General features: G+C 71.9%; 214 protein-coding genes, 1 rRNA gene, 7 pseudogenes and 1 riboswitch. Of the genes and pseudogenes, 122 read left to right on the top strand and 100 right to left on the bottom strand.

Features of this window, described 5'->3' with window-relative positions; all coding sequences use genetic code 11:
• The first annotated feature begins 127 nt into the window (after positions 1-127).
• The 11 genes from rrf to CG719_RS04750 all read left to right on the top strand — a co-directional run bounded on the left by rrf (position 128) and on the right by CG719_RS04750 (position 10,544).
• A 5S ribosomal RNA gene (gene rrf, locus CG719_RS04700) occupies positions 128-244 on the top strand.
• Positions 245-353: 109 nt separating this feature from the next.
• Positions 354-962, top strand: coding sequence for a CDP-alcohol phosphatidyltransferase family protein (locus tag CG719_RS04705; protein ID WP_100567216.1), 609 nt, complete (start codon positions 354-356; stop codon positions 960-962).
• Positions 963-1,079: 117 nt separating this feature from the next.
• Positions 1,080-3,575, top strand: a complete 2,496-nt coding sequence (locus CG719_RS04710; protein WP_100567217.1) for a mannose-1-phosphate guanyltransferase — start codon at positions 1,080-1,082, stop codon at positions 3,573-3,575.
• Between the two features lie 152 nt (positions 3,576-3,727).
• Positions 3,728-4,621, top strand: a complete 894-nt coding sequence (locus CG719_RS04715; protein ID WP_376496205.1) for a DUF881 domain-containing protein — start codon at positions 3,728-3,730, stop codon at positions 4,619-4,621.
• Positions 4,618-4,950, top strand: coding sequence for a small basic family protein (locus CG719_RS04720; protein ID WP_003988855.1), 333 nt, complete (start codon positions 4,618-4,620; stop codon positions 4,948-4,950). Before CG719_RS04715 ends, CG719_RS04720 begins: the two co-directional genes overlap by 4 nt.
• A gap of 5 nt (positions 4,951-4,955) precedes the next feature.
• Positions 4,956-5,825, top strand: coding sequence for a DUF881 domain-containing protein (locus CG719_RS04725; RefSeq protein ID WP_100567219.1), 870 nt, complete (start codon positions 4,956-4,958; stop codon positions 5,823-5,825).
• Between the two features lie 130 nt (positions 5,826-5,955).
• Entirely contained in the window at positions 5,956-6,816 is an 861-nt protein-coding gene (locus CG719_RS04730; protein WP_199836519.1) for an FHA domain-containing protein, read from the top strand.
• Between the two features lie 17 nt (positions 6,817-6,833).
• Positions 6,834-7,571 (top strand): transcriptional regulator FtsR, encoded by a 738-nt coding sequence (gene ftsR, locus CG719_RS04735; RefSeq protein WP_100567221.1) that lies wholly within the window; start codon positions 6,834-6,836, stop codon positions 7,569-7,571.
• 80 nt (positions 7,572-7,651) lie between these two features.
• The gene (locus CG719_RS04740) at positions 7,652-8,125 is read left to right on the top strand and encodes a bifunctional nuclease family protein (RefSeq protein WP_037684412.1); all 474 of its coding nucleotides are present in this window, start codon (positions 7,652-7,654) and stop codon (positions 8,123-8,125) included.
• Between the two features lie 191 nt (positions 8,126-8,316).
• Positions 8,317-9,000, top strand: a complete 684-nt coding sequence (locus CG719_RS04745) for a MerR family transcriptional regulator (RefSeq protein WP_100567222.1) — start codon at positions 8,317-8,319, stop codon at positions 8,998-9,000.
• Between the two features lie 101 nt (positions 9,001-9,101).
• Complete coding sequence (locus CG719_RS04750; RefSeq protein WP_100567223.1) at positions 9,102-10,544, top strand: DNA polymerase IV; 1,443 nt, start codon at positions 9,102-9,104, stop codon at positions 10,542-10,544.
• Here CG719_RS04750 and CG719_RS04755 read toward each other — a convergent pair.
• A complete protein-coding gene (locus tag CG719_RS04755) occupies positions 10,457-10,837 on the bottom strand; it encodes a PRC-barrel domain-containing protein (protein ID WP_199836520.1) in 381 nt (126 codons plus the stop codon). The two genes, CG719_RS04750 and CG719_RS04755, sit on opposite strands and share 88 nt — an antisense overlap.
• Before the next feature lie 114 nt (positions 10,838-10,951).
• Positions 10,952-11,046: riboswitch (glycine riboswitch) on the top strand.
• A gap of 175 nt (positions 11,047-11,221) precedes the next feature.
• Here CG719_RS04755 and gcvP point away from each other — a divergent pair.
• Complete coding sequence (gene gcvP / locus CG719_RS04760; RefSeq protein WP_100567225.1) at positions 11,222-14,107, top strand: aminomethyl-transferring glycine dehydrogenase; 2,886 nt, start codon at positions 11,222-11,224, stop codon at positions 14,105-14,107.
• Positions 14,108-14,161: 54 nt separating this feature from the next.
• Here gcvP and CG719_RS04765 read toward each other — a convergent pair whose 3' ends face one another.
• The 4 genes from CG719_RS04765 to modA are packed head-to-tail and all read right to left on the bottom strand — an operon-like array spanning position 14,162 to position 17,444.
• Positions 14,162-14,581 (bottom strand): TOBE domain-containing protein, encoded by a 420-nt coding sequence (locus CG719_RS04765; RefSeq protein ID WP_100567226.1) that lies wholly within the window; start codon positions 14,579-14,581, stop codon positions 14,162-14,164.
• Between the two features lie 58 nt (positions 14,582-14,639).
• Positions 14,640-15,731: an ABC transporter ATP-binding protein gene (locus CG719_RS04770; protein WP_100567227.1), complete on the bottom strand. Its 1,092-nt coding sequence runs from the start codon at positions 15,729-15,731 to the stop codon at positions 14,640-14,642.
• 49 nt (positions 15,732-15,780) lie between these two features.
• Complete coding sequence (gene modB, locus CG719_RS04775) at positions 15,781-16,614, bottom strand: molybdate ABC transporter permease subunit (protein WP_442802712.1); 834 nt, start codon at positions 16,612-16,614, stop codon at positions 15,781-15,783.
• Between the two features lie 5 nt (positions 16,615-16,619).
• A complete protein-coding gene (gene modA, locus CG719_RS04780) occupies positions 16,620-17,444 on the bottom strand; it encodes a molybdate ABC transporter substrate-binding protein (protein ID WP_100567229.1) in 825 nt (274 codons plus the stop codon).
• Between the two features lie 197 nt (positions 17,445-17,641).
• Here modA and CG719_RS04785 point away from each other — a divergent pair, with 197 nt between their 5' ends.
• Positions 17,642-18,103 carry a molybdopterin-dependent oxidoreductase gene (locus CG719_RS04785; protein ID WP_100567230.1) on the top strand — a complete coding sequence of 154 codons (462 nt, stop codon included), beginning with the start codon at positions 17,642-17,644 and terminating at the stop codon, positions 18,101-18,103.
• Between the two features lie 10 nt (positions 18,104-18,113).
• Here the strand turns inward: CG719_RS04785 and CG719_RS04790 are convergent, their stop codons facing one another.
• The 3 genes from CG719_RS04790 to CG719_RS04800 form a co-directional block, all read right to left on the bottom strand.
• On the bottom strand, positions 18,114-18,506 hold the full coding sequence (locus CG719_RS04790) for a TOBE domain-containing protein (protein ID WP_100567587.1): 393 nt from the start codon (positions 18,504-18,506) through the stop codon (positions 18,114-18,116).
• 118 nt (positions 18,507-18,624) lie between these two features.
• The gene (locus CG719_RS04795; protein ID WP_100567231.1) at positions 18,625-20,574 is read right to left on the bottom strand and encodes an APC family permease; all 1,950 of its coding nucleotides are present in this window, start codon (positions 20,572-20,574) and stop codon (positions 18,625-18,627) included.
• A 254-nt stretch (positions 20,575-20,828) separates the two neighbouring features.
• Positions 20,829-21,386: a hypothetical protein gene (locus tag CG719_RS04800; protein ID WP_234375421.1), complete on the bottom strand. Its 558-nt coding sequence runs from the start codon at positions 21,384-21,386 to the stop codon at positions 20,829-20,831.
• 161 nt (positions 21,387-21,547) lie between these two features.
• Between CG719_RS04800 and CG719_RS35280 the strand changes: the two genes are divergently transcribed.
• The 6 genes from CG719_RS35280 to CG719_RS04825 are packed head-to-tail and all read left to right on the top strand — an operon-like array spanning position 21,548 to position 27,827.
• The gene (locus tag CG719_RS35280) at positions 21,548-21,706 is read left to right on the top strand and encodes a hypothetical protein (RefSeq protein WP_159024810.1); all 159 of its coding nucleotides are present in this window, start codon (positions 21,548-21,550) and stop codon (positions 21,704-21,706) included.
• Positions 21,703-21,792 (top strand): K(+)-transporting ATPase subunit F, encoded by a 90-nt coding sequence (kdpF, locus tag CG719_RS04805; protein ID WP_016434100.1) that lies wholly within the window; start codon positions 21,703-21,705, stop codon positions 21,790-21,792. Before CG719_RS35280 ends, kdpF begins: the two co-directional genes overlap by 4 nt.
• A gap of 8 nt (positions 21,793-21,800) precedes the next feature.
• Positions 21,801-23,462: a potassium-transporting ATPase subunit KdpA gene (kdpA, locus tag CG719_RS04810; RefSeq protein ID WP_100567232.1), complete on the top strand. Its 1,662-nt coding sequence runs from the start codon at positions 21,801-21,803 to the stop codon at positions 23,460-23,462.
• Positions 23,462-25,585, top strand: a complete 2,124-nt coding sequence (kdpB, locus tag CG719_RS04815; RefSeq protein WP_100567233.1) for a potassium-transporting ATPase subunit KdpB — start codon at positions 23,462-23,464, stop codon at positions 25,583-25,585. The genes kdpA and kdpB overlap by 1 nt, the downstream gene beginning before the upstream one ends.
• Before the next feature lie 5 nt (positions 25,586-25,590).
• Complete coding sequence (gene kdpC, locus CG719_RS04820; RefSeq protein WP_100567234.1) at positions 25,591-26,223, top strand: potassium-transporting ATPase subunit KdpC; 633 nt, start codon at positions 25,591-25,593, stop codon at positions 26,221-26,223.
• A gap of 59 nt (positions 26,224-26,282) precedes the next feature.
• Positions 26,283-27,827 carry a glycoside hydrolase family 43 protein gene (locus tag CG719_RS04825; protein WP_100567235.1) on the top strand — a complete coding sequence of 515 codons (1,545 nt, stop codon included), beginning with the start codon at positions 26,283-26,285 and terminating at the stop codon, positions 27,825-27,827.
• Positions 27,828-27,996: 169 nt separating this feature from the next.
• Here the strand turns inward: CG719_RS04825 and CG719_RS04830 are convergent, their stop codons facing one another.
• Positions 27,997-28,203 carry a DUF5999 family protein gene (locus tag CG719_RS04830; protein ID WP_100567236.1) on the bottom strand — a complete coding sequence of 69 codons (207 nt, stop codon included), beginning with the start codon at positions 28,201-28,203 and terminating at the stop codon, positions 27,997-27,999.
• A 392-nt stretch (positions 28,204-28,595) separates the two neighbouring features.
• Positions 28,596-29,180 carry a hypothetical protein gene (locus CG719_RS04835; protein WP_100567237.1) on the bottom strand — a complete coding sequence of 195 codons (585 nt, stop codon included), beginning with the start codon at positions 29,178-29,180 and terminating at the stop codon, positions 28,596-28,598.
• Positions 29,181-29,741: 561 nt separating this feature from the next.
• On the opposite strand from CG719_RS04835, the gene CG719_RS04840 reads away from it, so the two are divergent.
• Positions 29,742-31,259, top strand: a complete 1,518-nt coding sequence (locus tag CG719_RS04840; protein WP_100567238.1) for a glutamate-cysteine ligase family protein — start codon at positions 29,742-29,744, stop codon at positions 31,257-31,259.
• A 425-nt stretch (positions 31,260-31,684) separates the two neighbouring features.
• Positions 31,685-32,485, top strand: a complete 801-nt coding sequence (locus tag CG719_RS04850; protein WP_100567239.1) for a CPBP family intramembrane glutamic endopeptidase — start codon at positions 31,685-31,687, stop codon at positions 32,483-32,485.
• 71 nt (positions 32,486-32,556) lie between these two features.
• Here CG719_RS04850 and CG719_RS04855 read toward each other — a convergent pair whose 3' ends face one another.
• Complete coding sequence (locus tag CG719_RS04855) at positions 32,557-33,366, bottom strand: PhzF family phenazine biosynthesis protein (protein ID WP_100567240.1); 810 nt, start codon at positions 33,364-33,366, stop codon at positions 32,557-32,559.
• 162 nt (positions 33,367-33,528) lie between these two features.
• Here CG719_RS04855 and CG719_RS04860 point away from each other — a divergent pair, with 162 nt between their 5' ends.
• The 4 genes from CG719_RS04860 to CG719_RS04875 all read left to right on the top strand — a co-directional run bounded on the left by CG719_RS04860 (position 33,529) and on the right by CG719_RS04875 (position 37,189).
• Complete coding sequence (locus CG719_RS04860) at positions 33,529-34,143, top strand: PadR family transcriptional regulator (RefSeq protein ID WP_100567241.1); 615 nt, start codon at positions 33,529-33,531, stop codon at positions 34,141-34,143.
• 242 nt (positions 34,144-34,385) lie between these two features.
• Complete coding sequence (locus CG719_RS04865; RefSeq protein ID WP_100567589.1) at positions 34,386-34,946, top strand: peptidase; 561 nt, start codon at positions 34,386-34,388, stop codon at positions 34,944-34,946.
• Between the two features lie 106 nt (positions 34,947-35,052).
• Positions 35,053-36,057 carry an EamA family transporter gene (locus CG719_RS04870; protein WP_100567242.1) on the top strand — a complete coding sequence of 335 codons (1,005 nt, stop codon included), beginning with the start codon at positions 35,053-35,055 and terminating at the stop codon, positions 36,055-36,057.
• Positions 36,058-36,238: 181 nt separating this feature from the next.
• The gene (locus tag CG719_RS04875; protein WP_100567243.1) at positions 36,239-37,189 is read left to right on the top strand and encodes a DMT family transporter; all 951 of its coding nucleotides are present in this window, start codon (positions 36,239-36,241) and stop codon (positions 37,187-37,189) included.
• Positions 37,190-37,305: 116 nt separating this feature from the next.
• Here the strand turns inward: CG719_RS04875 and CG719_RS04880 are convergent, their stop codons facing one another.
• Positions 37,306-37,989, bottom strand: a complete 684-nt coding sequence (locus tag CG719_RS04880; protein ID WP_100567244.1) for a pyridoxamine 5'-phosphate oxidase family protein — start codon at positions 37,987-37,989, stop codon at positions 37,306-37,308.
• 36 nt (positions 37,990-38,025) lie between these two features.
• Between CG719_RS04880 and CG719_RS04885 the strand changes: the two genes are divergently transcribed.
• Positions 38,026-39,357 (top strand): aminotransferase class I/II-fold pyridoxal phosphate-dependent enzyme, encoded by a 1,332-nt coding sequence (locus tag CG719_RS04885; RefSeq protein WP_100567245.1) that lies wholly within the window; start codon positions 38,026-38,028, stop codon positions 39,355-39,357.
• Positions 39,358-39,758: 401 nt separating this feature from the next.
• Here the strand turns inward: CG719_RS04885 and CG719_RS04890 are convergent, their stop codons facing one another.
• On the bottom strand, positions 39,759-40,808 hold the full coding sequence (locus tag CG719_RS04890) for a DMT family transporter (RefSeq protein WP_199836521.1): 1,050 nt from the start codon (positions 40,806-40,808) through the stop codon (positions 39,759-39,761).
• A 74-nt stretch (positions 40,809-40,882) separates the two neighbouring features.
• Between CG719_RS04890 and CG719_RS04895 the strand changes: the two genes are divergently transcribed.
• A complete protein-coding gene (locus CG719_RS04895) occupies positions 40,883-41,785 on the top strand; it encodes a LysR family transcriptional regulator (RefSeq protein WP_100567247.1) in 903 nt (300 codons plus the stop codon).
• Positions 41,786-41,865: 80 nt separating this feature from the next.
• Here CG719_RS04895 and CG719_RS04900 read toward each other — a convergent pair whose 3' ends face one another.
• Complete coding sequence (locus CG719_RS04900; protein WP_100567248.1) at positions 41,866-42,333, bottom strand: pyridoxamine 5'-phosphate oxidase family protein; 468 nt, start codon at positions 42,331-42,333, stop codon at positions 41,866-41,868.
• A gap of 82 nt (positions 42,334-42,415) precedes the next feature.
• Entirely contained in the window at positions 42,416-42,895 is a 480-nt protein-coding gene (locus CG719_RS04905; RefSeq protein WP_100567249.1) for a Rieske (2Fe-2S) protein, read from the bottom strand.
• Positions 42,896-43,097: 202 nt separating this feature from the next.
• On the opposite strand from CG719_RS04905, the gene CG719_RS04910 reads away from it, so the two are divergent.
• From CG719_RS04910 to CG719_RS04940, 7 genes are all read left to right on the top strand, one after another.
• Positions 43,098-43,862, top strand: coding sequence for a HipA family kinase (locus CG719_RS04910; RefSeq protein WP_100567250.1), 765 nt, complete (start codon positions 43,098-43,100; stop codon positions 43,860-43,862).
• Between the two features lie 44 nt (positions 43,863-43,906).
• Positions 43,907-44,308: a DUF3037 domain-containing protein gene (locus tag CG719_RS04915; RefSeq protein WP_234375469.1), complete on the top strand. Its 402-nt coding sequence runs from the start codon at positions 43,907-43,909 to the stop codon at positions 44,306-44,308.
• Positions 44,309-44,433: 125 nt separating this feature from the next.
• Positions 44,434-45,195 (top strand): 3-oxoacyl-ACP reductase FabG, encoded by a 762-nt coding sequence (fabG, locus tag CG719_RS04920; RefSeq protein ID WP_100567252.1) that lies wholly within the window; start codon positions 44,434-44,436, stop codon positions 45,193-45,195.
• Between the two features lie 11 nt (positions 45,196-45,206).
• Positions 45,207-45,959 carry an SDR family oxidoreductase gene (locus CG719_RS04925; RefSeq protein ID WP_199836522.1) on the top strand — a complete coding sequence of 251 codons (753 nt, stop codon included), beginning with the start codon at positions 45,207-45,209 and terminating at the stop codon, positions 45,957-45,959.
• Positions 45,960-46,219: 260 nt separating this feature from the next.
• Positions 46,220-47,797, top strand: a complete 1,578-nt coding sequence (locus tag CG719_RS04930) for an ABC transporter substrate-binding protein (protein ID WP_100567254.1) — start codon at positions 46,220-46,222, stop codon at positions 47,795-47,797.
• Between the two features lie 90 nt (positions 47,798-47,887).
• Complete coding sequence (locus CG719_RS04935) at positions 47,888-48,571, top strand: uracil-DNA glycosylase (protein ID WP_100567255.1); 684 nt, start codon at positions 47,888-47,890, stop codon at positions 48,569-48,571.
• Between the two features lie 89 nt (positions 48,572-48,660).
• Positions 48,661-49,179, top strand: coding sequence for a hypothetical protein (locus CG719_RS04940; protein WP_100567256.1), 519 nt, complete (start codon positions 48,661-48,663; stop codon positions 49,177-49,179).
• 46 nt (positions 49,180-49,225) lie between these two features.
• Here the strand turns inward: CG719_RS04940 and CG719_RS04945 are convergent, their stop codons facing one another.
• The 3 genes from CG719_RS04945 to CG719_RS04955 form a co-directional block, all read right to left on the bottom strand.
• Complete coding sequence (locus CG719_RS04945; RefSeq protein WP_100567257.1) at positions 49,226-49,708, bottom strand: hypothetical protein; 483 nt, start codon at positions 49,706-49,708, stop codon at positions 49,226-49,228.
• Positions 49,709-49,834: 126 nt separating this feature from the next.
• Positions 49,835-50,350 carry a DinB family protein gene (locus tag CG719_RS04950; RefSeq protein ID WP_100567258.1) on the bottom strand — a complete coding sequence of 172 codons (516 nt, stop codon included), beginning with the start codon at positions 50,348-50,350 and terminating at the stop codon, positions 49,835-49,837.
• Positions 50,351-50,378: 28 nt separating this feature from the next.
• Positions 50,379-50,987: a TetR/AcrR family transcriptional regulator gene (locus tag CG719_RS04955; protein WP_100567259.1), complete on the bottom strand. Its 609-nt coding sequence runs from the start codon at positions 50,985-50,987 to the stop codon at positions 50,379-50,381.
• 109 nt (positions 50,988-51,096) lie between these two features.
• On the opposite strand from CG719_RS04955, the gene CG719_RS04960 reads away from it, so the two are divergent.
• A complete protein-coding gene (locus tag CG719_RS04960) occupies positions 51,097-52,281 on the top strand; it encodes an FAD-dependent monooxygenase (RefSeq protein ID WP_100567260.1) in 1,185 nt (394 codons plus the stop codon).
• Between the two features lie 10 nt (positions 52,282-52,291).
• Entirely contained in the window at positions 52,292-53,203 is a 912-nt protein-coding gene (locus tag CG719_RS04965) for a Gfo/Idh/MocA family protein (protein ID WP_100567261.1), read from the top strand.
• On the opposite strand, the gene lnt is transcribed toward CG719_RS04965, so the two are convergent.
• The gene (gene lnt / locus CG719_RS04970) at positions 53,121-54,710 is read right to left on the bottom strand and encodes an apolipoprotein N-acyltransferase (RefSeq protein ID WP_100567262.1); all 1,590 of its coding nucleotides are present in this window, start codon (positions 54,708-54,710) and stop codon (positions 53,121-53,123) included. The genes CG719_RS04965 and lnt overlap by 83 nt on opposite strands.
• A 171-nt stretch (positions 54,711-54,881) precedes the next feature.
• Between lnt and CG719_RS04975 the strand changes: the two genes are divergently transcribed.
• Complete coding sequence (locus CG719_RS04975; protein WP_100567263.1) at positions 54,882-55,622, top strand: SDR family NAD(P)-dependent oxidoreductase; 741 nt, start codon at positions 54,882-54,884, stop codon at positions 55,620-55,622.
• Between the two features lie 67 nt (positions 55,623-55,689).
• Here the strand turns inward: CG719_RS04975 and CG719_RS04980 are convergent, their stop codons facing one another.
• Together CG719_RS04980 and CG719_RS04985 are read right to left on the bottom strand one after the other, a co-directional pair.
• Positions 55,690-55,869 (bottom strand): hypothetical protein, encoded by a 180-nt coding sequence (locus tag CG719_RS04980; RefSeq protein ID WP_100567590.1) that lies wholly within the window; start codon positions 55,867-55,869, stop codon positions 55,690-55,692.
• Between the two features lie 132 nt (positions 55,870-56,001).
• Positions 56,002-56,802, bottom strand: a complete 801-nt coding sequence (locus CG719_RS04985) for a TVP38/TMEM64 family protein (protein ID WP_100567264.1) — start codon at positions 56,800-56,802, stop codon at positions 56,002-56,004.
• 313 nt (positions 56,803-57,115) lie between these two features.
• Here CG719_RS04985 and tuf point away from each other — a divergent pair, with 313 nt between their 5' ends.
• On the top strand, positions 57,116-58,285 hold the full coding sequence (tuf, locus tag CG719_RS04990) for an elongation factor Tu (protein ID WP_100567265.1): 1,170 nt from the start codon (positions 57,116-57,118) through the stop codon (positions 58,283-58,285).
• 119 nt (positions 58,286-58,404) lie between these two features.
• The gene (locus tag CG719_RS04995; RefSeq protein WP_100567266.1) at positions 58,405-59,250 is read left to right on the top strand and encodes a spermidine synthase; all 846 of its coding nucleotides are present in this window, start codon (positions 58,405-58,407) and stop codon (positions 59,248-59,250) included.
• A gap of 44 nt (positions 59,251-59,294) precedes the next feature.
• On the opposite strand, the gene CG719_RS05000 is transcribed toward CG719_RS04995, so the two are convergent.
• Positions 59,295-60,320, bottom strand: coding sequence for a hypothetical protein (locus tag CG719_RS05000; RefSeq protein WP_100567267.1), 1,026 nt, complete (start codon positions 60,318-60,320; stop codon positions 59,295-59,297).
• Between the two features lie 146 nt (positions 60,321-60,466).
• On the opposite strand from CG719_RS05000, the gene CG719_RS05005 reads away from it, so the two are divergent.
• Both CG719_RS05005 and CG719_RS05010 read left to right on the top strand, forming a co-directional pair.
• Entirely contained in the window at positions 60,467-60,904 is a 438-nt protein-coding gene (locus CG719_RS05005) for a DUF4442 domain-containing protein (RefSeq protein WP_199836544.1), read from the top strand.
• A 300-nt stretch (positions 60,905-61,204) separates the two neighbouring features.
• On the top strand, positions 61,205-61,861 hold the full coding sequence (locus tag CG719_RS05010) for a DedA family protein (RefSeq protein WP_100567268.1): 657 nt from the start codon (positions 61,205-61,207) through the stop codon (positions 61,859-61,861).
• A gap of 37 nt (positions 61,862-61,898) precedes the next feature.
• Here the strand turns inward: CG719_RS05010 and CG719_RS05015 are convergent, their stop codons facing one another.
• Positions 61,899-62,426 carry a gamma carbonic anhydrase family protein gene (locus tag CG719_RS05015; RefSeq protein WP_100567269.1) on the bottom strand — a complete coding sequence of 176 codons (528 nt, stop codon included), beginning with the start codon at positions 62,424-62,426 and terminating at the stop codon, positions 61,899-61,901.
• Between the two features lie 80 nt (positions 62,427-62,506).
• Here CG719_RS05015 and CG719_RS05020 point away from each other — a divergent pair, with 80 nt between their 5' ends.
• A complete protein-coding gene (locus CG719_RS05020) occupies positions 62,507-63,331 on the top strand; it encodes an acyltransferase (protein ID WP_100567270.1) in 825 nt (274 codons plus the stop codon).
• A 35-nt stretch (positions 63,332-63,366) separates the two neighbouring features.
• Here the strand turns inward: CG719_RS05020 and CG719_RS05025 are convergent, their stop codons facing one another.
• Positions 63,367-64,224 carry a DMT family transporter gene (locus tag CG719_RS05025; RefSeq protein ID WP_100567271.1) on the bottom strand — a complete coding sequence of 286 codons (858 nt, stop codon included), beginning with the start codon at positions 64,222-64,224 and terminating at the stop codon, positions 63,367-63,369.
• A gap of 93 nt (positions 64,225-64,317) precedes the next feature.
• Here CG719_RS05025 and CG719_RS05030 point away from each other — a divergent pair, with 93 nt between their 5' ends.
• On the top strand, positions 64,318-64,890 hold the full coding sequence (locus CG719_RS05030) for a helix-turn-helix domain-containing protein (protein WP_100567272.1): 573 nt from the start codon (positions 64,318-64,320) through the stop codon (positions 64,888-64,890).
• Positions 64,891-64,933: 43 nt separating this feature from the next.
• Positions 64,934-65,488 carry a YbaK/EbsC family protein gene (locus CG719_RS05035; RefSeq protein WP_100567273.1) on the top strand — a complete coding sequence of 185 codons (555 nt, stop codon included), beginning with the start codon at positions 64,934-64,936 and terminating at the stop codon, positions 65,486-65,488.
• An 81-nt stretch (positions 65,489-65,569) separates the two neighbouring features.
• Here the strand turns inward: CG719_RS05035 and CG719_RS05040 are convergent, their stop codons facing one another.
• A complete protein-coding gene (locus CG719_RS05040) occupies positions 65,570-65,977 on the bottom strand; it encodes a CoA-binding protein (protein ID WP_100567274.1) in 408 nt (135 codons plus the stop codon).
• Positions 65,978-66,124: 147 nt separating this feature from the next.
• Between CG719_RS05040 and CG719_RS05045 the strand changes: the two genes are divergently transcribed.
• The 5 genes from CG719_RS05045 to CG719_RS05065 all read left to right on the top strand — a co-directional run bounded on the left by CG719_RS05045 (position 66,125) and on the right by CG719_RS05065 (position 72,384).
• Positions 66,125-66,859, top strand: a complete 735-nt coding sequence (locus tag CG719_RS05045) for a hypothetical protein (RefSeq protein WP_100567275.1) — start codon at positions 66,125-66,127, stop codon at positions 66,857-66,859.
• The gene (locus CG719_RS05050; protein ID WP_100567276.1) at positions 66,856-67,404 is read left to right on the top strand and encodes a SixA phosphatase family protein; all 549 of its coding nucleotides are present in this window, start codon (positions 66,856-66,858) and stop codon (positions 67,402-67,404) included. The genes CG719_RS05045 and CG719_RS05050 overlap by 4 nt, the downstream gene beginning before the upstream one ends.
• A 93-nt stretch (positions 67,405-67,497) precedes the next feature.
• Complete coding sequence (locus tag CG719_RS05055) at positions 67,498-68,124, top strand: YigZ family protein (RefSeq protein ID WP_100567277.1); 627 nt, start codon at positions 67,498-67,500, stop codon at positions 68,122-68,124.
• Positions 68,125-68,230: 106 nt separating this feature from the next.
• The gene (locus CG719_RS05060) at positions 68,231-69,394 is read left to right on the top strand and encodes an exonuclease SbcCD subunit D (RefSeq protein ID WP_100567278.1); all 1,164 of its coding nucleotides are present in this window, start codon (positions 68,231-68,233) and stop codon (positions 69,392-69,394) included.
• A complete protein-coding gene (locus CG719_RS05065) occupies positions 69,391-72,384 on the top strand; it encodes an AAA family ATPase (protein ID WP_100567279.1) in 2,994 nt (997 codons plus the stop codon). Before CG719_RS05060 ends, CG719_RS05065 begins: the two co-directional genes overlap by 4 nt.
• 57 nt (positions 72,385-72,441) lie before the next feature.
• Here the strand turns inward: CG719_RS05065 and CG719_RS05070 are convergent, their stop codons facing one another.
• Together CG719_RS05070 and CG719_RS05075 are read right to left on the bottom strand one after the other, a co-directional pair.
• A complete protein-coding gene (locus CG719_RS05070; protein ID WP_100567280.1) occupies positions 72,442-74,133 on the bottom strand; it encodes a DUF885 domain-containing protein in 1,692 nt (563 codons plus the stop codon).
• A 43-nt stretch (positions 74,134-74,176) separates the two neighbouring features.
• Complete coding sequence (locus CG719_RS05075) at positions 74,177-74,704, bottom strand: Lrp/AsnC family transcriptional regulator (RefSeq protein WP_100567281.1); 528 nt, start codon at positions 74,702-74,704, stop codon at positions 74,177-74,179.
• A 59-nt stretch (positions 74,705-74,763) separates the two neighbouring features.
• On the opposite strand from CG719_RS05075, the gene CG719_RS05080 reads away from it, so the two are divergent.
• On the top strand, positions 74,764-75,981 hold the full coding sequence (locus tag CG719_RS05080) for a trans-sulfuration enzyme family protein (RefSeq protein ID WP_199836523.1): 1,218 nt from the start codon (positions 74,764-74,766) through the stop codon (positions 75,979-75,981).
• A 76-nt stretch (positions 75,982-76,057) separates the two neighbouring features.
• Here CG719_RS05080 and CG719_RS05085 read toward each other — a convergent pair whose 3' ends face one another.
• The 4 genes from CG719_RS05085 to CG719_RS05100 form a co-directional block, all read right to left on the bottom strand.
• Positions 76,058-77,500 (bottom strand): GNAT family N-acetyltransferase, encoded by a 1,443-nt coding sequence (locus CG719_RS05085; protein WP_100567283.1) that lies wholly within the window; start codon positions 77,498-77,500, stop codon positions 76,058-76,060.
• Between the two features lie 168 nt (positions 77,501-77,668).
• Positions 77,669-80,329 (bottom strand): DUF7824 domain-containing protein, encoded by a 2,661-nt coding sequence (locus tag CG719_RS05090; protein WP_100567284.1) that lies wholly within the window; start codon positions 80,327-80,329, stop codon positions 77,669-77,671.
• On the bottom strand, positions 80,326-81,747 hold the full coding sequence (locus CG719_RS05095; protein WP_100567285.1) for an SWIM zinc finger family protein: 1,422 nt from the start codon (positions 81,745-81,747) through the stop codon (positions 80,326-80,328). Before CG719_RS05095 ends, CG719_RS05090 begins: the two co-directional genes overlap by 4 nt.
• Positions 81,748-81,876: 129 nt before the next feature.
• Entirely contained in the window at positions 81,877-82,707 is an 831-nt protein-coding gene (locus tag CG719_RS05100) for an alpha/beta fold hydrolase (RefSeq protein WP_100567286.1), read from the bottom strand.
• Positions 82,708-82,888: 181 nt separating this feature from the next.
• On the opposite strand from CG719_RS05100, the gene sigJ reads away from it, so the two are divergent.
• Positions 82,889-83,770, top strand: a complete 882-nt coding sequence (gene sigJ, locus CG719_RS05105) for an RNA polymerase sigma factor SigJ (protein WP_100567287.1) — start codon at positions 82,889-82,891, stop codon at positions 83,768-83,770.
• Between the two features lie 202 nt (positions 83,771-83,972).
• Positions 83,973-84,734 (top strand): GntR family transcriptional regulator, encoded by a 762-nt coding sequence (locus tag CG719_RS05110; protein WP_100567288.1) that lies wholly within the window; start codon positions 83,973-83,975, stop codon positions 84,732-84,734.
• Positions 84,735-85,244: 510 nt separating this feature from the next.
• On the opposite strand, the gene CG719_RS05115 is transcribed toward CG719_RS05110, so the two are convergent.
• The gene (locus tag CG719_RS05115; protein ID WP_100567289.1) at positions 85,245-86,408 is read right to left on the bottom strand and encodes an ROK family transcriptional regulator; all 1,164 of its coding nucleotides are present in this window, start codon (positions 86,406-86,408) and stop codon (positions 85,245-85,247) included.
• 169 nt (positions 86,409-86,577) lie between these two features.
• Between CG719_RS05115 and CG719_RS05120 the strand changes: the two genes are divergently transcribed.
• On the top strand, positions 86,578-87,021 hold the full coding sequence (locus tag CG719_RS05120) for a hypothetical protein (RefSeq protein ID WP_100567290.1): 444 nt from the start codon (positions 86,578-86,580) through the stop codon (positions 87,019-87,021).
• A gap of 52 nt (positions 87,022-87,073) precedes the next feature.
• Here CG719_RS05120 and CG719_RS05125 read toward each other — a convergent pair whose 3' ends face one another.
• Positions 87,074-87,469, bottom strand: coding sequence for a mismatch-specific DNA-glycosylase (locus CG719_RS05125; RefSeq protein WP_234375422.1), 396 nt, complete (start codon positions 87,467-87,469; stop codon positions 87,074-87,076).
• A gap of 55 nt (positions 87,470-87,524) precedes the next feature.
• Here CG719_RS05125 and CG719_RS05130 point away from each other — a divergent pair, with 55 nt between their 5' ends.
• From CG719_RS05130 to CG719_RS36170, 10 genes are all read left to right on the top strand, one after another.
• Positions 87,525-87,770, top strand: coding sequence for a hypothetical protein (locus tag CG719_RS05130; RefSeq protein WP_234375423.1), 246 nt, complete (start codon positions 87,525-87,527; stop codon positions 87,768-87,770).
• Between the two features lie 36 nt (positions 87,771-87,806).
• Positions 87,807-88,046, top strand: coding sequence for a hypothetical protein (locus CG719_RS37295; RefSeq protein ID WP_100567292.1), 240 nt, complete (start codon positions 87,807-87,809; stop codon positions 88,044-88,046).
• Positions 88,047-88,163: 117 nt separating this feature from the next.
• Positions 88,164-88,721: a tyrosine-type recombinase/integrase gene (locus CG719_RS37300; protein ID WP_324838187.1), complete on the top strand. Its 558-nt coding sequence runs from the start codon at positions 88,164-88,166 to the stop codon at positions 88,719-88,721.
• 3 nt (positions 88,722-88,724) lie between these two features.
• Entirely contained in the window at positions 88,725-89,012 is a 288-nt protein-coding gene (locus CG719_RS37305) for a tyrosine-type recombinase/integrase (RefSeq protein WP_324838188.1), read from the top strand.
• Between the two features lie 355 nt (positions 89,013-89,367).
• The gene (locus tag CG719_RS36155) at positions 89,368-90,327 is read left to right on the top strand and encodes a hypothetical protein (protein WP_234375424.1); all 960 of its coding nucleotides are present in this window, start codon (positions 89,368-89,370) and stop codon (positions 90,325-90,327) included.
• 18 nt (positions 90,328-90,345) lie between these two features.
• A complete protein-coding gene (locus CG719_RS36160; protein ID WP_234375425.1) occupies positions 90,346-90,543 on the top strand; it encodes a hypothetical protein in 198 nt (65 codons plus the stop codon).
• A gap of 30 nt (positions 90,544-90,573) precedes the next feature.
• Positions 90,574-91,425, top strand: coding sequence for a tyrosine-type recombinase/integrase (locus CG719_RS36165; protein ID WP_267895333.1), 852 nt, complete (start codon positions 90,574-90,576; stop codon positions 91,423-91,425).
• A gap of 4 nt (positions 91,426-91,429) precedes the next feature.
• On the top strand, positions 91,430-91,927 hold the full coding sequence (locus CG719_RS05150) for a hypothetical protein (protein ID WP_100567293.1): 498 nt from the start codon (positions 91,430-91,432) through the stop codon (positions 91,925-91,927).
• Between the two features lie 4 nt (positions 91,928-91,931).
• A complete protein-coding gene (locus CG719_RS05155) occupies positions 91,932-92,924 on the top strand; it encodes a tyrosine-type recombinase/integrase (protein WP_442802713.1) in 993 nt (330 codons plus the stop codon).
• Positions 92,917-94,224 carry a hypothetical protein gene (locus CG719_RS36170; protein WP_234375428.1) on the top strand — a complete coding sequence of 436 codons (1,308 nt, stop codon included), beginning with the start codon at positions 92,917-92,919 and terminating at the stop codon, positions 94,222-94,224. Before CG719_RS05155 ends, CG719_RS36170 begins: the two co-directional genes overlap by 8 nt.
• On the opposite strand, the gene CG719_RS36175 is transcribed toward CG719_RS36170, so the two are convergent.
• On the bottom strand, positions 94,221-94,376 hold the full coding sequence (locus CG719_RS36175; RefSeq protein WP_234375429.1) for a hypothetical protein: 156 nt from the start codon (positions 94,374-94,376) through the stop codon (positions 94,221-94,223). The two genes, CG719_RS36170 and CG719_RS36175, sit on opposite strands and share 4 nt — an antisense overlap.
• A gap of 66 nt (positions 94,377-94,442) precedes the next feature.
• On the opposite strand from CG719_RS36175, the gene CG719_RS36180 reads away from it, so the two are divergent.
• The 6 genes and pseudogenes from CG719_RS36180 to CG719_RS36195 all read left to right on the top strand — a co-directional run bounded on the left by CG719_RS36180 (position 94,443) and on the right by CG719_RS36195 (position 97,595).
• Positions 94,443-94,676: a hypothetical protein gene (locus CG719_RS36180; RefSeq protein ID WP_234375430.1), complete on the top strand. Its 234-nt coding sequence runs from the start codon at positions 94,443-94,445 to the stop codon at positions 94,674-94,676.
• A gap of 9 nt (positions 94,677-94,685) precedes the next feature.
• Entirely contained in the window at positions 94,686-95,366 is a 681-nt protein-coding gene (locus tag CG719_RS36185) for a site-specific integrase (RefSeq protein ID WP_234375431.1), read from the top strand.
• A gap of 67 nt (positions 95,367-95,433) precedes the next feature.
• Complete coding sequence (locus CG719_RS05165; RefSeq protein WP_100567294.1) at positions 95,434-96,171, top strand: hypothetical protein; 738 nt, start codon at positions 95,434-95,436, stop codon at positions 96,169-96,171.
• Positions 96,172-96,225: 54 nt separating this feature from the next.
• Positions 96,226-96,411: a hypothetical protein gene (locus tag CG719_RS05170; protein WP_100567295.1), complete on the top strand. Its 186-nt coding sequence runs from the start codon at positions 96,226-96,228 to the stop codon at positions 96,409-96,411.
• 126 nt (positions 96,412-96,537) lie between these two features.
• Positions 96,538-97,176, top strand: a pseudogene (locus tag CG719_RS36190) (IS630 family transposase); the annotation flags it as partial.
• A complete protein-coding gene (locus CG719_RS36195) occupies positions 97,104-97,595 on the top strand; it encodes a transposase (RefSeq protein ID WP_234375432.1) in 492 nt (163 codons plus the stop codon). The pseudogene CG719_RS36190 and the gene CG719_RS36195, both read left to right, overlap by 73 nt.
• Before the next feature lie 37 nt (positions 97,596-97,632).
• On the opposite strand, the pseudogene CG719_RS36200 reads toward CG719_RS36195, so the two are convergent.
• Positions 97,633-97,698: pseudogene (locus CG719_RS36200) on the bottom strand (mismatch-specific DNA-glycosylase); the annotation flags it as partial.
• A 191-nt stretch (positions 97,699-97,889) separates the two neighbouring features.
• Here CG719_RS36200 and CG719_RS05185 point away from each other — a divergent pair.
• Positions 97,890-99,518 carry a transposase gene (locus tag CG719_RS05185; protein ID WP_100567296.1) on the top strand — a complete coding sequence of 543 codons (1,629 nt, stop codon included), beginning with the start codon at positions 97,890-97,892 and terminating at the stop codon, positions 99,516-99,518.
• A 5-nt stretch (positions 99,519-99,523) separates the two neighbouring features.
• Here CG719_RS05185 and CG719_RS36205 read toward each other — a convergent pair.
• Positions 99,524-99,622 (bottom strand): annotated as a pseudogene (locus tag CG719_RS36205) (mismatch-specific DNA-glycosylase); the annotation flags it as partial.
• On the bottom strand, positions 99,619-101,061 hold the full coding sequence (gene purB / locus CG719_RS05195) for an adenylosuccinate lyase (RefSeq protein ID WP_100567297.1): 1,443 nt from the start codon (positions 101,059-101,061) through the stop codon (positions 99,619-99,621). The pseudogene CG719_RS36205 and the gene purB, both read right to left, overlap by 4 nt.
• A 255-nt stretch (positions 101,062-101,316) precedes the next feature.
• Here purB and CG719_RS05200 point away from each other — a divergent pair, with 255 nt between their 5' ends.
• Positions 101,317-101,616: a recombinase family protein gene (locus CG719_RS05200; protein WP_100567298.1), complete on the top strand. Its 300-nt coding sequence runs from the start codon at positions 101,317-101,319 to the stop codon at positions 101,614-101,616.
• Positions 101,617-101,756: 140 nt separating this feature from the next.
• Positions 101,757-102,203 carry a hypothetical protein gene (locus tag CG719_RS05205; protein WP_234375433.1) on the top strand — a complete coding sequence of 149 codons (447 nt, stop codon included), beginning with the start codon at positions 101,757-101,759 and terminating at the stop codon, positions 102,201-102,203.
• Between the two features lie 133 nt (positions 102,204-102,336).
• Here CG719_RS05205 and CG719_RS05210 read toward each other — a convergent pair whose 3' ends face one another.
• Complete coding sequence (locus tag CG719_RS05210) at positions 102,337-102,732, bottom strand: GNAT family N-acetyltransferase (protein ID WP_100567300.1); 396 nt, start codon at positions 102,730-102,732, stop codon at positions 102,337-102,339.
• Between the two features lie 195 nt (positions 102,733-102,927).
• On the opposite strand from CG719_RS05210, the gene CG719_RS05215 reads away from it, so the two are divergent.
• Entirely contained in the window at positions 102,928-104,382 is a 1,455-nt protein-coding gene (locus CG719_RS05215) for a glycosyltransferase family 39 protein (RefSeq protein ID WP_100567593.1), read from the top strand.
• 284 nt (positions 104,383-104,666) lie between these two features.
• A pseudogene (locus CG719_RS05220) lies at positions 104,667-104,867 on the top strand (transposase); the annotation flags it as partial.
• Between the two features lie 193 nt (positions 104,868-105,060).
• Here the strand turns inward: CG719_RS05220 and CG719_RS05225 are convergent.
• The 10 genes from CG719_RS05225 to bioB all read right to left on the bottom strand — a co-directional run bounded on the left by CG719_RS05225 (position 105,061) and on the right by bioB (position 116,870).
• Complete coding sequence (locus tag CG719_RS05225) at positions 105,061-105,900, bottom strand: SGNH/GDSL hydrolase family protein (protein WP_100567301.1); 840 nt, start codon at positions 105,898-105,900, stop codon at positions 105,061-105,063.
• Between the two features lie 60 nt (positions 105,901-105,960).
• On the bottom strand, positions 105,961-106,989 hold the full coding sequence (locus tag CG719_RS05230) for a hemolysin family protein (protein WP_100567594.1): 1,029 nt from the start codon (positions 106,987-106,989) through the stop codon (positions 105,961-105,963).
• Positions 106,986-108,479 carry a hemolysin family protein gene (locus tag CG719_RS05235; protein ID WP_234375434.1) on the bottom strand — a complete coding sequence of 498 codons (1,494 nt, stop codon included), beginning with the start codon at positions 108,477-108,479 and terminating at the stop codon, positions 106,986-106,988. The genes CG719_RS05230 and CG719_RS05235 overlap by 4 nt, the downstream gene beginning before the upstream one ends.
• A gap of 149 nt (positions 108,480-108,628) precedes the next feature.
• Positions 108,629-109,054 carry a GNAT family N-acetyltransferase gene (locus CG719_RS05240; RefSeq protein ID WP_100567302.1) on the bottom strand — a complete coding sequence of 142 codons (426 nt, stop codon included), beginning with the start codon at positions 109,052-109,054 and terminating at the stop codon, positions 108,629-108,631.
• 75 nt (positions 109,055-109,129) lie between these two features.
• A complete protein-coding gene (locus CG719_RS05245; protein ID WP_100567303.1) occupies positions 109,130-111,697 on the bottom strand; it encodes an ABC transporter permease in 2,568 nt (855 codons plus the stop codon).
• A gap of 4 nt (positions 111,698-111,701) precedes the next feature.
• The gene (locus CG719_RS05250; protein ID WP_100567304.1) at positions 111,702-112,568 is read right to left on the bottom strand and encodes an ABC transporter ATP-binding protein; all 867 of its coding nucleotides are present in this window, start codon (positions 112,566-112,568) and stop codon (positions 111,702-111,704) included.
• A 211-nt stretch (positions 112,569-112,779) separates the two neighbouring features.
• Complete coding sequence (locus CG719_RS05255) at positions 112,780-113,487, bottom strand: class I SAM-dependent methyltransferase (RefSeq protein WP_100567305.1); 708 nt, start codon at positions 113,485-113,487, stop codon at positions 112,780-112,782.
• A 96-nt stretch (positions 113,488-113,583) separates the two neighbouring features.
• Positions 113,584-114,321 (bottom strand): dethiobiotin synthase, encoded by a 738-nt coding sequence (bioD, locus tag CG719_RS05260; protein WP_100567306.1) that lies wholly within the window; start codon positions 114,319-114,321, stop codon positions 113,584-113,586.
• Between the two features lies 1 nt (position 114,322).
• Positions 114,323-115,621, bottom strand: a complete 1,299-nt coding sequence (locus CG719_RS05265) for an adenosylmethionine--8-amino-7-oxononanoate transaminase (RefSeq protein WP_100567307.1) — start codon at positions 115,619-115,621, stop codon at positions 114,323-114,325.
• Positions 115,614-116,870 carry a biotin synthase BioB gene (gene bioB / locus CG719_RS05270; protein WP_100567308.1) on the bottom strand — a complete coding sequence of 419 codons (1,257 nt, stop codon included), beginning with the start codon at positions 116,868-116,870 and terminating at the stop codon, positions 115,614-115,616. The genes CG719_RS05265 and bioB overlap by 8 nt, the downstream gene beginning before the upstream one ends.
• A gap of 148 nt (positions 116,871-117,018) precedes the next feature.
• Here bioB and CG719_RS05275 point away from each other — a divergent pair, with 148 nt between their 5' ends.
• A complete protein-coding gene (locus CG719_RS05275) occupies positions 117,019-118,146 on the top strand; it encodes an 8-amino-7-oxononanoate synthase (RefSeq protein ID WP_100567309.1) in 1,128 nt (375 codons plus the stop codon).
• A 52-nt stretch (positions 118,147-118,198) separates the two neighbouring features.
• On the opposite strand, the gene CG719_RS05280 is transcribed toward CG719_RS05275, so the two are convergent.
• Both CG719_RS05280 and CG719_RS05285 read right to left on the bottom strand, forming a co-directional pair.
• Entirely contained in the window at positions 118,199-118,429 is a 231-nt protein-coding gene (locus CG719_RS05280) for a DUF397 domain-containing protein (protein ID WP_100567310.1), read from the bottom strand.
• A gap of 9 nt (positions 118,430-118,438) precedes the next feature.
• Positions 118,439-119,323 carry a helix-turn-helix domain-containing protein gene (locus tag CG719_RS05285; RefSeq protein WP_100567311.1) on the bottom strand — a complete coding sequence of 295 codons (885 nt, stop codon included), beginning with the start codon at positions 119,321-119,323 and terminating at the stop codon, positions 118,439-118,441.
• Positions 119,324-119,550: 227 nt separating this feature from the next.
• On the opposite strand from CG719_RS05285, the gene CG719_RS05290 reads away from it, so the two are divergent.
• The gene (locus CG719_RS05290; protein WP_100567312.1) at positions 119,551-120,006 is read left to right on the top strand and encodes an ATP-binding protein; all 456 of its coding nucleotides are present in this window, start codon (positions 119,551-119,553) and stop codon (positions 120,004-120,006) included.
• A 53-nt stretch (positions 120,007-120,059) separates the two neighbouring features.
• Here CG719_RS05290 and CG719_RS05295 read toward each other — a convergent pair whose 3' ends face one another.
• Positions 120,060-120,533: a C40 family peptidase gene (locus tag CG719_RS05295; protein ID WP_100567313.1), complete on the bottom strand. Its 474-nt coding sequence runs from the start codon at positions 120,531-120,533 to the stop codon at positions 120,060-120,062.
• Between the two features lie 557 nt (positions 120,534-121,090).
• On the bottom strand, positions 121,091-121,312 hold the full coding sequence (locus tag CG719_RS35285) for a hypothetical protein (RefSeq protein WP_159024811.1): 222 nt from the start codon (positions 121,310-121,312) through the stop codon (positions 121,091-121,093).
• A gap of 304 nt (positions 121,313-121,616) precedes the next feature.
• Here CG719_RS35285 and CG719_RS05300 point away from each other — a divergent pair, with 304 nt between their 5' ends.
• Positions 121,617-123,206 carry an alpha/beta hydrolase gene (locus CG719_RS05300; RefSeq protein WP_100567314.1) on the top strand — a complete coding sequence of 530 codons (1,590 nt, stop codon included), beginning with the start codon at positions 121,617-121,619 and terminating at the stop codon, positions 123,204-123,206.
• A gap of 75 nt (positions 123,207-123,281) precedes the next feature.
• Here CG719_RS05300 and CG719_RS05305 read toward each other — a convergent pair whose 3' ends face one another.
• The 7 genes from CG719_RS05305 to CG719_RS05335 form a co-directional block, all read right to left on the bottom strand.
• Positions 123,282-124,004 carry a lysophospholipid acyltransferase family protein gene (locus CG719_RS05305; RefSeq protein WP_100567315.1) on the bottom strand — a complete coding sequence of 241 codons (723 nt, stop codon included), beginning with the start codon at positions 124,002-124,004 and terminating at the stop codon, positions 123,282-123,284.
• A gap of 144 nt (positions 124,005-124,148) precedes the next feature.
• Positions 124,149-126,434, bottom strand: coding sequence for an FUSC family protein (locus CG719_RS05310; protein ID WP_234375435.1), 2,286 nt, complete (start codon positions 126,432-126,434; stop codon positions 124,149-124,151).
• Between the two features lie 70 nt (positions 126,435-126,504).
• The gene (locus CG719_RS05315; RefSeq protein WP_100567317.1) at positions 126,505-127,434 is read right to left on the bottom strand and encodes an NmrA family NAD(P)-binding protein; all 930 of its coding nucleotides are present in this window, start codon (positions 127,432-127,434) and stop codon (positions 126,505-126,507) included.
• A 132-nt stretch (positions 127,435-127,566) separates the two neighbouring features.
• Positions 127,567-127,854 (bottom strand): hypothetical protein, encoded by a 288-nt coding sequence (locus CG719_RS05320; protein ID WP_199836525.1) that lies wholly within the window; start codon positions 127,852-127,854, stop codon positions 127,567-127,569.
• 150 nt (positions 127,855-128,004) lie between these two features.
• On the bottom strand, positions 128,005-128,553 hold the full coding sequence (locus CG719_RS05325; RefSeq protein ID WP_159024812.1) for a hypothetical protein: 549 nt from the start codon (positions 128,551-128,553) through the stop codon (positions 128,005-128,007).
• A 94-nt stretch (positions 128,554-128,647) separates the two neighbouring features.
• Entirely contained in the window at positions 128,648-129,652 is a 1,005-nt protein-coding gene (locus tag CG719_RS05330; protein WP_100567319.1) for an inorganic phosphate transporter, read from the bottom strand.
• Positions 129,653-129,736: 84 nt separating this feature from the next.
• Positions 129,737-130,432, bottom strand: coding sequence for a type 1 glutamine amidotransferase domain-containing protein (locus CG719_RS05335; RefSeq protein WP_199836526.1), 696 nt, complete (start codon positions 130,430-130,432; stop codon positions 129,737-129,739).
• A gap of 540 nt (positions 130,433-130,972) precedes the next feature.
• Between CG719_RS05335 and CG719_RS05340 the strand changes: the two genes are divergently transcribed.
• Both CG719_RS05340 and CG719_RS05345 read left to right on the top strand, forming a co-directional pair.
• The gene (locus CG719_RS05340; RefSeq protein ID WP_159024813.1) at positions 130,973-131,128 is read left to right on the top strand and encodes a hypothetical protein; all 156 of its coding nucleotides are present in this window, start codon (positions 130,973-130,975) and stop codon (positions 131,126-131,128) included.
• Positions 131,128-131,616 (top strand): hypothetical protein, encoded by a 489-nt coding sequence (locus tag CG719_RS05345; RefSeq protein WP_159024814.1) that lies wholly within the window; start codon positions 131,128-131,130, stop codon positions 131,614-131,616. The genes CG719_RS05340 and CG719_RS05345 overlap by 1 nt, the downstream gene beginning before the upstream one ends.
• A gap of 183 nt (positions 131,617-131,799) precedes the next feature.
• Here the strand turns inward: CG719_RS05345 and CG719_RS35290 are convergent, their stop codons facing one another.
• On the bottom strand, positions 131,800-131,952 hold the full coding sequence (locus CG719_RS35290) for a hypothetical protein (protein ID WP_159024815.1): 153 nt from the start codon (positions 131,950-131,952) through the stop codon (positions 131,800-131,802).
• Positions 131,953-132,294: 342 nt separating this feature from the next.
• Here CG719_RS35290 and CG719_RS37310 point away from each other — a divergent pair, with 342 nt between their 5' ends.
• From CG719_RS37310 to CG719_RS05370, 4 genes and pseudogenes are all read left to right on the top strand, one after another.
• Positions 132,295-132,714, top strand: coding sequence for an aromatic-ring hydroxylase C-terminal domain-containing protein (locus CG719_RS37310; RefSeq protein WP_324838189.1), 420 nt, complete (start codon positions 132,295-132,297; stop codon positions 132,712-132,714).
• Between the two features lie 70 nt (positions 132,715-132,784).
• The gene (locus tag CG719_RS05360) at positions 132,785-133,435 is read left to right on the top strand and encodes a GntR family transcriptional regulator (protein ID WP_100567323.1); all 651 of its coding nucleotides are present in this window, start codon (positions 132,785-132,787) and stop codon (positions 133,433-133,435) included.
• 302 nt (positions 133,436-133,737) lie between these two features.
• A pseudogene (locus CG719_RS05365) lies at positions 133,738-135,174 on the top strand (ATP-binding SpoIIE family protein phosphatase); the annotation flags it as partial.
• A gap of 105 nt (positions 135,175-135,279) precedes the next feature.
• The gene (locus CG719_RS05370; RefSeq protein ID WP_100567324.1) at positions 135,280-135,903 is read left to right on the top strand and encodes a DedA family protein; all 624 of its coding nucleotides are present in this window, start codon (positions 135,280-135,282) and stop codon (positions 135,901-135,903) included.
• 172 nt (positions 135,904-136,075) lie between these two features.
• On the opposite strand, the gene CG719_RS05375 is transcribed toward CG719_RS05370, so the two are convergent.
• The 4 genes from CG719_RS05375 to CG719_RS05390 form a co-directional block, all read right to left on the bottom strand.
• Entirely contained in the window at positions 136,076-136,387 is a 312-nt protein-coding gene (locus CG719_RS05375; RefSeq protein WP_376496051.1) for a hypothetical protein, read from the bottom strand.
• Between the two features lie 155 nt (positions 136,388-136,542).
• Positions 136,543-137,763, bottom strand: a complete 1,221-nt coding sequence (rocD, locus tag CG719_RS05380) for an ornithine--oxo-acid transaminase (protein ID WP_100567326.1) — start codon at positions 137,761-137,763, stop codon at positions 136,543-136,545.
• Positions 137,763-138,581 (bottom strand): dimethylargininase, encoded by an 819-nt coding sequence (gene ddaH, locus CG719_RS05385; protein ID WP_100567327.1) that lies wholly within the window; start codon positions 138,579-138,581, stop codon positions 137,763-137,765. Before ddaH ends, rocD begins: the two co-directional genes overlap by 1 nt.
• Before the next feature lie 121 nt (positions 138,582-138,702).
• Positions 138,703-139,206: an Lrp/AsnC family transcriptional regulator gene (locus tag CG719_RS05390; RefSeq protein WP_100567328.1), complete on the bottom strand. Its 504-nt coding sequence runs from the start codon at positions 139,204-139,206 to the stop codon at positions 138,703-138,705.
• 77 nt (positions 139,207-139,283) lie between these two features.
• Here CG719_RS05390 and CG719_RS05395 point away from each other — a divergent pair, with 77 nt between their 5' ends.
• From CG719_RS05395 to CG719_RS05410, 4 genes are read left to right on the top strand one after another with little or no spacing between them, the layout of a single operon-like run.
• A complete protein-coding gene (locus tag CG719_RS05395; protein ID WP_100567329.1) occupies positions 139,284-140,039 on the top strand; it encodes a LytR/AlgR family response regulator transcription factor in 756 nt (251 codons plus the stop codon).
• A gap of 13 nt (positions 140,040-140,052) precedes the next feature.
• Positions 140,053-140,412, top strand: coding sequence for a hypothetical protein (locus tag CG719_RS05400; RefSeq protein WP_100567330.1), 360 nt, complete (start codon positions 140,053-140,055; stop codon positions 140,410-140,412).
• 5 nt (positions 140,413-140,417) lie between these two features.
• Positions 140,418-142,130, top strand: coding sequence for a sodium/solute symporter (locus CG719_RS05405; RefSeq protein ID WP_100567331.1), 1,713 nt, complete (start codon positions 140,418-140,420; stop codon positions 142,128-142,130).
• Positions 142,127-143,332, top strand: a complete 1,206-nt coding sequence (locus tag CG719_RS05410) for a sensor histidine kinase (protein ID WP_100567332.1) — start codon at positions 142,127-142,129, stop codon at positions 143,330-143,332. The genes CG719_RS05405 and CG719_RS05410 overlap by 4 nt, the downstream gene beginning before the upstream one ends.
• Positions 143,333-143,338: 6 nt before the next feature.
• On the opposite strand, the gene CG719_RS05415 is transcribed toward CG719_RS05410, so the two are convergent.
• The 5 genes from CG719_RS05415 to CG719_RS05435 form a co-directional block, all read right to left on the bottom strand.
• A complete protein-coding gene (locus CG719_RS05415) occupies positions 143,339-143,509 on the bottom strand; it encodes a hypothetical protein (protein WP_100567333.1) in 171 nt (56 codons plus the stop codon).
• Positions 143,510-143,678: 169 nt separating this feature from the next.
• Positions 143,679-144,629: a cytochrome c oxidase assembly protein gene (locus tag CG719_RS05420; protein ID WP_100567334.1), complete on the bottom strand. Its 951-nt coding sequence runs from the start codon at positions 144,627-144,629 to the stop codon at positions 143,679-143,681.
• 121 nt (positions 144,630-144,750) lie between these two features.
• Positions 144,751-145,776 (bottom strand): 6-phosphofructokinase, encoded by a 1,026-nt coding sequence (locus CG719_RS05425; protein ID WP_100567335.1) that lies wholly within the window; start codon positions 145,774-145,776, stop codon positions 144,751-144,753.
• Between the two features lie 236 nt (positions 145,777-146,012).
• Positions 146,013-146,744 (bottom strand): type 1 glutamine amidotransferase, encoded by a 732-nt coding sequence (locus tag CG719_RS05430; protein WP_100567336.1) that lies wholly within the window; start codon positions 146,742-146,744, stop codon positions 146,013-146,015.
• Positions 146,745-146,764: 20 nt separating this feature from the next.
• Positions 146,765-148,003 (bottom strand): Mur ligase family protein, encoded by a 1,239-nt coding sequence (locus tag CG719_RS05435; protein WP_100567337.1) that lies wholly within the window; start codon positions 148,001-148,003, stop codon positions 146,765-146,767.
• 152 nt (positions 148,004-148,155) lie between these two features.
• On the opposite strand from CG719_RS05435, the gene def reads away from it, so the two are divergent.
• Entirely contained in the window at positions 148,156-148,695 is a 540-nt protein-coding gene (gene def, locus CG719_RS05440; protein WP_100567338.1) for a peptide deformylase, read from the top strand.
• 403 nt (positions 148,696-149,098) lie between these two features.
• Here def and CG719_RS05445 read toward each other — a convergent pair whose 3' ends face one another.
• Entirely contained in the window at positions 149,099-149,743 is a 645-nt protein-coding gene (locus tag CG719_RS05445) for a TetR family transcriptional regulator (RefSeq protein ID WP_100567339.1), read from the bottom strand.
• Positions 149,744-149,911: 168 nt separating this feature from the next.
• On the opposite strand from CG719_RS05445, the gene CG719_RS05450 reads away from it, so the two are divergent.
• Positions 149,912-151,138: an acyl-CoA dehydrogenase family protein gene (locus tag CG719_RS05450; RefSeq protein ID WP_100567340.1), complete on the top strand. Its 1,227-nt coding sequence runs from the start codon at positions 149,912-149,914 to the stop codon at positions 151,136-151,138.
• A gap of 26 nt (positions 151,139-151,164) precedes the next feature.
• Here the strand turns inward: CG719_RS05450 and CG719_RS05455 are convergent, their stop codons facing one another.
• The 9 genes and pseudogenes from CG719_RS05455 to CG719_RS05490 form a co-directional block, all read right to left on the bottom strand.
• Complete coding sequence (locus CG719_RS05455) at positions 151,165-151,683, bottom strand: cupin domain-containing protein (protein ID WP_100567341.1); 519 nt, start codon at positions 151,681-151,683, stop codon at positions 151,165-151,167.
• A gap of 7 nt (positions 151,684-151,690) precedes the next feature.
• Positions 151,691-152,920, bottom strand: coding sequence for a cytochrome P450 (locus CG719_RS05460; RefSeq protein ID WP_100567342.1), 1,230 nt, complete (start codon positions 152,918-152,920; stop codon positions 151,691-151,693).
• A pseudogene (locus CG719_RS05465) lies at positions 152,917-153,984 on the bottom strand (type III polyketide synthase); the annotation flags it as partial. The pseudogene CG719_RS05465 and the gene CG719_RS05460, both read right to left, overlap by 4 nt.
• Before the next feature lie 1,319 nt (positions 153,985-155,303).
• Positions 155,304-155,543 carry a DUF6213 family protein gene (locus CG719_RS05470; protein WP_100567344.1) on the bottom strand — a complete coding sequence of 80 codons (240 nt, stop codon included), beginning with the start codon at positions 155,541-155,543 and terminating at the stop codon, positions 155,304-155,306.
• 25 nt (positions 155,544-155,568) lie between these two features.
• Positions 155,569-156,954 (bottom strand): NADP-dependent succinic semialdehyde dehydrogenase, encoded by a 1,386-nt coding sequence (locus CG719_RS05475; RefSeq protein ID WP_100567345.1) that lies wholly within the window; start codon positions 156,952-156,954, stop codon positions 155,569-155,571.
• Positions 156,955-157,031: 77 nt separating this feature from the next.
• Positions 157,032-157,505: an NUDIX domain-containing protein gene (locus CG719_RS05480; RefSeq protein ID WP_100567346.1), complete on the bottom strand. Its 474-nt coding sequence runs from the start codon at positions 157,503-157,505 to the stop codon at positions 157,032-157,034.
• Positions 157,502-159,040 carry an ATP-dependent DNA ligase gene (locus tag CG719_RS05485; protein ID WP_100567347.1) on the bottom strand — a complete coding sequence of 513 codons (1,539 nt, stop codon included), beginning with the start codon at positions 159,038-159,040 and terminating at the stop codon, positions 157,502-157,504. Before CG719_RS05485 ends, CG719_RS05480 begins: the two co-directional genes overlap by 4 nt.
• Before the next feature lie 29 nt (positions 159,041-159,069).
• Complete coding sequence (locus CG719_RS37060) at positions 159,070-159,195, bottom strand: hypothetical protein (protein WP_267895322.1); 126 nt, start codon at positions 159,193-159,195, stop codon at positions 159,070-159,072.
• 439 nt (positions 159,196-159,634) lie between these two features.
• Positions 159,635-160,654, bottom strand: a complete 1,020-nt coding sequence (locus CG719_RS05490) for an NAD(P)/FAD-dependent oxidoreductase (protein WP_100567348.1) — start codon at positions 160,652-160,654, stop codon at positions 159,635-159,637.
• A gap of 90 nt (positions 160,655-160,744) precedes the next feature.
• On the opposite strand from CG719_RS05490, the gene CG719_RS05495 reads away from it, so the two are divergent.
• From CG719_RS05495 to CG719_RS05510, 4 genes are all read left to right on the top strand, one after another.
• A complete protein-coding gene (locus CG719_RS05495; RefSeq protein WP_100567349.1) occupies positions 160,745-161,329 on the top strand; it encodes a helix-turn-helix domain-containing protein in 585 nt (194 codons plus the stop codon).
• A 91-nt stretch (positions 161,330-161,420) separates the two neighbouring features.
• Positions 161,421-162,398: an NADPH:quinone oxidoreductase family protein gene (locus CG719_RS05500; RefSeq protein ID WP_100567350.1), complete on the top strand. Its 978-nt coding sequence runs from the start codon at positions 161,421-161,423 to the stop codon at positions 162,396-162,398.
• Positions 162,395-163,576 carry an acyl-CoA dehydrogenase family protein gene (locus CG719_RS05505; RefSeq protein WP_100567351.1) on the top strand — a complete coding sequence of 394 codons (1,182 nt, stop codon included), beginning with the start codon at positions 162,395-162,397 and terminating at the stop codon, positions 163,574-163,576. The genes CG719_RS05500 and CG719_RS05505 overlap by 4 nt, the downstream gene beginning before the upstream one ends.
• A complete protein-coding gene (locus CG719_RS05510) occupies positions 163,573-164,682 on the top strand; it encodes an acyl-CoA dehydrogenase family protein (RefSeq protein WP_234375436.1) in 1,110 nt (369 codons plus the stop codon). Before CG719_RS05505 ends, CG719_RS05510 begins: the two co-directional genes overlap by 4 nt.
• 14 nt (positions 164,683-164,696) lie before the next feature.
• Here CG719_RS05510 and CG719_RS05515 read toward each other — a convergent pair whose 3' ends face one another.
• The gene (locus CG719_RS05515; protein WP_100567352.1) at positions 164,697-164,891 is read right to left on the bottom strand and encodes a hypothetical protein; all 195 of its coding nucleotides are present in this window, start codon (positions 164,889-164,891) and stop codon (positions 164,697-164,699) included.
• 160 nt (positions 164,892-165,051) lie between these two features.
• Positions 165,052-165,411, bottom strand: coding sequence for a DUF779 domain-containing protein (locus tag CG719_RS05520; protein WP_100567353.1), 360 nt, complete (start codon positions 165,409-165,411; stop codon positions 165,052-165,054).
• 199 nt (positions 165,412-165,610) lie between these two features.
• Here CG719_RS05520 and CG719_RS05525 point away from each other — a divergent pair, with 199 nt between their 5' ends.
• From CG719_RS05525 to CG719_RS05535, 3 genes are all read left to right on the top strand, one after another.
• Positions 165,611-168,277 (top strand): LuxR C-terminal-related transcriptional regulator, encoded by a 2,667-nt coding sequence (locus tag CG719_RS05525; RefSeq protein WP_100567354.1) that lies wholly within the window; start codon positions 165,611-165,613, stop codon positions 168,275-168,277.
• 50 nt (positions 168,278-168,327) lie between these two features.
• Positions 168,328-168,759: a hypothetical protein gene (locus CG719_RS05530; protein ID WP_234375470.1), complete on the top strand. Its 432-nt coding sequence runs from the start codon at positions 168,328-168,330 to the stop codon at positions 168,757-168,759.
• A 118-nt stretch (positions 168,760-168,877) separates the two neighbouring features.
• The gene (locus tag CG719_RS05535) at positions 168,878-169,075 is read left to right on the top strand and encodes a hypothetical protein (RefSeq protein ID WP_100567356.1); all 198 of its coding nucleotides are present in this window, start codon (positions 168,878-168,880) and stop codon (positions 169,073-169,075) included.
• Positions 169,076-169,097: 22 nt separating this feature from the next.
• On the opposite strand, the gene CG719_RS05540 is transcribed toward CG719_RS05535, so the two are convergent.
• Positions 169,098-169,688, bottom strand: coding sequence for a potassium channel family protein (locus CG719_RS05540; protein ID WP_100567357.1), 591 nt, complete (start codon positions 169,686-169,688; stop codon positions 169,098-169,100).
• Between the two features lie 231 nt (positions 169,689-169,919).
• Between CG719_RS05540 and CG719_RS05545 the strand changes: the two genes are divergently transcribed.
• The 6 genes and pseudogenes from CG719_RS05545 (at position 169,920) to CG719_RS05565 (ending at position 174,599) form a co-directional block, all read left to right on the top strand.
• Positions 169,920-170,582 (top strand): HdeD family acid-resistance protein, encoded by a 663-nt coding sequence (locus tag CG719_RS05545; RefSeq protein ID WP_100567358.1) that lies wholly within the window; start codon positions 169,920-169,922, stop codon positions 170,580-170,582.
• A 57-nt stretch (positions 170,583-170,639) separates the two neighbouring features.
• Positions 170,640-171,998, top strand: a complete 1,359-nt coding sequence (locus tag CG719_RS05550) for a hypothetical protein (protein WP_100567359.1) — start codon at positions 170,640-170,642, stop codon at positions 171,996-171,998.
• A 133-nt stretch (positions 171,999-172,131) separates the two neighbouring features.
• A complete protein-coding gene (locus CG719_RS05555) occupies positions 172,132-172,635 on the top strand; it encodes an SHOCT domain-containing protein (RefSeq protein WP_100567360.1) in 504 nt (167 codons plus the stop codon).
• Between the two features lie 31 nt (positions 172,636-172,666).
• Positions 172,667-173,074: pseudogene (locus CG719_RS05560) on the top strand (DUF7144 family membrane protein); the annotation flags it as partial.
• A gap of 398 nt (positions 173,075-173,472) precedes the next feature.
• Entirely contained in the window at positions 173,473-173,652 is a 180-nt protein-coding gene (locus CG719_RS35295) for a hypothetical protein (RefSeq protein WP_159024817.1), read from the top strand.
• Entirely contained in the window at positions 173,649-174,599 is a 951-nt protein-coding gene (locus tag CG719_RS05565) for a HesA/MoeB/ThiF family protein (RefSeq protein WP_159024818.1), read from the top strand. The genes CG719_RS35295 and CG719_RS05565 overlap by 4 nt, the downstream gene beginning before the upstream one ends.
• Before the next feature lie 250 nt (positions 174,600-174,849).
• On the opposite strand, the gene CG719_RS05570 is transcribed toward CG719_RS05565, so the two are convergent.
• The 9 genes from CG719_RS05570 to pstC all read right to left on the bottom strand — a co-directional run bounded on the left by CG719_RS05570 (position 174,850) and on the right by pstC (position 187,065).
• Positions 174,850-175,317: a DUF3147 family protein gene (locus tag CG719_RS05570; protein ID WP_159024819.1), complete on the bottom strand. Its 468-nt coding sequence runs from the start codon at positions 175,315-175,317 to the stop codon at positions 174,850-174,852.
• Positions 175,314-175,658: a DUF3147 family protein gene (locus CG719_RS05575; protein WP_159024820.1), complete on the bottom strand. Its 345-nt coding sequence runs from the start codon at positions 175,656-175,658 to the stop codon at positions 175,314-175,316. The genes CG719_RS05570 and CG719_RS05575 overlap by 4 nt, the downstream gene beginning before the upstream one ends.
• Positions 175,659-175,769: 111 nt before the next feature.
• Complete coding sequence (pstB, locus tag CG719_RS05580; RefSeq protein ID WP_100567597.1) at positions 175,770-176,594, bottom strand: phosphate ABC transporter ATP-binding protein PstB; 825 nt, start codon at positions 176,592-176,594, stop codon at positions 175,770-175,772.
• Between the two features lie 77 nt (positions 176,595-176,671).
• On the bottom strand, positions 176,672-177,580 hold the full coding sequence (locus tag CG719_RS05585; RefSeq protein WP_100567364.1) for a sortase: 909 nt from the start codon (positions 177,578-177,580) through the stop codon (positions 176,672-176,674).
• An 82-nt stretch (positions 177,581-177,662) separates the two neighbouring features.
• Entirely contained in the window at positions 177,663-179,654 is a 1,992-nt protein-coding gene (locus CG719_RS05590) for an Ig-like domain repeat protein (protein WP_100567365.1), read from the bottom strand.
• Positions 179,655-179,854: 200 nt separating this feature from the next.
• Positions 179,855-182,527, bottom strand: a complete 2,673-nt coding sequence (locus CG719_RS05595; RefSeq protein ID WP_100567366.1) for a hypothetical protein — start codon at positions 182,525-182,527, stop codon at positions 179,855-179,857.
• Between the two features lie 29 nt (positions 182,528-182,556).
• Positions 182,557-184,302 carry a phosphate ABC transporter substrate-binding protein PstS gene (gene pstS, locus CG719_RS37065; RefSeq protein WP_100567367.1) on the bottom strand — a complete coding sequence of 582 codons (1,746 nt, stop codon included), beginning with the start codon at positions 184,300-184,302 and terminating at the stop codon, positions 182,557-182,559.
• A gap of 233 nt (positions 184,303-184,535) precedes the next feature.
• A complete protein-coding gene (pstA, locus tag CG719_RS05605) occupies positions 184,536-185,834 on the bottom strand; it encodes a phosphate ABC transporter permease PstA (RefSeq protein ID WP_100567368.1) in 1,299 nt (432 codons plus the stop codon).
• 1 nt (position 185,835) lies between these two features.
• Complete coding sequence (pstC, locus tag CG719_RS05610; protein ID WP_267895323.1) at positions 185,836-187,065, bottom strand: phosphate ABC transporter permease subunit PstC; 1,230 nt, start codon at positions 187,063-187,065, stop codon at positions 185,836-185,838.
• A gap of 225 nt (positions 187,066-187,290) precedes the next feature.
• Here pstC and CG719_RS05615 point away from each other — a divergent pair, with 225 nt between their 5' ends.
• Positions 187,291-189,405, top strand: coding sequence for a penicillin acylase family protein (locus CG719_RS05615; RefSeq protein ID WP_442802709.1), 2,115 nt, complete (start codon positions 187,291-187,293; stop codon positions 189,403-189,405).
• Positions 189,398-190,054 (top strand): GNAT family N-acetyltransferase, encoded by a 657-nt coding sequence (locus tag CG719_RS05620; protein WP_100567370.1) that lies wholly within the window; start codon positions 189,398-189,400, stop codon positions 190,052-190,054. The genes CG719_RS05615 and CG719_RS05620 overlap by 8 nt, the downstream gene beginning before the upstream one ends.
• Positions 190,055-190,092: 38 nt before the next feature.
• Here CG719_RS05620 and CG719_RS05625 read toward each other — a convergent pair whose 3' ends face one another.
• Together CG719_RS05625 and CG719_RS05630 are read right to left on the bottom strand one after the other, a co-directional pair.
• Positions 190,093-191,307 carry an acyl-CoA dehydrogenase family protein gene (locus tag CG719_RS05625; RefSeq protein ID WP_100567371.1) on the bottom strand — a complete coding sequence of 405 codons (1,215 nt, stop codon included), beginning with the start codon at positions 191,305-191,307 and terminating at the stop codon, positions 190,093-190,095.
• 6 nt (positions 191,308-191,313) lie between these two features.
• A complete protein-coding gene (locus CG719_RS05630; RefSeq protein ID WP_100567372.1) occupies positions 191,314-192,336 on the bottom strand; it encodes a phosphotransferase family protein in 1,023 nt (340 codons plus the stop codon).
• A 335-nt stretch (positions 192,337-192,671) separates the two neighbouring features.
• On the opposite strand from CG719_RS05630, the gene CG719_RS05635 reads away from it, so the two are divergent.
• The 4 genes from CG719_RS05635 to CG719_RS05650 all read left to right on the top strand — a co-directional run bounded on the left by CG719_RS05635 (position 192,672) and on the right by CG719_RS05650 (position 197,871).
• Positions 192,672-192,968 carry a hypothetical protein gene (locus CG719_RS05635; protein WP_100567373.1) on the top strand — a complete coding sequence of 99 codons (297 nt, stop codon included), beginning with the start codon at positions 192,672-192,674 and terminating at the stop codon, positions 192,966-192,968.
• A 197-nt stretch (positions 192,969-193,165) separates the two neighbouring features.
• A complete protein-coding gene (locus CG719_RS05640) occupies positions 193,166-194,356 on the top strand; it encodes a PP2C family protein-serine/threonine phosphatase (RefSeq protein WP_100567374.1) in 1,191 nt (396 codons plus the stop codon).
• A gap of 158 nt (positions 194,357-194,514) precedes the next feature.
• Positions 194,515-195,651, top strand: coding sequence for an MFS transporter (locus CG719_RS05645; RefSeq protein WP_100567375.1), 1,137 nt, complete (start codon positions 194,515-194,517; stop codon positions 195,649-195,651).
• A 171-nt stretch (positions 195,652-195,822) separates the two neighbouring features.
• Positions 195,823-197,871, top strand: coding sequence for a HelD family protein (locus CG719_RS05650; protein ID WP_100567599.1), 2,049 nt, complete (start codon positions 195,823-195,825; stop codon positions 197,869-197,871).
• Positions 197,872-197,895: 24 nt separating this feature from the next.
• Here CG719_RS05650 and CG719_RS37315 read toward each other — a convergent pair whose 3' ends face one another.
• The 3 genes from CG719_RS37315 to CG719_RS35300 all read right to left on the bottom strand — a co-directional run bounded on the left by CG719_RS37315 (position 197,896) and on the right by CG719_RS35300 (position 201,602).
• Positions 197,896-199,494: a Flp family type IVb pilin gene (locus CG719_RS37315; RefSeq protein WP_100567376.1), complete on the bottom strand. Its 1,599-nt coding sequence runs from the start codon at positions 199,492-199,494 to the stop codon at positions 197,896-197,898.
• A gap of 191 nt (positions 199,495-199,685) precedes the next feature.
• Positions 199,686-201,422, bottom strand: coding sequence for an HEXXH motif domain-containing protein (locus CG719_RS05660; protein WP_100567377.1), 1,737 nt, complete (start codon positions 201,420-201,422; stop codon positions 199,686-199,688).
• 9 nt (positions 201,423-201,431) lie between these two features.
• Positions 201,432-201,602: a hypothetical protein gene (locus tag CG719_RS35300; RefSeq protein ID WP_159024821.1), complete on the bottom strand. Its 171-nt coding sequence runs from the start codon at positions 201,600-201,602 to the stop codon at positions 201,432-201,434.
• A gap of 187 nt (positions 201,603-201,789) precedes the next feature.
• Between CG719_RS35300 and CG719_RS05665 the strand changes: the two genes are divergently transcribed.
• From CG719_RS05665 to CG719_RS05675, 4 genes are all read left to right on the top strand, one after another.
• Complete coding sequence (locus tag CG719_RS05665) at positions 201,790-202,092, top strand: trypco2 family protein (protein WP_100567378.1); 303 nt, start codon at positions 201,790-201,792, stop codon at positions 202,090-202,092.
• 41 nt (positions 202,093-202,133) lie between these two features.
• Positions 202,134-203,204: an effector-associated domain 2-containing protein gene (locus tag CG719_RS05670; protein WP_234375440.1), complete on the top strand. Its 1,071-nt coding sequence runs from the start codon at positions 202,134-202,136 to the stop codon at positions 203,202-203,204.
• A 119-nt stretch (positions 203,205-203,323) separates the two neighbouring features.
• Positions 203,324-203,518 (top strand): hypothetical protein, encoded by a 195-nt coding sequence (locus tag CG719_RS35305; protein WP_159024823.1) that lies wholly within the window; start codon positions 203,324-203,326, stop codon positions 203,516-203,518.
• 14 nt (positions 203,519-203,532) lie between these two features.
• Positions 203,533-205,356, top strand: a complete 1,824-nt coding sequence (locus tag CG719_RS05675) for an HEXXH motif domain-containing protein (protein WP_100567380.1) — start codon at positions 203,533-203,535, stop codon at positions 205,354-205,356.
• A gap of 84 nt (positions 205,357-205,440) precedes the next feature.
• Here CG719_RS05675 and fxsT read toward each other — a convergent pair whose 3' ends face one another.
• A complete protein-coding gene (fxsT, locus tag CG719_RS05680; RefSeq protein ID WP_100567381.1) occupies positions 205,441-209,277 on the bottom strand; it encodes an FxSxx-COOH system tetratricopeptide repeat protein in 3,837 nt (1,278 codons plus the stop codon).
• A gap of 410 nt (positions 209,278-209,687) precedes the next feature.
• A complete protein-coding gene (locus tag CG719_RS05685) occupies positions 209,688-211,160 on the bottom strand; it encodes a VMAP-C domain-containing protein (protein ID WP_100567382.1) in 1,473 nt (490 codons plus the stop codon).
• Between the two features lie 328 nt (positions 211,161-211,488).
• Between CG719_RS05685 and CG719_RS05690 the strand changes: the two genes are divergently transcribed.
• The gene (locus CG719_RS05690) at positions 211,489-212,280 is read left to right on the top strand and encodes an SAM-dependent methyltransferase (protein WP_100567383.1); all 792 of its coding nucleotides are present in this window, start codon (positions 211,489-211,491) and stop codon (positions 212,278-212,280) included.
• Between the two features lie 82 nt (positions 212,281-212,362).
• Here the strand turns inward: CG719_RS05690 and CG719_RS05695 are convergent, their stop codons facing one another.
• Positions 212,363-213,391: a LacI family DNA-binding transcriptional regulator gene (locus CG719_RS05695; RefSeq protein WP_100567384.1), complete on the bottom strand. Its 1,029-nt coding sequence runs from the start codon at positions 213,389-213,391 to the stop codon at positions 212,363-212,365.
• A gap of 150 nt (positions 213,392-213,541) precedes the next feature.
• Here CG719_RS05695 and CG719_RS05700 point away from each other — a divergent pair, with 150 nt between their 5' ends.
• The 7 genes from CG719_RS05700 (at position 213,542) to CG719_RS05730 (ending at position 221,641) form a co-directional block, all read left to right on the top strand.
• Positions 213,542-214,612 carry a C45 family autoproteolytic acyltransferase/hydolase gene (locus tag CG719_RS05700; protein WP_100567385.1) on the top strand — a complete coding sequence of 357 codons (1,071 nt, stop codon included), beginning with the start codon at positions 213,542-213,544 and terminating at the stop codon, positions 214,610-214,612.
• A 26-nt stretch (positions 214,613-214,638) separates the two neighbouring features.
• Positions 214,639-216,267, top strand: a complete 1,629-nt coding sequence (locus CG719_RS05705) for an amidohydrolase (protein WP_100567600.1) — start codon at positions 214,639-214,641, stop codon at positions 216,265-216,267.
• A complete protein-coding gene (locus CG719_RS05710) occupies positions 216,264-217,283 on the top strand; it encodes an ABC transporter permease (protein WP_234375441.1) in 1,020 nt (339 codons plus the stop codon). The genes CG719_RS05705 and CG719_RS05710 overlap by 4 nt, the downstream gene beginning before the upstream one ends.
• A gap of 77 nt (positions 217,284-217,360) precedes the next feature.
• Positions 217,361-218,155, top strand: a complete 795-nt coding sequence (locus CG719_RS05715) for an ABC transporter permease (RefSeq protein ID WP_234375442.1) — start codon at positions 217,361-217,363, stop codon at positions 218,153-218,155.
• Positions 218,152-219,174 carry an ABC transporter ATP-binding protein gene (locus CG719_RS05720; protein WP_100567387.1) on the top strand — a complete coding sequence of 341 codons (1,023 nt, stop codon included), beginning with the start codon at positions 218,152-218,154 and terminating at the stop codon, positions 219,172-219,174. The genes CG719_RS05715 and CG719_RS05720 overlap by 4 nt, the downstream gene beginning before the upstream one ends.
• Positions 219,171-219,977, top strand: coding sequence for an ABC transporter ATP-binding protein (locus tag CG719_RS05725; protein ID WP_100567388.1), 807 nt, complete (start codon positions 219,171-219,173; stop codon positions 219,975-219,977). Before CG719_RS05720 ends, CG719_RS05725 begins: the two co-directional genes overlap by 4 nt.
• A 14-nt stretch (positions 219,978-219,991) precedes the next feature.
• Positions 219,992-221,641: an ABC transporter substrate-binding protein gene (locus CG719_RS05730; RefSeq protein ID WP_159024824.1), complete on the top strand. Its 1,650-nt coding sequence runs from the start codon at positions 219,992-219,994 to the stop codon at positions 221,639-221,641.
• A gap of 163 nt (positions 221,642-221,804) precedes the next feature.
• Here CG719_RS05730 and CG719_RS05735 read toward each other — a convergent pair whose 3' ends face one another.
• A complete protein-coding gene (locus CG719_RS05735; protein ID WP_100567390.1) occupies positions 221,805-222,395 on the bottom strand; it encodes a malonic semialdehyde reductase in 591 nt (196 codons plus the stop codon).
• Between the two features lie 235 nt (positions 222,396-222,630).
• Between CG719_RS05735 and CG719_RS05740 the strand changes: the two genes are divergently transcribed.
• Together CG719_RS05740 and CG719_RS05745 are read left to right on the top strand one after the other, a co-directional pair.
• On the top strand, positions 222,631-223,815 hold the full coding sequence (locus CG719_RS05740) for a cellulose-binding domain-containing protein (protein WP_100567391.1): 1,185 nt from the start codon (positions 222,631-222,633) through the stop codon (positions 223,813-223,815).
• A gap of 301 nt (positions 223,816-224,116) precedes the next feature.
• A complete protein-coding gene (locus CG719_RS05745; protein ID WP_100567602.1) occupies positions 224,117-224,812 on the top strand; it encodes an alpha/beta hydrolase in 696 nt (231 codons plus the stop codon).
• The last annotated feature ends 43 nt before the right edge of the window (positions 224,813-224,855 follow it).

Below are 224,855 nucleotides of genomic sequence, written 5' to 3' on the forward strand. Positions count from 1 at the left end.
TGGAGGTGACCGGTACTAATAGGCCGAGGGCTTGTCCTCAGTTGCTCGCGTCCACTGTGTTGGTTCTGAAACCACGAACAACCGTCGTAGCCATGTGTTACGGCTCCGGTTGATTGTTTCATAGTGTTTCGGTGGTCATAGCGTGAGGGAAACGCCCGGTTACATTCCGAACCCGGAAGCTAAGCCTCACAGCGCCGATGGTACTGCAGGGGGGACCCTGTGGGAGAGTAGGACGCCGCCGAACTACCTTTAGAGCTCCGGCTCCTGGGCAAACAGCCCGGGAGCCGGAGCTTTTTTGCGTTGGGGTAAAGTCAGGAGGCATCGTCGGTATCTTTCCCACAGGAGGCCCCCGGGTGGAGGTCCAGGAGACCCGTGTCCAGACGGACCGAGTCCTCACCATCCCGAACATCCTCAGCATGGCACGGCTCGTCGGCGTACCCCTCTTCCTGTGGCTGATCCTCCGGCCGGAGTTCGGTGGCCCCAAGAGTGACGGCTGGGCCCTGCTGGTGCTCGCGTTGAGCGGCGTCAGCGACTACCTCGACGGCAAGCTCGCCCGACGGTGGAACCAGGTCAGCAGCCTCGGCCGGCTGCTCGACCCCGCGGCCGACCGGCTCTACGTCCTCTCCACGCTCCTCGGTCTCACCTGGCGCGAGATTCTGCCGCTGTGGCTGACAGCTCTGCTCGTGGCACGCGAATTGATGCTCCTGGTGGCCGTGGGTGTCCTCAGGAGGCACGGCTACCCGCCGCCGCAGGTGAACTTCCTGGGTAAGGCGGCGACGTTCAACCTGATGTATGCGTTCCCCTTGTTGCTGCTCAGTGACGGCAGCGGATGGATCGCGTCACTCGCGGCTATTTTCGGATGGGCGTTCGCCGGATGGGGTACAACGCTCTATTGGTGGGCAGGAGTCCTCTACGTGGTACAAGTCCGCCGTCTGGTCCGTGCGGACGCCATGGCCGACTGAGTTCCCTCATCGAGGCAGCCGCGGGGGCTCCGATGGCCCGCCTGAGAAAAGTGCGGGACAATCAGAACGGGTGCAGTCGGCTAGATCGTCGTCTCTTTGGAGGAGGACGCTTCCGACATGAAGGCCGTCGTGATGGCCGGAGGCGAAGGCACGCGCCTTCGTCCGATGACCTCGAGTATGCCCAAGCCGCTCCTGCCGGTGGTCAACCGGCCGATCATGGAGCATGTGCTGCGGCTGCTCAAAAGGCATGGGCTGAATGAGACCGTCGTCACAGTCCAGTTCCTGGCCTCGTTGGTCAAGAACTACTTTGGAGATGGTGAAGAGCTCGGAATGGAGCTCACCTATGCCAATGAGGAGAAGCCACTCGGAACCGCCGGAAGCGTCAAGAACGCCGAGGAGGCGTTGAAAGACGACGCCTTCCTCGTCATCTCCGGCGATGCCCTGACCGACTTCGACCTCACTCGGCTGATCGATTTCCACAAGGAAAAGGGCGCGATGGTGACCGTGTGTCTCACGCGCGTGCCCAATCCGCTGGAATTCGGTATCACCATCGTCGACGAAGAGGGCAAGGTCGAGCGCTTCCTGGAGAAGCCGACCTGGGGCCAGGTCTTCTCCGACACCGTGAACACGGGCATCTACGTGATGGAGCCCGAGGTGTTCAACTATGTCGACCCCGATGTTCCGGTCGACTGGTCCGGCGACGTCTTCCCACAGCTGATGAAGGAAGGCAAGCCGATCTACGGCTATATCGCCGAGGGCTACTGGGAGGACGTCGGCACCCACGAGAGCTATGTGAAGGCACAGGCGGACGTCCTGGAGGGCAAGGTCGACGTCGCGATCGACGGCTTCGAGATCTCCCCGGGAGTCTGGGTCGCCGAGGGCGCCGAGGTCCACCCGGACGCTGAGCTGCGCGGGCCGCTCTACATCGGCGACTACGCCAAGGTGGAGGCCGGCGCCGAGATCCGCGAGCACACCGTCGTCGGCTCCAACGTCGTCGTGAAGAGCGGTGCCTTCCTTCATAAGGCCGTCGTGCACGACAACGTCTACATCGGCCAGCACAGCAACCTGCGCGGCTGTGTCGTCGGCAAGAACACCGACATCATGCGCGCGGCGCGGATCGAGGACGGAGCGGTCATCGGAGACGAGTGCCTGATCGGTGAAGAATCGATCGTGCAGGGCAATGTCCGGGTGTATCCGTTCAAGACCATCGAGGCCGGCGCCTTCGTCAACACCTCGGTCATCTGGGAGTCGCGGGGCCAGGCGCACTTGTTCGGGGCGCGCGGAGTGTCCGGGATCCTGAACGTGGAGATCACCCCGGAGCTTGCCGTACGGCTCGCCGGCGCCTACGCGACCACGCTCAAGAAGGGCTCCACGGTCACCACGGCCCGCGACCACTCCCGAGGTGCCCGCGCGCTCAAGCGGGCGGTGATCTCGGCCCTCCAGGCCAGCGCCATCGACGTACGGGACCTGGAGAACGTACCGCTGCCGGTGGCCCGGCAGCAGACCGCGCGGGGCAGCGCCGGCGGCATCATGATCCGGACCACGCCCGGGGTACCCGACTCGGTCGACATCATGTTCTTCGACGGACAGGGCGCCGACCTGTCGCAGGGCAGCCAGCGCAAGCTGGACCGGGTCTTCGCGCGCCAGGAGTACCGGCGTGCGTTCCCGGGCGAGATCGGTGACCTGTACTTCCCGTCCAGTGTCTTCGACTCGTACACCGGTTCGCTGCTGCGCAACGTCGACACCACCGGGATCACCGAGTCGGGCCTCAAGGTCGTCGTGGACGCCTCGAACGGCAGTGCCGGGCTTGTTCTGCCCAGCCTGCTCGGCAAGCTCGGTGTGGACTCGCTGACGATCAACCCGGGGCTGAACGAGGCCCGTCCGACGGAGACCACCGACATGCGGCGCGCGGGTCTGGTCCGGCTCGGGGAGATAGTGGCGTCCTCCGGGGCCGCGTTCGGTGTGCGGTTCGACCCGGTGGGCGAGCGGCTGTCGCTCGTCGACGAGCGGGGCCGCATCATCGAGGACGACCGGGCACTGCTGGTGATGCTCGACCTCATCGCCGCCGAGCGGCGCAGCGGCCGGGTCGCGCTGCCCGTCACGACCACGCGGATCGCCGAGCAGGTGGCCGCCTACCACGGCACTCAGGTGGAGTGGACGACGACCTCTCCCGACGACCTCACAAGGGTCGGCGGCGAGGAGGGGACGATCTTCGGCGGCGACGGCAAGGGCGGATTCATCGTCCCGGAGTTCAGCAGTGTCTACGACGGGACGGCGGCGTTCGTACGGCTCATCGGGCTGGTCGCGCGCACCCAGCTCACCCTGAGCCAGATCGACGCCCGGATCCCGCGCGCGCACGTTCTCAAGCGCGATCTGGCGACGCCGTGGGCCGTGAAGGGCCTGGTGATGCGCCGGGTCGTCGAGGCGGCCGGAGACCGCTTCGTGGACACCACGGACGGGGTGCGGGTCGTGGAGACCGACGGCCGCTGGGTGATGGTCCTGCCCGACCCGGCCGAGGCCGTCACCCATCTGTGGGCAGAGGGACCCGACGACGCCTCCGCCCAGGCGCTGCTGGACGAGTGGGCGGCGGTCGTGGACAGCGCCGGCCGGTAGAACAGCAGGTGGACCGGCCGCTGGAGCAGGGCCGCGGCCGGTAGAACGGACAGCACGCGCGCGTGCCGGACAAGTGACCTCCAAGGGCGCCTGTCCGGCACGCCGGTGGGCCCATTCGGAGGTCACGGCCACGTCGTGCGACGATGTGCGGCATGCCGCAGCATCCCCCCATTCGGAGCAACCCCGCGCGGCCCTCCCGACCGGACGCCTCCATGTCGTTGATCACCAACGTCATGGACCACAGCCTCGACGACGGTTACGCCGAGGCCGCCGCCCGGAAGAAGGCCGCGGGCGAGAGCGGCATGCCGAAAACCGTCCGGGCCAAGCTCGGCCTGGCGGGCGGGCTGGTGCTGGCCGCGCTCGTGGTGACCCTGGGAGCGGCCCAGGCGCGTGTGGCGGCCCCGGTCGTCGCCAAGGAGCGCCAGGAGCTGATCGACCGCATCGACAAGGAGACCGCGGCGGCCGACGAGCTCGAGGTGACCGTCGACAAGCTGCGCGACGACGTGAGCGCCCGGCAGCGCCAGGCGCTCCGCGACACCGGCGGCAACCCGCAGGCCGACCTGGTGAGCATGCTGGCGGGCGCCGGCGAGGTGCACGGCCCCGGTGTGCGGCTCGTGGTGGACGACGCCAAGGAGGCCGGCACGAGCGGCGGCGGTCCGCGGGGGACGTCAGGATTCTCCGACACGGGCCGGGTGCGTGACCGGGACATGCAGCGGGTGGTGAACGGGCTGTGGCAGTCGGGTGCCGAGGCCGTCTCCATCAACGGGCAGCGGCTGACGGCCCTGTCGGCGATCAGGGCAGCGGGTGCCGCGATACTGGTCGACAACAAGCCATTGGTGCCGCCGTACACGGTGCTCGCCGTGGGGGACGGGAAACGGCTCAGCGACCGGTTCCAGGACAGCCCCGACGGGCTGTACCTCCAGGCCCTGAAGGACAACTACGGCATCCGGGGCAGCATCTCCGTGGAGAGCGACCTCCGGCTGGCCGCCGCACCGAGTGTGATCGTACGCACAGCACAGCCGAGCACTGGGAAGGGCACATCGTGATCGCCGTACTGGGCCTCGTCGTGGGAGTCGTGGCCGGCCTGTTGGTCCGGCCGGAGGTTCCGGCGGTCGTCGAGCCTTATCTGCCGATCGCCGTCGTCGCGGCGCTGGACGCCGTCTTCGGCGGTCTGCGGGCCATGCTGGACGGCATCTTCGACGACAAGGTCTTCGTCGTGTCGTTCCTGTCCAATGTGGTCGTGGCGGCGCTGATCGTCTTCCTGGGCGACAAGTTGGGCGTGGGGGCCCAGCTGTCCACGGGTGTGGTGGTCGTCCTCGGTATCCGCATCTTCTCCAACGCCGCGGCGATCCGACGGCACGTGTTCCGGGCGTGAGAGTGATGAGCAACCAGGACGAACAGCCCGGGAACGGGCAGCACGACACCCCGCCCGAGCAGCAGCGGCTGCGTCAGGAGCTGCCCGAGGAAGTGCCGGCGCGGACGGCCGCCGGTGAGGGCCCGGGCACCGAGGAGAGTTCCGAGCCCGCGCTGAGCGGTCGCCAGCGGCTGGCCCAGGGGCTGTGGCCGCCGCGCTTCACCCGGGCCCAACTCGTCGTCGCCCTGCTGCTGTTCGGCCTCGGCTTCGGACTCGCGGTCCAGGTCGCGTCCAACAGCAGCGGCGACAACGCGCTCCGCGGCGCCCGGCAGGAGGATCTCGTCCGCATCCTCGATGAACTGGACGACCGGACTCAGCGTCTTGAGGATGAGAAGCAGGGTCTGGAGAAGCAACGCCAGGAGCTGGAGAACAGCTCGGACCAGGCCGAGGAGGCCCGCAGGCAGACGGCCGAGAAGGAGAAGCAACTCGGCATCCTCGCGGGCACGGTGGCGGCGCAGGGACCCGGCATCACGATCACGATCGAGGACACGAAGGGAACGGTCCGGCCGGACATGCTGCTCGACGCGATACAGGAGCTGCGCGCGGCCGGTGCGGAGGCGATCGAGGTGAACGGTGTACGGGTGGTCGCGAACACCTATCTGACCGATTCCGGCAAGGGTGTGGACGTCGACGGGAACAAGATCAACACTCCGTATCGTTTCAAGGTCATCGGCAAGCCGCAGGACCTCGAACCGGCGCTCAACATTCCTGGAGGCGTGGTGCAGACCCTGGAGAAGGAGCAGGCCACGGTGACGATCGACCGTTCGGACAAGATCGTCGTGGACGCCTTGCGGGCGGTGAAGGCGCCTGACTACGCTCGGTCGTCCTCGCGGTGAACCGGCGGTGCATGGCGGTCGTCCGGCAGGGGCATGAGGTTGCGGGGGGTCGGCGCACCGATTGGGTGGTGCGTGGTGGAAACTGTCTGGTGGATACGGACGTTGTGAGGATGTCCGGGTCGACCGGTGTATGCAGTCAGGGTTCGTCCTGCCCCACGGGCGGGTCTGTTTCGGTCAAGGGGAATCGCCCGTGAAGTTGTTTGCGAAGTTGTTCGGCAAGAGTGCGCGAGAGGGCGGCGAGAACGCGACGGCCCGTCACCGCGCACAGCCCGACGCGGAGGGTCAGCGTCCGCTGTTCAGGGACCAGGTGGCCGGTCAGGGCGCGCCGTCGGTTGACCCTGCCCAGTCGGGCGGCATAGGTTTCGGGGAACCGTCAACCTCAGGTACGGCTGGAGGGTTCGCGGCCGGCCCGTACGCGTCCGATGCCCCTGCGGGGCAGCCGCGGCAGGAGGATCCGTCCATGTCCGTCCTGGTGTGCTCGAGGTGCGGTAACCGTAACGCGGAGAACAGCCGCTTCTGTTCGAACTGCGGCGCGCCGCTGCGGCCCGGCGCGACGCCGGAGCGCTCGTCGGAGACGACCTCGACGATCTCCATCTCCGGTCTGGAGGCCTACGACGCCGAGGCCACCGGCCAGACGCCGATGCTGTCTCCGGAGGCACAGGCGGCCGTCGACGCGCTTCCGCTGGGCTCGGCCCTGCTGGTGGTGCGCCGCGGACCGAACTCCGGCAGCCGCTTCCTCCTGGACGGCGAGCTGACCACGGCCGGGCGTCACCCGCAGAGCGACATCTTCCTGGACGACGTGACGGTCTCGCGCCGCCACGTCGAGTTCCGCCGCAGCCCGGACGGTTCGTTCACGGTGGCCGACGTCGGCAGTCTGAACGGCACGTACGTCAACCGGGAGCCGATCGACCAGGTCGCTCTGTCCAACGGCGACGAGGTGCAGATCGGCAAGTACCGGCTGGTCTTCTACTCGAGCCGGCAGGGCGTCTGACCTGTCAGGGAAGGTCCATGCGTCAATCACCGAGCGGCGGTGCCGGGCACGGCACCGCCGCCACGGACAGTGGGCTGAAGAGCATCGGCGCGGTGCTGAACGCGCTGCGCGGTGAGTTTCCCGAGGTCACCGTCTCCAAGATCCGCTTCCTGGAGTCGGAGGGCCTCGTCGAGCCGCGCCGCACCCCCTCTGGGTACCGCAAGTTCAGCACCGGCGACGTCGAGCGGCTGGCCCTGGTCCTGCGGATGCAGCGTGACCACTACCTGCCGTTGAAGGTGATCCGCGAGTACCTGGACGCGATGGAGCGCGGCGAGGCGGTCCATCTGCCGGCGGTCGGCCGGCAGCGTGAGGGCGGATCCGTGCCGCCGCCGGCCGAGGCGCCGGCGGGAGCCCGGATCGGGCGGGCCGAGCTGCTTGCCGCCGTGGGCATCGAGGAGGGGGAGCTCCAGGAGTGGGAGTCGTACGGGCTGCTCACTCCGCCCGCGGACGGTGCCTACGGCGCCGAGGCGGTGACCGTGGCCTCGCTCGTGTCCGAGCTGGGGCGTTTCGGGATCGAGCCCCGGCATCTGCGGGTGATGAAAGCGGCCGCCGACCGGGAGGCCGGGCTCGTCGACCAGGTGGTGGCGCCGCTCAAGCGGCACCGTAACCCGCAGACCAGGGCACATGCGGAGGCCCGCGCCAAGGAGCTCGCCGAGCTCACGGTGCGGCTGCACGCGGTGCTGGTCCAGACGGCGCTCGGGTTGCGGCTCCCGTGAGCGGGCCGGAGAGGGCCGGATCCTCCTCCCATGCCCGGCCCGACTACCCAAACGTCCCGGGCACCGCCTAGGGTTGCTGTGTGAACGAGCTCGATGTCGTAGGTGTCCGGGTCGAGATGCCCTCCAACCAACCGATCGTGCTCCTGCGTGAAGTGGGAGGCGACCGCTACCTCCCCATCTGGATCGGGCCAGGGGAGGCGACGGCGATCGCCTTCGCCCAGCAGGGCATGGCCCCCGCGCGACCGCTGACCCACGACCTGTTCAAGGACGTGCTGGAGGCGGTCGGCCAGGAACTCACGGAAGTGCGCATCACGGACCTGCGTGAAGGCGTCTTCTACGCCGAGCTGGTCTTCGCCAGCGGTGTCGAGGTGAGCGCCCGGCCGTCCGACGCCATAGCGCTGGCCCTGCGCACCGGGACGCCGATCTTCGGCAGTGACACGGTGCTGGACGACGCGGGGATCGCGATCCCGGACGAGCAGGAGGACGAGGTGGAGAAGTTCCGCGAGTTCCTCGACCAGATCTCGCCGGAGGACTTCGGCACCAGTAGCCAGTGAAGCGTCCGAATGAGCCACGGGAGACCGCCCCGCGCCCTCCCTCCGGAGCATTCGGATAGCCTTTCCCGGCGATGGGGTACGCGAAACCACTCTTAGGGTGATTATCACTCGGCGTGCCGAGTGTGGCGATCGTTGACGCACCCCTGGTGACTGCCTACCGTCGAGGAGGCAGGTCAAGGACGGAGGTCGGCGTGAGAAGCAGCGGCGACGGTACGGCTGGGGGTGCCCCCGGACGCAATGCCGGGGGAAGCGGTCCGTACCCTCCCCCGGGCTCTCGGATCCGACCGAGCGGGGGGTATCCCCCTCTCGATGGCGTGGCCGGTCGTGCTCCGCAGCGACCGACGGCGGTGCCGAGCAGCGGAGGGGCGGCGGTCATGGCGACCGAGCAGATCGGCTACCGCGGTCCGACGGCCTGCGCGGCCGCCGGTATCACCTACCGGCAACTGGACTACTGGGCGCGCACCGGGCTGGTCGAGCCCAGCGTGCGGCCCGCCCACGGATCGGGCACCCAGCGCCTCTACAGCTTCCGGGACGTCGTCGTCCTGAAGGTCGTCAAGCGGTTCCTCGACACCGGTGTGTCGCTGCAGAACATCCGTACCGCCGTCCAGCACCTGCGCGAGTGCGGGTTCCGTGACCTGGAGCGGATGACGCTGATGAGCGACGGTGCCACGGTGTACGAGTGCACGTCGCCCGACGAGGTGCACGCCCTGCTCCAGGGCGGCCAGGGAATCTTCGGCATCGCCATCGGCGTGGTGTGGCGCGATGTGGAGAGCGCGCTGTCGCAGCTGCACGGTGAGCGGATCGACACCGGGGAGACGCTCGTGGGGCCCAACCCGCGTGACGAGCTGGCACGGCGGCGCAACCGGGCCGTCTGAGCCGTCCCCCGGGCCGACACGGGCGTTTCGGCCACCGACCCGCCGCTGACCCGGCCCGATCCACCGGGGCGTTGTCAGTGGCGTGGTGCAGCATCGTAGATGTGAGAACCGCACCCACGATCCTCCATCTCGACATGGACGCCTTCTTCGCCTCCGCGGAGCAGGGGTCCAAGCCGAGCCTGCGCGGGAAGGCCGTGGTCGTGGGCGGGCTGGGACCGCGCGGGGTGGTGGCCACCGCGTCGTACGAGGCGCGGGTCTTCGGTGTCCACTCCGCGATGCCGATGGCCCAGGCGCGGCGGCTGGCGCCGAACGCCGCGTACCTCGTGCCGCGCTTCGCCTTCTACCGCTCCATCAGCGAGCGGGTGATGGGCCTGCTGCGGACGCTGTCGCCGCTGGTGGAGCCACTGAGCCTGGACGAGGCGTTCGTGGACCTGGAGGCCGGGGGAGCCGCCTGGGACGCGGAATCCGCCCGGCTGGCGGGGACGAGACTGCGCGCCGACATCCGGGCGGTCACAGGGCTCACGGGGTCCGTGGGGCTGGCCGCCTCCAAGATGCTCGCCAAGATCGGCTCCGAGCGGGCCAAGCCCGACGGGCTGGTGCTCATCGAGCCGGGCACCGAGCGTGCCCTGCTCGGGCCGCTGTCCGTGCGGACCCTGCCGGGCGTCGGCCCGGCCACAGGCGACCATCTGCGGCGGGCCGGGATCCACACCGTCGAGGAGATCGCCGAGGCCGGGGAGGACGAGCTCGTACGGCTGCTGGGCAAAGCGCACGGGCACGCGCTGTACGCGATGGCGCTGGCCCACGACGAGCGTCCCGTCGTCGCCGAGCGCGAGGCGAAGTCGGTGTCCGTCGAGGACACCTACGACGTGGACATCCACGACCGCGTCCGGGTCGCCCTGGAGGTGCAGCGGCTCGCCGACCGCTGCGTGGGGCGGCTGCGCGGTGCCGGTCTGTCGGGGCGCACCATCGTGCTGAAGGTGCGCCGCTACGACTTCTCCACCCTGACCCGCTCCGAGACCCTGCGCGGGCCCACCGACGACCCCGCGGTGATACGGGAGGCGGCCGCCCGGCTGCTGGACTCCGTGGACACCACCGGCGGCGTGCGGCTGCTCGGCGTGGGTGTGTCAGGGCTCGCCGACTACACCCAGGAGGACCTGTTCGCGCAGGCGGCGGGCGCGCAGGCCGAGGGAGCGGAGGGTCGCGGCCCGGCCGAGGAGCGGCCCGAGGAACCCGCCGAGCAGCAGCCGGCGCACACCGAGCGGCGGTTGCCGGCGGGCCACGACGTGCGGCACGCCGAGTACGGCCACGGATGGGTGCAGGGCAGCGGTCTCGGCCGCGTCACCGTCCGCTTCGAGACCCCCGGCTCCGCGCCGGGCCGGGTCCGCACGTTCCCTCTGGACGACCCGGACCTGGAACCGGCCGAACCCCTGCCTCTGGTCCCTGAGGTTCCTCCGGCTCAGCTCTCGTCCGGGCCCGAGCCGGAGCCCGCCAGCTTGCCGAAGCGGTGGTCCGGGACGGCCGGGGGAGCCACGTCGAGGCCGTAGTGGTGGTAGAGCTGCAGTTCCTGCTCGGGGGACAGGTGGCGGCCCACGCCGAAGTCGGGGGCCTCCTTGATCAGTGTGCGGTCGAAGGGGACGCGCAGGGTACCCTCGACCAGTTCGCTGGGTTCCAGGGGGACGAAGGCGTCCCGGGAGAACAGGCCGGTGCGTATCGCCGCCCACTCCGGTATTCCGGTGGCGTCATCGAGGTAGACCTCGTCCACCGTGCCGATCTTGTGGCCGTTGCGGTCGAGCGCCTTGCGGCCGATCAGGTTGCGCGGATCGATCTCCGTCTGCACTGTCCCTCCACGTGGTCGCAACTCATCCGTAAGCACTACAAAAGAGCACATTCGGCAGAGCGGCCACTCGAAGGCCCGTGCGGCTGCCCCGCTGGTACGCTGGGCAACGGCTGCTGACCCCGTGCGGGAGAGCCCTCCGGCATCACCGGGGGCGCCGAAGGAGCAAATCCTCCCCGGAATCTCTCAGGCCCACGTACCGCACGGACGAGGTCACTCTGGAAAGCAGAGCGGATTTCGACGTCTTCCGCTCTCACCGACGGTGAAAACCGGGGCCCTCGGGCGGCCCGGTGAAACTCTCAGGTTGAGATGACAGAGGGGGAGGCCGTCGGGACACCCGTGCCGTGGTGTCCCTCGAAGGTCGTGTCAGACCAGGAGGCCTCCGCAATGACCGCCCAGCGCATTCCGCTCTCCGAGCTCGAACAGGGCATCCCCTTCGAACAGCGCCACATCGGGCCCGACCCGGAGGCGCGGGCCAAGATGCTCGCGCAGGTCGGCTACGGCTCGCTCGACGAGCTCACCGCCGCCGCGGTGCCCGATGTGATCAAGAACGCCGACGCGCTCGACCTGCCCGGCGCGCGCACCGAGGCCGAGGTGCTGGCAGAGCTGCGCTCCCTCGCCGACCGCAACCAGGTCCTCGGCTCGATGATCGGACTCGGCTACTACGGGACCTTCACCCCGCCGGTCATCCTGCGCAACGTCATGGAGAACCCGGCCTGGTACACGGCCTACACCCCCTACCAGCCGGAGATCTCCCAGGGCCGCCTCGAGGCGCTGCTGAACTTCCAGACCGTGGTCGCCGACCTGACCGGTCTGCCGACCTCCGGCGCGTCCCTGCTCGACGAGGGCACCGCCGCCGCCGAGGCCATGTCGCTGTCCCGGCGCATGGGCAAGAACAAGAAGGGCCTGTTCCTGGTCGACGCGGACGCGCTGCCGCAGACCATCGCGGTCATCCAGACCCGCGCCGAGCCGACCGGTGTCGAGGTCGTCGTCGCCGACCTGAGCGCGGGCATCCCCGCCGAGATCGCCGAGCGCGAGATCAACGGCGTGCTCCTGCAGTACCCGGGCGCCTCCGGCGCCGTGCGCGACCTGAAGCCCGTCATCGACCAGGCGCACGAGCTGGGCGCCCTGGTCACTGTCGCCGCCGACCTGCTCGCGCTCACCCTGCTGAAGTCGCCCGGCGAGCTCGGCGCGGACATCGCCGTCGGCACCACCCAGCGCTTCGGTGTGCCGATGGGCTTCGGCGGCCCGCACGCCGGCTTCATGGCGGTGCAGGAGAAGTTCGCGCGCAGCCTGCCCGGCCGCCTGGTAGGCGTCTCCGTCGACGCCGACGGCAACAAGGCCTACCGCCTCGCCCTGCAGACCCGCGAGCAGCACATCCGCCGCGAGAAGGCCACCAGCAACATCTGCACCGCCCAGGTGCTGCTCGCCGTCATGGCCGGCATGTACGCGGTCTACCACGGCCCCGAGGGCCTGCGGGACATCGCGCTGCGCACCCACCGCTACGCCACGGTCCTCGCCGAGGGCCTCGAGGCCGGCGGCTTCGAGGTCGTGCACGGCGCGTACTTCGACACGCTGACCGTCAAGGCCGAGGGGCGTGCCGCCGAGGTCGTCGCCGCGGCCCGCGAGGGCGGCGTCAACCTGCGTCTCGTCGACGCCGACCACGTCTCGGTCGCCTGCGACGAGACCACCGTCCGGGACCGGCTGCGCGCCGTGTGGGCCGCCTTCGGTGTCGGAGGCGACATCGAGGCGCTGGACGCGTCCGCCGGGGACGCGCTGCCCGAGGCGCTGCTGCGCACCGACGGCTACCTCACCCACCCCGTCTTCCACCAGTACCGGTCCGAGACCGCGATGCTGCGCTACCTGCGCCGGCTGGCCGACCGCGACTACGCGCTCGACCGCGGCATGATCCCGCTGGGCTCGTGCACCATGAAGCTCAACGCGACGACCGAGATGGAGCCGGTCACCTGGCCGGAGTTCGGGCAGATGCACCCGTTCGTGCCCGCCGAGCAGGCGGACGGCTACCTCATCCTCATCCGTGAGCTGGAGGAGCGTCTCGCCGAGGTCACCGGCTACGACAAGGTCTCCCTCCAGCCGAACGCCGGATCCCAGGGCGAGCTGGCCGGTCTGCTCGCCGTGCGCGGTTACCACCGGGCCAACGGCGACGAGCAGCGCACCATCTGCCTCATCCCGTCCTCCGCGCACGGCACCAACGCCGCCAGCGCCGTGATGGCCGGCATGAAGGTCGTCGTCGTCAAGACCGCCGAGGACGGCGAGATCGACGTCGACGACCTGCGGGCGAAGATCGAGCAGCACCGCGAGCAGCTGGCCGTGCTGATGATCACCTACCCGTCCACGCACGGCGTGTTCGAGGAGCACGTCGCCGACATCTGCGCGCAGGTCCACGAGGCCGGCGGCCAGGTGTACGTCGACGGCGCCAACCTCAACGCCCTGGTGGGCCTCGCCAAGCCGGGCCACTTCGGCGGCGACGTCTCCCACCTGAACCTGCACAAGACGTTCTGCATCCCGCACGGCGGCGGCGGTCCCGGCGTCGGCCCGGTCGGCGTGCGCTCCCACCTGGCGCCGTACCTGCCCAACCACCCGCTGCAGCCCGGCGCCGGCCCGGAGACCGGGGTCGGCCCGATCTCGGCCGCGCCGTGGGGCTCCGCCGGCATCCTGCCGATCTCCTGGGCCTATGTCCGCCTGATGGGCGGCGAGGGCCTCAAGCGGGCCACGCAGGTCGCCGTGCTCAGCGCCAACTATGTCGCCAAGCGCCTCGAGCCGCACTACCCGGTGCTCTACACCGGCCCCGGCGGCCTGGTCGCCCACGAGTGCATCATCGACCTGCGCCCGCTGACCAAGGCGACCGGTGTGACCGTGGACGACGTGGCCAAGCGGCTGATCGACTACGGCTTCCACGCGCCGACGATGTCGTTCCCGGTGGCCGGCACGCTGATGATCGAGCCGACCGAGTCGGAGGACCTGGCCGAGCTGGACCGGTTCTGCGATGCGATGATCGCGATCCGCGCCGAGATCGAGAAGGTCGGTGCCGGACAGTGGGCCGAGGACGACAACCCGCTGCGCGGCGCCCCGCACACCGCCGCCGCGCTCGGCGGGGAGTGGGAGCACGGCTACACCCGTGAGGAGGCCGTCTTCCCGGCCGGGGTCTCGGTGGCCGACAAGTACTGGCCGCCGGTGCGCCGCATCGACCAGGCCTTCGGCGACCGCAACCTCGTCTGCTCCTGCCCGCCGCTGGACGCGTACGAGGACTGAGCGAGCGGCTCACAGGGCTCCCGTCCGACCCGGGCGGGAGCCCTCGCCGTGTCGTCACACGGTGGCCAGGGCGACCTCGGTCGACTTGATCAGGGCGGTGACGTGTGTGCCCTGCGCCAGGCCGAGGTCCGTGACGGCGTCCCTGGTGATCGCGGCGGTCAGCTCGCCGCCCGCCACGCCGACCCGGACGGACGCCATGGCCGCGCCGAGGGTGATCCGGCTGACGGTGCCCGGCAGCCGGTTGCGGATGGACAGGCCCTCCACCGGACCGGTGGCCAGGGACACCTCCGTCGACTTCACCAGGGCGCGCACGGTGGTGCCCTCGCTCAGCCGCAGGTCCTCGACGGCGTCCCGGGTGATCGCGGACGTGAGCCGGCCGCCTCCGTCCAGGCGTACGTGAACGAGGGCCATCGCCTCGTCGGGGGTGACGGAGGTGACCGTTCCGGGCAACTGGTTGCGCATGCTCAGGCTCATGGGGGTGCCTCGTGGGGTGGGGGACGTGCTGATCACCCACCGTAGGGCGGCCGGTGCCTCAAGCCGGGTAGGCGTGGGTCTGCGTCGCCTTGACGGTCGCCCAGACCGCCGCGCCCGGGTGCAGATCCAGTTCGGCGGCCGCGACCGTGGTCAGGTCCGCGGTGAGGGCGAGTTCACCGGTCAGGTCGGCGCGGATCTGGTCGCCGTGGGTCTCCAGGCCGGCGACCTCGCACTGCCACAGGTTGCGCGCGCTGGAGCCCGAGGGGCGGTCCCGGTAGAGAGTGACCGCACTCGGCGGGAAGGCCACGAAGACCGCTCCCGACAGCGCCTCAGTGATGGTGACGGCGGGTCCGGACGCGAGGCGGACGGTGTGGCCCTCCGCCTCGCCGCGGTAGAGGTTCAGGCCCACCAGCTGTGCGACGTAGTCGGTGCGCGGACGGCGGGCGATCTCCGACGGGGTGCCCTCCTGGACGACACGGCCGTGCTCGACGACGACCAGCCGGTCGGCCAGCACCATCGCGTCCAGCGGGTCATGGGTGACCAGGACGGCGACGGCCTCGAACTCGGCGAGGTGCCGGCGGAGCTGGGCGCGGACCTCCAACCGGGTGCGGGCGTCGAGCGCGGCGAGCGGTTCGTCGAGCAGCAGCAGCCGCGGCCCGGTGGCCAGGGCGCGGGCCAGGGCCACGCGCTGTGCCTGGCCGCCGGAGAGACGGCGGGGCTTGGCCCCGGCGTGGTCGGCCAGCCCCATCCGGTCCAGCCACCGCGCGGCCTGCGCGCGGGCCTCGGACTTGGACGCGCCCCGGCAGCGCGGTCCGAAGGCCACGTTGTCCAGGGCCGACAGATGCGGGAACAGCAGGTAGTCCTGGAAGACCACACCGACCGGGCGTGACTCGGGCGGCGTGCGGTCCAGGGCGGCGCCGTCCAGGCGCAGATGGCCGCCGGTGAGCGGCACCAGGCCCGCCAGGGCGCGCAGCGCCGTCGTCTTCCCGGCGCCGTTCGGGCCGAGCAGCGCCACCACGTCGCCCGGGGCGGCGGTGAGCGCGACGTCGAGGCGGAAGGTGCCGTGGTCGACGACGAGGCGGGCGTCCAGGCCCTCGCCCTTCGCGCCCCCGGCGCGCACGCCGGCCGGGGTCCGGTCGATGTCGGTCATGAGATGAACGTCCTGGATACGGGGCGGGCCGGGATCGGCGGCGGCGTCATCACGAGGCCGTCATCCAACGGTCCCGCAGACCCGCCAGTACGGCGATCGACACCGCGAGCAGCACCAGGCTCAGGGAGATCGCCGCCGCCGGATCGTTCTGCAGGGCCAGGTAGACGGCCAGCGGCATGGTCTGCGTACGGCCGGGGAAGTTGCCGGCGAAGGTGATCGTCGCGCCGAACTCGCCGAGCGCCCGCGCCCAGGCGAGCACGGCGCCCGCGGCGATGCCCGGCGCGATCAGCGGCAGGGTGACCCGGCGGAACGCGGTGAAGCGTGAGGCGCCCAGTGTGGTGGCCGCCTCCTCGTAGCGCGGGTCGGCGGCCCGCAGTGTGCCCTCGACGCTGATCACGAGGAACGGCATGGCCACGAACGCCTCCGCGACCACCACCCCGGCCGTGGTGAACGGCAGTGTGATCCCGAACCAGGAGTCCAGCCACTGCCCGACGACGCCGTTGCGTCCCAGGGCCAGCAGCAGGGCCACACCGCCCACGACCGGCGGCAGCACGAGCGGCAGCGTGACCAGGGCCCGGACGAATCCGCGTCCGGGGAAGTCCGTACGGGCCAGCAGCCAGGCCAGCGGAACGCCGAGCACCAGGCTCACGGCGGTGGCGGCGGTGGCGCTGACCAGGGACAACTGGAGCGCCTGCCACACCTCGGCGCTGGTCAGCTGGCCCGGCAGGCTGCGCCAGGGCGCCCGGATCAGCAGCGCGAGCAGCGGCAGCAGCAGGAAGGCCAGGCCGACCAGGGCGGGGACCAGCAGAGGCAGCGGCGCGCCACCGAGCGCGCGACCGCGCCGCGACCTGTTCTTCCGGGTCGCGACGCGGGCCTCGTCGATCCCGGTCACGGCTTCAGGAACCCGGCCCCGGTCAGGACCTTCTGGCCGTCGGCCGACGTCACCAGCTCGATGAACGCCTTGGCCGTGGCGGCGTTCGGCGCGTTCTTGAGCAGGGCGATCGGGTAGTCGTTGACGGCCTCGGCCGACTCCGGGAACTCCACGCCCTGGACCCGGTCGGCGGCGGCCTTCACATCGGTCTTGTAGACGAGGGCGGCGTCGGCCTCCTTCAGCTCGACCTTCGTCAGGGCGCTCTTGACGTCCTGCTCGTAGGAGACCGGGGTCAGCTTGAGGTTGCTCGCCTCCAGCACCTTCTGGGCGGCGGCGCCGCAGGGCACGGTCTTGTCGCACAGGACGACCTTCAGACCGGACTTGGTGAGGTCCTTCAGCGAGGAGATCTTGTCCGGGTTGCCCGGCGCGGTCGCGATCTCCAGCTGGTTGCGGACGAAGGTGACCGGTGTTCCGTCCGCGTCGTTCTTGTCGGTCACGATCGCCATGGTTTTGGGGCTGGCGGCGGCGAACACGTCGGCGGGGGCACCGGAGGTGATGCTCGCGGCGAGGCTGTCGCTGCCGCCGAAGTTGAAGCTGACCTTGGCGCCCGGGTGCTGCTGCTCGAACTGCTTGCCGAGCGCGGTGAAGCTCTCCTTGAGCGAGGCGGCGGCGAAGACGGTCACAGTGCCGGACAGCTTCGGCGCGGCGGACGCCGACGTGTCGGATCCGGCCGTGGACGAACCGTCGGAGGACGACGCGGAGCAGGCGCTGAGGACGAGCAACGCCGCGGCCCCCGCCACTCCCGACTGCAGCATCCTGGTCCGTCGCGTGGAACGGGTCATCACGGTTCTACTCCTCTGGCTCTGCACGGAAGAAGCTGTCGCGCCCTGCCACGACCGTTCGATGGCCGTGAAGCGATCATACTGCCGCAATTGCCAGGTGTAAGACCCCTGTTGCATCGCATGAGCCGGTGCTGCACGAGACATGCCTTGCATGTGCGTTTGTACGGTGCGGTCGCTCGGGTACGGACCCTCAGGAGGTGGTGCCCGTGACGCTCGCGGAGCTCGACCTGACCGGCGACCTCGCCCGCCCGGCCCGGCTGACCGTGCGGGATCTGCTCGGGTGGCCGCAGCACGGGGTGGGAGTCGCCTTCGCCTGCGCCACGAGCGGGGTGCAGCACCACCGCTTCACCGGACCGCGCCTGTACGACGTGCTGTCCGCGGCGGGGCCCGGTTTCGACCCGGCCCGGCGCAAGGACCGGCTGCGCTTCCTGATCGCGGTCACGGCCGCCGACGGGCACCACGCGCTGCTGTCGTGGGCGGAGATCGACCCCGACTTCGCCGACGCTCCGGTCCTGCTCGCGGTGAGCATCGACGGCACCCGGCTCGACGGCGCCGGCCCCCAGCTGGTCCTGCCGCAGGACCGCTGCGGCGCGCGGTACGTCAGCGGCGTACGGGCGATCCGAGTGGACGGCGGCTATCGCGCGCGTGACCGGGTGTGAGCCGGTTCGCTCATGCCCGGTCGATGTGCACGTTCGTCGACTTCACACGGGCGGTGGCCTCCATGCCGACCTCCAGGCCCAGTTCCTCCACGGCCTCCCGGGTCAGCAGGGAGACGAGCCGGTGCGGGCCGGCCTGGATCTCCACCTGGGCGGCGACGTCGCCGAGCTTGATGGCGGTCACGATGCCGGCGAAGGCGTTGCGGACCGACGTGTACGAGGGGCCCTCCTCGCCGCCGCCGCGGGCCAGTTCGACCGAGAACGCGGCGAGGTCCCGGCCGTCGATGAGCCGGCGTCCGCTGTCGTCGCGGTGGGTTGCCATCCGGCCCGCGTCCGCCCAGCGGCGCGCCGTGTCCGGGCTGACGCCGAGCAGCCGGGCCGCCTGCCCGATCGTGTAGGACTGCATGCCGGTCACGATAGAGCCGCAGGTGGTGTGAGGCTGACCTGGGGGTGGGCCGTTCGCGGGCGCGGCTCAGCCGGTGGTGGCGGCCGGCCGGTGGGCACCCGTCTTCGCCCGGAGCCGCTCAGCCGGTGTGCACCCGCGGGCGCTTGGCGCGGTCCGGCTCCGCCTCGCGCAGCACCTCGCGCGTGACCGGCGCGACCTCGCCCTGGCCGAAGAGGAAGAAGCGCAGGAAGTTGGCGAACGGGTTGCCCTCGGTCCACTCGAAGTAGATGTGCGGGGTGCGGCCGGTCATCTCCCGGACGTGGAGGAGGAGCGCGGCCAAGGCGTTCGGGACGGACGCGGACTCCATGGCCAGCACCCGGTAGCGGTCGTGCCTGACCTCCCCGCACACGGTCAGTCCGGCCTCGAACTCCGAGGGGTCGGTGACCGTCACCTCGACGAAGACGAAGTCCTCCGTGAGCGGGATGTCGCTGTCGCTGCGGATCTGCTCGATCTTGTCGCGGTATTCGGCCTTGTCCTGCCGCTCCGGTTCCTTGGCGATGAACCGGATCTTGCGGCTGGCGATGTCCCTGACGAACCGCTCCGCCATGCCGTCCAGCGTCACGCTCGTCACCCGCAGCTCGAACGAACGGGCGAGCCGGGACATCAGCGAGACCAGGACGATCCCGGTGATGAAGCAGGCGCCGATCTTCACACCGTCGGGACGCTCGATGATGTTGACGACGGTCGTGTAGAGGAACACGGCCGAGATGACCCCGAACGCGATGGTCCACTTGTGCTGGCCGGCCCTGCGGGCGGCGATGGTCACCGCGATCGCCGCGGAGCTGATCAGCACGAGCACGCCCGTGGCGTACGCGCCGCCCTGCTTGTCGACGTTGGCGTCGAAGATCCAGGTGACCAGGAAGCCGATCAGGGTGAAGACGATGACCATCGGGCGGACCGCCCGCGCCCAGTGCGGGGCCATCCCGTAGCGGGGCAGGTACCGCGGCATCAGGTTGAGCAGCCCGGCCATCGCGGAGGCGCCCGCGAACCACAGGATCAGGATGGTCGAGACGTCGTAGACCGTGCCGAAGGTGTTGCCGAGGTACTCGTGCGCCAGATAGGCCAGGGCACGGCCGTTGGCCTGGCCGCCGGCCTTGAACTCCGGCGCCGGGATCAGCAGCGTGGTGATGAAGCTGGTGGCGATCAGGAAGCAGCTCATGATCAGCGCGGCCGTGGTGAGCAGCTTCCTGGTGTCCCGGATCCGGCCGGTGGGCCGCTCCTCGGTGTCGTCCGGGTCGCCCCGCACGTGCGGCATGACGGCGACGCCGGTCTCGAAGCCGGACAGGCCGAGCGCGAGTTTGGGGAAGACGAGCAGGGCCACGCCGACCATGAGGAAGACGTTGCCGTGCTGGGCGGTCAGCGCGTTGGTCCAGTCGGTGACCACATGGCCGGCGGTGAGGACGTGCCACAGACCGACGGCCACCACCACGACGTTCAGCGCGAGATAGACCCCGACCAGGACGAAGGCGACGCCGATCGCCTCCACGAAGCCCTTGAGGAAGACCGCGCCGAGCAGTGCGATGAGCAGGAGCGTGATCAGCATCTGGTGGCTGTGCAGCGCGGCCGTCAGATGCGGGTTCTCCACCAGGTGCGTCGAGGCGTCCGCGGCCGACAGTGTCATGGTGATCAGGAAGTCGGTGGCGGCGAAGCCGAGCAGGGCCAGCACGAACAGCTTGCCCTGCCAGAACGACAGCAGCCGCTCCAGCATGGCGATCGAGCCCGCGCCGTGCGGGCTCTCCGACGCCACCCTGCGATACACCGGCAGGGCGCCCGCGAGGGTGACCAGGACCAGCACGAGGGTGGCGATCGGCGACAGCAGCCCGGCCGCGAGCGCCGCGATGCCCGGCTGGTAGCCGAGTGTCGAGAAGTAGTCCACGCCGGTCAGGCACATCACCCTCCACCACCGCTGCCCCTTGTGCGGGGGCTCCGGCAGGGCGTGCGGGGCCTGCTGGATGCCCTTGCCCATGTCGGACAGGCCCTCCAGCATCCAGGCGCGCAGACGACTGGGAGGGTGCTCGGTGGGCGCCATGCCCCTGCTCCTGAGGTGTGGCTCGCGTGCGGACCGGCCGCCACGGACCGGGCCGCCATGCGGACGGGTCACCAGCGTATGCGGAGAGTAACGCAAGGGCTCACGAGTACCCGTGTGAGCAGGCGTCAACCTTTCGGCAAGGGCGGGCGTGGCGATCCCGATATCACCTCATGACCAGCGGACACGCAGGTTTTACCGCGCACTGGACCGTCCGGGGGAAAGACGGCAGCCGAACCCGCGGTGGACACCCAGCGTCATGACTCCAGTCCCGAGACCCGGAACACCGCCAGCGCGGTCTCCCGGTCGACCTGCTCGGAGATGTCGCGCAGCTCGTCCGTCCCGCACCGGAGCCTGCCCGCGGCCACACAGTGCCGGGCGTCCTCGTCGAGGCGGTACCAGACGTCGGGATGGTCCACCAGGACCTCGGGATCCAGCTCCACCCGCCCGCCGAGGGAGTCCCGCAGCACCAGCCGGCGGCATACACCGTCGACCGCGCGCACCGACACCAGCAGGTCGGTACGGACCAGGCGGCTGCGCAGCAGCGACCGGGAGGCGATCCAGCCCCGGCCGGCGCGGACGCGCGGCGGACACAGCACCACGAAGAGCAGCACCGCGAGCGTGAACCAGAGCACGCCGCGCCACCAGGTGAGGCTGCCCGTGCCCCAGTCGATCAGGAACAGCAGGGCGAGCAGTGCCGCGGAGCAGCAGACCGAGGTGCGCAGTTCCCGCGCCCACGGGTGGGTCCGGGCCGTGCGGCCGGGTTCCCGCGGCACCGGGTCGGTGCCGGCTCGCTCGTCGTCGCGGAGTCCCATGTGTCCGACGTTAGGGCCCCCGGAGAGCTTCGGCACCTGCCCTTGACACGCCCCTGACGCGCCCGGACCGGTTCTTGACGCCACCCCGCCGCCGCAGCCGGGTGGCGCGTCGTCAGGGGTCCGTCAAGGGTGGGTGTGCCGCCGTATGGGAGCCGTCAACGGTGGTCGGAATCGGCCAGAGGAGGTCGTTTCCTCGAATCGTTGATGTCCGTTCGTCCTCACTCCAGGAGTTCGCGATGGCCGATGTGGCCTTCGTCGTCGTCACGGTCGCGGTGTTCGCGCTCGTGGCCCTCGCCGTCAAGGGGGTGACGAAGCTGTGACCGCCGAGAACATCGTCGGCCTGGTCGTGGCCGTCGCCCTGCTGGGCTATCTCGTCCTCGCCCTGATCTTCCCGGAGAGGTTCTGAGCCGCGTCATGAGTCCCGTACTCGCCGGAGTGCTCCAGCTGCTCGCTCTCATGGCCGCACTGGCACTCGCCTATGTTCCGCTCGGCACCTACATGGCCGGCGTCTACCGCGGGCGGCGCCATCTGCGGCTCGAGAGATGGATCTACCGGGCCACCGGCGCCGATCCGGACGCGGAGATGCGCTGGCCCGCGTACATCCGCGCCGTGCTGGCCTTCTCCCTGGCCGGTGTCCTCTTCCTCTACCTGCTCCAGCGGATCCAGGGCGTGCTGCCGCTCTCGCTCGGCTTCCGCTCCGTCGCCCCCGCCCAGGCCTTCAACACCGCCGCGTCCTTCGTCACCAACACCAACTGGCAGTCCTACGCCGGCGAGCAGACCATGGGCCACGTGGTGCAGACCGCCGGTCTGGCCGTGCAGAACTTCGTCTCGGCGGCCGTCGGCATGGCCGTGGCCGTCGCCCTGGTCCGCGGCTTCGCCAGGTCCCGCACCGGTGAACTCGGCAACTTCTGGGCCGACCTGGTGCGCGGCACCGTGCGCGTCCTCCTCCCGCTGGCCGCGGTCGCCGCGATCGTCCTGGTGGCCTGCGGGGTGATCCAGAACTTCTCCGGGATCCACGAGGTCGGCCAGTTCTTCGGCGGCAGGCAGCAGTGGAACGGCGGGGCGGTGGCCTCCCAGGAGGCCATCAAGGAACTGGGCACCAACGGCGGCGGCTACTTCAACGCCAACAGCGCCCACCCCTTCGAGAACCCGACCCCGTTCTCCAACCTCTTCGAGATCTTCCTGATCCTGGTCATCCCCTTCGCGCTGACCCGGACGTTCGGCGTCATGGTCGGCTCGGTCCGGCAGGGCTACGCGATCCTTGCGGCGATGGCCACCATCTGGCTCGCCTTCGTCGCCCTGCTGATGTGGACCGAGTTCGCCCACCACGAGGGCGCGCTGCGGATCGCGGGCGGCGCGATGGAGGGCAAGGAGGTCCGGTTCGGCATCGGCGCCTCCTCGATCTTCGCGGCGTCGACCACGCTCACCTCGACCGGCGCCGTCGACGCCGCGCACTCCTCGCTCACCGGGTTCGGCGGCGGTATCGCGATGCTCGGCATGATGCTCGGCGAGATCGCGCCCGGCGGTGTCGGCTCCGGCCTGTACGGCATCCTGATCATGGCCGTCATCGCGGTCTTCATCGCCGGTCTGATGGTCGGGCGCACCCCCGAGTACCTGGGCAAGAAGATCGGCTCCCGGGAGATCAAGCTGGCCGCCGTCTACATCCTGATCACCCCGGCGCTGGTCCTGGTGTTCAGCGCCTTCTCGATGGCCCTGCCGACCCCGCCGCACTCGGCGCTCAACCCCGGCGCGCACGGGTTCTCCGAAGTGCTCTACGCCTATACCTCGGCCGCCAACAACAACGGCTCCGCCTTCGCCGGCCTGAACGCGAACACCGACTGGTTCAACACCACGACCGGGCTCGCCATGCTGCTCGGCCGCTTCCTGCCGATGGTGTTCGTCCTCGCCCTGGCCGGCTCCCTGGGCGCACAGCAGCCGGTGCCGGTCACCGCGGGCACCCTGCGCACCGAGAAGCCGCTGTTCACCGGCATGTTGGTGGGCGCCGTCCTGATCGTCGTCGGTCTGACGTACTTCCCGGCCCTCGCACTGGGCCCGCTCGCCGAGGGGCTGGCGTGATGACCACCTCCACACAGAACCACGAGGACTCCATGTCCGCACTCACCAGGGCCCGGGCACCCCACAGCGACGTGCCCACCGGGCGCCCGTCCGGCAGGAGCCGGGTCGGTGCCGGTCTCTTCGACGCCCGGCAACTGGTCAGGTCGCTGCCCGACGCCCTCCGCAAGCTCGATCCGCGGGTGATGGTCAAGTCACCGGTGATGTTCGTGGTGTGGATCGGCTCGCTGCTGACCACCGCCTTCTCCCTCACCCGGCCGGCCGACTGGTTCGGCTGGGCGATCAGCGCCTGGCTGTGGCTGACCGTAGTCTTCGCCAACCTCGCCGAGGCGGTCGCCGAGGGCCGCGGCAAGGCGCAGGCGGAGACCCTGCGCCGGGCCAAGACCGACACCGTCGCGCACCGGGTGGACGGCACCGAGGTCCCCGGCACCGAGCTGCGCATCGGCGACCTCGTCGTGTGCGAGGCGGGCGACGTCATCCCCGGCGACGGGGACGTCGTCGAGGGCGTCGCCTCCGTCGACGAGTCAGCCATCACCGGGGAGTCGGCGCCGGTGATCCGCGAGTCCGGCGGCGACCGGTCCGCCGTGACCGGCGGGACCAAGGTCCTGTCCGACCGTATCGTCGTCAAGATCACCACCAAGCCGGGCGAGACCTTCATCGACCGGATGATCGGCCTCGTCGAGGGCGCCGCACGGCAGAAGACGCCCAACGAGATCGCGCTGAACATCCTGCTCGCCTCGCTGACGATCGTCTTCCTCCTCGCCTGCGCCACACTTCCGCCGTTCGCCGACTACGCGGGCACGCACCTGACCATGGTCGTGCTGGTCGCACTGCTGGTCTGCCTCATCCCGACGACGATCGGCGCCCTGCTGTCGGCCATCGGCATCGCCGGCATGGACCGGCTGGTCCAGCGCAACGTGCTGGCGATGTCGGGGCGGGCGGTGGAGGCCGCCGGCGACGTGTCCACGCTGCTGCTGGACAAGACCGGCACCATCACCCTCGGCAACCGCCGGGCCTCGGAGTTCGTCCCCGTGCGCGGTACCACCGCCGCCGAGCTGGCGGACGCCGCCCAGCTCTCCTCGCTGGCCGACGAGACCCCCGAGGGCCGTTCCGTGGTGGTGCTCGCCAAGGAGAGGTACGGGCTGCGCGAGCGGCACCAGGGCGAACTCGCCGGGGCCGAGTGGATCGCGTTCACCGCCCAGACCCGGATGTCCGGCGTGGACGTGGACGGCCGCAGGATCCGCAAGGGCGCGACGGGATCCGTCATCGCCTGGGTCCAGGAGCGGGACGGGCGGATCGCCGAGGACACCGACCGCCTCTCGAAGGAGATCTCCGCGGCCGGCGGCACACCGCTGCTGGTCGCCGCCGAGGACCAGGACGGCGCCCGGGTCCTCGGCGTCATCCACCTCAAGGACGTGGTCAAGGACGGTATGCGCGAACGCTTCGCCGAACTGCGCCGGATGGGCATCAAGACCGTCATGATCACGGGCGACAACCCGCTGACCGCCCGGGCGATCGCGGACGAGGCCGGTGTCGACGACTTCCTCGCCGAGGCCACGCCCGAGGACAAGATGGCGCTGATCAGGCGTGAGCAGAGCGGCGGCAAGCTGGTCGCGATGACCGGCGACGGCACCAACGACGCGCCCGCGCTGGCCCAGGCAGACGTCGGTGTGGCCATGAACACCGGTACGTCGGCCGCCAAGGAGGCCGGCAACATGGTCGACCTCGACTCCGACCCGACCAAGCTGATCGAGATCGTCGAGATCGGCAAGCAGCTCCTGATCACCCGCGGCGCGCTCACGACGTTCTCCATCGCCAACGACGTGGCGAAGTACTTCGCGATCATCCCGGCCCTGTTCGCCGCGGTCTACCCGGGCCTGGACAAGCTGAACATCATGCGGCTGTCCTCGCCCGACTCGGCGATCCTGTCCGCGGTCGTCTTCAACGCGCTGGTCATCATCGCGCTGGTGCCGCTCGCCCTGCGGGGTGTGCGCTACCGGCCGACGAGCGCGGACCGGATGCTCCGCCGCAACCTCGCCGTCTACGGCCTCGGCGGGCTGATCGCGCCCTTCATCGGCATCAAGCTCATCGACCTGCTCATCTCCCTGATTCCCGGGATCGGCTGACGCACATGAACCAGTCCCTTGTGAACACCGGCCGTCAACTGGCGGCGGGCCTGCGGGCGCTGCTCGCGCTGACCCTGCTCACCGGTGTCGTCTACCCGCTCGTCGTCACGGGCGTGGCCCAGGCCTTCCTCGGGCACCGGGCCAATGGCTCGGAGGCCGAGGAGGGCGGCAGGGTCGTCGGCTCCTCCCTGATCGGGCAACAGCACTACGGCCTCGACTACTTCCAGCCGCGCCCGGCCGCCGGGCTGAGCGCGAACACCGTGAACACGCAGTACAAGCTGCTCGTCTCCGGCGCCACCAACCTCGCCGCGAACAACCCGAAGCTGGTACAGGCGGTCGAGCGGGCACGGGCCGAGGTCGTCAGGGTCAACTCCACGTCCGGCTACAAGGTGAAGCCCTCCCAGGTCCCGGCCGACGCCGTGACCTCCTCGGGTTCCGGCCTGGACCCGGACATCTCCCCGGCCTACGCGCTGCTCCAGGCGCACCGGGTGGCGGAACGCAACCACCTGCCCGTCGCGCGGGTCGAGCACCTGGTGCGGGAGCAGACGGAGAGCCGCACCCTCGGCTTCATCGGCGAGCCGCGGGTGAACGTCCTCCAACTCAACGTCGCCCTCAGGGAGCTGACCACAGGTCACTGACGTTCCGTCCGCGTCCTCTTGTCCGCTTCCGGAGCCGCACCTACAGTGCGGCCGTGCGGATGTACGAGAACCCCGTCATCGGAGGCTTCCACCCCGACCCCAGCGTGTGCCGGGTCGGCGAGGACCACTACCTGGTGTGCTCCAGCTTCGAGTACTTCCCAGGGGTCCCGCTGTTCCACAGCCGCGACCTGGTGCACTGGCGGCAGATCGGCAACGTGCTGGACCGGCCGGGCCAGTTGGAGCTGCCGGACGGCCTCCCGGCCTCCGCCGGCATCTACGCCCCGACCATCCGCCACCACGACGGCCGCTTCCACGTGATCACCACCAATGTCGCGGCCGGGGGCACCTTCCTGGTCAGCGCCGAGGATCCGCGGGGGCCCTGGTCGGACCCGGTCTGGATCGACCTGCCCGGGATCGACCCCGACCTCGCCTGGGACGAGGACGGCTCCTGCTGGTGCGCCGTCGCGGGGGTGTCGGTGGCCCGGATCGACCCGGTGACCGGCAAGGTCCTGGAGGGTCCGCTGCCCGCGTGGTCGGGTACGGGGCTTCAGCACCCGGAGGCGCCGCACCTGTACCGGATCGGCGCCTGGTGGTACCTCCTGCTGGCCGAGGGCGGCACCGGGCACGGCCACGGCGTCTCGATCGCCCGCGCCCGCTCCCCGCGCGGCCCCTGGGAGCCCGCGCCGGACAACCCGGTCCTCTCCCACCGAGGCACCGACCAGCCCGTCCAGTGCACGGGCCACGCCGACCTGGTGCAGGCGGCCGACGGCACCTGGTGGATGGTGCTGCTCGGCACCCGGCCCGGTGGCTGGTTCCCGGAGTTCCACGTGCTCGGCCGGGAGACCTTCCTGACCCCGGTGGAGTGGGTGGACGGCTGGCCGCGGGTCGGCCCGGTGCGCGAGCGGCATCCGGCGCCCGCGGCCTGGCACCCCCTGCCGCCGGAGCCCGGGCGGGACGACTTCGACGCGACGTCCCTGGCGCCGCTCTGGATCTCCCCGCGCAGCAGACCGGAGGGTTCCTGGTCGCTGAGCGAGCGTCCCGGCCGGCTGACCCTCCACGCGACCGGCGACAGCCTCGACCGGCCCGGCCACACCTTCGTGGGACGCCGTCAGCAGCACCCGGACTGCCGGGTGGCGGCGCGTGTCGAGGCGGTCTCCGGCCGGGCCGGCCTGTCCGTCAGGCTGGACGAGGCGCACCACTACGACGTGGAGATCGGTGGGGGAGTGGTGGGCGTGGTCGCCCGGATCGGGCCGCTGCGGCAGCGGATCGCGGAGCATCCGGTGCCGCCCGGACCGCTCACCCTCGTCGTGGACATCCGCACGGACGACGTGCCCCCGCCCACGGTCACGGTCCCGGACCTGTCGGCCACCGGCGCCGCGGCGGCGACCGGGGTACGAGCGGCCGGCCCGGACGTGATCGCGTTCTCGATCGAGGGCCCGGAGGGCACGCGGACGCTGGCCGAACTCGACGGGCGCTACCTGTCCACCCAGGTCGCGGCCGGCTTCACCGGGCGGGTGATCGGCATGTACGCCACCGAGGGCAGCGCCGCCTTCGACTGGTTCGACTACCGGCCGCGGCACCCGCGCCGTGCTGTTGAGGGCTGACCCGGCGTCGTGCTGCGGTTGGTAACGGTGTGAACCCGGACGGCCACCGTGTCACAGGGAGGACACCGGGAGTGGCCGTGCCCGGACACGCGTCGGGGCCGGTTCGCGCGGGTGCGCGCCGGCCCCTGGTGATCCGCGGGCGGTTCACGAAATCCGCCCGGTCGCAGCACTAGGCGGCGGTCACCACCCGGTCGGCGCCCAGCGGGCGGTGCGGCGCGATGATCTGGCCGTCCGGCAGGAGCTCACCGGTGTCCTCGAAGAGCAGGACGCCGTTGCACAGCAGGCTCCAGCCCTGCTCCGGGTGGTGCGCCACGAGACGGGCGGATTCCCGGTCGGCGGAGTCGGCTGACGGGCACGGTGGCTGGTGCTGGCACATTGAGGGGTTCTTTCGCTCTGTCGTGTGATCGCTGTCGGCTGTCGTGCGTGTCCCGCGGCTGATGGTGTTCTCCACGGCCGCCCCCCGTCGAGTCGGTCCGAAACCAGTGTTCCCCCACGGGCCTGATTCCGCAGGGATTTCGCAGCACCGCTTCTCACCGGTTGGAGACGCGTCACACGCACGAGCGGTTCACCCCGGCCGCACCGCCTCTTGGGATGGTTCGCACTGGCCGGATGGGGCTAGTCCGATGGGACCCCCGGTCGCGAACGCGGTCGTGCGAGCGGGTTCCGCCCGCTGCGAGCGTATGTGCGGCCGGATGGCTGAAACGGCGTCGTACCCCGCCGCCGGGGATCTCCGGCAGCGGGGTACGGCGCCGATCGGCGGGCGGGAGGTCAGGCGGGGGAGCCCATGAGCCGGATCGGAGTCACCCGGTGGGTGAGGACCGGGAGCAGGTCGGCGACCCGGTGCGGAAGGTGGGCCGCGATACCGGGCGGGGCCGGCGCGAGCGGCACGAGCAGGTCGGTGGCGGCCGGGTGGCCGGTGGTGCCGTCGTCGGAGAGGTCGCCGTGCAGCCACAAGGTGAGCATGTACAGGCTGGGTATGGACAGCAGACGCGGCTGGTAGGGCTGGCCCAGGGTCTCCGCCTGGCGCAGCGCGCGCTCGGTGGAGGTGACGTAGGGGCCCTCGAAGAAGTGCGAGAAGGTCCAGCCGTCAGGGGTCAGCACGGTCTCGGCCGCGGCCACCGCGTGGTCGCCGCAGCGGATGAGGAAGCGCCACCCGGCCAGCCTGGTCGCGGTGATGCCCTCGGGGGTGATCCGGTCCAGGACGTGCACCGGCAGGGGAAGCTCGGGGGTCGCGGGTTCCTGGGCGGAGCGAAGCGCGGGGGATCCGGCATCGCGGACCGCGGTGGGTGAATCGAGTGCCGTGAGAACGGAGCGCAGGGCGGGCGCGGGAGCCGGGGGGACATGCAGCGGCATGGTGGGTCGCCTCTCATTCGACAGGCACGGTGGCGCGAGGGCGGGCTGGGTGCGGACGGCGTTGTCAGCTCTCAGGGCAGGAGGAGGCTGGGGCCGGGCTCGGGCGAGCGAGGGGTGTGGGGCGTGGCCTGCCTCACGGGCTCCTGACAGGGTTCAGGGCTGTGGGTGCCAACTTCTGCCGTGGAGCAGAGTTTATACGACAAATGTTCAGATGGTGTTTCGCCTAGCTGTTTTCGATGTGAACGGCAAGAGCCTATTCGGTCGGAGTCAATCGGGAATCATCCCTGCTCCGCGTCAGCCGTATCGCGATGACCTCGGGTTGTGCCCGCATGGCGGTCGGCCTGATCTTGTCGGCGTTTTTCACGAGTTTCATGGGGTACTCGAATCTGCTGGTTGCCGCATGCCCCGTGAATGTGCCTCCGGTCACACGGACCAGAGTAGTCGGTGCGAGGCGGTAGCGGGACGTTATCGATCGCGTTGGCGGGGCATCATCCAACCTGACCACCTGACCGGGACCCCGGCGGCCGGATCTTCGGCCGCCCTGCGAGGAGGGACGCTGCGATGGGGGAGAAGGTCGTCGCGGGCCAGCTGGAGCTGTCGGACCGCAACCGCTACCGCGACAAGCTGCGGCGGTGCCTGACCGGGTTGGAGCGGTTGCTGGACGAGACGAGGTTCGACCGGCCGAAGAACCTCATGGGGCTGGAGATCGAATTGAATCTCGTCGGCCCCGACGGCATGCCGAAAATGCTGAATGCGCAAGTTCTCGAGCGCATCGCGAGTCGTGACTTCCAAACAGAACTCGCCATGTTCAATCTGGAAGTCAACATCGCCCCACACCGCTTGGGCGACCGGGTATTCGACCAGCTCGCCGAGGAGCTGCGGACGTCACTGGCATATGCCGACCGAAAAGCCGGCGAGGTGGACGCCGGAATAGCGATGATCGGCATTCTGCCCACCCTCGGCCGGGACGACCTGGTCTCCTCCAATCTCTCCGACGTCGACCGTTACGTGCTGCTGAACGATCAGATCGTGGCGGCCCGGGGAGAGGAGTTCACCCTCGACATCGACGGCGTGGAGCATCTCACCTGCACCTCGAAGTCCATCGCGCCCGAGGCCGCCTGCACCTCCGTGCAACTGCACCTCCAGGTCACCCCGGGCCGCTTCGCGGACGTGTGGAACGCGGCTCAGGCGGCCTGCGCCGCGCAGATAGCAGTCGGCGCCAACTCGCCGTTCCTCTTCGGGCGCGAGCTGTGGCGGGAGTCGCGGCCGCCGCTGTTCCAGCAGTCCACCGACACCCGCCCGCCCGAGCTCCAGGCCCAGGGCGTGCGGCCGCGCACCTGGTTCGGCGAACGGTGGATCTCCTCGGCGTACGACCTCTTCGAGGAGAACCTGCGTTACTTCCCGGCACTGCTGCCGATCTGCGACGGCGAGGACCCCCTCGACGTGCTGGACGCGGGCGGCGTCCCCAAGCTGGCCGAGCTGGTCCTGCACAACGGCACCATCTACCGCTGGAACCGCCCCGTCTACGACGTCGCGGACGGAGTGCCGCACCTGCGCGTGGAGAACCGGGTGCTGCCCGCCGGACCCACGGTCACCGACGTGATCGCCAACGCGGCCTTCTACTACGGGCTCGTGCGCGCCCTCGCCGACGAGCCCCGACCGGTGTGGACCCGGCTGCCCTTCGAGGCTGCGGCCGCCAACTTCGACGCCGCCTGCCGGCACGGCATCGACGCCCGGTTCACCTGGCCCCGGCGCGGGCGCCACTCCGGCACGGCCGAGGTCGACGCCGTCACGCTCGTCCGCGACGAACTGCTCCCGCTCGCCGAGGCCGGACTGACCGCCTGGGGCGTGGAGCGCGCCGACCGGGACCTGTACCTGGGCGTGATCGAGGAGCGGTGCCGGCGCCGGACCAACGGCGCGGAGTGGCAGGCCGCCACCTTCCACCGGGCCCTGGAGCAGGGGGTCGGCCGGGAGGCCGCCCTGGCCGCCACCACCCGGCGCTACCGCGAGCTGACGAAGCTCGGCGAGCCGGCCCACACCTGGCCGATCGGCCTGCCCGAACCGGTTCCGGCAGGTTAGGGCCTCTCGTTTGGATCACGCCGGGCTCGCGGGGTCTGGCACCGTGCCTCGCGGCGTTGTCGTCGGTTGGCAGGGCTCCGCCCTGCCGCCCTCCTCCACCTTGCGATGCTCCCCCACTGCCTGAACGGCGTGGGAGGTGCCCCCAGCACCAGACCCCGCTCCCTGATCCGGCCTGATCCAAACGAAAGACCCTATGGCCCGCCCTGCGGCGACCGCGGATCCGCTGTGCCTGGATCCGCGGAGGCCCGGCCTGTCGTGCCGCCTCGCCGTAGGCGGGGGGCACTCGTGCCCGCGCGGAAGGGATCGGGCAAGCTGTGACGTCCCACGACGGTGGCGCCGCGCGTGCGCACCCGTGCCGGAATCCGGCCGTACCCGTGCGGCGGGGTGGCGCGCCCCGTGACGGGACGACCGAACTGGAGGCAGGTGTGCTGGCGGATTCACAGCCGGTGGGCGACTCGCAACCACTGGAGCCACCGTCGCGGCGGATCCTGCGCGACGAGACGCTGCTCGTCCTCGGGCTCTCGCTCGGGGCGAGCGGGGTGTCCGCGCTGATCAGCTTTGTCGGTTCGGTCACCAAGCCCGGTGGACTCAAGGACCAGGCCGCCACCCTCAACGCCTCCGCCGCCCCGGGCCGCCCCTGGCTCGACCTCGCCTGGCAGTTGTTCGGGATCGCCACCGCCCTGATCCCCGTGGCCCTCGTCGCCCATTTCCTGCTGCGCGAGGGGCGCAGCCTGCGCACGCTCGGCTTCGACCGCACCCGCCCCTGGCCGGACCTCGGCCGCGGGGCACTGGTCGCGGCGGTGATCGGCAGCACCGGGATCGCCTTCTATCTGGCCGCCCGCGCGTTCGGCTTCAACCTCACCGTGGTGCCCGAGGCGCTGCCCGCCGTGTGGTGGAAGTTCCCGGTGCTGATTTTGTCCGCGCTGCAGAACGCCGTCCTCGAAGAGGTCATCGTCGTCGGCTATCTGCTGCGCCGGCTCGGGCAGTTGGGCTGGACCCCGGGGACCGCGCTGGTGGCCAGTTCCGTACTGCGCGGCTCGTACCACCTCTACCAGGGCGTCGGCGGCTTCGTCGGCAACCTGGTGATGGGTGTGGTCTTCGTCTGGCTGTACCGGCGGTGGGGCAGGGTCGGCCCGCTCGTCGTGGCGCACTCCCTGCTCGACATCGGCGCGTTCGTGGGCTACGCCCTGCTGGCCGGGAAGGTGGGCTGGCTGCCGACGGCGTGAGCGGCAGGGACAGATTGCCAGGGGGCGTACGACACGGTCGTACGCCCCCTCGGTTTTCCTGGACAAGTTTCCTAGACGAGCAGGTCGCCCTCGATGACGGTGACGGCGTGGCCGGTGAGAAGGGTGCGGTCGCCGCGCAGTTCCGTGCGTACGAGGCCGGAGCGGGCGGAGGCCTGGAGTCCGGTGAGGTCGGTGCGGCCGAGGCGTTCGGACCAGTAGGGGGCCAGGGCCGTGTGGGCGCTGCCGGTGACCGGGTCCTCGTCGATGCCGACGTTGGGGAAGAAACAGCGGGAGACGAAGTCGTAGCCCCGGGAGGGGTCCTCGGCGCGGGCGGTGGCGATGATGCCGCGCGCCGAGTAGGCGGCGAGGGCCTTGTGGTCGGGGGCGAGGCCGCGGACGGTCTTCTCGTCGGCGAGCTCCACGATCAGGTCGCCGACGTTCACCCCGGTGTCGTAGGCGGTGCGGGGTTCGGCGCCGAGGGCCCCGGCGACCCCGTCGGGGACGTCGACCGCGGTGAGCGGGGCGGTCGGGAAGTCCAGGGTGATCGCACCGTCGCCGGCCGGGCTCGCGATGAGCACTCCGCTGCGGGTGGCGAAGCGTACCGGTCCCTCGTGGGCACCCGTGGTGCGCAGGACATGGGCGGTGGCCAGGGTGGCGTGACCGCACATCGCGACCTCGGTGGCGGGCGTGAACCAGCGCAGTGCCCAGTCGGCCTCGCCGCCCTCGGGCAGCCGGTGGGCGAACGCCGTCTCGGCGTGGTTGACCTCCAGCGCCACCTTCTGAAGCCAGTCGTCACCGGGAAAGGCGTCCAGCAGCAGCACCCCCGCGGGGTTGCCGGCGAAGGGGCGGTCGGTGAACGCGTCGACGATTCGGATTCGCATGCCCCGACCGTACGGCCTCCTGCGAACGGCGGACCAAGGCCAGTCCGGGGCCGGCGGCCTCGGGACAGGGAACGTCGCAGTTCGGAGGGGCTGGCCAAACGAACTATTCCGATATATCGTTGAAGCATCGCGACGGATCAACGATGGAATGGAGTGGTTGCGATGCGTACCCACGGATACGAGCACGGGCACCGGCAGGGCGGTCCTCGGCGTGACCGCGGCGGCTTCGAGGAGCGCCGGGCGGCCTTCGGGCCCTTCGGGCCGGGCGGACCGGGGTTCGGCCCCGGTTTCGGCCCGGGGCACTGGGGTGGGCGAGGGCGCGGCGGACCGCGTGGCCGGGCCCGGCGCGGTGACGTACGGGCCTCGATCCTGGCCCTGCTGAAGGACCGGCCCATGCACGGTTACGAGATGATCCAGGAGATCGCCGAGCGCAGCGGCGGCGCGTGGAAGCCCAGCCCCGGCTCGGTCTACCCCACCCTCCAGCTGCTGGAGGACGAGGGTCTGATCGTCAGCGAGAGCGAGGGCGGCAAGAAGCTGTTCTCGCTCACCGAGGCGGGCCGTACCGCGGCCGACGAGGGGCCGGACGCGCCCTGGGAGGAGGCCTCGCGCGGTGTCGACTGGGAGGCCCTCGGTGAGATCCGGCAGGCCGGCTTCGGCCTGATGGAGGCCTTCGGCCAGGTGTGGAAGACCGGCAGCAAGGAGCAGCGCGACAAGGCGCTCGGCGTCATCAACGAGGCCCGCAAGAAGCTGTACCTCATCCTCGCCGACGAGGACTGACGGCCGACGAGGAACGGCGGTCGACGAAGACCGCGGTCGGCAACGGGACCCGGGAGCCCTCCCTGTCGGGGGGTGACCGGGTCCCGCGTGTCTGTGCGCTTCCCGGGGAGCCGCTGTGGGGGTGCGTCCCGATCTCATCCGTAAGGAGGAGATTTCATCTCCTCGGGTCCACTTCCCGTGGGACGCCGAAATGCTTCCCGCCGGGGATGACCGGAGCCGGAGAGGCTGGTGAGCTGGACGATGTGCAATCCAGTGTTCCCCGGCAGCCGCCCTCCGGGCAGGACGCCCTCCGTCCGGACGACGACGCCAGGCTCAGTGCCGAACTGGCGGCGGTGGTCGCCGGTGCCCGCAGGAGGGCGGTCCGGGACGGGGACCGGCAGACCGACACCGCCCACCTGCTGCACACGCTCCTGGAGTCCGACCCCGAGGTGCGCGCCGTGTTCGACGGACCGCGGATCGCCCGGCTGCTCGGCTACCTGGTGCAGCGCAGCATCGGATACGGCCTGCGCTGGCAGGGCGCGGTCGAGGACTCGGGCGCCCTGCCCGTGGTGACGGAGGCCGGCGGCCTCTCGCCGGCGGCCTCCGCCGCCCTGGAGCACGCCTGCGAGCGCGCCGCCCGGCGCGGCGACGACCTGGCGCGCGGCATGGACCTGCTGGCGGGGATCGTCGCGGACCCGCGGGCGCGCGGCGTCGAGGTGCTCACCGGTGCCGCGATCGATGCGCGGGAGCTGGCCGCGCGGCTGGACAACGATGCCAAGGAGTGTCCGGGGGAGTACGCGACGGACGGCGGGCCCGTCCGCTGAGACGGATGGTTCCAGGTCTTTCGCCCGGTATGCCCGGTGATGTCGCCGTCCGCGCGATGAGACAGGTGCCATCGAAGGTGACGGTCATGTCATCGCCTGTCATCATGTGCCGGTGCGTACGTCTCAGATCAGTCAGGGCCGTTCCGGCAAGGGGGTCGGGCTCGGTCTCGCGCTCGTGTCCGCGGTCGCCTTCGGCGGCTCCGGCGTCGCGGCCAAACCGCTGATCGAGGCGGGGCTCGACCCGCTGCACGTCGTGTGGCTGCGCGCCACCGGCGCGGCCCTGGTCATGCTGCCGCTCGCCGTGCGCCACCGCGCGCTGCTGCGCACCCGCCCCGCCCTGCTCGCCGGGTTCGGCCTGCTCGCCGTCGCCGGCGTCCAGGCCTGCTACTTCGCCGCGCTCTCCCGGATCCCCGTCGGGGTCGCCCTGCTCATCGAGTACCTGGCGCCCGCCCTGGTGCTCGGCTGGGTCCGGTTCGTACAGCGGCGGCCGGTCACCCGGGCCGCCGCCTTCGGCGTGGTCCTCGCGGCGGGAGGACTCGCCTGTGTCGTCGAGGTGTGGTCCGGCCTGAGTTTCGACGTCCTCGGACTGCTGCTCGCGCTCGGCGCGGCCTGCTGCCAGGTGGGCTACTTCGTGCTCTCCGACCAGGGCGGAGACGCAGGCGACGAGGCCCCGAACCCGCTCGGCGTCATCGCCTACGGGCTGCTGATCGGCGCCGCGGTCCTGACCGTCGTCGCGCGTCCCTGGAGCATGGACTGGTCGGTGCTCGCGCACGGCGCGGACATGAACGGCACGTCGGTCCCGGCCATCGCCCTGCTGCTGTGGGTGGTGCTGGTCGCCACGGTCCTCGCCTACGTGACCGGGGTGCTTTCCGTACGGCGGCTGTCGCCGCAGGTCGCCGGGGTGGTGGCCTGCCTGGAGGCGGTCATCGCGACCGTGCTGGCCTGGGTGCTGCTCGGCGAGCGCCTCTCGGCCCCGCAGGTCGTCGGTGGCGCGGTCGTCCTGCTGGGCGCGTTCATCGCGCAGTCCTCCGCACCGTCGAAGGGCTCGGCGGAGCCGGTGGCGAGCGGCGGGGCGGAAAGGGAGTTGTCGGCCCGGGGAACGGCCGCCTAGAGTGCGGATCATGCATTCGGACGCACTCGTTCTTCCGCCTCCGGCCGCCTGAGGCGGGCCTCCGGTGAGCGTGCCCGGCTGGTGAGCCGGGCCGAACGGTGCTGCCCGCAGAGGAAGTCCGCAGGACCCCGGCCGACGGGATTCTGCCTCCCGAACTTCTGCACCTCTGCGGAGACGACTCATGTCCCATGCTTCTCTCGGCCTGCCCGTCGGGCGCGGCCTGCTCTATCTGATCGTCGCCGGTGCCGCCTGGGGCACCGCCGGCGCGGCCGCCTCGCTGGTCTACCGGACCAGTGACATCGGGCCGGTCACCCTGTCCTTCTGGCGCTGTGCCATCGGCTTCGTCCTGCTGCTGGTCGCGCGCCTGCTGCGGCCGCGCGTGCGGCCGGCCGAGCCCGTGCCGCTCGGCCGCCGGCTGCTGCGGGCCGGTGCCACCGGCGTCGGTCTCGCCGTGTTCCAGACGGCGTACTTCGCCGCGGTGGCGGCCACCGGACTGGCGGTGGCGACCGTCGTGACCCTCGGCGCCGGGCCCGTTCTCATCGCGCTCGGCGCCCGGCTGACGATGGGCGAACGGCTCGGCCGGGCCGGCCTCGCCGCCGTGGCCGGGGCGCTGGCCGGTCTCGGGGTGCTGGTGCTGGGCAGCGGCGGTGCCGCCGTACGGCCTTGGGGCGTGCTGCTCGCCCTGCTCTCGGCGGTCGGCTACTGCGCGATGACGCTGCTGACGCGCTGGTGGGGCCGCGACGGCGGAGCCGGCCATTCCGGCTCGACTCTCGGCGCGTTCGCGGTCACCAGCCTGTGCCTGCTGCCGTTCGCGCTGCGGGAAGGGCTGGTGCCGCACACCGGTGACCCCGTACAGGTGCTGTGGCTGCTGGCGTACATCGCCTCGGTCCCCACGGCCCTGGCCTACGCGCTCTACTTCGCGGGCGCGGCCGTCGTGCGGTCGGCCACGGTCTCGGTGATCATGCTCCTCGAGCCGGTCAGCGCGGCGGTGCTGGCCGTCGCCCTGCTCGGCGAACACCTGACACCGGCCACGCTCCTCGGCACCGCCCTGATGCTCGGCTCGGTCGCGGGCCTCGCCCTGACGGAGGCGCGGGGAGCACGGGCGCCGGCGAAGGAACCGGTCCTCGCCTGACACCGGAGGGCCCCGCGCCGCGGACCCGCCAGCGGGGGGACCCCGCCGGGTCGCCATCGGGGCGGGTCCGCCCGGCTGCCCCCGGGATGCGGACGCGTCTCACGCGTGAACCGGCGTCACAGCGCCGTGAGATAGCCGGGAAGCTCCGTGCCGGGGGTCAGGTCGGAGGCCGGGAGCGGGGTGCCGTACTGCCTGTCGACCGGGATCACGCCGGCCCAGTGCGGGAGGGAGAGGTCCTCGGGCTCGTCGTTCACGCCGCCGGTGCGCAGCTTGGCGGAGACCTCCTCCAGGTCCAGGCGGAGCACGGCGGTCGCGGCCAGTTCCTTGGTGTTGGCGGGGCGGGAGTCGGCGGAGCGGCCCGGCACCACGTGGTCGACCAGCGCCTCCAGCGCGGCGCGCTTCTCCTCCGGGTCGGTGACCTGGTGGGCGGTGCCGTGCACCACCACGGAACGGTAGTTGAGCGAGTGGTGGAAGGCGGAGCGGGCCAGGACCAGGCCGTCGACATGGGTGACCGTCAGGCAGACCGGCAGCCCGGGGTCGGTCCTGCCGGCCATCCGCAGCGGGCGCGAGCCCGTCGAACCGTGCACGTAGAGCCGCTCGCCGACCCGGGCGTACAGCGTCGGCAGCACCACGGGCGCGCCGTCGCGGACGAAACCGAGGTGGCAGACGTAGCCCTCGTCGAGTATCGCGTGCACGAGTTCCCTGTCGTACGACGCCCGGTCGGCGGAGCGGGTGGGAACGGTCCGGTCGGTCGGGGCGTAGGCGGCGGACGGCGACGCCGGCGGCTGGGTCTCCCGCATTTGTGCTCTCCATTGCACTAGTGCATAATCTTCTTTGTGCTAGGAGAGTATCGGATCGAGGGGCGGCGCGCAGCAGAGATCGCGGCGAGCGTCGAGCGCGCGGTGGGCTCCGGAGACCTGGAGCCGGGCCAGCCGTTGCCGCCCATGCGGGAGTTGGCCGTCGAGCTCGGGGTGAACCCCAATACCGTCGCCGCCGCGTACCGCACCCTGCGCGAGCGCGGGGTCATCGAGACCGCCGGGCGCCGCGGCAGCCGGGTGCGGCCCGCGCCCGCCACGACCGGACGGGACAGCGTCCGCGTGGACGTGCCCGAGGGCGTGCGCGACATGTCGAGCGGCAACCCGGACCCGGCGCTGCTGCCGCCGCTGGCATCCGCGTTCACGGCGGCCGCCGCGCTGGGCGACCACGAGCCGGTGCTTTACGGGGACGTGGCCGTGGAGCCGGAGCTGGCCCGCATCGCCCGTACCGCGCTGGACGCCGACGGGGTGCCGGACGGTCCGCTCGCCGTCCTGTCCGGTTCGCTGGACGGGGTGGAGCGCGTCCTCGCCGCCCACCTCAAGCCCGGTGACACTGTCGCCGTCGAGGACCCCGGGTGGGGCCGCACCCTCGACCTCGTCCCCGCGCTGGGACTGCGCACGGCGCCGGTGGGTGTAGACGACGAGGGCCCGCGCGCCGACGACGTCCGCCGTGCCCTCGCGGACGGCGCCCGCGCGCTGATTGTCACGGCCCGGGCGCAGAACCCGACCGGCGCGGCGGTGAGCGCCATGCGCGCGCGTGCCCTGCGGGCCGTCCTCCGGGAGCATCCGGAGACGCTGCTGATCGAGGACGACCACGGCCACGGCATCGTGGACCTGCCCCTGCATCCGCTCGCCGGCGCCACCCGGCACTGGGCCTTCCTGCGCTCGGTCGCCAAGGCGTACGGCCCCGACCTGCGGCTCGCCGTGCTCACCGGGGACGGGACCACGGTCGACCGGGTGCGCGGCCGGCAACGCCTCGGGCCCGGGTGGGTGAGCCGCCTGCTCCAGCGCGCCGTGGTGCGGCTGTGGACGGACGGCGCCCTGGACTCGCACGTGGTGGCCGCGGCCTACCGGCGGCGCCGCGACCTGCTGACCGGCGCGCTGGCCGACCGCGGCATCGCGGCCCACGGGCGCAGCGGCATGAACGTGTGGGTGCCCGTGCCGGACGAGACCGGTGTCGTCGCGAGCCTGCTGCACGCCGGCTGGGCCGTCGCCCCCGGCGCCCGCTACCGGCTCGCCGCCCCGCCCGCCATCCGGATCACCGTCTCCACCCTGCGGGACGAGGAGACCGAGCGGCTCGCGGACGCGGTGGCGACGGCCCTGCGCCCGGCGCCCGCGCGGAGTTACGTCTAGGGAGCATGGGGACGCCGGGCCTTCGTGGTCCTGCGGTGGGGTGGGCGCCGGGCCTTCGTGGTTCTGGGGCGGAGCCGGGCGTCGCCCTTCTCGGCTCGGCGGCGGATCCTCGTCCGGCCCTCCCGGTCCCACGCCCGGATCCGAGGCGACCGCTCCTCTTGTGCCCCCTAGTTGCTGTGACCGGAAAGGTTTGCCGGAAGGCTCGCGGCGTCCGGTGCTGGGGGCACCTCCCACGCCCTTCGGGCAGTGGGGGAGCGTCGCAAGGCGGAGCATCGCCCGTGTACTGGATGTACTCGGGTGATGCGACAACGCGGCTGGGGGTCCCCCCTGCTCGAAGAGCTTGGGGGAGCCGTGCCGGGCGTCGCGAGCCGGTGAACCTTTCCGGTCACAGCACTAGCTGGCTAGGCCGTCGTGGACGGCTCCGGGCGGGAGGGTGACTCGGGAGTCGTCGGGGCGGAGGCGGGTGCCTGGTCCGGCCGGGGTGTGCCGGGCCGGGCCGACGTACCGCCGCGCTTCGGGCGGGCCTGCGTCAGCGCCGCGCCCGCCAGGACGATCACCGCGCCGACCGGGGTCGACCATGTGAGGTTCTCCCCGAGTACGGCGACGCCGGCCGCGGTGGCGATCACCGGGACGAAGTACGTGACCATCTGGGCCGTCGTCGGCCCGACCTCCGCGACCAGCCCGTACTGGACGAGCATCGCGAAGCCGGTGCCCAGGGCGCCCAGGGCGGCGATCGCGAGCAGCGGCATGACGGGCAGGTGGTCCGGAGCGCTGGTGAACAGCGGTGTGACGATGGCCAGTTGCACCGTGGCCAGCAGCAACTGCCCGCCGGTCAGCGACAGGTGCGACTCGGTGGAACCCGCCAGGGTGCGGCGGACGTAGATCCAGCCGACCGGGTAGCACAGCGAGGCCAGCAGAGCCATCGCCGTGCCGCTCGCGTCCAGTCCGTGGAAGCCCTGCCAGGCGCCGAGCACCGTCAGCACCCCGAGAAAGCCCAGCCCGAGGCCCGCGACCCGGAGCCGCGTCGGGCGGTCCTCGGAGAGGGCGACGAGGGACAGTGCCATGCCCCACAGGGGCGAGGTCGCGTTGCAGATCCCCGCGAGGGTGGAGGGGATCGTCAGCTCCGAGTACGCGAAGAGCGAGAACGGCAGCGCGTTGAGGAAGAACGCCGCGACCGCCAGATGCCCCCAGGTGCGTCCGCCGCGCGGCAGCCGCTCCCGCTTCACCGCCATCGCCACCGCGAGCACCGCCGTGCCGAACACCAGCCGCCCGAGGGTCACTTGGAAGGGGGCGAAGCCGTTCGTGCCCACCTTCATGAACAGGAAGCTGAAGCCCCAGACCAGCGAGAGGAAGGCGAAACGGACCCGCCAGTGCACGGGGCGGCGGGCCGGTCCTGCCGGGCCGGGCGGGGACTGCGGGGACGTCGCGGAGGCGGGCGAGGTGCTGCTCATGGTCGTACGATGCACGCTCATGACCTCGTAGCACAATCGAGAATTCGCGTGGGATATCTCGTAGCATTGCTTATATGTTGAATCTGGAGCGCCTGCGCACCCTTGACGCCCTCGCGCGGCACGGCTCGGTCAGCGGCGCCGCGGAGGGGCTGCACGTCACGACGTCGGCCGTCTCCCAGCAGATGGCGAAGCTGGAGCGGGAGGTGGGCCAGCAGCTCCTGGCCAAGAACGGCCGGGGAGTCCGGCTCACGGACGCCGGCCGGCTGCTCGCCGAGCACGCGACGCGCATCCTGTCCCAGGTCGAGCTCGCCCAGGCCGATCTGGAGGCGCAGCGCGGGCAGGTGGTCGGCGAGCTGCGTCTCGGCGCGTTCCCGACCGCCGCGCGCGGGCTGTTCCCGGCCGCCCTGTCCCATCTGCGCGACCGGCATCCCGGCTTGCGGGTCCGCACCGCGGAGATGGAGCCGGCCGCCGCCGTGCGCGCCGTGCTGCGCGGCGACGTGGACCTGTCCGTCGTCCTCGACTGGTACAACAAGCCGCTGCCCGTGCCGGACGGGCTCACCCGGGCCGCCATCCTCGACGACCCCGCCGACGTGGCACTGCCCGTCGCGCACCCGCACGCCGACCGCGCCGAGGTCGACCTGGAGGACTTCGCGGACGACGACTGGGTCACCTGGGGCGAGGCCGAGTTCTGCGACGAGTGGCTGCTGGACACCCTGCGCTCCAAGGGCGTCGAGCCGCGCATCGCCCACCGGGCCGAGGAGCACGCCACCCAGCTCGCCCTGGTCGCCGCCGGTCTCGGCGTGTGCGTGGCGCCCCGGCTGGGGCGCGGGCCGCTGCCCGCCGGGGTGCGGACCGTCCCGGTGCGGCAGGCGGTGCGACGGCACATCTACGCCGTCTGGCGCGCCGACGCCGACCGCCGTCCCTCCATCCGCGCGGCCGTCGACGCCCTTCGGACGGTGGGCGCGCGGATCACCTGAGACCCCGCCCCGGCCCCGCCGCCCTTCCTGCGCCTGCGCCGGGCCCAGCCGCCGTCCAGCGCCGAGCCCGTCCGCCCGTCCTACACCGAGCCCAGCTTGCGGAAGTCCCAGGAGACGATCTTCTCCGGGGTCAGCCGCAGCCACGCGTGCCGGCCGTCGTACGGCATCTCCTCAAGGCCGAAGTTCTTGCGGGCGAACAGCGTCTCGGGCAGGTCGAGTTCGGCGCACAGCTCCCCGGTGCGCGGTGCCTCGCCCACGACCTCCGCCGTGCCGGACAGCTCCACGCCCCGCAGTTGTTCGTACTCCTCGCCCGTGTCGACGATCACGGCCACCCGCGGATCGCGGCGCAGGTCGGCCCAACGCCTGCTGCGCACCACGGAGTAGAGCCACAACGAGGTGCCGTCCCAGACGAACCACAGCGCGCTCACGTGCGGAGCGCCGCCGGGTGACACGGTGGCGACCCGGCAGGTGCGCTGGGTGGTCAGGAACTCGTCCAGCTCGCCCGGCGTCATCATGATCTTCCGGCCCCGGCGCTGAGTGACGGTCATGCGGCTCTCTCTTCCCCTCTCCCATGCGCGGGGGCACCCTCCGACGGCCCCCCGCTACGACTCGCCCCACTCCCCGCGGGTGTCAGGCGAGCCTGATCTCCCCGTCCGCGACCGTGATGTCCTTGGCGGGCAGCGGCTTCAGGGCCGGGCCCTTCTTGACACTGCCGTCGGCGGCGGAGAACTCGCTCTGGTGGCACGGGCAGACGATCACGCCGTCGGCGACCCGGTTCACCGCGCAGCCCTGGTGGGTGCAGGTCGAGGAGAATGCCTTGAACTCGCCCTTCGCCGGCTGCGTGACCACCACGCTGCCCAAGACCTTGCCCCCGCCCTCCGGAATGTCGGAGGTCTTGGCGAGCGCGGTGCCACCGGAACCCGCCGCGGCGCCGTCACCGCCGGAACCGCCCGCCGTGCCGGAGCCGTTCTGGGTGGTGGACGTACCGGAGCCGGACGTGTCCTCCGATCCGCACGCGGTCAGCGCGGCGGCGAGCCCCGCCGCGCCCACCGCCGCCACCACCGTGCGGCGGGCCGGTGCCCCCTGGGGGTGAAGCGATTCACTGGTCATGCCGACGTTCCCCTCTCCATATGGTTCCGAATGGTTCCGAGCGGATTCCGCGCAGGCCCACGCGGGTTCCGCGCGGAGCGTCCCGGTACGTCCAGGGGTACGGGCTGCGGGCATCCGGTGTTCAGATGGGGCCCTGGACCCCGGCCGGCGGTGAATCCGCCGGCCGCCGAACGCACCGGCGCCGCACCGGTAAAGTGGGGCGGTGCTCAAGGACGTCATCGCGACCCGCTACATCACCCCGCTGCGTGAGGGCGGCTCGCTGCCGGGGCTCGTCGAGGCCGACGACTTCGGGACGTACGTCCTGAAGTTCACCGGCGCCGGACAGGGCCGCAAGACGCTCGTCGCCGAGGTGGTCTGCGGGGAACTCGCCCGCCGGCTGGGACTGCGGGTGCCCGGCCTGGTGACGGTCGACCTGGACCCGGTGCTGGGGCTCGGCGAACCCGACGAACAGGTGCAGGAACTGCTCAGGTCCAGCGGCGGTACCAACCTCGGCATGGACTTCCTCTCCGGAGCGCTCGGCTTCGACCCGCTCGCCTTCCCGGTGGACGCCGAGGAGGCGGGCCGGATCGTCTGGTTCGACGCGCTGGTGAACAACGTCGACCGCTCCTGGCGCAACCCCAACCTGCTCAGATGGCGCGGTGAACTGTGGCTCATCGACCACGGCGCCACGATGATCTGGCACCACAACTGGCCCGGCGCGCAGGCCTCGGCCGGCCGGCCGTACGACGCCTCGGACCACGTCCTCGCGCCCTTCGCGCCGGACGTCGCCGCCGCCGCGGAGCGGCTTGCGCCCCTGGTCACCGAGGACCTGCTCGCCGAGGTGACCGCGGAGGTCCCGGACGCCTGGCTGACCGGTGAGCCCGGCTTCGACACGCCCGACGACCTGCGGCGGGCCTACGCACGACCGCTGCTCGCACGGGCCGCCGTGATCCACGAGCGCATCCACGGCATCGAGGAGGCACGGTGAACGAGCGTCACCTCGCCGGAGGCGGCCGCGCGGGCGACCGCCACATCGTCCGGGCCGGCCGGACGGACGACCGCGACGTCTACGAGTACGCCCTGCTGCGCGTCGTCCCGCGCGTCGAGCGCGGCGAGTGCGTCAACGCGGGCGTACTCGTCTACAGCCGCGCCCGCGCCTACGTCGGCGCCCGCACCCACCTGGACGAGTCCCGGCTGCTGGCCCTGGACCCGCACGCGGACGTCGCGGGCGTGCGCGCCGCGCTCGCCGCGATCGAGAGCGTGTGCGCCGGGGGAGCGGCGGCCGGGCAGGCCGCGGGCGACGACGCCGGGCGGCGCTTCCGCTGGCTGGTCGCGCCCCGCTCCACCGTCGTCCAGCCCGGTCCGGTGCACACCGGACTGACCACCGACCCGGCCGCGGAGGCCGAGCGGTTGCTGGACCTTCTGGTGAGGTAATGGATCACATGCACCCGGAGGGCCGTTGACACCGGGTGCCACGGCTTCTAGCGTCGCATCCACCAGAGGTACTAAGCGGTCGCTCACCGTAGATCAGGTTCTCTCAAGGGCGAGGAGAAGCACCAATGTCCACCACTGAGCAGCGGGTCGCCGTCGTCACCGGTGCCGCGCGCGGCATCGGCGCCGCCACCGCCGTACGGCTGGCCGCCGAGGGACGCGCGGTCGCCGTGATCGACCTCGACGAGGCCGCCTGCAAGGACACCGTGGAGAAGATCACCGCGGCCGGCGGCAAGGCCGTCGCGATCGGCGCCGACGTCTCGGACGAGGCACAGGTCGAGGCGGCGGTCGCGCGCGTCGCCGAGGAACTCGGCGCGCCCACCATCCTGGTCAACAACGCGGGTGTGCTCCGCGACAACCTGCTGTTCAAGATGAGCGTCTCGGACTGGGACACCGTCATGAACGTCCATCTGCGCGGCCCCTTCCTGATGAGCCGCGCCTGCCAGAAGCACATGGTGGACGCCGGCTTCGGCCGGATCGTCAACCTCTCGTCGTCCTCGGCGCTCGGCAACCGCGGCCAGGCCAACTACTCGGCGGCCAAGGCCGGTCTGCAGGGCTTCACCAAGACCCTCGCCAAGGAGCTCGGCAAGTTCGGCATCACCGCCAACTCCGTCGCACCCGGCTTCATCGCCACCGAGATGACCAAGGCCACCGCGGAGCGCGTCGGCATGGGCTTCGAGGACTTCAAGGCCGTGGCCGCCACCCAGATCCCGGTGCAGCGCGTCGGCGAGCCGGAGGACATCGCCAACGCCATCGCCTTCTTCACCGGCGACGCGGCCGGCTTCGTCTCCGGCCAGGTGCTGTACGTGGCCGGCGGGCCGCTCGACTAGGGATCACGGACATGACTGAACTTTCCGGCAAGGTCGCCCTCGTCACCGGCGCGAGCCGCGGCATCGGATACGGCATCGCCGAGGCGCTGGTCGCCCGGGGCGACCGGGTGTGCATCACCGGCCGCAACGAGGACGCCCTGAAGGAGGCCGTGGAGAGGCTCGGCTCCGACCGGGCCCTCGCGGTCGCGGGCAAGGCCCACGACGAGGCCCACCAGGCCGAGGCGGTCGAGCGCGTCATGGAGGCGTTCGGCCGCGTCGACTTCCTGATCAACAACGCGGGCACCAACCCGGTGTTCGGACCGATCGCCGACCTCGACCTGAACGTGGCGCGCAAGGTCTTCGAGACCAACGTCGTCTCCGCGCTCGGCTTCGCCCAGCGCACCTGGCACGCCTGGCAGAAGGACAACGGCGGCGCGATCGTGAACATCGCCTCGGTCGCGGGCCTGTCGGCCTCGCCGTTCGTCGGCGCCTACGGCGTCAGCAAGGCGGCGATGATCAACCTGACCCAGCAACTGGCGCACGAGTTCGCGCCGAGGGTGCGCGTCAACGCGATCGCGCCGGCCGTGGTGAAGACCAGGTTCGCCAAGGCGCTGTACGAGGGCCGGGAGGAGGAGGCGGCCGCCTCCTACCCGCTGGGCCGGCTCGGCGTGCCCTCCGACATCGGCGGCGCGGCCGCGTTCCTCACCTCCGCGCAGTCCGACTGGGTCACGGGCCAGACGCTCGTCGTCGACGGCGGCATCTTCCTCAACGCGGGGGTGGGCTGACCCGCCGGCGGACCGGTTGCGCGCGGCGCGCCGGGCGCCGATTCCGTCTCTTCGTCCCTTCGTCGACATACGGCTTCGTCGATGTTCGGGCGGCGGAATCGGCGGCCGCGCCGACGGCCGGCACGCGTCCGCCGGAATGACAACGTCGTCATGTTTCGAACCGATCAAGAGCCCCCTCCGAAGCAGGTTCAGCGGATGGGGCTCTGCGGTATGGTCTGCCGACCCCGACCCCTTGGTATGGCAGATCGAGGAGCGTGCGCGTGTCCAACCGGAACCGATGCCTGCGGCCGGCGGTGGTGACCGCGGCCATGTCCCTGGTGGCCGGCTGCGGCGCCTTCTCCCACGGCGACCCGGAGGGCAAGGGGCCCATCGTCGTCGGGACCACGAGCGCCCCCAGCACCCTGGACCCGGCCGCTTCCTGGGACGGCTCCTGGGAGCTCTTCCGGAACATCTACCAGACCCTGCTGGCCTATCCGGACGGCGCGACCACGCCCCAGCCGGACGCCGCCGAGCGCTGCGAGTTCACCGACAGCGGCTACCAGACCTACCGCTGCCGACTGCGTCCGGACATGAGGTTCGCCGACGGGCACGCGCTGGACGCGCGAGCCGTCAAGTACTCGATCGACCGGATCAGGACCATCAACGTGGCCGGCGGCCCGGCGGGGCTGCTCGACAGCCTGGACCAGGTGCAGGTGACCGGCGACCGGGACGTGGTCTTCAAGCTGAACAAGCCCGACGCCACCTTCCCCTTCGTGCTCGCCACACCTGCCATGTCGATCGTGGACCCCGACGACTACCCTGATCGCTCGCTGCGCGAGGACAACGAGGTCGACGGTTCCGGACCGTACTCCCTGAAGGAGTACGACGAGGGCAAGAAGGCGGAGCTGGTCAGGAACGACCGCTACAAGGGGTTCGCCGACCGAAGAAACGACGCGGTGACCATCCGCTACTTCCAGGACTCCGCCGCCATGGTCAAGGCGCTGCGGGACAAGCAGATCGACGTCACCTACCGGGGTCTGGGCGCCGACGACATCATCTCCCTGCAGCGCAAGGACACCAAGGACCTCCAGCTCGTGGAGGGCGCCGGCACCGACATCAGCTATCTGGTGTTCAACCCCAAGGACCGCTGGTCCGCCAGGCCGGCCGTACGCAAGGCCGTCGCGCAGGTCGTCGACCGCGCCGCCATCGCGCACAACGTCTACGACGACACGGTCGACCCGCTGTACTCCATGGTCCCCAAGGGCCTCACCGGCCACACCACGGCGTTCTTCGACGACTTCGGCGACCCCAGCGTCGCCAAGGCCCGCAAGATCCTCACTGACGCGGGCATCACCGGGAAGGTCCCGCTGACCTTCTGGTACACCACCGACCGCTACGGCTCGGAGACGGCCAAGGAGTTCGAGGAGCTCAAGCGGCAGCTCGACGGCTCCGGCCTGTTCACGATCACGCTGAAGAGCCGGCCCTGGAAGACGTACGTCGTGGGCTACCAGAAGGGCGAGTACCCGGTGTTCGGGCGCGGCTGGTTCCCGGACTTCCCCGACGCCGACAACTTCATCGCCCCGTTCGTGGGCGAGCAGAACGCGCTCGGCACGCCCTACCCGGCGCCGCAGATCACCAAGGAACTGCTCCCCGAGTCGCGCCGCGAGGCCGACCGCGCGAACGTGGTCGATCAGTTCCAGCAGGCGCAGCAGATCCTGGTGAACGACGCACGGCTGCTGCCACTGTGGCAGGGCAAGGTCTACGTCGGCGCCAGCGAGGACATCTCCGGCGGCGAGCGGGCGCTCGACCCGTCGACGATCATGATGATGTGGGAGCTTTCCCGGAAGACCAGCTGGTAGGCGGGGCGTTCTCCCGGGCGGAGCCCGTTGTCAGTGGTCGCCTGTAGGTTCTGAGAACTGGAAGTGACCGCACATCGTGAGGACGTTGACGTGACCGACACCGCCATGCTGCCCGAGTCCTGGCGCGGGGTTCTGGGCGACGAACTGCAGCAGCCCTACTTCAAGGAGCTGACCGAGTTCGTCGAGGAGGAGCGGGCGAAGGGCCCCGTCCACCCGCCGCGCGAGGAGGTCTTCGCCGCGCTGGACGCCACGCCGTACGACAAGGTGAAGGTCCTGATCCTCGGTCAGGACCCCTACCACGGCGAGGGTCAGGGTCATGGTCTGTGCTTCTCGGTGCGCCCCGGGGTGAAGGTCCCGCCGTCGCTGCGCAACATCTACAAGGAGATGCACGAGGAGCTGGGCACGCCGATCCCGGACAACGGGTACCTGATGCCGTGGGCGCGGCAGGGCGTGCTGCTGCTGAACGCGGTGCTCACGGTGCGCGGTGGCGAGGCCAACTCCCACAAGGGCCGCGGCTGGGAGCGGTTCACCGACGCGGTGATCCGCGCGGTGGCCGGCCGGCCCGACCCCGCGGTCTTCGTCCTGTGGGGCAACTACGCGCAGAAGAAGCTTCCGCTGATCGACGAGACCCGGCATGTGGTGATCAAGGGTGCGCACCCGTCGCCGCTGTCCGCGAAGAAGTTCTTCGGCTCCCGTCCGTTCACGCAGATCAACGAGGCGGTGGCAGGGCAGGGGCACGAGCCGATCGACTGGCGGATCCCGAACCTGGGGTGACGTGGGCGCGGGGGCGCCCTGATCGGCGGCGGTCGCGGTTAGCGTCGTGGGCGGAGGCGTGGGCCGGGGACAGATCTGGAGGGCGTGCGGTGGTGGAGCGACAGGAGCAGGCGTCGTCGGACGCCGTGCTGACACGGATCGGGCAGGGCGTCCTGCTGCATCACGCCGGGGACCGCGAGGAGGCCCGGGGCCGCTTCCTGGCCCTGTGGGCTGAGATCGGCGAGGACGGCGACCCGCTGCACCGCTGCACGCTGGCCCACTACATGGCCGACACCCAGGACGATCCCGCGGACGAGCTGGCCTGGGATCTCAGGGCGCTCTTGGCGGCCCAGGAGCTCACGGGGGACCGGCGCGCCGAGCGCGAGGGCGCGCCCGCGGCCCGTGCCCTGTACCCGTCCCTGCACCTCAACCTCGCCGCCGACTACGCGAAGCTCGACCACCGCGAGGCCGCCCGCGACCATCTCCACCACGCCCGCACCGCGGCGGGCGCGCTCGGCCGCGACAGCTACGGCGACGGCGTCCGCTCGGCCATCCAGCGCCTCGCACTGCGACTGGGCGAGGACGGACCAGGCCCGTCCCAGGGGGGCCCACCGCGGCAGCGCTCGTAGGCCGGGCCCGGGGTCCCGGCCGCTCGCAATCCCGGCGGCTCCGGTGTCAGCGGTCGTACGTCTGGTGGCAGATTCTGGTCTCCGGGCTGTCCGGTTTCCAGCCGCCGTACTGTCGGCCGAGGGCGCAGAAATCCGTGTTCGGAGGCAGGGCGTGCTTGGCGCCGGGGTGGTGGGCGCGCGGCGGGGACGCGGGCCGTGGGTGCCGGGGGGCCGCGTGCGCCGGGGGCCGGGCGGGGGAGTGGGCCGGTGCCGGGGGCTGCCGCTTGCCGGGCGGCGCCGCCTCGGACGGCATTCGGGGCGGTGTCGCCGGGGTGGAGGAATGGCGCGGGTCGCCGATGCGTTCCAGGGCCTCGCGGGCGGGCGCCTGCACGGCCGGGTGTCCGGCCTTGCCGTCCGGGCTCGGTACGGAGAGCGGGGTGGTGGCCGCCGCCGGGCCGGGCGCCGGCGGCCGCTGGACCGTGACACAGCCGGAGAGGGCCGAGACGGCCACGGAGACCAGGAGCGTTGCGGTGGTCGTCGTACGATGCACCCGCGCAACTCTGCTGGGTCCGGAGCGTGATCGGAACGCGGTCGGGCGGAGGATGCCACGGACGGGTGATCCTGGGCCCCGTAAGGGGTGTGCCACCGCGCCCGCGGCTGACGCCGGGTGCCGGGTTCAGTCCCCGCTCGCACCGTCGATCCGCTCGCGGAGCAGATCGGCGTGCCCGTTGTGCCGGGCGTACTCCTCGATCATGTGGGTGTAGATCCACCGCAGGTTGAACGGTTCGCCGGTGCGCCTGCTCTTGCCCTGCGACAGCTCGTCCAGGCCGTGGCCCGCGGCGTTCCGGCGGGCGGTCTCGATCTCGGACTGCCAGGTGGCGTACGCCTCCGCCCAGGTGTCCGCGTCGGTGACGTGGAAGTCGCCGTCCGGGTCCTGCTCGCTGAAGTAGATCGGTCCGAGGTCGTCCAGTAGGAGCATATTGCGGAACCAGTGCCTCTCCACCTCGGCCATGTGCCGCACCAGACCCATCAGGGTCAGTTCGGAGGGCTCCACGGACGCGGTGCGCAACTGCTCGTCGGTCAGGCCCTCGCACTTCCACGCCAGCGTCTGCCGGTGGTAGTCCAACCAGCCTTCCAGCATGGCGCGTTCGGAGGCGTTCGTGGCGGGCTCTTGTCGTCGCTCGGTCGTCATGCCCTGATCTTGGCCCGCACCCGGGCCGTTACACCACGGGTTTTCCGGTGCCGAACATCCCCTCCAGCAACTCCCGCAGCCCCGCGCGCAGTTCGTCCAGCTCCGGTACCCGTGCGTGGAAGGACCCCGCCACGCAGGAGTACATGAGCCCGTCCGCCCAGGCGACCAGGGACAGTACGTGCCGCTCCGGGGCGGTCGAGCCCATCGCCGAGACCAGCGCGCCGAGTTGGTCGCGGAAACGGGCACCCGCCGCGTCGAAGTGGGAGCGCAGCTCCGGGCGGCGGGTGGCCTCAAGGGAGAGTTCGTAGCGGGCGAGAGTCAGGGCCCGGTTGCGGGTCAGGGCGCGGTGGGTGGCCAGTGCCAGTCCGTCCACCAGCGAGTCGAGACCTCCGGTGCGCGGGTCGGGCATCTCGTGCAGCGCCAGCACCCGCGCCTCACGCTCGGCCAGCCGCCGCACCGCCAGTTCCAGCAGGGCCTGCCGGGTGCGGGCGAGGTTCGACGTCGAGCCCTGCGGCAACCCGGCCCTCTCGTCGACCGCCCGGTGCGTCAGACCACGCATCCCGCGCTCGGCGACCAGAGCGAGCGCGGTGTCGGCGACGAGATCGGCGCGCTGAGCGCTCTCGGGACGTGCGGACATGGAGATCAACCTACCCGGCGACTGCACCCCTGGTGACTGGCACTACGTCCGTAGTATCGTCGAATCCACCGGTCCACTACAGATGTAGTCCCCCTGTGCAGGAGGAGCCATGCCCGAGCAGCCACGCGCCGTCGTCATCGGAGGCGGTATCGCAGGACTCACCGCGGCCGCGGCCCTGCACCTCGGTGGGCGGCAGGTCACCGTGCTGGAACGGGCGCCCTCCCTTGAGCCCGTCGGCGCCGCCATCTCGCTCTCCCCGAATGCCTTGCGCGCCCTGGACGTCCTCGGCGTCGGCGACCGGATCCGTGATCTCGCCGCCTGGCAGGGCGAGGGCGGACTGCGCAGCCCGTCCGGCCGCTGGATCGCCAGGACGGACGCCGCCGCGGCGGCCGAGCGGTTCGGCGGCCCTCTCGTTCTGCTGCACCGGGCCACCCTGATCGACACCGTGGCCGCGCTCCTCCCGCCCGGCACCGTCCGTACGGCCGCCGAGGCACGCCTTGCCGACCCCGGGGACGACCACCGCCCGGCCCGCGTGAGCACCCCCGACGGCGACCTGGAAGCCGACCTGGTGGTGGCCGCCGACGGCGTCCACTCCGCCGTGCGCCGCACGCTGTTCCCCGGTCATCCCGGTGCCGTCTACGCCGGATTCACCACCTGGCGGGTCGTGGTCCCCGTGCCCGGCGCCGAGTTCGCCTCCCACGAGACCTGGGGCAGGGGATGTCTCTGGGGCACGCACCCGCTCAAGGACGGCAGGGTCTACGCGTACGCCGCCGCCGTCACGCCCGCCGGACAGCGCGCGGCCGATGACGAGCAGGCCGAACTCCTGCGCCGCTTCGGGCACTGGCACGACCCGATCCCCGCCGTTCTCGCCGCCGCCCGCCCCGAGGATGTGCTGCGTCACGACGTCCACCACATCGCCCGGCCGCTGCCCACCCACCACCGCGGCCGGACCGTGCTGATCGGCGACGCCGCCCACGCCATGCCGCCGACCCTCGGGCAGGGCGGCAACCAGGCCATCGAGGACGCCGTCGTCCTCGCCCACCACGCCGACGACCTCGCCGCCCACACCGCGGCCCGGCTGCCCCGCACGACCGCGGTCGCCCGCCGGGCCGTCAGGGCCGCGCGGCTGGACCTCATGCGCAACCGCGCCGGGATCGCCCTGCGCGACAGCGCGATCGCCGCGCTGTCCAGGATCAGCCCGGACCTGCTCCTGCGCGGCTTCGACGACATCGCCGACTGGCGTCCGCCGCAGCCCCCGTATGCTGCCGTGCAGTCAGGCACGGCGGAGCGGTGAAGGAGCCCAGGTGAAGGTCGGCTGCATCGGACTCGGCGACATCGCGCAGAAGGCGTATCTGCCGGTGCTCGGCTTCCAACCCGGGATCGACCTGCACCTGCAGACCCGGACGCCCGAGACGCTCCGGCGGGTTGCCGACAGCCTGCACCTGCCCGCGGAGCGGCGCCACGCCGACCTGGACTCCCTGCTCTCCCAGGGCCTCGACGCCGCCTTCGTGCACGCCCCCACCGCCGTCCACCCGCAGATCGTCACCCGGCTCCTGGAGGCGGGCGTGCCGACGTACGTGGACAAGCCGCTCGCCTACGAACTCGCCGACTCCGCGCGTCTGGTCGGGCTCGCCGAGGAGCGGGGCGTCTCGCTCATGGTCGGCTTCAACCGGCGCCACGCACCCGGCTACACGCAGTGCGCCGACCATCCCCGCGAGCTGATCCTGATGCAGAAGAACCGCGTCGGACTGCCCGAGGAACCGCGCACGATGATCCTCGACGACTTCATCCACGTCGTGGACACCCTGCGGTTCCTGGTGCCGGGCCAGGTCGACGACGTCACCGTACGCGCGCGTGTGCGTGACGGCCTGCTCCACCACGTCGTGCTGCAGCTCGCCGGGGACGGATTCACCGCGCTCGGCGTGATGAACCGGCTCAGCGGCTCGGCGGAGGAGATCCTCGAGGTCTCCGGGCAGGACACCAAACGGCAGGTGGTGAACCTCGCCGAGACCGTCGACCACAAGGGGCAGCCGACCGTGCGCCGGCGCGGCGACTGGGTGCCCGTCGCCCGGCAGCGCGGCATCGAGCAGGCCGTGCTGTTCTTCCTCGACGCCGTACGCGCCGGGAAGGTGCTCAGCGCCAGTGACGCGCTGGAGACCCACGAACTGTGCGAACGGGTGGTACGGACGGTTCTGGAGCGCTCCGGCGCCGCCTGAGCGCCCGCACGCTCTCCGCCGCGCCCAGCACGGCCAGCACCAGCAGCGCGCCGTGCGCGGGCCTGTCGCCGAAGCGGACGTACAGGGTGACGCCGTGCGCGGTCGGCACGTCGTACACGCGCGCGGTGCCCTCGTCCGTGCCCAGCCAGGAGCCGACGCGCTGCCCGAGCGGGCCGTACGCGGCGGACACGCCCGTCAGCGTCGCGTGCACCATCGGCCGCCCGGTCTCGGCGGCGCGCAGCGCGGCCAGCGAGGCATGCTGCTCGGGAGCCCAGCTCTGCTGGAAGGTCGACGTCGAGGACTGCGCGAGCAGCACCCGCGCGCCGTCCTGCGCGAGGTGCCGGCTCATGTCGGGGAAGGCCGTCTCGAAGCAGATCATCGGGCCGACGCGCAGGCCGTGGCCGACGTTCATCACCACCTGCCGGGTGCCCCGCCCGCGGTCCTCGCCCGCGGCCCGGCCGACGGAGGTCGCCCAGCCGAGCACCGAGCGGGCCGGGACGTACTCGCCGAACGGGACGAGCCGCATCTTGTCGTAGCGCTCGCCGGTCGGGCCGTCCGGTCCGACGAGGACCGAGCTCTTGTATATGCCCGGCCGGTCCGAGCGCCGGGCGTCCACGTTGACCAGCACGTCGGCGCCGGCCTCGCGGGAGAGCGCCGCTACGCGCCGCGCCAGGTCCGGCCGGTGGCCCAGGTCGAAGCCGACACTGCTCTCGCCCCAGACGACCAGGTCGGGGTGCTGCCCCACCAGCCGGCGGGTCAGCTGCTCCTCCAGGTCGAACCGCCGCTGCCCGCTCTCGATGCCGGCCACGACGCCCGGCTGCACGACGGCGATCCGGGCGTGGCCGTCGACGTCGGGGCGCGGCGCCCACACCCACGCCGCGGAGGTCGCCGCGGCCATGGCCGCGAGACCGGCCACCGCGGTCACCCGGGGCGCGCGGACCGCGACCGTCTGCCGGGGGACCAGCAGTGCGACGGCCACATTGACGGCCACCACCAGGAAGCTCAGCAGCCACACTCCGCCCACCGAGGCCAGCCGCAACGCAGGGGGCACCTGCCACTGGCTGGAGCCCAGCATGCCCCACGGCCCGCCCAGCGCCTGCCAGGACCGGACGAGCTCGACCGCCAGCCACGCCGACGGCAGCACGACCAGCGCGGCCGCCGCCCGCCCCGGCGAGGGCGTCCCCGCCAGGAACCGCCGCACCAGCCGGCCCCAGGGCGCCCACAGCAGGCCCATCAGCGCGGAGAGCACGACGGTGAACACGTTCAGGTTCGGCAGCAGCCAGTGGAAGACGGCCAGCATGAACCCCAGCCCGCCGAACCAGCCGTCGTACGCCGCCCGCCTCCCGGTCGGAGCGGAACGGGCCAGCAGGATCCACGGAACCAGCGCGACGTAGGCGAACCACCACAGCGACGGCGCGGGGAAGGCGAACACGAACAGGGCACCCGCGAGCGCGGCCAGCACCGAGCGCCGCCACGGGGAGGTGAGCCACCGATCGAACGTTTTCATACGGTGCCCTCCTACCCCCGGATGGCTCCAGTGTGCGCGTCCCGCGGGCGCCCCGGAAGATCGCGTCCGGAGGGCCGGAGAGGAACGCTGAATCCTTGCCTCCGCGCACGGGCGGCAGCGGTCCTAGGATGATCACATGGGGTGTGGTCGCTCGGTGCTGCGGAGGTCTCAATGAAACGTCTCGTGACAGTCGTCACCGGCGGTGGCCGGGGCATCGGGGCCGCGATCTGCCGGCGGCTGGCCGCCGACGGGCACGACGTGGTCGTGGGGTACGTCGACGACACCGCGGCCGCCGAGGCGGTGGCCGACGAGGTGCTCGAGGCCGGGGCGCGCGGGGTGACCGTACGCATGGACACCTCCGTGGAGGCGGACGTCGAGCGGCTCTTCGAGATGGCGGAGGAGCGGCTCGGGCCGGTGACGGGACTGGTGAACAACGCCGGGGTGAGCGGACCGCTGGGCCGGCTCGCCGACACCGACACCGCCGACCTGCGCCGCGTCGTGGACGTCAACCTCCTGGGCACACTGCTGTGTTCGCGCCGTGCGGCCCAGCTGATGGCGCCCCGGAAGAACGGCGTGATCGTGAACGTGTCGTCCGCGGCCGCCACACTCGGCAGCCCCGGGGAGTTCGTCCACTACGCCGCGACCAAGGCCGCCGTGGACGCCTTCACCGTCGGCCTGGCCAAGGAGCTCGGCCCGGACGGCATCCGCGTCAACGCGGTCGCGCCCGGCATGATCGACACCCAGATGCACACGGCGATGGGCGACCCGGACCGGGTGCGGCGCGCGGCCGGAAACATCCCGCTGGGCCGGGCGGGCCGGGCGGAGGAGATCGCCGCGGCCGTCGCATGGCTGATGTCACCTGACGCCTCCTACACGACGGGAGCGGTACTGCGGGTGTCGGGCGGACGCTGAGCCGGAACCGGGCCGCAGGGACCGGTCGGCCCGGCTCGGTGCGGCGACCGCCCGTGGACCGGGGACGTCAGGCGGCCGCGATGAGCTCGTCCCTCATCGCGGCGGCCCACTCGATCACCAGCAGCTCGTACGCCGCACGCTCCTGGGCCGACAGGGACCCGCCTGAGCGCAGCCACAGCGACCGGATCTGCTCATTCAGCTCGGCGGCGGACCGCACGGAACCAGAGGCCACTGAATCGGGGAACATGGCCACAGCCTAGGGGCAAGGACTGACACTGCGCTACCGGACGGCTACAGCGGCCGTATGGACTCGGTCACGCGTACGCGTCCCGGATGCCGCTCCGAACGGTCGTCGGGCACGCGTACGCGTGCGGTGCCCTCAGCGGCGCCGCAGGTGGTGGCGCTTGCGCCAGGCGACCGCGGTGCCGAGCACGGCCGGCACCACGATGGAGGCCATCGCCAGGAGGAAGGCCGGAGAGGTCGGTGCGGAGGCGCGGGCACCGGCGACGGCGTACGCGGCGGTGTTGGGGATCGAACCGAGGGCCGTGGCGAGCAGGAACGCCGTCCAGCCCATGCGGGAGACGGCGGCGCAGTAGTTGGCGGCCCAGAACGGGACGCCCGGGAAGAGCCGGGCCGCCATCATCGAACGGAATCCGTGCCGGCTGAGCTGCCCGTCCGCCGCCGTCAGGAGCCGGCCGCGCAGCAGCGGGCGCAGCGCGTCCTGGCCCAGCAGGCGGCCGAGGCCGAAGGCCGCCCCGGCGCCCAGGACCGTGCCGGCCAGCGCCGCCGCGAGGCCCAGGTACGACCCGAACAGGGCGCCCGCGGCCAGGTTCAGCAGCGGCCGCGGCACGAACGCCACCGTGCACAGGCCGTACGCCGCCGCGAACGCCAACGCCGCGGCGACCCCGCCCAGTTGGGGCGGCCAGCCGTGCGCCAGCAGCCGCTGCGGCTCGAAGAGCAGCACGGACACTCCGGCCGCTGTGAGCAGGGCGAGAAGCAGACAGAGCCGTGCCCAGGGGGACAGCAGTACACGCGCCCAGCGGGCGGGAGAGGCGGACGCAGACGTGGCCGGGACGACCGGGACCGGCGGGGCCGCGGGGACGGCGGCGGCCGGCTCGGTGGCGGCGGCCCGGGGAGAGGCCGTGGCGGTGCCCCCAGAGCGGGTGGTGGCATCGAGCATTCGGTGACATTAGCGGACGGATGCCGGTGATCGCCGCATGGCCCGGCGCACGGGAGCCGTCCGCCGCCCTGAAAACCGTTCGACGGACGGCAGGGGTCTCGTGAATGATCGGTCCCATGTTCCGGCACGCCTTCGTCCTCGCAGCATCCGCGGTCGCGGATGCCCCGGAGGCTGCCGTCCCGATCCTCGTCGCCGCAGTCGACGGCGCCCGAAGCTGACCCTCCCCGGACCGTCCGGCGGACCCCTCAGGGGGAGGGTCGGCCATCCCGTGGGGTCCCGCAGCGCAGCACCTACCAGGCTTCGAGGTACAGCCATGCCCAAGACGGCGTACGTACGCACCAAACCGCATCTCAACATCGGCACGATGGGTCATGTCGACCACGGCAAGACCACGTTGACCGCCGCCATCACCAAGGTGCTGGCCGAGCGCGGCTCCGGCACCTTCGTCCCGTTCGACCGCATCGACCGGGCCCCGGAGGAGGCCGCGCGCGGTATCACCATCAACATCGCGCACGTCGAGTACGAGACCGACACCCGGCACTACGCGCACGTGGACATGCCGGGCCATGCCGACTACGTCAAGAACATGGTGACCGGGGCCGCGCAGCTCGACGGCGCGATCCTCGTCGTCTCCGCGCTCGACGGGATCATGCCGCAGACCGCCGAACACGTGCTGCTCGCCCGGCAGGTGGGTGTGAACCACATCGTCGTCGCCCTCAACAAGGCCGACGCCGGCGACGAGGAACTCATCGACCTCGTCGAGCTGGAGGTCCGCGACCTGCTCACCTCGCACGGCTTCGGCGGCGACGCGGTCCCCGTCGTACGGGTCTCCGGGCTGCGTGCCCTGGAGGGCGACCCGCGCTGGACGGCGTCGATCGAGGCGCTGCTCGACGCGGTGGACACCTATGTGCCGATGCCCGAGCGGTACCTGGACGCGCCGTTCCTGCTGCCGGTGGAGAACGTGCTCACCATCACCGGCCGCGGAACCGTGGTGACGGGCGCGGTCGAGCGCGGCACGGTCCGCGTCGGCGACCGGGTCGAGGTGTTGGGTGCCGGTCTGGAGACGGTGGTCACCGGCCTGGAGACCTTCGGCAAACCCATGGAGGAGGCGCAGGCCGGGGACAACGTGGCGCTGCTGCTGCGCGGGGTGCCGCGTGACGCGGTCCGACGCGGCCACGTCGTCGCGGCGCCGGGCAGTGTGGTCCCGCGCCGGCGCTTCACCGCGCGGGTGTACGTGCTGTCGGCGCGTGAGGGCGGCCGCACGACACCGCTGGCCACCGGCTACCGGCCGCAGTTCTACATCCGCACGGCGGACGTGGTGGGCGACATCGACCTCGGTGAGGCGGCCGTGGCGCGGCCCGGCGACACCGTCACGGTGACGGTGGAGCTGGGGCGCGAGGTGCCTCTGGAGCCGGGGCTGGGTTTCGCTGTCCGTGAGGGCGGCCGCACCGTCGGCGCGGGGACCGTGACCGCCGTGGTGTGAGTCGGGTGCAGGGGCTCGTGGGCGCCGGGGACCGCCGGCCGGTGTCAGCCGGCCGGCGGTCCCCCCACCTGGGGCGCGACAGGGCCGTCCGAGGTTTGATGGACCGGCACAATGGACGCGTGATGGAGCCGATACCCGTGACCCGACCCGTCGATCACGGGACCGCCAAGCTGATGCCCGACGTCGACCGCGAACGGGCCTGGCTGCTGACCGTGGACGGCGCGCCGCAGTCGTACGTCGACCTGGACGCGCCCGCCCACCTGGAGTTCGAGTACACGCGGAGGCTCGGCCACGCCCTGGACACGGTCGCGGAGCCGGGCTCCCCGCTGGACGTGCTGCACCTCGGCGGGGGCGCCCTCACCCTGCCGCGATACGTGGCGGCGACCCGGCCCGGCTCCCGGCAGGACGTCGTCGAGGCCGACCACGGCCTGCTGGAGATGGTCGTCGACCATCTGCCGCTGCCGGACGGAGCCGACGTCTCGCTGCACACCGCCGACGCCCGCGCCTGGCTGGAAGCCGCCCCCGGCGACTCGGCGGACGTCCTGATCGCGGACGTCTTCGGCGGCTCGCGGGTGCCGGCCCACCTCACGTCCCTCGGCTACATCCGCGAGGCCGAGCGCGTGCTGCGCCCGGACGGCGTCTATCTCGCCAACCTCGCCGACGCCGCTCCGTTCGCCTTCCTGCGTTCCCAACTCGCCACCCTGGCGGCGGTGTTCGAGGAGCTCGCGCTGATCGCCGAACCCGCGGTGCTGCGCGGCCGCCGCTTCGGCAACGCGGTGCTGCTCGCCGCGCACCGCCCCCTCGACGTGGCCGCGCTGACCCGGCGGACCGCCTCCGACGCGTTCCCCGCCCGCGTCGAACACGGCGTCGCGCTGGAGGAGTTCACCGGGGATGCCGAGCCGGTGCGGGACGACCGGGCCGTACCGTCGCCCGAGCCTCCGGAGGGCGCGTTCGGCATCGGCTGACCGGCGCCGGCCCGGAGCCGCCGCGGGTGCCGGACAGCCGCCCGTCAGCCCCCGGTCGGGGTTCCGTGCAGCCGGACCGTGCTGAGGATCTTCATGATGGTCGCGGTGGGGACCTCGTCGCCCACACCCTTGGCGCCGTAGAAGTTCCAGGACACGAAGTCCCCGGCGGAGTTCTTGAAGCCGAAGGAGAGCGCCTTGCCGTCGCTCGCGCACTTGCCCTTCTGGGGCGTGTTGCTCGACTGGGCCCAGGCGATACTGCCCTTGATGCCCGACGTGGTCGTGTAGGGCTTGGCCTTCTGGTCGAACGTCAGGCTCTTCTTGTCGGGCTGGGTGTAACCGCCGTAGACCCACCAGCCCACGGTGTTCACGGCCACCTCGTCGGTGTTCTTGGCGCCGTCGGCGCCCTTGGTGCCCGCCGCGGCGAGCGAGGTGTTCTCCTCGCGGCCGCCCTTGTCGGCGGCGGACGTGCACCACTTGGTCTTGTACTCGGCCACCCCGGACATGATGGTGAGCGGCTTGCCGCTCTTGTGGTCTTCGAATCCGATGCTCAGACCCGCGGACTGCACCTCCCAGTCGGCCGGGACGTCGAAGGCGACGCCCCGCTTGGGGTTCACGACGACCTTCCAGCCGGGAACCGTCGGCTTCTCGGTCTCCGTGCCGCGCGGGTTGTCGTCCGAGTCCGAGCCCGATTCCGAGTCCGAGGCGCTCGGTTCGGCGGAGGCGGAAGCAGTGGGGGACGGGCTCGACTTGGTGTCGTTCGACCCGCCGTCGGCCTTGTCGTCCTTGCCCCCGCCGAGCACCAGGAAGCCGGTCACCGCGGTGGTCAGGGCCACGGCCGTGAGGCAGAGGATCGCGACGAGCTTCGTCCGGTCGCCGCCCCCGCCCGGCTGCTTCGGCGACTCGGGGCCGCCTATCTGTGTGGGCGCACCCCACTGAGGTTGCTGGGCATATGGGTTGGGCTGCTGGTAGCCGGGCTGCTGATAGGGATTCGGCTGCTGGTATCCCGGCTGCTGATACGGGTTGTTCTGCGGGTTCTGCTCGCCCCCGGGCGGCTGCTGTCCTGGCCACATGGGCAGTAACCCTAGTGGCGCCAGGGACACGATTCGGTCACCAGCTTTTGTCAGGGACGTACCAGTAGGGCGTGCCATTGCCGCGTGCGGGCTCTGGCCCGAACGGGCTACTGATGAGTAACATTCCGAACATGAGTGCTGACCAGATGTCGATCGGCGAGATGCTCGCCGCCACCGTGCCGATGGCCCGGACCCTGAACCTCGAATTCCGTCGGACCACGCCGGAACGGGCGGAGGTCGCCCTGCCGGACCAGGCCGACTATCACAACCACGTGGGCGGGCCGCACGCCGGCGCGATGTTCACGCTGGGGGAGTCCGCGAGCGGGGCCATAGTGCTGGCCGCGTTCGGCGACCAGCTCTCGCGTGCCGTGCCGCTCGCCGTACGGGCCGAGATCGCCTACCGGAAGCTGGCCATGGGTGCCGTCACCGCCACCGCGACCCTGGGCCGTCCGGCCGCCGACGTCGTCGCGGAGCTGGACGCGGGACAGCGGCCGGAGTTCCCGGTGTCGGTCGAGATCCGGCGCGCGGACGGAGAAGTGACGGGAGAGATGACCGTCGTCTGGACCCTGCGGCCCAACGGCTGAGCCGCTGCCGCCGCCCTCTGCGCGGCCGCGGAGCACCGGGGCCGCGCAACACCGGGGGCGGACACCCGCCCCCGGGGCGGACACCCGCCCCCGGGGCGGACACCCGGCGCCCCCTCCAGGCGGCGGCGCCGGTCCGCCGGGAAAGACGGTGCGTGCGAGGGAACTGCCCGGTCGCGGCCGGGAACGCGGGCGCGATCCGCGGGAGCCGCCCGGCCGGGCCGACCCGGTAGGCTTCCGAGGGGGCGTGTCTCGCGGCGCTCCGCAGCAGCACAGGGACGCGAAAACGGGGAGGAACCTGCGGTGCACGTCCAGGAATGGCTCGACACGGTACCCGCTGCCGCCGTCTACGCCTTGGTCGGCCTGGTGATCGGTCTGGAGAGCCTGGGCATCCCGCTGCCCGGCGAGATCGTCCTGGTCTCGGCGGCCCTGCTGTCCTCGCAGCACGCGGGCATCAACCCGGTCGTCCTGGGTGTGTGCGCCACCGTCGGCGCGGTCGTCGGCGACTCCATCGGCTACGCCATCGGCCGCAAGGGCGGCCGGCCGCTGCTCGCCTGGCTGGGGAAGAAGTTCCCCAAGCACTTCGGCGAGGGGCACATCGCGACCGCCGAGCGCTCCTTCGAGAAGTGGGGCATGTGGGCGGTCTTCTTCGGCCGCTTCGTCGCCCTGCTGCGCATCTTCGCCGGCCCCCTGGCGGGCGTGCTGCACATGCCGTACTGGAAGTTCCTCGTCGCCAACGTCCTCGGCGGCATCTGCTGGGCGGGCGGCACCACGGCGGTCATCTACTACGTGGGTGTCGTGGCCGAGTCCTGGCTGAAGAAGTTCTCCTGGCTCGGCCTGGTGGCGGCCGTGCTCATCGGGCTCGGCTCGATGCTGGTGCTCAAGCGCAAGGCGAAGAAGGCGGAGGCGAGCGCGCGGCCCGAGACCGAGGAGCCCGAACCGGTTCCCGCCGGGGAGTAGCCGGACGCCCTCCCCGAGGGGGCGCGGGCGGCCGGTCTCAGGCGTGCGCCTCGCGGTGCGCCTGCGCGAGCCGCGTGTACATCGTGCCGTTCAGGGTGATCCCCTCACGTTCCTCCCGCGTCAGCTCCCGCCTGACCTTCGCGGGAACACCGGCGACCAGTGATCCCGGCGGCACCCGCATGCCCTGCGGTACCAGTGCCTGCGCCGCCACCAGGGATCCGGCGCCGATCACCGCGCCGTTCAGCACGGTCGCCCCCATCCCGATCAGGCAGTCGTCCTCGACGGTCGCGCCGTGCACCACGGCGTTGTGCCCGATGGAGACGCGCTCGCCGACGCTTACCGGGAAGCCGGGGTCGGCGTGCAGCGTGCAGTTGTCCTGGACGTTGCTGCCCGCGCCGACGGCGATCCGCTCCACGTCGCCGCGCAGCACCGCGCCGTACCAGACGCTCGCGCCCGCACCCAGTGACACGTCACCGATCACCGTGGCCGTGGGTGCCAGGAACGCCCCCTCGTCCACCTGCGGCTCGCGGCCGCCGATGCCCACGATCAGCGCCTTGTCCGTCATCGTCGTTCTCCCTTTCGCCACATGGGTCCGACGGCACCGTACGTCATCCGGTGGGGTGAAGATCACAGACGTGCGACGCCATGGGCGTGGCCCGGGCTGAGTACGGTGAGCGGGTGCCCACGCGTAGGAACACGTTCTCATCATGGTGGCGCCGCCTTGCGCAGCGCGCCGTCCACGCGGGCTGGGCCTGGGTGCAGCGCACGGGTTCCGTCACGGCGGAGTGCCCCGGACGCCTCCGCTTCGGCGCGATGGGAACAGGTACCAGGCTGGCCTTCCCGCTCGGCACGGTCTTCGGCGAACCGTGGATCCACCTCGGCGCGCACTGCATCGTGGGCGAGCAGGTCACGCTGACCGCCGGTCTGATGCCCGACCTGGACCTCGGCCCGGAGCCGATCCTGCGCATCGGGGACGGGGTGGTGCTCGGCCGCGGCAGTCACGTCATCGCCGACACCACGGTCACCATCGGCAGCGACTGCTACTTCGGCCCCTATGTCTACGTCACCTCGACCAACCACTCCTACGACGACCCGCACCAGCCCATCGGCAAGCAGTGGCCCCGGATGGAGCCGGTGGAGATCGGCTCCGGCTGCTGGGTCGGCACCGGCGCGGTGATCCTGCCCGGGGCGCGGATCGGGCGGAACGTCGTGGTGGCGGCCGGTGCCGTGGTGCGCGGCGAGGTACCCGACCACGCGGTGGTCGCGGGGGCGCCTGCCAAGGTCGTACGCCGCTGGACCACCGCCGAGGGCTGGCAGCCGCCGCTGCGGACCCCGGCTCCGGTGCCGATACCGCAGGGGATGACTCCGGAGCAGTTGCTGGCGCTTGCGGAGCTGGACGGGGAGAGCGCCGCCGAGTGGGACGGAGAGCCTGGTTCCCGGCTGGCCGGGCTGGAGACCGAGGGCGGCTGATCCGGTGCGGGCCGTCGGCGGGCCGGCCCCGCGGCTCAGCCCGTCGCCAGCAGCAGTGTCCCGACCAGCGCCAGGCCCGCCCCGGCCGCCTGGACGGCCCGCAGCCGTTCACTGAGGAAGCCGCGGGCGGCGAGCGCGGTCACCACCGGGTAGAGCGAGGCGAGGACGGCGGCCACGGTGACCGGGCCGTGCTGGGCGGCGACGCAGTACGTGGCGTTGGCCGCGACGTCCGCGAGGCCCACGGAGCCGAGGGCGGGCAGCGAGCGCCAGGGGAAGCCGGCCTCCGGCAGCACGGGCCCGCCGCGCCGGGCGGAGGCGTACAGCGCCGTTCCGCCCACCGCCACATTGGTCACACGCTGCACGAAGAGCGCGAGGAACAGGCCGGTGACGGTGGTGGAGGCCTCGGCGATCAGCGCGAAGACCGTCCCGAAGCCGAGGGCCGCGACCAGGGTCAGCCCGATCGCCCGCCGCTGCACCGCGGCGCCCCCGAGGCGCGGCCCGCCCGCGAGCATCACCCCGGTGACGGCGACCGCGATCCCCGCGACCTGGAGCAGTCCCGGCCGCTCGCCCAGCACCAGGCCGACGGAGATCGGAACGGCCACGCCGAGCGAGGCCAGCGGCGAGACCACGCCCATCGGGCCGAGAGCGAGCGCCTTGTAGAAGGAGAGCATCGCGACCGGACCGACCAGGCCCGCGGCGAACGCGAACCACAGCCGCGGTCCGGCCTCGCTCCAGCCGCCGGTGGCGACGACGATCGCGCCCAGCACCGCCGCCGCGACGGACTGGGAGACCACGACGACCGTGAGCGCGGGCATGCGCCGGGTGAGCAGTCCGCCGCCGAAGTCGGCCAGACCCCACAGGAGGCTGGTGGCCAGGGCGAAGAATGCTGTCACGGCGTGCCTCGCAGTACAGTTCGGTGAACGATCGGGTGCAACCCACCGTAGTTCAGTGAAGTAAACTTTGTCATCCAAAATATTGGACGGAATGTGTCGGACCTCGAACTGCTGACCCAGTCCCTGGCGCGCAACGTCAAACGCTGGCGTACCGAGCGGGCCTTCACCCTGGACACGCTCGCCGCCCGCGCGGGAGTCAGCCGCGGCATGCTCATCCAGATCGAGCAGGCCCGCACCAACCCCAGCCTCGGCACCGTCGTCAAGATCGGCGACGCGCTCGGCGTCAGCATCACCACCCTGCTCGACTACGAGCAGGGCCCCCGGGTCCGCGTCGTCCCGGCCGACCAGGCCGTCCGCCTGTGGCACACCGAAGCCGGCAGCTTCAACCGGCTCCTGGCGGGTGCCGAGGCACCCGGTCCGCTGGAGATGTGGGAGTGGCGCCTGATGCCCGGCGAGGGCAGCCCCTCCGATCCGCACCCCACCGGCACCGTCGAACTGGTGCACGTCACCGCGGGGGAGCTGACGCTCACCGTCGACGCGGTGGACTACCGCGTGCCTGCGGGCGCGAGCGCCTCCTTCGAGGCCGACACCCCGCACACGTACGCCAACGCGGGCGCCGAGCCGATGGACATGCTGATGGCCGTGTCGGTCCCGCCCGTGCACTGAGACGCCCCGCCGCACCGCCCGGCGCGGCTGTTAGCGTGCGGTCATGCGCGCACCCATCGGGAACTTCGACCAGGCCACGCCCGCCCCCGACTGCCTCGACGAGCTGACCCGCCCGGTCGCCGACGCCGTACGCCACTGGCACGGCTGTGTCCCGGCCGACCAGATCCTGTACGTCGAGACCGACCCGCAGCTGGCCGACACCGCCGTCTTCGTCGAGCACTACGGCCAGGACCTGCTCGAGACCTCCGCGAACTGCGTGGTCGTGGCGGGCCGGCGCGGCGGCGGGACCCGGCTGGCCGCCTGCCTGGTGCTGTCCACCACGCGCGTCGACGTCAACGGCGTCGTGCGCCGCCAACTCGACGCCCGCAAGGCCTCGTTCGCGCCCATGGAGGTGGCGACCGGGGAGACCGGCATGGAGTACGGCGGCATCACCCCGATCGGACTGCCCGACGCCTGGCCCCTCCTGGTCGACTCCCGCGTCGTCGACCTCCCCTACGTCCTGGTCGGCAGCGGCCGCCGCCGCGGCAAACTCCTGGTCCCGGGCAAGGCGTTGGCGGAACTCCCGGGCGCGGTGGTGCTGGAGGGCCTGGGCGTCTGACCGCGGCGGCGGCCCCAGCGGGGGCTGATCTCCGAGTAACAGGCGCTGCCCGCGCCCCGCCCGGCCGCCCGCTCGGAAGCGTCAGCCCAGGCGGGGGATCTCGATGGCCGGGCAGCGGTCCATGACCATGTCCAGGCCCGCCGCGCGGGTGCGTTCGCAGGCGGGCTCGTCGATCACTCCGAGCTGGAACCAGACGGCCTTCGCGCCCTTGGCGACGGCCTCGTCGGCGACCTGGCCGGCGAGATCGCTGTTGACGAACACGTCGACCACGTCCACGTCGAAGGGGATGTCCGCGAGGGAGGCGTACCCCTGCTCGCCGTGCACCGTCTCCGCCTTCGGGTGGACCGGCACGACACGCTTGCCGAAGCGCCGCAGCACCTCGGCGACTCCGTACGCGGCCCGGCCGCGGTTCGAGGACAGCCCCGCGACCGCCCAGGTGTCACCGTGCTCGGTCAGGATCTTCCGGATCGTCGCAGCGTCGCCGTACACCAGGGGTCTCCTCGTCTCGGGAAGGGTTTCCGTTCGGGCAACGACGGGCACCGCCCGGCGATTCCCGGCCGGTGCGGAACGCGCCGCCGTGTCCGGAACGCGCGCCGCCGGACTGCGCGCGGCCGTCCGGCGGCCTACGCTCGGGCCGTGCTGCGCATCATCGACGCCCGAACCGGCGAGCCCGTGGACGCCGCCCCCGTCCGTCATGGGCTGACCCGTGTCGAGGCGCACGCGTCCGGCTGCGACGCCTCGGGTCTGCGTGTGCTGCTGGTCGCCGACATCCTCGTCCGCGCCCTCGAACTGGACGGCACGCCCGTGTGGCCGCTGCTGTCCGGCGGCCGGGAACAGGAGCAGGAGCTGCGGGAGGCCGCCACCGCCCTCGGCATCCGCCCCTTCGAGGACGGCCGCGGCGCCGGCATCGCTCCGGGCAAGGCCCAGGTCGTCCATGTGGCCGCCGAGGGCGCCGACACCGCGGCCGGGGGAGTCCGCGTCGCCGTCGCGCCCGTCGACGCGGCCGTACCGTCCGTCCCCGCGCACGACGACGACCCCGCCGCCTGGCGCCTGGCGCTGCTCACCCACCGCCACACCCGGCCCGTGCGGCTGGACGAGGCCGCGCTGGACGACGCCCGGCAGAAGCTGGCGCGATGGCGCGCGGCGGTCGCCGAGTGGGCGCGCCGGCCCTCCCGGCCGGTCCCCGACCAGGTGCGCGGACGGCTGCGCGGCGCCTGGGAGGACGACCTGGACGTGGCGGCCGTCCTGCGGGTGCTGGAGTGGGTCGGCACCGATCCGGACCTGGCGGACGGCGCCCGCTTCGAGACGTACGCGTACGCGGACCGGCTGCTCGGCGTCGACCTCGCACGCGACCTGGGGCGTACGCCGTGATCGCCCGCACCGGAGCCGGCCCGCTGCGCCGCCTGGTGGTGCTGCGGCACGCCAAGTCCGCCTGGCCCGAGGGCGTCGCCGACCACGACCGCCCCCTCGCTCCCCGCGGCCGCCGGGACGCGCCCGCTGCGGGCCGCGCGCTCGCCGAGGCCGACTGCCTTCCGGACCTCGCGCTGTGCTCCACCGCGCTGCGTGCCCGGCAGACCTGGGACCTGGCCTCCGCCCAGTGGGGCACCCCGCCGCCGGTGCGCCACGACCGCCGGCTGTACGCCGCCGACGTGCCCGAGCTGCTCGCCGCCGTGCGCGAGGCGCCGCCAGAGGTGGAGACGCTGCTGCTGATCGGCCACAACCCGGGCCTGGAGGACCTGGTCCTGGAACTGGCCGGCGACGGTCTGGACGACACGCTGGAGCGCCTCCGGACGAAGTTCCCGACCTCCGCGATCGCCGTCCTGTCCTGGTACGGCCCCGGCTGGCCGTCCCTCGCCCCGGGCGCCGCCCTCCTGACGGAGCTGACCGTGCCGAGGGGCACCAAGAAGCGGCGCTGAACCGCGCACGCGTGCCGGCGGCCGGGTCTTCCCCCGGACGTCCGGAGCGAACCCTCCTGCGGCACCGGCTCCGGCGCCCCATAGGCTGGACCGATGCAGGACGAGTACCGCACAGTCGCACGCACGGGCGTGCACGAGACCGAGATCAACCGCTCGCGCTTCCTGTGCGCTCTCGCCCCGGCGGCCACCGAGCGGGAGGCCCAGGACTTCGTCGCCGCCGTCCGCAAGGAGCACGCCGACGCCACGCACAACTGCTGGGCGTACGTCATCGGCGCCGACGCGGGGATCCAGAAGGCGAGCGACGACGGCGAGCCGGGCGGTACCGCGGGCGTCCCCATGCTCCAGATGCTGCTGCGCCGCGACATGCGGTACGTCGTCGCCGTCGTCACCCGTTACTACGGTGGCGTCAAGCTCGGCGCGGGCGGCCTCATCCGGGCCTACGGCGGAGCCGTGGGTGAGGCCCTGGACACGCTCGGCACCCGTACCCGCCGCAGGTTCCGCATCGCCACCGTGACCGTGGACCACCAGCGGGCGGGCAAGGTGCAGAACGACCTCAGGTCCACCGGGCGCGAGGTGCGCGACGTGCGCTACGGCGAGGCCGTCACCCTGGAGATCGGCCTGCCGGACGCCGACGTGGACGCCTTCCGGGCATGGCTCGCGGACGCCACGGCCGGGACCGCCGGGTTCGAACTGGGCGGCGAGGCCTACGGAGACGCGTGAAACATCGGGCATACCGCACCAATCGCCCGGTATCGCGTCGTGGGTGATGGTCGATACGGAAGTATCCGCCCGTGATGTCAGACCCGGCCGTTAGTCTTCGAGGACCATGAGGCTCCTGCATACTTCCGACTGGCATCTGGGCCGGGCGTTCCACCGCGTGAACATGCTCGACGCCCAGGCCGAGTTCATCGGCCACCTCGTCACGACGGTGCGCGAGCGCGATGTCGACGTGGTGGTCGTGTCGGGAGACGTGTACGACCGCGCGGTGCCCCCGCTGGCGGCGGTCGAGCTCTTCGACGACGCCCTGCACCGGCTCGCCGGCCTCGGCGTGCCCACGGTGATGATCTCCGGGAACCACGACTCGGCCCGCCGTCTCGGCGTCGGCGCGCGGCTGATCGACCGGGCGGGCATCCACCTGCGCACCGAACCGTCGGCGTGCGGGACCCCGGTGGTCCTCACGGACACCCACGGCGAGGTCGCCCTCTACGGTCTGCCCTACCTCGAACCCGCCCTGGTCAAGGACGAGTTCGCGGTCGACGGCGCAGGCCACGAGGCGGTGCTCGGCGCCGCAATGGACCGGGTCCGCGCCGACCTCGCCACGCGTGCGCGTGGCACCCGCTCCGTCGTCCTCGCGCACGCCTTCGTCACCGGCGGCGAGCCCAGCGACAGTGAACGGGACATCACCGTCGGCGGGGTCGCCGCCGTCCCCGCGGGCGTGTTCGCCGGCGTCGACTACACCGCCCTGGGGCATCTGCACGGCTGCCAGGCCATCACCGAGCGCGTGCGCTACTCCGGCTCCCCGCTGCCGTACTCCTTCTCCGAGGCCGCCCACCGCAAGAGCATGTGGCTCGTCGACCTGGACGCCGACGGCTTCGCGGGCGCCGAGCGGGTCGACTGCCCGGTCCCGCGCGCCCTGGCCCGCATCCGGGGCACGCTGGAGGACCTGCTCGCCGACCCGGACCTCGCCCGCCACCGCGAGGCGTGGGTCGAGGCGACGCTCACCGACCCGGTCCGCCCCGCCGAACCCATGGCCCGCCTCACCGAGCGCTTCCCGCACACCCTCAGCCTCGTCTTCGAGCCCGAACGCGCACCCGGCGAACCGGACGTGTCCTACGCCCGCCGGCTGGCCGGCCGCGGCGACCAGCAGATCGCGGAGGACTTCGTCGCCCACGTGCGCGGCGCGGCACCCGACGAGCACGAACGGGCGGTGCTCCGCGAGACGTTCGACGAGGTCCGAGCGGACGAGGCGGTACGGGAGGTGGCGCGGTGAGGCTGCACCGGCTCGACATCACCGCGTTCGGCCCCTTCGGCGGCTCGCAGACGGTCGACTTCGACGCGCTGTCGGCCGCCGGGCTGTTCCTGCTGCACGGCCCCACCGGCGCGGGCAAGACCTCCGTCCTGGACGCCGTGTGCTACGCGCTGTACGGCGCGGTCCCCGGCGCCCGGCAGAGCGGACAGGGCACGGCCCTGCGCAGCGACCACGCCGCCGCGGGCACCCGCACCCAGGTCACCCTCGACCTCACCGTCGCCGGACGCCGCCTGGAGGTCACCCGCCTGCCGCCCTGGGAGCGCCCCAAGAAGCGCGGCACGGGCACCACGCTCGACAAGGCCCAGAGCCTGCTGCGCGAGTACGACGCGAGCGCCGGTGCCTGGAAGGACCTCAGCCGCTCCCACCAGGAGACAGGTGAGGAGATCACCCAGCTGCTCGGGATGAGCCGCGAGCAGTTCTGCCAGGTCGTCCTGCTGCCCCAGGGCGACTTCGCACGGTTCCTGCGCGCCGACGCCGAGGCCCGCGGCAAGCTGCTCGGAAGACTGTTCGACACGCACCGTTTCGCCGCGGTGGAGAAGCGTCTCGCCGAGCGCCGGCGCGCCACCGAGGCCCGGGTGCGCGAGGGCGACGCGGCGCTGCTGGCCGACGCGCACCGCATGCAGCAGGCGGCGGGCGACGCCATGGAGCTGCCCGAACTCGCGCCGGGCGAGCCCGGCCTGGCACAGGCCGTCCTCACCGCGGCCGCCGTCGCCCGCGCCACCGCGCGCGAGCAACTGACCGTCGCCCGGTGCCGGCTCACGGCCGCCGAGTCCGCCCACGCCGACGCCGAGGCGGCGCTGCACCGGGTACGCGAAACGGCCCGGCTGCAACAGCGGTACGCCGAGGCCCGGGAGCGCGCCGAGCGCCTCGCGGAGCGGGCCGGTGCCCACCGGGAGGCTCAGACCCGCATGGAACGGGGGCGCAAGGCCGAGACGGTGGCACCGGCGCTGGAGCTGCGCGAGGCCGCCGACGCCGGGCACCGCCGGGCGGCCGCCGCCGAGGCACGCGCGCGTGCGGCGCTCCCGGCGGAGTTCGCCGACTCCGGCGCCGCCGGACTGGCCGCCGCCGCCCGCCGGACCGCCGAGGAACTGGGCGGGCTGGAGCCGGCCCGCCGCGCCGAGCTGCGCCTGGCGGACGTCGTCGCCGAGCGCGCCGCGGCGGACCGGCAGGAGCGCGCCGACGACGACGTGCTCCAGGAGGCCGAGGCCTGGCTCGCGGGGTGGGAGACGGCCCGATCGGAGCTGCGGACGCGCATCGACACCGCCCAGGAGGCCGCCGCCCGGGCCGAGGGGCTTGCCCTGCGGCTCGAACCCGCGCGCCGGCGGCTCGCCGCCGCCCGGGTGCGCGACGCACTGGCCGTGGACACCGAGGAGGCGCGGCGGCGGGCGCTCGCCTCCGCCGGGGCCGCCGCAGACGCCAAGGACCACTGGCTGGACCTGAAGGAACAGCGCCTGAACGGCATCGCGGCCGAACTCGCCGCGAGCCTTGCCGACGGAGAGCCCTGCGCCGTCTGCGGCGCCACCGAACACCCCGCACCCGCGCGCAAGGTCGCCGGGCACGTCGACCGCGAGGCGGAGGAGCGCGCGCTCGGCGAGCACCAGGCCGCCGAGGAACAGCGTGCCCGGGACGAGCGCCGCCTCGGCGCGGTACGTGAGGAACTGGCCGCAGCCACCGCCGAGGCGGGCGACACCCCCACGGCGCGACTCGCCGAGGAAGCCGGGGAGCTGGAAGCCGAGCTGGCTCAAGCCCGCCGGGACGCCTCCGCCCTGCACGCGGCACAGCGGGAGCTGCTCAGCGCCGAGCAGGAGCGCGAGCGGCGGCTGACCGACCGCCGGGAGGCCGAACTCCGGGCGACCTCCCGGCTGGCCCTGCGGGAGAGCCTGGACCGGGAGAAGGCCGCCCTGGAGGCGGAGCTGACCCACGCCAGGGGAACCGCCGGGACCGTCGCCGCGCGGGCCGTCCAGCTGGAGCGGCGCGCGGCACTGCTCACCGGGGCCGCCGAGGCCGCACGCGCCGTCGAGGACAGCGCCGAGCGGCTCAAGGACGCCGACGGACGACTCGCCGAGGCCGCGTTCCGGGCCGGCTTCGACACCCCCGAGGCCGCGTCCGCCGCTCTCCTCGACGACGCCGCCCACCGCGAGCTGCAACGGCGCCTGGACGCCTGGCACACGGAGGAGACCGCCGTGCGCGCGGTCCTCGCCGAGGCCGACACCGCGGACGCCGCACACCAGCCGCCCGCCGACCTCACCGCAGCCCGGGCCGCCGAGGCCGACGCGGACCGGCGGCTGCGCGAGGCCGTCTCCGCGCGGGACGCCGCCGACCGCCGTCGCGACGAACTCGACCGGCTCTCCGCACGCGCGGCGACCGGCGTACGCCGACTGGCCCCGCTGCGGGAGGAGTACGACCGTGTGGCCCGCCTCGCCGCCCTCACCGCGGGCACCTCGGCCGACAACGAGCGCAGGATGCGCCTGGAGTCCTACGTCCTCGCGGCCCGCCTGGAACAGGTGGCCGCCGCCGCGACCGTACGCCTGCGGCGCATGTCGTCCGGCCGCTACACCCTCGTCCACTCCGACGACCGGGCCGGCCGCGGCCGCAGCGGTCTCGGACTGCACGTCGTCGACGCCTGGACGGGCCGCGAGCGGGACACGGCGACGCTGTCGGGTGGCGAGACGTTCTTCGCCTCGCTCGCCCTCGCTCTCGGCCTCGCGGACGTTGTCACGGACGAGGCAGGCGGGGTGCGCCTGGACACCCTCTTCATCGACGAGGGCTTCGGCAGCCTCGACGACCAGACCCTGGACGAGGTCCTCGACGTCCTCGACTCCCTGCGCGAACGCGACCGCAGCGTCGGGATCGTCAGCCACGTCGCCGACCTGCGGCGGCGCGTCCACGCCCAACTCGAGGTGGTGAAGGACAGGTCGGGGTCGGCCGTACGGCTGCGCGGGGCGGGCTGAGCGGAGCGAGCGCGTGGGACCGTCGGGGCGGCCGGAGGACGGCCGCCCCGACCGGGCTCACAGCTGGGAGAGTTCGTCCACGAGGTCGTCCAGGCCCAGCGAGCCCTGGGACAGGGCCGCCATGTGCCAGGCCTTCGCGTCGAACGCGGCACCGTGGCGCTCCCTGGCCTTCTCCCGGCCCAGCAGCCAGGCCCGCTCGCCCAGCTTGTAGCCGATCGCCTGGCCGGGCATCGACAGATAGCGGATCAGCTCGCTCGCCACGAAGTCCCTCGGGCGGCTGCTGTGCGCGCCGAAGAACTCCCGCGCCAGCTCCGGCGTCCAGCGCTCACCCGGGTGGAACGGCGAGTCCGCCGGAATCTCCAGCTCCAGGTGCATGCCGATGTCGATGATGACGCGGACCGCGCGCATCATCTGCGCGTCCAGATAGCCGAGCCGCCGCTCCGGGTCCGTCAGGAAGCCGAGTTCGTCCATCAGGCGCTCCGCGTACAGCGCCCAGCCCTCGGCGTTGGCGCTGACCCCGCCGACGGTGGCCTGGTAGCGCGAGAGGTCGTCGGCGACGTGCGCCCACTGGGCGAGCTGGAGATGGTGGCCGGGGACGCCCTCGTGGTACCAGGTCGAGACCAGGTCGTAGACCGGGAAGCGGGTCTGCCCCATGGTCGGCAGCCAGGTACGGCCCGGCCGGGAGAAGTCGGCGGACGGCGCCGTGTAGTAGGGCGCCGCGGCACCACCGGGCGGGGCGATGCACGACTCCACCTTCCGCACCCGCTCGGCCAGTTCGAAGTGGGTGCCGTCGAGCGCCTCGATCGCCTCGTCCATCAGGTCCTGCAACCACTGGCGGACCTCGTCGACGCCCTCGATGTGCGTGCCGTGCTCGTCGAGGTGGGCGAGGGCCACCCACGGGGTCTCGGCACCGGGCAGGACCTTCTCGGCCTCCTGCTTCATCTCGCCGAGCAGCCGGTGGAACTCCGACCAGCCGTACGCGTACGCCTCGTCGAGGTCCAGGTCCGTGCCGTTGAAGTAGCGCGAGAAGCGGGCGTAGCGCTCACGGCCGACCGTGTCCGGGGCGTCGCCGATCGTCGGCGCGTACACGTCGCGCATCCAGTCCCGCAGCTCCACGAGGGCCGCGTTCGCCGTACGGGCGGCCTCGTCCAGTTCCGTGCGCAGGGACTCGGGGCCCTCGGCGGCGAAGTCCTCGAACCAGCCGCGGCCCTTGCCGTCGATGTCCGACCACTCGGTGAGCTGCTCGATGAAGATCGCCGTCGGCTGCGCGCCGCCGTGCAGCTTGCGGTCCAGGCCGAGGGCGAGGGACTCGCGGTAGCCGCGCAGTGCGGCCGGCACGGCCCGCAGGCGCTCGGCGATCGCGGCCCAGTCCTCGTCGGTGGCGCTCGGGGTGATCGTGAACACCTCGCGCACCGAGTGCACCGGGCTGTGGATGTTGCTCACCGTACGCAGGCCCTCGTCGGCGTCGTGCACCGCGAGTTCCGCGGTCAGGCGCTCGCGCAGCAGGCGGGCGCACCGGCGCTCGATGTCACTGTCCGCGCCGGGCTGCCGCTCGGCCTCGTCCAGCCGGGCGAGGGTGGTGCGCGCGAGGTCGGCGAGCGCCTGCTGGCCGGCGGGCGAGGTGTCGGGCAGCCTGCTCGAGCTCTCCTTCACGCCGAGATAGGTGCCGGTGAGCGGGTCGAGGGAGATGAGTTCGTCGACGTAGGCGTCGGCGACCTGACGGGGCAGCGGGTTCTTGGTCTGTGACATGCCGACCATCCTCGTACGGACGGGCGCCCCGCGTCAGCCCGGTTTACCCCGCTCCGGGCTCTGTTCGGTCCGATTTCGCCGAGAGCGTGCCCGGCTGCGCGCCGGGCGGCAGCAGGGGGCCGCAGTCCCACTGCTGGAAGATCAGCCGGGTCTCCACCCGGGCCACCTCGCGCCGGGCCGTGAACTCGTCCAGGACCAGGCGCTGGAGGTCGGCCATGTCCGCGACCGCGACATGGACCAGGTAGTCGTCAGGACCGGTCAGATGGAACACGGTCAGCGACTCCGGCAGCGCCCGGATCCGTTCCACGAACGGTCCCACCAGCTCCCGCCGGTGCGGTCTGACCTGCACCGACAGCAGCGCCTGAAGGCCCCTGCCGAGCTTGGCGGGGTCGAGCCGCAGCCGGTGGCCGAGAATGAGCCCCGAGCGGCGCAGCCGGGCCACCCGGTCCAGGCAGGTCGACGGAGCGACCCCGACCTGCGCGGCGAGGTCGCGATAGGTGGTCCGGGCGTCGTTCTGCAACAGCCGCAGCAGATGCAGATCCACCGGATCCAGTACGACGGATTCGGCCATGGGGCGAACGTAGCACGGCCTTCGGCCCCGTGATCCCGGCCGCTGTTCACCCTTCGGTCATGGACACGCCCTTGGACTCCGCGAGCACGCCCATGTACGACGCCGTACGCCCCGCACCCAGAGCACTGGCCACCGAGGCGGTGCACGCCGGCCGTGACGACCTCGCCCGGCAGGGACTGCACGCCCCGCCGATCGACCTGTCCACCACCTACCCCTCCTACGACAGCCGCGCCGAGGCCGCCCGCATCGACGCCTTCGCCACCGACGGCGCCGAACTCGACGGCACCCCGGTCTACGGGAGGCTCGGCAACCCCACCGTCGCCCGTTTCGAGACCGCCCTGGCCCGGCTGGAGGGCACCGAGTCCGCGGTGGCGTTCGCCAGCGGCATGGCCGCGCTGAGCGCGGTCCTGCTCGTCCGCTCCGCCATGGGTCTGCGGCACGTCGTCGCCGTGCGCCCGCTGTACGGCTGCAGCGACCACCTGCTCACCGCCGGGCTGCTCGGCACCGAGGTGACCTGGACCGACCCGGCCGGGATCACCGACGCGCTGCGCCCGGACACCGGCCTGGTCATGGTCGAGACACCGGCGAACCCGACGCTGGCCGAGGTGGATCTGCGGGCCGTCGCCCACGCCTGCGGCTCCGTGCCGCTCCTCGCCGACAACACCTTCGCCACCCCTGTGCTGCAACGCCCCGCCGAGCAGGGCGCGCGCCTGGTGCTGCACAGCGCCACCAAGTACCTGGGCGGCCACGGCGACGTGATGGCCGGCGTGGTGGCCTGCGACGAGGAACTCGCCGGACGGTTGCGGCAGGTGCGGTTCGCCACGGGCGGGGTGCTTCACCCGCTCGCCGGATACCTGCTGCTGCGCGGGCTGTCCACGCTTCCGGTCCGGGTGCGGGCCGCCTCCGCCACCGCCGCGGAACTGGCCGCCCGCCTGGCGGACGACCCGCGCGTCGCCCGGGTGCACTACCCGTCCATCGGCGGCGCGATGGTCGCCTTCGAGGTGCACGGCGACCCGCACGACGTCATCGGCGGCGTCGGCCTGATCACGCCGGCCGTGAGCCTCGGCAGCGTCGACACCCTGATCCAGCACCCGGCGTCCATCAGCCATCGCATCGTCGACGCGGACGACCGGCGCGGCGCCGGGGTCGGCGACCGGCTGCTGCGGATGTCGGTGGGCCTGGAGGACGTCGAGGACCTGTGGGCCGACCTGGACCGGGCGCTGGGGGCGCGGCCGGGACAGCCGCAGGTGAGGGGGCTGCACCAGGCGATGAGCTGAGCCGGACGGCCCGGAGGGCGCGCGGCCCGGCGGTCCTGGACCGGGCGCCGGGCCGCGCACCCTCCGAGGCTGCTGCTCAGTCCCGCAGGCGAGAACCCTCGTACCGCGCCCGCTCGGCGTCGTACGGCAGGCGGGAGGCCACCGGGGTCGCGTCCAGCCGGGCCGTGACGACCAGGGTGCCCTCCTCGATCTGGAAGTCGAGCGGCAGGCCGAGACCCCGCATGGCGGCGACCATGCCGGTGTTCGCCGCCTGCGTCACGGCGTACACGCTCGCGCAGCCCGCCTCGACGGCCATCGCGACCAGCCGGCCCAGCAGCTCGCCGCCGACGCCGCGGCGCTGCCAGGCGTCCTCGACGAGCAGCGCGACCTCCGTCTCGTCGCCGTCCCACAGCAGATGGCCGAGGCCGACGATCCGCCCGGAGGCGGTCCGCGCGGCCAGGGTACGGCCGAACCGCGGGCTCAGCAGGTGGTCGAGATAGCGGTCGGCGTCGCCGACCGGCCCGTGGTAGCGCAGGCCGAGGGTGCGCGCCGAGCAGCGGCCGTGCATCTCCCGGGCCGCCGCGAGGTCGCCGGCGCCGGCCCTGCGCACGGTGATCGCGTCGCCCTCGGGCAGCGTCAGCACGTCCTGGCCGCGCGGAACGCGTGGTCCGAGCCGGGTGTCCAGCTCCACCAGGGCGCGCGCCCGCGCGAACTCGGTGGGCGTGAAGGGCAGGTACGGCCGCTCCACGGTGATCGTCCCGCCCTCCGGCGCCCGCAGCCGCATCACCGTGTCCTCCAGCGCCCCTTCGGCCGGCACCTCCTGCGAGCCCCCGGCCGGGACCGGCCGGTCCGGCAGGGAACGGATGGTGCACCGTCCCAGCAACTGCCGTAGCGCCAGCGGGAGTTCCGCCGCGTCGAGTGCCGTGCGCGTGGCCAGGCCCAGGACCCGTGTGGGCGCGTCCACCAGATCGTGCGCGTCGGCCCGCTCGATCCACGTGTCGGCACCGCCGGCCAGCGCGACCGCCCGGGTGATGTCCGACGCCTCGAGCCCGCCGGGAGCGCGCAGCAGGAACTCGTCCACCGTGCCCTCGGCCAGCGGATGCGTCTGCAGGCTGAGGATGTCCACGTGCCGGGCGGCCAGTGCCGCGCAGAGCGCGGCCAGGGAACCGGGCGCGTCCCGCACGGTCGTCCGCATCCGCCACAGCGCGCTGTCGCCCGGCGCCGCTTCGGCCGCCGCGGGGCCGGTGGCCGACGGCCCGGCCTGCTGGGCCGTGAGCGGCCGGGCGCCGGCATCGTCCGCGGGCGGTGCGTGACCGTGGCGGCGTGCCCACCATGTGTGGAAGGCCGCCGTGGCCACCAGGGCGAACGCCGAGATCATCAGCAGGGCCGGACCGCCGGGGCCGTGGCCGATCAGGTTCGCCACCGCGTCGGCCACGGCGACGGCCGTGCAGAGCGCGGCCAGTTCGACCAGGCCCCGCCGCCGGTGATGCGCCCGGCGTCCGTGCTTCGACCACGTCGTGTTCGACACTTCTCCAGTCATACGACCACTGTGGCGGAGCGGTGTTGCGTGATCGCGAACGCGCTGTGACCGATGAGTAAAGCGATGTTCGCACCTTTCGTCGTCGTTTCGTGAGGTTGTTCCGTGTAGTCGTCGTAGTCGTCGAATTCGTTGTGATGGTTTCCAGAGGCCCGCCGGGCGGGCGGCGGGTCAGGCGGCGGCCGCCTCCGGGGCCAGCGCGCCGCGCAGCCGGCGGGCCTGCGCGACCAGACGCGACGAGCCGCCCCGGTCCGCCGCCCGCGCAAGATGCGGCAGGTCGCCCCGCGCCCCCGACCGCTCGGCGCACTCGGCCGCCACGGCCAGCAGATCACCGAGCCCCCGTGCCGGCCCGTCCGGTTTGTCGGCGGCGAGGTCGGAGAGCAGCGGCGGCAGGGCATGGCCGAGCAGACCCCACACGGTGGCGTACGCCCCCGTGGCCGCGGCCGTGCGCAGCGACTCCGCCAGCCGCAGCGGCTTCACCGCGCCGTCCCGCACCAGCTCTCCGAGGTCCGCGCCGAGACGCGAGACGTCCAGCTGCCCGCGCGCGGCGAGGACGAGCAGCGCGTCCACGGCGGCCAGCCGGTCCTCCGGGTGCCGGGCGCCCAGCCCGTACGCCACACACAGGTGCGTCGCCTCGCCCGCCTCGCCGCCGGACTCGGCCAGCGGCGGAAGCACGGAGGCCGCGCCCCGCGTGTCGTCCACGGCCAGGGAGGACAGGTCCCGCAGGAGCCGCACGGCCACCAGTTCCCGCAGTTCGGGCAGCACGGCCAGCCAGTGGGGGCGCGGGGGGTAGTCCCAGTGGTAGCAGTAGCGGCTTTCCGTGAAGGCGCTGGACGGCTCGCCCAGCGCGCGGAAGGCATCGGGGAAGTCCTCTTGCAGCTCTATGAGTTCACCGGACTCCGCCAGTATTCGCGAGGCCGATGTGCGGCGCCGGATCGCCGGCAGCACGGGGGCGCCGGCGGTCAGCCAGCGGGCGAGCCGCCTCCCCTCCGCCGTGCCCAGGGCCGCCGCCCGCTCCGCCGCCGCCGCTGCCGCCGGGCGGTCCGCGCGCCGTACCCGGAGCAGCGCCTGCGCGAAGTCGGCCTCCGACACGCGTGCTCCCAGCCGCCGGTACGCGTCGAGCCGCTCCACCAGCTCGTCCGGCTCCAGCAGTCCCGTGCTCCAGGTGGGAGTCGAGAGCAGGAACGGCAGGGGATCCGTGCGCATCCGGCACGCCACCTCCCAGAGGCGGGTGTCGAAGGCCTGGGAGAGCGCGGTGTGCACGCAGGTACGGCCCGGTGTCCTGGCCCGGCCCGAGCCGCGCAGCGTGCCGGTCTTCAGCTTTCCCCGCAGTGTGACGAGCAGCAGGTCCAGGCCCCCGGCCGCGTCGAAGCTGCCCCGGGCGTCGCCGAATTGGTGATTGAGCCGCAGGTCGTAGTGCTGGTCGGTGCCGTCCCACCACCGGCGGGAGATCACCGGTTCCAGCGCCCGGAGCAGGGCGTCGCGGTCGCGGTGGGCGTGGCGCACCAGCCCGTCCAGGGCGCGTTCAAAACCGGTCACGTCGGTGTCGGACTCCAGCGCGGCCCCCACCTCCTCGGCGAGTTCGACGACCGACGCCGCCGCGGGGGCGAGGCGCGCCGGCTCGGGAACCAGCGGGAGCACCTCCTCGTACGCCGCGGCCGCCTCCACCGGTGCCGCGCCCAGCGATCCGACCGCCTGTGAGCGCAGCGGAGGGATCAACTCCTCTGCCGCGAGCGCGATGTCGGCACGCACCTCGGCGGAGCGGACCTTCTTCACATGCCGCTGGGCGAGCTTGAGCGCCCGTTCCTGCACACCGGCGTCCTCGTGCCCGAAGGCCTGCGCGACGGCGGGCAGCAGGTCGTCGGCCGCCGCGGCGTCGCGGGCGAGTACCTTGCCCAGCAGGACGAGCTGGGCCCGCACCAGCTTGCGCTCCGGCCGGAACAGCACCGCACCGGAGACCTCGGCCAGGTGGCGATGCGACAGTTGCCCGTCCAGGGCCAGCGTGCCCAGCACCGACTGGGCGTGCGAAGCCACCGGGGGCACCGCGTCCGAGGTGAGCGCCATCCAGTCGGCCACCCGCTCCCGCTGCTCCTCGCGTGTCAGCGCCAAGGACGTCAGTACCCGCAGGAACGCCCGGTGGTCGGCGGTCGTGCCGCCGCGCAGCAGGCGCGCCACGCAGGCGTCGACCGTGGCCTTCCGGTCGAGTCGGCCCTCCGCCGTGAGCTGCCCGAGCGCCCCGTGCCAGCTGCCGGGTCCTTCGTCGGCCGCCCATTGCAGCAGGCCCCCGATGTCGTTCACCTCGAAGAGCGCGGCCACGAGCGGTACGAGGTGCGGGTCCGTGCGCAGCCGCTCCACCAAGGTGTTGCCGTGCCGCCATTCGCCGCCCACCTGCTGGGCCCAGCCTCGTACATAGGCGTCGGTCGTCGGCACCGGGCAGCCCGCCAGGCGCACCAGGGCGGACATCAGTTCGTAGGGCACCCCTGAACTGGCGGGCCGCTGGGCGAGCCGGTCCGCCAGATCGGCGAGCCACCCGGTCTCCCGGTCCGCGAGGACGCGGAGCAGCACGGCGGGGGAGACTCCCGGCCAGCGCATGTCGGCGGCCGAGATCCAGCTCGCCACGCCGGCCGCGCCGGTCTGGCACGCGACCCCGGCCACGTACAGCGCCGGGTACGCGCGGCGGGACGGCGTGTCCCAGCGGGTCGCTCTGAGCTCCTTGCGCAGAGCCTTCAACTCCGGGAAGTACGCCCGGCGTTCGGCGTCGGTCATGGCGTTCAGCAGACCGATCACCTCGGCCGTCCGCCCAGCCCGCACTGCCTCCATCAGCGATGTCATCGCGCACCCCCGTCGACTCGTGCCACGTCCTGCCTCACAAGGTCCTGCTCCGATGAGGCGGCGCCCCGCCGCGCCATCCGCACCGCCAGCGCGTGTTTGCAGGGCCCGCGCCCGCCCCGGTACTTCGCCCACCACTGGCAACTGCAGCTGAGTACACCCTTGTCCTCACGCACCCGGTGCGCGTGCCCGTCCTCGGCCGTCACCGTCGCCAGGGCGCCGTCGAGGGCGACCGCTCCCGCGGCGACGAGCGCGTGGGCGGCCCGCAGACGCGGGTTGTGCCGCTCGGCGCGATCCGCGTCGTAGGGCAGCTCCCGGTGGAAGTACGCCGCCTCCGCGGTGTCGTAGCCGACCCGGCCGGAGGTGCCGAGCCGGACCAGCGCCGCCCGGACCCGCTCCGGGGTGAGCCCGGAGGAGGCGGCGAGGTCGGCAATGTCGACGCGGGGTTCCCAGGCCAGCAGCACCGCGATCAGCTCCGCGTCCTCGGCCGCCTCGTCGGTGGCGAGCGCGTCCAGCACCCCGCCCTCGCCGGAGAACCCGCGCGAGGCGTCGGGCGACAGCGTCAGCGTCAGCCGCATGCCGGGCAGGACCGCCTCCCAGGCGCCGGCTGTGGCGGCGGCGCCCGCGACTGCCGGGCCGTACACGCGCAGGGCTGTCGCATGCCTCAGCACCCGCTGCAGCGCGGCAAGCCGCTCGGGCCCGGGCAGGCAGACCGCGCCCGGCACGGGCCGGGTGGTCGGCCGCAGGACGCGACCCGCCGGAACCACCCACCGCGGACCGCCCCCGGCACCCCGCGGCCCGCTCCGCGGCAGCGACCGCAGGAACCGCACGGCCTCGGGCGCCGGCAGTTCGGCCCGCAGATCGAAGCCGGCGGCTATGACCTGGGCCTCCGCGAACCCGCGCAGCCAACGGTCCGGCAGCGGCACCTTCTTCTCCACCACGGGTCCGTCCAGGGTGGTCACGGCCAGCTCTTCCGGGCCCACCCGCATATGGAGCGGATCGTCCGAACCGATCCGGGACAGCGCCTCGCGCAGCGGGTTGTTGACGTCGACGTTCGTCGTGCCGTGCCCCACCTCGCCGCCGTCCAGGCCGGAGCGCAGCACGTCCAGGCGCGCGTACACCCCGCAGCAGCCGGAGAAGGACTCGAAGCGCAGCCGGTCGCCGTTCCCCGTCACCACCGGGTCGAGGGAGGCGCGCAACTGCGGCTGGTAATAGCGGGCGGCCGCCACGTCCGCCACCGCCAGCAGCCCGGCCGAGGCCACCTGAGGAGACGTCAGGAAGCCTGAGAAGAACCGCGGATGGTCCTGGACGCCCGAGGGCGTCGCACCCCTGGACGTCTCAAGTCCGAGGAGCTGTCCGCCCGCGGAGGGCTCCAGCGCGGAGGGTCGGCAATAGGCCACGGCCTGCAAGGATCGCGTCATGGAAAAACCGTAGAAGCGACCACTGACAACCGGCCCCGACCTGCGGAAACCCCCTTCGCGGGACGGGGGGAGAGGTGGCGCCTCAGAGGGCGAGGCGCATGCGGTCGTGGTGCCCGGTCAGACGGTTGGTCAGTGGCTGCCGTCCAGGAGGACGCGCGCGACCAGGGCCGGGTCGTCGTTCATCGGGACGTGCCCGCAGCCGGGCAGGCGCACGAGCCGGGCCCGGGGGATGATCTGCTTGGCGCGCACTCCCTGGCGGCGCACCAGCAGCCGGTCCTTGGTGCCCCAGGCCACGGTGACGGGGATGCCGGGCAGGACGTCGGCGAAGCGGACGCCGGCGCCCGTCCGGAGGATCTCCTCGAATCCGCTCGCCCGCGCGAGGGCCAGGGTCTCGGCCACCACCGCTTCGGGCGAACGGCGCGCCGGACGGGCGTAGATGGTGCTGGTCAGGACGGTGCGGCCGGCCGCCGTACGGGAGAGCCGCTCGACCAGTGGCAACGGCATCCGCCGGGCGAGCGCGCGCATCGTCCGCAGCACGCCGAAGGCGTAACGCCGCTCGGACTGCGTCCAGAACCCCGCCGGTGCCAGCGCGGTGACGGACCGTACGAGTTTTTCGCGGCCCAGTTCCAGGGCCAGCAGGCCGCCCAGGGAGTTGCCCGCCACATGGGGCCGTTCTATCTCCAGCGCCTCGCACAGGGCGCCCAGGACCACGTTCATCGTGGGCAGGTCGTGCCGGAGCCCCTCGGGCAGCGCGGGGGAGGCGCCGAAGCCCGGCAGGTCCACGGTGATCACCTCGCGTTCGGGCGCGAGCAGGTGGACCACCGGGTCCCAGGCCTGGCGGTGGTGTCCGATGCCGTGCAGCAGGAGGAGCGGTTCGCCGTCGCCTACGCGCGCGTAGGAGAGGCTCACGGTCCGCGGGCCGTGCGCGGAGGGAACCTCGAAGGAGACGGTGGCGGACATGGGTGCTCCTCATGGGGGATGCCGACAACGGTGGTAGACAGACTGTCAGCAATTGCTACCGACCGGTAGGCCCCGGACGGGACGAGGTCCGAAACGCCAACGCCGTTCTTCGGCCACGGAGGGCGCACCCCGGCCCGGCGCGCCTGGACACGAACGCCGGGCGTCGGCTGGGATGAGGGGCGTGACCACCGATACCGGCACCGAAGTCTTCGAAGAGCACCGCCCCGTCCTCATGGGAGTCGCCTACCGCATGCTCGGGCGGGTCGCGGACGCCGAGGACGTGCTCCAGGAGGCCTGGCTGCGCTGGTCCGCCGCCGACCGGAGCGCCGTGCGCGAGCCGCGCGGCTACCTGGTGCGGGTCACCACCCGGCTCGCCATCGACCGGCTCCGCCGGATCAAGGCGAGCGGCGAGTCGTACGTCGGCCCCTGGCTGCCGGAACCGCTGGTCACTGATCTCACGCAGACCGTCCCGGACGCGGAGGAGCGGGCCGTCCTCGCCGACTCCGTGTCACTCGCCGTGCTGGTCGTCCTGGAGACGCTGTCGCCGCTGGAGCGCGCGGTGTTCGTCCTGAGAGAGGCCTTCGGCTGTCCGTACGCGGAGATCGCCGCCCTGCTCGACCGAGGCGAGCCCGCGGTCCGCCAACTGGCCGGCCGGGCCCGCAGGCACGTCGGCGAACGGCGGCCGCGCTACGAGGCCGACCCCGACCAGCGTCGCGACCTCACCGAGCGGTTCCTGGCCGCGGCGGCGGACGGTGACCTGGAGGGGCTGATGTCGCTGCTCGCGCCCGACGTCCGCCTGGTGGGCGACAGCGGGGGCAAGGCCAGGGCGCCGTTGCGGGTCCTGAAGAGTGCCGACAAGGTGGGCCGCTTCCTGGTCGGCGTGGCGCACAAGGGCATCCCGGACCCGTCCGTCCGCTTCCTGGAGATCAACGGCGGCCCCGCCGTGCTGATGCTGTCCGGGGGCAAGCCCGACAGCGTCTTCCAGCTCGATGTGGGCGACGGGCGCGTCCAGGCCGTTTACATCGTCCGGAACCCCGACAAGCTGCGGTCCCTGACCGCCTGAACCCAGCCGGCTCCCGGCGCTTCCGGCGTCGTGCGAACGGCTTGTGAACACCGCGCGACATGCTCCTGTGCGCTGTCCGAGGGAACGAGGATTGGTCTTGACCAAGGGTGGGGGCCGCTTTATCGTCGCAGATAAGTACAACAACCTTTAATAAACAAGGGCGCTAAAACGCGGCCGGATCACGGCGATTGCGGAGGACAGGGTGGGGACCACGCAGCTGGAATCGGTGCCGGAGCCGAAGTACTGGCATCTCAAGACCTTGCTCAGCGAGGCACTGGACTCCGAGTTCTCGGTGGGCGAGATCCTGCCCAACGAACGAGAGCTCGCCGCCCGCTTCGGCGTGGCCCGTGCCACGCTGCGCCAGGCGCTGGAGCAGCTGGAGCTGGAGGGACGGCTGCAGCGCCGCCGCGGTGTCGGTACGACCGTCGCACCGCCACGCGTGGGTGTGGCCGTCGGCACCGAGCAGCACGCCTGGCCGGGAGCGTCCGGCGACGCCTGGCAGAGCGTCGACTGCACCCGGGCCGTCGCGCCGGCCGCGATCGCCGACGCCCTGGAGGTTGGCCACGAGGAGCCCGTGCACATGGTGCGCCGCTCCCGGATGAGCCACGGCCAGCCGGTCGCCGCCGAGCTGCTCTACGTTCCGGACGCGTCCGTGCCCGACCTGAGCGCCATCGACGCGCCCTCCGGGCCGGCACGCGCGCGTGCCGTGCTGCGCGAGCTGCACCGCCTCGGGCTGGAGGGCCAGGACCGCTCGGTCGAGCTCGGCTCGGCCCGCGCGGACGACGCCAAGGAGCTCGACCGGCTGCCCGGCGCCCCCGTCCTCGTCGTCACCACCCGCTTCGTCGTCGAGGGACGCACGGCCGCGATCTCCGTGGCCACCTACCGCGCCGACACCTGCCGCCTGACCTTCGGCGACTCGGGCGGCGTGGAAATACACCACGGCCCGCACCAGCAGGCGTCCTAGCCGACGGCCTCTCTGACCGGCAGGTCTCCTGACCGGCGTCACCCGCCCTGGACCGGTCGGCTGTCACCGCGACCGACGACCCCCCACCGGGAGCGGTCGGCCATCATCGGGAGGGACGGCCCCCGGCTGCCCTCCCAGGCTGGCTCGTCGCCGGGACCAGCGGCCCTCACCGGGACGGCGGCCCTCACCGCGACCCGTCGGTCGCCACTGGGAGGGGCGCCCCCTGGCTCCCCCCAGGGCGGCTCGTCGCCGGGACAGGCGACCCCTCACCGGGAGCAGTCGGCTGTCACCGGGACCGGTGGCCCTCACCGGGAGGGGCGGCCGTCACCGGGAGGGGTGGCCGTCACTGGGAGGGGCCCCGGCCGCCCCCGGGGCGGCTCGTGGCCGGGACAGGCGACCCTCCACCGGAGCGGTCGGCTGTCACCGGGACCCGTGGCCGTCAGCGGGATCGGCGGCTCTCACGGGGACCGGTCGGCCGTCACAGGGAGGGCGGATCCTCACGCCGGCCCCTCACCATGCCCGGCGGGCCGTCGCTGCGCCCTCGACCGCGAACAACTGCTCCTCGACGTGGTCGAGGGCCAGACGGAGCGCGCCCGTCGCCACGGCTGCCTCGCCGAGCATCGACAAGGTCACCTTGGGCGGCCGCAGGCAGTAGCGGTCCAGTTCGCGCCGCAGTGGCTCGAGGACGCCGTCCAGCCCGGCCGCCCAGCCGCCGATGACGACGAGTTCCGGGTCCAGGGCCAGGGCCAGCGCCGCCACGTCGTGGACGAGCCGCTGGATGAAACGCTCGACGGCCGCGCCGGCCCGCAGGTCACCCCGGCGGGCCAGCGCGAAGACCTCGGCCACCGCCCGCTCGTCCAGCGGATGCAGCGGCTGGTCCGTCGTCGACAGCAGCGTCTCGGGGGTCGCCTCCCGGCCCAGCAGGTGCAGCGCGCCGATCTCACCGGCGGCCCCGCCGAACCCGCGGTGCAGCCGCCCGCCGATCAGTGAACCGGCGCCCGGGCTCAGCCCCGCCAGCACGAAGACCATGTCGTCGCACTCGGTGGCGGCGCCCTTCCAGTGCTCGGCCACCGCCGCAGCGTTCGCGTCGTTCTCGACCAGCACCGGGCACTTGAACGAACGGCTCAGCCGTTCACCCAGGTGCAGGCCGGTCCACCCGGGCAGCGCCGTGCCCAGCCGTACCGTGCCGTCCGCCTCGACGATCCCGGGCGTGCCGACCCCGACGGCCCGCAGCGAACTGCGCGGGACACCGGCCCTGCGCAGCAGTTCGGCGACCGCGCCGCGCAGCCGCTCCAGCCGCTCGTCCGCCCCGGCGGTCTCCTCCACGTCCTTGGCCTGGGAACCCACCACGCGGCCGTCCAGGTCGGCCAGCAGCGCGGCGACCCGGTGCGCGCCGATCTCCAGGCCCAGCAGATGCCCGGCCTCGGCCCGGAACCGGAACCGGCGCGCGGGCCGTCCCTGCCGTCGTGCGGCGCCCTCCTCGGCCGCCTTCTCGACGACGAGTCCCGCCTCGATCAGGCCCTCCACGACGCCCTCGACCGTCGGCCGGGACAGCCCCGTCACCCGGGTGATCTCCGTGAGCGTCGCGCAGTCCGTGGCACGCAGCGCGTGCAGCACCACCGCGGAGTTGATCCTTCGCAGCAGCGAGGGATCCCCGCCGGTCAGCCGCCCCACCGTCCGTCCTCCCAGCTCGTGCGCGTGTTGGGCGGATCGTACTCGGCACGGGCCGGGGCGGCGAGCGCCGGGCACGGCACGAGCCCGCGCCCGGCGGAGCGCCCCCGCCCCTGGGGTGCGGCCGCTGACGCCCCGCCAGTTGTCAGTGGGGGCCGCTTTACTGGAGCACATGGACATCGCGAAGGCTCTCGCCGTCATCGACCGGCTGCGCCGCGGGGAGTATCCCGCCCACCGCACCAGGACGGACCTCGGCACGGCCGGACCCGGTTACCGGATGGCCGAGTTGGAGACGAGCGACGACTTCTGGGAGGACGACGGCGGCCGGCGGGATGCGGCGGCGGAGCAGTTCGAACTCGACCGGGACGGACTGGGGGAGCGGCTCACCGGACGCTGGGGCACGCCGCAGGTGTTCAGCCTGTACAGCGTGCTCGAACGCACCCTGGCCGGTGAGGACGTGCCCGAGCCGTGGGCCTCGCTCAGCGGGCACGTGCCGGACGTCCAGCTGTGGAGGGCGCGGGAGAGCGGCCCGTGGATAGCGCTCGGGGTCTCCCAGTGGGACCAGGAGCTGCCGTTCCAGCTCCTCGCGGTCGTCACCGACGTGGACCCGCCGTGACCCGCCCGCCAGAGCGCCTCCACGGCCACTCCCAGCCGTCCGAACTCCGCGGCTACGACGCTTCCGCCGCCACCCTCAGCCGTGCGAACTCCTCGGCCATCGTCTCGGCCGTCCAATGCGCGTTCAGCCCGCTCGGGTTGGGCAGCACCCACACCCGCGTGTCGCCGAACGTCCTTTCCTGCGGCCCCACTTGGGCCATACGGTCGCCGAACGCGGCCCGGTACGCGGTGACGCCCACCACCGCCAGCCACCTCGGCCGCAGCCGCGCGACCTTCAGCGCCAGCAGCCGTCCGCCCTCGCGGTACTCCCGGGGCGTCAGCTCCTGCGCCCGGGCCGTCGGCCGCTCCACGACGTTCGTGATGCCCAGCCCGTACGACAGCAGCTCGCCCTGCTCCGCGGGCCGCAGCAGCCTCGGAGTGAACCCCGACCGGTGCACAGTTATCTGCACCAGGTCTGCTCGTTGGTTTAGGTAGCGGTCGCCGAGAGCACCGAGGAGAGTGAAAGTGGGCCTGCGACACGAACTCATGGAGGGGCGGGCGGATATCCCCCGCGTCGGGGCGGTGTTCCCGACGAGCGGCGTCCATCCTCCGTACATCGTCGTCAACGGGTACGACGACGAGATCGAACCGGTCACCGCCTACCTGCGTGACCTGGCCTTGAACGACAGCAGTCCGCTGACGGTCCGCAGCTACGGATACGGGCTGCTGCGCTGGTTCAGACCTGTTAACTGCACCATGTCCCGATCATGAACCAGGCGGATCGCCTGGTCTTTCCAGGAGCGTGGTGTGGTGGAGGACGTAAGACGTGCCCTGATGGAGGGGAAGTGCTCGCTTCCCGAGGTCGGCGCCGTGGCCGCAGGGAAGACGAGAGACCTTCCGTTCGTGATGGTGGATGCTGACGGCTGCGAAGTCGGACCGGTCAGTGCCTACCTGAGGGATCTGATGCTGGGGGACGTCAGCCCGCTGACCTGCCGGAGCTACGGATTCGGGCTGTTGCGATGGCACCGGCTGCTCTGGTTTCTGTAGATCCCTTGGGACAGGGCCACTGAGGCCGAGGTCGCGGCGCTGGTCGGCTGGCTGCGGGAAGTGCGCAACCCGCAGCGGCTCCGCAAGCGGAACGGCGCGTCTCCCCCTCCGGGGTCGGTGAATCTGAAGACCGGCAAGCCATCGCTTCGGGAGGGGTACGCGCCGAGCACGATCAACCACAACCTCAGTGTGGTCAGCGGCTTCTATGCGTTCCATGCGCGGTTCGGCGCCGGTCCGGTGGTCAATCCGGTGCCGGCCTCGCGTGGGCGTCGTCAGGTTCTCGCGCACCGCTCGCCGTTGGAGTCGACGCCGGTGTTCCGGCGGGGCCGACTGCGGCAGAAGGTGCCAGCGCAGGCCCCGCGGTCCATCCCCGACCACCTGTGGGACGAACTGTTCGCCGGGATGGGCTGCGACCGTGACCGGGCGCTGCTGGAGTTCTACGTCTCCTCCGGGGCCAGGGCGAGTGAGTTGCTGGGCGTCGGTCTGGACGACATTGACTGGTCTGGCCAGCTGATATACGTGATCAGCAAGGGCACCCGGATCCGGCAGCCTGTGCCAGCATCCCCGGACGCCTTCCGCTATCTGGGCAGCTACCTGGCCACCGACGGGTTGCCGGACCCGGGCCAACCCGTGTGGCGCACCCGCCGCGGGGATCCGAGACCGTTGACGTATTGAGCGATGCGACGCGTTCTCCAGCGGGCCAACGACAAGCTCGGAACCAACTGGTCCTTGCACGACACTCGCCACACGGCAGCGGTCAGGATGGCCGGAGACGAACGGCTCACGCTCGCCGAGGTGCAGACGATCTTGCGGCACGCTCACCTCGACACCACCGGGCGCTACCTCACGGCCCGCGTGAAGGACCTGCACGACAAGCTCCAGGAGCACTACACCAAACCGCGTCCCCAGCGCAGCTTCGCCGCCGGGTATGACCCGGAGGACATCAAGGCGGTGTTCGGTGGCTGAACTCGCGGCCCTGACCCAGCCGAGCCGGAAGGGCATCAGCCGCTTCGTCAGCGTGAACGCCGCCCCCGCTCCAGCCCCCGCAGTCCCGCCGCGCCCCCAGGGTGATCTGGCGAGGGCCTCCATCGAGGAGATCGCGCAGGCGGTACGCACAACATGGCCAATGAGGTCAGCCGACAACCGATGGAACCGGAGCCGCGGCGCCCGGGACCTTCTGCACCACTTGAGCCAGTTCCCGGGCGAGACCTGGCAGGAGCGGTGGGAGGCCAGCGGGTTCAACCAGGGCGGGAACCCCGTGTCTCTCCTGCGATCAGCGCCCCGGGATAGGAGCCAGATCGGCACCGGTGCTGCCTGCCCGATGTGTCTGCGGATCATCCAGCCCTCGCTGGAGGCATTCCGGTCGAACACCTTCCCCTACTACGGGCAGCGCTTCCTCACCGCCCAAAACGACCCACTGCTGAAGAAGTTCTGGGCCGAGGTGCAGGCCACGCCGGTGAACCCGATTCACCACGGGACCGCGCTGTTCGACGTCACAGTCGCCCTCACCACGCAGGGCATCGCCCTGGCCGACCTGACCCCTGCGGCCTTCCTGCACTACGCGTGGGAGTGCCGCCGTCAAGGACTGGTCCTGGGAGCACGCGGAGCCGGCAGCCGGTTCCCCGGGCACCTGGCCTGGCAAGTACTTCACACGATGGGCCACTTCCCCTCCCACGGGCTGGCGACGCTGAAGGCCGCCCTACTCACCGGGCGATTGACGGTCGAAGAGCTGGTCGACCGCTACAAGATCCGCGATACCGGGGTACGGCACCTGCTCATCGCCTACCTGGAACGACGCAAACCCGAGCTGGACTACTCGACGCTGGACAACCTGTCCCGTCACCTGGCCAGCAACTTCTGGGCGACCATCGAACAACTCGCCCCCAAGCAGTCCGACCTGCGCATCGACGGCGAGCTCTACCAACGGTGGCGCGAACGGGTCACGGTCCGCATCGACGGCAACGGACAGCGCGACTTCGACCCCATCCTTCGGGCAGTCCGCGCCTTCTACGCAGATCTCCAGGCGTGGGCCGCGGCGGAACCCGAGCAGTGGGCGATCTGGGTGGCGCCCTGCCCGGTCTCTGACGCCGAGGTCCGCGGCTACGGGATCCGCAAACGACGCGTCAAGGAACGCATGGACGACCGCACCCGGCAACGGCAGCCACTGTTGAACACCCTCCTGGAACACCTGGAGAACCGGTACGGCCACCTCCGTGACCTCCTCGCTCAGGCCGCAGACGCAACCGGCGGACAGACCATCCCCCTGGAAGGCCGCAGCTAGCGGCGCCTGTGGAGCCGGGTGGATGAACGCCGCGTCCGGCTCGGAGGGCCGGCGAACGTACGCGTCCGCGACCTGGAGCGCGGCAAGCACATCAACGTCACTCACGCCGAAGACGCCGCCTTCTGTGAGTGGGCAATCGTTGAGGTCCTGCGGCACTCAGGCGTGCGCATAGAGGAAGCCCTGGAACTCACCCATCTCAGCATCCGGCAGTACTAGCGCCCCGACGGCGAAGTCATCGCCTTGCTCGTGGTCGCCCCGTCGAAGAGCGACAGGGAACGCGTCGTCCCGATGTCCGCCGAGCTGTTCGCCGTCGTCGCGGCGATCGTCCGCCGCCACACTGCCGGCGGCCAGACCATCCCGCTGCTGCCCCGCTACGACCCGAAGGAACGGCAGAGCAGCCCGCCCATGCCGTTCCTGTTCCAACGCAAGATCGGGACCAAGTACGAGCTCATGTCGGACACCACCGTGGTGAACATGCTGAAGCGTCACTGCGTCGAACTCGCCGAACGGCACCCCGGCTTCCTTGCCACCAGCTTCACGCCGCACGATTTCCGTAGGCTCCTGGCCACGGAACTGGTCAACAGCGGGCTGCCGATCCACATCGGAGCAGCCCTACTCGGACATTTGAATCTCCAGACGACTCGGGGCTATGTTGCCGTGTTCAACGAGGACGTCGTCCGGCACTACCAGGGATTTCTCGACCGGCGCCGCCAAGCCAGGCCAACCGACGAGTACCGGCCGGTCACCGAATCAGAATGGCAAGGCTCCGAGGAGCACTTCGACCAGCGCAAAGTCGAGTTGGGGGGATGCGCCCGCCCTTACTCGACACCTTGCCAGCATGAGCACGCCTGTCTGAGATGCCCCATGATCAACATTAACCCGAAGATGCTGCCCCGCCTCGACGAGATCGAAGTCGACCTTCTAACCCGCCGGGCCCGAGCCGAAGCAGAGGGGTGGCTCGGTGAGCTCGAAGGAATCGACCTCACCTTGTCCTTCCTGCGCCAGAAGCGGGACCAGACCCGTCGACTCGCCAGGGTCGCACCGGTCGACCTCGGCATACCCGGAATCGCACAGCGATCAGCGGCCAGGCGAGAATGAGCGGATGTATTGCCTGCAGGCGGTCATCGCCACCGAATCCGTGCTCCGCGAGCTGGCTGGCTCCGTCACAGAGGCGTGCATCGTTCCTCTCGGTCAACACCTCTGGCTCCTGCCGATGACCGACGCACTGTTCGACATGGTCGCGGCCGCCGGAGCACCCGAACTCGACGGGAAGGCGCCAGCAGGTTTTGATCGTCTGCTGCGCGCGTGCTCGGAGACGGGACCGGTGGCCTACGTCGAGGCCGAGTACTTCGGCGGGGCAGGGACTCAGACCGCGCAGGTCTGGGACGCCGGGAAGACAGTCCTTGGTCCATTGTTCCTGGCCGAAGGGGAGCCGTCGCCGACGAGTGGCACTCCAATCTCTCAGGCGCTGCGGCAACTCGGCGCTGCCAAGGGCAATCACGTCGACGAGTTCTCCGCAGTCGGACTCGGCCGTCACCGCGACACAGACGATTGGCTTTCACCCAGGAACCAGTCGAGGCCCGACGAGCACGCCACTTGACTTGGTGCAGAGAAGGGTGCTGTGGCTGCTCGGGGTGGCCTGGGAGAAGGCGACCGAAGCGGAGACGGCAGTGTTGGCCGGGTGGCTGCGGACGGCGTCGAACTCGCAGCGCCAGCGGAAGACCGTCGGCGGCCCGGCGCCGGGCTCGGTGAACCTGCGCACGGGCAAGCCGGTACTGCGGGCCGGGTATGCGCCGCAGACGATCAACCATGCACTGTCGGTGGTCAGCGGCTTCTACGAGTTCCACGCCCACCAGGGCGAGGGTCCGGTCGCCAACCTGGTGCCGGTCTCCCCGCAGCGGCGCCGGGCCCTGGCTCACCGCAGCCCGCTGGAGCCCAAGCCGGTGCTGGGCCGGGCCCGGCTGCGGCAGAAGGTCCCTGACCGTCCGCCGCGGTCGATCCCGGATTGTCTGTGGGACGAACTGTTCGAGCGGATGGGCTGCGAGCGTGACCGCGCTCTGCTGGAGTTCTACGTCTCCAGCGGTGCCCGCGCCGAGGAACTCCTGGGCATCGGTATCGGGGATGTCGACTGGGCGGGCCAGAAGATCTACGTGATCTCCAAGGGCACGCGGGAGAGGCAGGCTGTCCCGGCCTCGCCGCAGGCGTTCCTGCGCCTGGCCTGCCGCCTGGACGAGATCGGCACCCCGTCAGCGGACGAGCCGCTGTGGCGGACCCGACGCGGCGCGGACCAGCCGATGTCCTACTGGGCGATGCGCCGCGTCATCCAGCGGGCCAACGAGGCGCTGGGCACAAACTGGACCCTGCACGACCTGCGACACACGGCGGCGAGCCGGATGGCGAACGGCGGCAAGCTGACTCTGCCGGAGGTGCAGGCCGTCCTGCGTCACACCAACATCCAGACCACCAGCCGCTATCTTGCGGTCCGCATCAAGGAGATCTACGACAAGCTCATCGAGCACTACAACACCCCACGTATTGAACGCAGTTACCCCTCCGGCTACGACGCCGACGACATCGCGGCGGTGTTCGGTGCCTGAGACCCAGCTTCGCACCACCGGTCAAAGCCGCCGCCATGGCCCTGTCGCCGAGGGGCTCCAGTTCCCCAGCCGCTTCGTCGGCGGTCCGATCGAGCCCGAGACCGCCGTTACCGCCACCCCACCGAGACCGCACGATGAGTTCGCCACCGCGTCCGTCTCCCTCCTGTCTCAGGTGGCCGGCTCCTCCTCGATCTGGCCCGACACACAGCGCGCAACCCGCCTGAACTGGAAGAACTCAACCCGCGCATGCCTTGAATACCTCCTCACCTTCCCAGGGGAGACCTGGCAGGCGAGATGGGACGCCAGTCCGCTCGGCCAGGGCCAGATCACCGCCGATGAGGTGGGATCGCGTCGGACAACGGGCACCAGCGTCATCCCCGGAATCCGGGCTCTGTACTGCCTGCGCGTTATCCAGCCGACGCCGCTCGCCTTCCGGCGCAACCCTCTGCCCAACTACGGGGTGACGTTTATCGCCGCCCAGGGAGACCCGCTCCTGGACAAGTATGCGGCGGAGGTACGCGCCCACCAGTTCCGCCAGGTGCACCGCCGCGACGCGATCAACGAGTTGTGCATGCCGATGACCGTCCAGGGCGTCGCCCTGAGCGATGTCACTCCCGCCGCGTTGCTGCACTTCACCCACGAGAATCGGAAGGCGCGTTGCACCCTGCAACCCGGGAGCCAGGTGTCCAACCGGTTGATCGGCCGTGGCGTCTGGAACGTCCTGCATGCCATGGGGCACTTCCCGCCGTCCACACCGGAAAGCATGCGGGCAGCCCTGCTGCGCGGACAGCTCAGTGTCGAGGAACTCGTCGACCAGTACGAGGTCACCAATCAGGCCGTTCGCGGTTTGCTCATCGACTACCTCACCCGTCGCAAGGCCGACACCGACTACTCCACCTTGAAGGAACTCGCCTGTAAGCTCACCCGCCACTTCTGGAAGAACATCGAGAAGATCAACCCGGACCAGAAGGCCCTGCGCATCTCGCCGGAGGACTACGCGACCTGGCGCCAGACGATCACCGTCAAGGATGACGGCAAGCCCCGCGTCGGCCAGGACAGCATCGTCATCGCGCTCCGTTCCTTCTACTACGACCTGCACACCTGGGCCGCCGACGAGCCGGAGCGCTGGGCGGTATGGGTCGCGCCGTGTCCGGTTCCGCCCAGCGAACTACGCGGGCTCGGGGTGCGCCGCCGGCGCATAACGAACGCTCCGCCGAGCGTACCCGCCAGCGCCAGCCCCTCCTTCCTCTGCTGGCCAACCACGTCGAAACCCGCTATGACCGCGCCCGCCTCCTCCTAGAGCAGGCCGATAAGACCGCCGAAGGCGAGGTATTCACCCACGAGGGCACTGAGTACCGGCGAGTCCTCACCGAAGCCGACCGCAAGCTCCTTCGCCACGGCGACGCCGTCCCCACCCGCGTCCAGGAAGTCGACAGCGGCCGGATCGTTCACATCGGCACCGAGGAAGAGGGCGCCTTCTGGGAATGGGCGGCCGTCGAGACCCTGCGGCACTCCGGCGTGCGCAGCGAGGAGCTCTGTGAACTGACCCACCTCAGCATCCGCCAATACCAGCGGGCGAACGGCGAGGTCATCGCGCTGCTGGTGATCGCACCGTCGAAGACCGACCGCGAGCGCGTCATCCCGATGTCGGCCGAACTCTTCCACGTGATTGCCTCGATCGTCCGCCGTCACAATCGCACCGGCCGTCCGATCCCGCTCGTCAGCCGGTTCGACTACCACGACAAGGTGTGAAGCCCCCCGATGCCGTTCCTCTTCCAGCGGCAGAACGGCACTACCCCCATGGTGCTCAGCACCGCGACCATCCAGGTCATGCTCGGCCGGATCTGCGAGCAACTGGCCGAAAGCCACCGGGAGTTCCGCAGGCTGAAGTTTACCCCGCACGACTTCCGAAGGATCTTCGCCACCGAGCTGGTCAACAGCGGCCTGCCGATCCACATCGGCGCCGCTCTCATGGGTCATCTTGACGTCCAGACCACCCGTGGCTACGTGGCGGTATTCGATGAGGACGTCATTCGTCATTACCAGAAGTTTCTCCATCAGTGCCGTGAAATTCGGCCCGAAGGAGAGTACCGCAACACGACAGAGCAGGAATGGACCGAGTTTGAAGAGCACTTCAATAAGCGCAAGGTCGAACTCGGCAGCTGCGCACGACCCTACGGAACGCCTTGCCAGCACGAACACGCCTGCATCCGCTGCCCGATGCTCCAGATCAACCCAAAAATGCTCGCGCGCTTGGACGAACTGGAGGAAGATCTACAGGCCAGGCGGAAGCGGGCGGCGGCCGAGCAGTGGCTTGGTGAGATCGACGGCATCGACTTGACGCTGACTTTCCTTCGCGCCAAGCGCGACGAGGCCCGCTGGCTGTCCCGCCGCAGTCCCCTCAACCTAGGCTTGCCCCACGCACGCCCTCCGGAGTCCTGATGAGTATCCCGATCAACCCGCTGCCGTCCAGCGACTAGCCTTCATTCGTTTTCTGCACGAACAGGGCGTGGCGCAGTCCCGGCAGCCTCAACCTCTCGCCGCGACCTCCGTGCTGTCCTTCCACGATGCCGTTGAGCTGTTCCTCGTCCTTGCGGGTGAGCATCTACAGGTCGGTCTTCCAACCCAAATCAACTTCTCCCAGTACTGGGACAAGCTCGCAGCTGGCCTGCCGCCCAACACCCAACTGCCGAGCAAGAAGGCCATGGAGCGGATGAATAAGCTTCGGGTCAACCTCAAGCACCACGGCGCCGTCCCGTCTCCGACGGATATTGACCAGGTGCGAGCAGACGTGCTGACCTTCTTCACCGACGCCACTCCACTGGTCTTCGGGGGTACGTTCACGCAGATCGACATGATCGACCTCGTGACGCGGCAACAGACTGTGAACTTCCTGCAATATGCCCAGACCTGCGCGGACAAGGGGGACCTCCCGCAGGCGATGGCAGCTCTCTCCATCGCATTCACGGAACTCATCGAGCACTACACAGAAACGCGCCGGTCGGCCCACAGGCCGCCGTTCCGGTTCGGTGATCTCAGAGACTACCGCGACGAAAGCTCACGGATTCGTGGGGATAGGGAAGCGAGAAAGCTCAACCTCGGTGGTCTCGTGGGCTATGTCAGGGACATATCGAAGCAGTTGTCGAGCCTCACGACGGCGACGAAGCAAATCCAACGGGCAATGCGTGTGACTGCACTCGGCATCGACTACACCCGTTATGCGAAGTTTGGGGTGCTCGCTCCGTAAATCGTCCGCTACGGGGGCGGTGGCGCCAGCTTCATTGTCGAAGAGGGACATAAGTTGCTCAGCGACGAGGACTACCAGTTCGCTCGCCTGTTCGTGATCGAATCCTCCATGCAGGCAGCGAAGGCAGACGCCGTGCTCCAGCGCAGGCTTGATCACCGCGCAGCCAGCAACCCGTCTCCGGGGACCTGGAACCAGGGCGAGCAGCGCAACTGGGAAGGGCCAGACCCGTTCGGGAGCTAGTGGCTCGTCACGCATCCTTGGCCGGGTAATCGACCCTGCTCCCGCCGACCAGCAGACTGTCTCCAGGACTTGATCTTGGAGGTGGTCGTGGGACGTCGACCGAGTGTGTTCGTCCGGCCGGTCAGCATGGAGGAAGGCCGCCGGCTGCAGCGGATCAGCCGTACTGCGAAGGACCCGGTGAGGCTGCGGCGGGCGATCGTGGTGCTGATGTCCGCCCAGGGTCAAACAGTCAAGGACATCACCTCGCTGATGCAGGTCGGCGAGGACTACGTCCGCGATGTCATCCACGCCTTCAACGAGCGGGGGTTCGACGCACTGGACCCAAAATGGAGCGGGGGACGCCCCAAGACGATCAGTGACGAGGTGCGCGAGCACATCTGCCTGATCGCCCGGACGTCCCCCGCCGACTGGAAGATCACCGCGTTTTCCACCTGGAGCCTGAGCAAGCTCGCCGAGCACCTGGCCAAGCAGAAGGTGGTGGCGGTCATCAGCCGGGAGACGCTGCGCCGGATCCTGGCCGCCGGCAAGGTTTCCTGGAAGACCACCACCACGTGGAAGGCGTCCACCGACCCGCAGTTCATCGCCAAGATGCACCGCATCCTGGCCCTCTACGACACCCCGCCCGCCGACGGGCGGGTGATATGCGTCGACGAGTTCGGGCCGCTGAACCTGATGCCCCGCAAGGGCAAGGCATGGGGACCGGTGAGGCGTCCGAAGCGGCTGCGGGCCACCTACAACCGCCACCACGGCGTGATGCACATGCTCGCCGCCCTCGACTGGCCACCGGCAGGCTCTACTACCGCATTCGTCGGCGCAAACGCTGGCGCGAGTTCCTCGACCTCCTCAAGGTCCTGCGTACCCGCTGGCCTGGGCAGAAGCTGTATGTGGTGCTGGACAACTTCTCCCCGCACAAGCACGCCAAGGTCCGCGCATGGGCGGACGACCACCAGGTCGAGTTGGTCTTCCTGCCGACCTACGGCTCCTGGCTGAACTGGATCGAAGCCGAGTTCGCGGCCCTGCGCTACTTCGCACTCAACGGCACCGACCACCGCAGCCACGACGAACAGAACGCCGCCATCGCCGCCTACGTCCGCTGGCACAACGCCCGCGCCGAACCGAAGACGAACTTCGCACCCGACTCACCGATCCGTACCTGGACCTATTACCCGGCCAAGGCTGCGTGACGAGCCACTAGGTCGTCACTCGACCGAGTGAAGTGCAGAGAAGCAGCACCGGCCAGAACCGGTTGCCGGGCCGGGCGAAGTGGTGGCCGGTCGCGGCCGTCATCAGACCGGGGTTTGACCTGCTGCCATTTGGCGGCGGTTGGACGTGTTCTGGTGTGTATGAGTGAGCGTGGCGTGGGTGAAGGCGCGTGGCCGGGGGCGGTGACCGGGTGTTCTGGTTTCGAATGCGTGACCTTTGGCCGGGGCTGCTCGTTGGGTGCGGTGACGGTTGCGGTTTCGGGCGGGGGTGAGGGTGTGGGTGGGCTGCGTGAGGTGGCGGCGTCGTTCGTGGTGCCCGGCCCGTCCGGGGTGGCCATCCGCGCCGGTCTCAAGGGTCTGACCGGGCAGGACGAGGCGGTGCTGCGCCAGGTCGGCGATCTGCTCGGCTCGCTGGCCTCTCGCGATCTGAGGGTGCGCTGCGCGGCGGGGCTGGGCCATGACGGTGAGCAGTGGGCGCGGCGGAAGCGGGCGTTGTCCGGGGAGTCGTCGTCGCGGTGGGCGGGCAGTATCACCAAGGCCACGCATGATCAGTGGGCGCTGGCCCGGCGCGGGCAGCTCGCCCACATCCAGAGCCTGCAGACAGGTGTCGAGACGATCAGGCGCCGGCTCTCCCAGCCCATCGGCGCGAACGGCTGCAAGGGGGCGCCGGGTGGCTACGGCTCCGAGCGGGAGTGGTTCGCCAAGTCCCGGCGCCTGCACGTGCTTGAGGACCGGCTGGTGCGGGTGCGGGCTGACTGGGAGGCCGGGCGGGTGCGGGTGGTGCGCGGCGGCAAGAAGTTGCTCAACAGCCGGCATCATCTGGAGGCCGCCGGGCTGACCGAGGCGCAGTGGCGGTTGCGGTGGCAGGCCGAGCGGTGGTTCCTGCGGGCCGATGGCGAGTCCGGGAAACCGTATGGGAACGAGACGATCCGCATCACGCCGGAGGGTGAGGTGAGTATCCGGCTTCCGGCGGCGCTGGCCGGGCTGGCGAACGCGCCCCACGGCCGGTACGTACTCGCTTGCCGGGTCCGCTTCCGCCACCGGGGCGAGCAGTGGGCCGACCGCGTCACAGCAGGCCGCGCGGTGGCCTACCGCATCCACTACGACCCGGACCGGAACCGCTGGTATCTGACCGCGTCCTGGCAGAACCCATCGGTGACGACGGTGCCGCTTTCAGCTGTCCGCGCGGGTGGGTTGGTGGGGATGGACATGAACGCCGACCACCTGGCCGCCTGGCGCCTGGACGCACACGGCAACCCCGTCGGCGCGCCCCGCCGCTTCGACTATCAGCTGACCGGCACCGCGAGCCATCGGGATGCACAGGTCCGCCACGCCTTGATCCGTCTGCTGCACTGGTCGGCGCGGCACGGTCTGTCCCTCGCGATCGAGGACCTCGACTTCACCGCCGAGAAGACCCGGGAGAAACACGGCCGCCGCAAGCAATTCCGCAAGCTGATCTCCGGCCTGCCCACCGCCCGGCTCCGCGCACGGCTGGTGTCGATGGCCGCCGAGCTCGGCATCACCATTGTTGCCGTCGATCCGGCCTACACCAGCCGCTGGGGCGCCCAGCACTGGCAGAAACCCCTGACCAGCAAGACACGTAAGCCCACGCGGCACGACGCTGCCGCCGTGGCGATCGGAAGGCGCGCCCTGGGATGTGCGATCAGGCGTCGGACGGCACCGCCCCCACCGCACCGGAGTGATGCGGTGGGGCATCGGACCGCCCAGGCCCGACCGGACACCCCGGGGCGTGAGGGACCCCGCCCCCGCGTTCCCGGACCACGGACACGATCCGTGCCGCCCGGACGCGGAGCGAAAGCGGGCGACCAGTGTGCCCACAACCGTTCGGGGCACACGGCTGAGCACGAGCCCTGGACCCAGGACTCACTCCCGCTCAGTCCATAGGAACGGTTGATGCCGCAGAACAGCACCCGCAGGCCGTCCGCGACGACGTCCGGCACCGGACGGTCGCGGGCGGCCTCGAGCTCCGCCGGGGTGAAACGGGTCAGAGGATCGCCCCCGGCGCGTAGGCCGCGGCCGTCGGGTGCTGCTTCACGATCTCCTCGATCCGGCCCACGACCGTGCCGACCTGGTCGGCTGCCGCGCCGGTGAAGGACAGCTTGTCGGCCATCAGCGCGTCCAGCCGGGCACGGTCGAGCGGGAGGCGGTCGTCGGCGGCCAGCTTGTCGAGGAGGTCGTTGCGCTCGGCGCCCTGCTCGCGCATGGCGAGCGCGGTCGCGACGGCGTTCTCCTTGATCGCCTCATGGGCGACCTCGCGGCCGACCCCGGCCCGCACGGCACCCATCAGCACCTTGGTGGTGGCCAGGAACGGCAGGTAGCGGTCCAGCTCGCGGGCGATCACCGCGGGGAAGGCGCCGAACTCGTCGAGCACCGTCAGGAACGTCTCCAGCAGCCCGTCCAGCGCGAAGAACGCGTCCGGCAGCGCGACCCGGCGCACCACCGAGCAGGACACGTCGCCCTCGTTCCACTGGTCGCCCGCCAGCTCGCCGGTCATCGAGGCATAGCCCCGCAGGATCACCATCAGGCCGTTGACGCGCTCGCAGGAGCGGGTGTTCATCTTGTGCGGCATCGCGGAGGAGCCGACCTGGCCCGGCTTGAAGCCCTCGGTGACCAGCTCGTGCCCGGCCATCAGCCGAACCGTCTTCGCCAGCGAGGAGGGCGCCGCCGCGAGCTGCACCAGCGCGGTGACGACCTCGTAGTCCAGCGAGCGCGGGTAGACCTGGCCGACCGAGGTGAACGCCCGCGAGAAGCCGAGGTGCCCGGCGACGCGCCGCTCCAGCTCCGCGAGCTTCGACGCGTCGCCGCCGAGCAGGTCCAGCATGTCCTGGGCCGTGCCCACCGGGCCCTTCACACCGCGCAGCGGGTAGCGGCCCAGCAGCTCCTCGACCCGTCCGTGGGCCACCAGCAGCTCGTCCGCCGCGGTCGCGAAACGCTTGCCGAGGGTGGTGGCCTGCGCGGCGACGTTGTGCGAGCGGCCGGCCATGACCAGCTCGCCGTACTCGGCGGCCAGCCTGCCCAGCCGGGCGAGGACGGCTACCGTGCGGTCCCGCATCAGCTCCAGCGAGAGCCGGATCTGCAACTGCTCGACGTTCTCCGTCAGGTCGCGGGAGGTCATGCCCTTGTGCACGTGCTCGTGCCCGGCGAGGTCGTTGAACTCCTCGATCCGCGCCTTCACGTCGTGCCGGGTGACCTTCTCGCGCTCCGCGATCGAGGCCAGGTCGACCTGGTCGAGGACCCGCTCGTAGTCGGCGATCGCCTCGTCCGGCACCTCGATGCCGAGGTCCTTCTGGGCGCGCAGCACGGCGAGCCAGAGCTGCCGTTCCAGCCTGACCTTCTGCTCGGGCGACCAGAGCGTGGCGAGCTCGGCGGAGGCGTAACGTCCGGCGAGGACGTTCGGGATGCGGGGCTTGGCAGGCGCTGAAGTCACGTAGACGGATTCTACTGGCGATTCGTGCAGGCCAGCGCCGCGGGGGTGTTCGTGGGAAGCTACGAGAGCTCCGCGTCGGCCGCTGTCGGGGGCTGCGCCAGGTCCTCGTAGGGCAGCAGTTCGGGCCGTTTCGCGGGGCGGCCGTCGCCGGAGGAGCGGCTGGCGTGGCACCCGCCCAGATTCTCGGTACGAAGGCTAGAGGGTGCGTACGGCAAGGGGGCGGCGCAATCCCAGCACCAAGGAGCACCACCCCCGATGGCCGTCAAGCGTCTCATAGACCTCTATCTGCGCAAGAGCAAGAACTTGCGGGAGGACGACCACCGCCGAGAGCAGTCCACCGACACGCAGGAGGCCTCCGGGCGTCGCTGGGTCGACCGCAACGGCTACACCGTCCGTCACGTGTGGGTAGACCTGGCGTCCGGCTACAAGGCGGATGCCGAGCGTCCCGACTTCGACAAGGCGCTAGCAGCGCTACGGAGCCGTGAGACCTCGGTGCTGTGGTGCTACATGGTGGACCGGTTCTCTCGCAGGGTGCCCGTGCTGTCCTCGACGTGATCGACCCGGCAGACGGCACCGAGCCCGGCCGCCTGATCTTTGAGGTGAGACTCCCTCCGGCTACTCGGCAGGCATAGTGCCGGGGTGGGTGAGGTAGGTCCGGTGCGCTGGAGGAGCGGGAGCGTGCGGCCCGGAAGCGGGTGGAGGAGTTGCAGGCCGAGCTGGAGGCGGCGCAGTCGCAGTGGGACGAGTGGCTGATCGCCCGCAGGCGGGTCGGCGAGGTGTGGGACGCGGGTGAAATCGCAGGCCAGGAGGCTGTGGCGGGGAAGACACCGGAGGGGATCGAGGCCAGGACGCTGGCGACAGCGAAGCCCGGGACGCTGGTTCCGGTCTGGCGGGAGGGGCTGTCGGCCGAGGTGCTGGAGCCGGAATATCAGCAGGTCATGGGCCTGCTGGCCGAACGCCGCGCCACCGGCGGTCAGTCACTGAACTGCCGTGAGATCACTGCCTTGTTGGGGCTGGAGGTGGTTCCTGCGAAGACCGAGGGAGTGCGGTGCAAGCTCAAGCGGTTCGTTGCGCGGGGATGGGCACACGAGTCGGCACCGGACCGGTTCGCCTGCGGCGGCGACCGAGACGGCGGGTCATGACCATGGTCATCGACCACAGGACCATCGCCTCCGACGACCCTCTGGTTGCTACGGACATGATCTTGTGGTGAGACCTGTCCTATCAGGGGCTTCACGGCTGTTCATGGCGGGGGCGCGATGCGGCGGGGTCGGCTCAGAGTGCGATGAGCCCCGCGGCCGTCGGCTGGAATCCGCAGGCGTCGAAGTAGAACGACTGCAGGTCGTCCTCGAAGTCGACGTGCATCCATTCGCACTTGGCTATACGGGCCTGTCGGACGGCCTCGGCAACAAGCCCGGCTCCGATCCCCGAGCGGCGGTAGCTTGCCGCGACCACGGTGTCCAGGATGAACGCGTGGACGCCGCCGTCCCACGCGACATTCACGAAACCGACGAGGTCCCCTTCGTGGCGTGCACAGACCCAGCCCAGGCTGTGGCGATGGACCTGGGCCAGCCAATCGACTTCCGAGGCCTGATGGTTGAAACCCGCTGCATGCAGCGCATTGACGGCTGTGTTGTCGAATTCGCCCCGCCACTCATACGTGATCGTCATGGCGCGAGCGTAGACCGCCCTCTCCGCCCCGTTCCTCCCGCGCCACAGGACCAGGAATGATCACCGTTGAGAAAACCTCAGTGAGTGAACCTGACAACCCGCCCTTGCCAACAGCTGCTCCGGAAGCCCTACTTCATGTCCATTGACCGCAAGTTACGCTTGTCACCTCGCCGCCTGGGGGCCGCAACAACGTCGATGCCATCTCGCACTGCACCCTTGCGCCGCGCCGTTCTGGTCTGGCTGCTTCCGATGCTGTGGACCGTTGCCCTCGGCCTGTGGGGGCTGTCACGGCAGGGCAGCTTGTGGCGGGACGAGGCCGCGACCTGGCAGGTAGCCCAACGCTCCACCGCCGAGATCTGGCACATGCTGGGGAACGTTGACGTCGTACACGGGTGCTACTACCTGCTGATGCATGTGCTGTTTGAGTGCTTCGGGCCCTGCGCCACAATATTGCGACTCCCCTCGGTGCTGGCCACAGGGATCGCGGCGGCTTGCGTGGCAGTCATCGGCCACAGGCTGGCCGGCGTGTGGGCGGGCCTGGCGGGAGGGATGGCGTTCGGGCTGCTGCCTGCTGTGCAGTTCTACCTCCAAGAGGGTCGGCCATACGCACTGGTCGCCGCCGGGGCCGGGATCTCCACATTGCTCCTCGTAACCGTGCTCCAGGGGCGTGTCCGGACGCTGTGCTGGGCTGCATACGGCAGCACCATTCTGCTGATGGGGCTGCTGAACTGGCTCTCGCTCATGATCCTCCCGGCACACCTGGCAACTCTCCTGTGGATCCGAGCCGGGCGCGAAGTCTGGACACGTTGGACGGCAGCCTCCACGGCCGCCACAGCCTGTGTGCTGCCGTTGATCCTCTTCAGCCGAAGCCAGTCCGCACAGGTGTCATGGATACCGCCGCTGTCCTGGCACATGATGATCGGCCCTGCGGTTCTGCTGGCGATCGGTGGCGTTGGTGCGCTACTGGATCGGCCCCGAGCGGGCCGGCCGTCGGTGGCAGCCGTCGGGTTACCGCTGCTGGCGGTGCCCCAGATCGGCCTCATCGCTCTTTCCCTGATCCAGCCGTTGTTCTTGGACCGGTACATCCTCTACAGCATGCTGGGGTTGGCACTGCTGATCGGCACTGCCATCGGCTCGGCGGTGCAGGCAGCCAAGCCCCGGCTCCCGAAAGCGTCGAAGTGGATTCTCCCCGCAGTGGTCGCCGCAGCGATGGTGGCACTGCTGCCGCAGTCACTGGCAAAGCGATCCCCGGCAAGCAGGGTGGACGACGTCCTGGCGATAGCGTCGGACGTGCGGCGGATGAAAACGACCGGAAGTGCGGTGCTTTTCATCCCGTCGGCGCGTCGGGACACCAAGTCCGTCTCGCCGAGTGCCTTTGCCGGGCTGCGAGACATAGCTCTCGTGGAGAGCCCTGAGAAGTCCGGGACCCTGAAGGGTGTGGAGACGAGCCCGGATCACATACGTGCTGCGATGCTGGCCCAGCAACGGATACTGCTGGTGACGGACGCAACACAGGTGGCAAAACCGGTGACGGCCGAGCGGGACAAGATGAAGACCGCCGTGCTGAAGAAGTACTTCACACCAGTGGCTGACGAACAAGTCCGTGGTCGGCGGGTGACGGTGTACCAGCGGCTTGCCAGAGCTCATTGACCGGCGTGGCAGGACCACCTTCAAGCTCGTAACCGGACGGGCTGCGCGGACCCGCCACTCGGGCGGCCTTCAGGTACCCAATGATCAGCACCGCGTTCCAGCAGTCCGCACAACCATCGACAAAAGACCAGGTCAGCAACCCACAGGAAGGATTCCCACAGGTCGCGACCCGCCCCATTACTAGGGCCTGTCGTCGCATTCCCGCCGTCGCCCGAAGAGCGGCCCAGCGGCGTCTGGTGCGTGCTCTGGGGGTCCCCCTGCTCGAAGATCTCGGGGGAACCTCAGCCTGGATGCCCATGCTCGCCCCGACCGGTCAAGCCCGGCTCTGGGAACCCCGCCGGCTGCGGTTCCGCCTGTTCTCCGCGGCCGCCCAGCTCGTCACCGCCGGCCGACGCCGCATCCTCCGCCTCACCCAACACTGGCCCTGGGCAGGTGAGATCGCAGGCGCCTTCGAGCGACTTGCCCTCCTGCCCAGCCCAGGCTGACCAGCAGACTTTCCGTCCCGACGACAGCTCCACCCGACCCCGGACAGCGGAACCGGGCGACCCACCTGACGCGACAGTCGGGCCACCGGCCTGCTCACCACCCGCCTCGGAAAGCGAAAAGGCCCGCCGACGCCGTCGACGGACCCTCACGCAAGATCGAGGTTAATCGGTGCATGGCATGCGGGGCTCCGGGTCAGGGCTCCACCTGTCGCCAGCCCGTCACAGGGCCGGGGTTTGTGTGGTCCGCAGGGGTGACCCAGAAGGGTTTGCCCAGCTCAGCGCTAAAGTGGGCGCCTGTCCGGCCGTCGCCGGAGGAACGGCCGGTCAGGCGCCGCCCTATCCACGGCAGCAGATGCTGCCGGGCGAAGCGGGCGTCCTGCACCCGGCGGTTGAGCCAGCCCGGACGCGCGGTCGCCGCCATGGGCGTACGCCACTCGGTGTCCTCGGGCTCGTGGCCGAGCGTCTGCCACACCGCCTCGGCGACCCGGCGGTGGCCCTCGGGGGTCAGGTGCAGCCGGTCCACGTCCCACAGCCGGGGGTCGGCGAGCGACGGCGCCCCGTACAGGTCGACGACGAGCGCGCCGTGCCGTGCGGCGAGCTCGTCGACGCAGGCGAACAACTCCTCCATGCGCGGCCGGAAGCGCTCCAGGACGGGGCCCCGCCGGCCGGGGCTGCGCATCAGCACCAGCCGCTCGCACGACGGCGCCAGCCGCTCCACGGCCTCCGTGAGCAGCCCCGTGACCCTGCCCATGTCGCACTTGGGCCGCAGCGTGTCGTTGAGGCCGCCCACCAGCGTCACGACGTCGGCCCGCATGGCCGCCGCCACCTCCACCTGCTCGTCGACGATCTGCCCGATGAGCTTGCCGCGCACGGCGAGGTTGGCGTACCGGAAGCCGGGCGCGCGGGCGGCCATCCGCGCCGCGAGGAGGTCCGCCCAGCCTCGGTACGAACCGTCGGGCAGCCGGTCCGACATGCCCTCGGTGAAGGAGTCGCCGACCGCGACCAGGCTCGTGTACATGGGATTCGTCTGCATGGCGTGAGCGATCGTATCCGGGCGGTCCGGTGGCGTACCAAGCGGTCGGTCGGTATCGCGTCAGGCCGTCCCGGTCACCCCCGCCGGTCCGAACAGCTCTCGCAGTACGTCCTCCATGGTCACCAGGCCCGCGAGCCGGTCGTCGGCCCCCAGGACGGCCGCCAGGTGCGTACGGCTGCCGCGCATCGCGGTGAGCACGTCGTCCAGCGGCGTGCCCTCGCGGACCCGGGCGATGGGCCGCATGTCCCGCGGCCGGAACGGCTCCTCCCGCGGCGAGGCGTCCAGGGCGTCCTTCACATGCAGGTAGCCGACGATGTGGCGTTCCTCGTCGACCACGGGGAAGCGCGAGAAGCCGGACTCGGCCGACAGCCGCTCCAACTGCTCGGGGGTGATTCCCACCGACGCGTGGACGACACGCTCCAGCGGGAGCACCACGTCACGCACGGGCCGGCTGCCGAGCTCCAGCGCGTCGTGCAGCCGCTCCTGCGCCCGGTCGTCGATGAGGCCGGCCGCGCTGGCGTCCTTGACGATCTGGGCCAGCTCCGCGTCCGTGAAGGTCGACGAGACCTCGCTCTTGGCCTCCACCCGCAACAACTTGAGCAGGCTGTTCGCGAACGTGTTCACCGTGAAGATCACCGGGCGCAGGGCCTGGGACAGCGCGACCAGCGGCGGTCCGAGCAGCAGCGCGCTGCGTACCGGCTCCGCGAGCACGACGTTCTTCGGCACCATCTCGCCGAGCAGCATGTGCAGGTACGTCGCCAGGGCCAGCGCGATCACGAACGACACCGCGTGGCCCGCGCCCGGTGGCACACCCATGGCGTGGAACGCCGGCTCCAGCAGGTGCGCGATCGCCGGCTCGGCGACCACACCGAGGACCAGGGTGCACAGGGTGATGCCGAGCTGCGCCGCGGCCAGCAGCGCGGACACGTGCTGCAGGCCCCACAGCACGCTCCGGGCGCGCCGGTCGCCCGCCTCGGCGTACGGCTCGATCTGGCTGCGGCGCACCGAGATCAGCGCGAACTCGCCGCCCACGAAGAAGGCGTTGACGACCAGGGACGCCAGCCCGATCAGAATCTGCACACCGGTCACCGCCCGGCCCTCCCCTCGTCCTCCGCGCCACCGCACGGCCGTTCGTCCTTCGGAGCGGGCCCGTCACCGTGCCTGCCGCGCGTGCCTTCCCCGCGCTGCACGCGGTCCTCGTGGTCCCCGCCGTGCCCGCTTGACCCGCCGTGCTCGCGGTCCCCGCCTTCCTCGCCCCGCGCCCCCCGTTCGTCGTCCAGTGGCGCGTGCAGGAGTACGCGCGCTGCGCGGTGGCCGCTCGAGTCCACGACGTCCAGTCGCCAGCCGGCGGTCTGGAGGATGTCGCCGGTCTCGGGGATCCGGCCGAGTTCGGCGGCGATCAGGCCGGCCAGCGTCTCGTACGGCCCCTCCGGCACCCGCAGCCCCACCTGCGCGAGCTGGTCCACCCGCGCGGAGCCGCCCGCCGAGTACAGGGCGCGGCCCTCCTCGTCGGCACCGGCCGGCGCGATGTCGGGCGTCTCGTGCGGGTCGTGCTCGTCGCGCACCTCGCCGACCACCTCCTCGACGATGTCCTCCAGCGTCGCCACGCCCGCGGTGCCGCCGTACTCGTCGATGACGACCGCCATCGTGCGCTTGCCGGACAGCCGGTCAAGGAGCCGGTCGACGGTCAGCGACTCGGGGACCAGGAGCGGCTCGCGCATGATCTCCGAGACCTGTGTGCGGGTGCGGCGCTCGGCCGGTATCGCCAGCACGTCCTTGATGTGGGCGGTGCCCACGACCGAGTCGAGGCCGCCCTGGTGGACGGGGAACCGGGACAGCCCGGTCGCCCGGGTCGCGTTCGCCACGTCCTCGCAGGTCGCCCGGGCGTCGAGGGCCACGACCCGCACCCGCGGGGTCATCACGTTCTCCGCGGTCAGGTCCGCCAGGTTGAGGGTGCGTACGAACAGCTCGGCGGTGTCCGCCTCCAGGGCGCCCTCCTTGGCGGAGTGCCGGGCCAGGGCGGCGAGTTCCTGGGGCCCGCGAGCGGAGGCGAGCTCCTCGGCGGGCTCCATGCCGAGCCGGCGCACCACGCGGTTCGCCGTGTTGTTCAGGTGGGTGATGAAGGGGCGGAAGGCGGCGCTGAACCAGCGCTGCGGGCTGCCCACCCGCCGGGCCACCGCGAGCGGCGAGGAGATCGCCCAGTTCTTGGGCACCAGCTCGCCGACGACCATCAGGAACACCGTGGACAGGGCCGTGCCCAGGGCCAGCGCGACCGAGGTCGCTGCGGACCGGGACAGACCGAGCGCCTGGATCGGCCCCGCGATCAGCTTGCCGATCGACGGCTCGGCGAGCATGCCGACCACCAGATTGGTGACGGTGATGCCGAGCTGTGCCCCGGAGAGCTGGAAGGTCAGGTTCCGTACGGCCTTCAGCGCGCCGGCAGCGCCGCGCTCACCGCGCTCGGCGGCCCGCTCCAGGGCACCGCGCTCGACGGTCGTCAGCGAGAACTCGGCCGCGACGAAGGCGCCGCAGGCGAGACTGAGCAGCACCGCCACCAGCAACAGGAGCACTTCGGTCATCGGGTCACCCCCGTCCCATGGTCGGGCAGGGCAGGGGCTGGCGCGCTGTGTCGCGCTCGGGGAGGCTCGCCCATGGGCGGACGCTCACAACCTTTCATGCAGGAACGGATGTCCCGCAATGGTAAAGGAAAGGCAAAGGAAGGTCGTGTTCAGTCCGTCAGGGGCTTCACCCAGCGACGCCAGCGCTCCTCCGGCGCGTAGCCCGCCGCCCGCCAGGCGTGGTGCGCGTTCTCGTTTCGGGTGAGCACCATGGCGTCCCCGCGCCTCCCGCCGAGCCGCACGAACCGTTCCTCGGCGGCCGCCAGCAGGGCGGAGCCGATGCCCTGGCGCCGCCGGTCCGGGTGCACGGCCAGCCGGTACAGATGGCAGCGCCAGCCGTCGAAGCCCGCGATGACCGTGCCGGCCAGTTCGCCGTCCCGTACCGCCAGCAGCAGGGACTCCGGGTCGCGGGCGATCAGGCGGGCCACGCCGTCCCGGTCGTCGCTGATGCTCGTGCCCTCCGCGGCCGTCGTCCAGAAGGCCAGTACGGCGCCGAGGTCGTCTGCGGTCGCCGCGCGTATGTGCAGATCGCTCATGCGGCGATGACACCACGCATCACAGGGCGCCGGGCGCAATTCCAGTATCCGGACGCGGGGCCCGCCGCGACCGCCTCACTCGTGCGCGATCGCCGCCAGCACGTTCATCCGTGAGGCGCGCAGCGCCGGCAGCAGCGCCGCCACTACGCCCACGAGCGCCGCGCCGATCACCACCGCCACGATCGTGCTCCAGGGGATGGCCAGCGCCCTCATGCCCTGAAGTGCCAGCACCCGCTGGGTGCACAGGCCCCACACCAGGCCCAGGGACAGTCCCAGGACCGCGCCGAAGACGGCGATCACCACCGACTCCAGCCGGATCATCCGCCGCAGCTGACGGCGGGACAGCCCGATGGCCCTCAGCAGACCGATCTCCCGGGTGCGCTCCACCACCGACAGGGCGAGGGTGTTGACCACGCCCAGGACCGCGATGACGATCGCGAGGCCGAGCAGCGCGTAGACGAGGTAGAGCAGGACCGCGATCTGGTCGTGGACGAGCTTCTTGTAGTCCGCCTGGTCGCGCACCTGCACATTGGGGTACGGCACGAGGGCCTTCTCCAGGTGGGCGCGCAACTGCGCGGCGCCGGTGCCGGGCGCGGCGTTCACGTACAGGGCGGCGTCCGGGGTGTTCGGCACGTACTTCTCCAGGGTCCCCATGCCGAAGTACACGCCGCCCTCGATGCCGAGCCCCTCGGCCGCGTCCTGGTTGGTGAGCGCCGCCACGGTCAGCCGGGCCTGCCGTCCGCCCTGGAACTCGACGGGCAGCACGGTCCCGGCCCGCACCCCGTGCTTCCCGGCGAAGCGGGCGTCCATGGCGATGTGCCCGTCGGCGAGCGCCGCCGCCGTGTCGCCGCGGACGTACTTGATGTGGGCGACCGAGTCGAGCCGCGGGTCGTACCCGGAGGCGGTCGTCGCGACGCGCTTGCCGTCCGGCAGCCGCAGGGCGACGGCCGCGAGGCGCTGCCGTACGACGGTGCCGGCGCCCGGGGTGTCGCGCACCGTGTGCGTGACCTCCGCGGAGAACGGCAGGAAGTTGCGGTTCTGTACCACGTAGTCGGCGCCCAGCACCCTGTCGATCTGCCGGTCCAGGGAGTTGGTCATGGAGGCACTGGCCACGGACAGTCCGCCGACCAGGGCAAGGCCCACCATCAGGGCGGCCGCGGTGGCGCCGGTACGGCGCGGGTTGCGCAGCGCGTTGCGCTGGCTCATTCGCCCGATGGAACCGAAGAGGGCCGGGAAGGCCCCGCCCAGCACCCGGATCAGCGGGCGCACCAGCAGCGGCCCGGCGACGACGACGGCGACCAGGGTGAGGACGATGCCCACGCCCAGCAGAGAGGCGGCGGTCGCGGTCCGGTGCGCGGCGGCGCAGCCCGCGAGCGCCGCCGCGCCGGCCGCGCCCATGCCCGCGCCCGCCAGCGCGCGCACCCGCAGCGGCCGGCCCACGCCGGCCACCTCGGTGTCCGCCAGGGCCGCCATGGGCGAGACGGCCGCGGCGCGGCGGGCCGGGAGGTAGGCCGCCAGGAAGGTGACACCGATGCCGACGCCGTACGCGGCGACGGGCGTGCTCCACCTGACGACCATCGCCGAGGTCGTCAGGTTCATGCCGAACGAGCTCATCAGCCGGATCAGCCCGGCCGCCAGACCGATCCCGGCCGCGAGTCCCACCGTGGAGCCGACCACGCCGAGCAGCACCGCCTCGGCCAGCACCGAGCGCCGGACCTGCCGCCGGTCGGCGCCCAGGGCGCGCAGCAGACCCAGCTCGCGGGTGCGCTGGGCGATCAGCATGGAGAAGGTGTTGACGATCAGGAAGATGCCGACGAGGACCGCGATCCCGGCGAACCCGACCATGACGTACTTGATGATCTTGACGAATCCGCCGAGCCGGGCGGCGGCCGACTTGGCCTGCTCACCGGCGGTCCGCAGGTCGTAGCCGCCGCTGCCTACGGCCCGGGCGACGCGCTGCTTGAGCTGGGCGTCGGTGACGCCCTTGGCCGCGTCGACCGAGATGCTCGTCGCACGGGCGGTCGAGCCGAGCAGCCTGGCCTGGGCGGTGGGCGTGTCCAGGAAGAGCCTGGCCGCGCCCGGGTTGGTGGTGGTGAACGTGGCGATGCCGACGACCCGGACGCGGAACGAGCCGGGCTGCGCCTGGACCGCGAGCATGTCGCCGATCCGTACGCCGTCGTGCCGGGCGGTGTCGGCGTCCAGCAGGGCCTCGCCGTCGCCGTGCGGGGCGTGTCCGGAGGTCAGCCGCACCGGGCTGCGGTCGGTGACCTGCCAGTTGGAGACGACGGTCGGGGCGCCGGTGGTCGGGCCGACCGCTTCGTTGCGGCTGTCGACGACCATGGCGTTCCGGACGGCCACGTCCACGTGCGTCGCCGCCACGCCGTCGACCCCGGCCACCCGCTGGGCGAGGGACGCCGGCACGGTCTGCACGACCCCGGTTGGCAGTGCGGACGTCAGCTCCTGCCTGGGCGCCACCGTCACATCGGCGGCGGTCGAGGCGAAAAGCTGGTTGAAGGTGCGGGCGACGGTGTCGGAGAAGATCAGGCTGCCCGTGACGAAGGCCACGGACAGGATGACGGCCAGGGCCGAGAGCAGCAGCCGCCCCCTGTGGTCCAGGAAGCTGCGCAGGGTCGCTTTGAGCACCGGGTCAGGCCTCCTCGACGGCGAGGCCGTCCCCGCCGAGCCGGCCGTGGACCGGGTCGAGGCCGACAGCGAGGCCGGGGGTGAGGCCGGGGGCGGCGGGGACGACCGCTCCGGCGAACAGGCGCATGCGTTCCAGCACGGCCTCCGCGGTCGGATGCTCCATCGCGTCCACGATCCGGCCGTCCGCGAGGTACAGCACCAGGTCGGAGTGGGCGGCGGCGTTCGGGTCGTGGGTCACCATGACGACGGTCTGTCCGAGGCTGTCGACGGCGTCGCGCAGGAAGCCGAGCACCTCGAGACCGGCCCGCGAGTCGAGATTGCCGGTCGGTTCGTCGGCGAAGATCAGCTCCGGACGGGAGGCCAGGGCCCGCGCGCAGGCCACACGCTGCTGCTGGCCGCCGGACAGCTGGGACGGACGGTGCCCCAGCCGGTTGCGCAGCCCCAGCGTGTCGATGACCTCGTCCAGCCACTTCTCGTCAGGCCTGCGGCCCGCGATGTCCATCGGCAGCGTGATGTTCTCCAGCGCGTTCAGTGTGGGGATGAGGTTGAACGACTGGAACATGAAGCCGATCCGGTCCCGGCGCAGCCGGGTCAGTTCGCGGTCCTTCAGCCCGGTGATCTCGGTGTCCCCGACCCAGACCTGGCCGGCCGTGACGGTGTCCAGTCCGGCCAGGCAGTGCATCAGCGTGGACTTCCCGGAGCCGGAGGGGCCCATCACCGTGGTGAAACGACGGCGTGCGATGTCGACGTCCACCGAGTCCAGCGCGAGCACGGCGGTCTCGCCCGATCCGTACGCCTTGGTCAGCCCGCGGGCGCGGGCCGCGATCCCGTCGGCCGACGCCCGGCCCGACGGCGCAGCAGGTATGGACACGGGGCCTCCTCGGGGGTCCTTCGACCCGTTACGTCTGGCTCGTGACAGCTTCGTCCCCAGCCGAGCGTAATGTGACCCGGCCCACAGCCGGTATCCGTCAGCGGGCCGGGCGGCGCTCTCAGGGCCCCGGCAACCGCGTGAGGGGCATGCGCGCAGCGCTCTGTGCCTGTGTCCGCACGGAGAGTGGCACACGTGGTGTCCGATCGGCTGATCAGGTGATCGGCCGCCTGCCGGGGCCCGTGGAGAGCGGACGCCAGGCCGTGCCCAGCACGCAGTACGAGGAGGGCAGGACCGGCCCCTTCTCCGGAATCAGCATTCGCCGGTAGGGGCCCAGCTCGAACCCGGCGTCGCGCAGGGCGGGGACCGCGTCGCGGGCCAGATGGCAGCCGCCGCACAGCAGGGGCCACACCGTGAGGTCAAGGGCGCGCTGGGTCAGGGCCATCGCACGGCCCCCGCCGCGGCCGTGCTCGAAGAACCGCACCTCGCCGCCGGGCTTCAGCACCCGTCGCGCCTCGGCGAGCGCGCGCGGCACGTCGCGCACGCTGCACAGCACCTGCGCGAGCACCACCGCGTCGAACGCCTCGCTCTTCACCGGCAGCGCCTCCGCACAGCCCGGCACCACGTCGACCGGGACCTCGGCGCGCAGGGCGGCCTCGAGCGCCCGCTGCCGCAGCAGCCGTTCCGGTTCGATCGCGACGACCTCCGCGACCGAGTCCGGGTAGCGCGCGAAGTTCAGCCCGGTGCCCGCGCCGATCTCGATCACCCGCCCGGACAGCCCGGCCAGCAGCCGCCGGCGCACCCCGGCGATGCCCATGCCGGTCTCCGCGGCCAGGGCGGCCCGGGCGTAGTAACGGGCGAACACCGGATGCCGGACGGCATCCCGCGCCGCCTTCCCGCGGCCGCCGGACCACGACACCATGGCACCCTCCCGACCGTGACAAACCCACGGTGAGTGTCCCCGGCGCCTGCCCCCCACACACCCCGCCCCACACTTCCGCGAGGCCGGGCGGCCCCGTCAGACGCCGCCGGCGAACGGTGCGGGTGCCTCGCGGCCGGTGAAGACCGACGCGTTCCACGTGCCGTCGAGCCGGGGGGCCAGCCAGGTGGGGGCCAGGGAGCGGAAGTCGGGCGGGGTCAGGGCGCCCGCCGCTTCGGGGAGGGCGCCCAGCAGGGGGGCACCGGCGGTTTCGGGGAGGTCGGTGACGTTGCAGCGGCAGGCGAGGTCGGGCTCGGCGGGCCAGCTGCCGATCACCACGCCGAGCAGGTCCAGACCGCGGGTACGCAGTTCACGGGCCGTCAGCTCCGTCGTGTTCAGCGTGCCCAGGCCTGCCGTGGCCACGACCAGCACCGGAGCGCCCAGCAGCCGCGCCGCGTCCGCCAGGGTGCCGCCGTCCGCGTCGAAGCGGACGAGCAGCCCGCCCGCGCCTTCCACCAGCACCAGGTCGTGCTCGGTGGCCAGCTTGGCGGCGGCCTCGGCCACCTCGTGCGGGCGCACCGGCGCCAGCCCGGCCCGCAGGGCCGCCGTCGCGGGCGCCAACGGCTCCGGATAGCGCGCGAGTTCACGCGCCGTGACATCACCGGCCAGCCGGGCGACCTCGTCGGCGTCCCCGCGCTCGTCCGGCCCCACACCGGTCTGCGCGGGCTTCAGCACGGCCACCGACCGCCCGGCCGCGACGGCCGCGGCGGCGACGGCGGCCGTCGCCACCGTCTTGCCGACCTCCGTGCCCGTGCCCGTGATCACCAGTACCGGCATCTCAGCCCTCCCTCGCCGCCGCGCACACCGCGCGCGCGATCCGTGCCACGTCCACGTCGCCGGTGACGTACGGCGGCATCGTGTACACCAGGTCGCGGAACGGCCGCAGCCACACGCCCTCGCGCACTGCCGCCCGCGTGGCCGCCGCCATGTCCACCGCGTGGTCGAGCTGGACCACTCCGATGGCGCCCATGACACGTACGTCCCGCACACCCGGCAGCTCCGCCGCCGGAGCGAGTCCGTCCCGCAGCCCCGTCTCGATCCGCTTGACCTCCGCGCGCCAGTCCTGGCCGAGCAGCAGCTCGATCGACGCGCAGGCCACGGCCGCCGCCAGCGGGTTGGCCATGAAGGTCGGGCCGTGCGCGAGCACCGGCACCTCGCCGCGCGAGATCCCCTCGGCCACCCGCGCGGTGCACAGCGTCGCCGCCATCGTCAGATAGCCGCCCGTCAGCGCCTTGCCCACGCACATCACGTCCGGCGTCACGGCGGCGTGCTCCGCCGCGAACAGGGCGCCGGTGCGCCCGAACCCGGTCGCGATCTCGTCGAACACCAGGAGCACGTCGTGCGCGTCGCACACCTCGCGCAGCACCCGCAGATAGGCGGGGGAGTGGAAGCGCATCCCGCCCGCGCCCTGCACCACCGGTTCGACGATCACGGCGGCCAGTTCACCGGCGTGCCGTTCGACCATCTCGCGCAGGTGGGCGGCGTACGCCTCCTCGTACTCGGCCGGCGGCGCGTCCGCGAAGACCTGACGGGGCAGCACACCGGTCCACAGCTCGTGCATCCCGCCCTCGGGGTCGCACACGGACATCGGCTGCCAGGTGTCCCCGTGGTAGCCGCCCCGCCAGGTCAGCAGCCGCCGCTTGTCCGGGCGGCCGAGCGAGCGCCAGTACTGCAGGCACATCTTGACCGCGACCTCGACCGACACCGAACCGGAGTCGGCGAGGAACACGTGCTCGAGTCCCTCCGGTGACATGTCGACGAGGAGCTTCGCCAGCCGGACGGCGGGCTCGTGCGTGAGCCCGCCGAACATCACGTGGCTCATCCGCTCCAGCTGCTCCCGCGCGGCCTCGTTCAGCACCGGGTGGTTGTAGCCGTGGATCGCCGCCCACCACGACGACATGCCGTCGACCAGTTCGCCCGAGCCGTCCGCGAGCCTCAGCCGGACCCCGCTCGCCGACTCCACGACGAGCGGTTCCTGGCGGCCGGGCATGGGTCCGTACGGGTGCCACACGTGCCGCCGGTCGAGCTCCAGCAGCTCGGACACGTCCGGGCCGGGCGCGTTGTGCGGTTCAGGCATTGGGCGCGAGGTCCGTTCCGGCACCCCGGCGGCGTACGGCGACCAGGTCGGTACGCGGCTCGTTGCCGGCCGCGGGCTCCGGTACCGGCGCCGATTCCGCTGCCTCGGCCGGTGCCGCGGCGGAGCCGCAGACCCCGCCACCCTGGTGCGACCCGCACGCCGGCTCCTCGTGCGACCCGCAGCCCGAACCTTCATGGGACCCGCACCCGGCGCCGTCGCGCGACCCGCACGCGCCCCCGGCCGCCGCCCGGTGCTCGGGCAGCGTCACCTGGTCGGCGCCCTCCACCTCGAACCCGGCGTCCGCGATCATCTCCAGGTCGGCCTTGCCCGCCTGGCCCTCGCTGGTCAGGTAGTCGCCGAGGAAGATCGAGTTGGCCAGGTGCAGCGCGAGGGGCTGCATGGTGCGCAGGTGCACCTCGCGGCCGCCCGCGATCCGCACCTCCACGTCCGGGCAGACGAACCGGACCATCGCCAGGATCCGCAGGCAGCGCTGCGGGGTCAGGTTCCACTCCTTGGCGAGCGGTGTGCCCTCGAACGGGATCAGGAAGTTCACCGGAACGGAGTCCGGGTCCAGCTCGCGCAGCGAGAAGACCACGTCGACCAGGTCCTCGTCGCTCTCGCCCATCCCCGCGATGAGCCCCGAGCAGGCGGACAGCCCGGCCGCGTGCGCCTTGTGCACCGTGTCCACCCGGTCGGCGTAGGTGTGGGTGGTGGTGATGCCGCCGTACGTCGCCTCGGAGGTGTTGAGGTTGTGGTTGTAGGCGTCGGCCCCGGCCTCGCGCAGCCGCTCGGCCTGGCCGTCGGAGAGCAGACCGAGGCAGGCGCACACCTCGACGCCCTCGTTCTGCTCCTTGATCGCCTTGATGGTGTCGGAGACCCGGTCCACGTCACGGTCGGTCGGACCGCGCCCGCTGGCCACCAGGCAGACCCGCTTGGCGCCGCCCGCGAGCCCGGCCGCGGCGGCCTCGGAGGCCTGGTCGGGCTTGAGCCAGGTGTACTTGAGGATGTCGGCCTTCGAACCGAGCCGCTGCGAGCAGTACGAGCAGTCCTCGGGGCACAGACCCGACTTGAGGTTGACGAGATAGTTGAGTTTCACCCGCCGGCCGAACCAGTGGCGGCGCACCTTCCCGGCCGCGGCCACCACATCCAGCAGGTCGTCGTCCGAGGTGGCCAGCACGGCCAGAGCTTCCTCGCGGGTCGGCGACTCGCGCCGAAGTCCCTTGTCCACCAGCGTGTTCAGCAGGTTCATGAGAGCTGATCCTGTCCTACGGCCCGGTCCGCGGCCAAGGAGACTCCGCACAACGACGGGCACATCGACATGTGGGTATGGCCACATGAGGGGCGGCAGGCCTTGCCGCTAGGGTCTGTGCACTGCCTACACATGCCCCGGAGGACCCATGGCGTTCGGCTGGATCGAGGAGCAGGCGGACGCACGCCGCCGGGCCGGACTCGTACGGACCCTGCGGCCCCGCCCCGCCGACTCGCCGCTGCTCGACCTCGCGGGCAACGACTACCTGGGGCTCGCCCGCCACCCGGAGGTGACCGAGGGGGCCGCGGCCGCGGCACGCACCTGGGGCGGCGGCTCGACCGGCTCCCGGCTCGTCACCGGCACCACCGAACTGCACGCCGAACTGGAGCGTGAACTGTCCGGTTTCTGCGGCTTCGAGGCGGCGCTGGTCTTCTCCTCCGGATACGCCGCGAACCTGGCCGCGGTCACCGCGCTGGCGCCGCACGGCTCACTCGTCGTCTCCGACGCGGGCAACCACGCCTCGCTCATCGACGGCTGCCGGCTGGCCCGGGGCACGACACAGGTCGTCGCGCACGCCGACCCGGACGCCGTGCGCAAGGCGCTCGACACTCACGAGGGCCCGGCCGTGCTCGTCTCGGACACGGTGTTCTCGGTCGACGGCGACGCGGCCCCGCTGGCCGAGCTCGCCGCGGTGTGCCGGGAGCGCGGCGCGGGACTCCTCGCCGACGACGCCCACGGGCTGGGCGTCCTGGGCGCCGGCGGCCGCGGCGCCGCGCACGCGGCCGGACTGGCGGGCGCCGACGACGTGGTCGTCATGGCCACGCTGTCGAAGTCGCTCGGCAGCCAGGGCGGAGTCGTCCTCGGGCCCGCGCGGGTGATCGACCACCTCGTCAACGCGGCCCGGACGTTCATCTTCGACACCGGCCTCGCCCCCGCCGCCGCGGGAGCCGCCCTGGCGGCGCTGCGACTGCTGCGCCGCGAACCGGAGCGGGCGGCACGCGCGCGAACGGTGGCGGCCGAACTCCACGCGCGCCTGACCGCCGCGGGTCTGGAAGCGGTGCGTCCGGACGCCGCGGTGGTCTCGGTGCGCGCGCCGTCCCCGGAACAGGCCGTGCGCTGGGCGGCCGACTGCCGGGCGGCCGGCCTCGCCGTGGGCTGCTTCCGTCCTCCCTCCGTGCCCGACGGCATCTCTCGGCTGAGGCTGACCGCCCGCGCGGACCTCTCCGGGGCGCAGGTCGAACGCGCTGTACGGGTGATCGGTGGGACGCGACCATGAGTCGGCGTACACGGCCGCGCGTCACCGTGGGCGGATGTGACCGGATGGTGCGTCAGACGCGGTGCGCCGCGGCCGTGAAGCGGGCCCAGCTCGCGGGGGAGAAGAGCAGCGCCGGCCCGGCCGGGGCCTTGGAGTCGCGCACGGCGAGCAGCCCGGACCACGGTCCCGTGGCGGGCCGGGCCGTCTCGACGCAGTTGTTGGCTCCCGTGCTGTAGCTGCTGCGCAGCCAGCGCACGCCGTGCAGATCGATGCTGGAAGATACGTGCCGAGGCAGAGCGGACATGGTGCCTCCTTAGGCGGTACGCGGTGGTGCGCCGTCAGGGTCCTGGCGTATCCCGGCGATGAAGTCCAACGAGTCCTCGGGCGAGAGGGCGTGGATCCGCAGGGTGTCGAAGGCCTCCGTGTAGGCCTCTAGGTCTTCTTTCCGCTCGAGATGGAAGCTACTCGTCAGGTGGTCGAGAACCACCACGTTCAGATCAGAGGTGTTCGAAAACGAGAAGATTACGAAAGGCCCGGTGATGCCGATGTGCGCGCCGGCGGCGAACGGCAGCACCTGGAGCCGTACCTGGGGCAGCCGGGCCGCCTCCGTCAGCCGCTCCAGCTGCCGCTGCATGATCTCCGGACCGCCCACCTCGCGGCGCAGCACCGCCTCGTCAAGCACCGCGTCCAGCTCCAGCGGCGGTCGCGCGCGCAGCACGTCCTGGCGGGCCAGCCGCACCTCCACCAGCGCGTCCAGCCGGTCCTCGTCGAGCCCGTCCACGGCGGCCCGGGTGACCGCGCGGGCGTACTCGGGGGTCTGCAGCAGTCCGGGGACGACCGAGGTCTCCAGGGTGCGCATCCCGCTCGCCTGCGACTCCAGGCTGATGAAGTCCCGGTAGGTCGGGGGCAGCACCCCGCGATAGGCGTGCCACCAGTGGTGCCGGCCGTCGCCGTCGTCCAGTCCCGCGAGGACCAGGAGCAACTCGCGGAGCTGGGAGTCGTGGACCGCGTACGCGTCCAGGAGCGAGCGCACATCGGCCGGTTTCACCCCACTGGTACCGGTTTCGATCCGGCTGACCTTCGACTGGTGCCAGCCGACCAGGCGGGCCGCCTCACCACTGGTGAGGCCCGCGCCGGTGCGCAGCGCGCGCAGTTCGGCGCCCAGTTTCCGGCGGCGCACCGCGGGACCGTGCTGCATGGGTTACTCCCTCGCTCCCTCTGAACGCTCCACGCGACCCGCTTCACATACGGTCTTCCGTCGCAGAGTTCACCGCATCGAGCGACAGATATATGCATATCCCGGTGGATCGCCACCGAGAGCGGAGCACTGATGGCAGTCTGACGGCGAAGCACCAGTCCGGGACCGTACTCGAACCATCCGCTCAGTGTCGGACTCCGCTCCCGTGGGAAAGGGACGACGTCGCCATGGCAGACCATCTGGAAGCATCCGTCACTCTGCCGAGCGATCCCGCCTCGGTCTGCGCGGCCCGTGCCTATGTGGCCGGCACGCTCGCGGAGTGGGGCCTGCCGCCGGCCACGGACACCGCCGAGACGGTGCGGCTCATCGTCTCCGAACTCGCCACCAACGCCGTACAGCACACTTTGGGGCAGTCACCCACCTTCACGGTGGACCTCGTCCTCGTGCGTGACGAACGGTTGTGCATCGGGGTCACTGACAGCCACCCCCGGTTCCCGAAACGACTGCCGGCCGCTGTCCAGCAGGACAACGGCCGGGGCATGGTGATCATCCGATGGCTCACCGCCGAGTGCGGCGGCAGTCTGACCGTGCGGCCGACCCGGGAGGGTGGCAAGACGGTCTGCATCGAACTTCCGTGGACGGCTCCCGCCCGACCCGTGACGGCCACGGGCCAGGAAGCGTAGGAACGTGCGGTGACGACGCCGCGGCGCCGCCACCGCCCCGCACGGCGGCCGGGTCAGCTGACCCGGCCGTACCAGACGCTCTTCGTCCAGATCTTCTGCAGCTTCACCACGTCCCCGGTCTTCGGGGCGTGCCAGATCTTGCCCGCGCCGGCGTAGATGCCGACGTGGTACACGTACGAGCCCGAGTGGAAGAACACCAGGTCCCCGGCCCGGCGGCTGCCCGCCGAGATGTGCCGGCTCTTGTTGTACTGCTGCTCGGCCGTGCGGGGCAGCTTCTTGCCCGCCCTCTTGAACGAGTACAGCGTGAGCCCGGAGCAGTCGAACCTCCCCGGCCCCGTGGCGCCCCACTGGTAGGGCGACCCCTTCTTGGACGCCGCGATCTTCAGCGCCTGGGACGCCATCGTCACGGCCGAGGCCTCGGAGGCCACACCCGGCACCACGATCGAGCCGCCCACGGCGGCCAGTGTCAGGGCCGAGGCCGTGCCGGCCCGGGCCATCAGCGACGGGACGCGATTGAGCGCAGTCATGCGCAACCCTTCGTCAGCCGCCTGTGAAGGATGACCTGTCGGATTCGGGCTGGCGAAGTTGCCCGGCCGCGTTGCCGCGGCTTCACCCCAAGGGCTGCTCGGGCGGCCATGGTGTGACCGTTCCGGCGACCCGTCGTGCTTGGGTCCTCCACTCCTGCCGATCCACTCCTGTCGACCGGTCATCCGGGCGGCGGCAGGACTCGGCGTCCGCCCGGACCGCCCCGCCGTTGTGGCGGGGGCTTGTCGTCAGACAGGGATCTTCACCCACGGATGTCCGAAAATCCCAATGGAAGCGAGTGTTTGTGTTGTTACTCACCACGCGCCCTTTCGGGTGGACACCTTCGCGATCGAACGGATGCCCCCTCACCCGACGACCCCCGGACCAGCACCGGAACGCCTTGTTCCGCCGTTCGGGGAGGCGTGTTGCGCAACTGTGGCGGTCCCGGAAAGGGAGCCGAACCTACACCGAAAGGCGGTCGGTCATTCGGGGACATTCCGCGCCGCGTGTCGCGGCGCGCCGCCTCCTGCGCCCGTCGTGCCCCCGGTGGTGGATGACGTCAACTTCCGCAGTTTGGCGGCGCGGTGAAGGGGATGGTGCGCGGCTCGCCGTCCGGGACCCGCAGGGCCCGCGGAGCCCGGTGGGTGCCCCAGGGCCGGCCCGGGTCGGCGCGGTCCAGCCCGCCGGTCGCCTCCGGGTAACGGCCGATCAGCTCCGCCTCGGCGCGGGTCGGGGGCCGGCGGCTCGTTCCGCGTCCGGCGCTGCACGCGTTAAGCGGCAATTCGGGACGATCTGGTCAACCAGCCTATATTTCATGACTCCTGGAGCCCCCGACGCCGCCCGCCGCGCCGGCCCGGCCCGCGCCCGCCGCGCGGACCACCCTGGAGCCTCCCGCCCCCCGTGCGGACCGCCGCCGGTCCTCCGGGCGATGCCGAGACCCTCGGGGTTCCGCTCAGCGGGACACGCCGCGCCGCTTATCGGATTGGCAAAGAAGGTCAACGACCCCTGTTCTCAGGGACCTCACAGCCGCAAAGATCCCCGTACCGAATTCGCAACGACGTACGGGGAGGTCCCCCTTGAGGGACATGAGACCCAGGAACCGAGTGCTGGCGCTCGGTTCGGCCGGTGCGCTGGTCACGGCGACCCTGATAGCCGGCGCGGTGGCGACGCCCGCGGCCGGCGCGAACAACGGCCAGGGGCAGGACCGCGAGACCCGCGGCGCGGCGATCGCCGCGGAGCGTGCCGCGAAGGCCGGCATCGACTGGCAGGACTGCCCCGCCGACTGGGGGCTGGCCAAGCCCATCCAGTGCGGTTACGTCTCGGTGCCGATCGACTACGCCGACCCCTACGGCAAGCAGATCAAGCTGGCCGTCGACCGCATCGGCAACACCGGCACCAAGGAGGAGCGCCAGGGCGCCCTCCTCTACAACCCGGGCGGCCCCGGCGGTTCGGGCCTGCGCTTCCCGACCCGGGTCACCAACAAGAACGCCATCTGGGCCAACGTGGCGAAGGCCTACGACTTCGTCGGCTTCGACCCGCGCGGTGTCGGCCACTCGGCGCCCATCTCCTGCGCTGACCCGCAGAAGTTCGCCGAGGGGTCCAAGCTGGACCCGGTGCCGGACTCCGAGGCCGACAAGAGCGTCCAGCGCAAGCTGGCCCGCGAGTACGCGCAGGGCTGCCTCCAGCGCACCGGCCGCGCCATGCTCCAGCAGATGACCACGCCGAACACCGTCCGCGACCTGGACGTCATCCGCGCCGCGCTCGGCGAGCAGAAGCTCAACTTCCTCGGCGTCTCCTACGGCACCTACCTCGGCGCCGTCTACGGCACGATGTTCCCGGGCCATGTGCGCCGGATGGTCGTCGACAGCGTCGTCAACCCGGCCCGCGAGAACGTCTGGTACCAGGCCAACCTGAACCAGGACGTCGCCTTCGAGGGCCGCTGGAAGGACTGGCAGGACTGGGTCGCCGCGAACGACGCCACCTACCACCTGGGCGCCACCCGCGACGCCGTCCAGCAGCAGTACCTGAAGCTGCGCGCCACCGCCAAGAAGAGCCCCATCGGCGGGGTCGTCGGCCCGAACGAGCTGATCTCCTTCTTCCAGAGCGCGCCGTACTACGACTCGTCGTGGGCGCCGGTGGCGAAGGTGTTCAGCAAGTACGTCGCCGGTGACACCCAGGCGCTGGTCGACGCCGCCGCCCCGGACATGTCCGACATCGCGGGCAACATCTCCTCGGAGAACGGCAACGCCGTGTACACCGCGGTGGAGTGCACCGACGCCAAGTGGCCCACCAACTGGAAGACGTGGGACCGCGACAACACGCGGCTCCACAAGACCGCCCCGTTCATGACGTGGGCCAACGCGTGGATGAACCTGCCGTGCGCCACGTGGCCGGTCAAGCAGCAGAACCCGGTGGACGTCAAGACCGGCAAGGGTCTGCCCGAGGTGCTCATCGTGCAGTCCACGCGGGACGCCGCCACGCCGTACGCGGGCGCCGTCGAGCTGCACAAGCGGTTCAAGGGCTCCCGTCTGATCACCGAGAAGGACGCGGGCTCCCACGGAGTCACCGGCCTGGCCAACCCGTGCATCAACGACCGGGTGGACACCTACCTGCTCACCGGGAAGACCGACTCGGCGGACGTGACCTGCGCGCCGCACGCCACGCCGAAGGCGTAGCGATCGGCCTCGGGTGACGAGGGGCGGCCGGGATACCCGGCCGCCCCTCTCTCGTGCCCGGCGCGCCCGGCGGCGTCAACCGAGCGGCGCCCGCGGGAACCTGCGCCTGTCGCCCTTCGCCTCGGACTGCTCCGCCTTGGCCGCGGCCGCGTACTGGTCGACGTACTCCTGCTCGGACAGCGTCAGGATGGCGTACATGATCTCGTCGGTGGCGGCGCGCAGGATCGCCTTCTCGTTCTCCATGCCCGCGTAGCGGGAGAAGTCCAGCGGCTTGCCGAAGCGGATCGCGATCGGGTGCGGGCGCGGGAGGGTCTTGCCGGGCGGCTGGGCCTCGAACGTGCCGATCATCGCGCACGGCACGACCGGCACGCCCGCCCTGAGCGCCATGACCGCGACGCCGACCTTGCCCTTGTACAGGCGCCCGTCGTGCGACCGGGTGCCCTCCGGGTAGATGCCGAGCAGTTCGCCCTTGCGCAGCACCCCGAGCCCCTCCCGGATCGCGGCCTGCCCGGCCTCCTTGCCGGACCGGTCGACCGGGATCTGGCCCGCGCTGCGGAAGAAGGCCGCGGTGAGCCGGCCCTTGATGCCCGGACCCGTGAAGTACTCGGCCTTGGCCAGGAAGGTGATCCGCCGCTTGAGGATCGCGGGCATCACGAAGTGGTCCGAGAAGGAGAGGTGGTTGCCCGCGACGATGGCCGCCCCCGAGGCCGGCACGTGCTCCAGCCCTTCGATACGGGGCCGGAAGACCAGTCTGAGCAGTGGTCCCAGCAGAACGTATTTGAGCAGGTAGTAGAACACGGCTTGCCCCTCACTCCGACCAGCTCGGCTTCGGACCGGTGTTGTGCCAGGTAAAGGGCAGGATCCCGGATTTGGCCCACGTGCGTCAGTAGTCATCTGTAACCGCGTTCGACCGCGCTCACGCCGACCCTTTGCTGACTGGAGTCAAACTGATCCCATCACGGCAACGCGCGCGTCGGCGTGACCGGCTGCCGCCGCGATGGGCGACTGGAGCCGCCGCACTGCTTCCAGATGGTCGCCGGTCCAGATGATGCGGATGCCGGTCGCCGTCGCCCGCCCGTCCGCGCCACGCAGGTCCCGGCAGACCGCCTCGACCAGCCGGGCGTTGTGCTCCCGGTCGGACTCCAGCGGCTTTGGCGCAGGCCCTTCGCTCTCCAGCCCCTCGGCCAGACTCTCGTACCACCGGAAGACCCGTTCCGCCATGACCAGCAGTTCCCTCTGCGCGGCGGCGCGGTCCTCGAGCGGCCGGCCGCCCGGGGCCCGCCGCCACAGCTCCAGGACCGCGTCGGCGGCCAGACGGAGCCCCACGACACCGTTGACCAGAGTCGTCGCCTCGCACAACGCGACGTCCTTCGCTCCGCGCTCGGACAGGTAGGTCCTGAAGGCGTCGTCCAGTCGGCGCGCCGCGGCCGCCGCCCGGCGGCCCTCCTGCGGGGGCTCGATGGCCTCGGGCCTGAAAGTACAGCAGGACACCGCATAGCCCACTGCTCCGAGTACATAGCGCGCGCTGTCGACATACGCCTCCGCCAACGCCCTGGCGAGGGCGGCGGACGCGCCGCGCGGCCAGAAGAGCAGGCCGACGACCAGGCTCACCGCACAGCCGAGCGCGATGTCCTCGACACGGAACAGGATGACCGACAGGTCCGCCGGCCGGGCGATGTCGAACAGGATGACCAGGGTGAGCGTGAAGGCCGCCTGCCCGGCGGCGAACGAGATCGCGGCCGGGACGACGCCCGCGGCCATCACCGCGACGGGCAGCAGGATCCACAGCACGCTCGTGTTGTGTCCGATGAGCTGGAGCAGACCGGCGCCCAGGATCGAGCCGACCAGGGTGCCGCCGAGGGCGCGGAAGACGTTCTGCCCGGTGCTGAGGGCGTTGGAACGCAGCACCGACAGGGTGCCCAGCGTGATCCAGAAGCCGTGCTGGACGCCGGTCACATCGGCCAGCGAGATACCGATGCCCAGGCCGATGGCGCCGCGGATGCTGTTGTGCAGCCATATGGAGTGCGGCTCGACATGTGCGGCGGCGCGTTCCGTGGCGCTGGTCAGGCGACCGGTCGGGGATTCGGGCTCGCGGCCGAGCAGGCGGTCCGGCCAGCCGCGGTGATCGGCGGTCCGGGCGATGTCGACGTTCCGGGCGATCTGCAGGACGACGAAGGCCACCTCCTGAGCCCGGAAGGTGACGTCGAGGCTGTCGACCAAGGTGTCGAGGCCATGCCTGCCACCGGAGCCGCCGTCCGGCATCGGCAGCCGGTCGACTGCCCCGTCCTCCAGCGCGGTCGACGCATGACGGAGCTCCTCCACACCGGCGCGCAGGCGGTCCGGCGTGACGCGCGGATCATCGAGCATCTCCGCCGCCAGTTCCAGTACGGCGGCAGCGGCCCTGCGCACCACCGAGGACTGCCGGGTGCCCGTCGAACCGTCCTCGACGGCGGGGGCGGCCTCCGCGAGGATTGCGCTCAGCCAGGTCAGCTCGTCGACCAGGCGGACCAGTGCTCGGGACCCGGTGGACAGACTGGTGGGCCGGTAGGGGGTGGCGGTGAACGCCTGCTGCAGCTTCTGTGCGCTCGACCTGGTCTCCTGGGCGCAGGCACGGCACTCCACGAAGGAGGGGCCGGCGGCACGGCCCGTGATGTAGTCGGCGTCGGCGCGCAACTGCACCGCCGCGGCTCGGAAGACCCGAGCCGCCGGCGCGCTGAGCGGATCGGCCTGCGTCCTCGCCCACAACAGCCAGACCGCGATCAGGGACGTACCGGCCGCCAGCCCCACGCCGATCAGCCGGTCGGGCAGCTGGGTCAGGGGAGCGGGCGCTGACACCGGCAGGATGAACGCCAGCAGCAGCGACGTCGTGGCGCCGGCCAGGACCGAGCTGACCACGCCCGAGAAGAGCACGACGAAGCCCACCACCAGCGTCGCGGCAGTCGCGCTCCAGACCGACCGCGACGCGAGAGTGCCCAGTGTGACCAGCACCAGCCAGGCCGCCCCGAGCGCCGCATGCGCGCGCAGCCGCTGCACCACGGGGCCGGTGTATTCGACCAGCAAGAGCATCGCGAACGCGCCGAACGCGGCGAAGGTGCCCGTGACCGGCGCGTGGAAGACCTGGGTGCACAGCGCGAAGAGGGACGGCATCACCACCGCGGTCCTGGCCGCCCGCCGCATGGCGGCGAGGCCCGGATCCCGGCGGCGCAACCACGTGGTGAACTGACGCATCTGAATCATCGCAATCCGCCTCGGTGCGGTGGCGGCCGTCTGCTGGACAACGCACGCCGAGGACGCGGCTTCAGCGGGTGAAGAGGCTGGGGTTCTTCCGGACGTAATCGGCCACCCCCGATGGAGGCCGCCCGGTGACCTGCTCGACCCCTTCCGCCTTGCGGTCGTAGCGATTCTCCGCATGAAGGCGAGCCATGGTGGCGGTGTGCTGGAAGACGTGGTCGGGCAGGCCCAGCGGCCTGAGTTCGTCGTCGATCCATTCCTGCAGTGGGACGTCGGTGTAACCGACCGGTCGGCCCAGAGCTGCGGAGACCTCCGCCGCCATGGCGGCGATGTCCTCCGAGCGCGGGCCGGTCAGCTCATGGATCCGGCCGATGTGCGGGGCCGGGTCGGCCAGGATCTCCTCCACGACCGCGGCGACGTCGCCCGCCGCCACAGGGGAGGTTCTCGCCCGGCCGAAGGGCAGTCTGATGCTTCCGTTCCTCGCGATCGAGGAGAAGCCGACGCGGAACAGCGGGTTCTCCAGGAACACGGTGGGCCTGATCTGGACAACGGGCAGGGCCGACCAGTCGAGGACCTGCTCGACCAGCCACTGCTGGCGGTGCTGAACCGACTCGGAGGTGCTGGTGAGGTCCATCTCGGAGACCGTCAGCTGCGACATGTTCACAAACGCTTCCAGGCGTCCGTACGCGCGCGCGACGGCCGCCGCCGTAACGGCGGCCTCCAGATACTGCGCCGACACGCCCATGCCGAAGTACATACGTCCGCAGCCGGCCAGCGCGTCGGCGATGTCGCCCGCGCGCGTCAGGTCTCCGACGACGACCTCGGCACCCGTCGCGCGCAGCGCCTCCGCCCGCTCGTCATCGCGACGCACCATGGCCCGGACGGGCAGGCCCCGTCGTCTGAGGCCTTCGACCACGGATCGTCCGACCGCGCCTACGCTGCCCGCCGCGCCCGTCACCAGAATGGGCAGCACACTGGCTGCCGCGGTGCGGTCCATAGGGGCAGCCTGCGGCGCGCACCGCCAGGGCGCAACCGGAGCCCGACGAGCCGTCGGCGCCGGGACGGCTCAACAGCTGCGCTGTGACCTGAGGCCATGAGGGCCGGCCCCCTTCGCTGACGCTGGTCAGCCTCATGGCGTGCCGGATGATGGTGACCACTCCGGCGTGGCCGCACCCGGTGATGATGACAAGTCCCCGGCCGCGCACGTTGATGACGAGTGCCGGTCGTCGATGACGGCGGGGTCGTGCCGCCAGCCGTTCCCGTCCCAGGCTTGGTGTGCCGGCGGCATGCCGTGCTCGAACTCGGTGACGCGGTCCACCTCGCCGGTGATCAGGATGCCGCCGGCCAGCAGCGACGGCTGCCGCCGCTCGATCTCGAACCCTTCGCGTTCCAGCCCACCCCGTGACAGCGTGGGCATCTCCAGACCCTGGGCGGCGGGTAGTTCCAGGCGGCGGCGGGTCCAGACCGCGGGGTGGACGGTCAGCGGCAGGCCGGAGCGCCCGCGCAGCCGGACCAGCCCGTCGAAGCCGCCCGCGTGGTCGAAGTGGGCAAATCGTGATCATGCAGGTCAACGCCGTGCGTGATCCGACACGGCGAGTCGGCGCCGAGGTGCGCACACGTCCCGCTCCTGTGCTGCCGTGCGGCGTCCTGGCTCCTGCCTGTCATCCGGTGCCGTCTGCGTGGCGCACAGGGTCAGCAGCCGTAGCAGTGCTCGGTCGGCTTCGGCGGGAGGCAGGGCTGACAACACCCGCACCGTGGTTTCTACGGCACGACGTGCCGGGCCGTGCAGGCGCAGCCACGCCGCCACCGTCCCCTCCCACAGGCACGCCTGAAGCCGTGCGCGGGCCATGTCGCGTCGGCGGCACGCGCGCCGCTCGGCCCGGCTGCCGGACGCCGCGGCGGCACCGACCGCCTCCCAGCAGTGGAAGACGACCCGGTCGCGCACCCCCGCACCCGGCGCACCGCGTACCAGCAGGGGTGCGAGGCGAATCAGCCGACTGCGGCCGGCATCGCTCACGGCATCGTCGACCATCCGGGCAAGGGCCGCCAGGAGGGCATCGGTGCACGCCGGTCGGTCGCTGAAGCCGGCACCGGCCAGAAGCGAGACGTACTCCATGAGGCACATCCCGTCCGCCGGGCGCAGGTGCGTGTACCGCTGGAGCGCGAGGGGGTGTGCGCCGAAGTCGTTCATCGCACGTACCTCTTTACGGTCAGGTTCCCAGGGCCAGGTGAATGAGTCCGTAGGTGGCGGCCGCGGTCAGTCCGGCGCCGGGCATGGTCAGCAGCCAGGCGGTGGCGATGTTGCGGGCCATGGCCCAGCGCACCGCGGACAGCCGCCGGGTCGCGCCGGCGCCGAGGATCGCGGAGGTGATCGTGTGTGTGGTCGAGACCGGCGCCTGCCAGATGAACGCCGTCGCGTACAGCACGCTCGCGGCGGCCGACTCGGCGGCGAAACCTCGCGGCGGGTCAAGGTGCACGATCCGCCGTCCCAGCGTGCGGATGATGCGCCAGCCGCCCGTGTACGTTCCCGCTGCCATGGAGGTGGCGACCGCCCCGATGACCCACCACGGCACGTCGAACGTGGTCTGCTGCCCGGCGGTGACCAGCGCGAGAACGATCACGCCCATCGTCTTCTGCGCGTCCTGCAGGCCGTGCCCCAGGCCCATCCCGGCCGCTGAGACGGACTGCGCGATACGGAAACCGTGCATGGCCTTCGCCGGCCGGGCGCGCCGGAAGATCCACAGGATCAACGTGTGCACCAGGTAGCCGAGCACGACCCCGAGCAGGGGCGAGAAGACCATCGGCAGGACGACCTTGTCCACCACCCCGCTCCAGTGGACGCCGCTGGCGGCGGCGAGCGCGGCGCCGACCAGCCCGCCGATCAGGGCGTGGGTGGAGGAGGTGGGCAGTCCCAGCCACCAGGTGATCAGGTTCCAGCAGATGGCGCCGATCAGGGCGGCGAACACCACGCTCAGACCGTGGGAGCCGGTCGGTGTGGCGATGATGCCCGAGCCGACCGTCTTCGCCACCCCCGTGCCCAGCGCCGCACCGGCGAAGTTCATGCACGCCGCGAGCGCCAGCGCGGCACTCGGGGTCAGCGCACGGGTGGAGATCGACGTCGCGATCGCGTTGGCGGCATCGTGGAAGCCGTTGGTGAAGTCGAACGCCAAGGCGATGACCACCACGGCAACCAGGGCAGCCAGATTCGCGTCCATCGAGCCTGACTCCGTCCACCGAAAGCCGTGCTACCCATACATAATGGGCACTCGTCCATGGATGGGGAAATGGGGGAGGTTTGTCTACGTCAACGCCTCCTTCAGCAGGCGCTCCGCAAGGACTCCTGCCGAAGCGGGGTTTTGTCCCGTGTACAGGTTGCGGTCCACCACCGTGTACGGTTTCCAGATCTCGCCGCGAGTGAAGTCGACGCCCAGGTCCTTCAGTTCGTCCTCCAGGAGCCACCGAGCCCGGGAGGCCAGTCCGACGGCCTCTTCCTCGTCGTTGGTGAAGGCCGTGACCCGGTAGCCGGCGAAGGGCGAGGCACCGTGCATCCTGGTGGCCAGCATCGCGGCAGGGGCGTGGCACACGACGGCGAGTGGTTTGCCCGAGGCGAGCGCCGCGGTCAGCAGCCGGCCCGCGTCGGCGTCGACGCACAGGTCCTCCATCGGGCCGTGGCCGCCCGGGAAGTAGACGGCGTCGTAATCTTCCAGGCGGGCGTCCGACAGCCGGATCGGCCGCCGCATCTCCTCCGCGGAGCGGATGATGTGCTCGAGGTCGAGGGCGATCTCGGCACTGCCTGCCATCTCGGGGCGGAGGCTCATCATGTCCACGTTCGGGACCACGCCATTGGGGGTGGCCACCACGATCTCGTGGCCGGCTTCCGTGAGCGCCTTGTACGGGGCCGCGAACTCCTCGGCCCAGTAACCGGTTGCATGTCGGGTGCCGTCCTTGAGCGTCCAGTACGTGGCTCCGGTCATCACGAACAGCAGCTTCGCCATCAGGGAGCACCTTTCCATTTTCGCCCGACGCGACTGGGGTTTACTTGCATCCATTGCCAACCTAGGCCGGTATTCGAGCAGGCGCATGCGGACCGAGCCATGGGAGAGCCGCGCCTTCGGCATGGCCGTCAGGCTGTACGAGGCAGGCACGTTCCGCCGTGTCGTCCTCCCGGCGGACCCGTCGGGGTGCCCTCCTCGCGCGCTTCCCGGGCGAGTGAACGCAGGTCCCCCAGCACCGGGCCGTCACCCCCTGCCTGGGACTCAGTACCGCCTGGGCGCAAAAATCCCTCAGCTGCCGTCACGAACCTCTGTAGCCTCTGAATTGCCACAGTTCAGAGCCGGTTCACGAGCTCCCTCAGTCGGTGAGGTCGAGTAGAGACGCGGTACCGATGCCAAGTGATCGGCCAGGGCCTCTCCCACTTGTCCTGGCCAATCTCGCGGGCGTTCATCGAAGCTTGCCGATGAGCCGGGCGAAAACTCGCAGACCTGGACCGTCGCCGACAGATGCGGCAGTTCGTCTCCCGGAGCGCCACCTTTGCGGTGAACACGGAGACCAAGAAGAAGGAAGCCAAGGCCGGTGACGCCTACGTGAGCGCGTACAACAACAACCGTCTGAACCAGCGCCTCGATGTCTACGTCAACAGTCGGCGGGGCACCTGGGCGGACATTGTCCGTATCAAGCCGGGTTGGTGCTGATGCCTGAACTCCCCAGAAAGCGTCTTTGGGTCATGGTGACGGCTCTGGCCCTTCTGGTGACGGCTGCCGCCGCATGGTGGCTGCTCCGGGAGCCCTCCGCCCCCTACGCACTGCGGGCTACGCCCGAGGTGAACGTAACGCTCCGCCCCGAAGAGTCCACCTACCCTGAGGCGAAGGAAGTCGCCGACGAGGTCGAACCGCTCGTCAAGGTGTACGTCCAACGCCTTCAGGCCGGTGAGCCCGCGGACCTGGCGCGTATCGGCGCGCCCTGGTACACCGCCAGAGAGCGGGCCGCGCAAGGCTTGATCTCCAGGTATGGCGCACACGCCGGCGAGCCGGTCGAAGCAGTCGTATCGGACCCCGTCGTACCGGGTCTGGCCGCCGTCGAACTTCGCTTCGGCGACGGACAGAGGCAGGTGGTGGACCTTGTCCGGGGCAACGATGTGTGGTGGCTGGAGCTGGGGAATGGTGATCCTGTGAAGCCATAGGTGCCGGCCTCCCCATGGAGACTGGAACCGTCGCCCAACAAGTCTGCTTGTGGGCGACGGTTGCCGTATGCCCTCGCTTCAGCCGCCATGCCGTGCGCCGCGGCGACGACAACGCAGACACACGACGAGGCCCCCCGCCGAACTCCTCGGCGGTGGCCTCGCACCGCAGAGTCCCATGTCAGGTCAGTGCCGACTGACCTTGGTGATACGGCACTTCAATCCATCGGGTGCCTTGGTGAGACCCCCGGCCTTCTCGTTGGCCTTCTGGCCCGCCGCCAGGTTGTTCACCATCGCCATGCCCTCGCTGGAGCGCGTGCCGGAGCCGTCGACGAACACTTCGTGATCTTGACGTCGCCCTCGGGCCTGTGCACCCCGCCCGGCTTCGACTCCACCTTGGCATCGCCGCTGCCCCGTCGCCGCTGCCCCCCGAGCTGGTGCCGGTGCTGGTACAGCCCGTCAGTACAGCCGCAGCAGCGGCCACCGCCGCCAGCCGGATACGCGTACGCATGTTGTGATGTGCCTCCCTGATGAACCGTCGGACCGCAGAACGTAGCGGCCCAAATCCGGCCGATATACCCCGAACCTGGCGGTAAGTGCCCCAACGAGGCAGCCGTCGACAGCCTGACCGACAGTTGATCGGAATCAGCCCGGCTGAAGCTCCCGCCGATCAGCGCAGCCTTGTCACCGCCACCACGGGATGCCGAGTCGTGCCCGCCAGGACCTCCACCATCAGGCCCGGCTCTGCCCGCACGTACGCCTCACGGCATTTCCGGCATCGGGATCACCTACCGGGCACCCCGCGGCTCTCATCCGCTCGTCGGACGCCGGGTACCGGATCTCCGTCTGGCAGACACGCCGGCCCGGCTCTATGAGGCACTGCGGGAGGGCAAGTTCGTGCTGGTGGGCCGCGATGTTGCTGCGGCTGCGGCGCCGTGGGCGGGGCGAGTGGTGACAGTCTCCCCGGCGACCAGCCTGCGCCCGACCCTCCTGGTCCGGCCCGACGGTTATGCCGCGTGGGCGGCCGAGGACCCCGGCCCGGACGAGGTGTGCCAGGCCCTGACGCAGTGGCTGGGCTCGGTGGACCGCCAGGGAGCGTGAACGAACCCGGCGCCGGGCGGACGCGCCGGTACGGGGCGGACGGTGGCGCGTACCTGCGAGAATGAGGCCCATGGCAGGGTCCGAGGGTTTTGAGTCCGAGTCCGAACGCGTCACACGGCAGTTGCGCGACCAGATCCTCGACGGCGACCGTCGGCCCGGCAGCAAGCTCGTCGAACGGGAGCTCGCCGCGGAACTCGGCGTGAGCAGGCTCCCGATCCGGGAGGCGCTGAAGGCGCTGGTGGCGGAGGGACTGGTCACGCCGCGTCCGCGGACGTGGGCCGTCGTGCGCGAGTTCACCTCCACCGACATCTCCGACCTCGACGAGGTCCGCACCGCCCTGGAGACGCTGACGTTCCGGCTCGCGGCCCAGCGACGCAACCGCGCCGGCCTGGAGAAGCTGCGCGCGGACCTGGACGCCGAGCTCGAAGCTGCACGCCGGGGCGACGCCGTCAAGGCCCGGCGTGCCGCGGCCGACTTCCACGAGACCGTGACGGCGATGGCCGCCAACGAGCTGCTGAACGAACTGGGTACCACGCTCCGAAGCCGTATGCGCTGGCTGCTGGCCCAGCACGACGACCTCGTGACCGTCGCGAAGGAACACGAGGCGCTCTACGAGGCGATCGCGGACCGGGATGTGCCGAGGGTCGAGGAACTGGTCATGAAGCACCTGGCCACCAGCCGGGACGTGGCCGCGCCCCACCGCCGGCAGCCGACGCGGTAGCGGTCCGAATTACGCGCGCGACGGGGGCCGGACCGGGGGTCTGAGGCTTCCTGCGGTTCCGAGGTCGTCGGACGGCCGAGAACAGTCCGGATGCAGGCGGTGCGGCGCGTGTCGGCCGTCGATGACTGCTGACCACCCGCCAGGGCCCCGGCACCTGCGTGACCAGACGTGCGCCCCCTCGGCCCGGACCGCGCTGCGCGCGGGGCGCTCCCGGGGCCGCCGGCCGTGTGCCGGACCGGCGTCGTCGGGTGGGCCCGGCGGGGGAGCGGAGGCGCAGGCTGTCTCAAATCGCCGATAATGGGCCCACCCTGCTCGCGGTCCAGCGCGGCGACGTCGTCGTCGCCGACAGCGAGACCATCAGCGCCATGTTCGGTGAGCCGCACCTGATCGAGTTGCTGGTGCCCGACGACGCGCGCTGGATCGCCGTGGCGCCACTGGTCGCACGCGGCTCGGTGCTCGGCGTCGTCGGGGTCTGCCGCACCGGGCAGGGAGAGCCCTTCGACGAGGACGAGGGCGACCTGCTGAAGAAGATCGCCTCCAGGGCCGCGCTCAGCGTCGACAACGCCCGCCGCTACACGCGCGAGCGCCGTGCGGCCGTCGTCGCGCTCCAAAGGCGCCTTCTGCCGCGCGCGACCACCGAGACCCCGGCCGCCGAGACCGTCGGCGTCTACCGGCCCGCGGGCGGCGGGGCGGAGATCAGCGGCGACTGGTTCGACGTCCTCTCACCGCCCTCGCTGCGGGCCGCGTTCGTCGTCGGCGACGTCTTCGGGCACGGTCTGCACGCCTCCGCCACCATGGGCCGGCTGCGCACCGCCGTGCAGACCCTGGCCGACCTGGAACTCGACTGCGACGACCTGCTCACCCACCTCGACGACCTGGTGCAGCGGCTCGCGGGGGAGGCCGCCCCCGAGAACCGGGACACCGTCGGGGCCACCTGCCTGTACGCCCTCCACGACCCGGTCGCCCGCCGCTGCGCCCTCGCCAGCGCCGGGCATCCGGTACCCGTCCTCGTCCCCTGCGACGGCAGGGCCCGGCCCGTGGACCTCTCTCCCGGCCCGCCCCTGGGCGTCGGCGGCATGCCCTTCGAGACCGTCACGGTCGATCTCGCACCCGGCAGCGTCCTCGCCCTGTACACCGACGGACTGATCAAGGGCGACGACGGCGACACCGACGCCGGACTGCGCCGGCTGACCGACCGCCTCGCCGCCTGCTGCCGTCCAGGCCGACCGCTGGAGGAGATCGGCCGGGCGCTCCTCGCCGACCTCGACGACCATCCGCCCAGGGACGACATCGCGCTGCTGCTCGTCCGCACCCGCGCCGTCCCCGCGGAGTCCGTCGCCGACTGGGAGTTCCCCGCGCACCCCGCCAGCGTGGCCGACGCCCGGGAGGCCGCCACCCGCCGGCTCGCCGAGTGAGGGCTCGACGACATCGCCTTCAGCACCGAGCTCGTGGTCAGCGAACTGGTCACCAACGCCATCCGCTACGCCGGCGGCCCCATCGGGCTGCGGCGGATCCACGAGGACGTCCTGGTCTGCGAGGTCAGCGACCCGAGCAACACCCAGCCCCGCCTGCGCCGGGCCCGCACCACCGACGAAGGGGGGCGGGGCCTGTTTCTCGTGGCCCAGCTCAGCACCCGCTGGGGCAGCCGTTACAGCCGGCGCGGGAAGACCATCTGGGCCGAGCAGGCGGTCGGCCCGGGGCCGGACGAGCTCATGTTCTCCTCCGTGCTGCCTTTCTGACCGGGCACCAGCACCGGCGGGGCCGCGGGGCGCCGTCCGACACGTGCGGGTCGCGCGGTGCCGTGCCTGCCGGTGACCGTTCGCCCGGCGTCGTACGGTGTGGGCATGGCCCCTCCGCTTCCGGGTCCGCTGGAGCACCTGGCACCGCTGCTCAGCCACTACGGGTACTGGGCCGTGGGCGGCGTGGTCCTCGTGGAGGACTTCGGCGTCCCCGCGCCGGGCGAGACGATCCTGATCGCGGCCGGGGTGTATGCCGGGGCGGGGCAGCTCGACGTCGTGGCCGTGGCCCTGATCGCGTTCGCCGCGGCCGTCGTCGGCGACAACATCGGCTACCTCGTCGGCCATCTCGGCGGACGTCCCTTCGTGCACCGCTGGGGCCGGTACATCTTCCTGACGCCGGAGCGGTTCGCGGCGGCCGAGCGGTTCTTCGGCCGGCACGGCGGCAAGATCGTCGTGGTGGCCCGGTTCATCGAGGGCCTGCGCCAGGCCAACGGCATCATCGCCGGGACCACGGGCATGCACTGGCTCCGCTTCCTCGCCTTCAACGCGCTCGGCGCGGCGCTGTGGGTCGGCCTGTGGGTGAGCCTCGCCTACGTGGCGGGCACGCACATCGACACGGTCTACGCCGAGATCAGCCGCTACCAGGTGTACGTGCTCGTGGCGCTCGCGGTCCTCGTCGTCGCGCTGATCGCGCGGCACCTGCTGCGGCGCGGGCGCCGCCAGGACTGACAGCGGACGCGCGCTGCCCACGCGGCGCTGGTGCCCCGGCTGGCGACGTTTGCCCCGTCGCGAACGTTGCCGGCCGCGGCACCAGCTGCTCCGCGGGCCTACGTGATCGCCGCGGGCACGCACGGCCGGCGCCCGCACCGGCGGCCGGCAACCGCACCAGCTGTGGGAGGTGTCAGCGGCCGTCCCGGCCCGTGGGCTCGTTCAGCGTGCCGGTGTCATGGCGGCCGCCGAAGCGGTGCGTGGACCGGTGCGCGTGCCGGTGATGCGTCGCCGCGCCGGCCATGAGGCTCGCGCCCAGGCAGAAGAGCAGGGCGAGGGCGAGACCGGCGCTGAAGATCTCGAGCGTGTTCATGGTGGCGATGTGGTTGCCGAGCACCGACACCGGGTAGTGCGGGCCGCCGGCGAGGTTGCCGGCGATGGCCAGGCCGGTGAAGGCGGCCGTCGCCGCGAGGAGGAGCAGGCCGATGAGCAGCATGGGAGTCATCCCCTCAAAGAGTCCTCGGAGAGTCACTCATCGAGGCGGGTACCCAGCCCGCCACCGGCCAGGCGACCCGTCCGGCCCCTTCGCGTGCCGAGGAGCCGGACGGGAGCGCACACCGCCGGGGAGCCCCGGCGGTGTGCGTCCGGCGACGGTGTCCGTCAGGCGGCCAGCACCTTCTCCAGGGAGGCGAGCGCCGAGCGCAGTTCCTCCTCGGTGATGGTCAGCGGCGGCGCCAGCCGGATCGTGGAGCCGTGGGTGTCCTTGGCCAGGACACCCTCCCGCATCAGGCGTTCGCCGATCTCCCGCCCGGTGCCGATCGCCGGATCCACGTCCACGCCCGCCCACAGGCCCCGCGAGCGGAAGCCGACGACACCCCGTCCGACCAGCTCGACGAGCCCCTCGTGCAGCACCTTGCCCAGCTCGGCCGCCCGGAGCTGGAACTCGCCCGTCTCCAGGAGCCCGACCACCGCCGTGCCGACCGCCGCGGCCAGCGGGTTGCCGCCGAATGTGGACCCGTGCTCACCCGGCCGCAGCACCCCGAGCACCTCCCGGGACCCGACGACCGCGGACACCGGCACGATGCCGCCGCCGAGCGCCTTGCCCAGCAGCAGGACGTCCGGGACGACGTCCTCGTGGTCGACGGCGAGCGTGCGCCCGGTGCGGCCGAGGCCGGACTGGATCTCGTCCGCGATGAACAGGCAGCCCTTGCGGCGGGTCAGCTCCCGCACGCCCGTGAGGTAGCCGTCGTCGGGGATGAGCACGCCGGCCTCGCCCTGGATCGGCTCGATCAGCACCGCCGCCGTCGTCTCGTCGACCGCCGCCTCCAGGGCCGCCGGATCGTTGTACGGGACGATCTTGAAGCCCGGTGTGAACGGCCCGAAGCCCGACCGTGCCGTCTCGTCCGTGGAGAAGCTGACGATCGTCGTCGTACGGCCGTGGAAGTTGTCCGCCGCGACCACGATCGTCGCCCGGTCGGCCGGGACGCCCTTGACCTCGTACGCCCACTTGCGGGCGACCTTGATGCCGCTCTCCACCGCCTCGGCGCCGGTGTTCATCGGCAGCACCATGTCCTGCCCCGTCAGCGCCGCGAGCCGCTCGGCGAACCCGGCGAGACGGTCGTTGTGGAACGCCCGCGAGGTGAGGGTGAGCAGGTCGAGCTGGCGGTGGGCCGCTTCCGTCAGCACGGGGTGGCGGTGACCGAAGTTCAGCGCCGAGTAGCCGGCCAGCATGTCGAGGTAGCGGCGCCCCTCGACGTCCTCCACCCAGCTGCCCTCGGCGCGGGCCACGACCACGGGGAGCGGATGGTAGTTGTGCGCGAGGACCGGCTCCTCGGCCTCGATCAGCTCCGCGGAGGTACGGGTACGGGCGGGTGCGGTCATCAGCGGATCTCCTGGGTGCAGCACTTGATTCCGCCGCCGGCCTTGTGGAACTCGGACAGGTCGACGGGGACGGGGACGTAGCCGCGGTCGGCGAGCTGATCGGCCAGGGCGGTGGCCCCGGGCGAGATGAAGACGTGGCGGCCGTCCGAGACGGAGTTCAGGCCGAAGGACATGGCGTCCTCCCGGGTGGCGATCAGCGCGTCCGGGTACAGCCTGGCGAGCACCTCGCGGCTGCCCGGCGAGAACGCGTCCGGGTAGTACGCGATGTTTCCCTCGCCTTCGTCGTCGAGCACGAACAGCGCCGTGTCCAGGTGGTAGAAGTACGGGTCCACCAGGGTCAGGCCGATCACCGGGGCGCCGAGGAACTCCTGCGCCTCGCGATGGGCCTCACGGGTGGTGCGGAAGCCGGTGCCGGCGAGGATCCAGCGACCGGCCGGCACGAAGTCGCCCTCGCCCTCGCAGACCGACTCGGGGCGGTAGACGTCGAAGCCGGCCGACTTGAACCACGTGTCGTAGGGAAGGGACTCCGGACGGCGCTCGGGCGCGCGGAACAGGGAGCCGAAGACGCGGCCGTCCACGACCACCGCCGCGTTGGCGGCGAAGACCATGTCGGGCAGTCCGGGCACGGGCTCCACGGTGTCGACGGTGTGGCCGTGGGCGCGGTAGACGCGCGTCAGCTCGTGCCACTGCTCCTGGGCCAGGGGCACGTCCACGGGGACGTCGGGATGCATCCAGGGGTTGATCGCGTACTGCACGGCGAAGTGTCTGGGTTCGCAGACGAGGAAGCGCCGCCGGCGCGGCACACGGGATTCGGGCACAGAGGGGTTCCTCCGCTTCCTGGGTGGCTGCAGGGTTGCAACAAAGGTAGGAAGTGGCCAAGACGAACGACAAGAAACAAAAGCTGCGCGTTGAAGCAGCGATGCTGCGTCTTTCCGGCGCTCAGCGCACGTCTGATGCGTCCGGCGGGGCAGGCTGGCTGGCGCCCGCCTCAGGACTGTCCGGCAGCAGGTGGGACAGCACCATCACGCTGATCGTCTTGCGGATGAACGGCTCCGTACGGATGCGTTCCAGCACCTCCTCGAAGTGCTCCACGTCCCGCGCCCGCACATGCAGCAGCGCGTCCGCGCCGCCGGTCACCGTCATCGCCGCCGTGATCTCCGGATGGTGGCGCACCACCTCCGCCAGCCGCCTCGGCGGGGCCGCGCCCTCGCAGTACACCTCGACGTACGCCTCCGTGCGCCAGCCCAGCGCCGCCGGCTTCACCGTGGCCGTGAACCCGGTGATCACGCCGCTCTCGCGCAGCCGGTCCACGCGCCGCTTGACGGCCGTCGCGGACAGGCCGACGGCGGCGCCGATCTCGGCGAAACTGCTGCGGGCGTTCGCCATCAGAGCGGTGAGGATCTTCCGGTCGAGTTCGTCGAACGGTGCCGGCCTGCTGTTCATGGCCGCACTGTATCCAGCGCGGACGCCGGCGCCCGGCACATGTCACACCGTGCTGTTCGCCCCTACACTCCACGTTCATGCTGCGCGCCCTCGCCGTCGACGACGAACGCCCCTCGCTCGAGGAACTGCTGTACCTCCTGAACGCCGATCCCCGGATCGCCGGCGTGGAGGGCGCCGGCGACGCGACCGAGGCGCTGCGCCGTATCAACCGGGCGCTGGAGTCCGGCCCGGACGGACCCGACGCGATCGACGTCGTCTTCCTCGACATCCACATGCCGGGCCTCGACGGCCTCGACCTGGCCCGGCTGCTCAACGGGTTCGCCCAGCCGCCGCTGATCGTGTTCGTCACCGCCCACGAGGACTTCGCCGTGCAGGCCTTCGACCTCAAGGCCGTCGACTACGTCCTCAAGCCCGTCCGCAAGGAACGCCTCGCCGAGGCCGTCCGCCGCGCCGCCCAACTGCGCGGCGCCGCCCCGCGGATACCGGTCAGCGAGCCCGACCCCGACCATCTGCCCGTCGAACTCGGCGGAGTGACCCGCTTCGTGGCCGTCGAGGACATCACCCACGTCGAGGCGCAGGGCGACTACGCCCGGCTGCACACCGGCAGGGGCAGCCACCTCGTGCGCATCCCGCTGTCCACCCTGGAGGAGCGCTGGCGCGGCCGCGGCTTCGTCCGCATCCACCGCCGCCACCTGGTCGCCCTGCACCACATCGGTGAACTCCGCCTGGACGCGGGCACGGTGAGCGTCCTGGTCGGCACCGAGGAACTCCAGGTCAGCCGGCGGCACGCGCGGGAACTGCGCGAGCTGCTGATCCGCCGCACCGCGCGCTAGGGAGCCGTACGCCATGCCGCAGGACCCGACCGAACGCCGTGTCGTCGTCACCGGCCCGCCCCGCCGCACCCGCCGGGCCCCGGTCCACTACCGCCCGCGCACGGAGATCGACGAGCAGACCACCCTCGGCCACACCTACGTCCGCTCCCTGATGCGCAGCCAACTACGGGCCGGCCTCACGGTGTTCGCGGTGCTCGTGCTCCTCATGGGCCCGCTGCCGCTGGTGTTCGCCGCGGCCCCCGACGCCCGCAGGCTGAAGTGGGCGGTCCTCGGCTTCGGCCTCTACGTCCCGCTGGTGCTCCTCGCCCGCTGGTACGTGCGCCGCGCCGAGCGCAACGAACGCGACTTCGTACGGCTCGTCGGAGACCGCTGAGCACCGTGAACTCCGCCTACACCGTCCCCGCCGTCGCCCTCGTCGTGGTCGCCACGATCCTCGTCGGCGCCTTCGGCCTGCGCATCTCCCGCACCACCTCCGACTTCTACGTCGCCTCCCGCACCGTGGGCCCGCGCCTGAACGCGGCCGCCATCAGCGGGGAGTACCTCTCCGCGGCCTCCTTCCTCGGCATAGCCGGACTGGTCCTCGTCCAGGGCGCCGACATGCTGTGGTACCCCGTCGGCTACACGGCCGGCTACCTGGTCCTGCTGCTGTTCGTCGCCGCGCCACTGCGCCGGTCCGGGGCCTACACCCTGCCCGACTTCGCCGAGGCCCGGCTCGCCTCCCAGGGCGTGCGGCGGCTCGCGGGCGCCTTCGTCGTCGGCGTCGGCTGGCTGTACCTGCTGCCGCAGCTCCAGGGAGCCGGACTCACCCTGGCGGTCCTGACCGGCGCGCCCGACGCGCTCGGCGCGGTGATCGTCGCCGTCGTCGTGGTCGCCATCGTCGCCGCGGGTGGAATGCGCAGCATCACCTTCGTCCAGGCCTTCCAGTACTGGCTGAAACTGACCGCGCTGCTCGTCCCCGCCCTCTTCCTCGTCCTCGCCTGGCAGGCCGACGGGGCACCACGCGCCTACGACGAACCGGCCGCCTTCCGCGAGCAGCGCACCGTGCGCGTCGCGGAAACCCTCGACCTCAGGCTGGAGCGCCCGCTCACCGTCACCGTGACCGGCACCGTCGACGGCCGCGCGCACCGCGAGCGGCGGGTGAGCCTGCCGGCCGGGACGCACCGCGTCGACGGCGGCACCCGGCTCACCTTCGCCCGGGGAGCCGAAGTCCCGGTGGCCGCCGCCCGCGGCGGCAGCGGCGGCATGTCCACCTCACTGGCCGCGGGCCGCGAGGAACGCCCCCTGTACGCCACCTACGGACTGATCCTCGCCACCTTCCTCGGCACCATGGGCCTGCCGCACGTCGTCGTCCGCTTCTACACCAGCCCGCATGGTGTGGCCGCCCGCCGTACCACGGTGGCCGTGCTCGGCCTGATCGGCGCCTTCTACCTGCTGCCCCCGGTCTACGGCGCCCTCGGCCGCGTCTACGCCCCCGAACTCACTCTCACCGGCAGCGCGGACGCCGCCGTGCTGCTGCTGCCCGACCGGGTGATCGGCGGTCTCGGCGGCGACCTGCTGGGCGCCCTGGTCGCGGGCGGCGCGTTCGCGGCGTTCCTGTCGACCGCCTCCGGCGTGACCATGGCGGTGGCCGGGGTGCTCACCCAGGACGTGCTGCCCTCGCGCGGAGTGCGCCACTTCCGGCTCGGCACGGTGCTCGCCATGGCCGTACCGCTCGTCGCGAGCGTCCTGGTCGGCGGGCTGCCCGTCGCCGACGCCGTCGGACTCGCCTTCGCGGTGTCGGCCTCCTCCTTCTGCCCACTGCTCGTCCTCGGTATCTGGTGGCGGCGGCTCACCCCGCCCGGCGCGGCCGCCGGGATGCTGGCGGGCGGTGGCGCCGCGCTCGTCGCCGTCGCCGTGACCATGGCCGGATTTCCCGGCAACGGGCCGCTGCACGCGCTGCTCGCCTGGCCCGCCCTGTGGTCGGTGCCGCTGGGCTTCCTCACGATGACACTGGTGTCCCTTGCCACGCCCGGCCGGGTGCCGGCCGGGACGGCGGCCGTCCTGGCCCGGTTCCACCTGCCCGAGCAGATGCGGGCGGAGGTGACGGGATGAGCGGCTTCCTCGCCGGGCTGTGCGTGGCCGCGCTGCCGCTGCTCGCCGCGGGCTACTGGCTCGGCCGGCGCACCGCCCGCCCGCAGAGCCTCGGCGGGCTCGGCACCCCCGTGGAGCACGCCACCTTCCAGACCCTGCACGCCGCCTCGCTCGCGGCGCCCCCACTGCGGGCCGGGCTGACCGAGGAGACCGCCCGCAAGTCGGCCCGCCGGCTGCGCTCCCTGCTCGGCACCGACGCGCTCTGCCTCACCGACGACGAGCGGGTCCTCGCCTGGGACGGTGTGGGCGGCCATCACCGCACCGAGATCATGGAACGCCTCGCCGGGCCCCTGGAGACCGGCCGCGGCGAGGCCTTCCGGCTCACCTGCCGGACCCCGGACTGCCCGGTGCGCTGGGCCGTCGTCACCCCGCTCACCGTCGACGACCGCGTGCACGGCGCCCTCGTCGCCTGCGCGCCCCGCGAGTCGGCCGTACTGGCCCGCGCCGCGGCCGAGGTCGCCCGCTGGGTCTCCGTACAGCTCGAGCTCGCCGACCTGGACCGGTCCCGCACCCGGCTCATCGAGGCCGAGATCAAGGCCCTGCGCGCGCAGATCTCCCCGCACTTCATCTTCAACTCGCTCGCGGTGATCGCCTCGTTCGTCCGCACCGACCCCGAGCGGGCGCGGGACCTGCTGCTGGAGTTCGCCGACTTCACCCGCTACTCGTTCCGCAGACACGGCGACTTCACCACGCTCGCCGACGAACTCCACGCCATCGAGCACTATCTGGCGCTCGTACGCGCCCGCTTCGGCGACCGTCTCTCGGTCACCCTCCAGATCGCGCCCGAGGTGCTTCCCATCGCGCTGCCGTTCCTGTGCCTGCAACCGCTGGTGGAGAACGCCGTCAAGCACGGCCTGGAGGGCAAGACCGGCACCTGTCACATCAGGATCACCGCGAGGGACGCGGGCGCCGAGGCGGTGGTCGTCATCGAGGACGACGGCGCCGGCATGGACCCCGGCCTGCTGCGCCGCATCCTCGCGGGTGAGGACAGCCCGTCCGGCGGCATCGGCCTGTCCAACGTCGACGACCGGCTCCGCCAGGTCTACGGCGACGACCACGGACTGGTCATCGAGACCGCGCGGGGTGCGGGCATGAAGATCAGCGCCCGGCTGCCGAAGTACCAGCCGGGCGTCCACTCGGCGACGCGGCTCACCGGGGAGTGAGCCGCCTCAGGTGCCGCGGGTGACCACCAGGCCCAGCGTCACCAGGCCCAGCACGACCCAGCCGAACCACAGCCAGCCGTTGCCGCCGAGCGCCACCGTGTAGGCCGTCACCACGACGAGCGCGCCGACGGTGAGCGCCCCCATCGCCTTCGTGGAACCGTCCGTGGAACCGTGCATCGCGGCACCCTCCTCCTGGTCCGTAACCTCCATGGTGCCCCGGTTCGGCCCATTGGCATCCCCTACAACAGGCCTGTTCGCCTCTCACGACCGCGGGGCCGCCTCGGAGGAACGGGCAGGGGGCGCGGCATCGCTGCCGCGCCCCCTGCCCGTCCGGTCGCCGTCCGGCTCAGTTGCTCCGGGCGTTCAAGGACGCCAGGTACGCGTTGTACGCCTCGAGTTCCTTGTCGCCGTCGCGGTCCGCGGCGCGGTCCTTGCGGCGGGCCTGGCGCTGTTCGGAGCCGTACCACTGGAAGAGCAGGGCCAGCAGCACCAGGACCGAGGGGATCTCGCTGAACGCCCAGGCGATGCCGCCGGCCGCGGACTGGTCGGTCAGGGCGTCGATGCCGAGCGAGGCGGGCGGGTTCTGGAAGGTGCTGACCATGGGCGTGGTCGCCATCATCAGCGCGATGCCGAAGAACGCGTGGAACGGCATGCCCGCGAACAGCTCCAGCATCCGCATGAGGTGACCGGGCCGGTTCGGGCCCGGGTCGACGCCCATGATCGGCCAGAAGAACACCAGGCCCACCGCGAGGAAGTGCACCATCATCGCGATGTGCCCGGCCCGCGAGCCCATCAGGAAGTCGAAGATCGACGTGAAGTACAGGGCGTACAGGCTCGCCACGAACATCGGGATGGTGAAGGCGGGGTGCGTGACGACCCGCAGATACCGGCTGTGCAGCAGGACGAGCAGCAGCTCACGCGGCCCCTTGCGGCCCCGCCCGGCCACCGGCAGCGCCCGCAGCGCCAGCGTGATCGGACCGCCGAGCAGGACCAGGATCGGCGACAGCATGCTGATGATCATGTGCTGGACCATGTGCACGCTGAACATGACCATGCCGTAGTCGTTCAGCTTGGTGCACATCACCAGGCCCACGGTCAGCACGCCGATGACGTACGCCACCGTGCGGCCCACCGGCCAGGCGTCGCCGCGCCGCCGCAGCCGCACCACACCCCAGCCGTACAGGCCGAGCCCCAGCAGGCAGGCGACCAGGAAGAACGGGTCCGGGGACCACTCCAGACCGCGTCCCAGCGTGAACGGCGGCAGATCGTGCGTCATGCCGTGCCCGCTGTGATCCATCCGCCGGCTCCTGATTCGTGGGGATTGTGCGCTGTCTGTCCACAGCTGTCTGTCCGCACCCAGACTAGAGCCGCCCCCGGCCGCGACTGCGACCGGGGGCGGCGGGGACGTGCGGCGTGTTCTACAGCACGCACTCCGCCTCGGCGTACCGCTCCGCGGGGACCGTCTTGAGGGTCGCCACCGCCTCGGCCAGGGACACCATCACGACGTCCGTGCCGCGCAGTGCCGTCATCCGGCCGAACTCCCCGCGGTGCACCGCCTCCACGGCGTGCCAGCCGAACCGGGTCGCCAGCACCCGGTCGTACGCCGTCGGCGTGCCGCCGCGCTGGACGTGCCCGAGGATCACCGCCCGGGCCTCCTTGCCGAGCCGCTCCTCGAGTTCGAGGGCGAGCTGCCGGGCGACGCCCGCGAACCGCTCATGGCCGTAGACGTCCTTGCCGCCCTCGTCGAAGTCCATGGAGCCCGCCCTGGGCTTGGCGCCCTCCGCGGCCACGACGATCGCGAACCGCTTGCCCGCCGCGAACCGCTCGCCGACCTTCGCAGCCAACTCCTCGATGTCGAAGGGGCGTTCGGGGACAACGATGGCGTGGGCGCCGGCCGCCATGCCGGACTGGAGCGCGATCCAGCCGGTGTGACGGCCCATGACCTCCACGATCAGCACCCGCTGGTGGGACTCGGCGGTCGTCTTCAGCCGGTCCAGGGCCTCGGTGGCGACGGTCACGGCCGTGTCGAAGCCGAAGGTGAGGTCCGTGACCGCGATGTCGTTGTCGATGGTCTTGGGCACGCCGACGATCGGCAGGCCGTTGTCCGACAGCAGCCGGGCCGCCTTGAGCGTGCCCTCACCGCCGATCGGGATGATCGCGTCGAGCCCCAGCTCCTCGACATGGCCCCTGGCCCGCTGCACGCCGTCCCGCAGGTGCTCGGGACGGACCCGGGAGGAGCCGAGAATGGTCCCGCCGCGGGCGAGGATGCCGCTCACCGCGTCGAGATCGAGCTTGAGGTAGTCGCACTCCAGGAGACCCTTCCAGCCGTCGCGGAAGCCGATGACCTCGTCGCCGTGATCGACGACGGCACGGTGCACGACGGACCGGATGACGGCGTTCAGGCCGGGACAGTCGCCGCCGGAGGTGAGGACGCCAATGCGCATAGCCCGGATAACCTTCTCAACGTGGGCGCGGGGACCGGACCACGCTGTCCGGTCGGTCCCCGCCACCCTAGCGGCACCGGGCGGTGGGGCCGAAGCGTGCGTCCGCCTGCTGGACGGGCCCGCTCACCTGTGCGGACACCCTGTCAGACGGGCTCCCACCGGGGCCGTCCCCGCGGGCCGCCGCGGGCCTGTTACGGCACGCGCGACGGTCCCCGCACGGGCTGTCGACCGGCTGTTTACGCGGGCTGCTGCTGCGCCGCCGCGATGCGCTCGTTGCGCAGCGCCTCGTACCAGTGGTCGTCGATCGGCGGCAGCGCGTTGACGTCGAGTGCCAGCTTCAGCAGCAGGTCCGCGATCAGCGGGTTGCGGGCCAGCACCGGCCCGTGCATGTACGTGCCGAAGACGGTGTCGTTGTACGCGCCCTCCGTGCCGTCGCCCGTGCCGTTGCCCCGGCCCAGGCTCACCTGGGCGAAGGGGCGGGCGGTGGGGCCGAGGTGGGTGACGCCCTGGTGGTTCTCGAACCCGGTCAGCGGAGGCAGGCCGAGCCGCGCGTCGATGTCGCCCAGCACGTCGCCCACGCACCGCTCGCCCTCACCGCGCACCGACACGACGTCGAGCAGACCGAGCCCCGGCTCGCGCTGCCCGAGGTCGTTGATGAACTCGTGCCCGAGGATCTGGTACCCGGCGCAGACGGAGAAGACGATCGCGCCGTTCGCCACCGCCCTGGGCAGACTGCCGTCGCGGCGCAGCCGCTCCGCCGCCAGCCGCTGCGGCCGGTCCTCGCCGCCGCCGATCAGGTAGATGTCGCCGGAGGTCGGGATCGGCTGGTCGCTGCGCACGTCGAGACGGGCCACGTCCAGGCCGCGCTGGCGGGCCCGGCGCTCCACCACGAGGACGTTGCCCTGGTCGCCGTAGGTGCTCAGCAGGTCCGGGTAGATCCACACCAGCCGCAGTTGGTTGTCACTCATGAAGTGCTCGTCCTTTGTGGTCAGTTGCCGACGCGGCGGCGCAGGTCCTGGAACGCGGTGTAGTTGGCGATGACCTCGATCCGGCCGGGCGGGGCCTGCTGCACGGCCTGGTCCAGGCTCTCGCAGACCTGGAACTGCTGGCCCGCGACCTCCAGACGCACCGCGAGGTCCAGCTTCCGGTCCCCGAGCACGAAGAGCGGGTGCCCTGTCAGACGCGTGTAGTCGACGTCCCACAGCCAGGAGGTGTCGGTGCCGTCGGCGCTGCGCGCGTTGACCGACAGGATGACCGGGGTGGGCGGCGGGTCGATCAGCGAGAACGTCTCCAGCCAGCCGGCCGGGTTCTTCGCCAGCAGCAGGCGCAGGTCGCGGTTCTGGAACTGCACGACGTCGTAGCGGCCGGCGACCGCCTGCACCTGGTACATCCGCTCCAGGGCGACCTGCGGCGGCACCCCGAAGACGGCGGCGACGGCCGCCGAGGAGGCGGCGTTGGCCTTGTTGGCGCGGCCCGGGAGCTGCAGTTGGATCGGCCAGGCCGAGCCGTGCGGGTCGAGGACGTGGTCGCCGGACAGGGCCCAGGTGGGGGTGGGCCGGCGGAAGCCGCACTCGCCGCAGAACCAGTCGTCGCCCGGGCGCTGCATCACTCCGCCGCAGGAGGGGCAGGACCAGGCGTCGTCCTTCCACATCTGCCCGGCGGCCACCCAGACCACGTTGGGGGACGAGGACGCCGCCCACACCACCAGCGGGTCGTCGCAGTTGGCGACGAGCACGGCCTTGGAGCCGCTGAGCGCCTCACGCCAGTTCTCGGCCAGCATCCGGGTCTCGCCGGCCCGGTCGAGCTGGTCGCGGGAGAGGTTGAGCAGTGCGATGCACTTGGGGTCGGTGTCGCGGGCCACGCCCGCGAGGTACTTCTCGTCGACCTCTATGACGCCGAACTTCGCGTCCGAGCCGCCGGCCAGCGCCGACGTGATGCCCGCGGGCATGTTCGCGCCGAGCGCGTTGGAGACGACCGGGCCCGCGGCCCGCAGTGCCTCGGCGATGAGCCGGGTCGTCGTCGTCTTGCCGTTCGTCGCCGAGACCAGGATCACGTCCAGGTGCTGGGCGAGCCGTGCGAGCAGATCGGGGTCGAGCTTGAGGGCCACCCGACCGCCGATCACCGAACCGCTGCCGCGTCCCGCTGCACGCGATGCCGCGGCGACCGCCTTGCCCGCGGTCACGGCCAGCTTGGCCCGCGGCGTGAGCGGGTCCGAGTTGCCTGCCATCAGTTCTCGATCCTCCTTGCGTACGCGCCGCGCCCTGGTGTTCTCCGGCAACGTGGTGTGGACCTCAGCCTATCGACATCCGTTGACGCTCCCGAATCCCGGCCCATGCCGACGCGGCAGGCAGGGGCACAGGGAACCGTACCCTTGCCGCCATGCGACACGGCTCGATCCCGGGCGCCCACGGGCGCGTCCGGCCCCTTTCCCTGCTCGGCAGCCCCGTTCTGCACGCCCCCTGCGAGGAAGTCACCGACTTCGGACCCGAACTGTCCCGGGTGGTGGAGGACTTGTTCGCGACCATGTACGCGGCCCGCGGCGTGGGCCTCGCGGCGAACCAGATCGGGCTGCCGCTGCGCGTCTTCGTGTACGACTGCCCGGACGACGAGGAGGTGCGCCACCTCGGGCATCTGGTCAATCCGCGGCTGGTGGAGGCGGACGGCGTGGTGATCCGCGGGCCGGAGGGCTGCCTGTCCCTGCCGGGCCTGGAGGCGGGGACGGAGCGCCACGACCACGCGGTCGTCGAGGGCTTCACGGTGACCGGGGAGCCGGTCACCGTGCACGGCACGGGGTTCTTCGCGCGCTGCCTCCAGCACGAGTGCGACCACCTCGACGGGAAGGTGTACGCCGACCGCCTCACGGGATGGCGGCGCGGCCGGCTGCTGCGCCAGGCCGCGCGAGCACCGTGGGGCCGGTGAGCCTCCGCACGGGGCCGCGGACCGGCGGCCGCCCGAGCGGCACGGTGGGGTCGGTGAGCCTGTGCGCCGGCCCGCGGGCTGCCCGCCGCCCGAGCGCTTCGGGGACGGCGGCCGGCTGAAGCGCCGCGTGGTCGGGCCACGCGGCGCGGGGCGGTGATGGGCCTCGCGCCGCGGTCGGGACCTCGCGGCGGCGCTGCGCGGTGATGGGCACCGCGGTAAGTGGTCGGGCCTCGTGATGGCGCCGTACGGTGATGGGCACCGCGCCGCATGGTCGGGGCCTTGCGGCGGCGCTGCGCGGTGATGGGCACCGCGCTACGTGCTTGGGCTTCGCGCTGGCGGCGTACGGTGATGGGCGCCGCGCCGCGTGGTCGGGGCTCGCGGTGGCGGGCCCGCCGCCCGCGGCTCAGAATCCGGGGCCGCCCACCTTGTCGCCGACCGCCGCCAGCCGTCCCCACAGGAGGTCCGCCAGGCTGCGGACCAGTTCCGCCCGCGGGCACGGCCGCTCGCCCAGCCACCAGTCGCCGGCCGCGTGCATCATGCCGACGATGCCGTGGCCCCACACGCGGGCCAGTTGCTGCCCGGACGGCCCCAGGTCGAGCCGCTCCTCGATGACCCGGGCCAGCTCCTCGCCCATGCGGCGCAGCAGCGGGGCGGAGTGCTTGCCGACGTCGAAGCCCTGGTCGGTGCCCTGACCGCCCTCCGCCGGGTGCATGAGGAAGCGGTAGACCTGCGGGCGGGCCTCTATGGCCGCGAGGTAGGTGTCCAGCGTCGCCTCGACGCGCTCCCGCCGGTCGGCGGGAGCGTCCAGCGCGGCCCGCAGGGAGTCGAGCAGGGCGTCGGTGTGCCGTTGGGCGAGGGCGGCGTACAGCCCGCCCTTGTCGCCGAAGTGGCGGTAGAGGATCGGCTTGGTGATGCCGGCCTCGGCGGCGATGGCGTTCATCGACGCGTGCGGGCCGTCGCGCAGCACCACCCGGTCGGCGGCCTCCAGCAGCTCGCGCCGTCGGCGGTCGGCGGACCGCTGCTGATCGCTCCGCTGCCTGGTGTCCATGAGATCTCCCCACCCGTGCTGGTTCGGTGACGCCTGCGCAAAGTAACACTGACGAGGCCGGATGCCTCGAACGGGCTGCCGGAGGACCGTCGGCAGTCGACTTTCCCCACCGACCGGTAACACAGTACGGTTACCGCAAGTAACACGCAGGTGCGCGCTGGAGGGGACATGGCCGAGTTCACGATGGAGCTCAACGACGAGCAGAAGGAGGTCAGGGACTGGCTCCACGGCTTCGCGGCCGATGTGATCCGCCCCGCCGCCGCCGAGTGGGACGAGCGCGAGGAGACCCCCTGGCCGGTCATCCAGGAGGCCGCCAAGGTCGGCATCTACTCCCTCGACTTCTACGCGCAGCAGTACTTCGACGCCACCGGCCTCGGCATCCCGATGGCCATGGAGGAACTGTTCTGGGGCGACGCCGGCATCGCCCTGTCCATCGTCGGCACCGGCCTCGCCGCCGTGGGCGTCCTCGCCAACGGCACCGAGGAGCAGATCGGCACCTGGATCCCGCAGATGTACGGCGAACCGAACGATGTGAAGGTCGCCGCCTTCTGCTCCTCCGAGCCCGACGCCGGCTCCGACGTGGCCTCGATGCGCACCCGCGCGGTGTACGACGAGGCCAAGGACGAGTGGGTGATCAACGGCACCAAGACCTGGGCGACCAACGGCGGCATCGCCAACGTGCACGTGGTCGTCGCCTCCGTCGACCCCGGACTCGGCTCCAAGGGCCACGCCTCCTTCATCGTCCCGCCGGGCACACCGGGACTGACGCAGGGTCAGAAGTTCAAGAAGCACGGCATCCGCGCCTCGCACACCGCCGAGGTGGTCCTGGACGGCGTACGGGTCCCCGGGTCCTGCCTGCTCGGCGGCAAGGAGAAACTCGACGAGCGGCTCGCCCGCGCCCGGGAGAAGGCCCGAAAAGGCGGGGACCGGGTGAAGAACGCCGCGATGGCCACCTTCGAGGCGTCCCGCCCCGCCGTCGGCGCCATGGCGGTCGGCACCGCCCGGGCCGCCTACGAGGTCGCCCTCGACTACGCCAGGACGCGCGAGCAGTTCGGCCGGCCGATCATCGACAACCAGGGCGTCGCCTTCCAGCTCGCCGACATGCGCACGCAGATCGACGCCGCCCGGCTGCTGGTCTGGCGGGCCTCGTGGATGGCCGTCAACGGCAGGCCGTTCGAAGCCGCCGAGGGCTCGATGTCCAAGCTGTTCGCCAGCGAGACCGCGAAGAAGGTCACGGCCCAGGCCATCCAGATCCTCGGCGGCAACGGCTACACCCGGGAGTACCCGGTGGAGCGGATGCACCGCGATGCGGCGATCTACACCATTTTTGAAGGGACCAGCGAGATCCAGCGGCTGGTGATCTCCCGCACGATCTCGGGCATGCCGATCCGCTGACGGTGCGTCCGCCGACGGAGTCTCCGCTAACGGTGTCGCAGCGGCGTCAGTTGCTCGATGTCATAGCGCTTTCTGAGGGCCTCGATCGCCGCGTGGTCCGGCGGGCCCCCGTTGCCCAGGATCTCAAGGAGTTCCTCGAAGTACCGCTCGTGGTCCGGCGGCGGAGACGCCTGGAAGAACATCTTGGCGGGGGTGTCGGTCGGGTTGGCGAAGGCGTGCGGGCAGCCCGGCGGGACGACGATGACCGTCCCCGGGGTCGCCCGCACCACGCGGTTTCCGGAGGGGGACTCCCACCGCTGCCAGTGGTCGGGGGTCCGGATCCGCGGCTCGAAGGCGAGCACGTCCAGCTCGCCCTCGAGTACGTAGAACAACTCCTCGCTGCGCGTGTGCACGTGGGCGCCGACGTCGAAGCCCGGGGGAACCTCCACCTCGAAGGTGGAGGCCGCCCGCGAGTGCGTGCCGGTCACCTTGAACGTCACCCGCTGGGCCGGCGCCTCGACGACGCGGCCCTGGCCCGGCGGTACGAGCAGTCCGTCCGTGGTCATCGCCGGATCACCACGCCACCGGCAGGGCCTCGGGCCCTCGGATCAACGTGCCCTTCCTGAAGGGCACTTGCTCCGGAGGCACCGCGAGCCGCAGGTTCGGCACCCGGTCCAGCAGGGCGTCGACCAGCAACTCCGACTCCATCCGGGCCAGTTGGCTACCTGGGCAGTAGTGCGGGCCGAAGCCGAACGCCACGTGCGGGTTCGGGCTGCGCGTGAGGTCGATCGTCCCGGGGTCGGGGAAGACGTCCGGGTCTCGGTTGGCGGCCAGGTACGACACGTAGACCGCGTCGCCCGCCCGGATCCGCACCCCCTTGATCTCCACGTCCTCCAGGGCGATCCGGGACAGCCCGACCGCGTTGCGGTGCGGGATGTGGCGCAGCAGTTCGTCGATGGCCCGAGGGCGGATCTCCCGGTCCGCGCGCAGCCGGTCGGCCAGCTCGGGGCGGGTCAGCAGGAGGTAGAACATCTGCCCGCTGTTGCCGGTGACCGCCTCGCCGCCGATCTGGAGCAGCACCGCGAGCCCCACGGCCTCCTTCAGGCTGATCTCACGGCGGGCCACGGCGGTCCCGAGCAGTGAGGCGATGTCCTCCCCGGCACTGTCCGCGCGGGCGTCGAGGAGTTCGGCGAAGTACGTGCCCATCTCCTCCTTGGCCTGCTCGCCGACGGACGCGCCGTGCGAGGAGGACAGGATCAGCCGGGTCCAGGCGTGCATGCCCTGCCGGTCCGCGACCGGCACACCCATCAGCTCGCAGATCACGGCGATCGGGAACGGGCTCAGCACCTCGGCGGTCAGGTCGGCCGGTGGGCCGTTGGCGAGCAGGTCGTCGACCAGCTCGTCCAGCATCCGGCGGGCACTGTCCCGCACCCGCTCGACACCGTCTGCGGTGAGGGCGGGTGCGACCGCGCGGCGCAGCCGGGTGTGGTCGGGCGGGTCCAGGAAGCCGACCGCGGCCCGGGACGGGACGAAGTGCGGGGCCAGCCGGGTGACCTCCCGGTCGACGACCGCCTCGCGGCTGAACCGGGGGTCGTTGGTGACCGTCCGCACGTCGTCCATGCGGGTCACCAGCCACGCCCAGCCCTCGCCGTTGGGCAGCTCGACGCGGGTGACCGGGCCCTGCTCCATGAGCTCGGAGAGCACCGGGTCGAAGGCCACGCCCGGCAGGTCGAGCGCCGGCCAGGGCCGGACCGGCGGCACCGTCTCGGTGCGCGCCTCCTCGACGAGTGTCTCCTCCGTCATGCGCCGCCCCCGGTCTGCCAGCAGCCGAGCGACATCTCGGCGGTGATGCCGGGGCCGAACCCGGCGAGCAGTCCGCGCGCCTGGTCCTGGGGGCCGCCTTCCTCGAACAGCCGGCGCAGCGCGTCCAGGACGACGGCGCTGGCGATGTTGCCGTACTCGGTGAGCGTGGCCCGGCTGAACCGGAACGCGTGCGGTTCGACGTTCAGGAACTTGCTCAGGTCGTCCAGGATGCGGGGACCGCCCGCGTGGATGACGTAGAAGTCCAGGTCGGACGCGTCCCAGCCGTGCACTCCGGCCAGGTCCTGAAGGGCCGGGGCGAGCGGCTCCATGGTGGCGGGCACCCGCTTGTCCAGCAGGAAGTGGAAGCCGGTCGCCCGGACGTCGTAGGCGATCCACTCCTCGGTCTTGGGGATGAGGTACGAGCCGTTGCGCTCCAGCCGGACGCCGGTGCCTCCGCTGCCGCGGACCACGGCGGCGGCGATGCCGTCGCCGAACAGGCCGTTGGAGAGCAGGGAGCCGACGCCGAGGTCGGTGGGCTGGTAGCACAGCGAGCAGAACTCGCAGGCGACGATGAGCGCGTTGGCGTCGGGGTAGGCCGTGCAGAAGTCGTGGGCCCGGTTGATCGCCGCGCCCCCGGCCGCACAGCCCAGCTGGGCTATGGGGATCTGGCGGGTGGTCGACTCGAACTCCATCGCGTTGATCAGCCACGCGGTGAGCGAGGGCATCATGAAGCCCGTGCACGAGACGTAGATGATGACGTCGATGTCCTTGGTGCGGACCTCGGCGTCGTCGAGCGCGCGCTGGATGACGGCGGGGACGCGGGCCTTCGCCTCCTGCTCGTAGAGCTTGTTGCGCTGCTCGAAGCCGGGATGCTTGAGGGTCTCCTCGATGGGCTGCACGATGTGCCGGGTCCGCACACCGGTGTTTTCGATGAGCCGGAGGGCCAGCGGGAGTTGCGGGTGGTCCGCGTGGCGGGAACGCGCGAGCTCCAGCGTCTCCTCCATCGTGATCACGTGCTCTGGAACGGACACCGAGGGTCTGCACAAAGTCGCCATGAGCCGTGCCTGCTTTCGCCTTCCGGAAGGCCGGTTGCCCCCCGGTCAGAGGGTGGTGCACCCAGAAGGGTGGTCCATCTACGATCACCCGGAGGAGCGACGATCTTCTCGCGGAGCTACTCCAAACCGGCGACGGCGCCCAAGCTCCGCCGGGCTCGGACGGCTTGACCCCGGCGGCCGTGAAACGGCCTCCCGCACCCGAGAAACCCCTGCTCACAGCCTTGCGATCACCTCCGTCGGCGACCCTCCCGACTCGCGCCACCGCCCCCCACCACACGAAGATCACCCCCGCGCCTCCCACACCGCCCCGACCGACCACCGGCATCCGCCTTCAGGAGTACGAGACGCACCCACCGCCCGTGCCGTGCGGGGGAGTGCCGGTGGGAGCGGACGGGTGTGGCGGCGGGCGTGCCGAAGCGCCCGCCGGGCCGCCGGTGGCAGGTCCCGCACCACGCGGTCGGATCGGCCCGCCCGGCTGATCCGGTCAGCCGCAGCCGGCTCCACTGCCGCGGGCCGAGCCGGGCCGGGCGCGGCCGGGCGGGGCCGGGCGGGGCGGGGCCGGGCGGGGCCATGCGGGGCGGGGCGGGGTGAGGCGAGCGGTGGCACAGGGCGGGAGGGGCGACGCGCCCGCCGGACCATGACCACCGGTCAGCGCCGCGGCAGGTCCCGTCGCCCCGGTCCGTCCGGTCAGCCGAGGGGGCTGCGGACGAGACGAGACGAGGCGGGCTCGGTCGGGTGGGCAGGGCGATGCGCGCTGAAGCGTCCACCGGGCCGTGGCCGTCGGTCCAGCCCCGGCCGGTCCGCCGAGGGGGGGCGCTGCGGATGAGGCGAGACGAAGCGGGCTGGGTCGGGTGGGCGAGGCGCGGGTCGTGGCCGCGGGTCGGTGCCGTGCGGTGGGTCTGGCCCGTTCGGTCAGCCGGGGTGGGTTCGCCGCCGGGTGGGTGAGGCGCGGGTCGTGGCCGCGGGTCGGTGCCGTGCGGTGGGTCTGGCCCGTTCGGTCAGCCGGGGTGGGTTCGCCGCCGGGTGGGTGAGGCGCGGGTCGTGGCCGCGGGTCGGTGCCGTGCGGTCGGTCCGGCCCGTCCGGTCAGCCGAGGGGGCGTTGCAGATGCCACGAGACGAGACGAGGCGGGCTGGGCCCGGGTGGGCGGGGCGAGGCGTGGCGAGGCGTCCGCCGGGCCGTGGCCGTGGGTTCGGTGCCGTGCGGTCGATACGGGCCGGCCGGTCAGCCGGGGTGGGTTCGCCGCCGCCGCCGGGCGGGCGGGGCGCGCCAGGGGCGTGGTCGGCGGCGCCTCGGCGAGCGCGGCGGGGGCTCGGTGCGGTTCGGGTGGTCAGCCGGGGGTGGGGCCGCTGCTGTGGGCGATGCAGGCCACGTCGATGCGGTCGGCCAGCTTGGCCAGTTCGATGGTCAGGGCGGCCACCGTGTCCTCGTCGAGGCCCCCCTGGCCGGCTTCCACCAGACGCAGCCACCGGCCGCCGACCGTGCGCAGCAGCTTGCTCACATCGGCCGCGGCCACCTGCAAGGTACCGCGGTCGTCGACGATCAGAGGCAGAGTCACTTCGCGGTTCACAAAGGGGATCGTAGCCGCGGAAGCCTCACGCCCCGTGCCACACGGTGGTGATGTTGCAGAACTCGCGGATTCCGTGCCCGGACAGCTCACGTCCGTACCCCGACCGCTTCACTCCGCCGAACGGGAGCGCCGGGTGCGAGGCCGTCATCCCGTTGACGTACACCCCGCCCGCCTCCAGGTCCCGTACGAAGCGGTCCACCTCGGTCTCGTCCTCGGTCCAGACGTTCGAACTCAGCCCGAAGAGCGAGTCGTTGGCGATCAGCACCGCCTCGTCGAGATCGGTCGCCCGGTACAGCGTGGCCACCGGACCGAACGCCTCCTCGCGGTGGATGCGCATCTCGCGGGTGATGCCGGCCAGCACGGTCGGCGGGTAGTACCAGCCCGGCCCGCCGGGCCGTTCGCCACCGCACAGCACAGCGGCCCCGCCACGCCGCGCGTCGTCGACGAGCTCCTCCAGATCCGCCCGCCCCCGCTCGCTGGACAGCGGCCCGACCTCGGTGTCCTCCCGCATCGGGTCACCGACCCGCAGCGCCCTCATGCCGGCCACGAAACGCTCCGCGAAGGCGTCGTAGACGTCCGTGTGCACGATGAACCGCTTCGCCGCGATGCAGGACTGCCCGTTGTTCTGCACGCGCGCGGTCACCGCGACCTCGGCGGCCCGGTCGACGTCGGCGGACGGCATCACGATGAACGGGTCGCTGCCGCCCAGCTCCAGCACCGTCTTCTTGATCATCTCCCCGGCGGTGGACGCCACCGCCCGCCCGGCCGGCTCGCTGCCGGTCAGGGTGGCCGCCTTCACCCGCTCGTCGCGCAGGATGTCGTCGACCGCTCCCGAGCCGATGAGCAGGGTCTGGAAACAGCCCTCGGTGAAGCCGGCCCGGTGGAACAGGTCCTCCAGGTACAGGGCCGTCTGCGGCACGTTGGAGGCGTGCTTGAGCAGCCCGACGTTGCCGGCCATCAGCGCGGGCGCGGCGAAGCGGACCACCTGCCACAGCGGGAAGTTCCAGGGCATGACGGCCAGCACCGGTCCGAGCGGCCGGTAGCGGACCAGGGCGTGGGACGCCCCGGAGTCCTTCACGTCCGCGTCGGCGGGCCGCTCGTCGGCGAGCAGCTCCTCGGCGTGCTCGGCGTACCAGCGCATCGCCTTGGCGCACTTCGCGGCCTCCGCGCGCGCCTGCTTGACCGGCTTGCCCATCTCCGTGGTCATGACACGGGCGATCTCCTCCTGGTCCCCGTCCAGGAGAGCGGCGGCCTTGTTCATCAGCCGGGCCCGCTCGGCGAAGGCTGTCGTCCGGTACGTACGGAACGTGGCCTGCGCGAGCTGGAGCCGGCGCTCGGTCTCCTCCTCGCCCAACGCCTCGTACGTCTTGAGCGTCTCGCCGCTGGCCGGGTTCACCGTGGCGATGGACATGACTGACCTCCCTGGGAGCGGGGCTGTGCTTCGACCTTCCCGCGCCGCGGTGCCGATCGCAACGCGTGAGGCCCTCGTCAGAGCGAGTGCTCGGCCAGGCGGTCGAGAAACGCGCTCTGGGCCGTGACGATCACCTCGCGGGCCCGGTCCAGACCGAGCCAGGCGACCCGGTCGAGCTCGGGGAACTCCTGGGTGCGCCCGGACCGCGGCGGCCACTCCATGAGGAACGTGCCGGGGACGACCGCCGCCGGGTCGAGGTCGGCCTCGACGGCCCAGGCCGTGACGGTCTTGCCGTTGGTCTGCCGGACCTCGCCCAGCGGCACGGCCTCCCCGTCGGGCGGCGGGAGCCCGAGCTCCTCCTGGAACTCGCGGCGGGCCGCGTCCCAGGCGGGTTCCTCCGGGTCGTACTCGCCCTTGGGAACCGTCCACGCCCCCGCGTCCCGGCGGGCGAAGAAGGGGCCGCCCATGTGTCCGAGGAGCACCTCCAGTCCGTCGCCGGAGCGCCGGAACAGCAGCAGACCGGCACTGCGCCGCCCCCGCCGGGCGCTCATGGCGCGATCTCCGGGTGCGCGGCCAGCAGCGTCGTGACGGTGTCGGCGTCCTCGGGCCGCTTGTCCTCCCGGTAGCGCACGACCCGGGCGAAGCGGAGGGTGACGCCCGCCGGGTAACGGGAGGAGCGCTGCAGGCCGTCGTAGGCGATCTCGACGACGAGTTCGGGGCGCACGGTCACCACCCAGCCGTCGTCCTCCACGGCGAGGCGGCGCAGCCGCTCGGTCTGCCAGGCGAGCATCGCGTCCGTCATGCCCTTGAACGTCTTGCCGAGCATCGCGAAGCCGCCTTCGGCGGTGCGTGCGCCCAGGTGCAGGTTGGACAGCTTGCCGGTGCGGCGGCCGTGGCCCCACTCGGCGGCCAGGACCACCAGGTCCAGGGTGTGCACGGGCTTCACCTTGAGCCAGGACGCGCCGCGCCGGCCCGCGCTGTAGGCGGCGTCGAGGGCCTTGACGACCACGCCCTCGTGGCCGCGTCGCAGGGTCTCGGCCAGGAACCGTTCGGCCTCGCCCACGTGGTCGGGACCGGACACCAGGGTGCGCCTGACCCGCATAGGCTCCGGCACCAGACGGGCCAGCTCGGCGTGGCGCTCGGTCAGCGGCAGGTCGAGCAGGTCGCGGTCGCCGACGGACAGCGCGTCGAAGAAGACGGGGGAGACGGGGACCGCCTCGGCGGCCGTGGCCACGTCCACGCGCGAGCCCACGCGACCGGCGGTCTCCTGGAACGAGCGGGGCCGCCCGTCCGCCCCGAAGGAGATGACCTCGCCGTCCAGGATGAACCGGTCGCCGCGCAACTCCCGTGCGACCGTAGTCAGTTCCGGAAGCCGGTCGGTGATGTCGTCCAGGGTGCGGGTGTGCACCCGTACGGTGTCGCCGTCCCGGTGGACCTGGACCCGGATGCCGTCGAGCTTCTCCTCCACGGCGCACGCGCCGAGCTTCTCGACCGCCTCGGCCACGGAGGAGGCGCTGTGCGCCAGCATCGGCAGGACCGGGCGGCCGACGGTGAGCCGGAAGCGTTCCAGCGCCGGCGGGCCCTCCGCGAGCAGGGCCTGCGCCACCGTCTGCAACGATCCGGCCAGCATCACCGCCCGCCGCACGTCCGCCGGGGGCGCGCCCGTCGCCCCGGCCAGCGCCTCGACGGCGATGGCGTCCAGCGCGCCCTGCCGGACCTCCCCGGTGAGCAGCCCCAGCAGGAACCGCTGCTCGTCCTCGGTCGCCGCGCCCATCAACTCACCGACCAGCCGGGAGCGTTCGGCCTGCGACCCGGGGCCGGACACCTTGCCGAGTTCGCTCAGCCGGGCATCCACCTCGTGCACGGTGAGCGATGCCTCGGCGGCCGGGGCGACCCGGCGGCCGAGCACCTTCCAGCCCACTCCGAGCCGCCCCTGCGGCAGCCGCCCCGCCAGATACGGAATGACGACCGGCACGTCCTCGGCCCCGGCCTCCCGGAACAGCTCCGCGAGCAGAGCCGTCTTCCGTGACCGGGCCGAGGCCGCGGCCACCTTCCGCGACACCTGAGCCAACCGGGCAAGCAACATGCAGCCATGGTGCAACGCACGGCGCCGCCCTACACCCGGGCCCTGCCGCGCACCCGCTCGCCGGCCTGCTGGTGGACGCGGCCCGGTTCGAGGGCGGGGCCCTGCCCGTACGCGGCCGCCGCCTCACCCGCGGGCGCCGGGGGGCTGCCGTGCACGCGGGTGCCGCCTCGCACACACGGCGCCCCCGCGAGGGACGGTTCGCAGCCGGGCGCTGCCCCGCGTCCGGGTGCCGCCCACGTTCAGCGCGCCCGTGCAGTCCTACCGTTCCTGGGCAGTGAGCGAGTGAGTCCGCGCACTGGCACGCCCCGAACGGTTTTGGGCGCACTGGTCGTCCGCTTTCGCGTCCCGGGCGGCGACACGGATCGTGTCCGTGGTCCGATCCGGGCGGGCGGAGTCCCTCACGACCTGGCCATATGGATACGGCCAGAGGCGACGGGGAGGCCCTGAACCATCTCTCTGGTGGAGCAGGGGCCCCGCACTCCCCCAGAGGGGGCACCTCCAGGCACCGCACCCGGCGTCCCAGATCGCACGGCAACGCTACCCCGACTGGCGCAGCGCACCGCAAGGCTGCAAGCCGACCATCACACGATCGAGCTAAAACGACCTCACACACGCTCCCTGGCCAGCAGCTGCGAACCCCCGCGCCGCGCTTCCCGTCGCCACCGCCGCGTCCAGGTCCGTGAACAGCAGTTCGCCGTTGATGGCCGCGCCGGTGCGGTAGCCGCGGCTGGCCGCGTTGATTACCTGTTCGGCGAAGCCGCTCGCGTTGCCGGCGGCCCAGAGGCCGCGGACGGTGGTCAGGCCCCGTTCGTCGACCACCGGGTACGCGCCGAACGGCGTCTCGCTCAGCTCGGCGCCCAGTTGCCGGAGGAGGTCGGTTCGGGGCACCGCGCGCGGCGCGACGAACAGCGCCTCGCGCGTGTGCGTCGTGCCGTCGGCGAGCCGGACCCCGGTCAGCCGGTCCGCCTCGACGACGATCCCGGTCACCTCACCGGGCACCACGTGCACGCCGGCCGCGGCGAGCCTGCGCAGGTCGTCGTCGTTCAGCTCGTCCTCGCCGGTCCGGTGCAGGAAGAGCGTCACGTCCTTGGACCACTGGGTCACCATCAGGGCCTGGTGAACGCTGAGCGGTGTCGTGGCGAGCACGCCGAAGGCCTGGTCGCGGACCTCCCAGCCGTGGCAGTACGGGCAGTGCAGCACGTCACGGCCGAAGCGCTCGGCGAGTCCCGGGACCGCCGGGAGCTCGTCCTTCAGGCCGGTGGCGACGACCAGCTGCCGGGCGTGGACCGTACGCCCTCCGGCCAGCGTCACGTCGAACTCCCCGTCCGCGTCCCTGACCGCCTCCACCGCCCGGTCCCGGACCAGCTCGACCCCGTACCGCTCGATCTCCTCGCGGCCGGCGGCGAGGAACCGGGCCGGGGACATGCCGTCCCGGGACAGGAAGCCCTGCATGTGCGCGGACGGCGCGTTGCGCGGCTCGCCCGCGTCGACGACCAGCGTGCGCCGCCGGGCCCGGCCGAGGACCAGCGCGGCGGACAGCCCCGCCGCGCCGCCCCCGACGACGACGACCTCGTACTTCTCGTTGTTCTCGTTGTTCTCGTTGTTGTCGGTCATGTGACCACCTCCACCGAGAAGGTCGTCCGTGCGGTGCCGGATTGACAAACACATTTGCCGGTTCCGCAACAGAGGCGGGAGTATCGGGGCATGAGCATCGATGACGTTCTCGCCGACGTGGGCCCCCGGCTGCGCCGGATGCGCAAGGAACGGGAGGTCACTCTCGCCGCGCTCGCGGAGGCGACCGGGATCTCCGTCAGCACCCTCTCGCGCCTGGAGTCGGGCCTGCGCAAACCCAGCCTGGAGCTGCTGCTGCCGATCGCGCAGGCCCATCGGATGCCGCTGGACGAGCTGGTCGGAGCGCCTCCGGTGCGCGATCCGCGGGTACGGGCCGAGCCGATCGTGCGCGACGGCCGCACCCACTGGCCGCTGACCCGGCAGCCCGGCGGCCTCCAGGCGTTCAAGGTGCTGGAGCCCCGGCGCAGGCTCGAACCCGACCCGCGCACCCACGAGGGCTACGAGTGGCTGTACGTGCTGTCAGGCCGGCTGCGGCTGGTGCTCGGCGAGCACGACGTGGTGCTCACGGCCGGAGAGGCGGCGGAGTTCGACACGCGCGTGTCGCACTGGTTCGGGTCGACGGGGGAGGGGCCGGTGGAGTTCCTGAGCCTGTTCGGACCGCAGGGGGAGCGCATGCACGTGCGGGCCCGGCCGGCGCGCACTGCCGAGGACGGCTGACCGCGGGTGTTCCCCGATGGGCAAGCGACCGCTTAGTATGCGATCGACCCCGGTCACACGACGCGACGACGCGGTCCCCTGGAGGCGGCACATGCAGGCATGGCGAGTGCACGACAACGGCGAGCCGGGCGAGGTGATGCGGCTGGAGGAGACCGGGCCGCCCACCCCGGGCGAGGGCCGGATCCTGCTCAAGGTGCGTGCCGCGAACGTCAACTTCCCGGACGCGCTGCTGTGCCGCGGCCAGTACCAGGTCCGGCCACCCCTGCCCTTCACCCCGGGCGTGGAGATCTGCGGCGAGACGGAGGACGGCCGCCGGGTGATCGCCAACCCGGAGCTGCCGTACGGCGGTTTCGCCGAGTGGGCCGTCGCCGCCGCCGACGCCGTACTGCCCGCCCCCGACGCGCTGGACGACGCCGAGGCGGCCGCCCTGCACATCGGCTACCAGACGGGCTGGTTCGGCCTGCACCGCCGGGCGCGCCTGGAGGCCGGCGAGACCCTGCTCGTCCACGCCGCCGCCGGAGGCGTCGGCAGCGCGGCCGTGCAGCTCGGCAAGGCGGCCGGCGCCCGGGTCATCGGTGTCGCCGGCGGCGCGGCGAAGGCCGCCGTGGCCCGTGAGCTGGGCTGCGACGTGGTGATCGACCGGCACACCGAGGACGTCGTCGCCGTCGTGAAGGAGGCCACCGACGGTCGGGGCGCGGACGTGATCTACGACCCGGTCGGCGGCACGGCCTACGCCCAGTCCGCCAAGGCTGTCGCCTTCGAGGGCCGGATCCTCGTCGTCGGCTTCGCCGGCGGGACCGTCCCCAGCCCGGCGCTGAACCACGCACTCGTCAAGAACTACTCGATCGTCGGCCTGCACTGGGGCCTGTACAACACCAGGAACCCCGAGCTGGTCCGGCACTGCCACGAGCAGCTCACCGACCTGGCCGCCCGGGGAGCGATCAAGCCGCTGGTGAGCGAGCGGGTGCCGCTCGCCGGAGCCGCGGCCGCCGTCCAGCGGGTCGCCGACGGAGCCACCACCGGCCGCGTCGCCGTGCTGCCCGCCCTGAAGGACGGAGCCGCCGCATGACGAACACCGAGCAACTGCGCCGCCGCACCGGCGAGTTGCTGGCCGCGCATCCGCCGGCCACCACCGGCAGGCTCGACTTCCTCAAGGCCCGGTTCGACGCCGGGCTCGCCTGGGTGCACTACCCGCCGGGCCTCGGCGGCCTCGGCGCCGCCCGCTCCCTCCAGGCCGTCGTGGACGCCGAGTTGGCGGCGGCGGGCGCCCCGGACAACGACCCGCGCCGCATCGGCATCGGCCTCGGCATGGCCGCGCCGACCATCCTGCGCCACGGCACCGAGGAGCAGAAGCGGCGCTTCCTCAGGCCGCTGTGGACCGGAGAGGAGGTCTGGTGCCAGCTGTTCAGCGAACCGGGCGCCGGATCCGACCTCGCCGCCCTCGGCACCCGGGCGGTCCGTGAGGGCGACACCTGGGTGGTGAGCGGCCAGAAGGTGTGGACCTCCAGCGCCCACCTCGCCCGCTGGGCCATCCTCATCGCCCGCACCGACCCGGACCTGCCCAAGCACCAGGGCATCACCTACTTCCTCTGCGACATGACCGACCCCGGCGTCGAGGTGCGGCCGCTGCGCCAGATCACCGGAGAGGCCGAGTTCAACGAGGTCTTCCTGACGGGCGTGCGCATCCCCGACGCCCACCGCCTCGGCGAGGTCGGCGACGGCTGGCGGGTCGCCGGGACCACCCTCATGAACGAGCGCGTGTCCATCGGCGGTATGTGGCTGCCCCGTGAGGGCGGCATGATCGGCCCGGTCGCCAGAACCTGGCGCGAGCGCCCGGAACTGCGCACCCATGACCTGCACCAGCGGCTGCTGAGGCTGTGGGTGGAGGCCGAGGTCGCCCGGCTGACCGGCGAACGGCTGCGCCAGCAGCTCGCCGCGGGCCAGCCCGGCCCCGAGGGCTCCGGCATGAAGCTCTCCTTCGCCCGGCTCAACCAGGAGATCAGCGGCCTGGAGGTCGAACTCCACGGCGAGGAAGGCCTGTTGTACGACGACTGGACCATGCGGCGTCCAGAACTGGTCGACTTCACCGGCCGCGACGCCGGCTACCGCTACCTGCGCGCCAAGGGCAACAGCATCGAGGGCGGGACCAGCGAAGTGCTGCTGAACATCGTCGCCGAGCGCGTCCTCGGCCTGCCCGCCGAGCCGCGCACCGACAAGGACGTCGCCTGGAAGGACCTCGCCCGATGAGCACGGTGAGCATGACGAGTGCCGAACCCGACCTGCTGTACTCGGAGGAGGAAGAGGCGCTGCGCGCCGCCGTCCGGGACCTGCTCACCGACCACTGCGCCCCGGCGGACGTGATCGCGCGCGCCGAGTCGGACGCCCCGCACGACCTCGCGCTGTGGAAGACGCTCGCCGACGGCATGGGCCTGGCCGGTCTGCTGGTGCCCGGGGAACGCGGCGGCCAGGGCGCCACCCACCGCGAAGCGGCCGTCGTGCTGGAGGAGTTGGGTCGCGCGGTGGCTCCCGTTCCGTACCTCACCAGTGCCGTGGTCGCCACCGAGGCGCTGCTGGCCTGTGCGGGGGATGCCGCCGCCGGGCTGCTGTCCCGCCTGGCGTCCGGTCGTACGATCGGCGCGCTGGCGGTCGGGCTGCACACCGCGCCGGGGGGTACCTTCGGGACCGTACGCCTGGAATCCGGGCTGCTGCACGGGGAGTTGACCGGGATCGCGGACGCGGCGGTCGCCGACGTGCTGCTGGTGCCCGCGCAGGACGGCGGGCTCCACGCCGTCGACGCGGACGACGTCACCCTCACCCCGCAGGTGTCGCTGGACCTGACCCGGCCGCTGTCGACCCTCTCCCTCGACGGTGTACGGGGCCGCCGGCTGGGCGACGCGGAGCCCGCTGTGCACCGGGCGCTGCGCGCCGGCGCCGGACTGCTCGCTTCCGAACAACTCGGCTTGGCGGACTGGACGTTGACCGAGACCGTCCGCTACCTCAAGGAGCGCGCGCAGTTCAACCGGCCGGTCGGCGGCTTCCAGGCGCTCAAGCACCGGCTCGCCCAGCTCTGGCTGGAGGTGGCCGGGCTCCGCGCCGCCGCCCGGTCCGCGGCCGACGCGCTCGCCGGGGAACAGGACACCGAGGTGGCGGTCGCCGTCGCCCAGGCCTACGCGGCGCCCGTCGCCGTCCACGCCGCCGAGGAGGCGCTGCAACTGCACGGCGGCATCGGCATGACCTGGGAACATCCGGTCCACCTGTACCTGAAGCGGGCCAAGGCGGACTCGATCGCGTACGGCACCGCGGGCGCCCACCGCGTGGCGCTGGCCCGACTGGCCGGCCTCGAAGCGCCCTGACGTCCGGCCGGGCGTCAGGGGTGCAGGCTGCTGACGATCTGCGCCGTGGCCATCAGACCCTCGTGAATGGTGGGCGCCATGCTCGTACCCGCCAGGAAGAAGCCGAGCAGGACGCAGACCAGGGCGTGCGAGAACTTCAGCGCGCAGTTGCGCACGAAGATCACCGCAAGGAGCAGGAGCAGCAGCACCACAGAGATGGAAATGGCCATCGTCGTCCTCCTCCGCCACGCCCACTTCGCGGCTTTCGGCCGCAAGTGTGGCGTAGCGGAGGGTCGGTCCGGGCGGTAGACGTGTCCTCCGAACGTGTGGTTCTGCCGCCGTTCCGGAATTGCCCCCGGTGGTCCGGAGCGTGATGGCCGGGCGCGGGGCTCAGGCCTCGATGACGCGGGAGCGGATGAGGAAACGCACTCCCTCGGGTGCCTCCAGGGAGAAACCGCCGCCCCGACCGGGCACCACGTCCACGATGAGCCGCGTATGGCTCCACACCTCGAACTGGCTGCGCGACATCCAGAACGGCACCGGCAGGTCCAGCCCCTCGACCTCCAGTTCCGCGAGCAGCACGTCCGAGCCGCCGGTACGGAACTCGCCCGCCGGATAGCACATCGGCGCGCTTCCGTCGCAGCAGCCACCCGACTGGTGGAACATCAGCGGTCCGTGCGCCTCGCTCAGCCGCCGCACCAGGCCGGCCGCCGCGGGGGTGAACTCGACGCGCGGGATCTCCTCGTACATCGTCGCCGTCCTTCGCCGCCCGGGAAGCCCGGGAAGAAGCACCGGAAGAAGAAGCCGGACCCAGCCAAGCAGCAAGGAGGTTGCGACAAGGTTGCACGGCCCGCCGTACGCGGTCGTGCCGCCGTGCCCGTTCGCGACGCGCGGCCAACGGCGATCGCTGAGATCCTGAGCGGGAGAAGCGCTGCCCATGACATGACCGGTGGTGGTGAGCGCGGTGTCCGAACGCGGCGACAACAGTCCCGGGCCGACGGCCGCGGACGTGGATCCCCTGGGGGACCCGTTCCTGCGGACCTGTTTCGCCGTGCCGGTGCCGCCGGCCACGTTCCTGCGCCGACGGCGCCTGGTCGAGCGTCTGGACCAGGCGCCGGCCACGCCGCTGACGATGGTCAACGGCTGCGCGGGTGCGGGCAAGACGCTGCTGGTCGCCGACTGGGCCGCCCACCTGGACCGGCCGGTGGCCTGGCTCACCGCGGGCGCCACCGACCAGGCACCCGGCGTCTTCTGGGCCTACCTCCTGGAGGCCCTGCGCGCCTGCGGAGCGCACGAGATCCGCGACGTCGGCTGCCCGGCCGAGGCCGGCACGGTGGACCACGGCCTGCTCGCCCGGCTCGCCGCGCGGCTCGACGGCCGCGACCGGCCCGTGACCGTCGTCCTCGACGAGTACGACCGCGTGACCGCACCCGAGATCGCCGACCAGCTCGGTTTCGTCCTGCACCACGCCGGACGGGGCATGCGCCTGGTCCTCGTCACCCGCACCGAACCGACACTGCCGCTGCACCGCTACCGCGCGGACGGCACCCTGACCGAGATCAGGGACGCGGAACTGGCCTTCACCCCCGAAGAGGCGGCGACCCTGCTGGAACTGCACGGACTGCGGCTCGGCGGCGACGCGGCCCGCGCGCTCGTCGAGCGCACCCGGGGCTGGGCGGCGGGCCTGCGACTGTGCGCCCTGGCCGCGCGGCAGAGCAGCGACCCGGAGACGTACCTCAAGGAGTTCGAGGCCGGACAGAGCACGATCGCCGACTTCCTGCTGGCCGAGGTGCTCAAGAGACAGCCGGCCCCGACCCAGGACCTGCTGCTGCGGGTCAGCGTCCTGGACCGGTTCTGCCCCGACCTGGCCAACGCGCTCGCCGGGCGCCGGGACGCCGAACCCATCCTGGCCGAGCTGCACCGGGCGAACGCGTTCGTCGAGCACCTCGGCCACTCCTGGTACCGCCTCCACCCGCTCTTCGCCGAGATCCTCGCGGCTCACCTGCGGGTGCGGTTCCCCAGCCTGGAGACCGAACTGCACCGCAGGGCCGCCCAGTGGCTGCGGCACACCGGACCGCTGCCCGAGACGCTCGCCCACGGCGCCGCCGCCGGCGACTGGCCCTTCACCGCCCGCACCCTGGTGGACGACCTCGCGATCGGGCAGTTCTTCACCGGCCTGCGCTCCGGGGACCTGGGCGAGCTGTTCTCGCGGATGCCCCCCGAGACCACCGGCCCCGAGGCCGACCTCGTCCGCGCGGCACGCGAACTGGCCGACGGCGACACCGGGCACGCCCTCCCGCACCTGGAACGCGCCCGCCGCGAGCTGGCCCGCGCCGGCTCCGGCGGGGCGGCGGCCCGGCTCGGCCTCGCCCTCCTGGACACCCTCGCCGCCCGGATGACCGGTTGCCCGGACCGGGCCGAACGCGCCGCCCGGACGGCGGGGGAACTGCTGCGGGACCTCCCTGCCGAACTCCCGCGCAAGCACCCCGAACTCGCCGCCCTGCTGCAGACCCACCTGGGCGCCGCCCGGCTGTGGGCGGGACGCTTCGAGGACGCCGGGACCGCGCTCCGTGCCGCGGCGGCCGGCTCCGACGGGGCCACCGCGCTGTCGCGGGAGGACTCCCTGATCCTGCTCGCGCTCATCGACTGTCTGACCGGCTGGCCCACGCGCGCGGAACGCAGGGTCCTCGCGGCGCTCGCCGACGCGGAACGGTTCAGCCTGGCCGAGCCGGCCGGTTCCGGACTCGGCCACCTGGTCCTGGCCGCGGTGGCCCTCGACCGCGACGAACTGGGGGAGGCCCGGGCCCTGCTGGACCGGGCGACAGCCGCGCGGCTCTCGCCCTGGGACCCCGTGACGGCCGCCGCACTGGTCATCGTGCGGGCACGGCTCCAACTGGCCCGCAATGAGGCCCGGGCCGCCCTGGAGACCGCGGAGTCGGCCGTCCCCGCCGCCGTGGCCTCACCGTGGGCCGAGGCGCACATCGCGCTCGTCGTCTCCGCCGCCCACCTCGCCGAGGGCCGCCCCGAACCGGCCGTGAAGGTGCTGCGGGACGCCGTGGGCCAGGACGCCGCCTGCACGGTGGCGGCCGCCCGCGCCCACCTCGCCGCGGGCGACCCGGGCGCCGCCCTCGACCTGCTCGACGCGCTTCCCGCCGGGCAGCGCGTCGGCCCCGCCGTCACGGTACGGGCCCTGCTGGTGCGCGCCGAGGCCACCGGCCGGCAGGGCGACCACGCCACCGCGCGCCGGCTGGTCACCCGCGCGCTGCTGGACGCCCGGAACGAACGGCTGCGGCGCCCCTTCCAGGAGACCGGGCCGTGGCTGCGCCGCCTGCTGGACACGGACACGTTTCCCCGGCTGCCCGCCCGCCCGGGCCCCCGGTCCGGGAACGAGCCGGAACCGGGCCACCCGCCCGCCCTGGTCGTCGACCGGCTCAGTGACCGTGAACTGGACGTGCTCCAGAGGCTCGCGCAGATGATGACGACCGAGGAGATCGCCGCGGACCTGTTCGTGTCGGTCAACACGGTCAAGACCCACCTCAAGAGCGTGTACCGCAAGCTCGGCGTGAACCGGCGCAACGAGGCGGTGCACCGGGCACGCGAACTGCGCCTGCTGTGAACCGCCCGGGACGGGCCCACACCGACTACACCGGCGGGGTGTACGGGTCCATGCTCGCCGCCTCCGTGGTGGTCGGCGCCGGCGTTCCGGAGTACTTCCCGCGGCTGCGACTGGTCCTGTTGCTGCTGCTCACCGGTGTGGTGTTCTGGCTCGGGCACGTGCACGCCCAGCTGTTCGGCGCGCGGCTGGCCCAGCGCCGCCCGGACCGCGGCACCGTCCTGCACGTGTGCCGCGACGAGTGGCCGATCGTCCAGGCCGCCGTGCCACCGGCCCTCGCGCTCGCCGTCGGCCCGCTGTTCGGCCTGGACCTGTCGGGCGGGCTGTGGCTGGCGCTCGCCGTGGCCGTGGCCGGCCAGGTGGGCTGGTCGGCGGCCGCGGCACGCCGGGCCGGCGCCCCCTGGGGCCTGGTGGCGGGGACGGCGGCGGTCAACCTGGTGATCGGGCTGCTGATCCTCGCGCTCAAGGCCGTCCTCACCCACTGACACGCCCCCGCCCGGCCGCCGTATCACCTGCGCCGGGTGAGGCCCGGCGGCCCGACCGGGCGGACCCTCGGACAGGGGGCCGTGGTACGCCCGTCCCAGGCCACCGTGGGAGCGGCTGATGCGCTACGAGATCCGCGTCGACGGGCTCATGTCGGAGACGCTGACCAAGGCATTCCCGGAGCTGGACCATGTGGTGATGTCCGGTCAGACCGTCCTGTTCGGGCCCGTGGTGGACGAGGCGCACCTGTACGGGCTGCTGGCCCGCTGCCAGTCACTGGGTCTGCGGGTCCTGGAGATGCGCCGCATACCGGAGTGAGCCGGCCGGGCGGCCGTGTGAGCTACCTGGGCGGCCGGTCGCGGTGCTGCTGGCGCAGGCCCGCCTGGATGGCACCCGTCAGCACGCGCGCGGCGACACCCACGAGCAGCAGCCCGCCGGTCATCTGGAGCATGGCCAGCACCCGCCCCGTCTGCGACCGTGCCGTGATGTCGCCGTACCCGACGGTGGTGAACGTGGACAGCGTGAAGTACAAGGCGTCCGTCCTGGTCAGCGGCTCGGTGAAGGAGTCCGGGTCGGACTGGTCCAGGAGGTAGTAGGCGCCGGCGAACAGCAGCAGGAAGAACGGAAGCGCGATCGCCAGCGCCTCCACGGCCTTCAGCCGGGGGTACGGCGAGCGGGTGATGGCCCACACCTCCCACGCGAAGAACAGCGCGACACCGAGCAGCCCGAGGCCGAGCAGGGCCGCCGTCATGCCCGTGGCCCGGCCGTCCAGGGGCAGCAGGTAGTACGCCGTCACCAGACCGGTCGTCACGAGCACCGAGCGGGCGAGCACCATGACGGTCGCCGACCGGGGCACACGCCACTCCCGGTCCCGCCGCGGCGGGCGCCTCCCCGGGGTGTCCGGGGTGCGGGGAGCTGCCGGGTCGCTCATCTCGGGTCCCTTCGGTTCCGCGGCCCGGGAGGCGGGCGCTGTCCGGGAAGGCTGCCCGGGAAACGGGGGGCAGGTCCGCATCCAGATCATCGCGGCGGCGCGGGCGACGGATCACCCCTCATGGGTGACCCGTGGGACACCGCTTCGCGGGACGCTGGCGTACGGGTCCTCGTACACCGTCCCGTCGGCGGTCCGGCAGTGACCCGCAACCGATCCCCGCGAGGAGGAGCCATGACCGTGCCGCGTGGTTCGGCAGCGCGTGCCGGATCGGAGCACAGGCCCGGCGGGACGGGCCACCACCAGGACGGCGACCCCGCCGACATGCTGGCCGGACTCGGCACCTCGTGGTCCTGGCTGCTGGGCTCGGCACTGGCGACACTGGTGCCGGGGATCATCGTGCTCGCCTGGCCGAACGAGACCCTGCACATCCTGGCGATCGTGGTCGGGCTCTACCTGCTGGTGACCGGCGCGTTCCGGTTCGTCGCCGCGTTCTCCCGGGAGGAACACGGCGAGCGCCTGCCGCGGCTGCTGGTCGCGGTGCTGTTCGTCCTCGCCGGGGTGCTCTGCCTGAGGCACCCGTTGCAGACCGTCGCCGCGCTCTCGCTGATCGTCGGGATCGTCTGGCTGCTGTCCGGGATGCTCACCGCCTACACGGCGCTCGCCTTCCGAGGCCTGCCGCACCGCGGCGTTCTCCTCGGCGCGGCGGCGCTCGGCATCGTCGCGGGCATCGTGGTGCTGGCGCTGCCCGCGCAGTCGGCCCTGGTGCTGACCCGGCTGCTCGGCCTGTGGCTCGTGCTGCTCGGTCTGGTCGAACTGGGCGTCGCCTTCGCCTGGCGGTCGGCGCTGCGCAGGGACGCCACGGGCACCCCGTCCGGGCCCGCCGCCACGGTCTGAGCCCATAAGCCCCGTGAGGCCGCCCGCCGTGCCGGTCCGCGACGCCCAGGAGGATCCATGGCCCCCGCCGACGCCCCCGTCCCCGCGGCCCCGGGTGACGCGGGGGAGCCCCGGCGCTCCCTGACCCCCGCGGAGTCCGCCGAGTACGAACGTCTCCGCCGGGCGGCCTCCGTCAGGCACCGGAAGCTGCGCCGGGCGGGTGCCACCGTCCTGCTGGTGGTGACGCTGGTGTTCGCCCCGCTGGCCGTCGTCGCGGCCTGGGTGAACAGCACGGTCGGCGACACCGACCGCTATGTCCAGACCGTCGCCCCGCTGGCCCGTGAACCGGCCGTGCAGAATGCCGTGACCGACCGGTTGACCAAGCGCGTCGTGGACAACATCGACGTCAACGCGTTGACCGCGTCGCTGACCGACGTCCTCAAGAAGTCCGGGGCGCCGCCGCGCGTCGTCGACGGCTCCGGCGAGCTGACCGGCCCGCTGCGCGGGGCCATCACCGACGCGGTGCACCGCGTCGTCAAACGTGTCGTCACCAGCGGCGTCTTCGAGGAGGTCTGGGTGACCGGCAACCGGCGGGCGCAGACGGCGCTGATGAACGTCCTCACCGGCAACCAGAAGGGCGCCCTGCGGGCACAGGGCGAAGACGTGAACCTGGACATCGGGGTCGTCGTCGACCAGGTCAAGCACGAGCTGGAGCACGCCGGCTTCAAGAAGGCCTCCGTCATTCCCGCGCCCGACCGTACGATCACGCTGTTCAGGGCCGAGAAGCTGGACAAGGCCCAGGACGCCATGCGGCTGCTCGACATCGTCGGCGTGTGGCTGCCCGTCGTGACCCTCGTGCTCGCCGCGCTGACCGTGTGGACGGCCCCGTCGCACCGGTTGATGCTTCAGGTCACGGCCATCGGCGTGGGCGTGATGATGATCGTGCTGCTCATCGCCCTGGCCGTGGCCCGCCGGGTCTACCTCGGTTCCGTCCCGCCGGCCGTCCTGCCCCCCGACGCCGCCGCGGTCGTCTACGACACCCTGGTGCGGTTCCTCCGCGACAGCGCCCGCACCCTCCTGGTCGTCGCCGTGATCACGGCGCTGGCCGCCTACCTGTACGGCCCGGGACGCGTGGCGCGCGGAGTGCGGAGCCTGTCCCGGCGGAGCACCACCTCCGCGGGCGAGGCACTCGGCCGCGCCGGAGTGCGCACGGGCGCGACCGGACGCTGGCTGGACACCCACCGCAAGTGGACCACCGGCGTGGTCATCGCCGCAGGCGCACTCACTCTGGTGCTCTGGAACCACCCCACGGCCGCGGTCGTCGCACTCGTCCTGTGCGTCGTCCTCGTGCTGCTGATCCTTCTGGCCGTCCTCGCCTCCGCCACGGGCCCCGGAGGGGCCGCGGGTCCCGGCGGCCCGCACCCGGCGACGTCCTGAGCCCCTCGGTGCCACGCGCGGCCGGGTGGGCGTCTCACGGTCACCCGCATCGGGTGAGGCGCCCGGTCCGTGCCCTGCGCACGCTGGCAGAGGGCAGACAGCGCAGCCGGGCACAGGCCCGGAACGGAGAGAAATGAGCACGCAGATGAACCTCGCGTACGACTACCCGCTGCTGAGCGCCTTCTGGACGATGCTGTGGTTCTTCCTGTGGATCATGTGGTTCGTCCTGCTCTTCAGGGTCATCCTCGACATCTTCCGCGACGACGGAATGAACGGCTGGGCCAAGGCCGGGTGGCTGGTGTTCTGCCTCGTCCTGCCGTTCCTCGGCGTCCTCGTCTACGTCATCGCCCGCGGCAAGAGCATGAGCCGCCGGGAGATCGCACAGGCGCGGCAGCAGCAGGACGCCTTCAACGCCTACATCCGGCAGACCGCGGCCGGCGGCGGTGGCGGGTCCAAGGTCGACGAACTCGCCCGGCTGTCCGACCTGCGCGCCCGCGGAGACATCACCGACGAGGAGTTCGCCCGGGCCAAGGACATGATCCTGACCGGCGGCGTACCCGAGGGCCGCGCCACCTCCGTGACCTCCGCCCCCGAGGGCCCCGACAGCTCCGTCAGTTCCACTCCCGGCCGTCGATGACCACGCCGGACGAGACGAAACGAGGGAGAAGATGACCGCGACCCACACCGCACGGCCGCATTCGGCGAAGCAGGCATGGGCCACCGGCCTGACAGCCTTCGCCGCCGTCATGCTGATGATCGCCGGAGTGCTCGACATCTTCCGCGGGATCATGGGCATCGCACATGACGACGTCTTCATCACCACGCGCAACTACGTGTTCCAGTACAACCTCACCGGCTGGGGCTGGATCCACCTCGTCCTCGGGGTGCTCGCCGTGATCATCAGCATCGGGCTGTTCCAGACGGCGATGTGGGCGCGGGTGGCCGGAGTGGCCATCGCCGGGCTGATCATCCTCGCCAACTTCCTGTCGCTGCCGTACTTCCCGGTCTGGTCGGTCGTGATGATCGCGTTCTCCGGGTTCATCATCTGGGCCCTGTGCGTGCTGCGGCCCGAGGAGTTCCCGGCCTCGCGCCACGCCGCCGCGTCCACCTCCACTCCCACGTCCTCCACTCCCACGTCCTCCACGCCCACTGCGCCCACCGCGTCGTCCACGGCCACCACCTCCGCCACGACCGGGACCACTCCGCCGCGTAACCCGTGACGGGCGTACGGGCGGAGCGGCGCGACCCGGGCGAGAACGTCTCCCGGGCCGCGCCGGCATGGCCGGGAAGTCACCGGCGACGACCGCGGGCGCCTGCACCTCGCACAGACCGGGGCGCCAGCGTGCCCTGATCCGCGTCCGCGGCGGGCCGGCCGTCCCGGGATGCGTCACCGCTACCGGCGCGTAGCGTGGAAAGGGCGTTGCAGGAAAACCGTGATGCAGAAAACAAGGGAGACCTGGCGGGAGGAGTTCTCATGGGAGCAGCACCGGAGACCCTGCGGAAGGCCGAGCTGACGGAGGAGCAGCGACGCGCCAGTGAGCGTGAGTGGTTCCTCGACGCCGACACCGGGGAGCTGAAGCCGGAGGAGGACTCCGACCGCGACGAGCAGACCGGGCCGGGCCCGGTGCGCGTGGCTCGCTGGACCTTCGATTGACCGCTCCGCCCGAGGACCGCGTCTGGGCGCGCCACCGGCGGCGCAGGGGAGCGGTGCTGATCGTCGGCGCGGGCGCGGTCGGCGGCTTTCTCGCCGAGGAGCTCGCCCGGATCGGGTTCAGCCCGCTCCGGCTGGTCGACCCCGACACGCTCGCGGTGGAGAACCTGATCCGCCATCCGCTCGGGGCCCCGGCCCTGGGACAGCCCAAGGCCCTGGCACTGGCCGGGCAGATCCGTCGCGACTTCCCCTCCTGCGACGCCACCGGCCACCACGCGGACTTTCTCGCACTGACCGCGGAGCAGCAGCAGTCACTGGTGGGCGGTGCGAACGTGGTGGTGGCGGCGACCGACTCGGCCGTGTGCCAGCGCCACGTCAACCGCGTGGCCCTCGCGGTGGGCAGGCCCGCGGCCTACCCGGCGGTCTGGGTGGACCCGAGGATCCGTGACGCCGAGGTCGGCGAGATCCTGTGGGTGCTCCCCGGCAGGCGCACGCCCTGCTACGAGTGCGCGGTGGCCTTCCGGCAGGGGACCGCCGACACGCAGGCTGCCCGCGGCGCCCGGGTGGACATCCAGCTCGTCGCCCTGGCCACGGCCCAGGTCGTGACCGCGCTGGCCCACCCCGGCGACGACCGCTCGGCGATCCTCGACCCGCGGCGCACCGCCATCTACCTCCACGGACTGACGCCGACCTCACCGGGCGTCCGGGCCACCTTCCCCACAGCGGGACTGAGCAGCCAGAACGTCAGGGTCCCCTTCCCGTCCACCCCCTGCGCCGCCTGCCACGGCTGGCGCCATGTGGCCTCCTCCCCGGCATCGGCCGGGGCGGGCGCGGGCGGGCGGCCCGGCGAGGAGGAGGGCCAGGGACGCTGCTGGCCCGTCTTCGCCGCCGTGGTGTTGTGCATCGTGGTCCTGTTCATCGTCTCGGTCGCCCACGGCAGGCACATGTAGGAAGTTCCGTTTCCGGCGGTACTCCGCCAGCGTGTCCGAGGCGGGCATGGTCCTTCCTTCCTCGTGCCCGGCGGCGCCGGGACCGTCGCCGACCGCGGCCGCGTACGGCTCCAACGCCGCTGGGGCCGGACGCCGACGACCGGTGAACTGCCCCTGGGGGCCGTCTTCGGTCCCGTCACCCGGGTGGCCGCGAGCTGCCCGGCGAAACCTGCGTGGGAGCGGGCGTCGACGGCCGGCTGGGGGCTCTCCGTCACTTGTCAGCGCGGGGGCGTTCCTCGACCCCGCACCCCGTCGCTCGCGCGATCGCGTAGGCGCCGAGCGACACCACGAGCCATGCCGCCGTCGCGGCGCCGAGCGCGAGCCACGCCGAGTGGTGGGGGAGGAGAACCGCGGCGACCACGGCGAACGCCGCAAGACCCAGGGTGCCGAGAGCGGCGCCACGCGCGTCGTCGCGGGCGCTCGTCAGCCCCTCCTCCTCGGCCACCAGGGTCAGGCTGGCCAGCAGGATGGCGGGGAAGGCGAGGAACACGCCGCCGACGAACGGCCCGAACAGTCGTGACGCCACGGCCGCCAGGAGTGACACGCCCGCGCCGAAGCCGAACCGGAGGAACAGGTCCTTGCGCGGTGTGCGCGCGGCGGCCCGCAGGTCCACCCGCACCCGGTCGTCGTCCCCGGCCCCTTGCCCGTTCCCTCCCGCGGGCCGCGGCGATCGCCTCACGGCGCCACCGCGAAGGCGATGGCGGCCGCTGTCGCGAACCACACGACAAGGGCCGCCGCGGAGCCGCGCATGGCTCCGAACCTGCCGAGCGCCGGGACCTCGACGAGACAGTAGGCGGTGAACGCCGGCGCTCCGGCGACCATGCCCTGTGCCGCGGTCGCCGCGTCGAGGTCGCCCTTGAACACCACCGTCAGGATGAGCCCTGCCAGCGCCACCGAGGGCGCGGCCGCGAAGATCCCGGCCAGCCGCTTGGGCTGGACGGCCTCCGCCACCAGGGCGAAACCCACCACGAGCAGACCACCGATGAAAGGTTTCAGGACGATCTCGAGCAGGGTCTTCATCCTGACAACCTCAATGCCGGGGCGGCGTTCACGCAACGACCCACGCGGGCAGCGCGTCGAACGCGCGCTGCCCGGACGCATGGGGCGTACGGATTCCGCCCCCGGGGTCCGTCAGCCGAACCGGCCCGCCACGTAGTCCGCCGTCCGCTGGTCCTTCGGCGTGCCGAAGACGTCCTCGGTCGGGCCGTGCTCGACGATGCCGCCGGGGGTGCCCTGCTCGGCGAGGAAGAAGGCGCACTGGTCGGAGACGCGGGCCGCCTGCTGCATGTTGTGGGTGACGATCACGACCGTCACCTGACCGGCGAGTTCCTGGATCGTCTCCTCGACCCGGCGGGTGGAGGTGGGGTCGAGCGCCGAGCACGGTTCGTCCATGAGGAGGACCCGGGGGCGTACCGCCAGAGCGCGGGCGATGCACAGGCGCTGCTGCTGACCGCCGGACAGCGCGCCGCCCGGCTGGCGGAGGCGGTCCCTGACCTCCTTCCACAGGCCGGCGCGGGTGAGGGACTCCTCGACCAGCTCGTCCTTGGTGCGGCGGCTCGCGCGCGTGCCCGTCAGACGCAGGCCGGCCACCACGTTGTCGTAGATCGACATGGCGGGGAACGGGTTGGGCTTCTGGAAGACCATGCCGATGCGCCGCCGGGCGTCGGTCAGGCGCCGTTCGGGGGCGTAGATGTCCTCGCCCTCGAAGAGCACCTCGCCCGCGAAGGCCGCGGCCGGGATCAGCTCGTGCATGCGGTTGAGGGTGCGCAGGAACGTCGACTTGCCGCAGCCGGAGGGCCCGATCAGGGCGGTGACCCGGCCGGAGGGCATCGTCAGGGACACCCGGCTCAGCACCTGGTGGCTGCCGAACCAGGCCGACACCGAGCGGGCTTCGAGCGTCGCGGGAGCGGACGTCGGCCCGTGCGGGGCGGCGGGGACGGTGGTGACGGGGGGCAGGACGACCGTGTCGGTCAGGGAGTCGGTGGCGTCGGTCACGGCGGGTACCTCGGTTCGCGGCAGGGCTCGGGAAGCGGTCACGTCAGGTTGGGCAGCAGTTCGGTGGTCCGGGTGGCGACCTGGAGCCCCAGCAGGGCGACGACCGGGGCGAAGACGATCCACGTCTGGTGACGGCCCCAGCGGTGCCAGGTCCACACCGCGGCGACGGCCGCGACCAGCAGGGCCTGGAGCCACATGACCAGCGGCCACGGCACCCCGGAGGGGCGGGCCAGCGGCTGCTCGGCCTCCGGCAGCGTGCCGGGCCTGATCACGGCCGCCGGGGTCTCGAAGGGCGCGGAGACCAGGTCCGCGTCGACGCGCAGGATGCCGCCCGGCATGTAGGCCGGACCGGTGGCCGTGGCCAGCACCAGCCGGCCCTGGCCGGAGGCGAGCGGGGCGGGCGCCGGGTCTCCGGCCCGCCGCACGCCGACGACCTGGTACTTCGCCTCGCCCTGGCCGGTCGTCACCGTGAACCTGTCGCCCTCGGCGAGGTCGGCCAGCCGTCTGAACGGGCCGCCGTAGGCGGCTGCCCGCCCCATCAGCACACTGGTGCCGGCCTGCCCGGGCATCGGGGTGTCGCGACGGTGGCCGGGGCCGTCGGTCATGACGGCGGAGTCGGTCCCCTCGAGGACCACCTGGCGCAGACGCAGGGAGGGGACGTCGATCAGGGCGACCGGCGTGCCGGGCGCCAGCAGCATGCCCTGCTGGTCGGTCTGGGAGACCGGGCCCGTGCCCAGCGCGAGCGCGTTGCGCAGTTCGTCGTACGCCGTGTGCTGGGCGGCCCGTTCCTGGACGCCGCTGAGGAACAGCAGCTGGGCGGTGATGCCGAGCAACAGGGCGGCGAGGCTGAGCAGCGCGCCCCGGGCGATGTGGCGGACGGCCGGGACGCTCCGGACGCGGGTCCGGAGCAGGGCCGGTGCGGGCGTGGTCTGTACGGCGACCGTCACGGCGGCCCGCCTCCTTCATGGTTCGTGGGGTTTGCGTGCTGCCGGGGAGGCCGCCGCAGCGGCGGCCTCCCCGGTGGCGGGGTCAGGTGGACTTGATGGTGAAGTTCGCGCTGTTCTTCGCGTTCACCGTCGAGGAGCCCACGTAGTAGGCGCGCAGCGTGTGCTTGCCGCGGCTCAGCTTCGGCAGGCTGACGGTGACCTTGCCGGACTTCAGCGTGCCGGTGCCGATCACCTTGGAGCCCTCGTAGACGCGCACGGTGCCGGCCGGCGTGGTGCCGGTCGCGGTGACCTTCACGGTGACCTTGGCGCGGGCGGTGTGCTTGACCGAGGCGGGCCGGGTGACGGCGACCGACGGCGCCGCCTTGGTGACCTTCAGCGAGACCGTCGCCGAGGACGTGTTGAGCTTGCTGTCGCCGGCGTAGGAGACGGTCAGCTTGTGGGTCGCGACCTTCAGGTGGTTCGACAGGCCGACGGAGACCTTGCCGGACGAGTTGAGGGTGCCGGTACCGAGGGTCGTGGAGCCCTCCTTCACCGTGACCTTGCCGGTCGGGGCGACGCCCTTCGGGCCGGTGACGGTGACCGCGACCTTCGGCGCCTTGCCGTACGCGGTCGCCGCGGCGCTCGCCTGCGTGGTGCTCGCCGACTTGACGTTGACTTCGCCGGTCCAGGCGGCCGGGGTGCCGGTGCCGTTGAGGTTGGCGGCGGCGACCGTGGCGGTGTACTTGCCGTTGGCCAGACCGCTGAACGTGTACGACGTGGTCGTGGCCGGGACGTCCTTGGCCGCCACGAGGGTGCCGTCCGCGCGGGTCAGCGTGACGCGGTAGTCGGTGACCGGCAGGCCGGGGGCGGCCGGGGCGGTCCAGGTCAGCGAGAGGTTCCCGGTGCTGGGGGTGGCCTTGAGGGCCGGCGCGGCGGGCGCGCTGAGGTCGACGCCCGACTGCTCCAGACCGCCGAACTTGGCGTGCTTGGCCGGGTTGACCGAGCCGTTGTACGACTCGTTCATGAAGCCGAAGTCGGCGATGACCTTCTGCGAGTTCTCGGTGGCCATCTGGGCGGTGTGGCCGCTGTCGGTGACAAAGACGTCGTAGAGGTCCTTGTCGAAGAAGATGCTGGTGGCATCGATTGCCCGGCTGGGCACGACGTTGTAGACGTCCCGGCCGAAGGTGGCGTTCTCGTAGTAGCCGCGGACCGGCTCCAGCTTGCCGTTGACGGTCGTCACCGGGCTGGTGACGCCCTTGTCGCCGGGCAGCTGCACCGAGGCGAGGTGGGCGCCCGCGGCGGCAGCGGCCCTGCTGTGGTCCGGGGCGACCTCGTTGATCTGGGCGATCCAGCTGCCCACGGAGAACGGGACGAGCGCGCCGTCGGCGGTGAGGGCGTCGTTGGCCTGGTTCTCCTGGACGGTCGGGATCCTGGGGTCGATCGTCGAGTCGTTGAGACCGATCGTGCCGAGGAAGAACGAGCGGGTGCCGGACCCGTTCTGCGGGATGTACGGGTGGACGGTCTGGCCGTTCACCTGCTTGAGGTTGCCCGCGTAGATGTCGCGCAGTTGCTCGACCGTGAGGGTGTCCAGGGCCGAGCCGCGCACCGCGATGCCGACGGCGTCCCGGGCGAAGGGGATGTAGGTGAGCGCGCTGCCGGAGGTGCTCGGGCCGCCGGAGGAGCGGGCGAAGTCGACCTGGCCCTTGATGGCGACACCGCTGGTGTCGGGGAACTTGTCGCCGGTGAGCGACATGCTCAGCGCGAGGCGGCCCTTGCCGGAGCCGTTGGGGCGCAGGAAGGACGGGCCGCCCGTGCGGGTCTGGATCTTGGAGGTGGTGGAGCCCGTGCCGGGCTCGACCGCGTCGTACGAGGCGATGCCCGCGCCGCCCGCCGACTTGATGGCGGAGGCGGCGTAGCCGGGGGCGTCACCGGCGAGGGCGTTGAGCACGTCCTGCGTGGTGTCGGAGCCCACGCCGACGAGCTGGCGGAACGTCCCGGCGGGGGCGGGATCGGCGGACGCCGGACTCGCCAGAGCGAGGCCACCGGCCACCACGGCGGCGGCGACGAGCGCGGCCGTAGAGCGCATTCTGCGCATCGAGAGTCTCCTGACGGTGTGCGTGGATGTGCTGTGCGGTGGGTGTGGGGGAGGTGCCGTGGGGGTGCCTGCGTCGAGCCGGCCGAGAGCACGCCGGAAATCTGGCAGGGTGGTGCGGACCGTCCGCCCCGACTGCCTTTCGGGGCGGGCGGCCGTCTGTGGAGAGCCGGGCCCCGGAGGGCCCGGCTCCGGTCGGAGGGTCAGCCCCGGCCCGGCGGCAGCAGCCTCCGCAGCCGTTCGGGCAGGGTGAACGCCGGTACGACGGTCACCGTGCGGCCACCGGGAAGCGGCACCCGCAGCGGGAGACGCAGCCGGCTGCCGCCCGCGAAGGGCGCGCCCGCCGCGGCGGCGGCGCCGAGTCCGGCGCCGACCGGGACGGCGTAGCGCAGCGCGTTCGCGGGGTCGTCCGGGGTGGTGCCGAAGGCCGTGGTCCGGACGGCCGTGCCGCCGTCGTAGGAGGGCGCGCCGCTGGGCGTCGGGCTTGCCTTCCCGCCGTCCGGCCCGGTCCCGCCGGAGCCGGTGCCGCCCCCGGCCGCACCGCCGCCCGACACGCCCCCGGAGCCCGAACCGCCGCCCGTGCCGAGGCCGCCCGAGTCGGAGCCGCCCGAGACGGAGCCCCCGTTTCCTCCGGTCGAGCCGCCTCCCGGGCCGCCGCCGTGGGACGAAGGCTCGGTGTAGTGCTCGAGGGTGTCGGCGGCCTGCAGCGCGCGGGTGCGCAGGTCCTTGGACAGCGGGGCGTAACCGGCCGGGAGCCGGCCCGGGTCGGCGCCGCTGATCTGCCCGTCGCCCACTGCGTACCGCAGCAGGGCCGCGTAGTCCTTGCGGGCGGCGGCGTCCAGCTCACCAGGTCGTGCCGCGCCGTAGACGAGCTGGGCGAGCGGGTAGGCGCCCTCGGCCGTGGCCCGGGCCGGGCTGATCTCCGGCGCCCCCTTGCCGGCGGCGCTCGCGGCGGCGGCGGTCAGGGCTGCCGTGGTGGGCGCGGTGAAGCGGCCGGCGGCGTTGCGCAGCCGGGCGGTCTGCAGCCCGTAGCGCTCGGCGGAGGCCGCGTCGGTGACCGCGATCACGAACCGCGATCCGACGGTCTGCGGGCCGGTGCTCTTGTACGCGGGCGGGTTGGCCAGCGCGTCCCAGGTCGCCTTCCACAGCGTGTCGGCGCGCCGGGTGTGCAGGGCTCCGGAGTGCATGTCGGACACGTAGGGGTGGAAGTCGGTCATGCACTGCTTATCGGTGGCACCGGTGCCCGGCGGGATCGTGCACCAGGGGTCGCTCTTGGGGTAGTCGTCGGCCAGGGCCGGTTCGTAGGCCACGCCCGTCGGGTTCCGGTGCGCGTCGGTGCTGTAGAACGGGTTGACGCGCATGCCCCAGTCGTCGGCCGTCCCCGCGAGGAAGCCGCGGGCGTCCTTGTCGGACAGGATCCACTGCCACAGCGCGCGGGCCGTGTCCGAGTGGCCGAGCGAAGTGAGCAGATCGGTGTCGGTGGCCGGGGTCTCGGAGACCGACAGATGCTCGAACTCCGGGTTGAGGGAGATGAACTCGGGGTCGCTCGCGAGACCCGCCGGGTTGTTCCTCGCCCAGTCGTAGCTCTTGGCGACCTGGTCGCCGAGCACCGCTCCCCAGGGGGAGTTGCGGTACGACTCGGTCAGCAGCTTGGCGACCAGTCGGGGCGTGAGGTCGATGGAGTCGACCTTCGTCCCGGCGAGCCCGCGGATGTCGTCCGGGGCCCCCGCCTTGGGCCTGCGTTCGATGGTGAAGCCGATCACGGCCCCGGAGAGCGCGACGGGAGCGTAGGCCGTGGGGCCGGACGGTGCGGTGGTGCCCTCGTCGGCGCCCAGTGCGCGGGTGGTGAAGGCCAGTCCGGCGGAGCCGGTGCCCGCGAGCCGGGTGCGGGCGTCGGGCTCACCGAGCTTGGTGTAGCCGTAGACCGTGCCGGTCGGGCACAGGGCCGTCTGCCAGCTCGTCATGGCGTCGGCGACGAGTTCGCTGCCCATGGTGGGCCGTTCGTCGGAGCCGAGGGCGCAGCCGCTGCCGACCGGGTTGAAGCTCAGCGGGACGGCGATGCGGTTCTTCCAGTTGGTGGAGGAGACGGGCGAGCCCGCGTTGACGATGCTCTTGTCGGCGTACGGCTCGCCGTCGAGGTCGAGGTGGCCCTGCGGGACGATCACCAGCCAGCAGGAGCGCGGCCGGGCGGCGCCCTTCTTGCCGGCCTCGGCACCGCAGCCCAGGTGCGGTGCCTCGTTGGCGGTCTGCACCTCGAAGTACTCGCGGCCGGTGCCGTCGGCGCCGGTGCGGGCGAAGTCGATCTCGTTGGTGGTGTTGCGGTTGTAGAACGGGTTGTTCTGGGTGTTGGTGGTGACCACCGTGCCGTCGACCGACTTGAAGGGCACCTCGCCCTGGCCCAGCGGAGCGCCCGCGCCGTACCGGTCGTCCTCGCCGTAACCGGTGGGGGAGGCGCTGTAGGTGACCTTGCGGGTGTCGTCGCGTTCGTTGCCCGGCCAGCTGCCGCGGTCGGTGGTCGGCGAGGCACCGTACTGGCACTGGGTGCGCGGCGGGCCGGGGTTGCCCGGGACGGCGCCGTCGTCGTCGCCCCAGCACTGCATGATCTGCACGAAGTCGGTGTTGAACCAGGTGCCCGCGAACGTGGTCGGGGCGCCGCCGGTCCAGGAGACGGTGATCGCCTGACTGGTCAGGTGGGTGGTCTGGTCGACCGTGAACTTCATGTCCTTGAACTCGCCGCGCCCAGAGACCGTCACGGCGGAGGCGGTGCCGGCCGCGCCGCTCGCGGCGGTCGCGGGCTGGGCGGCCTGGGCCACGCCGAGGCCCGCGAGGGCGCCGGCGGCGGCCCCGGCCACCAGCCGCAGGAGCAGCCCGCGCACGCGCGCCGTCCTGCCTCTTGTGTCCCGGCTCATCGCTGGCCCCCGCTCGTGAACCGGTCGTGGCCGTCGCGGCCGCCGTTGCGGGCGGCGATCGCCCGGGAGACGACGGAGGGCAGCAGGACGAGCCCGAGCAGCAGCAGGGCGGTGATCAGCATCAGGGTCTGGGTGCCGGTCCAGCCGGGACGCCCGGCCACCGTGACCGGCTGGGCCAGGGCGATGGTGCCGTCGGCGACCGTGGCGCCCTCGCCCCCGCCCCCGCCGCCGGCCGCGCCGCCGGGCGCGAGGGTCTGCCCGGTGTCGGGGTCGACGGAGGGCTGTCCGGTGCCGTCCGGCCCGGTGCCGCCCGTGCCGCCCGCGCCACCGGTGCCGCCCGTGCCGCCGCCGGACGTGCCTCCGGTCGCCGAACCGCCCCCGGTGGAACCGCCGGTCGAACCGCCGCCCGTCGAACCGCCGCCGGTGGAGCCGCCGTTCGTGCCGCCGCCGGTGGACCCGCCCGAGGCGCCGCCCGAACTTCCGGAGCCACCGCCTGACTTGGCGCCGCCACTGCCCGTGGTGCAGGCGGTGGAGCCCTTCTTGTCGCACTCCGCCGGGTAGGGCGCGGTCTCCGCCAGCCTGTTGTGGCCGTCGGCGGTGAAGGTCGGGTTGTTGCAGCCCTTGATGTTGATGTTCTGGGCCTGCACACCGGGGATCCGGCGGATCTGGTCGAAGCCCGCCTGGACGAGGTTGATCGGCAGCGGCGAGTAGCCGAGCTGCGGAGCCTGCTGCTGGCCCTGGCACATGAAGTAGTAGGAGAACGCGCCGAGCGTCTTGCCCTTCTCCTTGGTGAACGTGCCCTGCACCTTCAGCGGCAGGATCATGTACGAGTAGCTGGAGAGCGGGTAGTTGCGCTTGTCCCGGTCGTTGTAGACGCCGTCGAGCTGCTGGGTGAGGTAGTCCGGCGAGCTCTTGTTCGTGTTGATCCTCGCCTGGAGGAGCGAGACGGCGACGTTCTGCGGGGTCGGTTCGGTGTAGTAGCCGGCGTGGTTGAGGACCTTGGCGACCGGGTAGTGCGCGTTGAGCGCGTACGAGTAGTTGACGTAGCCGATCGCGCCCTCGCCGTAGCTCTGCGACACGTACGCGGCGACACCGAGGTCACCGGACTGGGCGATCATGCCGGGGACGGTCGGGAAGTAGGAGGTCTGCCCGCACGCGCCGGAGCGTCCCACCTTGCGGCAGTAGTCCTGCCACAGGGCCTTGTGCTGGTTGGCCATCCACAGCGTGAACTGGGCCGTCGAGCCGGAACCGTCCGAGCGGACCACCGGGACGACGGGGCGGTGGGGCAGCTGCAGACCGGGGTTGTCGGCCTTGATCGCCGGGTCGTCCCAGGACTTGATGGCGCCGGTGAAGATCTTGGTGACCACGTCGCCGGAGAGCCGGAGGTTGGTGACCCGCTGGCCGTTGACCGTCAGGTGGTACATGAAGACGGTGCCGCCGGCCACGATCGGCATGTAGGCGTACGACCCGGCGCCCGGCCGCTCGGCGGCGGAGCCGTCGGTCGGGTTGGTCTGGAACGGGATGTCCGAGACCGCGAAGTCCACCGTGCCGCTGAGGAACTGGCGGCGGCCGTCGGAGGATCCGGTGCCGGCGTAGCTGATCCGCATGCCGTACTGGTTGACGGCGCGGCGCCACTCGTCGACGGCGTTCTCGGCCCAGGTGGAGCCGGCTCCGGCGATCGGGGTGTAGCTCTCGGCGGCGGCGGTCGCCGCGAGCGGGCCGGCCAGCAGCCCGGCGATCATGGCGAGCAGCGCGCACAGTGTCGTGGCAGGCAGTGTTCGCCCGTGAAGGAGCGGCGTCCGGTGCGTGCTGTCGGCGTGCCGGCCGGAAGCCCTCGTACTGGACGTACTTGGGCTTTCGGCCGGTGCGGTGAGAGCACGTGCCGGGCGTCGCGACGGGGCGAACGGTGCCTGCCGCGACACTGAGATCGCCGGCGCGCGTAGGCGGCGCGGACGAAGGGGCAGGTGACTGCGCATCAGTCGGTTTCTCCGGGCTTGTGTCCCAGGCCCTCGGTGGTGGGCCTGAAGGCTGTGGCGGACGGGTCGGTGGTCTGCGGGACGCTGTCGAACAACGGGAGCGCGGGAGCGTGGAGTTCGGTGAAGCGGTCCACGTCACGGCGTGAGGCGCGGGCCGCGCGGCGGGCCTGCCGGCGGCTGAGATGGCCGGGGCCGCGGCCGCCGATCACCCGGGCGACGGTGAAGAGCACGAGGACCAGGGCCATCAGGACCGCCGCCGCGCCGAAACCGCGGGCGATCTGCGCGGGCTCGGGCGACTTGACGAAGGTGAAGACGGCCAGCGGCAGCGAGACCATCGGTCCGTTCGTCGGGTTGGCGTTGACCGCCGCGATGTAGCCGGCGGTGAGCAGTACGGGCGAGGTCTCGCCGATGCCGCGGGCGGTGCCGAGGATCACCGCGGTGGCGAGCCCGGAGCGCGAGGTCGGCAGGACCACGTGCCACACGGTGCGCCAGCGCGGAGCGCCCAGCGCCTCGGCCGCCTCGGTCAGCGTGCCCGGCACCAGCCGGAGCACGACGTCCGCCGCGCGGATCACGATCGGCAGCATCATCACGCTGATCGCGAAGCCCGCCGCGAGGCCCGACTTCTGCATGCCGAGGCCGAGGATCCAGACGGCGTACACCATCAGGCCGGCCACGATCGACGGCAGCGCCGTCATGGCCTCCACGATGGTCCGGACGAACCGGGAGAAGCGGCCGGGGATCTGGTTGAGGTAGACCGCGCAGGTCAGACCCAGCGGCACGGTGATCGCCAGGGCGATCGTGATCATGATGAGGGTGCCGAGCATCGCGTGGGCGATACCGCCGTGGTCCAGCGGGTCCAGTGGGCCCGTGGACTGCATGTCCTCGGTGAGGAAGTTGAGGTGCCCCAGCGCCTCGTGACCTCGCCAGGCGGTGAAGCCGACGACGAGGGCGAGCGCGAGGAACAGCAGCGTGGCCGCTGTCCACAGCACCACGGTCATCACCCGGTCGCGTACGGCCTGACCGTCCTCCTCCAGTCCGGTCAGCACCGCGTAGCAGGCGAGGAAGGCGACGTAGGCGGTGACGGTGAACCCCAGCGCCCCGGAGAGCGGGGCGAGTTGGCCGAACAGCAGCACGGCGGTGCAGAACCCGGAGAGTGCAGCGCCGCACAGGGCGAGCACGCCCGAGCGGGTCGGGCCGCCGATCCGGCGTGGCTGGTCGGGGAGTTCGGTGGACCCGGCGGGGCCGGGGGGTGCCGAGTCCTCGACGCTGTCGTGGGCGGTGTCCTGGACGACGGTCATCTCATGCCTCGCTCTGTGCGCCGGAACGGGAGCGGGCCGCGATGGTGGAGGCGGTGAAGTTGACCGCCAGGGTGAGCACGAACAGCGCCAGGCCCGCCGCCATCAGCGCCGACATACCGAAGGGGGAGGCATCGCCGTAGTGCAGCGCGATCAGCGCGGAGACCGAGTTCGAGCCGGTCTGCAGGATGTGCGGCTGGATGACGAACACCGGCGAAATGATCATGTACACCGCGATCGTCTCGCCGAGCGCCCTGCCCAGCCCGAGCATCGTCCCGCCGATCATGCCGCCCTTGCCGTAGGGCAGGACGACCGCGCGGATCATCCCCCAGCGGGTGGCTCCGAGCGCGTAGGCGCCCTCGCGTTCGCCGGCCGGGGCCTGTGCGAAGACCTCCCGCATCACCGAGCACTGGATCGGCGCGACCATCAGGGCGACGACGATCCCGGCGATGAAGGTGGACGCGGTGTAGACGCTGGCGGAGGCGAGCGGGTCGCCCGGCTGGGTGCCGTCCACCGTGAACAGCGGGATCCAGCCGAACCAGTCGGACAGCCAGCGCGAGAGCCCGATCACGTTCTGCTGGAGGAGGAACAGCCCCCACAGTCCGTACACCACCGACGGCACGGCGGCCATCAGGTCCACCATGGCGACCAGGGTGCGGCGCAGCTTGCGCGGCGCCACGTCCGAGATGAACAGGGCTGTCGCGACGGCCAGCGGAACGGAGACGGCCACCGCGACGGCGGCGATCAGCAGGGTTCCGGTGAGTACGGCCGCGATGCCGAAGTTGTGGGCGTCCGGCTGCCAGGCGGCCGTGGTGAAGAACGAGAACTTGGCGACGCGCAGCGCCTGTCCGGCCCGCAGCAGCAGGAACAGGCCGACCGCCGCCATGATGGCGAGGACGACGACTCCGGTGGCCGTCAGCTGGAGGCGGAAGACCCGGTCGCCGAACCCGCGCGCGGCCCGGGGCCGCCGGGGCGACGGTTCACCCGACTCCGGTCGGGTGAAAGGCCCTTCGACGGGTTCCGGTCGTCCGGACTGCCCTCCGTCGGACCTCGATCTGCCGGACCTCGATCTGCCGGACCCCGATCCCTCGGACGCTGATCTGCCGGACTCCGGTCTGCCGGACTCCGGTCTGTCGGACTCCGATCTGTCGGAAACCGCCGTCTCGGACTCTGCTCTGTCCGGGCCCGGTCCGTCCGCATTCCTACCGCCGGGCCCATGGTGCGTGGCCGCCACCTGTGGTTCCCCCCACTGTGGAAACAATGTCGCCGCGCGATGACCGGTCGGCCCGCGCAAGGGAATTCAAGGGCCGGACCCTGTCGCCTCAACGCGCGTCGTGTGGCCGTCCGATGAACGGCACATGCCATTTCTGTGCGAGCCCTGTGCGCGCGTTCGAGTGCCTCACGCGGTGCGGATCCGTACGATTCCGCCAGGAATGAATTAGGTTAGGCTTGCCTAAACATGACGAAGGGGTGTGGGGTGGCGACCGAGGTCTACCGCGACGACTGGGGCATTCCCCACCTGCGTGCGGACGGCGTGGCGGAACTGGCCCGTGCCCAGGGCCGCGTCACCGCCCTGGACCGGTCCTGGCAACTGGAGGTGGAGCGGCACCGCGCACAGGGCACTTCGGCGTCCTCCCTCGGCCCGTCGGCCCTGCCCTGGGACCGGTTCGCGCGGCGCGCCCGCCTGGACGACACCGCGCGCCGCTGCTTCACGGCCCTGGAGCGGCGCGACGCGGAGACGGCGGACTGGGTCCGGGCGTACGTGGACGGCGTCAACGCCGGACTGACGGCCGCCGCGGCCCCGGAGTTCGCACGCGCCGGCCTCACGCCCGGCCGCTGGGAGCCGTGGACGCCCCTGGGTGTCTGGCTCGCCACCCACATCCTCTTCGCGGGCTTCCCCGCCAAGCTGTGGCGCGAGCAGGTGGTGACCCGCCTCGGCGCGGACGCGGTGGGCCTGTTCGCCACCGACGGCCCCGGCACCTCGGGCAGCAACGGCTGGCTCGTCGCCGGCGAGCGGACCGTCACCGGGCAGCCGGTCATCGCGGGCGACCCGCACCGCTTCATCGAGGAGCCGGGCGTCTACCAGCAGATCCACCTGGCGTGCCCCGAGTTCGACGTTGTCGGCCTCGCCGTGCCCGGCGTCCCCGGCATCGCCCACTTCGGGCACACCGGCACGGTCGCCTGGGCCATCACCAACGCCATGGCCGACTACCAGGACCTGTACCGGGAACGGCTGCGGCGCACCGGCGCCGGCGTCGAGGCGCTCGGTCCGGACGGCGTCTGGCGGCGGGCCGCCCGGCACACCGAGACGATCGAGGTGGCCGGAGAGGATCCGGTCGAGGTGGAGGTGCTGGAGACCGAGCGGGGCCCCGTCGTCATCGGCGGCCCCGAAGGGCTGGACGACGGTGCGGACGAGTCCGGCGCGGTCCCGGTCGCGATCAGCCTGCGCCACCCGCCCCGTGTCACCGGCGACCTCGGGTTCGAGGCCCTGCTGCCCCTGCTGCGGGCGCGCCGGGTTGCCGACGTCGACCGGGCCGTGGACCGGTGGGCCGAGCCGGTCAACGTCGTGCAGGCCGCCGACACCCGGGGCGGGGTGCTGCACCGCGTGGCCGGCCGGGTGCCGGTGCGGTCCGAGGCCAACCGGATCCGTGTGGTGCCCGCCTGGGAGCCCGGACACGACTGGCGGGGATGGCACGAGCCGCCGCGCGCCGGACTGACCGACGGCGTCGCCGTCATGGCCAATCAGCGCGGCCCGGCCGCCCCCCTGGGCGTCGAGTTCGCCCCGCCGCACCGCGCCGACCGCATCCGGGCCCTGCTCGACGAGCGCCGGCGGTGGTCCGCCGCCGAGGTCTCCGCGCTCCACACCGACACCTGGCTCGCCTCCGCCGCGCCCCTGCTGGAACACCTCGCCGCCCTCGACGGCCTGAGCGACGGGGCCGCCGCCCTGCGGGACAGGCTCCTACGGTGGGACCGCCACATGGACGCCGACAGTACCGACGCGGCCCTCTTCGCGACCGTGCGCTCTGCTGTCGTACGCCGGCTGGCGGCCCATCCCGCCTTCGCCGTGCTGGCCGACCCGCCCGCGTACCCCGAGGTCTTCCTGCCCTGGCTGGCCCTGCTCCCGCGCGTCGCCTACGCCCTCGAACACCTCCTGACCGCCGAGAAGTCGTACGGGATCGACCGGCCGTCCACCGTCCGCGAGGCGATCGAGGAGGCAGCCGCCCGGCCACCTGCGGGCACCTGGGGGGACACCCACCGCCTCGCCCCCTGGCGGGCGCTGCCGCCCGGGACGCCGTACGACGAACCCGGACTGTCCGGCGACCACGACTGCGTGCTGTGCACCTCCGCCGTCCCCGGCCTCACCGACCTGGCCGCGCGCGGTCCGGCCGCCCGCTACGTGTGGGACCTGGCGCGCCGCGAGGACAGCCGGTGGGTGGTCCCGTTCGGCGCGTCCGGGATCCCCGGCTCGCCCCACCACCGCGACCAACTGCCCCTGTGGCGCGCGGGAAAGCTCGTCCCGGTCGTCACCGACTGGGAGCGGATGAAGAAGGAGAGCGAGGAGACCGATGTCTGACGCGCACAGCGTGAGCACCGCGCACACCGTCAACGCCCCGCACCGCCCGTACGCCTCCCGCGAGGCCGTCCACGAGGAGTACCTCGACGGCTTCGGCACCGTTCGTGTGCTGCCGCTGGACGCGCGGGCCGACGCCGGGGTGGTCCACCGCTGGGTGAGTGAGCAACGGGCCGCGTTCTGGGGCATGACCGGTCTCACCGAGGAGCAGGTGGCCGAGATCTACGCTCATATGGCCACCCTCGACACCCACCACGCCTTCCTCGTCGCGAAGGACGGCGAACCGGTCGCCCTCCTCCAGACCTACGAACCGTCCGCCGACCGCGTCGGCGAGTGCTACGCCGTCGATCCCGGCGACCTCGGCATCCATCTGCTCCTGGCACCCGCCGCGCCGGGCGCCGAGCGGTCCGGGTGGACCTCCCGGCTGATGACGGCCCTGCTGTCGTACGTCCTCCTGGGCCTCGGCCGCACCCGTGTGGTGGTCGACCCCGACGTGCGCAACGGCAAGGCCGTCGCCCGCTTCCTCCGCGAGGGCTTCACCGCAGGACCCCTTGTCACCCTGCCCGAAGTGGACCTGCCGGACGTGTACCTGCCGGAGAAGAAGGCCCAACTGGCCTTCTTCTCACGCGAGGCGGCGCTGCTCCCCGCGTGACCCGGGCGCCGCACCGCCGGTGCCCCGACCACCGCGCGTCACAGGTACTTCTTCAACTCCCGCCGTGCCAGCGACCGCTGGTGCACCTCGTCCGGACCGTCGGCGACCATCAGTGTGCGCGCGGCCGCGTACAGTTCGGCGAGGGGGAGGTCCTGGCTGAACCCGCCCGCGCCGTGCAACTGGATGGCCCGGTCGAGGATGCCGACCACCGCACGAGGCGTGGCGATCTTGATGGCCTGGATCTCGGTGTGCGCGCCCTTGTTGCCGGCGGTGTCCATCAGCCAGGCCGTCTTCAGCACCAGCAGCCGCAACTGCTCGACGGTGACCCGCGCGTCCGCGATCCAGTTGTGGACCACGCCCTGCTGGGCCAGCGCCTTGCCGAAGGCGGTGCGGGACACCGCCCGGCGGCACATCAGCTCGATCGCCCGCTCGGCCATGCCGATCAGCCGCATGCAGTGGTGGATGCGGCCCGGTCCGAGCCGGGCCTGGGCGATGGCGAAGCCGCTCCCTTCCTCGCCGATCAGGTGGGAGACGGGCACGCGCGCGTGGTCGAAGACCACCTCGGCGTGGCCGCCGTGGGAGTGGTCCTCGTACCCGAAGACCCGCATCGCGCGCCGGACGGTGACGCCGGGGGTGTCGCGCGGCACCAGCACCATGGACTGCTGGCGGCGGATGTCCGGGCCGTCCGGGTCGGTCTTGCCCATCACGATGAAGATCCTGCAGTCCGGGTTCATCGCGCCGGAGATGTACCACTTGCGGCCGGTGATGACGTACTCGTCGCCCTCGCGCTCGATGAGCGTGGTGACGTTCGTGGCGTCCGAGGAGGCCACCTCCGGCTCGGTCATCGCGAACGCCGAACGGATCTCGCCCGCGAGCAGCGGTTCGAGCCACTGCTTCCTCTGCCGCTCGTCGCCGAACTGGGCGAGCACCTCCATGTTGCCCGTGTCGGGCGCCGCGCAGTTCAGCGCGACGGGTGCCAGGTGCGGGGAGCGGCCGGTGATCTCGGCGAGCGGGGCGTACTGGAGGTTGGTCAGCCCGGCGCCGTACCCGGCGTCCGGCAGGAACAGGTTCCACAGGCCCTGCCTGCGCGCCTCCGCCTTCAGCTCCCCGACCACGGCGGGTGTGTCCCACGGGGAGGCAAGCGCGGCCCGCTGCTCCTCGGCCACCGCCTCGGCCGGGTACACGTACTCGTCCATGAAGGCCAGGAGCCTGGCGCGCAGCTCCTCGGTGCGCGCGTCGAACGCGAAGTCCATGTCCGGTCAGCCTTCCTGAAGCGTGGTCAGTCCGTGGTCGATGAAGACGGGGACGAGGTCGCCGATGCGGTCGAAACCCCGGCCGACCGTCTGGCCGAGCGTGTACCGGTAGTGGATGCCCTCCAGGATCACGGCAAGCTTGAACCAGGCGAACGCCGTGTACCAGGAGACCGCCGAGACGTCCCGCCCCGAGCGCTCGGCGTACCGCTCGACGAGCTCCGCCGCGGACGGGTGCCCCGGAGCCTCGGCGGTGGTGGACACCGGCGAGCCGGGCATGCCCAGCGGCGTGCTGTACATCGTCAACAGGCCCAGGTCGGTCAGCGGGTCGCCGAGCGTGGACATCTCCCAGTCGAGTACCGCGGTGATCCGGTCGTCCGGGCCGAGCAGCACGTTGTCGAGGCGGTAGTCGCCGTGCACGACGGCCGGGGCGGGCGAGTCGGGCAGCGCGCGCCCGAGTGCCGCGTGCAGCTCGTCGACGCCGGCCAGTTCACGGTCGCGGGAGGCCGCCAACTGCTTTCCCCAGCGCCGCAGCTGCCGGTCCAGGAAGCCCTCGGGGCGGCCGAAGCCGGCGAGGCCCACCTCGGCGGGATCCACCGCGTGCAGCTCGACGAGGGTGTCCACCAGGGACAGCACGGCGTCGCGGGTGCGCTCCTCGCCCAGCGGGGCGAGTTGCCCCGCGGTGCGGTACGGGGTGCCCTCGACGAACTCCATGACGTAGAACGGCGCGCCGAGCACGTCCTCGTCCTCGCACAGCAGCACCGTGCGCGGCACCGGCACGCCCGTCGGATGCAGGGCGCTGATCACCCGGTGCTCGCGCCCCATGTCGTGGGCGGTGGCCAGGACATGGCCCAGCGGGGGACGCCGTACGACCCACCGCGAGGCGCCGTCCGTGACCGTGTAGGTGAGGTTCGACCGTCCGCCCTCGATCAGCCGGCCGGTCAGCGGGCCCCGCGCCAGGCCGGGCCGCTCCCGGTCGAGCAGCCCGCGCAGCCGGTCGAGATCGAGTCCGGGCGGGTGGTCGGGGCTCATCGTGACTCCTGGGAGACGAGACGACGTCGGGTGACCGGACCATCATGCCGACTGGTCGGTATGTCGTCCAGTGCCTGTCAGAGCGGCAATCCAGAAGGGTGCTGCACACGTAACCGAAGTACGGCTGCAACCTGGGGATACGTCCCTGTTCGGCTGGTTCTCGTGCAGCGGGGATCCTGGATGCGAGACCTGGTCCTCGAATGCGCGGGGCGACGCCCTCGACCGTGCCGCTCCATTGCGGCCGGGGTCTTGATTTCGTGCCCCAAGACCGCGCAGGGTCGGGCCCATGGGCCCATGGGCCCGACCCTGCGCGGCAGAAAGAAGAGTGCATCACCATGCGAGTAGAAGGGGCTATCAAGCGTCTCGTCGCGACGTCAGCCGTCATTCTGATGGCCGGCGGCGCTTCGATCGGCATAGCCGGCACGGCCGCAGCAGCAGCCCCTGCCGTGCACACTCATGCGACCACCAGCCGGTGCTTCGGCGACGACTGGCGGTGCTTCGGCAATGGTGGGTTCCGTTTCGACCACCGCTTCGACGATGGAGGGTTCGGCTTCGGCCACCGCTTCGACAATGGTGGGTTCCGCTTCGGCCACGGGTTCAACGGCGGCCCCGTCGTGATCATCGCGCGCTAGTAGCGGGTGCCGCTGGAACCAAAGGGGGCGTGCTCATCGCCGGCGCGCCCCCTGTCGTAGAAGATCCGTAGGCGTGCCGGTCCTGCCTCCCTGTCCAGGGGCGGACCGCCGATCCGGAGGGACACTGACGCTCAGTGGTGGCGCACGCGGATCCGTCACGATCTGCGGCGCTGTCCTGGAAGGTGTAAGCCGAGGGTATGAGTCTGCGGTGCCCGATTCCACACCGCCGGCGCTCGTGGCGGACCAGCGATGCGCTGTTGGCGCTGCCGCTCGGGCTGATCGGGGCCATCGCGCTGGTCGACGCGCTGACTCCGAACGGGGTGCCGCTGGGCCCCCTGCTGATCGTGGCGCCCGCGATCACCGCGTCCTTCGCGGGCGCTTTTCTCACCGGCGTGATCGGAGCCATATCGGTGGTGGCCCTGCTCGCCGTCAATCTGACCCACCCGGACGCCCGCCTGAGCGGTATGTACTTCGATTCGCAGATCATCGCCCTGGTGGTGGTCGCGGTGATCGTCACCCTGTTCCGGTACCTGCGCGAGCGGCACGGCCGTGAACTGGCGCAGGTACGGACCGTGTCCGAGGTCACACAGCGAGCGCTTCTGCGGCCGCTGCCCCGCCGGATCGGCCCGCTGTGGGTCGCCTCGGTGTACCTGGCTGCCGAGGAACAGGCGCTGATCGGCGGCGATCTTTACGCGGCCGTCCGCACCAAGGGGGCCACCCGGCTGATCATCGGCGATGTCATGGGCAAGGGCCTGACCGCCGTCGGTGATGCTGCGCTGTTGCTCGGCGCCTTCCGGGAGGCCGGGCACCGCCAGTCCAGCCTGCCCGGCCTGGTGGCCTACCTCGACCACAGCGTGCGCTGGAATCTGGCGGAACCCACCGATCAGGAAGCGGCGGGAGAGTGCTTCATCACCGCCGCGGTCATCGACATTCCGGACGCACTGCCGCAGATGCGGATGGTCACTTGCGGACACCCGCCTCCCCTGCTCCTGCGCGACGGGCAGGTCATCCCGCTGCGCGCCACCAGCCCCGCCCTGCCGCTGGGCCTGGGTGAACTGACCGACCCCGACTACCACGTCGACACCTTCACCCTGCTGCCCGGAGACCTCCTGCTCCTGCACACCGACGGCGTCGTGGAGGCCCGGGACGGAAGCGGCGTCTTCTATCCGCTGGTCGAGCGGGTCGCCGCCTGGGAGCAGGGCAACCCCCCGGAGCTGGTCCACCACCTGAGCGAAGACCTGCTCGCCCACGTCGGCGGGCGCCTGGCCGACGACGCTGCCATGATCGCCGTCCAACGCACTCCGCCGGCCGATCGCGAGTCCGAGCCTCAGACGCAGGAGGACTTGGCACGGACAGCGCAGGCCGGCGCAGGTCGCGCAGCCGGGTGATGCGGTCGAGGCCGCCGATCCTGGCAGTGCCGCGGCAACAGCCACGGCAGACAGTGACGGTGGGACTACGCCGAGCGCGTCCTCGCCGCCCTGCACCAGGCCCCGGAGGCGGAACAGTGAGCACGGACCCAACGGTGCAGGCGGCTCCGGCCCGGCACATGTGGCCGCTGTACGCCGCGGGCTTCACCACTGCCTTCGGCGCGCACGGAATCGCCGCCAGCCTCGGCGGCCACGCCCAGGGTGCGGTCACCTCGCTGCTGGTGCTCGGCGGCCTCCTCGCCCTGTACGACGGTGCCGAGGTACTGCTCAAGCCGCTGTTCGGCACACTCGCCGACAGGATCGGCGCACGCCCGGTCCTGCTCGGCGGGCTCATGGCCTTCGCCGCCGCGTCCGCCCTGTACGTCGTCGCGGACAGCCCCGGCCGGCTGTGGGCCGCGCGCCTCGGCCAGGGCGCCGCGGCCTCCGCCTTCTCCCCGTCGGCCTCCGCGCTGGTCGCCCGCCTCACCCCGGCGGCCAAGCACGGCCGGGCCTTCGGCAGCTACGGGTTCTACAAGTCGATCGGCTACACCCTCGGCCCGCTGCTCGGCGGAGTGCTGGTGTGGGCCGGAGGCCTGCGCCTGCTGTTCATCGTCCTGGCCGTGCTCGGTGCGGCGGTCGCCGTGTGGGCCGCGCTCGCAGTCCCGGTCGTCCCGCCGCTGCCCAGGGCCCGGCAAACGGTACTCGACCTGGTCCGGCACCTGGCCGACCCGGCCTTCCTCGCCCCGACCTCAGCCCTGGCCGCGGCGACCGCCGCACTCTCGGTCGGGGTGGGCTTCCTGCCGGTCTCAGGCCGGGCGGCCGGTCTGGGTACGGTGGCCACCGGCGCTGCCGTGTCGGTACTGGCCGCCTGCGCGGCTGTGGTCCAGCCGAAAGCCGGGCGGGCGCTGGACCACGGACGGCTGGCGACCGGTACGGGCATCGCGGCAGGGCTGCTGCTCACCGCCGCGGGACTGGGCTGTGCCATGCTGCCGGGTCTTACCGGGCTGCTCCTGGGTGCCGCGCTGATCGGCGCCGGAACCGGTCTGATCACCCCGCTCGGCTTCGCCGCCCTTGCCGCGAGCACCCCCACGGAGCGTCTCGGCCAAACCATGGGCGCCGCCGAACTCGGCCGCGAACTCGGTGATGCGGGCGGCCCGTTGCTCGTCGCGGCGGTCGCCTCGCTCACCACCCTCACCCACGGCTTCGCCGTTCTCGGCCTCATTCTCGCGCTCGGCCCGGCGCTCACGGTCCTACGGCGCCGGCCCGCCGGACGGTGAAACCCACACCGCCCGGCCCGGGCGGCCGACTCGGACAAGTAAGTCAAGCCTTACTTTTGCAGAAGTCTGGCCGCATAGTGGGGAGCCGAGTGGAGAGGAAGGCTGCTGTTGCCGCATTTCAATGTGGGTGCCGCAGGACAGATCGAGGTGGAGCAGGCCCACGTGGCCGCCATGTACAGGCTGCTCGATGAGCAGTCGGCGGATGTACGGGCCGAGCTGGCGGCCGTGCTGAACTCGTCGGTGGACAGCGCGGGCGAGGTGTACGCGCGCGATGTCGACGCGGAGCGCTTGGCGCATCGGCTTCGCCGGCTGGAGGGAGCCGAGGAGGGGTTGGCGTTCGGCCGGATCGACGTCGCGGACGGAACCGTCCTCCACATCGGACGGCTCGGCCTGCACATGGACGACCGGGACCTGCCGCTGCTCGTCGACTGGCGAGCGGAAGCGGCGCGGTCCTTCTACGCGGCGACGGCCGCCCACCCGATGGGGTTGCGGCGGCGCCGTCATCTTCGGGTCGAGAACCGCGCGGTACGTGCGGTGAGCGACGAGATGCTGGACGGATCCGCACCTGCGGTCGGCGACATCGTCGGCGACGGCCCGTTGACGAAGGCGTTGGAGGCGCGGCGCACGGGGCGGATGCGTGCGGCGGTGGCGACGCTGCAGGGGGAGCAGGACGCGATCGTCCGGTCCCCGCATCGGGGCGTGACGGTGGTGCAGGGCGGCCCCGGTACAGGCAAGACCGTCGTCGCGCTCCACCGGGCGGCGTACGTGCTGTACGCGTTCCCGGGCGCAGCCGCGCGCGGTGTGCTGGTGCTCGGGCCGAACGGGCGGTTCCTCGACTACGTCTCCCAGGTGCTCCCCTCGCTCGGGGAGAACGACGTGGTCCTGGCGACCTGCGCGGAGCTGGCCGGGGTGGTGCCCGCAGCCGTGGAGTCGTTTGATGTCGCGCGACTCAAGGGGAGTGTCCCGATGGCCGAGGCGCTTGCGGACCTCGTGCGCTCCCTGCAGGCACCGGAGGGCGGGTTCGCGGTGCGCGTAGGACAGGACTGGCTCCGCCTGAAGAGCGTGGATGTCGCGGCGGCGCGCAAGGCTGCGGTGGCGAGCGGCCTGGCGCACAACCCCGCGCGGGAGGTCTTCAAGGAGCACCTGGTCGGCACGGCCACGGGCGCGCTGGAGCGCAGCGCCCTCGAGGCCCTCGAACACATCGACGCCGAGATCGCCGAGAGCACCGGGATGGACCTCGATGCCGCGGCCGAGGAGGACCTGAGGGGTCTCGGCTTCGACGACGCGCCGGCCGCAGATCCGGGCGAACTGTTCGACGCGGAAGCCGTCCGCGCGCATCTCATGGGCGACGCCCACGTCGACTGTGCGGTGGAAGCCCTCTGGCCACGGCTTACACCCGAAGCGGTCGTACGGGCTCTGCTCGCGGAAGCTCGCACGATGGCCAGGCGCTTGCCCTCGCTCACCGATGACGAACGTTCCCGGCTGGTGCGTTCTCCTGACGCCCCGTGGACCGATGCCGATGTACCGCTGCTGGACGAGGCGGCAGAACTGGTGGACGGGCCGACGGAGCGGACGTTCGGGCACGTCGTGGTCGACGAGGCGCAGGAGCTGACCGCCATGGAGTGGCGGATGGTGCTGCGCCGGTGCCCGGCCAGGTCGATGACGCTGGTGGGCGACTTCGCCCAGGCGGGCCCGGCGACGGCAGCGGGCGACTGGTCCCAGGCTCTGGGGCCGCATCTCGGCAGCCGGTTCGCCCTGCACACCTTGACCGTCGGTTACCGCACGACCCAGGAGATCCTGGAAACGACCCACGACCTTCTCGCGCGGATCGCCCCCGGCCAGAAGCCGAGCCGATCGATCCGCCACGGCGAGCCGCCCCGCAGCCTCACCGCATGTCCGCCCACGCTCGCCACCACGGTGGCCGAGGAAGTCCGGGCGCAGGCCGCAGCGCACCCGGGCGAACTGCTCGCCGTGATCTGCGCGGACGACCGGGTCAAGGAGATGGCATCCGCAGGTGTCGCCCAGTGGGCACGCCTCGTGCCGGCTTCCGAGGCCCGCGGCCTGGAGTTCGACGCGTGCGTCGTCATCGGCCCGGAGGAGATCGTCACGGGCCGCCCCAGCGGCGAGCGTGACCTGTATGTCGCCCTCACGCGTGCAACCAGGAGACTGTGCACCATCACCGTCCACGCGGCGCCAGAGCACGCTTGCAAGGCCCTCTGACGGGCGGGCCACGACGGCTTCCCCTCAGTGGCTGCTGAAGCTCACCTCCTTCGAGTCCTCCGCGCGTTCGAAGGTGCCGGCGAAGCCCCAGTTCTGCCAGCCGCCGTCACCGTTGTTGGAGATGGTTCCCTCGTCGATGGAGAACACGTCGACACCGTGCACCACCGCAAGGTGTTCAAGGCCGGACACTCCCGAGAAGGAGAGGTCGTTGAACGACTTCACCGCGATGATGTTCGTGCCGGGAAAGCTGCGGCTGTACTCGTCGATCAGCGAATGGATCAACTCGGCGCTGTCGCCCGGCACCTTGCCGGAGTAGTCGGTACCGGGGTACGGCCCGCCGTCCGTGTACTTCGGCGACCCGTCGTTGAAGTTGACCGCGCTCGATCCGGTGGGGATGGAATCGGCGTCCAGGTCGGCGGGTTCCGGCTGCTCGAAGCTCACCTTCGAGCCGTCGCGGGTGAAGTCGCCGTAGAAGGCCCAGTTGGTGTAGCCGCCGTCGCCGTCATTGCTGAACGTGCCCTTGTCGAAGACGTAGACATCGAACACGGCCCGGCCCGAGGCGATGTCGTCCCCCTTCTCGTCGCCGTGGTACTCGGGCGAGTTCAGCCGGTACCTGCCGTGATGGACGAACGAATCCGGTTCCTCGACCCAGTGCGACGACTGCTCCGAGTGCATCGCGACCACGTTGTAGTCGGGGTAGCAGCGGCGCATGTCGTTCACGAGCATCCGGACGGCCTGAGCCGACGCCGCGTTGTCCAGCGGGGAGTAAGTGTTGTAGTACCGGTTCCGGTCGGGCAGTTCCTCCCCCTCGATCTCGCAGCCCTCGTCGCCGGGCTTCCAGCCCTCCTTCCGCTTGGGACGGGGCGGCTCCTGGAACGTGACGGTGCGGCGGTCCTCGCTGACGTCGAACACGCCGTAGAACCCGCGGTTCTTCCACCCGAGGTCGGCGTCGTCCGCCCAGGTGAACTTGCCGGTCTTGAACGCGTAGACGCGGTACGTCGTGCCGCTGATGCTGACGGTCTCGATCAGCGCCGCACCGTCCATCTGCTGCAGATTGCCCTCGTGCGGCTGCGCGATGACGATGTTGTAGTCGGGGAGGCAGTAGGCGAGGTCCGCGAGCGCCTCCTGGACCCGCTTCTCCTTGTTCTTCTCGTTGTTGACCTTGTCGATGACGAAGTTGACCAGCCAGGAGTAGCCCCAGGCGGCCGCCGTGCTGACGGGACCGTTGCCCGGGACGGAGACCGACGACTTCGATGCCCGTTCCTTCGGCTCGAAGCACAGATCGGGAAGCGCGTTCCCCTTGCCGCCGTCAGGCTTGTCGTGGGTTTCGCTCCCGGGCCTACCGGTGTCGTCACCGGGTGCGGCGGCAGGCTGGACGGGCTCGCCGGTTCCGGACTGCCCGTCGCCGTCGCTGACATCGTTGTCCTCGCCGCAGTCGCCGCCGGCCGTCCCCACGACCCGGCAGATCTGCCGGTGTGCGGAGCTGGAGATGTCGCCCCCGATCACGGCGCCGACGATCGCGCCGACCACGAGGGTGACGAGCCCCAGTATGGCCAGGTACTCGACTGCCGTCTGCCCCGTGCTCGTGCGTACTCCTCGGCGTATCCGCTCGCTGCGGTTCACACGTCACCTCGTCGTGGCTTGCTCGATCGGGTCACCAGCGGCCGGGCCGTGCACCCGCCGGGGAACCGAACCGTAGCGACGCCCCCCGGGCCCACTGACAGGGCTCAGAGGCCCATACCAGGACCCAAATCGGCAGTTGGGGCCCAGCGGCCCCAGTCCCACGCCGACAGGCGGGAAATCGAGCGCCGCCGCTACGCCACCGTCATCGACGCGCCGGACGCAAGCACGCGGCCCAGCTCCAGTGGGTCGGCGCGGCCGTCGAGTTCGGCGTACAGGGCCGCGGCCAGCTCCGGGTGGGCGAGCAGTCCCTCACCGGCCGGGTCCCCTTCGGCCCGGGCGGCGAGGCCCAGCCCCACCCAGGACTCGGGGTCGCCCTCGCCACGGACGATGCGCGCGTGGCAGGCGCGCAGCGCCTCGGCCGTACGGCCCGTGACGAGGTCGATGTCCTCGGGCCGCGCACCGCTCACCGTGGCGCCGGGGTCGTCCCGCAGCCGCTCGAACCCCGCCGGGTCCGCCAGCAGCCACCGCAGCAGCACCGCCCGCGTGTCGAAGCCCCGCACCGGCCGCCCCGCGACGAGCACCGGCTCGTGGCGCCGCGCCACGGACCGGGCCTGGTGGGGCCAGGCCGCCGCGTGGGCCCGCACCGCACCCGGGTCGGGGCGCAGGTGGTACGCCCGCCAGGTCGCGCGGTGGTCCGCGATCGCGAGGTCGGCCGCGACGCGGGTCCGCGCGTCCACCGGTTCCGCGAGCCACGGCTCCAGCCGCCCCGCGAGCTCGGCCAGCAGACGCCGCCCCAGGTCGGTGAGCCCGTCCGACCGGCTGATCGTGTGGAGCGCGTGCGCCGTCTGGGCTCGCCACAGCGCGTACTCGAACCGCCCGAGCGGATGGTCGCGCCGCCGCCAGAAGGCGGTGACTCCGAAGAACGCGTACACCCCTTGGAGCAGGCCGCCCAGCGGCCGGGGGTCGTCCCGCCAGGGGGCGTAGTACAGCCGGGCGCCCGGGTCCTCGTACAGGGTGAACAGGTGCATGAACGCGCTGAGCTTGTTGTGCTGGAACTCGTGCACCAGCGTCGAGGCGAACTGCTCGCCGTCGTCGGGAACCGACACCACCGCCGTGCCGAAGGCGTCGCCGGAGGAGGCACTGTGCGGCCGGAACCGCTCGGAGCGTGGGCGGGGGACCACGGACACCAGTCCATCCGCCAGCGCCCGAGCCGCGTCCGGATCGGTGGCGCGCAGGATCTCCCAGGCCGAGCCGAACAGTTCCTGCCACTGGGCGGCGGAGTCGAGCGGCTCGGGAACGCCCGGTGTGCGCAGGGCGCGATAAGGGTCGATGTCGTCCAGGAGCAGCGTGCACCCGTCGGCGCGCAGCTCGGCCGCAGCGTGCCAGCCCGGTCCGCCCAGCCGACGGCCCGCGATCCGCACGTCCCCGTCGCGGGCGGACACCTCGGCCACGGTCCAGTCCGGGCCGCCGGGCACCCGCATGGCCCCGAGCGCGGGCAGGACGGCCCAGCCGTACCGGACCGGGACGTCGGTGCGGAACTCCAGGCCGGCGTGGATCGCCGCGCTCGCGGCGAGTGCGTGCAGGTGCCCCGTCTCCGCCCACAGGGGCGCGTCATGGCCGGCGGTGCCCCGCAGCCGACGCAGCGTGTGCGCCGACCACATACCGACGGCCGGATACGAGAGCAGTCGCTCCACCTCCCGCGCAGCCGCGGACCAGGCTCGCGACAACAGGCGCCAGCCCTCGTCCAGCGGAGGCAGGGGACCGGCCGGTGCCGTCGCGGCCGCGTCCAGCAGGGCCCGTACGACGAGCAGCCGCCAGCTTCGCTCGGTCTCGCGCAGGACGTCCACCGTCTCGGGGCCTCCCCCGCCGCCCAGCAGTTGGTCGAACGACCGCGGTGACAGGACGTGGGGTGGGGCCGTCTGGTGCATGGAAGGTGCCTATTCGTCGCGCTGCGGGTTGTAGCCGCCGAGGCTGCCGGCCGGGTCGTCGATACGGCTGAGCAGGCGCCGCATGGAGCCCTCGGCGGACGGCAGCTCCAGGTCCGGCCAGATGTCCAACGGGACGCCGCTGAGGTCGATCAGCTCCGACTCGACTCCGGTCTTCTCCATGACGCCGTCCCCATGACAGTGAAAGTGAAGTGATGCGAAGAATGCCTGATGTATGCCACTGCTTCACAGTTTCAACACTTTTCAGGCCGCGGCACGACCCTAATGCATCCGTGGTGTCACACGGCTCCGGAAAGGCGGAATCCACCCGGATCGAGTGAAGGATGGACCCTCCGGGTAAAGAGCGGACGTGATTGAACTCGCCGAACTGATTGAGGAGTTGCGCCGCGAGCTCACCGCGGCCCGTACCGCGGCGCAGGGGGAGGACCTGTACTTCGAGGTGGGGCCCGTGGAGCTGGAGGCGGCCGTCGTCGTGGAACGGTCCGCCACGGCGGGCGGGAAGATCCGCTTCTGGGTGGTGGAGACCGGCGCGGACGGCCGACTGGCGGACAGCGTCACGCACCGGGTGAAGCTGACACTCGACCCGCGCACGCGCAGCGGTGGCGGACGCGCGCCGTGGGTCGGCGGCGGCGAGGCCGAGGGCGAGCGCTGAGCGCGGTGACCCGGACGCGTCGGGGACTGGATCCGGTACGCGTGGCGGAGGTGCTGGTGCGACGGCCCGAGGGGCGTGGCAGCGGACGGCGGGGTTCCGGCTACCGTGTCGGCCCCTCACACGTCCTCACCGCCGCGCACGTCGTCCGCGCCGCCGAGGCGGAGCGCCCCCGGGTCCACGTGCGTTTCGAAGCCGACCGCCCCGACGAGTGGACCGCGCCCGCGCACGTGGTGCTGGCCTCCGAGAAGGCCGACGTGGCACTGCTGGAGCTCACCGGCCCCGTGCCGCCCGGCGTCCACGCGGCCGTGACCGAGCCGCCCGCCTACGGTGCCGTACCCGACACGGACGAACTGCTGCCGTGCAGCGCGCTGGGCTTCCCGCGGTTCAAGCTGCGCGAGGACCGGATGCGCCGGCTCGACGACGGCTCACCCTCCCAGTACCGCGACTCCTGCCACGCCACCGGGGTGATCTCGGTGCTGTCCAACCGCCGCGAGGGGACCCTGGAACTCGCGGTCACCCCACCGCGGTCGGACCCCGAACCCGACCGCTCCCCCTGGGAGGGCATGTCCGGCGCGGCGGTGTGGCACGCCGGCACACTCATCGGACTGGTCAGCGCCCACCACCGCTCGGACGGCCTGGGCCGCCTCGCCGCCGTCCGCGCGGACCGCTGGTACGAGCTGCTGCCCGGTGCCGACCTCGCCCTGCTGCACCGGTACGCCGGGCTGCCCACGTCACCGCCCGAGCCGGCCGCCCGCCCGGCCGGCCCCGCGGGCCCCGGCAGCCTGGCGCACCTGCCGGACGACCTGCCGCTGCGGGAACTCGACGGATTGGTCGGCGCGTTGACCGCACTGCCCGCGGTGAGCGAGCGCACCACCCTGGCGCTGGTGCTGGGCAGCATCGATCCGGTGATCGCGGCCATGAGCCCCCGCTCACCGGCGCTGCGTCCGGACGTGTTCGGGATCCTGCGCACCTGTCTTCGCTACCGCGGCACGTTGGACCAACTCATGGAAGCGGTAAGGCTGATGGAGGGTGACTCCGCCGGGGTGGCCCGCCTCGACAAGGAGGCGGTGGAGTTGTCCCGGCGCCATCGCGGTGGCGATGACGAAGGCTGACCCGATATGGCGGCACCGCGCGGATGTGGTGTTTCATCCAGGCTGCGGCGGGCGATTATCAGGGGGATGTGAGCAGCCCGCATCCGTACTTGCCACCGGGGGGAAGGGGTTTGGCCGTCATGGAGTCGTCTGCGGCCACCGTCGAGTCCAGTCTTGTCGATCTCGCGGGGGTGTCTCTTGAAGCACTGCGCTCCATTGACAGTCGATTTCTCGCCATGTCGCTTCAGGAACTGCAGCACGGGATCGATCACCCACTGGCCAGCGTCGCCGGCTTCGGAGAAGGAGGAGACGGCGGCAAGGGGCGTCTCCGCTGACGACGGGGCCGCCCATGCCCGCTGAGCCGCTGCTGCCGCATCATCGTGTCCCGCCCGGCAGCCTCGCCGAACTGGCCCGCGGCGAGGGCGGACCGGCGACCGTGGACCTCCTGACAGCGGCCGAACGCAGCCGCCGGCTGCTGCTCTTACGGATGCTCGACGACGCCGCGGACCTGGGTCCTGCGTGGGATCTGCTCAGTGCCGCTCAGCGCCGTACCCCCGCCGTCGTCGACGAGCTGCTCATGTATCCGCAGACCGGAATGTGGCTGGCCACCGCGCTGCGCCGGCTGCGCGCCGGAACCGCGGAGCAGGACGAGCCGCCGCTCGCGGTGGTGCTCGGCCATGTCCGTGCCCTGGCCGCCTCGGCCGCGCTACGCGCGGAGCTCGACTTCAGCATCGAGGTACCGGTCCGGTACGGCAGGGTTCCCCTGCCCACCCTGGGCTGCGCCGAACTGCCCTCGGCCGAGCCGTGGACGACGGCCACCGTGCGGGCCGAAGCCGGACATGCCGTGGTCCGGTCGCCGGGGCACACGGTCGCCGTACCGCTGCCGCCGGGCTCGGCGGGACCCGGGTGGCATCCGGTACGCCGGATTGCGGTCGGCCCGGCCGGACTGCGGCTGGAAGTCGCCCTGGACGACGTCGACCCGTACCGGACGTATCCGCGGCCGACCGAGCCGAGCCCGCTGCCCGAGGAGGCCGCGGCGCGGTGGCGGCAGACGCTGGAGCGGTCCTGGAAGGTGCTGCTGCGCGACCAGCCCGAGACGGCCGCCGCGATGCGGCGGGGCGTGTTCTCTCTGAGTCCCACCCCGGCAAGGGAAAGGTTTCGGCCACGTAGCGTGTCGTCAGGGGACGCGTTCGGCGGCATCGAGGCCTCGGAGCCGGACGACGCCGTCCAACTGGCCGTCACGCTCGTGCACGAGTTCCAGCACACCAAGCTGGGCGGTCTGCTGCATCTGACACCTCTCGTGACCGGGGATGCCGACAGCGGTACGGAGCTGTGGTACGCGCCTTGGCGGGACGACCCCCGTCCGATCGAAGGGCTCCTTCAGGGCATCTACGCCTTCATCGGCATCACCCGTTTCTGGCGTGCCCACCGCCGTGCCACCGACGCACGGACCGCCACGGCACACTTCGAGTTCGCGCTGTGGCGGGCCCACGTGTCCACGGCGATGGAACAGATCCACCGCCATCCACGTCTCACCCCGCTCGGCACCACCCTGCTGGACACGCTCCGCGACCGCTGCGCGCAGTGGCTCGTCGAGCCTGTGCCCGAGGACGACCTGGCGTCGGCCCGGCTCTGCGTCGCCGACCATGTCACGCGCTGGCGGGCCCATCATCTGCGGCCCGCCCCGGCGGCCGTGGACGAGGCCGTACGGGCCTGGCTGGCCGGCGAGAGCGGACCGCCCGGCGCCCTCGCGGCCGAGCCGGAGCTGGTGCCCGACCCCTCCGCGCGATGGCTGGACTGTCTGGCGATACTCGTCCGCCACCGCCTCGGCGGCGCGGACGACGACCGGCACTCCGCAGGGCCCGAAGAGGCCGCCGCACGAGTCACCGGAGCACGGCCAGGTGACGCCCTGTTGGCGGCCGGCGACGCCGCCGCGGCCCGTCAGGCGTACGTGGCAGACCTGGCCGTGGAGCCCGGACGGGCCGGCACCTGGGCGGGCCTCGGCCGGGCCCTTGCCGCCTCGGACACACACCCGGTCGCGGCCCGCCTGCTCTGCCACCACCCCGAACGGGCCCGCGCGACGCACGAAGCCCTGCTCCGTACCACCGGCACCCCACCCGACCCCGTCCATCTGGCCACGTGGCTCGGCTCACCCCCGTTCGCGGCGCACTGACCGGAGACTGCCGGGCCGACCGGTCGCGCCAGTGCCGCCCCTCCCGGCAGGAACGGCGGCACTTCGGTCCGCGGGCCCGTCACCTCACAGCGGCATCGGATCGATGTCGCAGTTGGCCCGCTCCCGGGACCGTACGTGGAGCGTCGCAGGGTGGGGACCGGCCTGACGGGGTTCGTTCAGGACGCGCTCCATACGGCTCACGACCTCCGCGTGCAGTGCCTCGCCCTCCGCCTCCCGGCCGACGGCGATCAGGTCCAGGGCGAGGTTGGCCCGGCACACCAGCGTGGTGGGGTGGTCCTCGCCCAGCTTCGCCGAGCACAACGCCGCTGTCTTCGTGCCGAGTTCGCGTGCGTCGTGCGTCCGCCCCAGCGCGCTCAGATCGCTCGCCAGGTTGATGGCGCAGGCCAGCGTGATCGGATGGCTCTCTCCCAGGCGCTCGATCAGCGACCGGAGCGCCTGCTCGTCCTGCTCCTTGGCCTCCTCGACCCGGCCCAGCAGCCGGTAGGTCACCGCCAGGTCGATGTCGGCCGCCAGAACGTGCGGATGGTCGCTCCTGAAGAGCCGGCGGAACCGCTCGCACGCCCGCTCTCCGCGGTCGCGGGCCGCCTCCAGCTCGCCGTTGTGCCGCAACGCCACCGCCAGGGTGAGCGCGGCCGTCAGGGACTCCGGGTGGGTGTCGCCGTAGCGACGGGTGAACTGCGTGAACGCCTCGCGCGCCAGCTCGAGCGCCGTGGCGTGGTCGCCCTCCTTACGGCAGGACTCGCCGAGCTGTCGGAGAGTCTGGAGAGTCGTGGGGTTGCGGGGCCCGAAGAGGCTCCGGTAGCCGTCGACGACCGCCTGCTGCAGGGACCGCGCGCCGACGTAGTCACCGGTCTCACGGACGTCGATGGCGATGCTCGCCTCGGTCATCAGCGACTGCTGGTGATCACGGCCGAACAGCCGGGTCTTCAGCGCGTGCGTGCGCCGGTCCAGTTCCAGCGCGCGCTGGAACTGGCCGACGAGCCGCAGGCTCACCCCCAGGTTGTGGGCGGTGGTCAGCGTGACGGGGTCGTCCTCGCCGAAGGCGCGGCGGGCCCGGTCGTAGGCCGTCTGGTCCAGTTGGGTGCCGGTGGCGAAGTCTCCCTGGACGCGGCGTACCGCCGCCTCCAGGTTCATCGTCTCCAGCGCGTCCTCCCGGGTGTCCTCGCGGTCCGGGGGCGCCGTGCGGGCGTATACGTCCTTGAGCTGGGCGGCGATCCGCGACGCGTCGTCGTACCGGCCCGCCTTCAGGTAGAGGAAGCCGAGCCACCACCCCACCAGGAGGGTCTGTTGGTCCTCCTCGCCGAACAGCTGCTCCCAGGTCTCCCAGACCTGTTCGGTGAACTCGCGGGCGACCTTGTGGTCTCCCCAGTACCAGAGGTATCTGGCGATGTTCCGCACGAGCTGGCGGACCCACGGCTGGTCGGACTCGACCGCGCCGGAGGCGATGACATGGCCGTAGAGCTCGGCGTAGCGCGGCCAGTTGGCCGATTGGTTGGGTCCCTTCGGATCGGCGGCGGCGAGCAGGGTGTGGGCGCCGTCGCGCATGCGCTTCTGTTCCCCGGGGGACATCCGGTTGATGAGCACGGCCTGCACCAGGCGGTGCATCTCGATCGAGTTGGTCCGGTGGTCGATACGGGCGAGGGAGTAACGGTTGATCTCCCGGATGGCGCGGGCCAGCCGCATCGGGTCGTTGAGGGCCCTGTCCAGCTCGGGGTCGATCGTGGACCCGCCCAGGCCCGAGAAGATGGAGCGGGAGATGGGGTCCGGCGCGAAGTAGGAGCAGAGCTGGAGCAGGCGCAGGGCGGTGAGGCTGCGGGTCTCCAGGTGGTCGAGGGAGACGTTCCACGCGGCGGCGACCGGCAGTTGGTAGTCCGGCGGCGGGGACACCTCGAGGAGCTCGCTGCGCTTGTGCTCGAACAGCCGGAGGTACTCCGACACCGGCATCCCGGTCTCCGCCCGCCAGGCCGCGGCCTGTTCCAGGGCGAGCGGGAGGTCGCCGAGGGCGTCGGCGAGGAGGTCCGCGTCGGCGTCGGCGAGATCGTCGGGACCGGAGCGGCGCAGCAGCTCCTTGCTCTCCTCCCGGGTGAAGACGTCGACTTCGAGGGAGGGGCCGACCACGCTCCAGCGGCGGTTGCGCGAGGTGATGAGGATGGTGCCGCTGCCCCCGGTCGGGAAGTAGTCGCGGACCCGCTCGGGACTGTCGGCGTTGTCGAAGATCAGCAGCCAGCGGGAGTAGGGGCGCCCCTCGCGCAGCGCCTCGCGCACCGCGGGTCCGGCGATGTTGGCCTCGGAAGTGGTGACGATGCCGAGCCGCTGGGCGAGTTCGACGAGGGCCTGGCCGATCTGGCCGGGGCGCTCGGCGGGGATCCACCAGACGATGTCGTACTCGGACTGGTGCCGGTAGGCGTACTCGATGGCCAGCTGGGTCTTGCCGACGCCGCCCATGCCGTGGATGGCCTCCGGCAGCACGGTCGTCGTCGAACCCTCCCGCAGGCGTTCGCTCAGCCGCTCCAGAAGATCCACGCGGCCGGTGAAGTACGGGTTGCGCGGGGGGATGTTGCCCCAGACGCGCGGCTGCGTCGGACGCCCGCTCTCCACCGCGGGTTCCTGCTGCGTGGTGGACATGGCCGTGGCTCCTTCTGCAGTTGTGTCTTGCGCGCGAGGGACGGTGCGCCCGGGGCGGGGGCCCGCGCCTTTGCGCAGGCTCACGGTGTTCTCGCGGTCGTACTCGCGCAGCGCGCGGGCGAGCCGCTCGGCTTGTGGCAGGAAGCGTCCGGACAGGGCGCGCAACGCGGCCAGTTCGATGCGCAGGAAGGCGACGTTGTGCGGGGTCACCCGCGGGACATGGTCCGTCTCGGGCGGGTCGCCGTCGCCCGGCCGGACCGGCTCGGTGTCCTCCGGTGCGATCAGCGCCCGTACGTCGTGCAGCACCCGGACGGTGTCACGGCGACGGGACAGCGCCAATAACTCCTGGCGGTTGTCCGGACCGAAGGAGAAGGCCACGTCGGCGGCGCGCTCGGCGTCCCCGCTCGCCGGCCGCACGAGTCCGCTCATCAGCAGCTCGGTGAGGTGGGCGGGCCCGGCGCCCGGCACGGACGCGGTCAACGCCGTCATCACCGGCAGCGTCAGCGGCGCCGCCGCCAGCCGGGTGGCGAGCGCGAAGGCGGTGGGCGAGGCGGCGGCGCGGAAGTCCGAGACGCGCTCCCGGGCGGGGACGCCGCTGTCGGGGTCGGGGACGCCATGGAGCCAGGGCAACGCCCGCGCGGCGTCCGGCCGCCGTTTCCAGTCACGGGCCCGGACGCCGGACATCTCCTTCTCCCCGGACCCGCGTCCGGCCACCAGGTCGACCCAGCAGGACAGGGATCGCTCGGTCGCCTCCAGGACGGGCACCGGCACCACGCCGGCCCGGGCGCCGGCGTCTTCGACGGGTTCGAGCGGGGAGGTGCGCAGCTCCCACCGCAAGGAGTCGTTCGGCGCCCAGGGATGTGTGGCGCTCAGGCGCATGCGGTGCACGTCCAGACCCGTGCGGAACCACAGCCGCTGCGGCAGCAGATGCAGCACGGCGAGCGGTTCGGACCGGCCGAGTTCCCGCAGCAGCGGCAGCACCGCGCCCGCCCGCCATCCCGCGGCGAGGCCGTCGGTCAGCACCAGCACCACCCGGTGCCGGGTGGTGGCGGGAGGCAGGTGGTCCAGCCGGATCCGGGCCGGCTCGGTGTCGTCCGAACTCAGCAGCCGCGCGGTGGTGATCCGGCCCAGCCGCTCCTGACGGGCGAGCCCGTCGGCCAGCCGGCCGATCGTCTCCTCCCAGACGCGCATGCTCACGTGGTCGTCGACGACGAGCAGGACGGCGGGGCGGTCGGCCGGGTCCGGCGCCTCCAGTCCGCTCAGGGCGTGCAGCACGCCCTCGAACGACGCCTCGTCAGACGCGGGCGCCGCTACGGGTCGTGGGCCGTCGTCATGCTGCATAAGCGCCCTCGGAGCGTCCGGAGCTGCCCGAGCACGGAGGAAGGACGGCAGAGGAGTCCCGCAGTCCGCGGGCATGCGTGACAGCCACGTTGCCAAGCCTGGCAGTCGTCTGCGCGTGGTGCAAGACGGGTGTCCACCAGGGGGATGACGGGAGGGATCGCAAGCCGGTTTTCGGGAACGCGCCCCCGGTGGTGTGCGGTACGCGGGGCGCCCGCAGGGGGCGTCCCGACCACCAGCGTGGCACCCCGTCAACCCCCTGCGCAAGACCGTCGCAATACCGCCCCGCGCCGGTGAACGCCGCCAGATCACCTCGGCCTGTGCCCCGGCCCGCGGGGGCACGGCCGCTACGCCGGCCCGGCCGGCCCCGGCTTGCGCTCGGGGTCGTCCAGCAGAATGGCCAGGTGGCGGCCCACATGCTGGTCCCAGACCTCGGGTCCGAGCGCCAGGGCCTCTTTGCGCCACTTTCCGATGCGTTCCGCAAGACTGCCGAGCCCCCGGTCCTGCAGTATTTCGCCGATGGCGTCCTGGAACGACGGGTCCGAGCAGTCGCTGCGATGCCAGACCATCGCGGGTACGCCGGCCCGCAACCCGGCCAGGACCTCCCGCCGGCCGGTACCCGAGTCGTCGCCGGGCGGCTCGCTGAGCACCAGGCAGACCGCGTGCCGGTCCTCCTTCAACTCACGCTCCAGATGGAAGAAGTAGGTCGAGTCCTGTCCCGGACGGCTCCAGTGCGGATGGCTGTCCGCGGGGCGCTCCCGAAGCTGCCGCCACTTGTTGTGCCAGGTCCGGTGCCACGCGGTCCGCTGCAAGCGCTCGAGGCTGCGCACCACCACCGGGTAGTCCAGCGCCAGCGGTGTGGGGGAGTCGGAGCGGGACTCCTTCGACCACCACTCGACGGGCTCGTTCAGCAGTTCCCACGGCAGGATGAACTCCAGGAGGACCGGCTGCCGCAGGTCGGCCCATCTCTCCTCGACCTCCTCCACCAGCTTCTCCACCGCGCCGGGGAGTTCCTCCCGGCGCAGGTGGACGGGCTGGCCGGGTACGGGGTGCCAGCCCTCCGGGTCGGACTGGCGCCAGTGCGACAGGTAGAAGCGGTCCGCCTCGATCCGGTCCGGCTCGAACTGGATCATCAGATAGGCGGGGACGAGCGAGGGCGCGGCCTGTGGGAACTCCGAGTGCTGCCAGTCCGCCAGGGCGCCGTCCAGCCGCAGGGTGTGGGCCTGGCTGCGAGTGAAGCGGCGCAGCACCTCTGCGGCGTCGGCCTGGCTGTCCGCCACCAGCCGGTCGGCACAGAGCGCGAGGAAGGCCATGCTGGGCGGGAGTTCACCGTTCGGGGAGTTCTCTCCCGCCAGCCGCAGGAAGACCTGCCACCCCGTCCGGCACCAGGAGGGCAGTTCCTGCACGCGGGACCGGCTCGCGCGACGCGCCATGGTCGCGAGGTCCGGGGAGCTCAGCGACAGCAGGACGGGCCGCAACGGACGCAGATCGGCGTGGTTGAAGAAGTCGACGGCCTCCCACTCGTCCACCAGCGGCCACAGAGTGGCGATCGTCGTCGACTGCTGTTCCACGTACTCCAGCGAACGCACCAGGCAGGCGAGGCCGTCGCCGACCTCGGTGCACGCCATGACGATCTGCAGCAGCCAGGGCCGCAGCCGGTCCCCGCCGAACGGCTCCACGGGGGAGGCCAGCTCGGCCGCGAGCATCTCCCGCCAGATCTCACGGCTGCTCGCCTGGTTCACCGTGGCCGAACCCTGCAACACGTCCACGATGGAGACGACCAACTCGTTGCGGACCCGTTCCGGACTGCGCCCGTTCACCCCGTTACCTCCAGACAGCCGGCGCGGTTCCCTGATGGTGCCGACCAGAGTAAGGCCGGGGAGCGGGGCATGGTGGCGGAAACACGGGGCATCGGCACACCCGGCCCGGGACCGCACCGCCGGAGCCCCTGACATGAGAGGGCTCAAGCATCACGCCGAGTGAGGCCGGCCTGCAAGGACGGTGAGTCAACTGCTTTGCGGGAAACGCGCGTTCAGGGCTGCAGGAAGGCACTTCGTCGCTGTCCGGTTCGGCACATGGCCCGGATCACGACCGCGTACGATGATCAAAAGGCGGCGGAGCCCCACCTCCCGGACGACGGAGTCTGCCATGACCACGGACCACTCGCGGCCTCATCGCATCGACACCAGCCGGGCCCACCCCGCGCGGGTCTACGACTGGCTGCTCGGCGGTAAGGACAACTACCCGGTCGACGAGGCGGTCGGCGAGACGCTGCCGCCCGAAGCGCGGGACGCGGCGCGGCAGAACCGCGCGTTCATGCACCGGGCGGCGGCCTACCTCGCCGCCGAGGGCGTCGACCAGTTCCTGGACATCGGCACCGGCATACCCACCGAGCCGAACCTCCACCAGATCGTGCAACGCACGGTGCCCACCGCCCGGATCGTCTACGCCGACAACGACCCGATCGTGCTGCGGCACGCCGAGGCCCTGCTGGTGAGCTGCCCCGAGGGCGTCACGGACTACATCCAGGCCGATGTGCGCGAGCCGGACCAGATAGTGCGGCACGCCCGTCAAGTGCTGGACTTCGACCGGCCGATGGCCCTGTCGCTGATCGCCCTGATGCACTTCATCCGCGACGACCAGAACGCCCACGGCGTCGTCAAGGGCCTGGTCGAGGCCCTTCCGTCCGGCAGCCACCTGGTCCTCTCGCACGCCGCGATCGACATCTTCCCCGAGTTGGCGGAGCAGGTGATCGCCCAGTACGCCAAGGGCGGCATCCGCCTCAGCTTCCGTACCCGGGAGGAGGTGGCCCGCTTCTTCGACGGACTGGAACTGGCGCCGCCCGGCCTGGTCACCGCCACCGAGTGGTACGGCGCCGACCAGGAACCGCCCCCGTCGGAGGAGAGCGGCATCTACGCGGCCGTGGCCCGCATTCCCTGACGGGACATCGGGCAGGGCCCCTGCGCGGCCCGGCCAGGGTGGGAGGCCCCGCGGACTTCGTACGGCGGAAGGGCCGGGGCCGTCAGGCGTTCGTGCCGGTGCGGCGCGAGGACGCGCGGACCCGGAACCGGGCGGTCGTCAGGACCGGACCCGCGCTCGGCTCGCCCGCGATCCGCGCCTGGAGCAGGTCGAGCAGCGCCAACGTCGTCTCCCCGGCGTGGAGTTCGACCGCCGAGATGGCGGGCCGGCTGTGCCGGGTGTGCTCGGAGTCGGAAGCCGCGGCAAGCATCGTCCGATCGGGTACAGCGACGCCGCGAGCCGTCAGGCCCGCGAGCACTCCGGCCGCCTGACGACCGGTGTGGCACAGGATCGCATCGGGGATCCCGTCGTCCACGATCGCGTGCGCGATGTCCTCGCCGCCCTGCTCGCCGGCGCGCTCGGCCGACATGTAGACGCGTGGCGTGATCCCGGCGCTTTCACACCAGGCGCGGTACGTCGCCTCGCTGTCGATGTTCCACGCGTTGGGGTCGGTTCCGCGCAACAGCACGATCGACCGGGCCCCGGACGCGGCGAAGTGCTCGTAGACGCGTCGGAAGCTCGAGCCGTCGTCCTCGGTGGCCCAGTCGGTGAAATCCGGGCGGCTGGGATCGCGTCCCAGCGTGACGTACGGGATCCCACGCCGTTCGAGGAGAGCGATCACCGGGTCGTCCACATGAGGCATCGTCACGATGTAGCCGTCGAGCGACAGCGCGAGTGGTGGTGTCGGCCGCCTGGTCGGGTCGGGCACGAGCATCAGACTGAGTCCGCGGTCCATCGCCTGCGCCGAGGCGGCGCCGATGTAGCGGGTGAACACATCGACACCCCGCGGCGCGTACTCACCCAGCGCGTCCAGCGAACGCATGACGAGCCCGATCGCCCCGACCGACGAACGTCGCAGGCCGCGCGCGAGGGCGTCGGCCTGGTACTCCATCTCCTCGGCGACGGCCCGGACGCGCAGTCGCGTGGCCGCGCTCAGCGTCCCGGTGTCATTGAGCGCCATCGAGACCGCCGCGACCGAGACACCCGCACGCTGGGCGACATCGCGAATGGTGACGCCCTTCGATCGAGCCACGACGACCTCCCTGGTCCGCGCTTTCCGCTGCTCTTCGAAGCAGAGAGTGACATGCGCAACGCCATTGTATTAAACGTTTTACCTGCCTAGCGTGTCGCCCGCCCCTCACCGTGACGGGCCTCACAAGCCAAAAGGCCGGACAGCGACACCATGAAGCTGCACACACTGCTCACGACCACCACCGACCCCCGCGCCCGCGGACGCGAGATCGGCACGCGACACGCGGACCAGGTACGTGACGTCAGCGCCCGCTACCTGGCGCACTTCAAGGTTCTGGGCATCCCGGAAACCACCGTCCGCGACATCGTCGCCCACAGCCACGACGCCCTGCGCGACTGGTACCCGGGCCTCGTCGAGGAGTCCGACGGAATCGCCGAGGCGTCAGGACTCGAACCGTGGCAGGTGGCCGCGGTCGGCGTACGGACCGAAGTACTCGCCGCCGCGCCCGGGAAGGGCGAGTGCACGACCGCCGTGCACGCACCGCCCTCCGGCGGCCCACCCGAGACGATCCAGACGTGGGACTGGCACGACTCGCTCACACCGGACGGTCTTCTGCTGTCGCTCGTCACCGGAGGGCAACGCCGGGTGAAGCTCTTCACCGAGTTCGGCACGGCCGCGAAGATCGGGGTGAACGACGCCGGTCTCGGCCTGCATTTCAACATCCTGCACCACCGTTCCGACAACGCCACCGGCGGCGTGCCCGTCCACGCTGTCGCGCGTCGCGTCCTCGAGGAGGCGACAACGGTGGCGGAGGCCCGCGACATCGTGGCCTCCGCCACCGTGAGCGCGTCGACCGTGCTGACCGTCGCGACCTGCCGGGACGGCCACGCCGCAGCGGCGTCCATCGAGATGTCACCGTCCGGATCCGCCGTGGTGCGACCCGGCACCGACGGCTGGGTCATCCACACGAACCACTTTCTCGATCCCGGCCTGGCCGGCGGTGACACCAGCACTCCGGAATCGGTGTCGGTCGAGCGGTACCACCACGCGCGCGCCGTGCGCGGCGACATGACCGGCCGGTCCGCGCCGGAGCGCGCGGCCGCCTTCTGCGGCGGCGACGGCGCCGCAGCGGTGGTGTGCGTCCACGCCGACGACTCCCAGCCGGGCCACGAGCAGTGGAGCACATTGCTCACGGCCTCCCTCGACCTTCCCGGCTTTGCCCTCGAGTACAGGGCAGGCAACCCCGACGCCGCGGCCCGTGAGGGTCTCGACCGGTTCTGAGGAGCCCGATGGACAAGGACGCGAAAATGCCCGCTCATCTCTACCGCAACGCCCGGATCTTCACCTCCGGCCAACGCGCCTGGGCCGAGTCCCTCGTGGTGGTGGGCGACCGGCTCGCCTACGTCGGCGACGGGGCCACCGCAGCGCGCGTGGCCGGACCGGATGCCCTGATCCACGACCTCGACGGCGCGACCGTCCTCCCCGGATTCGTCGACGGCCACGCCCACGTGGTCGGTACCGGCGAGGCGGCGGCCCAGGTCGATCTCTGGGGCGCCAACACGGTGCAGGAGATCCAGCGGCGCATCCGGACATGGACGCGGGAGAACCCCGGCGCACCCCGAGTGCTCGCCACCGGCTGGAAACACGGTGACATCCCGGGCGGCATGCCCGACCGGGACATGCTCGACGCCGTCGTCGCCGACCGGCCCGTCTACGCGCAGGCCTACGACTTCCACTCGATCTGGCTGAACTCGGCCGCCCTCGCCGAAGCCGGCATCGACGACACCACGGCGTCACCACCCGGAGGAACGATTCACCGGGACGAGCGGGGCGCGGCCACCGGTCTGGTCGACGAGACCGCGATGCACCACCTCGTGTGGCCGGTACTCGACGGCTTCGCCAGTGACTCCGACCGTGACGAGGCCCTGGCGGTCGTCCTCGGCGCCTACGCCGAGTCCGGCATCGTCGGTTCGACCGAGATGGCGCTGGGCGAAGACGACTACGAGGCCATGCGCCGTGCCGATGAGGCGGGCACGCTGACCACTCGCATCGCCGCGTTCTGGCGCGTCCAGCCCACCGGCGGCAAGGGCGGGAACCTCGCCCAGGTCGAGCGCGCCCTCGAACTCGCCACCCACCGGTCGACCCCGTTCCTGCGCGTGACCGGCATCAAGGTCATGGTCGACGGAACCGTCGACGGGTGCACCGCATCCCTCGGCAAGCCCTACGTGAACGGCACGAACGCCGATCCGATCTGGAGCCTCGCCGAACTCGCCCCGGTGGTGGCCGCCGCGGACGCGGCCGGCCTGCAGGTCGCCATGCACGCCATCGGTGACGAGGCGATCCGGGTCGCGATCGGCGCCGTCGAGCACGCCGTCGCTCTCAACGGCCCCCGAAACCGCCGCCACCGCGTCGAACACCTCGAAGTCGTCGATCCCGCGGACATCGACCGGCTGGCGGCACTCGGCATCACGGCCAGCATGCAGCCCGTGCACGCCGACCCCGCCATCCAGGAGAACTGGCGACGAGTGCTCGGCGACGAGCGGGTCGACCGCGGCTTCCCGTGGCCCGAGATGACCGATGCCGGGGCCACACTCGTGCTCGGCACCGATTCCCCCACGTCGCCGCATGCGCCGCTGCCCAACATGTTCATCGCGGCGACACGGCGTTCGGCACTCGACCCGTCGCTGCCCGCCAACGTCGCGCGCTACGCCCTGCCGCTGGCGGACGCGATCGTGCACGCCACACGGGACGCCGCCTGGGCGAGCCGCTCCGAGCACCTTCACGGCCGCCTCGCCGAGGGGCTGTACGCCGACTTCATCGTTCTCGACCGGGACATCTTCACCCGGCCGCTCGAGGAACTGCTCGACACGCGAGTGCTGAGGACAGTCGTCGGTGGTCGCGTGGTCCACGACGCGCGGCAAGGGGTGAACCGATGAGCCACGCGACCATGACGGCGCCAGTGCCATCAGGACAGGCGAAGGCGAAGCGGCGGCCCGCCGGGGTGGTGCCGCGGTTCATCGCCGCCCGCGCCGCGGGGTTGGCGGTGACCTTGTTCATCGCGAGCCTGGTCGTCTTCGGAGCGCTCTACGCCGCGCCGGGCAGCCCGCTCACCTATCTCACGCACGGCCGCACCATGTCTCCCGAGGCAATCGCCTCGATCAAGGCCGAGTATCACCTCGACGACCCCCTCTGGCAGCAGTACCTGAGGTGGCTGGGCGGCGTGGCGCACGGCGACTTCGGAACCTCGATCATCTACAACCAACCGGTGTCGTCGCTGGTCGGAAGCCGCGCCCTCGTGACCACGCTTCTCGTCCTCATGGCCGCGGCGATCGTCCTGGTGCTCGGGCTGGCCATCGGCACTCTCGCCGGCCTCAGGCCCGGCCGGCTGTCACGGTCCGCCATGGCCGGCGCGACGGCCGTCATGGCGGTGCCGACCTTCGTCGGAGCGGTCGTGCTGATCATCGTGTTCGCCGTCAACCTGGAATGGTTCCCGGTGTTCGGCGCCGGCCGTGGGGGTCTCGACGAGGTCTACCACATGGTTCTTCCGTCGGTCGCGCTCGCGCTCGCGTCCGTCGCGTTCGTCGCGCGACTCGCCCGGACCGCGATCCGGCAGGAGCTGACGGCCGATCACGTGCAGACGGCGATCAGCCGCGGACTGCCCCGCGGGGCAGTCGTACGCAGACACGTGATGCGCAACGCCGCCATGCCGGTGCTCACCGCCGCGGGTCTCACGATCGCCGGCCTGATCGCGGGCAGCGTCGTCGTGGAACAGGTCTTCCAACTCGGCGGGCTCGGCCAGTTCCTCGTGAGTTCGGTGCAGCAGAAGGACTTCCCCGTCGTACAGGCGATCTGCCTGATGTACGTCGCGGCCTTCATCGTGCTGAACACCCTCATCGACATCGCCTACACCCTGCTCGACCCGCGCGTGTCGATCGGGAAGAAGGACTCATGAGCACGACAGCACCGGTGCGACGTATCGGAGTTCGAAGGGCCGGCCGGAGTACGACGCGTCGTACGAGAGCCATCGGCATGTCCGGGTGGGTGGCGATCGCCCTCCTCGGAGTCGTCGTCTGCTTCGCCGTCCTCGCGCCCCTCCTCGCACCGCAGGACCCGAACGCCGTCAACCTCTCCGGTGCGTACCAGGGCTCGAGCGGCGCGCACCTGCTGGGAACCGACGCAAGCGGGCGGGACCTTCTCTCGCGCCTCGTCCACGGCTCCCGGACCGCGCTGATCGGGCCGTTCCTCGTCGTGGTGATCTCGACGCTCCTCGGCACGGTCCTCGCGCTCGCGGCCGTGTGGTTCGGCGGTTGGTTCGACCAGATGGTGGTGCGCGTCGTCGACGCCGTGTTCGCCTTCCCCGGTCTGCTGCTGGCGATCCTGGCGACCGCCCTATTCGGATCCGGCCTGAAGGCCGCCGTTGTGGCGCTGTCCATCGCCTACATCCCCTACATCGCACGGATCGTGCGGAGCGCGGCGCTGCGCGAGCGCTCACTGCCCTACATCGCGGCACTGCGGGTTCAGGGCGTGCACGGATCGCGGATCGCGTTGCGGCACATCCTGCCCAACGTGGGCGGGCTGATCGTCGCCAACGCCACACTCGCCTTCGGTTTCGCCCTGATGGACCTCGCCGGCCTCTCGTTCATCGGCCTCGGGGTGCAGCCGCCGACGTCGGACTGGGGCGCGATGGTCGGCACCGGCATGGCCGGTGTGCTGCAACAGCACCCGCAGGAGGCGCTGTTCGCCGGCGTCCTCGTCGTCATCACCGTCGGCGCCGTGAACACGCTCGGCGACCGGCTCACGGAGCGCTGGGAGGCACGCTCGTGAAGGCACTTCTCGAAGTCGACGGGCTGACGGTCCGGCTGCCCGTCGCGGACGAGTCGCGCACCGTGCTGCGCGATGTCTCGTTCTCACTCGACCGAGGCAGCACGCTCGGCCTGGTCGGCGAGTCCGGTTCGGGCAAGTCCATGACGGTACGCACCATCGCACGCCTGCTCCCCGACGGCGCCGACGTCCGGGGCGGTGTCCGCTTCGACGGCGCCGAGGTGTTCGACCTCCGCACCGACGCCCTGCGGTCCTACCGGGCGAAGGACGTCGCGATGATCTTCCAGGACGCCCGGGCCCACACGAACCCCGTACGCACGATCGGCGACTTCCTCACCGAGGCGATGCGCACCAACGACCGGATGCCCAAGCCCGCTGCGCGCAAGCGCGCACAGGAACTGCTCGCCGAGGTCGGGATCGGGGACCCGGAGCGCCGGCTGCGGCAGTTCCCCCACGAGCTCTCCGGCGGCCTGCTGCAACGGGTGATGATCGCGGCCGCGGTCGCCGCGCGGCCTCGGCTCGTCCTCGCCGACGAACCGACGACCGCGCTCGATGTCACCACCCAGGCGGAGGTGATGGCGATTCTCCGGCGCATGCAGCGCGAGTACGGCATGGCGATGCTCTTCATCACCCACGACCTGGAACTCGCCGGTGCCGTGTGCGACGAGACGATCGTGCTGTACGCAGGCCAGGTCATGGAGCGCCAGGCGTCGGTGCGGTTGCACCAGGACCCGCTCCACCCCTACACCGCCGCACTGGTAAGGGCACGACCCGAGATCGGCCGGCGCGTCGAGCGGCTGCCCGCGATCAGCGGTCATCCGACCACCGCCTACGAGGCGCCGGACGGCTGTGCGTTCGCGCCGCGCTGTCGCTTCGCGCAGGAGCGGTGCCGGGCGGGAGTGCCGCCCCTGCTGCAGATCGGTCCGTCGCAGACCCGGTGCGTCCGGATGCCCGGCCTGCGCGGCGAGATGGTGCCGCAGCAGCACGTCGACTCCCCTTCGAACGAGGAGGTCCAGCGATGACGGAACCGCTGCTCGTGGTCGAGCACCTGACCAAGACGTTCGGACGCGGGTGTGCCGAGGCGACGGCGGTCGCCGACGTGAGCTTCGCCCTGGCCCCGGGCGGAGCCCTCGGCATCGTCGGCGAATCCGGCTCCGGCAAGACGACCACGGCGCGGATGATCATCGGCCTGGAGCGTCCCTCCGGCGGTCGCATCATGTTCCGGGGCGAGGACCGCACGCACCCGGCGCGCTCCGCACGGAGCCGCCGTGAGCGGGGCCGGGACATCCAGATCGTCTTCCAGGACCCCTACACCTCACTCGACCGCCGTCAGCGCGTCGGCGACTGCCTCGCGGAGGTCGTCGGCGTTCATTTCCGGCTCGGCCGCGACGAGACCAGGAAGCGCGTGAGTGAACTCGCCGAGCTCGTCGGGCTCGACGACCGGCAGCTCGCGGCACTGCCGAGGTCGCTCTCGGGAGGGCAGCGCCAGCGCGTCGCCATCGCTCGCGCGCTCGCCGCCGATCCGGACGTCCTCATCCTCGACGAGGCCGTGTCGGCCCTGGACGTTTCCATCCAGGCACAGATCCTCAACCTGCTCTCGGACATCCGGCAGGAACGCGGCGTGAGCTACCTGTTCATCAGCCACGATCTCGCCGTCATCCGCCAGGTGACCGACGACACGATCGTCATGCGTCACGGCGCCGTCGTCGAGCAAGGACCCACCGCCGCCGTGCTCGACAACCCTCAAGACCCCTACACGCGCCTGTTGCGCGACAGCGTCCCCCGCAGCGGATGGGACCCCGAAGCCGTCACAGCCCGACACTGACCAGGAGCACCGCGATGTATTCACCCCGCCCACGCAGACGGGCGACCGCGCTCGCCGTCGCCGCAGCAGCCACCCTCGTGCTGGCCGGCTGCTCCGGAGGCAGCACCGGCACCGGAGCGGCCGGGTCCTCCGACGCGCTGACGACGTTCACGCCCGCGGGTTCCGGCTCGGTCGACAGGATCACCTGGAACGTCTTCCAGGGCGAGCCTCAGACCATCGACCCCTTCCAGTCGGCCGACTACACGCCGAACATGATCAACTCGAACATGTGCGAGACCCTGCTCGCCCAGACACCCGACTTCCGGATCAAGCCCAATCTGGCCACGTCGTACGCGAACCCCGACCCGACGACCTGGGTCTACAAGCTGCGCGGCGACGTCACCTTCTGGGACGGCTCGCCGATGACCGCCGACGACGTCGTGTGGAGCATGCGGCACAACATGACGGACAAGTCGAGCTTCTACGGCTACCTGTACTCGAACGTCGCCTCGATCACGAAGACGGGCGCCGGCGAAGTCACCGTCAGGCTCAAGAAGCCCGACTACCTCTTCAACGACGAGCTGGCGAGCTTCGCCGGTGTCGTCGTCGAGAAGAAGTTCTACGAGCAGAACGGCAAGAAGGCCGGTACACCGGGCGTCGGTGTGATGTGCACCGGCCCCTACAGGTTCGACAAGTGGACGCGGGGCCAGTCGGTCGGCGTGAGCCGCTACGACGGCTACTGGAACAAGTCGCTGCCCCTGAAGGTGAAGAACATCGACTTCACCTTCCTGACCGACGACTCCGCGATCACCTCCGGCCTGCTCTCGGGCCAGATCGACGGAACGTACGGTCCGCCGACCGCCGGGCTGGCACAACTGAGGGCGTCGTCTGCGGGCAAGCTCTACTCGGGCGCCGCGCCCCTGGCCGTCACGCTCGTGGTCGCGAACCACAAGGGTGCGCTGGGCAACGCCGACGTGCGCAGGGCGCTCCGGATGGCCATCGACTGGAAGGGCATCGGCAGCCAGGTGTACGCCGGTGAGGGGGCCCCTGCTTCGCTGCAGACCGTGCCGGCCGTGTACGGCTTCGCCAAGGACGATCTGACCTCGTACGCCGACTCGGTCGGGACCGATGGCTCCGCGCGGATCGACGAGGCGAAGAAGCTGCTCGCCGGCGTTCCGGCCGACGTGAAATCGAAGCAGATCAGCCTCGTGGTTCCGCAGCAGGCGGAGACGCAGCAGCTTGGCCTCGGGGTCAAGGACGCGGCCGACAAGATCGGCTTGAACTTCAAGCTCGACGTCGTTCCCGCGACCGGCTACTCGAACTACCTGTACGACCCGGCGACACGTGGCAACACCGACCTGCTATACACGCAGTTCTGGCCGAACATCCCGAACCCGCTCGACTGGCTGGGCCTCACCGCGGTGACCGGCGGCACCTTCAACCAGTCCGGCTACAGCGGCATCGACGGGCTCTACGCCGAGGCGATCGGCACGAAGGACGACAGCGCCCGCTCCAAGCTGGTGCTGCGGATGGAGCGGAAGCTGCACGACGAGATGGATCCGATGTTCTCCGGCATCCAGCTGACGAACGACGTATGGCTCGGAAGCAGGATCACCGGGGCGCCGGCAGCATTCGACTACGTCTACTACCCATGGGCGGCTCACCTCGGCGGAACCGGCAAGTAGTCCTTGCGGACGGGGCAGGGCTTCTGCGTGGTCGCCAGGGCCGGCCCGGACCACAGGTCCGGGCCGGCCCTGTCCGAAGGCATGGGCACTTTGCGATGGCGGGGTCCTGTTCGCGGCGCGGGCTTCCGCGCCGCGATGTCCGGATCCCCGTCGCCGAGCCGGCTCAGACCGTGGTGACGACCTGGTCGAACTCCAGACGCGGGGAGCGCGGGTACCAGGCGTCCTCGCCCGGCTTGCCGATGTTGACGACCATCAGCGGGGTGTGGTCGTCGTCCAGGAACTCCTTGCGGACGCCCTCGAAGTCCAGGCCGGTCATCGGACCGGCGGCGAGGCCCGCGGCCCGGACGCCGATGATGAAGTACGCGGCCTGGAGGGCGGCGTTGAGGGAAGCCTGGCCCTCCCGCACCCCGCGGTCGCCGAAGAAGGCGTCCTTGGCCTGGGGGAAGTGCGGGAAGAGGTGGGGCAGTTCCTCGTGGAACTCGTTGTCCGCGGAGAGGATCGCGACCAGGGGGGCGGTGGCGGTCTTCGCCTGGTTGCCCTCCGCCATGTGCTGGACGAGACGCTCACGGGCCTCGGCGGAGCGGACCAGGGTGATGCGCAGCGGCGACTGGTTCATGGACGTCGGGCCGTACTTGACCAGGTCGTAGATCGCCTGGACCTGCTCCTCGGACACCGGTTCGTCGGTGAAGGTGTTCGCGGTGCGGGCCTCACGGAAGAGAAGGTCCTGGGCGGCGGGGTCAAGAGCGAGCGACATGGGGGGACTTCCTCACAATGGGTGGTGGATCCCGGGGGATCGACTTGCGGCACCGACACTATGCCTTAAAAGTTCAAGCTTCAATCAAAACCGGGTCGGCGGTGATCAGCTTCACAGAGTGGCGGTGGGTCGCGGCCGGGCTTGGCCGTCCCATGCATTGACAGGGTGCGCCCCCGGTCGCTGTCATGAATGGGAGCGCTCCCATATCTCGCACATCCTTCCCTCGGAGGCATACGTGCGCACCTCCCCCTTGCGATTACTGCGCCGGCCCTTGACGGCGGCCCTCGCGGCTGCCGGGGCCGTCGCCCTGCTGGTGTCCGGATTCATCGCGACACCCACCAGCGCCGCGGAGGCCGGCTGCCGCGTCGACTACACCGTGAACCAGTGGGCCGGCGGCTACACGGCCCAGGTCAAGGTCACCAATCTCGGCCCGGCGGTCAACGGCTGGCGTCTGACCTGGACCCATGCCGACGGTCAGCGGGTGACATCGGCATGGAACGCGACCGTCACCCAGACCGGCGCCTCCGTCGTCGCCGTCAACGCGGACTGGAACGGCTCGCTGGCCACCGGCGGCTCCGCCGAGTTCGGTGTCCAGGGCACCTGGAGCTCGGCCAACCCCGCCCCGACCGACTTCGCCCTCAACGGTGTGGCCTGCGGCAAAACCGGCACCACCCCGCCGCCGACCACACCACCGCCGAGCACCCCGCCGCCCACGACCCCGCCGCCCTCCACCGGCTGCGGCAGCGCCGTGGTCTGCTCGGGCTTCGAGGACCAGACCGGCACCACTCCCTCCGGCGCCTGGCAGTTCACCGCGTCCGACTGCCAGGGCACCGGAACCGCGACCGTCGACACCTCGGTCGCGCACAGCGGCAGTAGGTCGCTGCGGATCGACGGCAGGGCCGGTTACTGCAACCACGCCTTCGTCGCCTCCACCGCGAACCTGTCGTCGGTGGGGCCGGTCATGTATGTGCGCATGTGGGTGCGGCACACCACCGCGCTCCCCGCGGCCCATGTCACCTTCGTCTCCATGCCCGACAGCTCCCAGGGCGGCCGGGCGCTGCGCGTCGGCGGCCAGAACGGCGCCCTCCAGTGGAACCGGGAGACCGACGACGCCACCCTGCCCGCGCAGAGCCCGGCGGGCGTGGCACAGAGCAGGCCGCTGCCGACCGGGAGTTGGCAGTGCCTGCGCTTCGCGATCGACACGACGGCGCCCAAGCTCGACACCTGGCTCGGCGACGAACAGATCCCGGGCCTGCACGCGGACGGCGTCCCCACCCAGGACATCGACCAGCAGTGGCTTGCCCGCACCACCCCGCCCCGGCCCACAGCCCTGCGCCTGGGCTGGGAGAGCTACGGGACGGGCGACGACACGATCTGGTTCGACGACGTGGCCGTCGGCTCCGCCCCCATCGCCTGCTGACGGCCCGCGAAACCACCAGCGCGGACGGCGCGCCGGCCGGAACCCCTTCCGCCCCGGCACGCCGTCAGCACCTCGCACGGGGAGGCCCGATCACCGCGGCGTCGCACCCACGGGAACGGCCCAGAGCTGCCGTCCGGTGAGCAGGCCGGTCGAGATCAGCTTGTACGAGGCTCCGCGCGCAGGACTGAAACCTGTGCGGCACGTGCACCCCCGCGACGACGTGCGCCACCGTCCCCGACGCCGGTGGCAGCCTGTGATCGCAGGTCTGTTCTTCCCGGGAGTGGCCGACGTGGAGGTGGCGATGAGAGTCGTGTTCGTACACGGGGCGTGCGTGCGGGACGGGGCGTGGTGGTGGCACCGCGCCGCCGAACTGCTCCAGGAGCGGGGGGTGCCGAGCGTGGCCCCGGCGCTGCCGAGCTGCGGCGAGGCGGGCCTGCCCGGCGGCGCCGGCGGTCCGGGGCTGCCCGAGGATGTTGCCGCGGTGCGGCAGGTGCTGCAGGCCGGTGACGAGCCGACCGTCGTGGTCGCCCACAGCTACGGCGGTGTCGTCACCGCGGAAGCCGCTGCGGGAATCGGGTCGGTGCGCCACCTGCTGCTGGTCTCCAGCTACCTGCCCGAGGTCGGGCAGAGCCTGTCGGAGTTCGGGGACGGCAGACCCGCCCCGTTCCTCGACGTCGACCCCGACGCCGGTACGTTCTGGGTCCGCCCTGAGCTGCTCGTGGACACGTTCCTGCAGGACTGCGACGCCGAGGTGCAGGCGCAGGCGGCGGACCACGTCGCCCGGCAGAGCGTGCGGGTGACCTGGCAGCCGGTCGGGGCGTCCGCATGGCAGCAGTTGCCCTCGACGTACCTCGTCTGCGCTCAGGACCGGGGCACCCGGCCGCGGCTGCAGCGCGAGTTCGCCCGCCGGGCCGGCAGCGTCGTCGAGCTCGACGCCGGCCACCACCCTTTCCTGTCCCAGCCCGCCGCGGTCCGGGACCTGCTGCTGAGCCTGTGACGGCAGCCGCGGACGATCCGGACCGGCCGACACGAGCGGCCAG

Source organism: Streptomyces sp. CB01373 (assembly GCF_002803075.1).
Classification (GTDB): domain Bacteria; phylum Actinomycetota; class Actinomycetes; order Streptomycetales; family Streptomycetaceae; genus Streptomyces.

Bases quoted from the DNA above. Each gene is read 5' to 3' on its own strand.
- tuf (WP_100567265.1), top strand. From the start codon at position 57,116: ATGCCCAAGACGGCGTACGTACGCACCAAACCGCATCTCAACATCGGC.
- CG719_RS36155 (WP_234375424.1), top strand. From the start codon at position 89,368: ATGTGTCTGCGGATCATCCAGCCCTCGCTGGAGGCATTCCGGTCGAAC.
- CG719_RS04905 (WP_100567249.1), bottom strand. From the start codon at position 42,895: ATGACCAGTGAATCGCTTCACCCCCAGGGGGCACCGGCCCGCCGCACG.
- CG719_RS05540 (WP_100567357.1), bottom strand. From the start codon at position 169,688: ATGAGCGACCCGGCAGCTCCCCGCACCCCGGACACCCCGGGGAGGCGC.
- CG719_RS05275 (WP_100567309.1), top strand. From the start codon at position 117,019: ATGGCGTTCGGCTGGATCGAGGAGCAGGCGGACGCACGCCGCCGGGCC.
- CG719_RS05265 (WP_100567307.1), bottom strand. From the start codon at position 115,621: ATGCCTGAACCGCACAACGCGCCCGGCCCGGACGTGTCCGAGCTGCTG.
- CG719_RS05390 (WP_100567328.1), bottom strand. From the start codon at position 139,206: ATGAACAGCAGGCCGGCACCGTTCGACGAACTCGACCGGAAGATCCTC.
- CG719_RS04840 (WP_100567238.1), top strand. From the start codon at position 29,742: ATGGGGGAGAAGGTCGTCGCGGGCCAGCTGGAGCTGTCGGACCGCAAC.
- kdpB (WP_100567233.1), top strand. From the start codon at position 23,462: ATGACCACCTCCACACAGAACCACGAGGACTCCATGTCCGCACTCACC.
- CG719_RS35305 (WP_159024823.1), top strand. From the start codon at position 203,324: ATGGAGTCGTCTGCGGCCACCGTCGAGTCCAGTCTTGTCGATCTCGCG.
- CG719_RS05530 (WP_234375470.1), top strand. From the start codon at position 168,328: ATGCTCGCCGCCTCCGTGGTGGTCGGCGCCGGCGTTCCGGAGTACTTC.
- CG719_RS04825 (WP_100567235.1), top strand. From the start codon at position 26,283: ATGTACGAGAACCCCGTCATCGGAGGCTTCCACCCCGACCCCAGCGTG.
- CG719_RS36195 (WP_234375432.1), top strand. From the start codon at position 97,104: ATGGGGACCGGTGAGGCGTCCGAAGCGGCTGCGGGCCACCTACAACCG.
- kdpA (WP_100567232.1), top strand. From the start codon at position 21,801: ATGAGTCCCGTACTCGCCGGAGTGCTCCAGCTGCTCGCTCTCATGGCC.
- CG719_RS04985 (WP_100567264.1), bottom strand. From the start codon at position 56,802: ATGCTCGATGCCACCACCCGCTCTGGGGGCACCGCCACGGCCTCTCCC.
- rocD (WP_100567326.1), bottom strand. From the start codon at position 137,763: ATGACCGCACCCGCCCGTACCCGTACCTCCGCGGAGCTGATCGAGGCC.
- CG719_RS04900 (WP_100567248.1), bottom strand. From the start codon at position 42,333: ATGACCGTCACTCAGCGCCGGGGCCGGAAGATCATGATGACGCCGGGC.
- CG719_RS04950 (WP_100567258.1), bottom strand. From the start codon at position 50,350: ATGACGACCGAGCGACGACAAGAGCCCGCCACGAACGCCTCCGAACGC.
- CG719_RS05710 (WP_234375441.1), top strand. From the start codon at position 216,264: ATGAGCCACGCGACCATGACGGCGCCAGTGCCATCAGGACAGGCGAAG.
- pstA (WP_100567368.1), bottom strand. From the start codon at position 185,834: ATGACCGTCGTCCAGGACACCGCCCACGACAGCGTCGAGGACTCGGCA.
- CG719_RS05400 (WP_100567330.1), top strand. From the start codon at position 140,053: ATGCCGCAGGACCCGACCGAACGCCGTGTCGTCGTCACCGGCCCGCCC.
- CG719_RS05430 (WP_100567336.1), bottom strand. From the start codon at position 146,744: ATGAGTGACAACCAACTGCGGCTGGTGTGGATCTACCCGGACCTGCTG.
- CG719_RS04770 (WP_100567227.1), bottom strand. From the start codon at position 15,731: ATGACCGACATCGACCGGACCCCGGCCGGCGTGCGCGCCGGGGGCGCG.
- CG719_RS05475 (WP_100567345.1), bottom strand. From the start codon at position 156,954: ATGTCCATCGCCACGGTGAACCCGGCCAGCGGCGAGACGCTCAAGACG.
- CG719_RS04880 (WP_100567244.1), bottom strand. From the start codon at position 37,989: ATGCGGGAGACCCAGCCGCCGGCGTCGCCGTCCGCCGCCTACGCCCCG.
- CG719_RS05700 (WP_100567385.1), top strand. From the start codon at position 213,542: ATGAAGCTGCACACACTGCTCACGACCACCACCGACCCCCGCGCCCGC.
- CG719_RS04975 (WP_100567263.1), top strand. From the start codon at position 54,882: ATGAAACGTCTCGTGACAGTCGTCACCGGCGGTGGCCGGGGCATCGGG.
- CG719_RS35300 (WP_159024821.1), bottom strand. From the start codon at position 201,602: ATGGAGAAGACCGGAGTCGAGTCGGAGCTGATCGACCTCAGCGGCGTC.
- CG719_RS05640 (WP_100567374.1), top strand. From the start codon at position 193,166: ATGAGTCTGCGGTGCCCGATTCCACACCGCCGGCGCTCGTGGCGGACC.
- CG719_RS05225 (WP_100567301.1), bottom strand. From the start codon at position 105,900: ATGCAGACGAATCCCATGTACACGAGCCTGGTCGCGGTCGGCGACTCC.
- CG719_RS05310 (WP_234375435.1), bottom strand. From the start codon at position 126,434: ATGCGTCAGTTCACCACGTGGTTGCGCCGCCGGGATCCGGGCCTCGCC.
- CG719_RS04795 (WP_100567231.1), bottom strand. From the start codon at position 20,574: ATGGCGCCCACCGAGCACCCTCCCAGTCGTCTGCGCGCCTGGATGCTG.
- CG719_RS04980 (WP_100567590.1), bottom strand. From the start codon at position 55,869: ATGTTCCCCGATTCAGTGGCCTCTGGTTCCGTGCGGTCCGCCGCCGAG.
- CG719_RS05690 (WP_100567383.1), top strand. From the start codon at position 211,489: ATGACCACGGACCACTCGCGGCCTCATCGCATCGACACCAGCCGGGCC.
- CG719_RS05630 (WP_100567372.1), bottom strand. From the start codon at position 192,336: ATGAGCCCCGACCACCCGCCCGGACTCGATCTCGACCGGCTGCGCGGG.
- bioD (WP_100567306.1), bottom strand. From the start codon at position 114,321: ATGCCGGTACTGGTGATCACGGGCACGGGCACGGAGGTCGGCAAGACG.
- CG719_RS05235 (WP_234375434.1), bottom strand. From the start codon at position 108,479: ATGACCGAAGTGCTCCTGTTGCTGGTGGCGGTGCTGCTCAGTCTCGCC.
- CG719_RS36185 (WP_234375431.1), top strand. From the start codon at position 94,686: ATGCCGTTCCTCTTCCAGCGGCAGAACGGCACTACCCCCATGGTGCTC.
- CG719_RS04790 (WP_100567587.1), bottom strand. From the start codon at position 18,506: ATGCAGTCCTACACGATCGGGCAGGCGGCCCGGCTGCTCGGCGTCAGC.
- modA (WP_100567229.1), bottom strand. From the start codon at position 17,444: ATGACCCGTTCCACGCGACGGACCAGGATGCTGCAGTCGGGAGTGGCG.
- CG719_RS04955 (WP_100567259.1), bottom strand. From the start codon at position 50,987: ATGTCCGCACGTCCCGAGAGCGCTCAGCGCGCCGATCTCGTCGCCGAC.
- ftsR (WP_100567221.1), top strand. From the start codon at position 6,834: ATGCGTCAATCACCGAGCGGCGGTGCCGGGCACGGCACCGCCGCCACG.
- CG719_RS05490 (WP_100567348.1), bottom strand. From the start codon at position 160,654: ATGACCGACAACAACGAGAACAACGAGAACAACGAGAAGTACGAGGTC.
- CG719_RS05285 (WP_100567311.1), bottom strand. From the start codon at position 119,323: ATGCAGCACGGTCCCGCGGTGCGCCGCCGGAAACTGGGCGCCGAACTG.
- CG719_RS05455 (WP_100567341.1), bottom strand. From the start codon at position 151,683: ATGACCACGGACGGACTGCTCGTACCGCCGGGCCAGGGCCGCGTCGTC.
- CG719_RS05435 (WP_100567337.1), bottom strand. From the start codon at position 148,003: ATGGCAGGCAACTCGGACCCGCTCACGCCGCGGGCCAAGCTGGCCGTG.
- CG719_RS05395 (WP_100567329.1), top strand. From the start codon at position 139,284: ATGCTGCGCGCCCTCGCCGTCGACGACGAACGCCCCTCGCTCGAGGAA.
- CG719_RS05495 (WP_100567349.1), top strand. From the start codon at position 160,745: ATGAGCATCGATGACGTTCTCGCCGACGTGGGCCCCCGGCTGCGCCGG.
- CG719_RS05335 (WP_199836526.1), bottom strand. From the start codon at position 130,432: ATGGCGAAGCTGCTGTTCGTGATGACCGGAGCCACGTACTGGACGCTC.
- bioB (WP_100567308.1), bottom strand. From the start codon at position 116,870: ATGAACCTGCTGAACACGCTGGTGGACAAGGGACTTCGGCGCGAGTCG.
- CG719_RS05320 (WP_199836525.1), bottom strand. From the start codon at position 127,854: ATGCCCACGCTGTCACGGGGTGGGCTGGAACGCGAAGGGTTCGAGATC.
- CG719_RS04710 (WP_100567217.1), top strand. From the start codon at position 1,080: ATGAAGGCCGTCGTGATGGCCGGAGGCGAAGGCACGCGCCTTCGTCCG.
- CG719_RS05345 (WP_159024814.1), top strand. From the start codon at position 131,128: ATGCCTGAACTCCCCAGAAAGCGTCTTTGGGTCATGGTGACGGCTCTG.
- CG719_RS05035 (WP_100567273.1), top strand. From the start codon at position 64,934: ATGCGCGCACCCATCGGGAACTTCGACCAGGCCACGCCCGCCCCCGAC.
- CG719_RS05500 (WP_100567350.1), top strand. From the start codon at position 161,421: ATGCAGGCATGGCGAGTGCACGACAACGGCGAGCCGGGCGAGGTGATG.
- CG719_RS05510 (WP_234375436.1), top strand. From the start codon at position 163,573: ATGAGCACGGTGAGCATGACGAGTGCCGAACCCGACCTGCTGTACTCG.
- CG719_RS05650 (WP_100567599.1), top strand. From the start codon at position 195,823: ATGTACAGGCTGCTCGATGAGCAGTCGGCGGATGTACGGGCCGAGCTG.
- CG719_RS05645 (WP_100567375.1), top strand. From the start codon at position 194,515: ATGTGGCCGCTGTACGCCGCGGGCTTCACCACTGCCTTCGGCGCGCAC.
- lnt (WP_100567262.1), bottom strand. From the start codon at position 54,710: ATGAAAACGTTCGATCGGTGGCTCACCTCCCCGTGGCGGCGCTCGGTG.
- CG719_RS05290 (WP_100567312.1), top strand. From the start codon at position 119,551: ATGGCAGACCATCTGGAAGCATCCGTCACTCTGCCGAGCGATCCCGCC.
- CG719_RS05660 (WP_100567377.1), bottom strand. From the start codon at position 201,422: ATGCACCAGACGGCCCCACCCCACGTCCTGTCACCGCGGTCGTTCGAC.
- CG719_RS05215 (WP_100567593.1), top strand. From the start codon at position 102,928: ATGCCATCTCGCACTGCACCCTTGCGCCGCGCCGTTCTGGTCTGGCTG.
- CG719_RS05415 (WP_100567333.1), bottom strand. From the start codon at position 143,509: ATGCACGGTTCCACGGACGGTTCCACGAAGGCGATGGGGGCGCTCACC.
- CG719_RS05295 (WP_100567313.1), bottom strand. From the start codon at position 120,533: ATGACTGCGCTCAATCGCGTCCCGTCGCTGATGGCCCGGGCCGGCACG.
- CG719_RS05375 (WP_376496051.1), bottom strand. From the start codon at position 136,387: ATGACTCCCATGCTGCTCATCGGCCTGCTCCTCCTCGCGGCGACGGCC.
- CG719_RS04725 (WP_100567219.1), top strand. From the start codon at position 4,956: ATGAGCAACCAGGACGAACAGCCCGGGAACGGGCAGCACGACACCCCG.
- pstS (WP_100567367.1), bottom strand. From the start codon at position 184,302: ATGATCGCCGGGCTGCTGGCCGGCCCGCTCGCGGCGACCGCCGCCGCC.
- CG719_RS04730 (WP_199836519.1), top strand. From the start codon at position 5,956: ATGCAGTCAGGGTTCGTCCTGCCCCACGGGCGGGTCTGTTTCGGTCAA.
- CG719_RS05090 (WP_100567284.1), bottom strand. From the start codon at position 80,329: ATGACATCGCTGATGGAGGCAGTGCGGGCTGGGCGGACGGCCGAGGTG.
- gcvP (WP_100567225.1), top strand. From the start codon at position 11,222: ATGACCGCCCAGCGCATTCCGCTCTCCGAGCTCGAACAGGGCATCCCC.
- CG719_RS05410 (WP_100567332.1), top strand. From the start codon at position 142,127: ATGAGCGGCTTCCTCGCCGGGCTGTGCGTGGCCGCGCTGCCGCTGCTC.
- CG719_RS05055 (WP_100567277.1), top strand. From the start codon at position 67,498: ATGCAGGACGAGTACCGCACAGTCGCACGCACGGGCGTGCACGAGACC.
- CG719_RS05745 (WP_100567602.1), top strand. From the start codon at position 224,117: ATGAGAGTCGTGTTCGTACACGGGGCGTGCGTGCGGGACGGGGCGTGG.
- CG719_RS05550 (WP_100567359.1), top strand. From the start codon at position 170,640: ATGGCCCCCGCCGACGCCCCCGTCCCCGCGGCCCCGGGTGACGCGGGG.
- CG719_RS05210 (WP_100567300.1), bottom strand. From the start codon at position 102,732: ATGACGATCACGTATGAGTGGCGGGGCGAATTCGACAACACAGCCGTC.
- CG719_RS04890 (WP_199836521.1), bottom strand. From the start codon at position 40,808: ATGAGCAGCACCTCGCCCGCCTCCGCGACGTCCCCGCAGTCCCCGCCC.
- CG719_RS05120 (WP_100567290.1), top strand. From the start codon at position 86,578: ATGGACATCGCGAAGGCTCTCGCCGTCATCGACCGGCTGCGCCGCGGG.
- CG719_RS04925 (WP_199836522.1), top strand. From the start codon at position 45,207: ATGACTGAACTTTCCGGCAAGGTCGCCCTCGTCACCGGCGCGAGCCGC.
- CG719_RS05150 (WP_100567293.1), top strand. From the start codon at position 91,430: ATGTATTGCCTGCAGGCGGTCATCGCCACCGAATCCGTGCTCCGCGAG.
- CG719_RS05555 (WP_100567360.1), top strand. From the start codon at position 172,132: ATGAGCACGCAGATGAACCTCGCGTACGACTACCCGCTGCTGAGCGCC.
- CG719_RS05730 (WP_159024824.1), top strand. From the start codon at position 219,992: ATGTATTCACCCCGCCCACGCAGACGGGCGACCGCGCTCGCCGTCGCC.
- CG719_RS04895 (WP_100567247.1), top strand. From the start codon at position 40,883: ATGTTGAATCTGGAGCGCCTGCGCACCCTTGACGCCCTCGCGCGGCAC.
- CG719_RS05240 (WP_100567302.1), bottom strand. From the start codon at position 109,054: ATGAGCGATCTGCACATACGCGCGGCGACCGCAGACGACCTCGGCGCC.
- CG719_RS05280 (WP_100567310.1), bottom strand. From the start codon at position 118,429: ATGTCCGCTCTGCCTCGGCACGTATCTTCCAGCATCGATCTGCACGGC.
- CG719_RS05005 (WP_199836544.1), top strand. From the start codon at position 60,467: ATGTCGATCGGCGAGATGCTCGCCGCCACCGTGCCGATGGCCCGGACC.
- CG719_RS05520 (WP_100567353.1), bottom strand. From the start codon at position 165,411: ATGTACGAGGAGATCCCGCGCGTCGAGTTCACCCCCGCGGCGGCCGGC.
- CG719_RS05505 (WP_100567351.1), top strand. From the start codon at position 162,395: ATGACGAACACCGAGCAACTGCGCCGCCGCACCGGCGAGTTGCTGGCC.
- CG719_RS05200 (WP_100567298.1), top strand. From the start codon at position 101,317: ATGGCCGTCAAGCGTCTCATAGACCTCTATCTGCGCAAGAGCAAGAAC.
- CG719_RS05075 (WP_100567281.1), bottom strand. From the start codon at position 74,704: ATGGCCGAATCCGTCGTACTGGATCCGGTGGATCTGCATCTGCTGCGG.
- CG719_RS05325 (WP_159024812.1), bottom strand. From the start codon at position 128,553: ATGGAGTACGTCTCGCTTCTGGCCGGTGCCGGCTTCAGCGACCGACCG.
- CG719_RS05590 (WP_100567365.1), bottom strand. From the start codon at position 179,654: ATGCGCAGAATGCGCTCTACGGCCGCGCTCGTCGCCGCCGCCGTGGTG.
- CG719_RS05360 (WP_100567323.1), top strand. From the start codon at position 132,785: ATGGCAGGGTCCGAGGGTTTTGAGTCCGAGTCCGAACGCGTCACACGG.
- CG719_RS05015 (WP_100567269.1), bottom strand. From the start codon at position 62,426: ATGACGGACAAGGCGCTGATCGTGGGCATCGGCGGCCGCGAGCCGCAG.
- CG719_RS05300 (WP_100567314.1), top strand. From the start codon at position 121,617: ATGAGACCCAGGAACCGAGTGCTGGCGCTCGGTTCGGCCGGTGCGCTG.
- CG719_RS05100 (WP_100567286.1), bottom strand. From the start codon at position 82,707: ATGTCCGCCACCGTCTCCTTCGAGGTTCCCTCCGCGCACGGCCCGCGG.
- CG719_RS04960 (WP_100567260.1), top strand. From the start codon at position 51,097: ATGCCCGAGCAGCCACGCGCCGTCGTCATCGGAGGCGGTATCGCAGGA.
- kdpC (WP_100567234.1), top strand. From the start codon at position 25,591: ATGAACCAGTCCCTTGTGAACACCGGCCGTCAACTGGCGGCGGGCCTG.
- CG719_RS05420 (WP_100567334.1), bottom strand. From the start codon at position 144,629: ATGGATCACAGCGGGCACGGCATGACGCACGATCTGCCGCCGTTCACG.
- CG719_RS04875 (WP_100567243.1), top strand. From the start codon at position 36,239: ATGTCCCATGCTTCTCTCGGCCTGCCCGTCGGGCGCGGCCTGCTCTAT.
- CG719_RS05725 (WP_100567388.1), top strand. From the start codon at position 219,171: ATGACGGAACCGCTGCTCGTGGTCGAGCACCTGACCAAGACGTTCGGA.
- CG719_RS05460 (WP_100567342.1), bottom strand. From the start codon at position 152,920: ATGACGGAGGAGACACTCGTCGAGGAGGCGCGCACCGAGACGGTGCCG.
- CG719_RS04860 (WP_100567241.1), top strand. From the start codon at position 33,529: ATGCGTACCCACGGATACGAGCACGGGCACCGGCAGGGCGGTCCTCGG.
- CG719_RS05330 (WP_100567319.1), bottom strand. From the start codon at position 129,652: ATGGACGCGAATCTGGCTGCCCTGGTTGCCGTGGTGGTCATCGCCTTG.
- CG719_RS37305 (WP_324838188.1), top strand. From the start codon at position 88,725: ATGCGACGCGTTCTCCAGCGGGCCAACGACAAGCTCGGAACCAACTGG.
- CG719_RS05450 (WP_100567340.1), top strand. From the start codon at position 149,912: ATGGCCGAGTTCACGATGGAGCTCAACGACGAGCAGAAGGAGGTCAGG.
- CG719_RS05675 (WP_100567380.1), top strand. From the start codon at position 203,533: ATGCCCGCTGAGCCGCTGCTGCCGCATCATCGTGTCCCGCCCGGCAGC.
- CG719_RS04835 (WP_100567237.1), bottom strand. From the start codon at position 29,180: ATGCCGCTGCATGTCCCCCCGGCTCCCGCGCCCGCCCTGCGCTCCGTT.
- fabG (WP_100567252.1), top strand. From the start codon at position 44,434: ATGTCCACCACTGAGCAGCGGGTCGCCGTCGTCACCGGTGCCGCGCGC.
- CG719_RS05705 (WP_100567600.1), top strand. From the start codon at position 214,639: ATGCCCGCTCATCTCTACCGCAACGCCCGGATCTTCACCTCCGGCCAA.
- CG719_RS05625 (WP_100567371.1), bottom strand. From the start codon at position 191,307: ATGGACTTCGCGTTCGACGCGCGCACCGAGGAGCTGCGCGCCAGGCTC.
- CG719_RS05070 (WP_100567280.1), bottom strand. From the start codon at position 74,133: ATGTCACAGACCAAGAACCCGCTGCCCCGTCAGGTCGCCGACGCCTAC.
- CG719_RS05080 (WP_199836523.1), top strand. From the start codon at position 74,764: ATGGACACGCCCTTGGACTCCGCGAGCACGCCCATGTACGACGCCGTA.
- CG719_RS04765 (WP_100567226.1), bottom strand. From the start codon at position 14,581: ATGAGCCTGAGCATGCGCAACCAGTTGCCCGGAACGGTCACCTCCGTC.
- CG719_RS05370 (WP_100567324.1), top strand. From the start codon at position 135,280: ATGGCCCCTCCGCTTCCGGGTCCGCTGGAGCACCTGGCACCGCTGCTC.
- CG719_RS05085 (WP_100567283.1), bottom strand. From the start codon at position 77,500: ATGACTGGAGAAGTGTCGAACACGACGTGGTCGAAGCACGGACGCCGG.
- CG719_RS05575 (WP_159024820.1), bottom strand. From the start codon at position 175,658: ATGAAGACCCTGCTCGAGATCGTCCTGAAACCTTTCATCGGTGGTCTG.
- CG719_RS04800 (WP_234375421.1), bottom strand. From the start codon at position 21,386: ATGGGACTCCGCGACGACGAGCGAGCCGGCACCGACCCGGTGCCGCGG.
- CG719_RS05255 (WP_100567305.1), bottom strand. From the start codon at position 113,487: ATGGTGTCGTGGTCCGGCGGCCGCGGGAAGGCGGCGCGGGATGCCGTC.
- CG719_RS05615 (WP_442802709.1), top strand. From the start codon at position 187,291: ATGACGAAGGGGTGTGGGGTGGCGACCGAGGTCTACCGCGACGACTGG.
- CG719_RS05060 (WP_100567278.1), top strand. From the start codon at position 68,231: ATGAGGCTCCTGCATACTTCCGACTGGCATCTGGGCCGGGCGTTCCAC.
- CG719_RS04830 (WP_100567236.1), bottom strand. From the start codon at position 28,203: ATGTGCCAGCACCAGCCACCGTGCCCGTCAGCCGACTCCGCCGACCGG.
- CG719_RS05515 (WP_100567352.1), bottom strand. From the start codon at position 164,891: ATGGCCATTTCCATCTCTGTGGTGCTGCTGCTCCTGCTCCTTGCGGTG.
- CG719_RS05000 (WP_100567267.1), bottom strand. From the start codon at position 60,320: ATGTGGCCAGGACAGCAGCCGCCCGGGGGCGAGCAGAACCCGCAGAAC.
- CG719_RS05535 (WP_100567356.1), top strand. From the start codon at position 168,878: ATGCGCTACGAGATCCGCGTCGACGGGCTCATGTCGGAGACGCTGACC.
- CG719_RS05715 (WP_234375442.1), top strand. From the start codon at position 217,361: ATGTCCGGGTGGGTGGCGATCGCCCTCCTCGGAGTCGTCGTCTGCTTC.
- CG719_RS05480 (WP_100567346.1), bottom strand. From the start codon at position 157,505: ATGAGCGCCCGGCGGGGGCGGCGCAGTGCCGGTCTGCTGCTGTTCCGG.
- CG719_RS05620 (WP_100567370.1), top strand. From the start codon at position 189,398: ATGTCTGACGCGCACAGCGTGAGCACCGCGCACACCGTCAACGCCCCG.
- def (WP_100567338.1), top strand. From the start codon at position 148,156: ATGCGACACGGCTCGATCCCGGGCGCCCACGGGCGCGTCCGGCCCCTT.
- CG719_RS04855 (WP_100567240.1), bottom strand. From the start codon at position 33,366: ATGCGAATCCGAATCGTCGACGCGTTCACCGACCGCCCCTTCGCCGGC.
- CG719_RS04715 (WP_376496205.1), top strand. From the start codon at position 3,728: ATGCCGCAGCATCCCCCCATTCGGAGCAACCCCGCGCGGCCCTCCCGA.
- CG719_RS05095 (WP_100567285.1), bottom strand. From the start codon at position 81,747: ATGACGCGATCCTTGCAGGCCGTGGCCTATTGCCGACCCTCCGCGCTG.
- CG719_RS05545 (WP_100567358.1), top strand. From the start codon at position 169,920: ATGACCGTGCCGCGTGGTTCGGCAGCGCGTGCCGGATCGGAGCACAGG.
- CG719_RS05735 (WP_100567390.1), bottom strand. From the start codon at position 222,395: ATGTCGCTCGCTCTTGACCCCGCCGCCCAGGACCTTCTCTTCCGTGAG.
- CG719_RS05425 (WP_100567335.1), bottom strand. From the start codon at position 145,776: ATGCGCATTGGCGTCCTCACCTCCGGCGGCGACTGTCCCGGCCTGAAC.
- CG719_RS05020 (WP_100567270.1), top strand. From the start codon at position 62,507: ATGGGCGTGGCCCGGGCTGAGTACGGTGAGCGGGTGCCCACGCGTAGG.
- CG719_RS05315 (WP_100567317.1), bottom strand. From the start codon at position 127,434: ATGGACCGCACCGCGGCAGCCAGTGTGCTGCCCATTCTGGTGACGGGC.
- CG719_RS05485 (WP_100567347.1), bottom strand. From the start codon at position 159,040: ATGTTGCTTGCCCGGTTGGCTCAGGTGTCGCGGAAGGTGGCCGCGGCC.
- CG719_RS35295 (WP_159024817.1), top strand. From the start codon at position 173,473: ATGGGAGCAGCACCGGAGACCCTGCGGAAGGCCGAGCTGACGGAGGAG.
- CG719_RS05445 (WP_100567339.1), bottom strand. From the start codon at position 149,743: ATGGACACCAGGCAGCGGAGCGATCAGCAGCGGTCCGCCGACCGCCGA.
- CG719_RS05635 (WP_100567373.1), top strand. From the start codon at position 192,672: ATGCGAGTAGAAGGGGCTATCAAGCGTCTCGTCGCGACGTCAGCCGTC.